Source organism: Bacteroides sp. RCH18, assembly GCF_058231005.1.
The window spans coordinates 2,998,913-3,229,598 of the sequence record NZ_JBIPTC010000001.1; the positions used below are offsets into that span (position 1 = coordinate 2,998,913).

The following is a 230,686-nucleotide window of genomic DNA, read 5'->3' on the forward strand; positions in this document are numbered from 1 at the left end:
CAGAAACAAAAAAGCTGCTATTGCCGCTGTATAACGATACTTCGAGCAAAACTCCAGAATGTTCTTTTTATAAATCCCCATATAAGCTCCTATGCCGAAAAACATAATAGCCGACATACTCAGCCCCGCAACATTTGTCTCCCAAGCAGACAAATACAGAATCGTAAGTATAAACACACCGTATACTTTCAAATATCTGAAAAACAGATAGAACAAAGGAGTCAGTACAGACATACAAAGTAAATCACGCAAAAACCACATGGGATAGTTGGCTGGAGTATGCCAGAACAGGATATACCAGGGAGTATTCTTAAGGTTCAGCAACTCCTCACCCAATTCAGTCGACAGAACTGCAACCGAAGCATAGTTCTTGATATATATCGCCGCTATCATCAGTATATTCCATAAGAGATAGGGCAACAAAAGGCTTCTCATTCTCTTTTTCAACTGGGAACGGTAAAAACCGACACTCCATTTCTCCAGCTTACGAAAAAAGAAAAAACCAGAAAAGAAAAAGAATAAGGGATTGCGTATTCTGGAAAGATTATGTGATATTCCTTCCGAAATAAAATGATATATATTCATCTCCGAAAAATTCATTTCTATGGGTATCGATACCATAGGCAACACATGGGCAAAAAGCAATAACACCATCAAAGGAAACCTCATGGCAGCAATTACTTCCGACTGCCTTTTTTCCAGTTCACCTTTCATCTTACAACCTCATTTAAAATCCACCCGACTACCGCGATATGACGGACAGCAAATTTCCGGGCAAATAATGCTTCCGATCTCATCAAAGTCTCAAAATCTTTTTCCGTCCACTCCTTTATCCGATTATCTTTCCATCCGATCATCCGCAAACATCCACGTTCTTCATCTTCCGCATCATATATATAATCTCGAAAAGATGAATTCCAGCATATTGTCTGCACAAAAATTTCATCTGCACAAAATGTATGGCTGTATATGCGTTCAACTTCATTTTTATATTGGAGTAAATAGCCGACACAGTTCTCAGTAAGGCTCACCCATTGAGTACCCTTCCGGAAATTTATTGTCTTATTCCGGTGAAATCCGATCACCTGTTGCAATCGGATAAAACCAGCCCGCAATACCTTCTTTCCAGCGGCTGTCATTCCGCCTGTCTTCTTAAAACTTTCCGGAAACAGATGCCATCTCCGAACTTTCCGATTGATTTCTCTTGTAATATCCCCTTGATAATATCCTATAAACTCCTTCCCATCATTTTCCTCGAAAAAACGGTGTATATAATCTTGTGACTTAAGGGGCATATCAACACCGGACAATAAATGATAATAACGATATCCGCCATGCCGATATGCCTCATCAAACAGTGCATACTCCGCTCTGACTACACTCACATCTCCCCAACGGACGTCAATACGCTCAGCCAGAATAATAAGTCCGGCATGAGATATCCGGCATTCCGGACAGCGAGTTACTTTCCGATCAAAATGAATGTAAATATCATTTCGCTCATCATCAATTGCCCGAAGCAATCGCTCCAGAATCTCAAAATCGCTATGGGCAAGTATTAAATAAGCATGCTTCATTATAGCCTATCCATTGTGTTATGAATCAATATTTTGTCCACGACATCCATATCCTCACGGCTGAATTTACGGGCAAATAAACAATCGGAGTTCACCAGGTCGTTATAATCTTCCAAGTGATATATACGTGGATTAGAACCTCCTCCGAAATCACATTTCAATAACCGATTATCATAATATATCCGATATTTAAGGTCTGAAACTTCCAGTTCTGAAGGGATAAAGAACTCATCCCCGCATAATGTGAAACGATACTTTCTCAACACATCGTCTTTGATCAGCAACAGATAAGAAACACAGCTGTCGGTTATACTTACCCAATTAGCCGCATTTGTATAAAACTGCTTTTTATTTCGATATATATGCAGTTCCTTCTGAATGCGGATACAAATCCTCCATGAAATCTGGCTGATTCTTCTTATAAACAGATTCCTGTGCATAAAGTGCTTCATGAATAAATTATATCGCCGCATTTTAAGAGTAGTCTGATAGTCGGAATTGGGTACATGTGCCAATACCTCTTTATCTTTCAAGTTATTAAAGAAACAATGGATATAATCCTGAGACTTCAACGGCAAATGTACACCGGAAAGCAAATGATAATAAGCGTATCTATCCTGCGTGAAGGCCGCTTCAAATAGAATATACTCCGCTTTAATCTGTGAAATATGCCCCCAATGGATATCTATTCGCTTCTCCAGTATATACAAGTTTGCATAATGTGCCTTCAGCAAAGGAAGATTTTTGAGTTTTCCATCGAAATGGATAAAGATATCATTTCGTTTATCATCAATAGCCTGAACCAATTTCCCTAAAACCTCGAACTCATGATGAGCCATTATCAAATAAGCATGCTTCATTTCAGACTCTTCTATTCTGCTTTAATATCGTTTTTAAACGCATTATTCCGGCATCATCGAAATAAGCCATTTTATGTATGTTAGTCAGTTTCAATGCTTCACCGAATGAGACTTCCTCATATTTTCCGTTAATCTTAGTCTGGATAATATGTGGAATACAATCATTAATGACAGGGCAATTCTTGTTTGACAGTCGTTTGGTTATCAGTTCATCAAATAATATCTGAAAAAAGAAATAATCGGGAATAGAATCCTGAGTCTCCCAAAAATAGAGTAACAAGTCTTTTAGAGTTGAAATAACCAGACTATCTTTCTGAGCAAAGATGATACTATTCAATACTTTTACTTTAAAATCAGTCCGCCACCCAAAATAATAAGCATAAACTCCTTCCCAGTATTTCTTGTTCTTTTCTTCTTCCGAACGCTGAAACATGAAGAAATCATATTTTCCATATGTATCCGGAAGTCCTCCCGTTAATAGAATAGTAGCATCCAACCACACACCACCATAAACACTCAACAAAGCGATACGAAGCAGATCAGAAAAAAGTGTTCGGGTGAATTGTGAATTTTCACGCTTTCTCCAGACAAAATCGGGTAAATCTATATATTCGGATACGGTCGTGTCCGTCAAGCGAATCACCCGATAATCTCCTCTGTTTCTATCTACTGAATCAAAGCAAATCTGTACGATCTCAGGCAAACAGTCTTTATCCATCCCCTGCCCCCAATATTGCCAAATGACTTTCTGAGTATCTAACTCTTTTTTAGGCTTTAATGAGTAGCTTCCTATTTCTCCATTATAATAAGCCTCAATGACAGGAATCCAGAAGGCAGCTACGTTCTTGTGCTGTCTTATAATAGATGCCGTACGTCTTGCATTCCAAAGTTTCATTGGAACAAGCCCTTTCACTGCTCTCTTTAGTTCTGTCTTTTTTAGCATTTATACTTTAATTTACGATATAATATCTGAATAGCATTTATGATAGTTCCCAAGGGTGTCCGGTAAAGTTTAAAAAGGAAATAAACCTTTCTATTCACCTTCCATTCCTTTTTTATTTCTCCCGGTAACTGTTCATAATATTGCCACCATAGTTGAAATTCTACAGTAAGACGATTCCATGGCTTTGCACCGGTATAATGTACCGTACCATGCCGATGAACCTCCTCCCAATCCTGCTCTGTATATTTCTTTAGAAAATATTGCTTGTATTGCGGTAAATAAAAAGTCCGGATACTATTATAATAAGGTGGCAAACCCAAAATCCGTTTTTTACAAAGCTGATTAAGTACATCCTGGTCAGGAAACTCCAAATAGTCAGCTTTAGAAGCATCTATGAACTTCTCTACCATATTATCTCTACGCATTAATTCCAGATTCATGATCAAAAAGCCGGAGTTTACATATTCACCGGGATTACAACTTATAGCTTCCAAATGTTCTAGTTGAAAATCCATAGGGGTTTCAAATACGGCAGCCAGATAATTATTTCCCAAATCAACCGACCGATAAAGGTTTACCAGATTATTACGTACTATTATATCACAGTCGATATACATCACTTTATCATATTCCGGAAGTAAGTCCGGCAGTAACAAACGATAAGAAGCCGCTTCCGTATATTTTTCATCAATGTATATATTTTGTAGTCTGCCTTGAAGATTTATAAAAGAATACTGTGCATATTCCCCCCCGATCAATTGTATCTTTTGTTTTAACCGATCGGGTAGTTCCTCACTAAGCAGACAAATGACATGTACTTGTTCTTCTGTTTCCAGATTTGCAAATATAGAATACAAGCAAGTAGATGCCGGAATAAAATAATTAGGCGTAAAAGCCATGACTACCGGAACAGAATTCGTATCCATCGACTTATCTTCAACAATTATATGATTCATTTTTCAATCACCTTAGCTGGTATTCCTACTACTGTAACACCAGGGATTAAGATGGATTTCGTAACAATTGCTCCGGCTCCGATTCTAACTCCATCCGCTACTGTTATTCCTCCCAAAATCTGTGCATTCTGACCTATATCGACATTATCTCCGATGACAGGAGAGTCATCGGGAATACCTCCTTTACTACCAATACAACAATTACCATGTATCGTACAGTTCTTGCCAATACGGGACTTAGGATTTACAATAACAGAACCATAATGATAAATCTTCAGCCCTGGACCAAAGCAACCTGCACCAATAAAAAAGCCAAGTTTCCTACCCAGAATATTTTTCTTTCGAAGATAATAATATCGCAAAAGTTTATTCCTCCTGTAAAAGGTATAAAATTCTTCCTTGCGGAGTGTACGTACATATTTCCCTATCCAATATTGCTCCGGTTTTAGAAGATAGTCCAATAGATAACTTTTAGAGAAACCGGAGAAATTATTTATACGATCTGAACTTACATAATCTTTTAAATTCATCATTTATCGTCTTTATACAATTCCAATACATCCTGTAATTTCTCCAGATACTGGTAACCGTATCTCAAATCCGGTTCCATATAATTACCTTCCGCCCATTCATTCCATGACTTTATAAATACTATTTTATTAATCTTATCCTTCAATACCGATTTCACATCCAAAAGATGTTTCATAAATAAGTCCGGAGTTGAATGATGAAAAACCAGCCCTTTACGCCCCGTTCTCGGCGTATGGTCCCAATTAGGAATAATCGTAGGATAAACATGCTCATTTTTCTCTTCCTCACCGATAAAACTCTTCAAAGCCTCCTCGTAAGGAACGATACGAGGGTGAGAGAAATATTCACTTCTCATTCGGGTTATCAATCTGGCAGACAGGGTACGGTGATTCAAGTAATCGAATAGCCGGACTACCTCTACTGCATCAAACCCCAATGCCATCACCTCACGAACTTGTTCTGCTGAATAGGTATGACCGACAAAATGAATTCCCTCCAACCCACTTTCTTTTGCTAACTTCTGCCATAAAGAAATAAAGCCTTGTGCATCCGGTAAAGAAAAAGGATTATAAATCATAAATAGAGGTTTAGAATCAACTTGTATATAGCGGGCATCTTTAAAAGCAGGTAATACAGAATAAAAATGATCTATATAATCCTGTTCCGAAGGATATTCCTGTTCTATCAGAACTTCTCTGCCATTTACCCCGTGAAAGAAACCTTTCCATGATTCATTTGCCCATGCAAGGCAAAATGGAAAATCCGGCTTTCCTAATGCAAGAACTTCCTGAAAAGGCCTTTCCAATAACCGCTTTCCATTGCCAAACCAATAATGCCAATAACAAAATCCTTCTATTCCATAATTTTTAGCCATCTCCGCTTGTGCCTCCCTTGCTTCAGAAAGCCTTAAATCATAATATCCAAGATCAGCGGGTACTCTGGGTTGATAATGTCCCCGAAATAAAGGTTGTGCTTTTCCTACATTCATCCATTCAGTAAATCCTTTCCCCCACCATTTATCATTCTCCGGAATCGGATGGAACTGAGGTAGATATAATGCAATCACACGAATATCGGTATCCATAAATAAAGTATTAATTCATTAGAGTAAACATCTGAAAAGATCAAATCATATTATCTGTTCAGAAACCTGTTAGCCCAGCTTTTAACCTTCTTCAATACCGGAAAAACAGGACTGCCCTTCACTTTTAAATATATTTTCTCACGAAAGGACAGAACCGGAGTAATTTCCCTGATTGTCTTATTAATCCAATCATTGCCCATATCCAGAACATTCTGATGAACCATCATCCATATCATATACTTCAAGAAAAGAAGTACGGATTTTTGTAATGTATCTTCAGCTTTAGCTCTATATACTTCATCCAATACATAACCACAAACTTCCTGTACATATATCGGAGTCAGTTGAAATGTACTTGTAACAGAGCCCTCATTATATTCGCTATACTGATAAATCATATCATGAATAAAATACACCTTTTTCACATGGAAAGCTATTTTTATATTCATGATATAATCTTCTGCAAACTTTATATGAGAAGGAATTTCAAATACATCATCAGTCAGCACACTTATTCTAAAAAGTTTTGCCCATACTACCAAATCGACCTTCTGTTCAAGTAAAGCAGCTACATAGCCAAGAGAAGTCTGAAAATGGTCAGTCTTAATTCTATTCGCATAGCTACTATTTCCACATACAATATCGGCATCACTCAGTAGAGCTTTATTAAATAAGACATCCAAAGTATCAGGCAATAATCTATCATCACAATCAACAAAACAAACATATTTTCCACCTGCATGCCTAACCCCGTTTCTGCGCGCATTCGTAACACCCATATTTTCCTGACGGATAACTTTCATACGCTGATCAAGAGAAGCCCTTTCAGTAAGAATCTGAAAAGAATTATCCACAGAGCCGTCATCTACAAAGATAGCCTCAAATAAAGAAAAGCTCTGGCATAGGATACTATCTATACACCCCGATATATACTTTTCCCCGTTGTAAACAGGAATAACAACCGAGACCAAGGGGAATGATGATAATTGCTGATTCACAAGCAGTTCCTATTTATCAATATTTATCATAATCAACAGGAAGTCGCAACTTATAAAAAGGTGAACATAGCTTTTCTCTTAACCGATAGCAATAGTACTGATAAAAAGCCACCGTTGGTAAAAATGGAAATATTAATTTAATCTTTCTATTTATTTCTCTTAGCCATTTCAGTTGAAAATTTCTATTCACCAATACAGATTCCTGTTTTACAGCCTTATCCGTATGTACATCCTGCAATAACTCATACCACTTCTCCCCCACTACAGCCATTGAAAAATTACATTTTACGTATTCTCTCACCTGAGACATATCATTTCTATTATGTTTCAGCAAAGAAACGATCTTTTTACTTAAATCTTTTATATCCGTATACAGCATACTCTTGTCATATACGGTATCCATATAGCCACAATTCTTAATTGTAGTAACCAGGCAACCTTCCATCTGCATTTCAACAGCAGTATAGCCAAATGTTTCTCCTATACCACCGGGGTTGGGAATACCGACCTTCGTGTTTTGCAATATCTGCTTTTTCTCCGGTCCCAATACTCCCCAAAATCTGACAGAAGGAATAATATTGCCATTTTCATCCAAAAGAGGTTCAAGCAGCTGTTTTTCAAAGGAACTTTCCGCTATTCCGAACGTGCCCAAATTAAAATCCCGACTATATAATTTTCCAGAACCGATAATATTTAATTTGGCGTCAGGAAATTCCGATAGTACCGCCGGCCATGCTTGCGTTAGATATTGTACACCTTTTGCTGGGTATAAACCGCCTACATAAGTCACTTCATCCGCTCGCTCACCAAACTCTCTGACCGGTTCGTCCGAAACATATAGTCCATTATATATAAAAGTTGACTTATAAAAAGCATGATGATCCCTATAAGCATCTAACTGTTCTCTGCCAACATTAACGATAGCTTTCACAAAAGGCAGAGAATCAAAATACGATAGATACCTTCTCGAATAAAAGTTGTGAGCCCACAATACTATTTTCAGTTTATGCAAAAAAGAATTATCCAACAGATGTCGTTGCAGATAAAGCGGCTCAAACCTCAATACAAAAATCTCATCCCCATTATTGACAGACTTAACCAAGGCCTCCATAATATCACTGCACACATTTATGTGAATAGAAGGAGGCAGATTTTGCGAGCTTCTCACATACAAAGTTAAAGATATATCATCTTTAGTCAATGAAAGCCATTCTGCCACAAGAAGCGTAGCATATTCTACCCCACCTATACCGGGATTTCCCTTGCGCAGATCTGTACAATCTACAGACTTCAACCCATCATTCTCTATATAAAAACCGCATTTAATCATATCACGTTACTTTTAATAAAATCTATAGATTCTTTTATGAACTGACTTTTACAGCCCTCAACTTTAGTATAATCTATTCTTTGATCCAAATCAGGGAAAATGTCACCCAAAAGTCTGTTTTCAATATTCATGCATTGCAGAATATTCTCAATCCGATTGCTAAATGCCGTTTTTATTGCATAGAACTGTTTTTCCAGTATTAATGAGAAAGCAACAGCATGAAACGATGTTGTTATCACATACTCTGCATTATTAATCAGAGAAAGCAAATCAATAGGACCAAAGTCCTGTATTTCCATCTTTTTTCTTCTCGTTCTAAACTGAGTATGTACATTGATAACTTCAAAACCTGTCTGCTGTGAGATATATCCAGCCAATTTATTTAATTCGTCAGAATATGCCAGGTGATATACCAAAATATATTTTCTGTAAGGTGAATGAGCCTCTGTTTTTATTAACTGCAAATAATCTTTCTTAGTCAACAATAAAGTAGGATCACATGTCATCTTTACTTCCTTAATACCTATAGTTCCCAGTCTGTCAACTATAGCTTTTTCCCGAACAGACACCGCAACGTACGAACCTAAAACTGACTGATAGAACTCTTGATTATCAGAGATATCATCCAATGACCTATATTCCATACTGACAGCATAAGAAATCTTCCTGACGTTTCTAATCGGGATAAAATACATCAAATCATTTCCTGTTAAATATTTGTTCCAGACCTGATCACTTCCTGTGATTATTATTTCATAAGATAGTGCCTCTATTTCATCTGTACTAAAAACGGATGCTGATAATTTCAAATATTGCTTTCTAAAAGCTTCAAACTTCTTGTGCTTGCACTTCACATCTCCGGCAACTAACAAGTCAAAGAGCAATTGACGCAATCCAGTCCACACATTCTTTCTAAGATATCGCTTTAACAAGAAAGGCATATAGACCGATTCTATTGATTTACATCTATAATCTATAATATCAACATCGTGTCCTGACATCATTAAATACTTCTGCAAAGCATAGGTTTGCCATACTGCACCCAAATTATCTGCCCGATGAAAGGTTAATATGCCTATTCTCATTTATATAGCATAGATTTAGTCCATCTTTTAATAACAAGGATATATAAATTAGCCTTATATTTCCAGCCTATATCTCCATATTTTCTCCCGACATACAAAAAGCCATGATTGATATAGTCACGTTCGAAATCATCCCGTCGTGGATGGATAGCAGTAGGAGATTGCAGATTAAGCTGCATGCAATGTTGGGGATCTGTTTCAATATAATCGATCCACTTTTTTGTCTCATCAAAAAACAAACGTCCCTTTTGAGTATTGACCAAAACCAAAGATACTCCCTTATTATCAGCATTAAAGTGAGCATCCACTCTCTCCCAACCCCAAAAATCACCAATAGTAATATCCGAAGGACGTTGCAAATTGGTGAAGTGGCATATTCCACATGAATGCCGGAACATGATAGACTGGCAAAAAATACGAGCATAAGTACTAGCATATACTACCCTTTCCTTAAAAGTGAATGCCTCTTGATGGCTCGCCCATCCCAACTTTGACTTATCTCTAAAGTTTACTGCACTTACTTCCATCTTTTGTTTCTGCTCAACATATGCTAAATAGTCACGCCAGACATTAGGGGCAGGAACTCCGTGACAGATAATATCTACTATACATAATCTTTCCATACTTATTCGAAGCAGTGATAAATAAGAGTATAAACCCGAAGTTTGACAGGGAGTCCCCGAAAACAAAACATGAAGCCCTCGTTTCAGATCATCTTTTACTTGTACAAATATTCCATTCAAATCACTTTGCACATACTTGCTTCCTCTGAATTCATCCCGCTCCTCCTTTGTAGACGCACGTTTATGTGAAACACGAAAATGCCCCATGTATCCTACGCCATAAACCACTCCCCCTTTATCTAACACAGAATCGGAAATTGCGACAAACATAGCTCCGCTACGACTTTCTTCTATTTCTTTCATCTCTTTATGCCGAACAGCATAAACATCCGGTTTCTGCAAATTAAGCTCCTTGAAATAATCCTTATTAAAAGCACATACCTTCTGACATAATCCACATTGTACGCACTTTTCTTTATTGATAACCGGATACCAAAAGCCCAATTGGTCAGGCTGCATTGAAATGGCCGAATGCGAGCAGATGTTTACACAAGCAGTACATCCGCAACAATTTTCTTTATTTCCCAGTTTTATCATTTCCAATGATGCGGTATTTCATAGCCGCAATTTTCTCTTTTATAAACAAACGTTCACGAGAAGTGCATCCAATATAATATACCACAATACCTGTGCTAACCATAGAAGCAAAACACGATAACAAGAAACCTATAAAATCCTTCTTAAGATATCCACTAATAACCAATGGCAAAACCAGTGAAAGCATAGATACAACAAGAACATTCCCTAAAACATGCAATAAATAAGATCTTGCTGATAAATTTATCATTCCGCGTAAAAGTATTAACCGGGCAAACAAACAACACAATGAAATAACAATAGCCACTATCAATACGACTTCCGGAAAGAGTCCCATCCGCAACAGAACATAAGAAATAGGTAAATTCATCATTTGCAACCCGCCAACAATTATTTGATAATTGCGTATATTACCTGTTGCCAGCATCGCTGTGATCAAAGGATTGGATATTGATTCACACATTGCGGAAATGAGAACTAACCGCACAAATGAAACCACATGTTCCGGAACAATATTCAGCCACAGCATCAGCACATAATTAGTATTCAAAATAATTGGTAATGACAAGAATAACAATACATAAAAAGAAAAACGAGCTCCACGATATATTAAAGAAGCCATATTTCCATATTCTCCCACCGCATATAGCTTGGTAATCTGAGGATTCAAAGCTGTCATGAAATTACTCACGAAGCCACTGACAGCAGAGTTCACCTGAGAAGCAATTCCTTTGGCAGCATTCAACGAAGGACCACCAAATATATTCAAGACAATATTCACTCCCTGCTCTTTTAATATGCTCGAAGACGCACCTATAAAATTCCATCCGGCAAATCCAGTCATTTCTTTTAGTAAAGTCCTGTCCATTGTTCTTTGAAAATGGCATTCCTCAAAATGCTTTCTACAATAAATAACATAAACAACCTGCAAAAATAGACCAACACAGACTAGCATCAGCGAATATGTTATCAACTTATCCGAATCATCAAACATATAAGCTAAGGACAGCACCACACACAGTCGTAACAATACATCCATTATCCCAATATACGCAAAGACTTTCATCCTTTCGTGAGCCACAATCAAAGCATTATAAGGTACACTTATCAAATTGAACATAAATGATAATATGGAACATTGTAGTACCCAGTTAGCAGCATATATTCTATCTGTGGGAATATTCATCCGCGTATTCAAAAACCATACCCCTATACTTTCAGCAGTAACTAAAATAATGATCGCCAAAGCAATATGTATAATTAACGATGCTGAAAATATTCTCTGCAACTTATTTCTGTTTCCTGTCCCCAATTCGAAGGTCAGAAATCGGCTCACAGCCACCGACAGAGAATTGGAGATAATTGAAAACATAGCAACAACTCCACCGACAACATTATAAATACCATAATCTTCTACCCCCAATGTATTAAGAATCACCCGTGAGGTATAAAGTGACACTAACATTCCAAATAACATCCGGATATAAAGCAACAACGTGTTTTTAGCTATCCTCTTTATGTTTTCAGATTGTGCAGCGGCCATACTTTTTAAAGTCTAATTATGATACATGTGCATGCATGCAGACACATATGCCACTTATAAAAATTAAACATATATTCATTCTACCGCCTTTCTTTGCTAAAGTTCAGTAGCATCTGTTTTACTAACAGATATATCTCATCATGCTTTATTTTTAATAACAAGATATAAATGGATAAACTCATTGAAGTTCCTAATAACAATTGCAATCCTGCCGACAAAGACGTATAAGTCAGCATATAAGCCGGAATATTGGCAATAAGTGCCATTATGAAATAAGGAAGGAAATCAGCCAACTGTTCCCGATATCCCAAATGAAAAAGTCTTCCTGTATAATACGTATTAATAAAAATAGCAATCTGAGTATATATAACCATCGCCCAACACATCGCCATGATTCCCCACGGAGCACTAAGAAGAATCATAGTAATAGAGATAGTCTTTTTAGCAATCTCTAATCTTAAGAATAAGTCCGATCGTCCTTTAACCTGTAAAAGAGACAAATTTATTGTATTTACAAACGAAAACATAAAAGAAAAACAAAGAAGCATCATAATCGGTACACATGGCAGCCATTTATCTGTCAAAAGAAAGATAACCAAAGGCTTGGACAAAGCAGCCAAAACAGACATCCCACAAAAAATAAAAGCAGCACATATCTTTATATATTTCCGATAAACCACTATTAACTGCCTGTCTTCATCCTGCAACCTCGACAGAACAGGAAAAACCACCTGCTGTAATATCCCCATTATATTACTACTTGGAAAATACGCATAACTTTGCGCACGAGTATAGTAGCCCAAAACTGTCGAAGAATAAAATCGTCCAATAATTAATGGAGATAACTGGACATACAGAGTATTAAGCCAACCGGACAACATCAATTTACTACCATAGCCAAACAGTTCCTTAAAAGAACCGACAGAAAATACCCATAACGGTTTCCAACCAGACACCCTCCACAGATAGCAGCAACTCACCAAAGACGCAATGATTCCCTGACAGACTAATGCCCAGACTCCGTAATCATTATAAGCCAAAAACAAACCGATACATCCTGAGAAAAAAGCTGCTAATATGTTGCCAATCGCAATATCTTTAAATCTCAACCGGCAATACAAGAGATTACTATGTACCGAGCATAAAGCACCTATCGGTAATGTCAGGCAAGCTATTCTCACTACACTTATCATTAATGGCTGATCATAAAAGTGGGCTATAAAAGGAGCAGTACAGTACAAAATAATATATACCAATATACTCGCACCCAGATTATAATAAAAGATAGTTGAACAATCCGCCTCCGAACGATTCAGCTTACGTATCAAAGCAGAACCAAATCCGCAATCTACAAATGATCCTGCAAATGCAGTAAACACTCCGAGCATCCCTATCATCCCATAATCAGAAGGCAAAAGCAAACGAGCCAAAATAAGTCCTAAGACAAAACTTATTCCCTGTGAAGAAAAATGCCCTATGGAGGCCCACTTCACACCAGAAAAGCTCTGTGAACGGATATCATTATCCAATTCTGTTTTTTCTTGCATAATATCCGGTTCCCAAAATAGCTTGAATGATATTCTCAGTTGCCTGCTGATGATTGGGAGGTAATAAATATGATTTAAAAAATAACTTTCGTCTTTCTAGTAAATAATCAGAATTCTCCAATACTACATCTTCTATAAATCTTTGAATATCCCGCATATTCCTGCCTTTATAATGTAAATCATAGGCTTCTTTTGCAAAACGATTCATCATTTTAGTATGTTCTTCCCCTTTGACAAGGTACATTACAGGCTTCAAAGTATAATGATATTCGATAGTAAAAGAGCCACAATCATGAATCATAGCATCCGAGGTCATAAATAAATCCACATATTTACCCGTTTCCAATTGAGCATTCGACAGAGAATCCCATTCTGAATAATATCGGTCTGTTTTTTCCTTCCCCCATGAAGGATAAGTATATAATTCACTCTTTAATAATGGGTGAGGCTTAAAAGCTATCTGAATAGGCAGCTGGGTAGTCTTTACAAACTCCAACATATCTTCTGCAACAGACAAGAAAGTTGAATAATTCAAACAACCGTCATCAGATATGGAGAAATGTGGAGCCCAAATAATCCGTTTACACTTCTCATCTGTCTTTTTCCACCTATTTTCATGCCTTTCGTTCAGAAACATATCTGTTACAGGCAATCCTGTAACTACTACATTCGATGATACTTCTGTAAATCTTTTCTTCAAATCAGTATAAGCAGACTCATTTTCATAATAGTTCTGCCACACTAGTTTAAAAAAGGCATTCTCATTGGCCCATTCTTCCAATAAACTATGAAAAGCATAATTAGTATAACAAAATAAGGCATTCATATTCTTGTAATACAGCAAACTTCGGGGATAAGCTTTATAAGGTTTCTGATAAAAAATTATATCCGGCTTCAGTACTTTCCGAATATTTATCAGTTTTCCATCCTGATAGGGATAACTACACTCATATCCGCTTTTACGAAAGAAGTCAAAACATAAATCAACCTCTTCTTTTGATAAGCTAGGTTCTTTTTGCTCGTCCGGCAGAACAAGAATAAACGGAGTAAATCTGGGATGTTTCAACATTGCTCTATAGAGAGTATCGTTTTTCCAAGTTGCAGTCTCGGCAACAGCAAACAGGACTCTTATATTCTCCTTCTGCCTTACTTTACGAATTCTTATTTTCAAAGTATTCATATAGATAAATCTGGAGCAAGTCCATTTCAATGAGCGTAGTAGTTTATAAATCATTCCCATAAAAAAATATCCAAGCTCTAAAAAACAGTATTAAGTGTATGTGAAATTCCTTCTTCAAGTCGCCATCGGGGAGACCAGCCTATTTCATTTATTTTATCTGTACTGAATATCGCTTGCGATATAACAGAATGATTATCTACAGCACCATCCGGTATCTCAAAAACAACTTTCCGGCCACTATTTAATGCCACCATCTCCGCAAATTCATATATACGGGCATTCGACCGAGTGTCTGCTATATTATAGACATTCTTCGTTTCTCCTTTTAATAAAACATAAAGAAGAGCAAAAACACAATCAACCACATAGCACCAAGAACGTAGCTGTCCCCCCGAACTTTTCAATACTATATCCTCATTGGCCATTGCATTCCGAATCAATTGCGCATAAACACGATCATCCTTAGATGTAAAAAGAGGTCCGTAAATATGACAAGGACGTATTATCAAGGTTTCAATTTGATATTGAGACGCATAAGAAATACACAAAGTTTCAGCTGTGCGTTTTGCTATAGGATAACATGCTCTCAATGAAGTCCAGTTAAGAAAACTGCTATCTTCTTCACAGAAAGGTGTTCCATCACCTTCTCCATATACTTCAGCAGAAGATACGTACAGAAACCTTTTCAAATGATGCTGTATTCCGTATGAAAATAAATTATCAACTCCCCAGATATTTGCTTTCATAACCCCAACCGGATCATTTAGAAAAGCATCCGGACCAGCATAACTCCCAGCATGGATAATATAGTGAAAATCTATATCATATGATATCGGTATGGTTACATCACATTGTATCAAGGTAAGAGAATCAGCATTCTTGTATTTCAAGAAACAACTATGCGCATAAGCCAAATCACGGACTCCTGCATAAAGATGAAACGTCTTATCCGGCAATTGCATCAATGTATCTACCAACGCCCTCCCTATCAGGCCCGAAGCTCCTACAATCAATATATTTGCTTCATTAAGAGTTTCCCATGGCAAATCCAATTCTCTGACTCTCTTTATATCATCGTAATAAGTCATCATTTCAGCCACTCTTTTTTGGAGGTTTGCAACATAACTTTAAAGATTTCCAGATCTTCAGTAGTAGTAATCTTTATATTTCTTCCTTCCCCTGGAACAATATGCATTTCGTATCCTCCCAGCTCCGCCAAAAGAGTACATGAAGACACTGAGTTCACAATTCCTTTTTCCTTTGCCATCTCATGAGCATTTATGATATCTTTCAACCGAAAAGTCTGAGGCGTTTGAGTTCTTATCAATTTATCCCTTGGAATGCTTGTTGTAGAGTAAAAGCCATCCTCACTCTCTAAAATAGCTTCCTGGCAGCGGACTCCCGTAATAGCATAACCATAATGTTGACAAGTAGCAATATTCGAAGATATTATGCTCTGAGACACCAATGGACGGACAGCATCATGTATTAAAACCAGATCATTATTTTTCACATCATTATTTCTTAATCCATATATGCCATTACGAATTGACTCCTGCCCACTCGCACCACCGGGAAATACCCAGCGTAGCTTTGTCACATTATACTGATGCGCATATGAAGCCAAGACTGTTTCCCACCCGCCTAAACAAACAACAGCAATAGCAGATATATCCGGATGCTTTTGAAAAGCTAGCATGGTATATACAATTATCGGACAATTATTCACATGTATAAACTGCTTCGGTATATCCTGCCCCATCCGATTTCCAGATCCGCCCGCTATAATCAATGCTATATTCATTTTTGTGAAAGAAGTTATTTTAATACCTTTATCCTATTACCTGATTTTCTTTCTTCTGCAGAAATCCTCTATCTGATAAAATTCATTCACACACAACTTTTTATTAAAAAGTAGCCTGTCAATCCACATTCTCAATACAAAGCTTGCACCGAAATGAGCTATTAATATCTTTGTGATTCTCACAAACATAGAATATTCTCTAACAACCTGAATCCGCCCCATTGGACGTGAGAACTGTGACAAGATGAATAATGCAGCCTCATCCGTCTTCTCAACATCATAAATAGCTTTCCTTGCTTTTAAAGAAAACATCCGCTGATGATTCAAATTAAGGCTTGACCATACACCCGCATCGTGCACTCTATATACTCCCATTACATCAGGCATACAATATCCTTTTCCTTTTTTCAAAAAAACATAATACAGTACAGCATCTATCTGCATTGTATACTTAAAAAGCTCATTTAAATCTATTACAGTCCTTCTGAATACCACACTTAATGTTTGGAATAACCATCCTCCACGAATTAAGAAAGATAAATCAAACTCTTTTCCATCAGATAAGTTTTCAATGGGTCTGATTTCATCATCTATTCTTCCTTCTTTCTGGAAATATAATCTATAACGATGTGAACACATGACATAGTCTAAATGACTTTCTAAAAAATCCACTTGTTTTTGCAATTTATCAGGGGCAGTCCAATAATCATCGCCCTCACAAAATGCTATATATTTACCTTTAGCCCGAGGAAAGTTATAGGTTAAATTTATTTTTATCCCTTTTGAATATTGATTTTCAGCCTGATATATAGGCTTTATTATATCGGGATACTTTTGCTCGTACTCTCGAATTATTTCTTGAGTTCCATCTGTAGACGCATCATCATGAATCAATATTTCGAATGGAAATTTTGTTTTTTGCATTACAAAGCCATTCAAACATTGACGGACAAATGGTGCGTGATTATATGTTATACAACAAATGCTAACAAGAAACTCCATCAATCAACGCTCCATTTTTTATTTCTTTTGCAGGCGAACCTGCGGATACTGTAAAAGGAGCAACGTCACGAGTCACCAATGAGCCTGCTCCAATATATGCGTGAGTTCCAATCAAGTTTACTTTCCCTGATATACTCAAAGTTCCCTGTCCCATAAAAACAAAATCTTCAACAATAGTATACGCACCAATAGTAACACCGCCTGCTATAAAGCAACTTTTTCCTATCTTATTAGAATGGGAAATATTAACTCCTGATAGAATGACTGTATTTTCATCGATGATCGTATCAGCCTGAATATAAGTAAAAGGACCAATATAGACTCCAATCGACGATATAGATGCAAAACGAGAGACAATAGCCGTTGGATGAACCAAGGTCGGAACATTTCCACCTAATGAACATAGCTTCTTACAAACTTCTGTTCTAATTGTATTATCCCCCATTGTAAGAAGAAAATTCAGTCCTGCCAAATCCTCCTTTTCATATAAATCTTCAAAAGAACCTAAAATATCGAATCCATGATCTTGTTCGCCTATTCTTTCACTATTATAATGGTATAGTCCTATTACCTTATACCCACAAGCTTCTGCCAAATCAATAAAAACAGGAGTATTATGTCCAACTCCCAAAACATAAATTATATTTTTCACATCACTCATAAAACTATTCGCTATATACCAATGTAGAGCTAAATATGCTGATATTCACAAATAACCAATCTCCGTTTCCCCGAACTCGATATTGGAATACCATCCACAAAATCGATTTTAAGTTCAGCATCAAATCCCAATATATTCCTTAATAACGATGCATGATAAGCTTCTTTCTTCTTTAACCTAATGTCCCTTAATAATAGTTTCAAGGTGTAAGATTTAGCTGCATGTTGAATAAACTGCCATTGCATTGCAAAACATCCAGATTATTATTTATCACAAGAGGAATACCATTAGCAAAATCAACAGGCTCACCATTCGTTTTATAAATAAGATCTGTTTTGCGACCGACTAACTGGTCGATGCTATATAGTACATTGTCTCTCATCTCACCGATAGTGGCAATATCACCTGTATCATAACGGATGATACCTTCCACACGAATAAGGGGGCATATTTCAGAATTATATTAATAAAAAGAAATCCTTACTTTATTAAAATATTCAATACCCTATCCAAATCATCTTTATTCAATGCGTGATGCATAGGCAGACAAATGACCATCTCCGCTACTTTATGCGCATTTGGCAGATTCGCAGAGTCAGCACTCTCCAATCCACGATAAGTTGAAAAAGTACTGATAAGCGGATAGAAATAGCGACGTCCCAGTATATTGTGTGCCTTCATCTTAAAATAAAGTTCATCGCGAGTCATCCCATACTTTTCCGCATCTACAAAGATGGGAAAATAGGCATAGTTGTGCTGCACATCAGGCATGTCATCAAAAAACGTAATACCTTCTACATTGCGTAAAGCATCACGATAACAAACAGCTACCTGACGACGAGCCTCAATAGCTGCATCCACTTGTTTCAAATTCAACAGCCCATACACGGACCGGATTTCGTCCATTTTACCGTTAATGCCAGGAGCCACAACTTCCGCCTCTCCGGCAAAACCAAAATCCTTCAGATAATTAATATTTCTTCTAGAGCTTTCATCATGCGTCACTAACGCACCGCCTTCAACTGTATTATAGACTTTAGTTGCATGGAAACTCAATATCGACATATCGCCGGCACGAAGAATACTTTCTCCATCAACTTTTACGCCAAAAGCATGAGCTGCATCATAAATCACTTTTAAATCATACTTATCAGCAATTTCTTGTATACGTGCCATATTACAAGGGTTACCATAAACATGTACCGGCATAATAGCCGTAGTGCGTGACGTGATGGCCGCTTCAATCTTATCCGGATCAAGATTGCACGTATCCGGTTCTATATCAATAAACACTGGAGTAATGCCATTCCACCATAAAGAATGAGTGGTCGCTACAAAGCTATAAGGAGTAGTAATAACCTCTCCCGTAATATGAAGTGCCTGTAAGGCTGTCATTAATGGCAAAGTCCCATTAGTAAACAGGCTGATATAGGATACGTCTAAATAATCACATAAAGCCTTTTCAAGTTCTTTATGATAATATCCATTATTAGTAATCCATTTGCGTTTCCATATATCCTGCAAGTAAACATTTAACTCCTCCAAAGATGGTAATAAAGGGGAAGTTACTGTAATCTGCTGTTCCTTCATGGTTTGTAATCTCAGTTGTTTTTTCTTAGTAGTAATTACATTACAGTATCATATTCTCTCTACAAACCCTACCGGCACTTCTACCATCGCAGCTCCCAGCATATTAATCCTGACGGCTACCTTACTTTTTCCATCCATTGTTATCAGCTCCCCTGTTAATCCTGTCAACGGCCCCTTGATAACTTTTACCTGTTCGCCCGACTGGATACGCTCCGAACACATCTCAACCGCTTCTTCCGAATAATCGAGCATAAAGCGGAAACGTTCCATTTGTGCATCCGGGATGATTGCCGGAGCACTTTCTCCGCGCAATACCATAAAGCGGCTTACAGAGGGAAGACGAAGCACAGAAATACGTTCGGAAGGAGCTATCCGGGCAAAAACAACCATAGGAATCACGACCCGCTGCACTTTCTTGCTTCGGTCACTCCAACGACGTGTTTCTTCCTGTAACGGAAGAAAAGATTCAAATCCCAATGCCGACAGACGTTCGTAGGTTTTCTTCTCCCTGTTACTCTGCACACAAACAACCAACCAACACTTTTTTTCATCCATAATAACTCCTCCAATTCTATCATTTAAAGTCACAATAAGGTACCCTCCAAGCGCGCTCCGCTCCCGCCAGTCACATACATGACGGCTACCTGAAAAATTTTATGTCTTATCTATCTGACTTTTTTCCTTCTTTTCTATCCTGTAAAAAGGAAAAAGCCAAGTTTATCAATTAATAGCTTCTTCAGCTCCTGAACCAAACTCGTATTGCAACGTCCGTCTCAACCCTTCTTCCATTGAGAAAGCCGGCTTAAAACCCGATGACTGTACTTTAACAGAATCAAACTGAGTCACCGCACAGAACTTCTTCACACGAACAGAACTCACCGACAATTTTCTTCCCGTTATCTTAGCCAAAGCATCAAAGCAATATCCACCCAACATTCCCAACCAATAGGGGTAATGTGTAGTAGGAATATGTTTACTCAACACCTCCCCGACATGATACACCAAATCATTCATTGTGAAATCCGGCTTATCGATATAATTGAATACATGATATCCCTCCATATTATTCTCAATCAGAAAAGCGATAAAAGCAACTACGTTACCAACATAGGCCATCGACTTCCGGTTTTCACCGTCTCCTACCATCAGAAATCGCCCGGAAGTAATCTGCCGCAACAAATTATATACATTCCCCCTGTTACCCTCTCCAAAGATAACTGTGGGACGAAGAATATGAATGTTCCACTCCCGATGCGTGTCATACCACTCCTGCAGCATACATTCAGCCTGCCACTTACTACGACCGTAATCATTAAACGGATCGGCCGGATGCAATTCTGATGGATTATCTTTGTTCAATCCATAGACAGCAACAGAACTGGTGAATACCAAACGGGCAACTCCATTACTTTCCATAGCCTGCAGCGTATTACGTGTCCCTTCCACATTCACCGTATAGTAAAGCGATGCAGGAGTTACGTTGTCTTTATGTTCGGCAGCCAATAAAACCACAAGATCAGTTCCTGCCAGCAACTCCGTCAGCTTCTGTACATCCTGCACATCGGCTATTTGTGTCAGATGAGGATAAAGTTCACTCTGCTGCTTGTCAATATTGAGCAGTTCAATGTTCGGAACAGTCTGTAACAGCCCGATCAAACGACTTCCCACGAATCCGGAACCACCGATAATAGCTATTTTCATATCATTAAATTTAATTATTTGCCACCCCATGTTTTGCCCGGATTAGCTCCCGCCTGTCCAACCATAAATGGAAAGCAATCCACAGTACGATATCTATAAAAATCACGATGTTGTTGCTGATATATTCTACCGCAACAATATTGAAGAAGCTAAAGAACAATGCCAAAGCCAGAATAAGAATCATTGCGACATAATGAGACATCCCTACTCTCAGAAACTTATGATGTATATGATTCTGGTCGGGCATAAAAAGGGGTTTATGTTGAAAATAACGTATCCGTACCACACGGACTACATCAAAAAGAGGGACAATCAATGTAGCGAAAGAAACTACTATCGCTCCTTCGGAGAAAGGTTTTATCAACGGATTATTCATCGCATAGCTGATTGCCAGAAAAGCCATCGAGAGCCCCAGCGTCAGACTGCCAGTATCCCCCATAAAAATTCGTTGTCTTCCTTTCGATTTGCCGAACACATTGTAATAGAAAAAAGGACATAGCACCCCTGCGGTGATAAAGGCAAAAACAGCATGTAACCATGCTGCATTATAAATAAACAAGAAACCAAAAACCAAAGCCCCCATACCGACCAGACCGGAACAGAGCCCGTCGATTCCATCAATCAGGTTAACGGCATTAATAATAAAGACGGCCACAAACACCGTCAGAGGCATCCCAATCCAAGGAGATAAAGTAGTTATTCCGAGTAGTCCATACAAATCATTAATCCAGAGTCCGGATAACGGAAGAAATGAAGAAGCAACAATTTGAGCTACGAATTTTCTACGATAGTTAATCCTAATCAAATCATCTATCACTCCGACCATATTCAAAATGAGCAAACCTATCATCAACAATAAAAATTGGAAAGGTATAAATGGGTCTTGAAGATAGGACGTTATTTCTAGTTTATACATAAAAAACATAGATAGCACTAATAGAAAGCACTGCACCGGGACGAACACAACTCCTCCCAAACGTGGTACTATACCGCTATGGGTCTTGCGACCACCTACAGAATCAAACAGTCGTTTTCTAAAAGCTACGAGCAAAATCTGAGGAGTGATAATCCACCCCATAAATACCGCAACTAAAAATGCTATTGCTATAAAAAAATAATTCATCCCATAATTCTCTTTTTCCAACAAACGAGTGCTGTCGTTTTCTACTTTTCATTAAACAAGAATCATCCGGCCTGATTTTACAGCCATACTATTCTATGCGCAAACTAGTCGCATAATCATCTAACATACAACACATTAACTATACGTAATTCCCCTATACTCTTTACTCTCTATTTTGTAATAGAGAGTAATAATGTCTATTTTGTATATATACAATTGATTGATAGAGGGTTATGTACAACCATATACTATATATTATGTTTCATACCCTGCATATACATAACAGGCTTTAATTTTATTCATTATAATACATTGGTAATAAAGTGATTATATTAGACCATACTGAATCAATTATGAAGCATAATGGAGTATAATCGCTTTGTTGCCATTAAAAAGGGAAAAATATGAGAGGGGAACAATCACCGAACGGATTACATTACGCTAGGGAACATTTGTCATGCAAAAATTACATGACAGATATTGATACAGGATTCAAATATATTAAATTCGACACAGAGAAATGCATAGAGGAAGAGTATACCCACAAAAATTATCTTTTATTTTTTTTAGAAGGAGATTTTTCAGTATACTGTAACCAATTTTGTAACCGCACATTTCATAGCAATGAAATGGTAGTGTTACCTAAATCTTCAATGATAAAGATTTCCGCAACAGACAAATCCCAAATGCTGGCTATGGCATTTGATATACCTCAAAGCAACTGTGACAAACTTTTATTTCAAGGTTTGAGCTCCATTTGTGAAAATATTGACTATGATTTCAGCCCTATCCCCATGCGTTATCCACTAATGCCATTCCTTGAAACTGTAGTCCACTGTTTGCGGAATGAAATGAACTGTACATACCTACATAATGTAATAGAACGTGAATTTTTCTTCCTACTCAGGGGATTCTATAATAAAAAAGAAATTGCTACACTTTTCCACCCTATCATTGGCAGGCAATTAGAGTTTAGAGATTTTGTCATGCAGAACTATTCAAAAGTAAATAATCTTGATGAGCTAATAACACTGTCAAATATAGGAAGAACCAGCTTCTTTATTAAATTCAAAGAAGAATTCGGAATTACCGCGAAACAATGGATGATGAAACAATTAAAGAAACGTATTTTGGGAAAAGTTATAGAACCGGGTATATGTGTCAAGCAACTAATGGAGGTATGCAACTTTGAGTCGCAAGCTCAGTTATACCGCTACTTCAAACAGCATTTTCGCTGTACTCCAAAGCAATTAATAGACCGTTATCAGGCGAAAACCGATAATCTTTAAGGAGAACTGCGGGATTGTACAAAAGGAGAGTATTAATGTACTTTTTGATAATGGCTATTCGCAAAAAATAGTCTTATTTTGCAACATCGCTATTATTAAGCGATTGATATACTCTCTATTACAAAATAGATACCGTTTACAAATATAAGTTATAAATATGAGTTTTACAAAATTTGAAGAACAAATTCATGTTTCATATTATAACAGATTGGTCACAATACGATTCACCCGCGCCAGCGTCTCCTGATCGAATTCTTTAAGATATACTCTCGTCATTTCTTCTGAAGTATGTCCTAATCCCGCACTGATGATAGAAATAGGAGCCCCGCTTTCTCTTGCCAGTGTAGCCCAGGTATGGCGCGCAGTATAGGTAGTCAGCCGGACATTTATATTTAACCGAAAAGTGATCTTTTTTAAATACCGGTTCACCCTGCCTAAAGCCAGGCGATACTGATCGTAGATAGATGTCGACAAAGATGTATCAATAATTGGAAACACATATTCACTGTCATTCGCGTATTTATCAATCAATCCCTGCATCTGAGGAGTGACAACTATATGAATCAGCTGTTGTGACTTATGACGTCGATAGCTCAATATTCCATCACGAATATTCTTCTTTTTTAGAAATACAATATCAACGAAAGCCATTCCCTGGGCATAGAAGCTAAACAAATACATATCCCGTGCAATGTCCATCCCAGAATGAACAGGTAAAATAAGCGAAGAAAGTTTCTTCATATCATCTTTATTGATTGCACGTTTTATAGTCTTGCAGGGTTTTGTCTGAATATAAGTAAAAGGATTCTCGCTTTTAGGCTTAAATCCATCCCGGATAGAGGAATTATAAATCGTCCGAAAATTACGCAGATAATAATTAATCGTATTCCTCGCCAGTCCTTGTGCATTCAAATAGTCCTCATACCCTACCACAAAGCTGAAGTTTATTTCCTCCATCCTGATATCCGACTTACGCGCAGATTTCATACCTATATATTTTTTCAGAGAAATATAGGTGCTATGATAGGCGGCTGCAATACCGTCTTTCCCCATCTTTTTTTTATAAGAAATCTGTGTTTCTATATACTGCATAAGTAGATACGAACGATGACTCTTCTTCTTTTTAAACTCTACGATATCATCTACTAAATACTCTTCATTGTTCCTTTCCAACTCCAATATACGATTCTGGAACCGCTTATAGTCCCGTTTCAACTCACGATTTATCTCCTTTATTTCTTTCATGGAATAAAGCGATGCTTCACAATACTCAACCTCCAAAGCTCCATCAGCCAGTTGTTGCTGAAAGATATGATACTTGGTATAATAAAGCAACTTTCGCCTCCGGTGGATAAACTGAAAAACCAATGGAAATGTACCATTATTAAGCATTCGCTGTTTATTGAGCAATAACTTTATAGATGCCATAATTCTACTTTAAACCTGTTAATTTTTTATTCAAAACAGTGCAAAAGTATAAAATGTTCTTTACTTATAGAATTCTTTAAAATTTAAAATGATTCTTTAGTTGCCCTTATATAAATAATTAAAGAATTCCAACAATAAATTGTTTGTTTTATCCTAAATCAAGCATTAATTCGTCAATATAATAAAAATAACTATTTGTGCTTAAACTCGCAAACAAGTCAATTCTGCATTAAAATGAGTAAAGCTTCTTATACTGTTTTGAAAGTTATAACACAAAAATACATAGTTTTTCTAAATCGTTTGCATGTTTCCTACCTTCTTAATGTTCTATTTTTCGAACTACATTTAACATGTATTTCTCTAAAACCAATAGATCGGAAAACTAAAATACGAATATCAAAACTGCCACAATATATGTATCCAAAATCAAAACTGCTCAGATTTAATTCCTCTTTTTTCGAAAAAAGAGAGACTTGAGTGAATTAAACAGGCACCCGGTTTATATACCCTATAGCAGTTCCAATATTTTGTTTACTTAGATTACCGCGCAGTATGTCTGCGATAATTACCAACAACAATCATTATCAAAGAAAGACAATTGTAGTTATACAAAAAATAGCAACAAGTTTATATAAACCAGCCTATACGTTTATTATAAATTCCATGATCGTTTATAATAAACGTCCCCACCGTTTATTATAAACTCCCCAAATGAAATTCGCAATAAAATCATCAAGTTTTTAAGACAAAAAAGGCTGCAAACTTCATAAAGTCTGCAGCCTTTAGCCTATATCTGGTACTCTATCACCTAAGGTTTCTCAGGAAGATAGTCCATACTTGTTGCTATATTATACCATTTAGGAATATGATTTTACTTTTTTCTTTCATCTGTTTTTTATAGGTTTATGCTATTGATCTACAAATATACAACATTTAAAAGCGTTTGTCAAGTACCTGCTGCGTTTTCAAGTATTCAAGCGATTATTTCACGACTCTCGGTTCAATGACCTTTCCGCTAATAGAAACCACTCCCTGATCTGAGATAGCGAAATCCTTGAAATAGGAAGTACGCGGATGTATTTTCTCTTTGCTCCAGTGAGCATGGAAAATGTATTTCCAGCTACCATCTTTGCATTGGAAAGGCGCACCATGTCCCGTACCTACCAATCCCATAGCCTCAACACCTTGCAGAAGCGGATTCTTGCTATACTTAACCCACGGTCCCATTGGCGACTTGGAGGTGGCATAGCCTACTCCATAGCCCTTATTCTGATAATGGTTGGCAGAATAAATCAGATAATATGTTCCATTCTTCTTCAGTACAGAAGGCCCTTCTGCTACTTTAGCTTGCAAAAGTTCCCACGGTGCTTCCGCTTTCACACATTGAGATAATGTCTCCGTTTTAATCTTCATCAAATCATCGGTCATCCGAGCTACCCAAATAACATTTCCATCGGTAAAACGCACAAAATAAAGATAGGGAGTACCATCGTCATCTATAAAGAGGGAAGTATCAATGCTTTTCTCCTCCCAAACAGGTTGTTTCACTTCCTGCCGGAACGGGCCTACAGGGGAGTCGGAAGTAGCCACACAGATATGCTCTTCTACCGAATAGAACATATAAAATTTTTTCTTCGATTCGATATAGTAAACCTCCGGTGCCCAAAAGCCCCACTTCCCGTATGAATCGGCTGCCGACAACGCTTGTCCCTCCCGTTTCCAGTTCTTCAAATCGTCGGAAGAAAAACAGGCGAAACCTTCACCTTTCGTTGTGCCGCCGGTACCATAAGCATAATACTTGTTATTATAAAGCATCACATACGGATCGGCTATGGGCAGACGATCTGACTCAACACTCACTTCTTTCTCCGGAGCCTTATTTCCTTCTTTCTCCATTGCACTACTTTTTCCGTTGCAAACCAACAGGATGCAAAGAAGCAAAAGAGCGTTCATCCCTTTCTTTATCATAGACAGACTTTTTAAATTTATAATTGCAGACAAAGTTACTTATTTTTTCGGGCAAAACAGTTATGCTCTGCACCTTAACCATCAATAATGACACAGGGCGGGCTAAAAAGTTTTTTTAGTCCACCCCATACCAACAATCAGATAAATATCATGAGTAAATTGAGTCGGTTATTTCAGAGCATCACAGATCTCCTTATTCATCTTCCTCAATGTTTTCTCATCCAGTTTGATAACCTTACGGTCATAAGTCAATAATCCGTTTACTTCTACTTCCACATCCGTAGTCTGCGTATAGACAGCAGCCGAGAATCCACGGGGAATCAGTTCTTTCAATACATTGGCATATTCCATATATTTATCGGTTGCCTCCTTAGAAGTATTAAACTGAACATATCCCCAGTTACGATCCGGTTCCCAAAGATGCTCTTTCAACACCAGGCCGATACCACCATATTCTCCGAGTACTGTAGCACGCTGGGCGTCATACAGAAACATTTCCGGCCCCGGATAATGGTGCAAGTCAAGCATATCACCACAAGTATAATGATTACCACCACTGGCAGGATTCACCAAGCGTGAAGGGTCATATTGTTTGGTCCATTCTGCAATTTCAGGAGTCTTGAACTGTCCCCAGGCTTCATTAAACGGTACCCATGTACCAATGCAAGGATAAGAATAAAGACAATCGATGATTTCTTTCCATTCTTTTCGATAGGTTGCTTCTGATTCTGTGGAACGTTTCTTCTCCGTTCCTGTAAAATACTCGCGCATCTGCCATTCCGGATTCTTATCTCCGCTCGGCATATCTTGCCATACAATAATTCCCAAACGGTCGCAATGCGTATACCAACGAGCCGATTCCACCTTGATATGTTTACGGATCATGTTATAACCAAAGTCTTTTGTCTTTTGAATATCATATACCAATGCCTCATCACAAGGAGCCGTATACAGCCCATCGGGCCACCAGCCCTGATCCAAAGGACCGAACTGGAACTGATCCTTATTATTCAACTGCAAGCGCACAATGCCGTTCTTGTCTCTCTTGGTAGAGAATTTACGCATGGCAGCATAACTCTTGACCTTATCCACCAGCTTATTACCTTCGAACAGGCTGATCTCCAAATCATACAAAGAAGGGGACTCCGGTGACCATAACTTCACATCAGCCGGCATGGCTATTTCAACAGGAATACCATTAATGGAAACTCCTTTAGCCACCAGTTCCTTTCCATCGAACACCTTCACTTCTATTTTGTCCGATAGCTTCTTCTCATCAGTAGCAACTTCTACTGTCAGTTTATTCAGATCGATATCAGGAGTTGTTTTGATGTTCGTGATAGACTGTGCAGGCACAGGTTCCAGCCATACTGTCTGCCATATTCCACTAACCGGCGTATACCAGATACCGGAGGGCTTATTCACTTGTTTTCCTCTGGGCTGAGTACCACTATCCGTCGGGTCCCAAACCTTTACTACCAGTTCATTCTCTCCATTCTTCAAGGCAGGAGTGATATCGAATGAGAAAGGAGTAAAGCCACCAGTATGCTGTCCTATTTTAATTTGATTTACCCAAATATCTGTTTTCCAGTCAACAGCTCCAAAATGCAGCAATACACGTTCGCCTTTCCATTTTGACGGCACAGAGAATTTGCGTTGGTACCACAAATCATTTTCCTTTCCAAGTCTTTTTCCTACACCGGACAAGCTGGATTCTATCGCAAAAGGAACCAGGATCTGTCCCTCATATTTTTGAGGAGCCGCCTGCCCTACCGGAGTTATGGCGTAATTCCACAACCCGTTCAGGTTCACCCAGTCCGGACGTTCCATAATGGGGCGGGGATACTCGGGCAACACATTCTCAACGTCTATTTTGGTAGCCCATTCTGTTTTAATCCGTTCTCCTGCCGGTTTCCACTGAGCAGACAGATACGAACAATTTAAAAATACGACTAATAAGATAATCAATTGTTTCATCATGATATAATTTAAAAGGTTTCTGCAGGACACAACCTGTACTGTTTTATTTCTTCAGGAAAGTCTCCGCACGTCCGGGAGTATAAAGTTCCCATAAGGAAGCAACCGTCCAGCCGGGAGCAAAAATATCGTTGTAATATCCTTTTCCATTCTTTCCATAATCCCAGTTGGTGTGCTGAACCACTTCCGGATAATAGCCGACCTTGGCAATGCCGCACATATGGCCTTCATGAGGCAGCAACTGACGCATGGAGGTCGAGATCACCTCTGCAAAATCAGACAAGCGGTTCTCTTTATATTCTTTGGATAACCAACGAAGCACGTCAGCAAATTCAAAAACAAATACATCGATATGATTATTTTCCACCGACACATTTCCCCAACCGCGGGTTTTCATGCCAATGTCTCCCAACATCTGTCCCGGAGCAAACGGAACGTCCCACAGATAATACCATGACAGGGCAAAATAGGCGGCCTTCTTTGTCAGGTCAGCATAATGCTTATGTTCTTCGCCTTTCGTAATCAGTGAAAGATAATATGTAGCAGTGGCTGCATACAGTGATGCTTCTTTGTCCTCGCAGTTCGCATCAAGTGTGGAAGAGAAATAGTCTGCTTTGGAGATCAGTTCTTTCTCAAGATATTCAGCTGTCTTTCTGGCGCTGGCAAGATATCGTTTGTCCTTGAAATATTTATATCCCAGCACTAATGGCAATGTTGCTGAAGGAGTACTACCTCCGCTCTTATCCACAATCGTAAAGTCATCACGGAATTTTCTGGGGAAGCTGCCGTCAGCGTTCTGAAGTTTCAGGAACATTTCAAACATCTGTTTGACACGCTGTTCCCATTCCGGGTGCTTGCGTCCCTGTTTCTTTTCGTATGCCAGAAAATGAAGTATCGCATAAATTCCTTCAGATTGACGTCGAATGCTATGTACCGGTTCTTCAAACCCACGATTTAAATTGACAAATTCCTTAAAGAAACCCGCCGGTGTAAATCCATTCTTCAGATAACTGTCAAAGATCTTAAGACTATTTTCCTTCAGTTCTTCACGATTGATTTCCCAGCCATATTCCCAAGCATTGAACGAGTTCAAGAGCACACGTCCCACGAAACCGATTTCCGCTTCACCGTTACTCTTACAATCATCTGTTCGCAGACCGACGCCCGAATTATAGGTCAACTCCGGCTTGCTTACCAAGCTATTCACAAAGTAATTGCTGAGCGTCTGCTTCATATCAGAAATGGAGTAAGGAGTGTCAACCGGTTTCGGAGCGTAAGTATCATAAGAATATTCCCAGGCATGACGTACAAAATCGGAGAAGTCATCCGCACTGTTTTCCGAGATTTCCCAAGTTAACATGATGTTTTCCCCTTTCTTCAGCAGTTGGAAAGCTTTTACTTTAGGAGCCAATGTCAGTTTACGGATATAGCTTCTGGGAGCTTCCTCATAGGGGAAACCGAAAGAAAGCGCAGCCACTCCATTTTGATTTTCAAAACCTGTAAAACCCAAGGATGTTTTTCCGGAAAGAATCACTTCACCTTCCTTATGTGTAGTCAAAGCGTCGGTCGTAAACTTATCCAGTCGGTTTATCGTCATATATCGCTTGTCCTTCTCATTATAGATGCCCGTCAATGGAGCACTCAATCTATCCTCACGGACTACCCAACTATCAGATGTATGGAATGAAGGAGCTTCTTTGGGCGAGCGCAGATTACGGCGATACCAAAATCCGGGCATATAAAACAAGCAATCGTCGTGACGGAAACCGGTAGACACATTCTGTCCATAGTTAAAGTACACATCCTCCAGAGCTGTAATGCACATGTCAATATGTAGACGCCCATTAGCTTCCTTGACCTTTTGAGAAATCGTCAGCGGAATATTTTCAGAGGCTACTAACTGATAGGCAGAATTATCATTCTGCGTTCTCTTTAAAATTAAAGGGTACTGCTTAGCCTTATTTCCGGGCACTTTCAAAGAAATATGTGCATTGACCTGTTCCGGTGTATAATTAACGGCCCAGACAGACCCGGTCAATAGCCCGATAGCTATTCCACAAAGCAAGAATTTTAAGTTCATACAGCTCATCATAATTATATGAATCAGCACTAATCCTGATTCTGTTAATACTTTATTTAGATATATTTCCCAAGCCATTACCGGCTCTTATCAACGAGGACAAAATTAGCGAAGATCACCTTATCTCAGTAAAACAAATTGAGCAATTAGTAAAAGAATTCGTTCTAAATGGATGCAGAATGAGTAAAATAGTACCAAAACAGAACATATTATGTCCTTTTTGCCTGTTCATCGAGTGCCGATATTTGAAGATCCAGTCTCACGCAGCCATATCCGTTATGATAAAAGCATCCGCAGTTTCCCTCTCTCAAAAGGGAAACTACGGACTATGATTCTCCTTGATTTATGCGGCAATAAAACAAGAATAAGGAAATACTCTGTTATTTTTCCAGAAGAGCGACAGTACACCAAAGAACGGGACCTTGTCCATGATAATCACCAGTACGACGAGGACGATCATAATAGTACTGTAGATCATTCTTTTTATTGGTTCCGACACAGACTTCTCTGACCTGATTCTTTTCATTAACGTACGGAACCAATGCCAGCCAGGCTTTTCGGGCAGCAGGTGCATACTCTTCCGCATCCAGCCAGCCATTCTTCACCCCCATAATGAATGCGAAAGTAAACATAGCCGATCCGGATGACTCTGTCCAGCAATCAGACTTGTCAATCAACTGATTCCATAAACCATCTGCATTCTGATACTCCTTCAGGCTTTTCATCATTTTCTGATAGCCTTCCAAGATACGAGCACGGTCTTTGTGCTTCTTTGGCAAACAACGGAGCAGTTCCGACATACCCGCCGCCATCCATCCGTTCCCACGTCCCCAATAGAAAGGAACATCCGGTGCATGATAGAAAAGACCATTCGGGCGTTGCAATTCATCCAGGTACATCACCATTTCTTTCGCTGCGCGGTCGATATATTTACGGTCCTTCGTCACTTTATACGCATGAGTCTGCACAATCGTAATCATGTACATATCATCAATCCACAAACGTGTCTGCCAGGAATACCCTTTTTCAGCCCATTCCTTTTCTTTAGGCTTTGCATTTGCGGGAACTTCCCACTGAGAGTCGGCATAAGGCAGTCCAAGATACCAGTATTTCTTATCCTTTGTCACCCGGTACATATCCAGTGGAAGGCTACCGAACATATTCAAATCCACATGATTCATAATCGGCTGCAGTGCCTTCTCTGATGTAAACAAAGGGGCAAACTTATCTTCCAGAAGCTTTATCAACTCTTTATCTTTTGTTACCGCAGCATATTTCAGCGCGCCATTCCAGTAGAATGTTTCCGGATATCCAATCCATTTACCGGCATGAAGTGCGTGCTTCTCGCCTACAAAGCGGTATGCCAAACGCTTACCGACCTCTTCGGGAGTGTATCCTTCCGGGAAGTCCGTCAGCAATTTAGTCTGAGCTGATAATAGTTGAAAAGGCAACAAGAGCAATAATAAAAGTAGTTTTTTACACATAACGACTTATTTTTATTTATTATACAATTATAGAATATCTACGGGAGTTATTTAACCTTCAGGTTCTTTACATTGTCGCACACGGCCACTGCTATTCTTGAGTCCGCACAACCATAATAGAGATATAACTTCTTCTTGTAATATGCCAGTCCCTCGATAAATACTGTTCCATCTTTGTATTGCCCGCTCTTCTCAAAAGGTGCTTCAGGCACAAAGAAAGGTTTGTCCAACCGGTCTAGTACTTTATAAGGATCATTATTATCAAATAAAAATTGTCCGGCGCAATAAGCACCTGCCGGATATGAGGTATCCCTGTCCTTTCCTGCATTTTTTCCATTATACAGAAGCACAATACCCTTTTGGGTTCGTATAGCCGGAGGTCCGCATTCTGTCATCTGACAGTCAAAATGCCCTTTACGCGGTCTCGCCAACTTCTTTAATTCATTCTTTTCGTCCAGTACCGGATACCAGTCTACAAGGTTGTCAGAAGTAGCCGCGTGAACAGCATACTCTCCCCAGTACATGAAATACTTGCCGTCTACTTTATCAATAACCAGCTTTTCTTTCTTTACTTTGGTCAGTATGGAAGCAGATTTACTGGCTATCTTAGTGAAGCGTCCGTCGTAGGCCTTTTCAAAAGCAAGTCCATGCTTTGTCCAGTTCTTTAGATCCCGGGAGGTGGCTACAGCGATACGCGGTGTCTTCCGGTTCCATGCCGTATAAAGCATCACATACAGTCCGTCTTCCGTCATTGCTACACGTGGGTCCTCACAGCCACCGGGCCATTCTATACCTTTAAAGTTATCTTCCGCTGGAAATAATACCGGAGTGTCCAGTCTTGTCATTGTGACTCCATCCGTGCTCTCAGCATATCCGATACGTGAAGTCCTTTTACCGATGCCCTGTGCTGAATTATCTTCCGCCCGGTAAAGTACGACTATTTTCCCGTCTTTCACGGTAGCCGCCGGATTGAATGTATCACTCTCTTCCCACTTCACCTGTTGCTTCTGCATCGGACAATAAAAAGAAGTAGGTTGAGGTGAAATTACGGGATTAGCACCTTCAGGACGTACGAAAGGACCGAGTACCCAACTTCTGTTATCCTCCTTACCTGTAGTCGTATCCGTAGAAGGTTTCATGGTAAATCCACATAACATCAATATACCGGTCAGACTAATTACGAGTTTTAGTTTCATCCTATTTTCCTGCTTTATTCATAATAAATCATTTACCTTTACAACAAATATTGTCCCTCCTCCTTCAATCTTTTACGCAGATAATCAGTATCGATTTTGTGGACATCATTCTTTGCCTGTTTTATAGCATGCACTGCAGCCATTCCGGCAGCTTCGCCAGTCACCAGACAAGGAGGCATTACCCGTAAACTCCCGAATGCTTCTTCATCAGTAGATATACAGCGTCCTGCAGTCAATACATTTTTCAGTCCTTTAGGTGTCAGGCAGCGATAAGGGATTCCATGAGATTCTCCTTTTTTATAACGTGTCTCTTTATGACCGGGCTTATGAACATCTATATAATAACAGTTACGTCCGATTTCATCCTCAAAAGTTCTACGTTCTTTCCAGTCCTCTACCGTAAAAGTATAATCACCTTCAATCCGACGGCTATCTCTGACTCCAAGCAAAGAAGCAGTCTTCACCAAAAAAGCACTACCAAAAGTTTTGGGCTGAACATCCTTCATTGCTTCCAAATATTGTCCTGCAATTTGCCGACCTACCATCATTGCCTGCGTAGTCGCCCAAGGATCAGTTGAATCGACATTAGCAAGATGTCCGGCATTGAACTGCACCACATCCGGACCAATAAAATTACTATTAAAATGCTTATCTATCAATGGATATTTCCCAGACTCAATCGCTTTATAAACAGGGCTGTTCTTATTACTAGTATGTAATGAGGGTCCTGTCAGATTGTAGTTATAGCTATCGACATTAGCAAACGAGAAGCATAAAGATGAGCTCTGTACCACCCCACTATCATCTCCTCTCTTGAATGATGCGCCTGCCCATGCCGCCAAATCCCCGTCACCTGTCGCATCAATAAAAACTTTTGCCTTGAAAGCAACAAGCCCGGATTTATTTGCGACAATGATAGCGTCTACCGTTTCATCGGCTGCTTTTTCTACAGCAGCAACTCTTGAGAAGAAGAGTACTCGGGCTCCCGATTCAGTAACCATCTGATCATAAACTGTCATCAGATATTCGGGATTTATACTCACCCAATTCATTTTCTGTTTTCTCTCATGCGGTACTCCTTTCCTCGAAGCTTCAAAAATTTTCTCTGCCAGACCTCTATAAATAATCTTCTCACCATCAGAAAACGGACACCATGCCGGAACCATACCAGCTGTGCCCATCCCGCCAAGTTGCCCCATTGCTTCAATCAATAGAGTCTTGGCCCCTTCGCGTGCTGCCGAGATAGCGGCAGCACAACCGCCAGGCCCTCCGCCAACTACAATAACATCCCACCGATCATCTACGGCAATCTTTGTATTCTTCAGACTCAGCCTGGATTGCGTTGTTTCTCCCTGCGTATTGAGAGTAGGTACAGTGAAAGCTGCGGTCAACAGCCCTGCTTTTTTTAAGAATTCTCTTCTAGAAGTCATAGTATTCTATTTATCATTTGGTGAACATTAGTTCCTTTGTCCGATTCACTAACACTCAATTAAACAATCCGCCTATCAATGCAACCATAAATTTAAGTTTCATCTTACTTAAGTTTGTGCTTTTGACTATCGATATTCCATCCTTTTAATACCAATATTGCTCCTTCACCCAGTTTTTCCTTTGCCGTCTCGATCGTTACCGTCTTCTTTTCACCCGGAGTCAGGGAGAAGAAGTTATCCGTATAGAATGACGGACGTATCGGACTCATCTTTGCATTAAGGAATTGCAGTTGATTGAAGAAAGCTATCTGATTGGATGTATTCCTCATAGTGATATCAACAAAATAGTTATCACCTTCTTCCCTCACCTTATAAGCCAGTTTCACTTTAGAAGTCCGAAGTTTACTCAAATCCTCAAAGCCAGAGGCTGCCGGACCGGTCAAGGTCGTCTTTCCTTCGTACTTATCGTTGGAACGCCAGTAGAAATTAGAAGAAACTTCTTTCCCTTTCTCATCTTTCAGTATTAATTTGATAAAGTGAACCTGAGAGATGTCTTCGGGAAAACGAATAGTCAACGCATCATTCGCTACTCCATCAGCCGGTAGATTAATAGCAGCCGATTCTTCAAACACCTTCCGGCTATTTATATCATACACCTGTGCTGTAACCTTGTAGTTATCGAAAGAACGATAGAAATCATTCACTACGGAAACCGTATTTTTAAGATAATCGAACTGAGCATGCAAAGGTTCTAAAGAATTGGCCGTGTGATAAAGCGAAGCTGTCGGCTCCAGAGACCAGTCCCACATACGGGAAGCTACCTGCCTCATAGAACAGTTATGATACCAAAACAAAAGCCCTGAACAAAAACGGTCACCATAATCCAGTTTATTATAGTTCCATACTTCCCAAATGCTCTTGGAGTTTATTGCACCCAGCAATTGTCCTTTCTGAGCAAATTCGTCAATCGAAGATGACTTTCCATAATGATTTACCAAGTCTGTATACATAGTAGTCATCAGATGGAAACCATTTCCATCCAGATAATCCCACACTTCTTTGTTGATAGGCCACAGGTCTTTCTCATCCATCATTTCCCGGAGTATTTCTACTGTAGGAAGAGTCGGTGCACCATATTCAGGATTAAAGCCATCTACACGACTACCTCGTGGAGAAGCTGTATTTTCATAATGCTGCATCGGATTCACCTGTTTATAAGGGCTGCCATCATGTACTCCGGCACACTCCGACTGCATCTGATATCCGCGTGTACCATCCAACTGATTCAGCAGTTCGGGAGTACCGGTCATTTCTGTGCTTTCATTGGAAGCAACATAATAAGCCAAAGACGGATGATTACGAATACGCTTCACTGTAGACTCCACGTTACTCATATAGAGAGCCTTGTCATGCGGATGACGAGTATCCCCTGTCATCCAGAATTCCTGCCATACCAGCAAGCCCAATTCATCACAAAGCTGGAAGAAATAGTCAGATTCAGCAATACCACCTCCCCACATACGCAGAAGGTTGACGCCCGACTGGCGGGTATAGCGCAATTCAGCATAAGTACGTTCGTCAGAGTGTCTCAACATAGCTTCCGGTATCCAGTTCGTACCACGGATAAACAACCGTTTACCATTCACATAAAAGACACGTGATTTGTCCGGTGTTTTAGTATCGGAAGTGATTTCACGAATGCCAAATCTCGTCTTTACGGAATCACAAACCACTCCGTCAACCGATACGGTCAACTTCAAATCATATAAGTTTTGCGGTCCTTTGTTGACCGGCCACCACAAGCGAGGAGAATTCATCACAAGTTGCGGAAACTCTTCCGGAGAAAAAGTAACCAGTTTTTGTTCTCCCCGAATCACCCGGAATGATTTCTCAAAGGATATATTCTCACCAACAATCTCACCTTTTACTTTGCAATTAATACCACTATTGCTAGTTGACGGATTGATCACTTCTACAGATACAGTCTCACGTGCCTGGTCATAATCCGGTTTGCGCAATTCAGACTTAATAAACGGATGACGTAGAGCTACCTTTCCGGTAGCATAGATAGAAATATTTTTCCAGATACCTGTATTACGATCACGGATACCATCCATAAAGGTAAAGTCCCAGCCTACAGTCATCAACATCGTAGTGTTTAATCCGATATTACCGTTACCACCATTATGAAATTCTCCGGCAGCCCCCCAGGACTTCGGCTTAGTACTTCCGGGAACATCAACCGGATACACTTTGACAGCCAATGCATTATTCTTTCCTATCTTTACAAAATCAGTCACATTGATATAGTCCTGTATGAACATACCATTGATCGTACTAAGCAGATTTCCATTCACCCATACTTCTGCCCGATAATTGATACCGTCCAGCTGCAACCAAACATTCTTCCCCTTAAAAGACTGAGGTACTGCAAACTCTGTACGGAACCAATAAGTATAAAAGTCACGTCCGACCTGAGAGAGATCAGGAATCAACTTTGATTCAAGTTTATTATTGACTCCATAATAAGGTTCGGGATATTTCTGATTATACACCAAAGAATTTAAGACTGTACCGGGAACAATGGCTGGCAACCATTTTTCTGTCGGATAATCTGATGAAGATATTTTCTCACCCGGATCTGTGGTATCGCCTGCTTTTATCATTTTCCACTGATAATCTCCATGATGGGTGACTTCCGAATCAAGCCAGATACGATTAAGGTCTCTGGCGTCATTCATCCTATTTTGTGCAGTCAATACTGAACAGAAAAGTAGTAGCAAAACAGAAAAAAGGGTCTTAACAAAGTTGTGCATATTTATGTTATAGTTTTAAATGGTTTTTGGCATGGAACAAAAGTAGAGGTTTCCTTTTATTCAACATGCCAAAAACAGGTCAATAAATAAGATTTTAGTCCCAAAATACTTAAATAAAAGACAAAATTGCCCGTATTCATCGTTATTTTTCCAGAAGAGCAACCGTACACCAAAGATAGGGTGCATGTCCATGATAATCTCCCGTATTACGCGGACGATCATAATAATACTGCATGTCGTTCTTTTTGTTGGTACCGACACACACTTCTCTTACTTTATCGTTCGAGTTTATATAAGTAAGCATAGCCAACCATGCTCTTCGAGTAGCCTCACCATACTCTTTTATCGGCAACCATCCATATTTCACTCCCATAATAAATGCGTAAGTAAACATAGCCGAGCCCGATGTTTCTACCCAGCAGTCCGGTTTATCAATCAACTGTCTCCACATGCCCTCTTCTGTTTGATAATTTTTCAGACTTGCCATCATACGCTGGAAACCTCTTACAATAGGCAAATAATATGGGCTAGATTCTGGCAGATAGCGAAGTACTTCTGCCATCCCTGCCGCCATCCATCCATTTCCTCTTCCCCAAAAATAGGGTACATCTGGTGCATGATAGAAAAGTCCATTCGTACGTTGCAACTCATCCAGATACATCGCCATTTCTTTAGCAGCGCGCTCAACATATTTCAATTCACCGGTCACTTTATAAGCATGCGTTTGAATGACAGGAATCATATACATGTCGTCAATCCACAAACGAGTTTGCCAGCTATATCCCTTCGCTGCCCATGACTTCGCACTTGCACTTGCATTTTCCGATACTTCCCATTGGGTATCTGCGTAAGGTATACCCATTTCCCGATATCGTTCATCTTTAGTGATCAGATACAATGTGAGAGGAAGACTACCGAACATATTCCGGTCAACATGGTCCATCCCAGGCAAAAAATGCCTATCAGTAGTAAAAAAAGACTCAAACCCATCTTTCAAGGACCGGACCAGTTCATTGTCTTTCGCTACTTCCGCATATTTCAATGCTCCGTTCCAAGTAAAAGTTTCCGGATAACTGAGAGTTTTCCCATTATGTTTCCCCTTTGCAAAAAGTTTTCCCAACCGTTTCCCTATCTCCTTAGGAGTACTCCCTTCCGGAAAATCAGTCAGTAAGGGAGTATCAATTGTCCGCTTGGTCTGTAACATCCATTCCTGAATTTCGATTCCTTTTCCGCCTTGATTCCGATGAATGGTCAGTTTATAATACTGATACGCCTCCTTATGTCTCAACTCCAAAAACTTTTTCTCCCTTTTTTCAAACTCCTGCCGAATTCTATTATCTAGTTCGGTCCACTTCACATTGTCATTCGATCCGTAAAGAGACCACGCACCAGGTGCATTTCCTTCTTTATCTCCGGTTGCCATAACCGAATAATAACGCGCTATAACCGGTTCTTTTCCCTTCCAGATGATAGAGACAGAATTATTAGGAGTATAGAAAGAAGTTGTCCAGTCTCCATCAACCAAACTACTAATATCTTTTCCCTCAGGAGAGTCATCATACTCAGGAGAGATAGTACCCTCTGTCGGCATATTATAATTATCTGCCTTCAACTGATACACATAGGTGTATTTTTCCTTTTCGTCATTTCCCGTACCTTCCTGAACCGGTGGCACAGGTTCTTCATTTTCACTGGAACAGCTATAAAGCATACCACCCGATGTCATTATCAGGAATATGCAACAAAGTGCCTTCGCTATATCATGTATCCAACTATCATTTTTCATTTTATACATCTTATTCTTCATTATTTTCCTTCTAGTTCCAGTACAGCTAAACGAGCCAGCATCTCGACAAAAGCTCCTTCGTGCAGGACTTGCCAAGAAGAATTCGTTTTACCGATAAAATAATTATTACTCAGCAGATTAGTTGTTTGATTCCGGCATTCTGACATCCAAGCCTGCAACATGCTCTTCTCGAACGCAGTGACATAATCCCTTCTTCCATCAATCTTATACAGCTCAAGGAAACCACGAAACAATACAGAATAAAACCAGGCATGATCTCCATTTATACGATAAAACTTTTCTCCCAGTTCTTTTGAGTCATACAAGGTAAACCACTTACTGTGGGCTGAACGGGCAATCTGCTGCGCTTCATTCAGATATTGTTGTTCTCCTGTTATATTGTACAATAAACAAGCAGCCTGCATTGGCTGACCGGAATTGTAACTGTACTTACTTTTACCTATAGTCATCGAAGGAGTAATATTATCATAGAAAAGGTGATCACTCGGATCTTGCATGTATTGTATCAACCATGCATAAAATTCTTTAGCTTTATCCAGATACTTCTGCTCTTTGGTTATCTGATATAATTTACATCCCAATACTGCAGCCGGTGCGGTAGAACACGTATGTTTATTAGTGTATGCCGGTATTTCCCTCCAAAGAATACCACCGCCACATGAACTGGTATTCCCCACCATCAAATAATCCCAAACCATTTTTGCTTTCTCCAGGAAACGATTTTCCTTTGTCTGTTCATACAGTTCCGCCATATCCAGTCCTATCCAGACATTATCGTCGTAATATCTCTCATTTCCGTTTTGCGGATAAACTGCGTAAGCGCTGCGCTTGTTGTCAGTTGTGATAAAACGGTTGATACTGTTAAACATACGGTCAGTCAAATCTGCATACTTTTTTTCATAAGCAGATACCCCGACAGAAGCTCCGCGCAAAGCTACATAGCCAGAAAGTCCCGCTCCTTGACCCCAAACTACGGCATCTCCATCCCAATAAGGTCCGGTAGCAAGCGGATATCTTGTATTCCAACAGTCACGTGCAGACTTTCCGAAACAAAGATTCATTAACGAAGTCATCAGGATGTCGGCCCTTTCCAGGAAACGGGTTCTCACCACCTCTTCTTCACGAAGTGGCGTAGCAGTGACCGTCAACTCCTCCGAGCGTTTCCCATAATTGTCGACAGCAACAGCAGTTACAATATATGTTCCCGGTTCAGAGACAACGATTAACAGTGAACTAACCTTTTCTGTAGCAATACGTATGTTTTTCTTCACTGCGTTCTCGGATTTATCTCCCTCCAACAAACAAGAGATTTCTACAGAAATAGCTCCAGTTGGATTAGTCCAGCTCACTTGCAATTCATTCGCTCTCTCCGTTTTCTCCGCCACAAGATTGGTAACCGGAGGTACTGTTTTTTGCCCCTGCCCATCTTGCTTTCCATCATCTATTTCATCCGTGATAGGCGAGTCGCCCCCACCACATGCACCTAGCAATGCAGATAAGAGAAAGAAGCAGATACCTAACAGCATATTAAATCGGATATTTTTCATGGTACTTCTGGTTTATATGGTTACTTTATTCTCACCGGTTCAATCGTTTCTCCTGTAATACTAATTACTCCTTTATCGGAGATATTGAAGTTACTGATATAAGAAGTACGAGGACCTACACTAGTCTCACTTGCATGAGCATGAAAGATATATTTATAACTTCCATCGGCACAGACAAACGGTGCTCCATGTCCTGTACCGACTAGTCCTACAGACTTAGCAGCCTCTTTGTCTCTTCGGAGAATTGGATTTCCACTATACTTGGTCCAAGGTCCTTTAGGAGAACTAGCTGTTGCATATCCTACAGCATAGTCTTTACTTTCATAATGGTTTGCCGAATATATCAGATAATAAGTATTCCCTTTTTTCAATAGCGAAGGACCTTCGGCAATCGTACCTTGTTTCTTCTCCCAAGGTTCAGTAGCACTTATACATTTAGTCAATGTTTCTTTTTTTATACTGGTCAAGTCATCATTCATTTCTGCTACCCAAATCACGTTTCCCCCGGTAAATCGCACATAATAGAGATAAGGAGTACCATCATCATCTATAAAAAATGAGGTATCAATTCCTTTTTCATCTGCTACAATAGGTTTCTTTTCTCTCTGTACGAATGGACCTTCCGGGCTAGTAGAAGTAGCGACACAGATATGTTCATCCACTGAATAAAACATATAAAATAGATTCTTCGACTTCACATAGTATACTTCCGGTGCCCAATACCATTTAGTTCCCCAAGAATTTTCTGGTGACAAAGCCTTTATATCATTTCGCTTCCATTGCTTCAAATCTTCAGAGATATACACTTCGAATCCGTTAACACGAGTTCCATATGCATAGTATTTACCTTCATGGTATAACACAAAAGGATCGGCAATTGGCAATTTATACTCTGCTATTATATCCGGGTCAATCACGTCTTTCTCGGCTGGAGTAGCTGAAATCGTCACTTTCTCGGAACGCTTACCATAATTATCAACGGCTACAACAGCAATTTGGTAGGTTCCAAATTCTGATAATTGGAGTGTATATTTGCTATTTTTCTCACCATATACACGCACATTTATAATTGCAGGAGATTTCTCATTTTCTTCCAAGAAATAAGATATCTCCACAGCGACAATTCCTGATGGATTTTTCCATTCCAATAGTAATTCATTTGCCTTATTAGTCTCTTTCGCTGTAAAATCGGAAACAGACTCTATAACTGTTTCGTTTTTCTGCCCATCATCTTCTTTCTGATCATTCTCATTAAGTAGCGAATCATCACCTCCGCCACAAGACAAAAAGAAAATAGTACCTAATATTAAACATACGTTTAAAAATAACCTATAGTGTGTATTTTTCATATTTTTTATCTAAAAAATAAATGTTACAAACATTCTTCATTTTTAATGTTTAAAACGCAAGCTATCACAAACCCATTCTGAATCAAATCAAAATTTGCGATAACCTGCGTTTCAGTTTAGCAACATAGATTAATCATCTGTTAACCATGTCTGCTTTTATTAGTACTTTTACCATTGAATCTGTTGATCCTCATCAGGAATCAATGTATTCAAATCACGCTGCATTGATAAGGCACCCGATACTGAATATTTGATTCGTTTACCTGGTATAGTAGTATAATCTTCAAACGTATAATTTAAATTAATTGTTATAAAGATTTTCTTCAAATAAGGCTTTAAATCATCCATCTCATCATACATCACGAAGTTTGCAGGGTAGTCTGGATCCACTGTCAGATTTATTTCTGGATTATCGGACCAAATTTCCAGTTTTTTAGTATCTGAACCCTCTTCTGGGAAACGAATAAAGACCTTATATAGTTTTCGATCCAGAAAATCTATATCTCTCGTTCCAGCATAAATAAAAATAGTTCTATCATCTACAACAAATGCCCGTTGCGATGCAACTGTAAAAGGATTATTTTTATCCGTATCAATATAAACCAAATATTGAGAAGCATCATAAGTACCCGAATAATCATTGAATGGAAGCAACCTTAGCATAGCTCTCCGATAATACTTACGAGGATTTGCTTGATATCCTAACGAAGGATCATCCACAATTTGCAAAGGCAATACCCACTTGTCTGCTTGGTCCAAATCAGCATCCAATGTAAAATCAATAGGCAACACTGAGATACATTCTCCCTCCGGTATCTCTACAGTCTCAGGCATACTGTAATATTTACTTTCTAGTTGCTGAAAATAAAGTTCTTCACGATGTCCATACACCTCCTTATTCAATTGTGCTAAAGTATCCGGATCCAAAGCAACACGAACGGATACCGCTTGACTATTCATGGTCGAACCGCTAAGTATTACTGGAAGGTTATAACGTACAGTTCCTCCTGGTTTGTAACGAACATAGGTTGTAGTTACTCCTTGAGAATTTACATTAGCTTTGAAAGAAGCCAACTGCAAATACTGTTCATCTTCCCATTCGTTGTTGCACGAAATACAGCATATCGCTACAATCATGCTCAAAAATAGATAATATATTTTTTTCATATCTCCAATAATTAAAAGATTATTCTGGATTAGTCCAACCCGGATTCTGGATCAGATTAACATTATGCTTCAATTCTTTATGGTTGATCGGCCAAAACCACATCTTCTCCGCAAAGATAGTTGGTAAAGAAGTGCATATTACTGGAGTATGAAACTCTACCTTCATATCTTCTGTCGCCAACATATTGCAACCGTATACCGGTGCAGCTTCTTCTTCTGGAGCATCCATCCAACGGCGCAAATCAAAGTAACGATGTCCTTCTGCGAAAAGTTCTATCTGTCGTTCCCGTTTCAGTTTAACACGGAATTTTGAAGGGTTACCATAATCTTCTTCACTATAATCAGGTAATCCAGCACGAATACGAACTGGACGGATCCCCTTTTTCATTTCTGACTCATTCCGACTAATAGAATGCTTTTTACTGCCATCCCAAGAAGCTATTTCATACGAACCTCCCAGTTCATTCAAAGCTTCAGCATAAATTAACAGAATTTCTGCATAACGAATAGCAGGATCTGGTTTAAATGTAACGCGACTTACATCATAAGCATTTTTCTGAGTGTAACTAATATCATCAGGGTGCACATATTTCTTAATACCAATACCTGTACGTAACCAATATGTAGAAGTCTTATACCCGTCATGTCCATCACCTCGATAATAGTAGACCTGTACATTTTTCTCCTCATCATGAGTATCATCATTAAGTGCTCGTAACAAATTCCATGTACTTCCATTATATGCGACAGAGGCATAGAAACGTGGTTCACGCTGTACATATTGTTTGGAAACTCCCGCCCCTAACGGACCTAGTTCTGGATATTCTGCTAGTTCTTCTGTTGTCACAAAGTCCTTCGAACGTGAATTCAAATTGTAACGACCTTCATATCCAGCTCTGTCCGCATACATATCATTCATACCTGCACAATCTTTCCCATCATTCATATAATAAGCATCACATTGCTTCTGTGTAATACCATGAGAACCATACCCTCCAGCTGCATTACGAGGCAATTGATGGATCACTAAAACCTTTAGATTTTCACCGCCTTGATTCTGCCCACGTGTGAAGATTAATTCAGGGTTAGCACTAGCAGCTACTGCCCCATTGAAAATCGAACGATATGATTCAAACGGATCAATATTCCTCCAGCCATTAGGCCAATCTTGCTCTGAAAACTCTTTATGATATGGAGGAGCAATTGTAGCTGGGTAAGCTAGCTCGCCTACTGCCCTAGAAGGAGCCACATACAGTTCATAATAATTCAAGTCCATTACATCCTTAGCCGCTGCTGCTGCCTTAGCCCATTTCGTTTCATCATATGATTCTGGTAGTAAATGTGTTCCATCTTTATTCACCAAAGCCGCAGCAACCGAAGCTGGAGCTTTTCCATTATATAGCGGACTTGCAGCAAATAAAAGAACTTTGGCACGTAATGCTAATGCTGCTCCACGAGTCGGTCGCGCAATCTCTTGTACAGGTCTCTGAAGTGGCAATACATTTGCAGCTTTTATCAATTCATCTGTTATATACGCTACACATTCATCATATGTATTTCGCGGATAAGCTAAGTTATCATATGAATCCATATAATCAAGTCCCTCATCTGGGATAATAGGTATCGGTCCATACAAACGAAGCATAAACCAATAAAAATATGCCCGCAGGAAATGAGATTGTCCCTTAAAGTCCGCAATCTCCTCTTCTGAGAATTCTTTATTTCTATCAATATTATTTAAGAATATAGAGACCTGACGAATACCTTGATAAGCTGTTTTCCAAACCTTTTCACTCTGATTCTTACTACCAAGAACCCCCTCTTCGGTATATTGACCACTCTTCCAATTTTTGTAACCATCAGATTCATCACCAAAATACATATCATCAGCAAAATTGAATGGCAGGCTCTTTTTACTACAAACATCTTGCATGTAATCATCGCCCAAATAAGCATAAGCACGAGCGATCCATTCATTAGTATAATCTTTACTACTAAACACATCCTCAATAGTCAGACGCTCATCAAACAGATAATCGGAATCCAAATAATCGGCACATCCGGTTAAAGAAAAGCCCAATCCTGTCATAAAGGATAAAATTATAATTACTTTTTTCATATATTCGTCTTATTATAGATTAACTGATATACCTAACGAGAAAGTTTTACTAAGCGGATATTGCTTTCCGTTTGAACTACCCATTTCTGGATCCCAAGATTTAAAACTAGAAAAAGTGAGTAAGTTAGTACCTATAAAGAAAATACGTACCTGATTCATATGAATCTTATTCACCAACGCTTTTGGTAAGGAGTAACCGACATCCAAGGTCTTCAGACGAAGGTAAGCACCATTTCTCAACCAAAATGTAGAAGAACGGTTGTTATTATCATTTTTTCCATAAGTCAGACGTGGATATTCAGCATTAGGGTCTTCATTAACACCCAATATCCAACGATTACTCTCAGCCATATCTTTTAACACGTTTCCCCAACCATCGCCACCTGAAAACATATAAACCGTAGAGCCATCAATAAAATAAGTTGACTTGCCAACTCCTTGAAAATGCACATTCACATCCAAACCTTTCCACTTAGCAGCCATACCAAAGCCATAAGTAAAGTTTGGTTTCTTCGTAGCACCAATAGCAACCTTGTCATCATCATTAATTACACCATCACCATTAATGTCTTTATACTTAATATCTCCTGGCATCACATCTCCAAACTGTTTTGGCCAATTACGAATTTCTTCGTAATCCTTAAATAAACCCAACGCAATCAATCCCATTGCTTGATCTACCCGGTGACCTTCCTGCATTTTATACCAATAGACTGTGTTTTCCTCATCACGTTCCAAAATTTCATTCTTACCGTAAGTCATATTACCACGTAATGTCAAGTCCACTTTACCTATTTTTTGCTTAAATGCAAAATTTCCATCAAATCCTTTTACTTTCACTTCACCTACATTTCCTTTGGGGTATTGTTCCTCATTCTTCGCATTTACAGCCGATAAACCAACAATCCATGGCAAATATTTACGCTCCATATAAATACCCGTACGTTTTTCATGAAAGTAATCAATAGAACCAGACAACTTATCATTAAAGAAACTAAAATCAATTCCTAAATCTTGCTTAGTAGCAATTTCCCACGAAACGTCAGAGGAAGCTAAAGTTGAATAACGCAATCCCTTATAATATCTTTCAAAGTTATTATCCGCAAATTGGTACCCTCCCGTATCTATAAGTTTATCGTCCTTCTTCTCGTAATTTCCATCCTTGTCTCTTTTATACATTCTTTCAAGTGCATATAAATAAGGAAAACGAGCTCCTAAATCATCATTACCCGTTTTACCCCACGAATAACGAATTTTAAACATATTAATCCATTTCGCATGATCCTTTATAAATGCTTCTTCTGCCACATTCCAAGCAAAGGAAACAGCTGGAAAAAAGCCAAAACGATTATCTTTATGAAAATTCTCAGAACCAGTATATCCAAAATTAAAATCAACAAAATAACGATATCTCCAATTGTAGTTAATACGTCCTGCCAAACCTTGATTACGACGGGCTATTCCATTCTTTAGATCCGAATTAATATTTTGTGTCATAACCTTAGAAGATTGGGTGTATTTTAAAACAACCCCAAAATGATGATCTTGAATACCGCGATTATAGTGCAGTTCTCCCTCAAAAAACTCCTTACGTTCTCCATTTCCTCCAGAACTTTGAGTCATTTGTTGCTCTTCTCTCACTCTAGTCAAGTGAAGTTCTCCATCAGTGTCACGATAATGATTTCCATATAATTCCGGGAATTTAACACGTTTGATATAATTATCGTTATAAGTATCGTATCCAAAGCGTCCAATAAACTTCAATCCTTTTGTGATGAATTTCAGATCCTGCTCCAATACTACATTAGTTTGTATGCTGTTCTTCCAACTTTCGTTATATCCAGTCTGAGTCGCCTGTGTCCACGGATTGATATTATCTTCTTTTTCCGACCAGGATGGAATTTTTCCATCCGAATAAGTCAAAGGCATCATGATAGAATTATAGCCCATCAACGTGGTCCAAATAGCTCCTGTTCCTACCCCTGGGTCATTTTGCTTCTTAAGTGAACCAGAAATACCCACCTTCAACAAAGTAGTTTTAGTTATATCAATATCTACATTCATACGGTAAGTCCATTGTCGATAGTTCGCATTGGTATTATACTTCTTTAACGATTTATCTGTCTTATACATACCTTGTTGATCATAATAACTACCACCCACGTAATAACGGGCTGTCTTACCACCACCAGTCATGTTCAGCGATGCACGCGAACTATAAGCACCATTACGCAACATCACATCCATCCAATCTACATCCGGATATAAATCTTGATCAAGCCCCAAACGGAAAATTTCCAATTCCTCTGGTCGGAAAAGTGGTTCTTGATTGCGTGCAATCTTAGCTTCATTAGCCATAGAAGCATAAGTATATCCATCTACAAACTCTGGAAGTTTAGTAAATGTATTATAAAACCCTTCCACCTTAGCATTGATATTAATTTTACCCTCTTTACCACGACGAGTATTAATTAAAATAACACCATTAGCACCTTTGCTACCATAAATTGCAGTAGCTGAAGCATCTTTCAATACAGTGAACGACTCCACATCTTCAACACTCACTTCATTCAAGTCTCGTTCAAAACCATCAACCAAAACCAATGCCGAACTATTAGCACCAAAAGTCGAAATACTGCGTACCCAAAACTCAGATACAGTACCAGGACGACCATTGGATTGCATAGCATGTATGCCAGGCACTACTCCTGCTAAAGCATCAGCCATAGAAGAAGATGGAGAATACTTTAAGTCTGCCACATCCACATTGGTTACCGCTCCAGTAATTGCAATTTTCTTCTGAGCGCCGGTACCAGTGATAACTACTTCATCAATAAGGCTAGCTTCTGATTCTTTCATTATCACATTTACTACTCGTTGTTCCTTTACAAGCACTTCTTGCCGATCATAGCCAATATAAGTAAATACCAATTTGTGAAAAGCGGGCATCTTAATTGAATATCTACCATTCATATCAGTAATAGCACCCAATCCAGGCATCTCTGCAATGGATACATTTACACCAATCATAGGTTCATTATTTGTATCGGTCACAATTCCTGTTACTACAATCCTTTCCTGTGCTGAAACATTAACTGCCAGCCCCAGTAGTAACATACATGTTAATAGAAAATTTCTCATTATATAATGTGTGTTTATCATTTATTAATCTTCCATAGCTATTTTACGAATGCGATGATTATTATTATCTCCAACAAAGAAACACTCTCTCACGTCATCATACACAATGCATATCGGTTTATCAAAGCGTGCTTCCAAACGCAAATCACCATTATTAAACCCAGCAGTGCCACTTCCATTCGGACGTCCAGCAAATGTACTTACACGCCCTTGTGGAGTTAACTTACGTACACAGTGATTATCTATATCACAGAAATAATAATCATATTCATCCTCTTGCCCTGCATAATCTGGATTTTTGACAAAACAGCCTTGCCGCGGAGAGTTAAGGCGGGCACTATTACCCATTCCATCGACCCAATTTTTCGTATCATATTTTCCACAAACTAAATAAGGAGTAGTAAATGTTTTTTCAGCCTCATCATAATCGCTACGCATAATATAATGCTTATCAGATAATGTTATATACATATATTTTCCTGTCGGGTGAATATTTGTAAATATTTGACATTTCGAATACGGCAATTTTACTTTACTTACATCATGTACTTTTGTTTCTGGATCATATCTTCCAATCACTCCTAAATCGTATCTAGAGGTATAAATTTCCCCATTACGAGGATGAGCACTAGCCGATCTACAGCCACGAGCTATAAATGAATTAACTTGTGTTTTGAAGCCACTTTCACGAGAATAGAAAAAAACTGCATCTTCTGTAGTATTAGCAACATCTCTAACAGCAATCAATTCCCCGTTAATAGAAAAACTAAGAACATTCAATGCTTTATTCTCTACTGGACTTGGAAAAGTTATCGTTTCTAGCCGCTCATCTTTAAAGTTAAGCACACGATGCGACTTACTTCCACCACAAACATACAGATAATCATGATCGAAAGGATCAAAGACCATCCACATCATATTTTCAACTCCGCCACAATCATTAAAAGGTCCATCCTTTATATCATATTTCGTATTATTCTCATACGTTTCTCCAAGGAAAGTAGTCACCAACATCTTCTTCTTATAAGTAAACTTTTCTTCAGCTTCCACATAAGCCAATTCTTCTCCATTCTCATCTAGAATAGTAACCTCAATGTCTCCCTCATAAGCTTTTGATGGAACAAAACAATGCAAACTCTGATTTTTCACTCCTATTACCTTGGCATTTTGTCCGCCAATAGTTACTTTTATCCGGGATACGTCGTTTCCAAAATTATCCCCATATAGTACCAAACGACTTCCCAATCCTCCTTCTTTAGGAATAAAATCAGAAATAGCCACAGGCCTGCTCGGATCAAAAGGTAGTTCTCCTCCTTCGTTATCATCCTTGCAGCTAACGAAACAGAAACTAATCAACGCTAGTAATCCACATAGGAAATACCAACCATGATCTTTTATTTTCACTTTCATAATACATTGATTTTAAATGTTAGTAAATATGTTTTCAATTGTTAAATATTGGAATTAAATCAGAATCGGAAGGTATGCAATTCTTAATGTAGGGCCAACCGTCATTAGTCCACAATATACGATCGAGCATCCCCAAACGCCCTCCAACCGTATCATTCTCCTTCATATAGCTATGGTAAATCATCCAATCAGTACCTTCATCATCTTGAATTATTATAGAATTATGCCCTGGCCCTATCCATTTCTGCCCATCTCCTTCCAACACAAGTTCCCAGTTGTTTTTAAGCATATCTTTCCCGACTTTATCAACATAAGGACCAAGAAGGTTTTCCGAACGCCCAACTACCACTTGATAAGAAGCATTTATCCCATTACAACAACTGCCAATAGAAGCGAACAAATAATAATATCTACCTTTTTTATATATATTAGTACCTTCGAAAGCATTCCCACAAACTTGCTTCTTCAAAGTAGGTTTTCCATCATTTCCTAATTTAACAGTCAACCCATCATCTTCCAATTCAGTAACATAGATGCCTTTAAAACTTCCAAAGAACATATATTTCTTTCCATCTTCTTCATAATAAAACTGATCTATACAATTAGAACCAAACTCTGCATTACCTATTAACTCTTTACTAGCAAGGAAAGGTCCCATAGGTGTATCACCTACAGCTACAGCCGTATAACTAATATCAGCGCCATTCATTTTAGCCCATGAATAATAAAGTACATATTTGCCATTAAGAAAACGAATCTCCGGAGCCCAGAATGCCCCTCCTCCCGGTAAATCAGGTTCGGTTGCTTTATTAAAAGCTGTACCTTGATATTCCCAATTCACTAAATCTTTTGAGCGATAAACAGGCATCCAATAAGTCTTGGTTTGTGTCGCATATAAATAAAAGTAGCCATCCTTGGCACGAATCACACTTGGATCAGGTACACTCTTATCTGAAATAATAGGATTTGTATATGTTCTTCCAACTTGAAGATAACAAACCTCATCACGACAAATAATTTTTCCATTGGAGCAGCGACCTAACTGTAAAGGAAGCAAATAATTAACGATAGCCATTCCTTCACGCTTAACCGTAATTTCTCCATTAGACTGAGTTTCACCAGCTTTAAAAGACACACCTTCACCTAAATCATAATTACTTGCAGGCAGAAGTTGATAAGAGGTTTTATAAATTTTATTATACTCTGCAACCAATTCTTCCGCATTGGATGGTACAGCGAAGTTACAAACGAAATCCCAAGGATTGACTGCTGATACTCCATCGATCTTATAGTCAAGTATTGCACCAATAGATACAGGAATCAAATCTTTATTCACACTAACTTCTGCAGCAGAAGTGGTAAAACCAACTATTGGATAATCAAAAGAAATACCAAGTAGCATTTTGCTTTGGCTATCTCTTACTTGAACTTCATCGCTACTAAGTTTTAAAGCAATAACATATTCGACACCTTTTTCCCTAAATTCAGTAAATACTTTAGATGGATTAAACTTAACCTCAACATCCATAGTAGATGCTCCTTCTTTAAAAGACACTTCTGTAGAGGTAAGAGAATACAATGACGAGGGCAAAAGTACATAAGATGTTTTCTCCTTATTATTATATACTTTCAGCTCATCCTCACTCCATGTGTTTATTTGAGCTTTAAAGCTATGATTAACTCCATTTCCTACGACTTTGATTTGGAAAGGAAACGCAAAGCTTTCTTCTGTACAAGAAACTTTGATTGCATTCAGACCATTTGGCTGTAATTGTAGATAATGATTCGTAGTATTTCCTGAATCATCAGCCGGAGCATTGTTATCCGAGCCACACGATAGGAGTAAAAGTATTCCCGTCAATATATATATAAAACGGTGTGCACTCATAGTGATACTTTTTCTTTTAATCGGTTTGTTATTCATTTCATAAGATTTAAGTTGGGCTCAATACAAGCCCTTTGTGTTACATATGATTTAAAAATTAATTAAAATGTGTTATCCTTCAAGCATTCTTTTTAACTATACTTCAAAAAACCAATCGTTATATTCTTTACCTTCTTTATTTTATTTTATTAAGTGCTCACATAAAATCGGCTATAATATTTCTTACGAACGACACAAAAGTAGAAATTCTGTTGCATTTAGAGTAATACAAACAGGTCAATAAATGGAAAATTAGTCCCAAAGCGTTTTTAACAACTAATAAGAGAGGACATAAGAGATGATAGCGACCAATTATTTTCATTATGGACAATTTCTATTCTTTATTGAATAAATTCTTTCTATTTTAGCAATCTGAAATCTTACCTTTGCTACAACGAATCATTTTATACTCTAATATGAAAACTAAGCAATCTTTAATGACGTTCCTAATGATTATGTTTTGGGTAACATCTGCACTGGGACAGCAAGTAATCCCTCCATCATGTTTTACTGATAGTCACGACATCACCTCACTGCAAACTTGGGGGCCTTACTCCAAACGATACGCAGGAATCTCACATATACCCGATATGAAAGCCGGAATGCGTTTCGATTTCTCTGTAATGCCAGGCTATTACCGCAATCGTCAACTGGTTCCTCATGTGCTTTTCGAATCATCTTATTACCCATGGGATATCAATCCATCCATGAACCGCATCACATACCGCTATGAAATGGAGTGGAAAGACCGAGTATTTACCGATGTCACCTATTATATATTAGATGAACACCGAACACTGGTAGGTATGAATTGCGTCAATAATACTGCTGTTAACCAAAATCTCGTTCTCAATTTGATGGCATATATCGATTATGAAGGAGAACAACCTCAGTTCAAAATCCCTGAAGATTCAAATATACAGTGGCATAACGCAACCGATTATATATCAAATGAGCCTGTACGCAAATCTCCACAGTATAATTTAGTATACGACGGATGGAAAAGGAACGAAATGCGAACTTCTCAATCACTCAGTGGTTTTGTTCTAGGAAAAGGATTTGGAAGAGATAAGGAAGACAAAGTGAACTATGAAATAAATATTCTACCTGGAAAAGAAAAAGGAATGATAGGATTCAGATACAATACTCCTAAAGGAAAAACAAGCACTTTTCAAGTAAAAGGAATAACTGAAAGCCACCTGGAATTACAAGGCACCGGAGAATACAGCATAGTCTCAATCCCTTATTCCTGCAAAGAACCGGGTAAATATACACTAGAGTTAACTTCAGAGGGTACTTATAGTACTGATTTAGATGGTTTCTTTATCGGTAGCGAAGAAGATATAAAGCAAATCAGAATACTGCCCAGGAAGCTTTCTTTTATTCCCGAAATTAAATCGGGAAAAACAAAACAAGATTTTATCTTAAAATATCCGGAATGTGATAACTATTACGGAATAGCATGGAATTACCAAGAATCTCAGATTCGGGAAATTTTGGATGATAATCTGGAATCTTTCTTCCGCAAAAAGACTCACGACCATGTATCAACGAGACTAATAGGAAACAGAGAGTGGCATTATTCTAATGCTTTTCTACGTCCGATTGTCCTGACACCTCACTCCGAACAAACCATATACGCCTTAATCTGCACCGGAACGTCCCAACAAGTCAATGAACAGATTCAAAAGTTTCATTCCACACCGGAAACTCTGACTTCATTAATACAAAAGGATTCGAATAGCTCCGAAGACAGAATATTAGCAGATGGTAAGAAGTATGAATTCGGACATCGCTTATTGCAATCAGCATTATTATCCAACATTGTTTATCCCGTTCATACCCAAGGACAATACATCCGGCATTTTACGCCCGGCAAAAATTGGAATAGCCTTTATACATGGGATTCCGGTTTCATAGCTCTGGGATTAATAGATGTGGATATTACTAAGGCTTTTGAGTGTATCAGAGCTTATACAACTCCTGTTGGCAGTGAATCTGCATTTATTCATCATGGCACTCCATTGCCCATACAGATGTATGCTTATTACGATTTATGGAATAATTCTCAGTCAAAAGAAGCATTGCAATTTCTATATCCACGATTGAAGCAGTTCTTTGATTTTATGACAGGCAAGAACCTCTACTCCACAACCCGAATGAAAGGTTCTGGTCTACTACGAACATGGGATTACTTCTATAATTCAGGAGGATGGGATGATTATCCGCCTCAACATGCTTTACGTGACAAGGCTTCTGTTACTCCGGTAGTATCTTCGGCTTATTATATCCGAGCTGCTAAAATTTTACGTTTAGCAGCAAAAGAACTAGGGCTTAAAAAAGATGTAAAAGAGTATGAGCAAACCATCAAACAGCTGTCAAATGCATTACAAACCTATTCATGGGATGAGGAAACCGGTTATTTCGGATATGTAATGTACGATAACGATGGCAAACCCAAAGGCATCTATCGATATAAAGATGGCTCCAACTTTAATAAAGGCCTAGATGGAGTAAGCCCACTTATTGCAAACATCTCTTCCAAAGAGCAAACAAGCAGGATGATAAACCATGTATTTTCTCCTGACGAGATGTGGACAGAAGTAGGAATTTCTACAGTAGACCAGTCTGCTCCTTATTATCGTACAGACGGTTATTGGAATGGAGCCGTTTGGTTTCCTCATCAATGGATGGTGTGGAAAGCCTTACTGGACCTTGGAGAAGGAGAAAAAGCCTATCAAGTAGCAACTACAGCATTAAATACATGGGAGAAAGAATGTAAGGAGAGTTATTATACCTTCGAACACTTCATTATCTCCTCACAACGTGGAGCCGGATGGCATCAATTCTCCGGTTTATCATCTCCCATACTCAACTGGTTTGCTGCATACTACCGGATAGGGAAAGTTTCAACCGGCTTCGAGGTATGGATTTCCAACAGTCATTTCAATGATGATTATACACAGTATCAGGCAGAAATAGCTTTTGATGATTCAACAGTTCCTCATCAGCGAACAATTCTTGTTTGCATGAATCCGGAGAAAGATTATCAAGTTGCTTTCAATGGGAAAGTGGTGGAAAGCAGAACATACCATCAAGGATTATTAGAAATCACATTACCTAGTACAAACAAATCGGGAAAACTTACAGTTACACCAATCTGACAGCATAAATTTCACATAGCGTAACCACACCAACAGTTTTATTCGTTATTATACAGACTGAATATAACTTTTGGTGTAGTTATTCTAATAAAATCGAATTTCTCACATATCATAGATACTCAAACATACTTTTTATTCATAGCCAAAAGCATATTCTGATATATAAATATCCACATTTTTGTCTCCAGCAGAGTAATCCCTATAGGTAGTGTCATAGGTCTCATCACCAGTCAACTTATTAGTTCTTTTTGCAATTACTTCAATTTGACCACCTTTCTTCCCTATATTGGTACCAATAGCCATTCCTTCATTATTAATATTCGTTGTTCCTCCGAGGCATTGTTCATAACCTGAATTATGATTATACATAACACATGAATAACTATATTTATCTGTATTCATTGGCAGGTAAACCCTCAAAATAAAGCTAGTTTCGTCCGATGCAGACTCACCACTATTAATGTCATCTATACTTGGTTGTGGTCTATTATATCCCCAATAATTACAATAAGGATCCCCAATTACTTCTGGATAACTCCAAGTAGAAAATAAGCTACGATCATATTTATACTGACTTTCCACTTCCGGTACAGGAGTGGATCCTATAAAACTTTCATGAATAGTACGCATTCTCATGTAAATATATCGTCTTGTTGTACTATATGGGAAAGCATATGCTGGTATTTTTTCAAGAGCACCATCACCCAGTATTTTGACAAGGCCATATTTACTACCATGCATATTTATATAGGACCACTCAGCCATATTACCAGTATAACTCCATTGAATCTGCAAATAGTATTGATCTGAAACATCCCTACCTGTACCCTCCTCGATAAATCCTGCATTCCAACAAAAATCAGCATAATAACTATAACCATCTTCAGTATCAGAATCTAAATCCGGAACAAATTTAAATTCACACAACCCACATGGGGAATAAGGACACGTGCCATCCCTATCCTCTGCCCACTCTAAGGCAGACTCTTCTTCTTCCCATGGATCACTTCTTGTTAATACACTATCCTGATCCAATTTCAAATCAACAGCATCTTCAACAGCGCTTTCTAAATTGCCATCCATTTCATGACTGCATGAATAAAACGCAAAAAACATCGCAAAGAGGATACTCCATCCTAAAAATAGTTCCTGTCTCATAGCTAGTATATTTAAAAGTTAAACAATCTATAAATATAGAGACAAACAACCATTTATACAAATTATAAGAAATGTTCGTAAACACAAAAAGTTCCCAATTTACAAGGCAAAAGAATAAAGATAAAGAAATACGTTATAACAATACTCTCATTCAAATTTTCTCCTTTGCAAATCGGGTGTTTTGAAAAATAGAGTTTCGAATATGGCAAAAGCAATATAAGTCACGGTTTATTATGATTTATGGGCGAAACACTCATTTTTGTAGAATAAAAACTTGTAAAGTAACAACTAATAGTGATTTTCTATGATGGAAGAAATTATAGTTCACTATAGAAAACACGTAATTCTTTAAAGAATTTCTACAACCCACTTCTCTATATTGCGGGTTTTAGCGCTGAAGTTCACTCCTATTTTGAATAGTTTCCGTTCATCCATTTCGAAGGGGAGCGCATAATGCTTCTCGTTGATCTGCTGTAAAGCCTCTTCGGCAGTACCTTCCAACTTAAACTCCATGATATAGATAAATTTATCCGTCTTCAGTACGAGGTCAATACGCCCGTCATTCGTATTATACTCTACCTGGGTATAGAAGCCAACCAGTTTGAACACGATAAACAGGACGTTTTCGTAATGCAATTCCTGTTCACGAATCACCTCATAGGTAGTATCTGCAAAAAAACTTTGCAAACGACGGAAAAAGGAATTATAATCTCCAGACTCCACTTCACGGACAAACTTCTGAATCTCAAAAGGAGACTCTACTTTATTCACATTAGCATAATAGGGCAATAGGAACCGTATAAATCCTTCTTCCACTTCACGATTAGGAAAGCCCAGACGATATATTCCAAAACGTTCGTCATATCCCTTTATTGTAAGATATCCGCTTTGATAAATCACCGGAATGGGGTTAGTGGATTCGGAGTCAATGCTGTTCAACACTTGCGCATCAGTCTCTTCGTGCGCCATTCGTTCCAGATCGTAATGATGCTTTTTCAGTAATTCCACCAAATAGGTAGGTGTTCCGGTTTCAAACCAATAGCTACCGAATTCCTTATACTTAAAGGCATTGAGCAGACTGAACGGATTGTAGATACCAATAGAATTATGTGTAAAGTGATAGCCATCGTAACGCTCTCTCAACTCTGAACAAAGTTTATCATAGGTCACTCCCCGTATATCGGCAAAATCATGAAGTTCGGCTTCCAGATTATCATGAATCTCCTGTTCGCTAACACCACAAATGTCAATGTACTGATTCCGCATAGAAATATCATCCAAATTGTTCAGATCGCTGAATACACTGACTTTACCGAACTTCGTCACCCCTGTCAGTAGGGCGAACTTGATGCAACCGTCCATTGTCTTAAGCGCTCCATAGAAGGGTTTTAAGGTATCCCTGAATTTCTTTTGAAGTTCCTCATTACCGATGGATTGCAGCATGGGTTTGTCGTATTCATCCACCAGGATGGCAACGCGTTGCCCGGCTTTCTCGTATGCACGCTGTATAATACCTGCAAAACGCAGGGAAAAGGAACGTTCAGACGGTTCGGCGCCATATAGCTTTTCCCATGCTGTCAGAGACTTTTCAAGTATGTTGTCAAGGCTCTCCAAAGTATCATATTTCTCGATATTGAGGTCCAGATGCAAAATAGGATGTTTATTCCAATCCTTTTCCAACTTTTCCATAGCCAATCCCACAAATAATTCCTTTTTGCCTTGAAAGTATGCTTCCAGAGTGGATATGAGAAGACTCTTTCCGAAGCGACGAGGACGGCTTAAGAAGTAATAACTACCCGTCTTTACCATTTGATAAATCAATGCTGTTTTATCAATATAGAAATAACCGCCATTCCGAATCTTTTCAAAATTCTGTATGCCAATGGGATAAATCTTATTGCTCATATTCTTCTGTTTTTATACACCAACACACAAAAATACAAATTTCCCTCTTATCTCCAATTATCTCCAACACTATTATTTGAGAAACTTCTTGTTTTAAGATGGATAGCAGGAATATGATTTTCTACTATCAAACAAGTGTACAGGATACTAAATAGATATTACTAAAACAGGGGGATTGGAAATGATCTTATTTCCCCATTCAAACGCGGATAACTTTCCCAAATATTCTGATCTTGATCAGAACTATCCAGATAACGTGCATCTTTAGTCTTTTTAAGTGCATCATTCATCTTTTTACGAAGATGATCCAGCTCCTCCATATACTCATTATTACCTACCAAATTTTTAAGACACCCTGGGTCTGAGCTTATATTATACAGTTCTTCATATGGACGTTTTGCCACTGCCTTCAGAAAATAAGGATATATTTCAGAATTATCTTTGTTATCAACAATAAATTTCCAAGTAGGTCCTTCGTCTATATCAAAATAAGCACTGTACATCGGAGTCAAATTACCTTCTCTGTCTATGCAGCAAGGATCACCTGCAGGATATCTTTCAGGACAAAAGTTCCTTATATAAAGAAGGTCTTTAGTTCGCAATACACGTATTGGATATCCCAAATTGTTATATCGTGCAGAACTGTGACGTTCCCTGCCTGCAAATACTGTAGTTCGTCCAGTACTTTTTTTCTGTTTCTTTAGATAAGGAAGGATACTGTTACCTGCCAACTTCTCTTTGCTTCGTATACCAACAGCATCAAGTATGGTTGGGAATAAATCTACACTGCTAATAAGTTCATCACTAATTCCCCCTTTTTTTATACCTTCTGTCCAACATATTGCTAATGGAACATGGATACCATATTCAAAACAAGTTGCTTTAGCCAAAGGGAAAGGCATTCCATTGTCAGCCATGACAATAATTAGAGTATTCTCAAATTCACCTTCTTCTTTCAATATATCAATGATTTGAGACAAATGACTGTCATACCATTCAATCTCAGTCCCGTAATCCAATAAATCTTGTCTAATAGAAGAAACATCGGGAAGAAAGGGAGGTATTTCCGCTTCAGTCTGTTTTTTATCAGCTTTTTCCCAACAATCTTTTTCGTAAGGACGATGCGGCTCATATGCACCTACCCAAAAGCAAAAAGGCTGTTTTCCATCTCTTTCATGAAGAAATTCTCTGAAATTTTGAGCATAATTAATCTTTGATATCCCACGATATGGAGGCTGAATCTGAATTTTATTGTAAGCAGGACCAGCAGGGTTATGTTTGCGTCCAGATATTTTCCAATTACCTGGACCCCATCCTTTTCCTGTGTATCCGATATGATAGCCTTCTTCTGACAATATATCAGGAAAACATTTATAATCAACTGGAAATGAAGAAGCATGTGTACCTGCCTCTTCTATCTGCCAAGGATAAAGCCCCGTAAGTATAGAAGCACGAGAAGGGCTGCTTCCAGGTGAAGTAACAAAAGCATTATTGAATAACCAACCACTTTGAGCAATCAAATCGAATGCAGGCGTTTTTACTAGAGGCGATCCATATGCTGATGTATGCGGATAAGATTGATCATCAGAAATAACAAACAAAATATTCGGCCTCTTGGTTACAGCAGAACTAACCTGTGGAATTAACAAGGAGCTCACTAAAGTAGAAAAGATATACCTATTACTCATATGGGTGAGAATTAAACTAGATAGTGGATATAACTTTGTTGGGATTTTCGGATTCATTTTTTATAATATATTAGTTAGTGAATATTAATCCTGTAAGTAAAAGGCCTCTATTACATATCATCTACTCTCCATATCCGCATTATGGAATCAGCCTGTTGCTTAATAATAAAACTAGCCCGCCCCCCTCATGACCATCATCACACGTATACCGATAATCCCACCCTGTCATATCATCTTCTCTCCGATAAAAACATTCTTCTTATCATACTTGCTAGAACGATAATAAAACATAATTGTTAATCTTTCCGGAACTAATATACCAGAGTTTACATTCCCATACACATCCATTTCCATCGAAAGCATACCATCAAAATAGCAAACCAGTTTCATTATATATTGGGCTTTAGTTTTGTCAATGCATGAAACCCCATCGAGAATAATATTTCTCTGTTCTTATCACCCCTTCCACGTTGAATCTAACAAATTAATGCCCAATTTCTCACGAGTGAGGTTAAAATCAAGGCCATAATATGAAAAATATTCTCTAAACATACATCCTTGTAAGAGAAATAAGAAAATGAATGATAAAGAAACAAGCTTCTTCATTATATTCTCAATATATATAAACTTTATAAAATTATCTTCAAACGTTTCTTTATATCTTCCAAGATTCTTAATCTTTGTTTATTTCTCATCAAGACTCTTTCAGCCTTATCAAATGCACTCATTTTCTCTCCATTGTCATCAGGTTCAAAAGAATTTTTGATAAAAAAAATCCCCCTATAACGTTGGTATAAATTATAAGGATAGAACTCTCGCGGAGATTTTCTATCACCTTGAAAACGAGATAAAACGATAGTATCAAAATAAGATGTCATAGGAACATAAAGAACATCACTTTCTATCTGATTCAAAATAGATTCAATGCTTTCAGCAGGTGGACGCTGCAGTTCTTCTCTTCTCCTATTAAACTCTTGATCATAAATAGTCATACTACCATTGCCTGTTAATAACAGTAGTGGCAAATAATCATCCTCATATTTACCTTTCATATACTTACCAAAAGGTTCACAATGCACAACAGGGTAGGTTGAAATCGGATTAATATGCACACTATGTGCATAAATAATAGCTTGATTTTTAGAAAAAGATGGAAAATGATCCAATAGAAAGTTCGTGTTAACAAACATCACAGAATCACGGTTTATAAAACGTTTTACACGGTCACCTCCAATATTATTAGAAAGGGAAAGAATATGAGTGATACATTCTATTTCATCTATAGTTAATATCTTTTGAAGATTACTTTTGTGTGTTTGGAGATATTGAACCGCATCCTTCCAATCTTTCTCCATCAGTAAAACAGATAATTGATCAGCTTCTGGTATTTTCCACTCACGATTCAAATGCGTCACAAAATCAAAAATATCTATTGCCGAATTTTGGGCTGAATTGCAGACGCTATTATAATCCATACCTAACAATCTCACTTTGCGATCTTTTTTTTCCCCTAAGTTATAACGCTTCAGCTCCTTTATAAATTTCATTCTTTGCTCATCAAGAAGACTGAGTTCTATGGAATCGAGCACAAATTCATCATCCAACACATATCTGTTATAAACAAGTGATTTTTCCATGGGCATTTCCCAAATTATCAGCTTGCAATCTTTGTTCTTCACACTCTCTAACATCAGTTGACATGCAAGGCGACGAATAGAGTTACTCCCATGTATAGATTCTCCTAAAGCTATGATTTTTCGAACTTCCATTACACAAGTTTTGTCACATAGATTTTCCGCACTTGATTGATAAGGAATATAATTAAAACCTTTCGGTAAAAGCAGTTTAGGAAATTCTCTAACAGGATATTCATTGATATTCTTATTCCCAATCATTATATCCAACTTGGAAAATGCGATATACGCTTCCGTATCAGTAACTCCATCTGCACGAATACGAATATTCATCATCTCTACTCCCTCTAATGATATCTTTTTTGATACACTGCTAAGAAAACTATCTGGAACAAATGTCATTGTATCTGAAAAAACACATTTTTCCTTATCATCAATCCCATCTATTAAAATAGAAACAGCTTTAATATTTTCTCCTTTAGCTTCAAATGTTACTAATCCTTCTTTTTCCTTATGAATAGGAAGTAAAATTCTCTGTTCAAGTTCCGTTCGAAGACAATCAGACGGAAAACCTTTAAGATATTTTTTTGCAAACAAAGTCCTGTTAGATTCTTTCATCTCAACATTTATGGAACAACCAGTATATGCTGCATTTTCCATCCATGGATATTCAATAACCATATCCTCCTCCATAGAAAAATGTAAATTATATGCATCTATATAATTTATAGGGAGTGGTTGAGCTACACAAGACGATAGTCCAAGAATGCATATAAAAAGACAATATATATATTTATTCATAAACGAGTAATTTAGAATAATTCTTATGACTCATTTAAATTAAAGTCATAAGAATTATATTATAAAAATATTCAATACCCCATTGAAGCCTTACCTTTTGCATATCCTTCTCTGATGCCTTGAGAAAAATATATCATCTCGTAATCTACATCTCCAAAGTCGCTTCCAGCTGATGCTGCAGCCAAAAATGCAGCAGCTTTGGCCCCAACATTAGCCCATGTACTTCCAGATTGCCCAGCTTCATATCCTAAATCAAAACCACTACGATACATCATATCGTAAATCTCTACTCCCGTTTGAGGCAATTTATTCGGATCATAAGTCGTCACATTGTTATCCGGTCCCACATAGCCTACTCCTACTACATATCCACCATTCCATGTTCCCTCCCAATAGAACAAATCATCCAATGTGTATTTTGGGCCCCCATAAGTTCCGTAAATATTAACATCAGGATAGACATAGCCCATACCATAAACCCAACCACCATACCAAGGACCTTCCCAATTATCAAAATCATATTGAGAGTAATAAGAACTATCACCAGAGCCAGGAAAACCGTAGTAGTCTCCACAGCCATTCCAACCACTATTATAATAATAGCCATCAGAGTTTCCACCGACATAACGGCGCATCTCTTCTTTTTCTAACACAGGGAATAGCTGACGCAATCCCTGAAAATTTGTTTTTGTAATCTTTTTCATAATTTATTAGTTTTATGATTCTAATAGAGAAACCATCTTTAATGCACATTCTACTACCTGATCCATATTATAATATTTATATTCAGCTAATCTACCACCAAAGAACACATTACTTTGTTGCTGAGACAGTTGATAGTATTTTTCATATAAACTATTATTTTCTTTATTATTTATAGGATAATAGGGCTCTGCTCCATTTTCAAATATAGCTGGAAACTCTTTAGTGATAATTGTATCTGGTTGGCAGCCAAACTCAAAATGTTTGTGCTCAACAATACGTGTATATTGAATATCAGCATCAGTATAATTTACGACTGCATTCCCCTGAAAATTTGCTTGACCTTCAAGTAAAGTAGTCTCAAATCTCAAAGTGCGGTATTCTAAAGTACCATAAAAATAGTCGAAATAACGATCTATTTCACCCGTATAAACGATGTTATCCGCCAAAGTATCCCAATATGCCTTATCTGAAAAATAATCCACTTCCAACAGTAAGTCTGCTTTTGCTAACATTTTCTCAATAATCGAAGTATAACCTCCAATAGGTATTCCTTGATATCTGGCATCAAAATAGTTATTGTCAAAAGTAAAACGTACAGGCAAGCGCTGAATAATAAACGCGGGTAAATCTACAGCAGACCTCCCCCATTGTTTTTCAGTATACCCTTTTATCAATTTCTCATATATATCCCTCCCTACAAGAGATATCGCTTGCTCTTCCAAATTCTGTGGCTCCTCTATACCTGCTTCAAGCCTTTGAGTCTCAATCATACTCAAAGCCTCCGCTGGAGTTCTCACTCCCCACATTTGATAAAAAGTATTCATATTGAAAGGCAAATTATAAAGTTTGCCTTTATAATTTGCCAATGGAGAATTCGTATACCGATTAAACTCTGCAAACGAATTTATATAATCCCATACATATTTGTTGTTTGTATGAAATATATGAGCACCATATTTATGAACGACAATATCATTCACCTTTTCTGTATAAATATTACCACCAATATGATTACGCTTGTCTATAACAAGGCAAGTTTTCCTCTTCCTAGTCAATTCTCTTGCCACGACAGAACCGAAAAGACCGCAGCCCACAATAAGATAATCATAATGTTTCATAGTCTGTAAATCTAACTATTCAATAATTGATGATATAGCTTTTCATATTGTTTTGCTATAATCCTTATATCATAAGATTCTTCTATCCGGGCTCTTGCATTAACCGACAATTCATCATTTAGCTTTGTACTACTGAGCACCCACTCAATTCCAGCCGCCAAATCTTTCTCGTCAGCATACCGGGCCAAGTAACCGGTTTTCTTATGTTCAATTATACTTTCCGGTCCGGTTTCCAAGAATGAAACAACAGGTGTTGCGCATGCCATAGCTTCCGTTACTGTCTGTCCAAAAGCTTCTTCTAATGAAGGAACAACCATAACATCAGCCGCAGAATACAAAGCTTGCAGAATCTGATGATCACGTATATACCCCATAAATCTAAAAGGAATATCCAAATCCAGTCTCTGACGTTCGGCTCCAAAAATGACAAGATAATATTCATTCTTATATGCGTCTGACAATGACTGGAGCGCTTGCAATAATAATGAAAAACCTTTTCTCCTATCATTTATAGCATTAGTAGCCCCATAAAGTATCACCTTTTTATCTGACGGAATATTCAAAACCTCTCTTGCTACTTCTTTTCTAACAGGGTAAAACTTATCAAGATCAAGCCCATTAGGAATAACAAAAACATCCCTCCCTTTTAAAAGAGTACTGTTTTCAACACACTGTTTCATCCATAGAGTTGGAACAACTATTACCATATCCATCTCCTTCCATGCCTTCTCTTTACGTTTCCAAATTTCATGAGACAAATCATCCATGTCTTCTGAGCCAAGTTTCGGACATTTGCCACAACCGGTTAAGTATCTTTTACAATCCCCGTAATAATAACATCCTCCTGTCAATGGCCAACAATCAGCCAAACGCCAAACAATTTTCTTTTTTATTTTACCTAAGTCTTCAATCTTTATATATCCGGCATTTATCCAATGAATTTGCACTATTTTGGGATTAAAAATATCAATATACCTATTCACATCCGTACCTGCCATAGCAGGAGCAAACGTATGAGATGCCATATTATATGCAGGATACTGTTTTAAAGGCTCCAAATCATTATGATAGCCAACTTTTTCTTGCGGACTTGGAATAGCCACATGAATATTGTCCAATAAGTTACCCTTTTCTCCCAAATTTGAATTTAAGACTAACATTTTAGAATCAATTCCTATCGTTCTCAATCCTAAATGTATTCTATGAGCAGCCCTAAATGCACCTCCTTGTCCTACAATAGAACTTAAATACAATACATCTATACTATTCATCCTTCTTTTAGATTGTGCTCTTTCCTTTAAATAGTAGCAAATTGAATGAGCTTCAGATATAATATTATCTATAGAATTCTCTGAGATTTTTCCATTAAGCAACAATTCTATTTCAATAGGAGAACAAGGATTGATAATTGAAGAAGATATTATTTCCACTTCATCTTTACAATCATACAAAGAATATGTTTTATTTAAGAAGGATATTCCTTCCCCAACCAAACAATTTAAATTACTATCTAATCTTTCAATAATAAATTTCAGAAATAAACTTTCCCTTTTAGATATTATCAATGAGTCTGAAATAATCTTCTTGGAAGATAGTTGTGGAACATATGAGAAACAACACTGCTTATCCTTTACAATATCATCAAAAGGCTCAATACATTCAATGTCTGAATCTACAAATATTCCCCCTTCACGATATAATATAAAGTAACGACTTATTTCTAATAGTAGTTTATTATTCAAATTATTGTCACAAAATGTGGCAAAGTGAGGAAATTCACAATGAATTAATTCTTTTATATCATGAAGACTCCAAAGTTTATATTGCCATAAAGGATGATTTTCTACCCATGATTGGGATAGATTTGAAAAAAAAGCCGAAAACTGCGGTTGTGTCTCCTCCTGAATTTGATGTATTATTTTAGGGATGTTATGCATAATCTATTTTAGTATTTTAATTATATCGCTCTATCACTTCATTACTCTGATATAAAAGTGGGATGAGGAAGAGGGGGAGCATTAGGGGCTAATAAGCGTTTCCCATCAGCCACACCTTCCCGTACAATAGTATCAATCTTCACAGGATTAAATGTAACCCTTTCTGACATATTAGAATTATAAGAAATATCCAGATACTGTATATTCTTATGATTTATATCAACTTCAACTAAATCATTATGTGATACAATTATGCGATAAAGAGGTCACCTACATATTTGCTACTCAATGCATTATAGGATAAATCAATTTCTCTCAAAGCACATATTGTACCCTCCTTAATTCTCAATTGCCCACTGTACCTATTATGTAAAAGATTTAGTATCTCCAACTTTTTAGGCAAAAAATGTGGAATAATTGTATCCAATAAATTACCAGATAAATTAAGTGTTTTAATAGTATAAGCAGATAAATCAGGGAAACTCACAATACTATCATTCGATAAATCATATGCGTTCATTACCGAATCAGAAGGTAATAAAAATAGATGTTCTAATTTAGTCAGTTTCTCCACTGAGACATATTCCAAAGTTCCTTTCTTACTTCCTGCATGACAAGACAAAAAAAGAAGTACAAAAAATATAAGACCTGCATTTTTCATATTATTCCCTATTTATAATCATTTCTATATTCTTCTAACGCTGAATCGACAATGCACGCAATATTAAGTTTAATGGCTGTAATCATAAGAAACACTAATCGGTCCCAAAAGACGTTTCCCATCAGCAACCCCATCCCGTACTAATGTATCTATCCAAAGAGGCTCAAAGCTTACCCTTCTGAAATATCAGAATTATAAGAGATATCAAGATATTGTATATTCTTATGATTCAGATCAATAACATCTAGATCATTATATGATACATTTATACGGTATAAAGGAGGATATCTATTCTATTTAATGCATTATGAGATATATCCAATTCTTTTAAATAGGGGATCGTATTTTTCCTTATGAGTATGAAACCACAGTATAGATTATGAGAAAGATTTAATTTTCCCAACCCTTTAGGTAAAAAAAGTGGATTAATTGTATCTAACAGATTATGAGACAAGTCAAGCGATTTAATAGTGAAAGCAGACAAATTCGGAAAATTCTCGATATTATCATTTGACAGATCATAATAGACCATAACTGAATCATAAGGCAGCAAAAAAAGCTTTTCCAATTTAGTAAGTTCTTTCGTCAAAGGTTGCTTACTAGATTCCTTCCTAATCCCCATTCTACAAGATAACAAAAAGGGAGAGAATAATAATATATAAATTAAATATTTCATAGCATCTGTTATTTAAGATCATTAAAAATGATACCCAGCATTCTTACTAATTGGTCCTATCAAAGGTTTCCCTCCTGCAACTCCTTCACTTATAACTGTATCTATAAGTGAAGGTTCAAAACGAACAAGCCTATTTAAATGAATATTATAAGACACGTCAAGATATTGTATGTTTTTTTGATTTAAACCAATAAAAACTAAATTATTATGTGATAATATTATCCGATATAATGGTTCGGTTATTCTTATGCTATCCAATGTATTATAAGATAAGTCTACCTCTTTTAAAGAGGGGATAGTGTATCTTCTTATATTTACAGATCCTTTATATTTATTATTTGAAAGATTCAGACGTTCCAATCCTTTAGGTAAAAAATGTGGAATAATTGTATCCAACAAATTGCCAGACAAATTAAGTGACTTAATAGTATAGCTAGATAAATCAGGAAAATCCACAATACTATCATTTGACAAATCATACATATTCATTACCGAATCAAAAGGCAATAAGAGAAATTCTTCTAATTTTGTAAATCTCTCTACCTCGGCTTTTCTTTTATTGCTCCCTGAATTACAAGATAATAACAATAACGCAAAAAATATAATATTCGCTTTCATAACATTTACTATTTAAAATCTTTTCGATATTCTTCCAGCGCTGAATCAATAACTCCATGATCATATTTTCTCATATATTCGTGCATGTTAGCTTTTATTTGCTCACCATCCTGTTCCCAGCCAGCCGTTTCTTTATCTACAAAAATATCAATAAATTCTTGGCTGTATCCTTTTTCTTGCAAAATAAATATTGTATCGTAATAGGTTTTTCCTTGAAGCAAAGCGTCATTAAATATTGCAAGATGATTCGCATGTATAGCCTCATGAGTTAACGTGACCACTAATGCCTCATCTACAGTATTCACTTTACTCCAATCATAACCAATATTATCTATCCTATTGAGTGGAATATCCCAACCTTGATCAGTTATATACTGACTATTAAAAACAATATGATAAGAATCATCAGATTGCCGTGTTGTATAAGCTGTAGTATGCCCATCCATACCTTCTATGCTAAATGTCAGATGTAAATAGCCCTTATCAAAATAACTAAGCAAAGTTTTAAGTACAGAATTACTCTTTAAAATATTCACCATCTGTTCGTTAAATACAGGCTGAGAATCTAAATTTAAAGTAAAGTTTCTTATATTGCCAATATTTACGCCATCAGTCAAAGCATTGCCAAAACTATCTCCGGAAGTACTACCAAAACCTCCACCACCAGTTAAATACCCTTCACCATAGTTACCATATCCATAGTAGTAACCATTTCCAGTATAACCGGGATAATATCCACCATAATTTCCATCCCAATTAGGATGTTCCAAAGGTTCATCATAATACCACCAATAAGGATACTCATGAGGATTGCCTCCAGGCTTATGTCCATAAATATCTGTATCCGGAGCAACCCAACCCATACCTTCAACCCAACCGCCATACCAAGGACCCTCCCAATTATCAAAATCATATTGAGAGTAATAAGAACTACCACCAGAACCAGGAGAATCGTAATAACCACCATCACCATTCCAACCACCAGTATAATAATAACCACCAAAGGTACCACCTACATAATGACGCATCTCTTCTTTTTCTAGTACAGGAAATAGCTGTCGCAGTCCCTGAAAATTTGTTTTTGTAATCTTCTTCATATTATTCTATTTATCATTATACAAGAAACACGAAAAATTGAAGCTCTTCTATTTATTTCAATAAAAAACAGCAATAACTGCATTTTTATTACAATTTTAAGCTATATAGACTGCCAAACGAATCTACTTTGCCTTTAAAATCTCCTCAGTCTTATCTAAACCTGTATAAAAATCAATATTCGCAAAATGACACAAATATCTCCAAAAATAAAGCGTCAAGAATATTTGTACATCACGGTCCGTTTTAAAATCACTGCAGATATTATCTTTATTTGTAGCAATTACCCCCCACAACACTGTAGTAGGAATAACTCCAGTCATATCTATCAAATTACAAATGTTTTTCATTGCAGGATGAGAAGCATGATCCAACTCCCTTTGCTTATAAGTAAATCCACTAATATCGATTTTAAATGGAAGAGCTACATTTTCTACTTGTTCTCTGCCATATACATACTTTGCGGAGTCAGTAATAAAATGGACACGATGAGGATCATCCAGATTCTTTTTTTTCAGAATCGCACGAAATTCATCTGTTCGTCCGTACTCAGATATTGAAACACCTGCCGGCACATACACTGCACAAGAATCATTCAAATCGACTCCATCCAAAAAATAGGAATAGAGCCAACCAGAATAAAGCTTCTTATTTATTTGCTTTAACCGTTCTTTGTCAACTTCCAATAAATAATTAAAATGATATCGTTCCATCCCTTTTACCAATAAATCAATAGCATCTTTTTGACCGTAATTCTCCTCTAATGTTCCCTGAAAAAAACTTACCATTTCTGTTTCTAACGAAGTTATTTCAGCTTCCTTATTCTGCCCACAAGCAGAAAACACTATGAATAGAAATAAAAAAATAAAGCTATATTTCATATTTATACTAATTTTAAAATTATAATGAGATATCTACTATTTCTAGAAGTTTAAGAGAAATTAGGGATATCCTACTGCATTTAAAAGCGCTATGTAAGTCTCATAATCCCTTGTTTGAAGACGAAGAGCAGTGCTATGATCACTAAATTTAATTTGTATCTCATAATTATTATATTCTGGATTCTGTACCAGATTAGATGTAGCAAGAGAATATACTTCTCGATAATTATTAGCTGCGGCTGTTCCATTAACTACTGTCCATTGAACTTCCTTACCATTATAGTAGAAATAATCGCTACGAATTGCTCCATAGCCTTGTCCCCATTTTGTTGAATCAAAATCCACCAACTCTCTCATATCACTTATATCATTAACGAAATATTGACGCATTGCATCAATTACACTTTGTCCTATTTGACCACTATCTTGAGCAAAATCAATCTTGCCATATTCATCACTATTTCCATAATAACCATTATAATAATAATTGGAACCATCGTAACCTGAACCATAGTAGCCAAAGCCATAATAACCCGAACCAGCCCCTCCTTGGTAACCATAAATATTAACATCAGGATAAACATACCCCAAACCATACACCCAGCCCCCATACCATGGACCTTCCCAATTATCAAATTCATCTTTTGTATACCCACTATGCCAAGTATAGTTTCCATCAGGATCATAACCTCCAAACCCATGATTAAGCCAATCATCACCATAGTAACCATCTGAATTTCCTCCTACATGACACCGCATTTCTTCCTTTCCTAACACAGGGAATAATTGGCGTAATCCCTGCAAATTTGTTTTTGTAATCTTTTTCATCTTACTTTTTTTATTATTATCAATTATTAAAAAAATAAATAACGGCATTGCCCATCAATCATTTATTGCTATATATCCCGCGAAGGATTCTTCATAAGCCATAATCCAACAGCTGTAAGATTGCTATTTACTATTTGCTCATCAAAATACGACTCTTCAACCTTTTTATCAACAAAATATTCTATCTTATCCAGCGAGACGTCTTCTACTATAGCTATATCATAGATGATACTCCACCATAAGTTATCATACCAGAAATTCATACTATTTTGAGGTGCGGTAACGACTAATTCTTCTACCAATTTTCGTAACTGTTTACATTCCACTTCCCATATTGGAGGCAATTGAGAGAAAATTCTTTGGAATAACACTATATCGGTCTCACGATAACACCCCTGGAGAATAACTTGATGAGACAAATAAAGTATATCCCTGAACAGACTTTCCAAAGTATCTACTTCTATTTCCCTCATCTCTGATAATTTCAAAGACACATACAAGATTGAGTTTAAATATGGAAGTCTAAGCATTCCATATTTCTTTTGCCTGATACAATCCGATAATACAAGATTGGCTTGCACTATGATATTAGTAACCCATGCCTGATCTACAGTAGCTTTATCATAATAAAGACGAGACAACAAATACAACCCTGAAGAATATAGAGGATAAGGGCTACGTAGTTCCTTCATAGAAGAAGAACGAATATCACAAAGTAGAATCTTATCAATATCATTCAACACATTATCTTCGGGATCACTTTCCACTAAATGCTCCCCTAAGAGTACAGACAATCCATGACCAATACCACCTAATCCGTCAACTATGCTGGGAGAAATATTGGGTTTTAATTGATTGAATACATCATCTAGCAATTCTGAAGCGATCTCTTCATAAACTGTACTTCCTGAATAATGAGCGTATTTGTACAAGAAAAGAGCAATTCCGATTTTTCCATTGAAAAGCCCTATCGATTCTGTATTTTTCAGATTAGCAACAATCGTATTGGCTATCTGCTGAAGTATTTTATCCATATATATTCTGTTTTTTTATTCTGATTGCATCTCTGAAAAGCTGAATTAATTGAGGAACATAATAATCAAAACTAAATACCTCCCGACTACGATGCATATTATCTGTCAATTGTTTCATTCTTACTTGTTCTTTCAACTTATTCGATAATTCATAAAAGTCATGAAAGAAGATGCCGACATCCAATCTTTCAGCTAGTTCCTGAGTGGCCGCAATATGTTTACTATTATCAGGAAAAATCACCGGAAGCCCGGCCGCCGCATAAGTGCTAATCCGAGCAGGTATATTCAAATCATCCCAGGTAGCTTTCAACAAATCACCATTATTACGGCTTTTAAAGCAATGCAACCATCCGGCATCATATTGCGAAAACTCTTTCGTCCAGTTATCTGCAGAAACATGGGAATGAATATGGAAATGCTTCGGTGCTATCTGCATATAGCGCACCATTGCCTTTTCCTTGCAGGCATGATAGTTTTCAGTATACAAATGAATATGAATGTTGTTCCTTACCAGAACAGACAGATCATTATTAGAAATACCAATCATCCTTCCGGCAATCAAAGTATGTACGGCTCCATCTTGTGATGATAGTTTAGAAGAGAAATCGTTCTTAAAATAATCTTTCTTGGGTAAATCTCCATCCATTATGAAAGACAATCCATGGTTTGGTGGTAAGAACTGTTCAAACCATAATTTAATCGCTTCATTCAGAAAAATCTTTCCTGTCGCATGGGTATACAGGTATATCAGCCTGTTCCACATACCATTGCGGAGGCAAACAGATGGGCCTTCTTTGAAATGCCATACAAAAGGTATGTCCGGAAAAGCCTTCAGCACATCATATGCCAAAGGAACTGCTCCAAAGTTTAACAAACCATAAATGATGTCTGGTTTCACCTCCTCGATACCCTGTTTCCAATTCTCAAACGGAATATCCTCTATATGTCCAAAAGGTAAATGTCCTACTGTAGAGAAACTATAGGTAGGATTTTGTATCCACAGCCCATATAATATGTGTCCGGCCTGCTCCAAAGCATAAATACGCTCCGGATTATAAGCCAGTTCTCCTAATATCAAAATTTTCAGAGGATTCTCACAAGCCTTCTGTTCTTTTCTAAAACTCTCATATAGTTTCTCTTCATCTATGAACTTATATTTGGAAACTTTCATCCTGACAGGAGACTGAATCTTATAGTAACTCCTATATTTATTGATTCCTCCTCCATATTTCTCACCAATGATGCAATGCCGCTGCGCAGGATGCAATGTCCAGTAACAAGATACCTTATTAGTCATACCAAAAGTACCGGATTTTGTCAATTTACACCAAAACATAGCAAACAGATCTTCAGTCACCCATTCGCTTCTTTCCAGCCAGCGTTCATCCGTTTTTTTATGCGCTGTCTGAACCAATTGTAAACAACATCCTTTTTTTAATCCTTTACTTTCGGTATCAGATGTATAGTACATGGTATCCGGAGAGGCATATTTCATACCTGTATATACAAGGACCAAATCATCGTATTCTTGAAACTTCTTATAAACCGACTCCAAATGATCCTCAAAATAATAATCATCGGAAGGCAAATAGGCTATCAATTCGTTTCGGGCAATTTTAAGTCCTTGATTTAAAGCATACCCCAGACCTTTATTACTTTCATTTTTAATATATACGATTCTTTCATCATTCAGGAAGTCGGAAATAAACATCTCCGTATCATCCGTACAACCATCATTTATAATAATTAATTCCCAATCGGGATAAGTCTGTCTTTGTAGGCTTAGAATAGCCCTTCTAATAAAAGAAGCCTGATTATAGGTAGGCATTATAACCGAAAAGTGTGTATTCATAATATTTCAGGTTTTGTTGTTATGTGAAGACAAAGAACGGGGATAATAAGTAAAAACAATGAAATTTATGGCCCAAAAAATGAAACTTTCTATTCATTTATTAACAAAAAACTTGAAAACGTATACCAAAAGAACAAAATCGATTATTATGATCAATTTCTTTCATTTATTGAACAACTTTTCCCTCGTTATCACTTCAAAATGTTTTTACTTTACAGAGGAAAAACACCGAATGTTGTTTAAATCTTATTTTATGGAAGCACAAATAGAAGAAGAAGAAAAAAAAGAAGAAGTCGTACAACGAAGTGAAGAGGTACAAACCATTATTGACAGGATGCCTACAAGAGGAGCAACCTATGCAATAATACTAACAACACTACTTATTCTTATAATTCTGATATTAGGATTTGTTATTAAATATCCTGACTCTGTAGATGGTCAGATCTCAATAACAGCGCATATTGCCCCTGTCAGGCTAGTGGCAAATACATCCGGTAAGCTACATTTACTACATGAGAACAGAACATCCGTATGTGAAGATCAAGTAATCGCCTATATAGATAATGAAGCTAACTACAAGGATATCTTGCTTCTAGATTCCCTATTAAATAGGTATAGCAATCAAGATCTTGAAGATTTCCCTATCAGATCCGGGCTTATATTAGGAGGAGCGAGTTCCCCGTACAACTCTTTTTGTATTGCACATTCCCAATATTATCGGACATTGCACTCTGATGTCTATAAAACGATGTGCAATAGTCTCCAACAGCAAAATGAGATAAATTCTGAAATCATAGAAAACTTGAATAAGGAGCTTCTTTTAAAAGGGAAAAAGCTAAGTATCGAAAAAGAACGATTGACCAAAGACAGCATCCTGTATCTTGCAAAAGCTATCAGTGAGCAAGATTTTCAACGTCAGCAGAGCACTTTTTACGATTTACAGGCAGCATATAAAGAACTGCACAGCAGCAGACTGTCATATACCGCACAGATTAAAAGGAACGAGCAACAAATACAACAATATTTATTACAAGAGCAAGAAACTCTGGATAAGTTGAGAGAAGAATTATCCGTCAGCAAATCCCAATTGACCAACACTATTCATGCATGGAAAAAGCAATATCTACAAATCAGTCCTATTAATGGGCAAATGGAATACCTGGGATTCTGGAGAGAAAATTATTTTGTACAAAATGGGCAGGAACTATTCTCTATTCTTCCTGATCAGAATGAGATCGTTGGTGAAATGATAGTTCCATCCTATGGCATCGGGAAAGTTAAAATAGGTCAAACCGCCAATATAAAAGTTAACAATTATCCATATATGGAATATGGACTAATCAAGGGTAAAGTCAGTTCAATCTCACGGTTATCAAACAAGGTTCAAATGCCATCAACTACTCAGGCAGAGAGCAATGTTTATCGCATAATCATAACTTTTCCTGATGGATTACAGACTAATTTCGGAAAAATGCTCGATCTGGATTTTGAATCTCAAGGCACATCCGAGATTATCACAAAGCCGAAACGCCTCATAGAAAGACTATTTGATAACCTGAAGGCAAACGCAGAACAATAAACTTCCCATTATAATTCTATAGTACAATGATATTTCATAGATTTCCAGTCGACTACCAGATGGATTCACAAGATTGTGGTCCGGCATGTTTAAAAATTATAGCCAAACATTTTGGACGATATTACTCTTTACAATATCTCAGAGACCGTTGTGGCATAACCAGTCAAGGTATCTCTTTACTGGATCTAAGTACCGGAGCCGAAAGTATCGGCTTACGTACACTTGCCATTAAATGCACATTGGAAGATGTCATCAACCAAGTCCCTTTCCCTGCAATTCTTTTCTGGAAAGACTCTCATTTTATTGTTGTCTATCATGCCAATAAGAAATACATATGGGTATCTGATCCGGCTAAAGGACGCATTAAATACACTCACGAAGAATTCAAAAAAGGATGGTATCAGAAAGGAGCAACCAATGGCGTACTTCTGGCAATAGAACCGACTATAGATTTCAATAGAAGCGATGTCGAAAAGAAACTGGAGAAAAATAGCTTCATCAGTATCCTGCGTTATTTTGTTCCTTACAAGAACAGCTTTGCAACGATATTCTTCATTATGCTGGTAGTTACCTTGCTACAAGGAATACTTCCTTTTATATCCAAAGCCGTTATTGATGTAGGCATAAAGACCTCTGACATCAATTTTATTAATATGGTATTGATCGGCAATATCAGCATACTGTTGAGTATTACCATATTTAATGTCATACGCGACTGGGTGTTATTACACATTACTTCACGAGTCAATATTGCATTAATATCAGACTATCTGATAAAACTCATGAAGCTTCCGGTGACATTCTTCGAAAATAAGCTTTTAGGAGATATACTCCAGCGCGCACGTGATCATGAACGTATCCGAAGCTTCATTATGCGTAACTCACTATCAATGATCTTTTCTGTCCTGACATTTATCATATTCGGAATCATACTTTTGGTATACAACCCGATTATATTCTATATTTTCCTGTCCGGTTCAATATTATACGCAGGCTGGGTATTATTATTTCTCCGTATCCGCAAGAAACTGGATTGGGAATATTTTGAGCTCATATCCCAAGACCAAAGTTATTGGGTAGAAACCGTATCCGCAATTCAGGATATCAAGATATATAATTACGAGAAACACAGGAGATGGAAATGGGAAGGAATTCAAGCCAGGCTATACAAAGTCAATAAAAGAGTGCTCAACATCACTAATGCACAAAACCTGGGAGCCCAATTCATTGAAAATATAAAAAACATGGGGATCGTATTTTTCTGTGCCAGTGCAGTTATAAAAGGTGATATCACCTTCGGAGTAATGATCTCTACGCAATTTATAATTGGAATGCTTAATGGTCCACTTATTCAATTCATCAGTTTCGTTGTATCTGCTCAATATGCCAAGATCAGTTTTCTACGCATGAATGAGATCAGACAACTACAAGATGAAGAAGAACTGCTTTCTATTGGCAGTACCTCTATTCTGCCCGAAAACAGAGACATCAGTTTAAACAATATAATATTTCAATATAGCCCTAATTCTCCACTAGTATTGACTAACATATACCTGACTATTCCGCAAAATAAAGTAACGGCTATCGTAGGAGGAAGCGGTAGCGGAAAATCTACTCTGCTCAAACTATTAGTCAGACTTTATAAACCAACCTTTGGAGAAATAAAAATGGGCAACATGAATGTATCGAGTATCAACCTGCGTACCTGGAGAAATATGTGCGGGGTAGTCATGCAGGATGGCAAACTATTCAGTGAAACAATATTAGCAAACATTGTATTGGATGACGAACATATTGATTACGATCATCTGCACAAAGTGTGTCAGATGGCCCAGATAGAGGATGAAATCAATGGTATGCCCAAAGGATTTGATACAGTAATTGGAGAGAAGGGACGAGGAATAAGCGGAGGACAGAAACAGCGATTACTGATAGCACGGGCACTATACCGTAATCCGGATTTTCTCTTTCTGGACGAAGCTACAAACTCATTGGACGTCATCAATGAGAAGAAGATTGTTGAAGCACTGAACAGTGCTTTCAAAAACAGGACTGTTATCGTAGTAGCCCATCGGCTAAGTACCATACGAAACGCAGATCAGATTGTTGTTCTTAATAAAGGCAGAATTGTAGAAGTAGGCAATCACGAAAATCTTATCGCCAGAAAAGGTGAATACTTTAACCTGGTCTCTTCCCAATCATAGCTATATAAAAACTAATATTCAACATAAATAGAGACATTCATATGAATCTTAAATGGATAACAATATGGTTTCTGCTATTTCCTGCACTTTTACAGGGACAACCATATCAGATTTCTTTAGAACAAGTATTAAACGAGTGGTGTCTGGTGTCACCATCGGCACAAAAGATCAAGTTGTCACACGAGAATTCCATATTGGAGTTTGAGAATTACAAAAAAGAATTTCTACCATCTGTCGCTTTCTCTTTAAGCCCTGTAAACTTTAACCGCTCACAAAAGCTAATGCAGAACTCTGAGAGTGGAAATTATTCATATGTAGAAGATTACTCCAACAATAGCAGTACAGAAATAGCTATCCGACAAAAAGTCGGTATCATCGGAGGCGAGCTCAGTGTCAGTTCACGCCTCAACTACCTCCGGGAATTTTCGAATAACAGGAATCGTTTTGGAACTAATCCACTTTACATCAACTATTCGCAACCCTTCATCGGAGGTTTCTATAATTACAAGAGGCAAAGAGGTATACAGCATGCAGTATATAATAACTCACTGAAACAATATTGCTCGGAAATGTCAGATATCCAAACAAAAGCTGTAAACCTATTCATGACTCTGTTCTCAAGTAAGCTCGCAGCTGATTTGTCACATAAGAATCTTCTCATATCGGATACTCTTCTCATTGCCAGCAAAGCCTTACTCGACAATGGATATTTCACCGAATATGAATATCATCAAATGGAGCTACAACAGCTGAATAACAAATATGCTTTCGAGAATTCCACTAAGAATTATCAGAAAGCACTTAGAGAACTTAGCACATTCCTGAACAGGCCTGAATGGATAGATGAAGAAGTAGAGATATTAACCCCGGAATTCAATTTACCTTTGAAGATCGACGAAAAGTCAGCTATTGTTTATGCCCGTCACAATAGTCCGTTTGCCTTATCGCAAGAAGAAAAAAGACTAAAAGCCGAACAAACACTATTTACCGCCAAACTTAACAACCGCTTCAATGGCAACATTAAAATAAGCTACGGACTCAACCAATATTCCGATCATTTTCTGGATGCATACCAAAAGCCGGATTATACTCAAGGAGTCATGATAGGGGTTCAGATTCCAATTTTTCAATGGGGTATCAACCGTAACAAGATTCGCATGGCAAAGAACAACTATCAAAACAGTATGATAGAAATAGATCAGGCAGAAATCAATTTTGATAACAACATAAAAGATATAGTGGAAGATTATAATCACAATATGAATCTATGGTTTGTTGCAACTAAAAGTTATCAACTCTCTCAGGATCAATATGTATTATTGGCACATAAATTCCACTCCGGCAAAGTATCCGTTTATGATTTAGCCTCTGCACAGCAAGAACAATACAGCGCCATGCAAAGATATTACAATGCCATACAAAACGCCTGGAATAGCTTTTGTGTTCTACGCAAAAATACACTGTTCGACTTTAGCAAACAAACTGAATTAAAAGATTTATTTTTTCCTGTCACATCACATGGCAATTAACTTTTTGTAAAGATCGTATTTCTCAAATACATCTTTGAGTTGTATGTCATTCTGTTGTTGTCCATGATTAATATGATGTAAAGCACAGTTTTGCACACTCAGATTTTCCAGATAGTCATTGCCCGATCTATTATGGGTGTAGACTTTCTTACATAACTTATTATTATAAAGTGCCATAGCTTTAAACCAAATATCATCACTAAACGGACATATATTCATAAAAACCGATTCATTAAAAACCTCATCAGAAAAAATATGTGGCGGATAAAGTATGCCACCAACACCTGTAGGGAAATTCAGAACAGATGCCTCCATATCAAAACATTTTTTCCACCCCAAATACGGTAAAAACTTTCCATCTTGCAAATTAATACGACGCCCTCGGTTAAAATAAATAAATTGAGGATCTTTGATGTAGCTATTGACTAATTTTTCTATCAGGTCAATATGATATATCGCATCATCATCAATTGTAATTATTGCATCATCAGGGTAGCTACGCAGTGCTGGTATCAGTTTCTTATATGAACGAATATCCTTACAATATCTTACTTCCAGTCCTCTCTTCATTTGCAGTTGTAAAGTATTGGGCAGAGTTGTAGTTTTAAGTGAATCAGGTAACCATAAAATGATTCGATTCGCTTTTACAGTTTGTTGCATTATCGATTCAATAGCCAAATAAGTTTCATATAAGCGTGGCTCGTATGTCGTAAGTGAGACTATGATTTCATGATCACAGTAATGTGTATCTGTAACACCACTTTCACAACTGTGCAACAAATAGTCATTCAACTGGATGACCCGGCTATTATAAATTGAGTTTGTGTAAACTAAAGCAATATCTGCATAAAGTCTATCAAGATTATCGATTTTCTTAATAGCTGCTTCTATTTTCTTTATTAAAGGTGTCATTATAGTATATAAATTAAAAGTTCTACTATGATTCAATACAAAAGGAAGGCTATATGAGCCTTGTGTACAAAAATAAGCATACTGATCAGAAAAAGATAGAACATATAGTCCAATAAAAGCAACGATTTGTTCATTTACAAAATAGAATCCTGATTAATAACAGCGTTCAACTGGAAAAACTAAGCCCCTTCTCCGAAAAAAGTAATACCTTTGAGTGCATAAATTAATTCGTCCGGCTATAGGCGGACGAATTAATTTATGAAGAGAAAGAAATTATCTGTAGAACAAGAAAAATATAAAGTAACTATGAGCATTTATTACGATTTATACACGAGTGGTAATCCACAAAAAAAGGAGGAACAACAGGCACTTTATGCACGTGTTATTCCATCAGGCACCATTGATGCTGATAAGTTCATTGAACTAGTATCCAAATCCAACGGCTTCAGTCCAGCCACGATAGAAGGTTGCCTGCAAGCCGTCAGTGATGAGCTACAACACTGGCTCGCGCAAGGCTGGACCGTAGAAGTCGGGGAAATCGGACATTTCTCCCTATCACTGACATGTGACCGTCCGGTGATGGAGAAGAAAGAAATTCGTTCTCCTTCCATCCATTTAAATAAGGTGAACCTGCGCATTAACAAAAAGTTTCGTGAGAGTCTGGAACCATTGCAACTGGAACGCATAGAGTCACCCTATCGTACTAACAACGATTCCAATGAGGAAAGATGCCGTACCCTCCTGATACAACATCTGGACAAACATGGCTGTATCACCCGTTCCGATTTCATGAGATTGGCAGAAATCAGCCGCAACAAAGCGATTAAACTGCTCAATAAGTTCTTGGAAGAAGAGATAATCCGGAAGTATGGAGGAGGAAAAACTGTCGTATATCTAAAGAAGTAGTTAATCAAACAGCTCCACAACATACAATTATATGGAGACAAAAGTTTTTTCACTTTGTAGAAACAATACCGAATAATAATTTGGCTATATCATAAATAATTTATTTCTTTGTAGAAACAATACAAAAGTTTAGCTCAATATGACCAAATTAAATAAAATAGCAGTGGTACAAACCGGGGTATATCTAAAACCATCACCGGGAGCCAACACACTATATTTACAAATCAATGGTTTCGACAACAATGGGTACTTACATCCCAAACAAGAACCAAGTATTTTACTTGATGATTCCAACAACAAATACTTTCTTAAAGAAGGTGATTTACTATTCTCAGCAAAGGGAGCAAACAATTTTTGCACTATTTTTCATACACAGAAATACAACGCAGTAGCTTCCTCCTCATTTCTCATAATAAGGATAAGAGATAAAAAGCGTATATTGCCAGACTACTTATGTTGGTTTTTCAACCGACAAACAACACTGCAGTATTTAACTTCAAATGCTAAAGGGACATCTATCCCCTCTATATCAAAGAGCACTGTAGAGGAGCTAAACATTCCGATTCTTCCTGTTGACAAACAAGAAAAGATAATTGCAATAGCCAAGCTTCAAAAAACAGAAGAAAGATTATATAAAAAAATCATCCGAAAGCGGGAACAATTAACTGAATACAAACTAAAAAACATTATAAGTAATGGAAACTAAAATTACCCAAGACGATATTAACAAAGTGATATGGAAAGCGTGTGACACATTTAGAGGCGTGATTGACCCCAGCCAATACAAAGATTACATTCTCACCATGCTGTTTTTAAAATATGTAAGTGATGTAAATAAATCGAAGTATCAGGAATATCTTAAAAGGTATGAGGGTAATGAAGAACGCACCAAAAGAGCCATGCGTCATGAACGCTTTATCGTACCAGAGAACAGTACATTTGACTATTTATATGAACGCCGCAACGAAACAAATATCGGAGAATTAATAGATATCGCTCTTGCTGATCTCGAAAATGCTAACCGGGAAAAACTGAGTAGCGAAGATGGTAGTGGCATATTCCGCAATATAAGTTTTAATAGTAGTAATCTCGGAGAAGCCAAAGATAAAAACACCCGTCTGAAAAACCTACTCATCGATTTTTCTGACGAAAGGTTACAATTTGATGAATCACATTTGGAGAATAACGATGTAATTGGAGATGCTTATATGTATCTAATCGAGTATTTTGCAAGTGGTGCCGGGAAAAAAGCAGGTGAATTCTTTACTCCCAAAGAGGTATCAACTTTATTGGCCAAACTAACTAAAAGCAAACCAGGAGCCAGAATTTGCGATCCAACGTGTGGTTCCGGTTCTTTGTTGATTAAAGCGGGGAAAGAGGTTGGAGGAGACAATTTCTCACTTTACGGGCAAGAGCTTAACGGTAGCACATGGGCTTTGGCAATGATGAATATGTTGTTACATGGTTTTGACAGTGCTACCATCCGTTGGGGTGATACGCTTCGAAATCCGAAACTTAAAGAAGGCGATGCGTTAATGAAGTTTGATACAGTTGTAGCCAATCCTCCGTTTTCTCTCGACAAATGGGGAGCCGATGAAGCCGCAAACGATCAATATAAACGTTTTTGGAGAGGTGTGCCTCCCAAAAGCAAAGGAGACTGGGCATTTATCAGTCACATGCTCGAAGTCGCATATGAAGGACATGGTAAAGTTGGTGTCGTAGCACCTCATGGCGTGCTATTCCGGGGAGCAAGCGAAGGAAAACTACGCCAAAAGACAATTGAAGAAAACTACTTGGAAGCAGTTATAGGTCTTCCGGCTAATCTATTTTTTGGAACAGGTATCCCAGCAACGATTATAATATTCAATAAAGGCAAAAAGACAGATAATGTACTCTTCATTGATGCCAGTCGTGAATATGAGAATGGTAAGAACCAGAACAGGTTACGTAGTCAAGATATTGATCATATCGTTTCCACCTATCGTAAGTTTACGGCAGGAGAACTATCATCAGGTGTAGCAGAAGATAAATATGCTTATGTGGCAACGCGGGAAGAAATCGTTGAAAACGATTACAACCTTAATATACCTCGTTATGTAGATACCTACGAAGAAGAAGAGGAAATTGATATTGTAGCCGTGCAAAAGGAGATTGATTCGCTTGAAGCAGAACTTGCTGAAGTACAAACAAAGATGAAAGCTTATTTGAGAGAGTTAGGTTATTGACAAAAGAAAAACTAACAGATAATGAAAACAGAAGAAATTAAGCGCTTATTTTCCGACTTCGAGTCAGCCGCCTCAGAACTAGAAGGAGTAGAATGTTGGAGCGCTAGAGAAATACAGCACTTATTTGGATACAGTAAGTGGGAAAACTTTTCTAAAGTTATTGAAAAAGCAAAAGAATCGTGCAAAAATGCCGGGCAAGACACTGCTGATCATTTTCCTGACGTCAGGAAAACGATCGCTATGCCCAAAGGAGCCGAAAAAGAGATAGATGATATCCTTCTGACACGCTATGCCTGTTATCTGATTGCTCAAAATGGGGATTCACGAAAGGAACAAGTTGCTTTTGCGCAAACGTATTTTGCCGTCCAAACACGAAGAGCAGAGTTAATAGAGCAACGGTTACTGGAAGTAGAACGTGTAAAAGCTCGCATTAAATTACAAGAAACAGAAAAGCATCTTTCCGGCGTTCTATATGAACGCGGTGTAAATGATAAAGGGTTCGCAATTATTCGCTCCAAAGGCGACCAGGCTCTCTTTCGATTGAATACAGCACTCTTGAAACGCAAAATGGGAGTACCCGAAAAACGCCCCATAGCAGACTTTCTGCCAACTATCAGCATAAAAGCAAAAGATTTTGCTGCGGAAATGACGAGTGTCAATGTGCAAGCGAAAGATCTACATGGCGAAACATCTATATCTAAAGAACATGTTGATAATAATCTCGCTGTAAGAAAAATGCTTCTGGAAAGAGGTATTGTACCGGAAGATTTGCCTGTAGCAGAAGATATTAAAAAGGTGGAGCGTAGATTGGCGAGCGAACAGAAAAAGGTGTTGAATAAAAAGGTATCTGACTAAAACTATGAAACATAAAAATATACCGGAAGGATATAAAGATTCACCGTTGGGGGTTATTCCGAAGGAGTGGGAAGTGAAAAGATTAGGGGAGATATGTTCTCATTTTAAGAGCGGAACAACAATAACCTCAAAACAAATATCCGAAAAAGGAAAATATCCCGTATATGGTGGTAATGGATTAAGAGGCTATTCTGATACTTACACACATGATGGAGCATATATATTAATAGGTCGCCAAGGAGCATTATGTGGAAATATAAACTATGTTGAAGGCAAAAACTATATTTCGGAGCATGCAATTGCAGTCCAATCTTTCGAAAATATACAATGGTTAAGATATAAACTTGATTATTGGAATCTAAACAAATTTTCAGAATCTTCAGCTCAACCAGGGTTATCTGTCGAGAAATTAGTTCGTTACAAGCTCATAGTTCCACCGATAAATGAGCAAAAAAAAATAGCTGAAATACTCAGTGTGTGGGACGAAGCTATTGAAAAACAGAAGAAGCTAGTTAATGCACTAACTCGCCGTAAACATGCCCTCTCGCAACAACTCCTTACAGGAGAAAAGCGTTTACCCGGATTTAATAGGAAATGGGAAAAAGTCACAATAAAGAAAATTGCAAAAGAAATAAAAACAAGAAATAAAAACAATAGAAATTTAGAAGTCTTATCCTGTACTAAATATGATGGACTTGTACCTTCATTGAAATATTTTGGTCGCCAAATATTCTCTAAGGACCTGAATCAATACAAAATTGCACCTAAATATTGCTTTGCATATGCAACTAATCATATTGAAGAAGGTTCAATTGGATACCAAGACTTATACAACGAATCTCTAATCAGTCCAATGTATACAGTGTTTGAAACAAATAAAAATAAAATTGATGACTTTTTCTTATATAAACTCCTAAAATCTCATCAATTTATATACATATATTCTACAATGATGGAAGGTTCTATAAATAGACGTGGCGGACTTAACTGGAGTAACTTTTCAACCATTAAATTTAACCTTCCACCAATGCAAGAACAAAAAGCTATTACTAAAATAATTAGTACAGCAGAAAGTACTATAAATTCAGCAAAACAACTACTAGAATCATTTCACCTACAAAAACAGGGGTTAATGCAGCAATTACTAACAGGAAAAATTAATATTCAAATATAAACTCTAAATATAGTATCATGGCAAAATCAAAGAGACCGACTGTTGCACTAATATATGATTTCGATGGAACCTTATCCCCTGGAAATATGCAAGAATTTGGTTTTATTCAGGCAATTGGAAAAGGCAAAGAGGAATTTTGGAAGAAAAATAAAGAACTCTCTGAAAAGAATGACGCAAACGGCATTCTTTGTTATATGTATTTAATGCTACAAGCAGCTAAGAACAATGATATCTCATTAAAGCGCGAATCTTTTATTCAGTTTGGCTCACAAGTTGAATTATTTAATGGAGTAAGAGAATGGTTTACATTAATTAATCAATATGGGCGATCAATAGGATTAGATATTAAACACTACATCAATTCTTCAGGCTTAAAAGAGATGATTGAGGGCACGTCTATTAGTAAAGAATTTGAGAATATCTATGCATGTTCCTTTCTCTATGATATTGATGGAGTAGCCTATTGGCCCGGAGTGGCTGTAGACTATACTACAAAAACGCAATTTCTTTTTAAAATAAATAAAGGGATTAAGGAAGTTAGTGATAACACTAAAATAAATGAATTTATTCATGAAAGTGAACGACCTGTTCCTTTTGAAAATATGATTTATTTTGGAGATGGAGAAACTGACATACCTTGCATGAAAATGGTTAAAGATCATGGAGGACACTCCATCGCAGTTTATGGGAACCCCAAAAAAAGAGCGACAGCTTACAAATTGATCAATGATAACCGAGTAAACTTCGCATGTTCTGCTGATTATAGAAAAGATAAAGATATTTATGCTGTTGTCAAACGTATTTTAGATAAGATTAAAGCGGACCATGAATTTAATAGACTACTGAAAATCCACAAACAACAAGCGATCAACGCTGACCACAAAAAGTAATCTTTATGAACGGAATATCTTTCAAAGAAGACCACATCAGCCAAATCCCGGCTCTCATGTTACTTGAAAAGCTAGGTTATACCTATCTCACTCAAGATGAAGCTCTGGAATTGCGTGAAGGTAACACCTCCAATGTGTTGCTTACACCAATTCTGCGCCGTCAGTTGGAACATATCAACACCATACAAGTAAGCTCTACTAAAACCTCTCTATTCACACCGCAAAACATTACAAATGGTATTGAGGCACTTCGAAACGTACCATTGAATGAAGGTTTCATGTCAGCATCGCAAACTGTTTATGATCTGCTAACAACAGGGGAAACACTCGAACAAATAGTGGATGGCGACAAGAAAAGTTTCACAATGCAGTATATTGATTGGAAACACCCTGAAAATAATGTTTTTCACGTAACCGAAGAGTTTGCGGTATCACGCACGGGAACAACCGAGACTTACCGTCCGGATATTGTTCTGTTTGTAAACGGTATACCCCTATGCGTGATAGAATGCAAACGTCCTGACATAAGAGATTCCATCGCACAAGCGATATCACAACACTTGCGAAATCAAAAAGATGACGGCATACGTTCATTATATATCTACTCTGCCCTACTACTTTCAGTAGCAACCCAATCAGCAAGCTACGCAACAACAGCCACTCCTGAAAAGTTCTGGGCAAAATGGACAGAACAATTTGCCGATAGTGAAGAGGAGAATGCACATAAACAAGCACTCTACAACCTGGTTAATATCAAACATATTAACAACAAACTCTTTGCAGAACGTTTTCACTATGTCCGGCAGTATTTTGAGCAAGTTTACCTTGCGCCAATTACTCCTTCCGTACAAGACGAATACCTGTATTCCCTATGCCGTCCCGAACGATTATTGGAGTTAATGTACCGCTATACACTGTATGACGATGGGATCAAAAAGATAGCCCGTTATCAGCAATACTTTGCCGTTTGCAAAACCATAAGCAGAATCCGTAACATCGAAGGTAGCAAACGACACGGAGGCGTGATATGGCATACGCAAGGAAGTGGTAAATCATTAACAATGGTCCTTTTGGCGCAAGCCATTGTTTTGGATGAAAACATCCGTAATCCTAAAATCATCTTGGTAACCGACCGGACCGACCTTGACAGACAAATAACAAAAACTTTTGCAAAGTGCGGCACGTATGTAGAAAACGCACGCACCGGCAGCAAACTAACTGAATTACTCGAAAGTAAAAGTAACGCAGTAGTTACAACAGTTATCAATAAGTTTGAAACAGCAGTAAAAGGTATAAAGAAACCACTCACCGATCCCAACATTTTCGTACTCATTGACGAAGGACACCGTTCACAATATGGTGAAATGGGAATTAAAATGGAAAAAGCATTACCAAATGCCTGTTTCATAGCTATGACGGGGACACCATTGATGAAAAAAGAGAAAAGTACAGCCAAAAAGTTCGGAGGTATCATTCTACCTGTTTACACAGTAGACCAAGCAGTCAAAGATGGCGCAGTAGTTCCCCTGCTTTACGAAGGACGCATGATTCCACAGATTGTGCACAAAAAGCCTATCGATCTGTACTTTGAAAAAGTCTGCGAACCTTTAAACGAATACCAGCGAGCAGATATGAAAAAGAAATTCAGTCGTGCCGACCAGTTAAACCAAACGGAGCAACGCATTTACGCCATCGCCTGGGATATTTCAATCCATTTTAAAGAAAACTGGCAGGGAACTAAATTTAAGGCTCAACTCGTGGCACCCCGCAAACGCATAGCAATTCTTTATAAAAAGTTCTTAGATGAAATAGGAATTGTTTCATCAGAAGTCTTAATAACCTCTCCTGACACCCGTGAAGGAGAAGATACCGCATATGGTGAAACATCTGATACGGAGATTGCCTTCTGGAAACGAATGATGGATGAACACGGAACAGCCAAAAAATATGAAACAAATATTATCAACCGTTTCCAAGAGGGTGAGAAACCTGAAATTATAATTGTAGTTGATAAGTTACTAACAGGATTTGACGAACCGAAAAACACCGTTCTATATCTTGACCGAAAACTGACTGATCATACTCTATTACAAGCTATAGCCCGGGTAAATCGCATTTGTGATGACAAAGATTTCGGGTATATTATTGATTACTATGGCATATTGAGTAATTTGAATTCAGCTCTTGAACTATACTCGGATTTTGATGCAAAAGATTTGGAAGGTACATTCACTGATATTTCCGAAGAAATATCCCAATTACCCCAAAAGCATTCGGACCTTTGGAATATCTTTAAGGAAATTGGCAACAAAAAGGATTTAGAAGCCTATGGAGAGCTGCTACGTGCAGATAATATCCGTGAAGAGTTTTACGAGAAGCTTACAGCCTACGCCAAAACACTGAAAATAGCGCTATCGGCAATCTATTTCCATAAAAACACGCCCGAAAATGAAATCGAAGTTTACAAGAATGACTTAACCATGTTCTTAAAACTTAGGAGTGCAGTCCAAGAGCGTTATTCCGACACTATTAACTTCAAACAGTACGAAAGCCAAATACAGAAATTAATTGATACCCACATAGAAAGTGGAGAAGTGAAAATTATAACAGAATTGGTAAATATCTTCGATAAGGAAAAGTTTGCCCAAGAAGTGGAAAAAGTGACAGGTACCGCAGCCAAAGCTGACACCATCGCATCAAGGACAGCCAAACATATCACAGAGAATATGGATGCCGACCCTGCTTTCTACAAGAAGTTCTCGCAACTGCTTGAAGAAACCATCGCCGCCTACGAGCAAGCTCGCATTGATGAAATAGAATATCTCAAACGTGTGACAGAATGTATGAATAAGGTACTTTCTCATACAGACAGCGACATTCCAGCATCTATTCAAGATAATAATGCTGCAAGAGCATATTTCGGATTAAGCCTTGAAGTCTATAAGATGGTCATGAAAGATGAGACTGAGATAAACTTGAAGGAAATGGCACTAAATACAGCTAATGTTATAGACACTATTATAAAAGAGCATATAATGGATAATGGGATGATTATTATCGATTGGCCTAATAAAAGAAACATTATCGGAAAAATGAAAATTAAAATTGAAGATTATCTAATTGATGAAGTGAAAAGAAAGTATAATCTTCCGATTTCATTTGATGATATGGACTTAATAATAGATAGATGTGTGGAAGTAGCAAAATTATGGTTTAAACAATGAATGGTGAGATAATATACGGCACAATATCAATTCAGTATAGCGTAAAATTTACTAAACGAAAAACGTTAGGAATTACCGTAACCCCCGAAGGAGAAGTTTTACTAAGTGCTCCTTTAGGTTCCTCACAGGAAGTAATTGAGTCAAAATTACTAAAACGTGCCAGATGGATTGTGAAACAACAATCGTACTTCCTTTCGTTCGGAACGCATACACCTCCTAAAAAATATGTAAGTGGCGAATCACATTATTATCTGGGTAAACAATATATGCTCAAAGTAATGATTGGAAAAACCAACAGTGCCAAATACAAAGGACGTTATTTTGAAGTGGTGTGTTCACAAAAATATAAGGCAGAAGAATTAATGAAAAATTGGTACCGAGAGCATGCAAAGATAAAGTTTGCCGAAATAGCAGAACCTATAATCACTCGCTTCACCAAATATGGTGCCAAACCATCCGCCATTTATATACAAGAAATGGAAAACAGATGGGGAAGTTGTACGCCAAAAGGGAAAATTATCTTAAATACTGAATTGATAAAAGCTCCCAAACCATGTATTGAGTATGTAATAACACACGAATTATGCCACTTATTACATCATGATCATACTAAAGCATTTTTTGAACTGCTAGAAGTTGAGATGCCAGACTGGAAACGCTGGAAAAATAAACTTGAATCATTTATGACTTAACTTCATGAAACAGGCATAGTTTTCTATTCATCTAACTATCAGCCCCATACGCTTTATTAATTATTTGTTTAACGCACTTTCGAAAAATAACTTGCACAGTAATTTCAGATGCCATATCTTTGCATCGTGATCACAAAACAGAAACTCGATTTATAAACTATTTAAAAAACTAAAATTAAATTATGGCACTGAAATATGTAGTCAAAAAAACAACCTTTGGTTTCGACGATACCAAAGCAGAAAAATATGTAGCGCGTCCGTTCAATGTAGTCAACGTTGATTTTAAGATGCTGTGCGATCAGGTAACCAAAGTAGGATTCGTTCCACGCGGTACAGTAAAAGCCGTCCTTGACGGACTCATTGATTCTCTGATAACGTATATGGAAATCGGAGCATCCGTCAACTTGGGGGAATTTGGAACTTTCCGTCCTTCCTTCGGATGCAAAAGCCAAGAAAACGCAGAGGAAGTCACTACGGAAACATTGAAAAACCGTAAAATCATCTTTACTCCGGGGGAGTTGCTGAAAAATATGATAAAGTCTGTCAGCATTCAGAAACTGGATGTAACCAGAAACAGCAGTTCTGCTCCTTCAGGTGGTGGTGAAGAAGGCGGAGGAAACGAAGGCGGTAATGACGGCGGTGATGAAGCACCGGACCCGACAGTATAAGGAATCATTTTATATTGTTATATTTAGAGAAAGAGGATGTCTCCAATCAGTGGGGACATCCTCTCCTTTTATACAACTTATACAACAGAATATATCTGTTTTTTACTTATTGTTCAGCAAAGCATAAGCACACCACAAGATAGGTGCCTGTCCATGATAATCTCCGGCAATGCGAGGACGGTCCATATAATATTGCTTACTGTTTTTCTTTCCCGTTCCGATACAAACTTCGGTAAGGTCATTCTTATCATCTATATAATTGCACAGGCCCAACCAAGCTCTGCGTGCAACAGGAGCAAATTCTTCTTTATCCAACCATCCGTTCTGAACACCCAAGATCATAGCATAGGTAAACATTGCAGATCCGGATGTTTCAGTCCAAAAGTCGGGCTGGTCTATCAGCTGATTCCACAGTCCATCCTTGTTCACATATTTCTTCAGGTTGTTCATCATCAAAAGATAGCCTTTCATTATCCGGTCTCTATTCGGATCATTTTTCGGCAGGTTGAACAGAAGCTCTGTCATACCCACAGCCATCCAGCCATCTCCACGTCCCCAATAGTAAGGCACATCCGGTGCATGATAGAAAAGGCCGTTAGGATGTTGCAGCTCGTCCAGATACAGCACCATTTCTTTGGCAGCCCTATTGATGTATTTAGGATCACCGGTAGCCTTATAAGCCTCAGACTGTACGATAGTAATCATATACATATCGTCAATCCAAAGACGAGTTTGCCAGGAATATCCTTTTTTATCCCATTTACGTTCTTCTTCATTCGCATTGGCAGGAAGCTCCCATTGAGTGTCGGCGTAAGGCAATCCGAGGTCCAGATAACGTTTATCCTTCGTTATATTATAAAATCTGAGAGGCAGACAACCAAACATATTCTGGTCTACGTGTATGGGTGGAGGAAGGAGTTCTTTTTCCAGGTGGAACAATAGTTCGAAACGATTTCTCAATAGCTTGATCAGCTCTTTGTTATTCGTCAATTCTGCAAAACGGAGAGCTCCGTACCATGTACATACTTCAGCATAATGTATTCCTCTATCAAAATATAGCTGATGTTTAGTTTCCATCAAGCGTCTGCTCAATTTATTACCAACAGTCTTAGGATCTGCTTTTACAGGAAAATCTCCAAAATAATTTTGAGCAGTAGCAATACTGGTTGTACAGAAAGCAGCCAGTAACAATACACAAATTAAATAATAGTTCTTTTTCATCATTACAATTGTTTCTATATAATTAATTATTCACGTTATTATCAGATTACAATCCCGCCACCGGTATCCAGCGGCTTATAGAAGACACATCACTGACTGCTTCCTCTTCTTTATTGTCGGTAATAGAAAAATTGACCAATACCTGTCCCGAAGAAATAGTCAGGCTGGAACGGGGGACAGAGATTTCGGCAATATAACCATAGTTGTCAATACGATCTTCATTGGTGTCATTGCATACATAAGTTTTCACTTCTACCCCCATCTCCGCATTGTTCCACTTGCCGGCATAAGTTTCGGTACTTTTCAATCCATCCATTGATACTTGTATCCGTTTAGCACCGTTCGTCAAACTTTTACTATCACCCGAAGAGAGATAAACAGTAGCATAATCACCTCTCAGCAAGCTCCGGTCAAGTACTTCTACCAGGAAATATACATTCTTATCATCACACGAACAGCGGAGAGTTCCCTGCACTTGCGATTTTTCTCCGACAAAAAGCGCATGATCCGTATTCACCCATTCCTTATTGTTGCCATCCACCTTTACGTTACGGCGTACTGCATTGATACGATGATTAAGAATAAATTGTGATAACATGATTGTTCCATTAGAAGTATCAGGCATCGCTCCCACCAATTGATGCGGATTTACCAAATTCAACGTTCCCCAATACCCCTTACCTGAAAACGGTGAATAAGCACTTCCAAAATTACGCGCTTTGGCATCCCCCATTTTCATATAGAAAGTAGAAGATTTGTTATACGAAAGCACAGTCTCACCCGATGGAAACTGAGATAAATATGGAGCGCTGCCTAAAAAAGACAGATTGTCGCTATCAGCCGGTCCTTCCTGATCCACATCAAGATGATCCCATTCACCATCTTCGCCGGAATAAGCCAGTGATATATAATATGTTCCACGGTTATTAGTTTCTACAGCGGCCGCCAGTTCATTGCTACCTTTAAGTTGAATAACAGACGGCATCTGATGATTGAAGTATGTTTTTCCGTCTTGTTCCCACTTCATTCGTATCACATAGTAAGGGATACTTCCAAATGAAGGCGTCCACGTTTGACCGCCATCTCTGGATATGACCATTGCAGTTCCGGTGTCTTTGCCTTCAATACCCGTACGGCTACTGTCCGTGAAATAGCAATGGATTTCTCCCGAGGACAATTCCAGCAAATACGGCTCCCAGTTGACACCTTGATACACTGAGACCGGTTCACTCCACGTAACGCCATTATCGGTACTACGTCTCATTTCAATACCTGCATCATTAGGTAAGTCTCTATACCCATTATTAGCCCTATAGGAGGCTACGGCCAGAATATCTCCGTTGGAAAGTACCAGCCCATCACAATTTGAATAACGCCGGTCATTCTTTTCACCTTTACTGTCGATAATACTGTAATTTGTAAACAGCTTGCCTTTATAACTCCATGTTTTAAAGTCCGTACTGGTCGCATAAGAACAACTGGCACCAATCTGATTGTTGTGATAGAACATGATATAACCATCATTAGCCAATTTCTTAACCCGTACATAATTAGGTTTGGCAGATTTTAGTACACTCTCTCCCAATTGTGAATACGTCCGAAAGTTCATCTTCAAGGACGAACGCGAAGTAACATCAGCGTGCGAATTAATCACTGGGACACCTTGATTGAGTTTGTCTATAGGAGTAATATGAGCAACAAATGGTTGTTCCGGTTCTTCTTGATCGCCCTTATTACCAGTTCCGCCACCATCACCTCCCTTATGATCCAATGCATCCTCTCCACCACCTCCACAGGCCATGGCTGTAGCGCAGAAAATAACCAACAATACAGCTGTTTTCAATAATCCTTTCATAGTACTTTTTTTTGAGCAATGATTAAATATGATATTTGCTATACATTCTCTTAGCTGTCTGCACCGGATCAACACCAGTCTCAAGCACATACTTATTATGTGCATTCACCCATGCCTTCTCCGCTTGAAACGAGTCCGGAACAGTAAGTGAACGTCCTTCCAATGTACCTTTAAGATAAGCGATGTAATTAGTCCAGCGAGGCAGATAATAGTCTTTCAGCAGCCCGCCCCATTCCTTGTGGGCATAGTCGCGCACCGGACTAAGTGTCTCCGTCCATGTCCCGATCAGCATACGGGCATTGTGCTCATACAAATCCTGCAATTCAGGCTGTTTTGACTTCGAACGGGCCATATCCAGCCAGCGTCCCACGAAGAAGCATTCGTGGGTGGACAGTAACTCATTTTGATCCTTAATCAGCTGCAGAAACCTCTCCGACCAGTAATCAAACTGTTTCGTATCTTTCACCCGATAAGCATCCACCAGATTGCAATATGCTTCCCGCCCTAAATCCGCAAGATACTGACGGACGAAATCGACTGCATCATACTGATAAGTTGACGTCTGCTTCAGACGGTCTGCACTTTGCAAGAATAATCCTACTCCCTGGGCAAAGAGCTCCGGATCATAGAAAATCCGGCATTGACTCCAGGCAGAAGCCGTGATTTTATCTCTTTTCAAGCTGGGAGGGGCACAAAAGACCGACTCTGACGGACGGCGATGACCGGTATAAGTACCATAAGCTGTACGGTGGAAAATAGTCCACGCCTCTTTCAGATTTTCATCTTCCACACCATAACGACGCACTGAATACTCTTTCAACCAGACATCCAGATTCAAATGCTCCGAACGCCAGCGCATTTCATTCAACAAATCAAATACTACCGGATTCACCTCGATGCCTTCCGGGGTAGAGCTGGTTCCTTTCATGCTCGGTGATGCCGCCGAATCCTTCTGACCATCTACCGGACCGGTAGCTATAGCGTCCAGACGCCCGTGCAGGCCAATGTTACCTCCATAATTGGAAATATGCGACCATAACCACGGAAAGCCATCAAAGCCCTTGCGCTTCCGCCAGTTATCCCAAAACTCGGCAGCAAGATCAACGATCAGCGTATTCTTTCTGTCGAGTCCTGCCAGCAATTCCTTTTTCGGATTTCCCAACCATGCCTGAATCACCCACGTCGCATCCGGATTATAGCGTTTCATGGCCGTCTGTACCCGGCGGGCGGCATCCGTTACGTCAATGCCCCCGGTCTTTCCACCTTCGTGAAAGAGATCGCCGCCAAACAAGTCCGCTTTCCCATAAAGCTTCTCATATTCAGCATACCACACCTTTGCCATTCTTTCAAACAACGGATCGGCAGGATCGAGCACAGGAGGACGTTGAAGCGAGTTCCACAGTCCCTGTTCCACCAAGCGGGCTTCCGGATATTTTTCTTTCAACGAGGAAGGAACCATCCCAAAAAATCCCTGAAAAACAGGCTTCATCCCATATTCACGCATACGGGCAAGTATTTTCTTCTGTAAGACTATCTGCACCTTAAACCATTCATCGGGCAACGGGCCACCGATATTCTCAAGATTACCCATCAGCAACCAACCGAAATAAGCTGGTCCACACAAGAACTCCTTCACTTCCGGAAGCGTATACCCGAATTTCAACAGCGTATTCCGCCATACAGCCTCCGCCCCAACCATAGCCATCGGCATATTAATACCGCTCAAAGCCATCAGATCTATTTCACGTTCCCAACGTTTCCAATCCCAAAAGGCTGTGGTATAACTGAATGTGCAATAATTCATGTAAAAATTATCGGCTAGTTTAGTCGCATAACGTTCTTTCACCTGTGGCAGATCAACAGGCAATTGAGGTAACTGGTCTCCACAGAAAGAGACATGAGCATGACAGTAATACTTCAAATACCAGTTAATGCCAAAGGCAGCACTTACATAATTGTTGGCACGTACTGTGACTTTGCGCCCGCCACCATACAGTTCAAAGTAGTCGCCTTCATCAGAAGAAGAACGGATCTCAATCTTAAACCGGTCGGAAAGCCCTTCCTGAAGACGTTCCAACATTTGCTTTACCGGATTAGCAGCCTCAACAATCGCAGCAAAGAGCAGGAAGACTAAAAGTAAAAAGTGTTTTTTCATGGTTAACCCTATCACCCATGGTCATATACAACCATGGCAATCTTTAACTACATATTCATCAAACAACTCTATTTTCTTGTCGGTTGAGGTCCAAAGTAGGAACGTTTCATTCCTCCAAAGTCCAATACAATCTTTTGCAATACAGTTCCGGCATCTCCGCAGATTATTTTCACGGTATGCTTACCCGGCTTGTCGATATGCAAAGTTGTCTTATTGATTCTACAGTTCTTCAATACGCTCTCATACCAGATTTGCGCATATTCAAAGGAAGATGTAGACGGATTCAAAACCGGGCCTTCGTCAATACATACACCATATTTGGTTTCGATATTCGTTGCTTCGTGTCCGGCATAGCCTCTGTCCTTGCTTGTCACGAATGTAGGCAACACATATGTATAGACATCAACCGAACCTTGCTCGAAAGTATAGAAATCATACTCCAAACGTGGTGTGCTACGGCCTGCGGTACGTTGTGGGGCAGCCGTCGGATCACCCAACTGAATAGCCGTATTCTCTATCCCCAGATTAGGAATGGTTCTCATCTTGATCGCCTTATTTTCCACTTTCCGGTGGAAGCTTGCCGCATCGATAGAGACATATCCGTTATGTTCCACAAATAAAGTATCCATTTCGGCAAGGGATGGAGAAGAAGGATTGAATACAGAGATGTAAACATTCTCTTTCTCGCCCCGGTCAGAAGTAATTTCCAATACTCCGAAAACTTTCTCTCCAACCGGTACTTTTGCCCAGTCTACCGATACTTCGATACGTTCCTCCGTAACCGTTTCGCCTGCCTTCTTACTCAATAAAATCCAGTTGTCCGTAACAGATGCCTTCCATTTCAAAGGGCTTGCCCCTTTATTGAAAACATCCACATAATATGACTGACGCAGGTAAGTATTGAAGCAAGGCAAGGAGTGGAAACTCTTCAGACCTTTCAGTACATCTTCTCCCTCTGCCATTACGCCCAGTGTAGCGTCAGATGCCAGTGAAGCTTTTCTTAATGCCGGAAGTTCAAAGTAAGCAGCGGCAAATCCCTGTTTCATTGTCATTACATGATCCCATTTGCCACCGAGCAATGAGTTATATCCTTTGGTGATCACTTGCAGACTGTCATAGCAAGCCTTCACCTTTTTCTCCAGTTCGCCAGTAGACGCTCTTTGCTGAATAGAGTACCAGCGGTTTCTCTGTCCGTCCAGGATCATTCTGTTCAGCAACTCACATCCTTTCACCGGATAATACAATGACTGGTAGAAGCAAGCCTTTTTCTCTTCCGGCAGCTTATTCAGAATCTTCTCTGTAATGCTTCCGATCCGGCGGTATTCACTCAGGCGTGAATCCACTTCCCTGTAATTCGTCAAGGAGAAATCAGTATCTGTATTCCGTTCTCTTCCGTGCTTATCGGTAGCCCACTGATAACCCCATCCCATAAATTCCGGTCTGCGGGCAAAAGCCAGTTTGTAGAATGAGTTGATCACCTCCTGATACTCATTGCGGTATTCGTCACCCAGCATACCACACAACCATTCCGTGCGATAAGTAGCCGCTCTGTCAAAATTGAAAGAATCGATATCATAAGCCATCGACAGGAAGAAATCTACAGCAAACTCACATGATTTGATATCACCGGCATTGAGCAGCCAGATCCGGTCTGCCGTCATGTCATAAGCCTTGCGAAGTTCTTCGTACATCAACGTGGGCGAAGTGGTGTTCATCCAAAGATGATCGTGAGGCTTGCCCAGGTAGGAAGAGTGATAATAAACACCCGAACGCCCCGAACGCTTCTGTTCTTTCGGACTGCTCAAACGCTTCATATAGCCATAGTTATCGTCCGGCCATATGATCGTAACATCATCCGGCAGTTCCAGTCCCTCGTCGTATACATCCAGCACCTCTTTATAAGGAGTAAAGGCTTGCGGAATATCTTCGCCACGCTTACCCGTCGCATCGATCAGCATCTTTCTTTGTGCCATCAATGCATCCTGGAGCATCTGTTTTCTATCCGCCATATCATTGCTCGCATTCATCGCTCTGTCATGCAATCCGCGCAGAGCCAGAGTGTACACATTCTCAAAAGGAGCACATTCATTCGCACGTGCTCTCAGCACACTGTCTACTCCCGCTCTATTGTTGATGTAATCCCATTCGCCCATCTTGTCGCGTTTCCACTCGCTTGCCGTGTTGAACAACAGCGGTTCGCAGTGAGAAGACCCCATCACGATGGCGAAACTATCCGCTACCAATCTATTCTCCGGTATGCGGTGAAATGCCATAGACGCATCGTGCATGGCCGGACACAGATAATTTGCCTGAAGACGGAGCAGTAACTCACAAATCTGCGCATATGTTTTCGGTCCGAAGTTTCCACGTTCTTTCTCATAATTGTTCTTTGACCAGCGATAAAGTCCCCAGTCTTCGTCATTGATAAAGATACCTCTGAACTTGACAGCAGGTTCTTTTGAAATGAATTTATGAACGTTGACAGCCAGTTTTTTCTGTTGTTTTATCGGAGCATCGGCCCACCAGTACCAGGGAGACACACCTATCGCTTTAGATATGGAGAGAAGTCCGTAAGCCGTACCGCGCCTGTCACTACCAGCTACGACAATGGCTTTCTTAATACCCGGTGCAGGATTATCAACCGTTTCTATCATATAACGTTCCCATCCACCGGTGATGGGAGTTGTGTCTATCTTCTTTTTGGCTACCAGCGCATTGATCCATGCGCTTTTTCCGACAGTTCCCACGATGATGGCATAACGAGCCGAGACATCACCCGGATTACTTGCTTGTGTTTTCAGGTCCTGTCCCGTCACACGACGAACGTCGTCTGCAAACAAAGTCACACTCTTACGAACGACAGTTTCATCCTTGCCATCAAAACAAACAACGACATTGGCAGCCGGTGAAACGATGGGAAAACTGTTTTTACCAGCGTTCTTATCCAATAATACTTGTGCTTCTGTTGATACAAGGCTACAGCAAAACAGCCCTACTAATAAAATCTTATTTTTCATATAAAAGTTAGATTGATAATCGACGCTACAAAGAAAACCAAAAATCAACAGAAGTAATAAAAGAAATAGACCGATAAATGGAATAATATGGTCAAAAGACCATTCCAGACGTGTTTTATAGCCAGAAAGAAAGAATAATGCGATCGCTTAATAACCGATCAGGAAGTGATTGACAAGTAAAGGGCGGAGACTGGCAAGCAACGTTTCGCGCTGTTCCGGACCGGCGGCAAACAGAGCAGTAGACAGTATCTCCCCGACAGCCCCGTTCTTTGTTACGACCGCTATCTGCCTGATACCCTCTACGAAGTTACCATTTTGAGGAGAAATAATATGCCTGCGCCCATCCGATTCGTTTCCGGAAGTAGTGAGGCATTCATTATGAAGAAGTATACTCTGTGGCTCCCCGGTCTTTTTCGTCTCCGACTGGTTGCCAAAGTTAACTTTCCATCCCGTTCCGGCCGGATGGTTGCCTAAAGCAAGTACAGAACTGTTTCCCATATTGATCAACGCATTCTCTATAGAACAGGAATGCAATATGTCTCTGATTGTCTCCAGGGCATATCCTTTCAGAAATCCCGAAAGGTTGATCGTTATCCCCGGCTGTCGGTAAAAAACACTTTGTTCTTCTGCCGACAAACATACCGAATGAATAGTATCCTGATTATAATTCTCCGAATGAACTGTCACATCGAAGCATCCCGATGTTTTCTCGTGATATTCCAGGCACAGATCAATCATTGCATAAAGTTGACTGCTAAGAACTACCGGAGATATAGAAGCGGTCCGGTTGACGACAGCCAGTTCACTGGCAGGATCATAATAGTTGGCAGTTTTCTCCAGGCAGCTTAAAGCTTCATGGATACGTTCAACCACAGATAACAATTCTTCTTCTGATTTCTGACTGCACAAAAGAATATCTACGCGTGTATGCATAGACAGGAACCAGGCGTAAAATACTCCTTCGCCTTCATGGGATGGTCTGTATAAATGTTGAATGGCAGTCTTCATCTATCAAAAAAGAAAGGAGCTGTGCTCGAAGCAACATTCATCGACAGAATGAGATTTCCGGCACAACCCCTCTTTCACAATATATTCTTATTTCAATTCTTTAATCTTCACGTTCTTGAACCATACTTCATCTCCGTGGTCTTGCAAAAGGATGTTACCTTCAATAATATTTCCAAAGTTAGGCCAGTTCTTATACTTGCTATAAGCTACCAATGCATTCCACATCTCATTGTTGCGGTCATACTCAATCAGTTTCTCTCCGTTCAGCCAGTGTTCTACATGGTTGCCTTTGACGATGATCATAGCAGTATTGAACTCTTTCTTATGGAAAGGTTTATTCTTAGGAGCAGGAATCAGGTCATACAATGAACCCAATTGTCTGTTGCCTTTCACACCAAGTTTAGCATCCGGATGCTTGTCATCGTCCAGAATCTGGAACTCGCAACCGATAGCAGAACCGGCACCCTTATTCATCTCAGGATTAACAAAATACTTGATTCCGCTGTTTGCACCTTCAGTGATCTTGAAATCTACAGTCAGGATAAAGTCCTTATAAGTACGGGTAGTTACGATGTCACCGCCATTGGCAGATTCGGCACCGCCACTCTTCATAACCTTAAGGATGCCGTCTTCCATCTTCCAGCCTTTGGCAGGGAAAGTAGAAAGTTTCGCTCCTCTCCAGCCTTCATTAGTCTTGCCGTCCCACAACAAAGCCCAGCCTTCTTTTTTCTCACGCGGAGAAAGAGTGTTGGGAATCAGATTTCTTTCGGGTGCAGCCTGACATTCCGGTGTCTGATAACGCTCTACATCCGTCGTACAGATACGGATATTCCTCCAGCTTACTGTCTTGCCTTCATCAGCAGCGTTGCCGATAGCATGTACCTGCAAAGCGATAAATCCGACAGGAGTCATAGCATCCCAGATATTAGCACAAGGAACTCCGTTGATCCATGTACGGATAGAGTTACCTATCGCTTCGATACGGCCTTTATTCCATGCATTGTTATTAAAAGCTATGCGTGCTGAAGGATTCCAACTCAAAGGATAGATCCAGTTTCTGCGAGCCTCGTCATAGATACCACCCGACCAGGCACGTTTGGAAGGATCGATCTCGAACTGATAGCCGTGTACACGACCTTTATTATATTCTTTTTTACTTTCACTGCGGATCTGTACTCCTGAATTCAAACCATCATCAATTTTAAAATCAAACTCAAGAATAAAATCTCCATAATTCTTGGTGGTTGCTAAGAAGGTGTTGGGAGTTCCCATTTTTGACACACCTACAATGGCATCGCCTACAATCTTATACTCTGCGTCACCGTTCAGTTTTTTCCAGCCTTTCAGGTCTTTACCATTGAAAAGCGGTTCCCAGTTCTGTGCCGATAAAGAAGCAGCACAAATCAAAAGTAAAGTCAATACGATATTTTTCTTCATTACTTATGTTATTATTATAATCAAACTTTATTCTGTTTTATATTTCCTGCCAGTCTTTACAACTTGTAGAACTCATCCCAGCCTTTACGCGGCGGAAGTCCGGCCAACATTGAATTAGCAAACTCATTATTGGTAATCTGCTTCGTGCGGGGATCGAAGAACAACTGAGTGTTGAGACGCTGTGCCATTACTCCCAATGAGAATACCTGACTCAAGACACCATTAATCTCGAACGGTGAACGCGTCTTTTCAATGCCATTACATGCCAGCAAGAAATTCTCGAAGTGATTGGACGGACTTTTAGGCACTTTCGGCAACTTATCTGCCATTTCCTTTGCCTTTTCTTCCGGAATGATAGACAAAGTACTTCCGTGACTACCACCCTTGAAAGTCAGTTCTTTTGAATAAATAATCTTTCCCGGATTCAGTTTGGCAGGAGGAACATCTCCCTGATTAGTCTTGGGAATGTTCGGATCCAGTCCGGAAACACCATAACCTGCAGGAATAGGAGGAAGATTATCCAGACCGTCATACCAAGTGACATCTACCGGTGGCATTCCTTTGCGCTGCGGGAAACGGAAAAGAATCGTAGAAGAATATGGGAAAAAGTAATCATTGTGTCCTTCCTGATGTGTCAGAGTCACTTCGTAAGGCAAGCCTAGTTCAAGAAACTCGTGAACAGTATCCAATATATGTGCTCCCCAGTCGCCCAAAGCTCCCATACCGAAGTCATACCAGCAACGCCATTCACCCTGATCATACTTATTGCAATATTCATGATAAGGAACAGCTCCCAGCCAGGTATTCCAATCCAAATCCTTCGGGAGTTGCTGGCCTGAAGGTAGTTTATAAATGTTCGTATCCCACTTATGCCAGCGACGCGGATTATTCATGTGAGCAGTAACAGCTGTCACATCCTTGATGATCCCTGCATCCATCCAAGCTTTAAATTGGAAGTAATTTGCTTCCGAGTGTCCCTGATTTCCCACCTGAGTAGCCAGGTTCGGACGTTTAAGGGCAGCCTGCATCAACAGTTCCGCCTCATAGAAAGTACGTGCCAACGGTTTTTCCACATATACGTGTTTGCCGGAAGCCAGAGCCAGCATACTGATAGGGAAGTGAGAGTGATCAGGAGTAGCAATTGCTACAGCATCAAACTCGTTACCAGCCTTGTCAAACATCTGGCGGAAGTCTCTGAACTGTTTCGCTTTAGGATACATGCCCATCACCTTTCGTGTATGTTTAGCTCCCATGTCTACATCACACAGAGCCACAACCTCTACCATACCCGTACGTGCAAAATCCTGTATAATTTGCTCTCCACGGTTTCCAATGCCAATATAGGCTATTTTTACCTTTTCATTTCTTCCTTTTTTCGATGAAATAGTTTGAGCATTCAGCAGTTCACCGGATCCCAGTGCTAATCCGGCAGAGGCCAGTGACATTGTCTTTAGAAAATCTCTTCGTGTTGTCATAAATTATTCATTGATATTGATTAAGTATATTCGTTCAGGTCTGTTCTCACAGCCTGTTTCTCTTCTTTGTGAATAGCGCTTTCACTCCATAGAAAAGGAGGCGCAGAAGCGCCCATGCGGCATAGAGTACAAAAGCAAAAATGATTATATAGAAAATAGAGGTGATCATCTCCATCATGGATCTGTGATATGTGATGATTGCATAAAGATTCACCAGATTGGCAAGCACAAAACATACAAGTAAAGTGATTATTTCTATTTTCTTCCGTCGTGCGGTCAGGACTGTATCTTTCATACTGTTTCGAGTGTTTTGGATTGATGGTTCAGATAGTCAATTTTGTATTCATCAGGAAAGTAAAGCGTTTTTTCTTCCTCCATAGCCTGGTGGCCCAACAGACAGAGCATACTAGCATAGTAGCCTTCTTCGGCAATTCTTTCCGGTTGTTTTTGTGTTATCACAGCCTCTACGAATGCTTCCAGCAACAAGGAAGTACCGTCACCTTTCGGACGTTCGCCCAAAATAAACTCTCCTGTATTCGCATTGGCAGTTTCCGGTGCCCAGCTTGTACCTGCAAAAGGCAGTGAATCAAACATTTTGTTCTCCCAGTCATTGACCAGTTGCAGGAATGCCGGTGCAGGAGCCACACTCTCAAAGTAGTATCGTCCCTTTTCCGGTTCCACCGTTCCGAGATTACCCATAATCTGCTCTTCCAGACCATAGAACTTATTGGAAATAATGGAATCGAATGTCATCTTCACGCCATCATCGAATACATATATACAACTTACATTATCATATACTTCACGTCCGTCCTTCCAGTAAGTGATGGCTCCGTGCCCCATTACCTTCTCAGGAAGTTTTTGCAATGCCCAACTACCTATCTGAAGCTGATGGCAAGCAAGTTCCGTCATTAATCCCTTCGAGAATTCCTTATAGAGACGCCAGTTTATCAGACGCTCCAGACTTGGTGAAGGAACAGAACGTCTCCAGTCGCCATTCCGGTTCCAGAAAGTATGAATTCCGTTGATTTCGCCGAACGTACCCGCATGGATCATTTCCATCGCCTTGATATAGCGCGGGTCGAACAGACGTTGCTGTCCGGTGAAGAAAACTTTTCCGGTGCTCCGATGCTTCTGATACATATGGTAACACTCTTCCATCGTATAGCCGACTGACTTTTCACAGAACACGTGCTTCCCGGCATCAAAAGCGTCCATCACTATTTTATAGTGAGCACTAAGAGGAGTTGCCACAAGGACGGCATCTATATTCTTATCTTCCAACACCTCCTTATAGTTACCGTATACTTTTGCCTTAGGGGAAAGTTTCAAAGCCTCATCAATCGAAGGCTGATAAATATCGCACAACGCTACAATATCCACCTTCGGATTTTTCACAAGGAAACTCATTAAAAATCGTCCTCTCGAACCGGGACCGATAATTGCCAGACGGCATTTTTCACTAGACGTGTTCGTCACCTCCGAAAATGCAGAAAGCCAGGGACTCGCAGCAAGAAGTGCTCCAGCCCCGGCTATTCCCATATTTTTCAGGAAATCTCGTCTACTAATAGGTGTATCTTTCATTATTTAATTTATTAAATTCTCGTATTTTATTTCAGTTTCCATATCAAGGCTAACTGATTATTCAATCCACAAAGTCCTTCGGCAACACTCCAAACTGCTTTTGAAAACATTTGGCAAAATAGGACGGAGAGTTGAATCCTACCATATAGCAGATTTCAGTTACCCGCCCTTCTCCTTCTTTCAGTAACTGGGCAGCCTTTTTCAAGCGTTCCAGGCGAAGATACTCATTCGGGCTCAAATCCAGTACTCCCTTTATCTTGCGATAGAAGTTAGAACGACTCATATTCAGACTGTCCGCTATATCATCCATGCTGAACTCCGGATTATTAAGATTAGCCAGAATTACTTCATTCAGTCTCTTGATAAAGTCTTCGTCGGCCTTGGTCAATGCCATGGTGTTGGCTGCCACAAAAGGTGACTGCGCAAAAGTCCGGCGTAGTTTTTCTCTGTTCTGAATGAGGTTAGAGGCACAAGCCTGCAAGTATTCGACAGAGAAAGGCTTCTCGATATAGGCATCTGCGCCCAGCTCCATACCTTCTATCTTAGACTGGATGTTCGTTTTCGCAGTCAACAGAATAACAGGAATATGGCTATAATTCAAGTCCGATTTAATCGTCTTACAAAGTTCAAAGCCATCCATCACAGGCATGACTACATCACTCACTACCAAATTCACATAATTGCCATCCAGCATTTTCAAGGCTTCCGCCCCATTGACTGCCGACAGTACTGCATATTCTTTCGACAACTGGCGAACAACAAAGGCACGCATATCCGAATTATCCTCCACTACCAGTACTGTAGGACGATTGTCTTTCTTTTCTCCCTGTTCCACTTCCACAGGAGTCTCACTTACAAGTTCCGGTTCCGCTTTTGTTTCCGGAGTCAAAGTGATTGTCATATCCTGAACGATAGGCAATGTCAGGCAGAAGGTATTACTATTTTCTTCTTCCCCCATAGCCAGCGTTCCCTGATGCAGTTCAGCCAATGAGCGTGAAAGAGCCAGTCCGATACCCGTTCCGGTGGTCACTTTTCCGTCTTCTCTCTCATTGAAACGGACAAAAGGCTGGAATATTTTTTCCCTCATCTCACGAGGGATAATCACTCCGTCATTCACCGTACGGATACGGAATACATTGCTTTCATCCCCCTCAGTCACCTCCAGAGATACATGTATATAATGTTCCGAATATTTCACGGCATTGTTCAGTAAGTTACTGATAATCTTGGTGAATGCCTCTTGATTGACATGAGCATAAAAATCCGTCTCGGGCAGTTGCAGGGTAAATTCCAGTCCTTTCTGTTTGGCAAGAGAAGTAAACCGCAGGTGGGTTTCTTTCAGCACCTCCGTGATGTTGCATTTAGCAAAGTTCAAACGGAATCCCTGACTTTCCGTCTTGCGGAAGTCTAGTAATTGGTTCGTCAGATTCAGCAAACGTTCCGTATTCTGCTTCATAATATTCAGATCCTCACGCGTCTCCGCATCAACCTTTTTCTTAAGAATAATATTCTCTAGCGGACCTTTAATCAAAGTCAGCGGAGTACGTATCTCGTGAGCTACATTCGTAAAGAAGTCGATCTTTGCATGATAGATCTCGCGTTCCTTTTCCTGCTCGAACTTCTCCATCTGCCTGCGATGCTTATAGTTACTTCGCTGCTTGAAATACCACACAGCATACAGGGAGCAGCCTATGATCAGCAAAACATATACGCAATAAGCCCAGATAGTAAGATAAAAAGGAGGAAGTATACGAACGATCAAAGATACTTCATTTTCGTTCCATACTCCGTCACTGTTAGAAGCTTTCACACGGAAGGTATAATTGCCATACCACAAGTTGGAATAGGATACCACAGGGCTCTCTCCAACGGGCAGCCATTCATCATCAAAGCCATCCAACTTATACATGATCCGATTCATTCGCGGAGCCTGGAAGTCCAGAGCTGCGACACGAAACGAAAAAGAATTCTGATCGGGCTGAAGAACCAGCTCGTCCAGGAAATTAATACTTTTCTTCAGCGGAGACGAAGGATCACCGGCATATACTTCTTTTCCGAACAACAGAAAGTCCGTAATCACAATGGATGGAAGAGACTTGTTTTCGGAGAAGTTTTTCGGATTGAAAGCGACAAAGCCGTCGATACTTCCCAGATAGATCGTTCCGTCTTCCGTCTCAAAGCTGGAACGATAGTTAAACTGGTCGCCCAGCAAACCGTTGGCGGTAGTATATACTTTCATCGCTCCCGTGGCAGGCTGAAAAGACACCAGCCCATTATTGGTTGTCAGCCACATAAGGCCTTCTTTATCTTCCACAATCTGATAAACAACATCATTCGGCAATCCGTTACGGGAATCATAGCTGGTAAAAGTTTCCGTTTCGGGATGAAACTTGCAGAAACCTCCGCCTTGTGTCGTTAACCAGATCTGACGATGAGAGTCCTCAAAAATACTCAAAACCTTATCATAAGGAAGACTTTTAGGATTGTTTTCATCATGCAGGTAATTAGTCCATTTCTTTTCATTCACATTATAACAATAAGCCCCATTGGCGTAGGTTGCCAGCCATAGATTGCTGCCGGAGTCTTCTTTGATGTCATATACAAACTTGCCGTTCAGTTCCGGTATCCGGTCAAAATCATCAGTATGCTTATTATAGCGCAGCAAGCCGAACAAAGTACCCAAGTAGATATCCCCTGTTGTTGTCTGGCAAATAGAGAAGACACTGTTGTCCATCAATGAACGGGGCGAATCGGTTTTCTGATATGTTTTCACAATCGCTCCCGTACGTGTATCGATAACTTTCACTCCCTTTGCAAAAGTTCCTACCCAAAGATGATCGCCAATCAGACACAATCCATGAACATTGGTGAATGCACTGCTTGGGGTGAAGAAAGAGAAGGCTTTTGTTTTCGGATCAAAACGGTTCAATCCGCCATCTTCCGTACCGATCCACAAGATTCCCTGATTGTCCTGACAGAACTCACGTACCCTTTTTCCATGCAAACCATTATCTGTCCCTTTCGGATAATACTTTTCAAAGTAGGTATAGAAACGGGGATAGTAGTTCACTCCTCCGAAATAAGAACCGATCCAGATGCCTCCTTCACGATCTTTACATAGTGAATAGACCGCATTGTCAGAGAGAGAATATGGATCATTGATTGAACTGCGCAGGTGGACATATTTACCCATCCGGAGGTTATAGATATAAATTCCGGATTCCGCCCCTATCCATAACTCATTGTCAGAAGCAACCAGCAAGTTACGGCAAAGAACCGGTTCTTCATTTTCATCAACAGAAAGCAGATCATGTAATTTGTTGGAGGTTAAGTTCAATTCCTTCGCCCCACCTCTTAAAGTTCCGATATACAGACAGTTATAGGCACCCTTCACGAGGGTAGTCACGACATCGTTTTTGAAAGTTTCCTTATTGTCGACAGGAGAGATGTAGGGTTGAAGTGTTTTCAGACGATCTTTTGAATAAAAAAGTCCATCACCATAGCAGCCTATCCAGAGTGTCCCGCTGTTATCAAAAACAAAAGACTGGACATTAGTGGAAATGAAAGGAAAGTTCTTTAGGGTAAAGTTCTGAAGTTTTCCTTGCGCCAAATCATAACAAAAGAGTCCCTGAGACTCTACCGCAATCCAGACACATCCCTGGTCATCTCCCACAATCGCTGTCACAGTGTGTTCTATCTTGGTTTCTTCCGCACTCAGTTCTTCAAAATGCCGGAACGAGTCATTCTCGGGATAATAGATATAGAGTCCCACATCCGTACCTACCCAGATGTTTCCCTCCGCATCTTCGTAAAGTGCTGTTATGAAATTGTTGCCAATGCTTCTCTGACTGCGGCCATCGTGCTTGAACTGACGGAATGACAAACCGTCATACCGGTTCAGTCCGTCCTTTGTTCCAAACCACATAAAGCCCTGTTTATCCTGCAAAATAGCGTTTACTGTATTTTGGGATAATCCATTCTGTACACTTAGGTTTTTGAAATAATAATGCTCATCCATCACTTGTGCATGACAGACGATTTGATAGCATATAAAACTTATCAGGAGTGCTAAAGCTTTCTTCATACTATTCGTATTTTCTACCTTTTTGTTTTGAGTTATCAAATGTAGGCAAAATTACTGCCTAAAGATAGAAAATATGTCTCAATGAATGAAAGAATAGTCCTATTTTTCTATTCGGATACGCGCATCCACCGCTATAACCGCCTTCTCAGTGGCCAGGAGCGGGTTTATGTCCATTTCTTTGATTTCTGTTGCAAACCGGAGCAAGGTAGACAAACGAACGATAATTTCAGCAAATTTATCCTCGTTTACTCCCTTTTGTCCACGGGTTCCCTGGATAATTTTATAGGCGCGTAAGGAGCGAATCATTGAATAAGCCTCCTCATAAGAAAGGGGGGCCAAGCCGGAAGATACATCTTTCAGGACTTCCACAAAAATGCCGCCCAAACCGCAGAGTACCACGTGCCCGAACTTTTCTTCATATTTTGCACCAATAAAAAGTTCTGTGCCTTTGAGCATAGGTTGAACCATGATCGCTTTTGCATCGGGAATCTGCATCATACGGTCAAATTCAAGTGCCAGATGCTGTTCCCCTTTAATGTTCAGTACTACGCCGCCGACATCCGATTTATGCACAGGACCTACTACTTTGGCTACTACCGGAAATCCACATCGACGGGCAAAATCCACGACTTCCTCCTTTTTATTGGAAACAAATTCATCGACCAATGAAATACCGGCTGCGTGCAGCAATGCCTGCACATAATGAGGTTCGATATATCCATTCTCCGGGATGGAATCAATGATACGACGGATTCTCGGTACATCGACTCCGAACAGTTCAATCTCAGGCACCGCCGGTTTCGGGGCGTTGACAATGCGAGACAGTGCAGTTCCCAAAGTCACTTCGTCGGAAAAGTTCACGTGTCCTTTGGCAAGGAATGCCGCCACTTCCGCTCCTGCTGTATTGATGGAGGGAAGAACAGGGAATATAGGCTTGTGACAGGTCTGCATCTTTTCATGAAGAACATCGTACATTTCAAACATGGTCACCAGTCCAGGTGTGCCGAAGATAGCCAGGATAGCATCTATATTGTCTAATTTTTCTTCGCAATAATCGATGCAGATACGCAAATGATCAGGTGTACCGGTGGCAAGGATGTCAATCGGATTTCCTACAGAAGCTCCGGGGAAGAGTTGGGCTTTCAGTTCTTCCGCCAGTTCACCTTCCAGCTTAGGGACATTCAGTCCGCCTTTGCTCAAAGCATCCGTCAGCATCACTCCCGGACCTCCGGCATGAGTAATGATGGCAAAGTTTTTCCCTTTCAGTTCGGGGAGGGTGAAGATACAACCAACGGTAGTCAGCTCTTCGCGCGAAAAGCAACGCACAATCCCAGCTTTACGGAACAGTGCCTCTACAGCCGAATCGGAACTGGCAATCGCTCCTGTATGTGAAGAAGCCGCCCGACTTCCGCTTTCCGAACTTCCTGCTTTTATCGCCGCAATCTTACAGCCTTTTCTTATTAATGAAGAGGCATGGAAGAGCAATCTGTCCGGGTTGTGAATACTTTCAATATAGAGTAGCTTGATACGGGAATCTTTCTCCGGATCAAAGTTCTCGTCCATAAATTGCAGCACATCTTCCACACCAATCTGCTTGGCATTTCCTACCGACCAGACAGAATTGAACTGCAATCCTTTTGTCACCGCACTTTCAAGAATAAAGACTGCCGTAGCACCGGAACTGGAGATCAGATCGACTCCTTTTGAGTTCAAGTTCGGAATAGGCTGGCTGAAGACGCTATGATGCCATGTATTCATCAGTCCGATGCAGTTCGGACCAATCAGTGAAGCACCGTATTTGTTGACAGTTTCCAGTATACGTTCTTCCAGCAGTGCTCCTTCGTGTGTCTCTTCACCAAATCCCGCAGAGAGTATGATAAATGCCTGCGTCTGCTTCTCGCTTGCCAGTGTCTCTACTATATCCGGACACATCACAGCCGGAACAGCCAACACAGCCAGATCGGTATCAGGCAATTCTTTTACATCTGCAAAGGCAGGAACTCCCTGCACTTCTGTCTCCTTCGGGTTCACAGCCCGGAGTTCTCCCTGATAACCTCCGTTTATCAGATTCTTCAATATAGCGCCACCCGGCTTATGTACATTATTCGAAGCCCCTACTACAACTATACTCTCGGGACAAAGCAACTGGGATGTTATCATATCATACACTGGTTTTCGTTTAAACTAGGATACAAATATATTCTTTCCTGCGAGAAAAAAGAAAGAAAAATAGGAGAATTATGGGTGGAAGTTTTTAAAAACAGATGAAAACATTTGGGTTATTCTATCATAAGCTAACTTTTTGGTCAATTCATGTTCATTCACTACGATCTTGTCATTTCCATAGCTCTATCTTGATATCAAGCGATTACTAAAAAATGTTTTTTCTTTGAATATTAAAACTGACAAAGAAAAAAACATCCTAATTTAATATAGTTGTCATTAAAATAATGAAGAACTTTACTTATATAAATACGGTTGAGGCAAATGAGTAACAAACTGAATCGTTTGCAGATTTTGGTTTAGAAGAAAAGTATCCCAAGCACATCCAAATTCTTTAAGGTAAATATTTTCCTTAATCTTATTTATTTACACAAAATTATGGACAGTGCCGCAAAAATACATATTCCTACTCAATGATATTCTTAATAACTTCTCTTCAACTGTTTAGCTACCTTTTTTATAAAAATAATTTTTCACTTCAATATACAATAAAGTTAGTTAGAGACAAGTTACCAAGCCAATTGATTATTAAATACCCTGATAGAAAATAAAATCCTATCAGGGTAAACGTCAACAAGACGATACAATACAAGTTTACAAAGCTACTCTATTAAGGTAAATTTAATGATATAATATTAGACTAATTTTCCTTCCTTCGCTCCTCTTTCTAAATCCCCAAGTGTTATTCTTTTCTTGCTTTCTTCTTTTTGTTTTAAGATTAAGCCTAATATTTTTGGAAATATCCAATCCCCTTCAGCATAGAAATATTCTTCAAAATTGAAATCTACAATATCCACGTTAAATTTCTTACTAAACAAACAGATAAATTCATAGGCATCATCTCCCTTAAGTTGCAAATCTTTAACGAGATCTGTTTCACGAGTATACTCACCATCCCAACGTTCTTCTTTAACAAAGTGAATAATTTGTCTCCAAATATTATCTTTATATATTGTCTTCATTCAAACCATTTATAATCATTATTACCAAACCAAGTACTTGGTCCAAACTTCTCTCCTAAACTAAATGATGTAGTAACAATAGTTATTCCCCAACCTAAATATGGAACAAATCTTCCAATAGCCCTACCAATTGTATTAGTACCTACTTTCTTCGCAATTTTTGTTCCAATTTTCTTTCCAAACACATTTGTGAAGCGCTGAGGAAAAGCTTTTGATAAAGTATATGAAGCTATTGAAGACCCTGGTTTTGACCCCAATGCCCCAATAGGTTTTAATGCTCGAATAGGCTGCCCTAAAAAAATCAAAGAAGGACCCACAAAATGTTTCCAATCACCACTAAGTCCCGCTACTTGCTGAATATAATCATTTTGTACAAAAGAAGTATATTCATCTATTTCATTAAGCATTGCCTTCTTTTGATATTCAAGAATATCCCATCCTCTTATTTTGTCAAGAACTGCATTCACTTCCGATAATAATGTACTTCCATCACTTAATCTCCCACCTATACCCTTATACTCCGCATAAATAAAATTATTAAGTTGATCTTTAGAAATGTTTCCTTGCATCTCGATTTCGATTTGCATCATATTAAGAAATCGTCCTATATCCTTTGTGTTATCTGTAAACCATCCTAAAGAAGACTGAGCCCACAGACCATTTGGATCTATATATCCTACCGGATTATTTATGCAGTACACATACGAATTTATTGTATAATATTTTTCCGCCATTGGATCCATCATATGCCATCTTCCCAACGAAGCATCATACATTCTCGCCCCATAATCATACCAATCCAAACCATTATCTCTGTTCAGTTCCTTGCCGTTATACTTATAAGGCTGAACATTATTAGACAATGATGAAGAAAGCAACCCTCCGAATGGATAATAATCATTCACTTCCTCCACCGTACCATTTTGAGCGACAACCACACGATTATTACCTTGATGATCCTGAATAAAGTAATGAAATTGATTATTCGAAACGGTAATGTAACCATCTTCTGTCAACACCTTTACCAACACACCATTTTCATAGATCGCATTGCCACAATAGTCTGTTATGATAGTGGCATTTCCTGTCTTATACGTAGTACGGAGTTTTGTTCCATCAGCCGCGTAGAGGTAAGAAATACTGTTACCACCTTCAAACTGCACCTTCTCCGGCAAATTTAAACAATTGTATTGAATGTCAGCTATCTTTTTATTCAAATCTTTCGTCAAATTGCCATTTGCATCGTATTCATATTCTATCTCTTTACTTGCACCATCCTTGAATTCCATACCGTTACCGAATATATGGCCCGTAGCATTGTCGTTGACAGACTCCAATTGGTTACCGTTGTAAACCAAGTTTAAGTTATCAATCAAACCATAGCTCATTGTATTGGTTTGCCCGTAGCGGAGTAAACCGAGGATGTTTCCGTTCTTGTCATAGCCCGTTACCTGTTCAGTGAAGTGGTTCGTATTATTGCTTAATAGTTCTCCTTCACCATAAACAGCATCTTTCAAGCGGGAAAAGCCGTCATATGTAAACTTATAGCCACGTAATCCGGCCTCACTTCCCGAATGCCAGGTCATACTACTGATATTGCCATTATAACAGGGGACACCTACTCCATCAACATAGTGTAACGTTTGAGAAAAGTGCTGACTTTCGATTCCAGTCAGCCAGCCACGGATATTATAGGATAAACTCTCAGACACCTTATCACCATAATTCCTGCCAGTCAGACGCCCCAATGCATCGTATACATAAGTGATTTTATCGGTAAAACGCCCGTTCCAAGTATTGACTTTCGTTAGTAACCGTGCACGATCATCGTACGTATAAACGGTTTCAAGGATATCCGTACCAATGTTATCCTGCTTTCTCAAGACATTACCCGTGAAATCATAAGCTGTATGACTATATCGCAGTCCCTTTTCAGGATAATGACAGAGCGTTTGAATGACACGGCTACGATCATCGTAGTAGATTGTCTCTGTCAACCAGTCATCTGTGCCAAGCAAACGTGTTTTCGTACTTGTGGTCAACCCCGAAGGATACAGAGTATACGGCGTATCATAGCCAACGGCTGCTACAAACGGATGGGCAGTCACATTCTCCGTTGGTTTGTAATTGTCATATACCGTATATTGCAATGGAGTGCGAGTTCCCGAAGGAAGATAATGCTCGCTTTCCCAAGCGGACAATTGCAGTTCGCCGCACGTTTGCTCTGCCGATAAAAGTATTTCACCACTTTCTATTACACGATCATGAGAATCATAGAGAAAATAGCTCCATTTTTTTGCATCAGCAGTCCGGAGTTTGCCGTCTTGGCTCAAAACCAGACGGTCACGACGGTCATAAACCATATAAATGGGAGCGCAACCCGGGAGACGTTTGGAAATCATCCGGTTCAGTTTATCATATTCATAGCTGTATGCTAAGCTATGCAGCACGGAGATATCCGTCGTGTCGGTCTCCGCCAGCTGATGGCTGGCTTCTGGAGGCAGTACATAACGGAGACAATTGCGGTCATCGTACACATAGTAGGTTGCCAAGCTATCTTCACCGTTGACAGATACAGTCAGAAGAGTCCGTTCATTGGAGTCGGTATAGGTTTTACTCCGATGCCCATCTTCGTCTGTTTCAATAATGACTTCCAGTTTCCCCGCTCCATAGAATCCTGAAGCGATCAATGAGCCGCTGGAAGAAACTTTATAGCACTTTACCTCATTTGTACTGTTCATTCCGTAAGTCACACGGACACTCTTATCACTGGTATGCCACGCCTTGCCTGGTCCCATCTTCCGGGAAACACGCATCAGTGGACTATCCTCATATTGAGTCAGATTATAAGCATATGCCTGTTCTCCCGTACCGTAGACACTCCAACGCTCCGGGGAAAACTTATCAAAGGCACCGTTGTTGCTGGTCTTTGCATACGGAAGGTATTCCTTCTCTACTTGACCCATCATATTGTAGGTATAAGAAAGTACCAGATCCGCATTACCTCCAGGACTGCCGCCTATCTGTATTTCCTGTTCTTTACGGCCAAAACCGTCGGTATAGACAATATCATTGACAATTCGTGCAGCACCGCTACCCGTTTGGCTACTCGCATCCATATAAGTCCGCTCTGCCGTATAATTACGTGTTTTCGTATAACCTGTCGCTTGCTGCCCGTTCATGAAAAGGGAAAACGACAGCAGACAGAGTATTGACAAAGTTCGTTTCATCTCTATTGTTTTCATATTCTGCATCTTGTTTTATTAGTTATTAAGCTTGTTGTACTCATACGTTTTTAAAATATTACCATATTGGTCTTCCACTTTGATAACTCGTCCGGCAGCATCGTAAGTGTAATACTCCACATTTCCGCTCTGGTCAAATCGGGCATACACCGTACCGTCAGGATTATAAGAAGTGGCCTTAAAATTTGCTCCTTCAGGAACCAATGCCATATAAGAACCTTGATTATTAACAGTTACAGAGGTTATGTCTGTATATTTGCTTAGGTCAATATCATATATTTTCAATTTAGAAGAAGAAACGCTCTCAACGGTATATGGAACCTCACTTCCTGCATGGGTGATGCTTCCTGAAGCAGTTGCATTTCCGTCCAGTATATACAATCGTAGGTTCCGGGTATCTGAATCCGGAATTAATTTCAAAGAATAGTCAAACCTGTATGATGGTTTCTCTATTTCGTATTGCTGTAAATACAAATAATCAAACAGCTCCTGTTCATTAAAGTGAATTAACGTTTCTACTATACTTAAATATTGTTTCAAGGGAGTGCACTTCGGAAAAAAAACTAGAATCCGTTCACATTCTTGTTTAAACCAATTCAACACTTCATAATCATCACATACAATACATTCATAGTAAAATTTCGCCTGATTTAAATCCGGATCACCTCTCAATATTTCCTCTACAAATTTGGCGATCAAACATTTGTTCCACGAATTTAGAAATTGAAGAGACTGGTCGTCATCCATCGCTTCTTTAAGTTCTTCTATTAGCAATGGCAAATTTGCTTGACGCGACTTCAATGCGCTTAACGCACTTTTTATTTTCTCCATAGATTGACTTTCTATCATACTTTTGTATTTATCACTCGCCGTAGCTCCTATTGCATCACATTCTAATAATAATTTCCCATAATTATCATAAGTACGGCCTTTCCGTTCTGTTCTTCCATTGGTTTCTACCCACTTCCTTGAAACCTTCTGACTAGTATATTGATAAGAAGAGTCAGTAATATAGTTACTTTCTCCATAAGTAAATAGCTGTGCATCAACGGCATTCAAAATATAAGTTTCTGGTGTATCTGGAATATAAATCAGCACCTCAACCGGAGCTATGGAACCGACCTTTGCCCCTTTGTCATCTTGATAACAATACACAGTCTCATCTATCAATTTACCATCAATAAGAGTAAGCGATTTCACAACAGGCGAAAGTAAATTGACCTCTCTCATCTTGATAAAAACAGGATCCGCACTATCCGCCATATCCATTACCCGTTTCAGAACCTTAGTACGTTCAACCCCATCCGCACCGGTACGAATAATGCGATTCGGATATACAGAAAGCGGATTATCATAACAATATCTTGTCCTACAATACAGAATAACTTCGTCACCCCTATACTCCACTTCTTCTTTTAAAGTTGTTTTCCAACCATAGTGCAAATTATAGAACTTGTCAGTGTTCGTGGGAGATAAACGCGGCTTGATGTTCCACTGATAAAATTCTTCTCCTGTGAGGTATGGAGTTCTTTGAGCATTATAAAAACGTTCTAAAGCTTCTCCATCTAAATAAAAATTAGACGGCTGCATTTGGGGAAGCTTATTTTCACCACTAGTATCTATTTCATAAATGTATTGAATCTTCTTGAGCATTTTTCCATTAGTGTCATACATCGATTTTTCAGTCAATAAACCATTCTGCCAATATGGATAGTCAAGTTCAGTTGTCGACGAAGGAGAAGTCACCCGATAACGATAGACAGTAGTACCCTTGCCTGAAACAGTCTCTGTCACACATGGATAGTAGAAGCCATTATTACCCACGTTCACTATCGGATGTCCTTCCAAGTGTATTCTGCCATACTCAATCTTATCCATACATTCTGGATAAGAAACTCTGACGACATTAGAAAAAGACTTATACACACTCACGCCTGTTTGAGGATAACCATAAGAAATAGTATCGCTTCGTTCATTCAACTTATCACTAAAAACCAATGACTTCAAACGAATTCCTCCAACCATAATATTTCTCGCATTGTTATTCTCATATCCAATCTCTATCTTTCCACCATCAGATAATACAACATCTTTCAGAGACTTTAAAACAGCATACATACCACACTCGTCGTATTCCCCCTCTTCACTTTTCGCAAGAGGATATCCCCAAAGGTCTTTCCCCGCCTCCTTCCAGGTCGGAAAATCAGACTTCTCATAATAACTGAACTTCATATTGGATGTCTTTATACCGTTTTTATCGAAGAAAGCCACTTCATTTAATCTCCCTATAAACGAAACAGACGAAAGTAGCTCCATATCTCGGTTGTACAAACTAGCAGCAGATAAGCAAGAAGAAGATAAATAGGTAAATTTCACAATATATTCAGGAAAAACAATCATGCTAGGCAAAGGAGAAAGAACCTTATAGCTGCTTCCACCCGATATTTCTTTCGTTTTTATAGTTCTAACTTCAGACAAACAGGCATTTATATAGTCTGCCGCTGCATCCAAATACATACCGGCCATATCAGCGTTAAAATTATTTATACTTCTACAATATTTAGCCAAACCTCGAAGATTTTCTTCCAATTCTGTGGATACACTAGCCATTTTCGAGATATTCGACAACACACCGACAATTCGATTATTTGTCTTTATGTATTTACTCAAAAGTGGCTGGGTATTTATTTGACTGATTTGCACATAATTCGATATTAACGAACTTGTTACTTTAAAATGCATTCCTAAAGAACACATATCTAAATAATGCCGCGCTGATTCAATTGCAGAGTTAAAATCCGATCGATACTGATCAAAATCAAATGGCTGTTCTTTCATAGGTCTATCATAGTGATAGGTCATCTTGTATGAATCATATATTCTCATAGTATTTATGTTATCTGATACTGGATTATTAGTAGACAACATTGCATCGCCATTATAGTGGAAACCAATCGCTGCCCCATTGTATGGAAGAATACAGGTAAGATGCCACGCTGAGGTATAACCGGAATCTGAAATAGCATTGGAAGTAGAAACATCCACATACTCGACATCCTTACATATTTCTCTTTGCCGATAGATATAACAGTCACCATTATTATCCGTAATAGCCCAGCCTGTGATCTCTGTGGAAGTCCCTTCGCACTCAATACGAACATCAGTCTGTCCCAACGGCAAAGCATATATCTGTTTGTTTTCATTCATGCGAATGATAAAATCCACCTTCTTCCCATTGAATACGGCAGTAAAAATATCACTCTCTCCGTCCCGTCTACGAAGCCCCACACTCCTCGCATCCTGCTCCAATGGAGTAACAGCATTTTCTGTCCATAAATAACCAAGCCCAGGTGTCTCGTCAACAAATCCACCACGCATTGTTCTAGTAACAACACCCCCAATATTAAGTGCCCAATTTTGACCTATTAAACCTTCAGGATCACTCACCTTCACTCCCTTTGCAATATAATCCAATGAAATAGGTAATTCATAATCACCTGACTTTAATTGATACAGAGGTACGGTGTAGTGGAACAATCCCGTTGCATAGTCCACCGTTACGTTCTTTCTTTCGGTTAGGTTCTGGGCTTCCGGACCAGGATTGAAATCCTGTGCCTTTCCGGATATAGTCACCAATAAAAAAAATAATAATGTATATAGTTTTTCTTTCATAATCATTTGTGTTTAATATAAATATGCATAGTTTAGTTTTTCCGTTTGCCGGATCGCTAATCGATACCGGCAAACGGATAGTAGCTGTCTTACAAACTCATCGCATTAGCCCCCAACACGCCTGCTACAGCCGACGCCACCGCGATAACCACCTTCAGGATCATATCCCATACTGATTTCTTCATTGCCATAATTTACCTCCTTTCTCGTTCTTTAAATAGTTTAGTTTACTCTGTGTCCCTACCGTATTTTCCTCCGGAGAAAGCGTACGATTCCCCTGCGTGGCGGAACAATGCACCACGATCAAATTGATAGTTCTCATGTTAATTGATAATTCTCTGTTTAGTTGATTGTCTTATTAAAGTCCTAGTCTTTAACCAATTATCATTAGTTAGTCTTTTGCTGGTTATCCTTAGTTAGCTCTAGTTTGTTTCTTGTTTCTTTATTTTTCTGTTTTACAGTTCAGTCGTTAGTCATATATTTCTTCCCGCGAAGGAAGGAACAAATTATACTGTCGGGTCCGGTGCTTCTCCATCATCTCCGCCATCGCTGCCACCACCAGGTTTGTCATTCGGATCATCAACCGATCCGCCGTCACCAGGCGCGGAGACCAGCTTGTCATAGCGGGCACACTTGGCACCCGTCACCATAGAACGGGTAGCGGTGGTACGGTCCAGATTCTTCGTCGTGGTAGGCTGGAAGCGGACGGTAAGCGTAGCCTGTGCAGCACTCACCTCGTCGGCAGTCTCAACACCCCGGCCACGGGCACTCATCACCATGCGGAATGTTCCCAAACCATCCACACTGACGCTTTCGGACGATTGAAGATGCTGCGCCATCACCGTCACCAGATTGTCAAGCGTATTTTTCACATCACCCGGAGAAAGGGAAGAATAAGCGGCAATCTCTTTGGAAAGCTGTGCGGAATTGATATTTCCTGTACGAACTACATGGGGATAAAACAGTTTCTTCCCACTTTTCTTATCTTCCAGATTAGACTGGAAAGGTTTATATAATACTGGCATAATTGTAATAGTTTTTAGTTATTAATCTTTTTATTAGTTTCTGTCGTTAAGCTTATTGACACTGCAAATATAAGAGCTTATTTTGAGCTATACAAGCGATTTCGGAAATGTGCGTTAATAAGTTAGTTAATATAAAAACAATCATATAATATATTGATATACAAATATTTACTAAAATCATCTTATTTATTCAGCACACTCAGCAAATAATGTCCCGGCAGTTTAATCTTCCCGCCGCTTCCACGAATGACACTAAAGCCTTTCCAAATATCACCACCGATTTCACCGTAATTACTTTTCAGCACTATAGCGTACTGTTCCGCAGGAGGAACACGAAAGAGTCGGAGGTTCTCCAGCAGACCGGAAAAATTGCGGGGACATCCGTCCGGGGGAGCCTGCATCCGGTCGATATCTTCCTGCGTCAGATTCCGTTTCTTCTTGGCAGACCGTTGATCGCATTCCTCTCTCATCCCGCCTCCGGCTCCTTCAGCTACTTTCTCTCCTTCACTCCCTTCTTCTTCATCCCCTCCTTTTGCGAAAGGAGGGTTAGGGAGGATGTTTTCTTTCTTTTCCTTTTCTTTTCTTTTTATGAGAGCTGTTTTTGTTGCAGTATCCCGGGATGCTGTTACCATATCCGTAGATGCTGCCACATTTTCCCCTGTTGCGGCAACAGTATCCGGCTGCCCATCCGTTGTTTTCTTCTCCGGCATTTCTTCTGCGGATTTCACCGGTTCCGTAGATTCCGCCTTCTCTCCTTCCGGCAGCAGACAATAATCCGGACAGATATGGTGCCGGCTGCGACGCTTGGTGATGAAGAGATACTGCCGCTGGACATCCTCAGAAGTCAGAATGCTGTAACGCTCATAAAGCGCAGAGTCAAAAAGCCCGTATTCAAGAAACAGGCGGATGACACGGCGGACGGTATCGTTGTCCGTACTGAAAAGCTGATCGGAAAGTTCGTCACAGAAATCGGTATCGGCACGGACATAGTAGCCCTCGCCCGAATAAAGATAAGACATAATATAGATTAAAACGGTGAAAGCGGAATCGCCCTCACGCTTCATGACACGACGAACGATACGGTCGTGCATGAAGTCGGTGCTCAGGGGAAAGTAGTCCAGTCCCTGTTTGATTCTTCCCATAGTTGTATTGTTTTTATAAATAGTTTATCAGTCAGTTTTTTTCATTTTGTTAATCAGTCAGTTCCGCTTCCACTTCACAAAGTTTCTGCTTTTTCCGCTTGATACTTGCCCTTACAGTCTGCAGGGCGGACAGAATCAGTTTCTGACGAAGATCGGGGTCTTTCGTAGAGGTGATAACGGGATAAGGTTCACGGTCATCACGTGCCAGCGTGCGCTTCTCGGTCTTCCTGTATTTCCGGCTGGCGGATTTGCGGCATTCCTTGCAGTAGTTGCTTGGAAGGCCGGTTTTCTTATCTACGTAAAAGGCTTCTGAAGGAAGCGTGTGTTTGCAACAGCCGCAAACGTAAAGTGTTTGTTTTTGTAATGTTTCCATTCCGGTTATTCTTTTTGATATACTTGATATGTTTTCAGATAAAAGGTAAGGCAGCCTGCGCACAGGAGATTCACATCCTACACAATGATCATTGGCAACTTGCCCGTCAGATATTAACAGCCATCACGTCAGCTGTTAATACCCAATATGACAACTGTTAACTCCTGACAAATCAACTATTAACAGCTAACAGCTCTCTTTTCGGAGGGGGAGAATGCGGTTTTTGAAAGTATTTCGCATCTTTTTCTTGTTTTCTCATGGTTTATCTAATTTTTATTTCTAATTTTGAAATCAAATATTCATTTCGAATACCACAAAGGTATAGAAAGTCGCATATATAAAACAAATGATTTTAGATATTAACGCTGAATTATTTTACAAAAGACTGTATATGAGGCGATAATACAAGAATAAATATTAACATATAAAAAAGTAAGCAAAAACATGAATGAGAAACAAGCGGATACACTGCTGAATGTACCGGAAATCGTAAAGCGGGCGAAAATAGCGTTGAATCTGAAACGGGACAGTGAACTTGCATCATATTTAGGAGTAGCCAGAGCGACACTTTCCAACTGGTGCGCGCGAAACAGCATAGACTTTCCCTTACTGCTGAACAAGCTGCGTCATGTGGACTACAACTGGCTGCTGACCGGAAAAGGAAGTCCGCTGCACGACCCAAAGTCTTTTGACAACGGAAAGATACGGGGAGAAGTAGAGACTATTCACAATTCAAAAACCACAGAAGCCATAGACGACCGGAGTGTGACGCTCTATGACATCACAGCCGCCGCCAATTTAAGGACCCTGCTTTCCGACAAGCGCCAATATGCGCTGGGCAAAATACTGATTCCGAGCATACCCGCGTGTGACGGAGCCATCTTTGTCAACGGAGACAGCATGTATCCCATTCTCAAATCGGGAGATATCGTAGGGTTCAAGGGGATCAACAACTTCGGCAATGTCATTTACGGAGAAATGTACATCGTGGCGTTCCACCTCGACGGAGACCAGTATCTGACGGTGAAATACGTCAACCGCTCGGAGAAGGAAGGGTACGTCAAACTCGTCAGCTACAATCCGCACCACGAGCCGATGGACTTGCCTGTAGACACCATTCAGGATATGGCGATAGTGAAGTTCTCCATCAGAAAGAATATGATGATGTAAAAACGGCACAGGCTAAACAAGCCTTTTCCACAGATTTCCTGTCACATTTCTTCCTGAAATCTGTGGAAAGCATTATCTTTGCACGTTGCAAACCGTATCTTTGCACATTGCAAGCAGTAAAATCATAAAATCACTCTATATCAATGGAAAAGAAATTCAAGAGAACCACCGTCACATCGGCACTGCCGTATGCGAACGGACCTGTACACATCGGTCACCTGGCCGGCGTATATGTACCGGCAGATATCTATGTGCGCTATCTGCGACTGAAGAAAGAAGATGTATTGTTTATCGGAGGTTCGGACGAACACGGAGTACCTATCACGATTCGTGCAAAGAAAGAAGGAGTCACTCCGCAGGATGTAGTAGACCGTTACCACTTTCTGATCAAGAAATCGTTCGAAGAATTCGGCGTTTCGTTCGATGTATACAGCCGCACCACTTCGAAGACGCATCATGAGCTGGCTTCGGATTTCTTTAAGACGCTATACAACAAAGGAGAGTTTATCGAAAAAACATCCGAACAATACTATGACGAAGAAGCGAAAACATTCCTCGCCGACCGCTACATCACCGGTGAGTGTCCTCACTGCCATTCGGAAGGTGCCTACGGCGACCAATGCGAGAAATGCGGAACATCCCTGTCGCCCACCGATCTGATCAACCCGAAGAGCGCCATCAGCGGCAGCAAGCCTGTGATGAAGGAGACCAAGCACTGGTATCTCCCCCTCGACAAACACGAAGGATGGTTGCGCCAATGGATTCTGGAAGACCACAAGGAATGGCGCCCCAACGTATACGGACAGTGCAAGAGCTGGCTCGACATGGGATTACAGCCGCGTGCCGTCAGCCGTGACCTCGACTGGGGTATCCCTGTGCCCGTAGAAGGTGCGGAAGGAAAGGTGCTGTACGTATGGTTCGATGCTCCTATCGGATACATCTCCAATACCAAGGAATTGCTTCCCGACAGTTGGGAGACATGGTGGAAAGACCCCGAAACACGCCTGCTCCACTTCATCGGAAAGGACAATATCGTATTCCACTGCATCGTATTCCCCGCCATGCTGAAAGCGGAAGGAAGCTATATCCTGCCGGACAACGTGCCGAGCAACGAATTCCTGAATCTGGAAGGAGACAAGATTTCGACTTCCCGCAACTGGGCGGTATGGCTGCACGAATATCTGGAAGACTTCCCCGGCAAGCAGGACGTACTCCGCTACGTACTGACCGCCAATGCTCCGGAAACGAAGGACAACGACTTTACCTGGAAAGACTTCCAGGCACGCAACAACAATGAGCTGGTAGCCGTATACGGCAACTTCGTGAACCGTGCAATGGTGCTGACTCAGAAATACTTCGACAGCAAAGTACCTGCCTGCGCAGAACTGACGGATTACGACAAAGAAACCCTGAAAGAATTTGCCGACGTAAAGGCAGAAGTAGAAAAGCTGCTCGACGTATTCAAATTCCGTGACGCGCAGAAAGAGGCGATGAACCTGGCACGCATCGGCAACAAATACCTTGCCGACACCGAACCCTGGAAACTGGCAAAAACCGACATGGAACGTGTAGGCACCATCCTGAACATCTCTCTGCAACTGGTTGCCAACCTTGCCATCGCTTTCGAACCGTTCCTGCCTTTCAGCTCGGAGAAACTCCGCAAGATGCTGAACATGGAAAGCTTCGAATGGTCGGAACTGGGAAGGAACGACCTGCTCCCGGTAGGACATCAGCTGAACAAGCCGGAACTGCTGTTCGAAAAAATAGAAGACAGCGTAATCGAGGCACAGGTACAGAAGTTGCTCGACACGAAGAAGGCCAACGAAGAAGCCAACTATAAGGCAAACCCGATTCGTCCGAACATCGAATTTGATGATTTCACGAAACTCGACATCCGTGTTGGTACCATCCTTGAATGTCAGAAAGTGCCGAAAGCCGACAAGCTGCTGCAATTCAAGATTGACGACGGACTGGAAACACGTACCATCGTATCGGGCATCGCAAAGCACTACCAACCGGAAGAACTGGTAGGCAAACAGGTTTGCTTTATCGCCAATCTCGCACCGCGCAAGCTGAAAGGTATCGTCAGCGAAGGCATGATTCTGAGTGCCGAAAACAACGACGGTAGCCTGGCAGTTATCATGCCTCAGAAAGAGGTGAAGCCGGGCAGCGAAGTAAAATAAGTGATAAGCTAATAAGCCATCAACAAATGAAGAATGGAAGGATGGGGATGTCAAAATAGTAACTAAACTCTCCTCCTTCAGGAAGGAGGAGTACCCGTAGGGGGAGGTGGTAGGTGAATACATAAACTAAAGATACTCACTTGTGTAGTACACCTACCCCCCCGGCTTTCAGCCACCCCTCCTTCCTGAAGGAGGGGAATTTTAGTTACTACTGACTTTTGACACACCTTCCTTCACCGATTATAATAATATGAGTGAAGAACAGTCACTGAAACAAAAAACAGCAAAAGGGCTATTTTGGGGAGGGCTCAGCAGCAGCGTACAGCAGCTGTTAGGACTTCTTTTCGGAGTAGTATTAGGAAGATTACTGGACCCTGCCGATTACGGTATGATCGGTATGCTGGCTATCTTTCCGGCCATTGCTTCCGCCCTGCAGGAAAGCGGATTTGTCGCAGCACTCGCCAATCGCGAGAAAGTCAGCGATAAAGACTATAACGCTGTATTCTGGTTCAGTATCTCTTTTAGTGCTGTTCTGTATATCTTGCTCTATTCTTCGGCTCCGCTGATTGCTAAATTTTACGATACTCCGGAGTTAACGTCGCTTGCCCGTTTCTCTTTCCTCAGTTTCTTTATAGCCAGTTTCGGGATAGCTCCTCGGGCTCTTCTCTTCCGTAATCTCAAAGTGAAGGAGAATACCATCATTTCTCTTTCAAGCCTGTTTCTATCCGGTATTGTGGGGATTATTCTTGCCGCAAACGGATTTGCCTATTGGGGTCTGGCTATACAGACAATGACCTTTGTCGTCATAGGCACGGCACTCAACTGGTACTTTGCCCACTGGAAGCCCAGCTTCCGTATTGACTTCTCTCCCATCAGGGAGATGTTCGGATTCAGCAGTAAAATGCTGATTACGCAAGTCTTTATTATCATCAACCAAAACCTGTTCTCCGTCCTGCTGGGTAAATTCTACACCAAACAGGAAGTCGGAGACTTCAGCCAGGCCAACAACTGGAACAATAAGGGACACGCCCTCATCACCGGAATGATCAACGGAGTCACCCAGCCCGTACTGGCAAGTGTGGCTAATGACCCGCAGCGTCAGGCGGCCGTGTTTCATAAAATGCTGCGTTTCACGGCTTTTATTTCTTTCCCTGCCATGTTCGGGCTCAGCCTCATTTCCAGAGAGTTTATTCTGATTGCCATCACGGACAAATGGCTCGCTTCCGCACGGATCATGCAATTACTTTGTATATGGGGAGCCTTTATCCCGATCAACAATCTGTTCTCCTTATTGCTGGTCAGCCGCGGACGGTCTTCCATCTTTATGTTCAACAGCATCGCACTAAGCGTGTTGCAGCTGATCACTGCCTGTATCAGTTATCCATACGGCATCACCACCATGATTTATCTGTTTGTCGCTATCAATATACTTTGGATGTTTGTCTGGTACTGCTTTGCCCGAAGGGAGATTCCGCTGACGCTATTCAGCATACTGAAAGATATCGCTCCTTATTTTCTGCTGGCAGCTTCGCTGACAATCGCAGCCCATTGCATAACATCGGGCATCACTAACCTGTATCTGTCACTCGCCATCAAAGTAGTTTTCGTGGCTTCTCTATATGCACTTGTTTTGTGGAAAATGCAATCAGTCATTTTCAAGGAATGTATTCAGTTCATTAAAAAGAAAAAGATATCATGACGACACCTACCAATTACATAGCGACCTGGTTCTACAAGGAATCCAAAGAAGATGCCAGTTTCTATCCGCAGGCAGGCAAACGGGGAGATTCCGCCCTCGTCCATTCCATTTATATGCAGATACAAGTGCCGTTCTTTACCACTTTCAGGCATTATCATCCCAATGATAAGTTGCTTTTCTTCAGCAATCTGGATCAGTTTCCCGATTATCTGGAACGGTTATTCAAGGAGTTACGGATTGAGACTGTTACCCTGCCTTATCTCTGCATCCCTCCCAAAGGATGGTACGGGGCATGGAGAAATCAATTCTACCTGTATGATATCCTGCGCTATATGGAGAAAAGGATGCAGGCGGACGATACGTTGCTCATCTGCGATGCGGACTGTCTCTGTATGCGTCCGTTGGAGCAACTATTCAGCGACACACGGAAATACGGTTCCGCCCTGTACGATGCATCCGACCGACCGGACCTCAAAGTGAACGGAATCACACTAAAGGAAATGACAGATATCTATAATGACTGTTACGTAGAAAAAGAGAAGAGAGAAAAAGAGAAGGAGGCAACGAAGAAAACAGAAGCGGAAAAGGAAGAAGCAGAGCAGCAAGATACGAAAAACGGAGTCACAAGAACAGAGCTTGTCCATTACTATGGAGGAGAATTTATCTCGCTGCGTGGTGATGTAGTGGCACGAATCAACGAAGCGTATCCTGCTTTATGGAATTATAATCTGGAACGTTTTGCCGCCAATCAGCCCAAACTGAACGAAGAAGCCCACTTCCTGAGCGTAGTGGCAACGAGACTCAACATCCACAACAATATCGCCAATCAATACGTCAAACGCCTCTGGACCTACCCCAAATACAATACGGTAGAAAAAGGAGACGAACAACTGGCGGTATGGCATCTTCCTTACGAGAAGAAAAGAGGATTGTATCTGCTGTACAAACACTTTGTGAACCACCCTACTTTCGACGATGAAGAGGCCTTCCGCAAGAAAGCCTCCGCCTACACCGGTGTGCCGACCGTTACTTTCGGGAAACGTATCCGCGATTTCGTCACTATTCTTTCTCTAAAAATAAAAGACAAATGCACATACTGATACTTCCAATGTACTATCCTGAGAAGGACTCCTCCCCGCACCGGGGATATATGTTCTTCGAGCAGGCTATGCAACTGGCTAAATCAGGCTGCAAGGTAGGACTTGCCTTCACGGAGCAAAGACCTCTGAAGAACTTCACATGGAAACGGTTCCGCAAAGAGAGTCATTTTCAGATATCGGCAGAAGATAACGGCAGTTTCGTCACCATGCGCATGCACGCATGGAACCCGAAACTAAGCACCCGCGCGGGAGGAATCATCTGGTCTCTGCTGACCGTCTTGTTAGTACGGAAGTATATCCGCACTTACGGTCGCCCCGACCTGATTCATGCGCACTTCGGCACATGGGCAGGGTATGCCGCCCGACTGGTTTATAAATGGTATAAGATTCCCTATGTCATCACAGAGCACGCCTCTTCCATCAACGGCAATCAGACGACACCGTCGCAGGCAGTGATACTAAAGAAGGCATACAGCGAGGCACGCAAGATCATCTGTGTCGGCACGAAACTGAAACGGAGCCTGTGCGCATACGTCAGCGACCCGGATAAAGTGACGGTCATACCGAACTTTGTAGATACGAATACCTTTGCATTCAGCCCTCACCGGACGGAAAAAGAGAAACATTTTACTTTCATCAGCATCGGAAACCTGAATAAGCGCAAAGGATTCTGGGATTTGCTGACTGCTTTTCACTGGGCATTCAAGGATATGCCGCACGTCTCTTTACTCATTGCCGGAGACGGGGAAGAAATGCAGCCACTCAAAGAGTTAATTCAGTCTCTCCACCTGCAAGAGCAGGTAAAGCTGACCGGCCGCCTGTCACGGGAAGAATTGTCCGGGTTGCTGGCTACTTGCGATGCTTTTGTGCTGGCCTCCTTTGCGGAGACATTCGGCATCGTATTCATCGAAGCAATGGCAACAGGCTTGCCCGCCATCGGCACCATATGCGGAGGACCGGAGGACATCATCACTCCCGAAAGCGGCTTCCTCATCCGACCGGGAGATGTGGATGCGCTCGCCGCTAAGATGAAAACATTGTACGAGACCTACGAGTCGTTCGACAAAGAGAAAATCCGCCAGTCCATCGTCAGCCGTTTCGACTTTCAGTTGGCAGGGCAGAAGTTACGACAAGTTTATTCAGAAGCATTAGAAATGTCCAAGCCCCCAAAAGCATCGGAATCATGAAAGTTACAGTCATAGATTGTTCAGTATCAGGTCATCGGGAAACGTATTATAAACAGTTTGCCCAGACATGGGCGGGCATGGGGCACGAAACGTCGCTCATCGCTCCCGATGGGAAAGGCATACAGGAGACCGTTGCCTTTCAGCCTGTCTCAGCGCTTCCGCTGCTGCCGCTCCCTGCCGGAAAACCGTTGCAGAAAAAGCTGGTTGTACTGCGCAATGCAGTGATTCGACTGCAAAATCTGTACAGGCTGCGCCGGAGTCTTCAACGGCTGAATCCCGATCTGGTCTTCTTTGCCTGCCTTGACGATATGCTGCCCACATTGGCTCCCCTATGGCTGTTCAATCTTCTGCTGCCCTATCAGTGGAGCGGCCTGCTGGTTCAGTCCGCCCTGCCGCCTTACCACCGAGGGATGCCCGACACACGCCCTTTCCTGCGAAGCAAAAACTGCGTAGGAGTAGGCATACTGAACGAATATTCAGCGAAAGACCTAGAAACATTTCAGCGCCACATTCTGCTGTTTCCCGACTTTGCCGATCTTTCGGCTCCTGCCACAAACTACCCGTTGCTGCAGAAACTGAAGGAGAAAGCCAAAGGAAGGAAGGTGATATCCCTGCTCGGTTCCATCAATTTCCGCAAGGGGATAAAGTTACTGTTAGAGAGTATCCCTTTATTGCCAAAGGATGAATATTTCTTCCTCATTGCGGGGAAATCATCTCTCACCGCACAACAGGAAAACGACCTGCGGGCGTTCGGGGAGTCAAGGAATAACTGTCTGTTCTCATTGGAGAAGATTCCCGATGAAAGCTGTTTCAATGCCCTGATAGCGGAGAGCGACCTTATTTTTGCCGCATACAAGCAGTTCACCGGCAGCAGCAACCTCCTGACCAAAGCTGCCGCCTTCCGCAAACCGGTCATAGTCAGCCGCGGCCTCTGCATGGGCCGGAGGGTAGAGCAGTACGGAACAGGCCAAACCACCGGAGAAGACAACGCCGGAGAATGCAGCGCAGCTATCCGCTCGCTGTGTACCGAAACAAGGATGGACACTCAGGCCTTCGCCCGGTACGCCCACGAACACGAAGTGGAGAAACTAATCACATGTTTTAATCAAATCAGCAAGCATATACAATGAAAGTACTTTTTACATTCGGAGGAATCCCCCACTACCTGAATGCCATGCTCAACAGGCTACAGGCAAAAGGAGTAGAAATAACCGTTGTCAGCCCGAAGAAAGGGAATACGACCATCGGCAAAGGGGTGAAAATGGTAGAAGGAGGAACCTACAAGCATCTGACCACACCGGAGAAAAAGATGTTCTACGGAAAAAGCGCTTTCCCCGCCCTTCCCGAAATCATTGCGGAAGAAAAACCGGATATAGTGGTAGTGGGATGGCCCTACTTCCTGCAAGTATTCTTTCAGCCCGCACTGAGAAAAGCCATGAAGTCCTGCAACGCCAAGCTGGTGATTCGTGAAATCCCCTTCCAGACTCCTCCCTACGGAAAGATCAAGGAATATTTCAAAGCCAATCCGATGCACGACGAAGGTATGCGCCTGCTCAGCAAGGGTACCGGATTCTATCTGCGCCAATGGATAACGGCAAGGATACGGAAATACTGCTACGCCCAAGCCGCCGGAACGCTGAACTACTCGACAGCCGCCTACGACATCCTCCCCTCTTACGGAGTAAAGAAGGAGCAGATACACGTCACCTACAACTCGACCGATACGGAAGCACTTCTCAAAGAAAAAGAATCCGTACTGGCTTCCCCCTCCATCCTTCCCCCGTGCGACCGTCGCCTGCTGCACATCGGACGGCTCGTAAAATGGAAACGGGTAGATTTATTGATAGAGGCTTTCCGGAAGGTAGCCGCCGACTATCCGGAAGCGGAACTGGTGATCGTGGGAGACGGACCGGAACTGGACAACCTCAGACAACAGGCAAACGACCTGCAACTGGCAGACAGTATCCGCTTCATCGGAGCCGTCTATGACCCGAAGACGCTGGGTGCCTATATGAACGAATCGAGTATCTATGTGCTTGCCGGCATGGGAGGGCTTTCGATCAATGACGCCATGACGTATGGTATGCCCGTCCTTTGTGCCGTATGCGACAGTACGGAACGCGACCTGGTCATGGAAGGCAAGAACGGCTATTTCTTCAAAGACGGAGACGCCGATAGCCTGGCAGATAGAATCAGAGAGATGTTCGAATCTCCCGAACGTTGCAAGGAGATGGGAAAAGAGTCAGAACGGATGATCCGGGAAAAGATCAATATGGAGACGGTCAGCGAACGCTACCTGAAGGCTTTTCAAGAGATTCTTCGTCTCACTCATCTTCGCGATTCCGGTAATTAGCCGGAGAAGTCCCCAAATGCATCTTTACGTACTTCCCGAAAAAGGACTGGTTGGGGAAGTTGAACTCTTCCGCTATTTCCTTGACGGACTTGTCCGAACGTTTCAGCCGGTACTTGATATGTTCTATCGTCGTTTCATTGATCAAGTCCAGCGGAGTCCTGCCACACGCTTGCTTGATGACTTTCGAAAAATGCTTGGGAGTGTAGCAAAGCGCATCCGCATAATAACTCACAGAACGGTGCATACCCTTATCTTTCGATAATAGCTCCACGAATTTCCGCAGGGTATAATCCGCCTGTTTGATACCTTCTTTCGGACTGTCCCCCTTGTCGGGAGCATCGATTTCCTTGTGAAGCTGTCCCAGCATCTCACAAAAGAGGGCGGAGAAGAGATGCTGCATCACTTCCCTGTGATAATAATGAGGTTCATCATTGATCTTCGCCACAATCAAATCCCGATAAAACCTGAAAACAGGATCGTCCCCGCCTTCGCTGATAGACTTCACCGGATTGTTGTGGATATGAGCAGCGGTATTCCACGTTTTCTTCTCCATTTTAATAATGCGTTGCAGAAAACGGGTAGAGAATCCCGCCAGCCTTATCTTATATTTAGGACTCAGCATCGTACGACTGATCAGTGTATTGGGAAGACCGAGCAGCAAGTCGCCCGCCTGCAACTGATACGTCCGGTAGTTGATATCCAGCTGGATACACCCTTCTGCACAGACAGCAATAAGGAAACAGTTCAGCCGGACTGTATCATTACTATACGGAATCCCGTCCAGACTGTTGACTATCGCAAAGTCATCGTCTATATAATCAAGGATATGCTGACTCTTCTTAAAGTCTTCTATATCTACTGTCATAATGTTCTCTTTTTCCATAATCTCTCCTTTTTTACTTTTTGCAAAGTTGGTAAATAATAGGGAAAACAGAATGTCCCAAACTCCTTTATAATTGTTTTATATGTCGTTTATACGCAAATAGTTAGCTATAAAAAGCACAAATAACGAAAACAGAACATTCATAGAGAAAAATCGGTCACCATTGACTTGTTCTTTTCTCCTACTTTTGTTCTGATTTTAATAAAAGACAAAAAGAGTAAGTATGATTACAGTGAACAAAAAATGGATACGGCTGATAGGAATTGTCGGTTGTACAGTGTGGATGGCATCGTGCAAACAGGCACCGGATGCAGGAGTGAAATCTTCTTATGCAGTCATGCAGATAGAACCAACGGACAAAGAACTTTCTTCCTCCTATTCGGCGAGCATACGCGGGCGACAGGATATTGATATCTATCCGCAGGTGTCGGGAACAATCGAGAAACTCTGCGTGACCGAAGGTCAGAAGGTACGCCGGGGACAGTTGCTTTTCATCATCGACCAGGTACCTTACAGAGCCGCGCTCAAAACCGCCACCGCCAATGTGGAAGCGGCACGCGCCGCTACGAGCACCGCCGAGCTGACTTACAAGAGCAACAAGGAACTGTATACGCAGAAAGTCGTTTCGGAATTTAGCCTGAAGACTGCCGAAAACTCTTATCTCACCGCCAAGGCACAACTGGCACAGGCTGAAGCTCAGGAAATAAGCGCACGTAACAACCTCTCTTATACCGAAGTGAAAAGTCCCAGTGACGGAGTTGTAGGCGCATTGCCTTATCGTGCAGGCGCATTGGTTAGCGCCAGCATTCCTTATCCGCTCACTACGGTCAGTGATAATTCGGATATGTACGTCTATTTCTCGATGACCGAGAACCAGCTGCTCGCCCTCACCCGCCAGTACGGCGATATGGACGAAGCATTAAAGAATATGCCGGAAGTGGAACTGATTCTGAACGACAACTCAGTCTATCAGAAGAAAGGTACCATCGAATCTATCAGTGGAGTGATCGACCGTCAGACAGGGACCGTAGTGGCACGCGTGGTGTTCCCCAACGAATCACGGCTGCTTCATAGCGGAGCATCGGGCACGGTAGTAGTGCCAAGCATCTACAAGAACTGCATCGCCATCCCGCAGACAGCTACCGTGCGGATGCAGGACAAAACAATTGTATATAAGGTAGTGGACGGCAAAGCGGTCTCCACCCTGATCACCGTAGCCGGAATCAACGACGGACGCGAATATATAGTGCTGGACGGCCTGAAAGCCGGTGACGAAATTGTATCGGAAGGCGCCGGACTGGTGCGCGAAGGCACACAGGTTAAATAAGAAGGAGACTGATTATGAAAGGAAATATATTTATCAAACGGCCGGTGATGGCTATCTCCATCTCCGTGCTGATTCTCGCCATAGGGCTTATCTCGCTCTTCACCCTGCCGGTGGAGCAATATCCCGACATCGCACCTCCTACGGTCTATGTGGCTGCCAGCTATACGGGCGCCGATGCCGAAGCAGTGATGAACAGCGTCATCATGCCGCTGGAAGAGAGCATCAACGGGGTGGAAGACATGATGTATATCACGTCCAGCGCCTCCAATGCAGGTCTGGCTATCATACAGGTTTACTTCAAGCAAGGCACCGACCCCGACATGGCAGCTGTCAACGTACAGAACCGTGTAGCCAAAGCACAGGGACTGCTGCCCGCCGAAGTAACGAAAGTCGGCGTAAGCACGATGAAACGACAGACCAGCTTCCTGCAAATCGGCGCGATGGTCTGCACCGACGGTCGCTACGACCAGACCTTCCTTGCCAATTATCTGGACATCAACGTCATCCCGCAGATCAAACGTATCGAGGGAGTAGGAGACGTCATGGAGCTGGGCGATACCTACAGTATGCGTATCTGGCTGAAACCGGAACGGATGGCACAATACGGGCTGGTGCCTTCGGACATCACCGGCGTGCTGGGCGAGCAGAACATTGAAGCCCCTACCGGCTCACTGGGCGAGAGTTCGCAGAACGTCTTCCAGTTCACGATGAAATATCGCGGAAGACTGAAGAGCGTGGAAGAATTTCAGAACACCGTTGTCCGCTCGCGTGAAGACGGCTCGATACTCCGCCTGAAAGATGTGGCGGATGTGGAACTGGGCACTATGACTTATAGTTTCCGCAGTGAGATGGACAGCCAGCCTGCCGTGCTCTATATGATCTTCCAGACGGCAGGTTCCAATGCGACCGCTGTCAATAAAGAAATTACCGCCCAGATGGAGCGGATGGAGAAAAACCTTCCGGAAGGAACGGAGTTCGTCACCATGATGAGTTCGAACGACTTCCTCTTCGCTTCCATACACAACGTGGTGGAAACACTGATTATCGCCATCATTCTGGTTATCCTCGTGGTATACTTCTTCTTGCAGGACTTGAAGAGTACGCTCATCCCGTCTATCTCCATCATCGTGTCACTGGTAGGTACGTTTGCCTGTCTGGTAGCTGCGGGATTCAGTCTGAACATCCTGACCCTGTTTGCACTGGTGCTTGCCATCGGTACGGTGGTGGATGACGCCATTGTGGTGGTAGAAGCGGTGCAGTCCAAGTTTGACGCCGGATACAAGTCGCCCTACCTTGCCACCAAAGATGCGATGGGCGACGTGACGATGGCTATCGTCTCTTGTACCTGTGTCTTCATGGCCGTATTTATCCCCGTCACCTTCATGGGAGGTACTTCGGGCGTGTTCTATACCCAATTCGGTATCACGATGGCAACTGCCGTAGGTATCTCCATGATCTCGGCTCTGACCCTGTGTCCCGCCTTGTGCGCCATCATGATGCGCCCGTCGGACGGAACCAAGAGCGCCAAGAGTATCAACGGACGGGTACGCGCAGCTTACAACGCTTCGTTCAATGCCGTGCTGGGCAAGTATAAGAAAGGGGTGATGTACTTCATCCGCCATCGCTGGATGGTATGGACTTCACTGGCTGCTACCATCGTCCTGCTGGTTTATCTGATGAGCACGACCAAGACGGGACTCGTGCCGCAGGAAGACCAGGGCGTTATCATGGTGAATGTCAGCATCTCGCCGGGAAGCACGCTCGAAGAGACAACGAAAGTAATGGACCGGCTGGAAAACATTCTGAAAGATACGCCCGAAATAGAACACTACGCCCGCGTAGCAGGATACGGTCTGATCTCCGGTCAGGGAACTTCGTACGGTACGATCATTGTCCGCCTGAAAGACTGGAGCGAACGAAAAGGAAAGGAACACGGTTCGGATGCCGTAGCTTCCCGCCTCAACGCACAATTCCAGTCCATCAAGGAAGCGCAGATATTCAGCTTCCAGCCCGCCATGATTCCGGGATACGGTATGGGTAACTCCCTCGAACTGAACCTTCAGGATATGACAGGCGGTGATCTGGCTACGTTCTACGATGCGTCCACACAGTTCCTCAATGCCTTGAACCAGCGTCCGGAAGTGGCTATGGCTTATACATCCTACGCCATCAACTTCCCGCAGCTCTCGGTAGAAGTGGATGCCGCCAAATGTAAGCGTGCAGGAATTTCGCCAAGTGCGGTACTCGATGCGGTAGGCAGTTATTGCGGTGGAGCGTATATCTCCAACTACAATCAATACGGTAAAGTATATCGTGTCATGATGCAGGCATCGCCCGAATACCGTCTGGACGAGCAGGCATTGAACAATATGTTTGTGCGCAACGGTACGGAAATGGCTCCGGTGAGCCAGTTCGTTACACTGAGGCAGGTACTGGGACCGGAAACGGCCAACCGTTTCAACCTCTACAGCACCATCACAGCCAATGTGAATCCTGCCGACGGTTACTCTTCGGGTGAAGTGCAAAAAGTGATTGAGGAAGTGGCCGCAGAATCGTTGCCGATGGGCTACGGATACGAATATGGCGGTATGGCACGCGAAGAGGCAAGCAGCGGTGGTGCCCAGACGGTTTTCATCTACGCCATCTGTATCTTCCTGATCTATCTGATTCTGGCTTGTCTCTACGAAAGTTTCCTCGTACCGTTTGCCGTTATCTTCTCCGTACCATTCGGATTGATGGGCTCGTTCCTGTTCGCCAAAATACTCGGACTGGAGAATAACATCTATTTGCAGACGGGTGTGATCATGCTGATCGGCTTGCTGGCCAAGACGGCTATTCTGATTACGGAGTACGCCATCGAACGCCGCCGCAAAGGAATGGGCATCGTGGAATCGGCCTACTCTGCCGCACAGGTCCGCCTGCGTCCTATCCTGATGACGGTGCTGACGATGATCTTCGGTATGCTTCCGCTGATGTTCTCTTCCGGTGCGGGTGCCAATGGCAACAGTTCACTGGGTACGGGTGTCGTAGGCGGTATGGCTGTCGGAACGGTGGCATTGCTCTTTGTCGTTCCGGTCTTCTACATCATCTTTGAATACTTGCAGGAGAAAATCCGCAAACCGATGGAGGAAGAAGCAGATGTACAAGTGCTTTTGGAAAAAGAGAAAAGTGAAGCTGAACGTGAACGTTAATAAATAAAAGAAAGAATGAAGAAAAATATCATCCTGTTAGTTGCCATGAGTCTGACGCTGAGCGGTTGTGGCATCTATACCAAATACAAGCCCGCCACTTCCGTCCCCGACGGTCTTTACGGCGGGGAAGTGGTGACGGAAGACACTGCCGGTCTGGGGAATATGGACTGGCGGGAACTCTTCACCGACCCTTATCTGCAGTCCCTCATCGAGACAGGGTTGCAGACCAATACCGACTACCAGTCCGCCCAGCTTCGTGTAGAAGAAGCTCAGGCAGTGCTAATGTCCGCCAAACTTGCTTTCCTGCCCGCCTTTGCGCTTTCCCCGCAGGGGACAGTGAGCAGCTTCGATACGAACAAGGCTACGCAGGGTTACTCGCTGCCCGTGACCGCCAGTTGGGAACTGGACGTATTCGGCCGTATGCGCAACTCCAAGAAGCAGGCGAAAGCGCTGTATGCACAAAGTGAAGATTACCGTCAGGCAGTCCGCACGCAGCTGATAGCCGGTATAGCCAATACTTATTACACGCTGCTGATGCTGGACGAACAGCTCATCATCTCCCGACAGACGGAGGAGGCATGGAAAGAAACCGTAGCCTCTACCCGCTCCCTGATGAACGCCGGACTGGCGAACGAATCGGCTGTATCGCAGATGGAAGCGACTTATTATCAGGTGCAGGGTTCTGTACTCGATTTGCAGCAGCAGATCAATCAGGTGGAGAACAGTCTTGCTTTATTATTGGCAGAGACACCCCGCAACTACGAACGCGGAACGTTGGCAGACCAACAGTTTCCTACGGACTTTGCCGTAGGAATCCCTGTCCGGATGCTTGCCGCCCGCCCCGATGTCCGCTCGGCCGAGCGGACGCTGGAAGCAGCGTTCTATGGCACCAATGCGGCACGTTCGGCTTTCTACCCTTCCATCACGTTGAGTGGGAGTGCCGGATGGACGAATTCCGTCGGGTCTATGATTCTCAATCCGGGCAAGTTCCTGGCATCGGCGGTAGGTTCGCTCACGCAGCCGCTCTTTAATAAAGGACAGGTGGTGGCTCAGTATCGCATCGCCCGTGCGCAGCAGGAAGAAGCAGCTCTCGGCTTTCAGCAAACATTGCTCAACGCCGGCAGCGAAGTGAACGATGCGCTGACTGCCTATCAGACCAGTCAGGGAAAAAGGCTGTTGCTGGACAAGCAGGTCACTTCCCTGCAAACGGCCCTGCGAAGTACTTCCCTGCTGATGGAACATACGAATACAACCTATCTGGAAGTACTTACCGCCCGACAGTCATTGCTCAGCGCACAACTGTCACAAACGGCCAATCATTTTACCGAAATACAAAGTTTAATTAACCTATACCGTGCTTTAGGGGGAGGTCAGGAATAAAGAATATCATACTTCCTCTGTTTTTTTGATCCTAATGAAGAAGGGCTGCCGGAGAAGTGATTCTCTGACAGCCCGTTTTTCGTTAGAGGCATGCCCGATTTGAATCAATGACAGACCAGGAACGGAAAATACATTCCTAATGTGCATTATAGCCTGTATGTTATTCATAAACAGAAAACATATTGCAAACCGAATTGGCCAAATGCCGCAACCCTTCTCCGCCGGGCAACTGAAATAAAGTCATACACCAATTATCGTTTCCTTCCAACATATAAGGACCGGTTTCGGTTATCGCAACATCCCATCCGATACTTCTCACTTTCGGAATTCTCATAGCAGCTTGTTTGGCTAATGCTATTGCCTGATCGTAATATGGGATTATGCAACCTGTTATTTTTTCACCACTGACAGGATGTATATGAAACCGTTCTCCTGACGGATGTTTTATTATAGCAGGTTGACAGACGACACCCCGATGATCAACAAGGGCGGCAATTCCTCCTGTAGCAAAGTTGTCTGTGCGAGCCTTTATTCCTATACGTAAAACAACACTCCACACATCGACCTTATTTATACTTTCATCATAATATGTCACAATTCTCAAAGTATTGAGACTTGACGGATTCAGTTTATTCAGGGCGCTATGTTGGATAATACGTTCTTCGTATAAATATTCATCCGGCTTTTTTACAGTAGAAATAACATAGTCATGTAGTTGTCGCAATGATGTAAAGTTTTGCATCGGAAAAATAATCCCTTGACCGGCTTGTCCTTTTATGGGTTTAATGACGACCTCATTTATGGATATGGAGTAAGGATCATGCATTTGCCTTTTTATCTCATCAAACGTCATTACCCGGCGCCCTAAAATGTCCTCAAAAACTTCGGAAAAACGCACTTTATCTTTTAACACTAACGCTTCACAGGGATCGTTTACTTGACGTGTCAATTCATGACGTAACGAAGAAGTGAGATACTGTCGGCATTCTGTTCTGCTTTTCTTAAAGAACTGCAACTCGTAGTAGTTTTCGAATGATGCACCGTACATCCAACTATGTGACAATAGCTCAAGGAACATCAGTTTCCTTTTTCCGAATACGTAATGATTATATTCTCTCAGCTTTCGAAAATCTGCGACTCGTATATGGTACAATAAATTTCTTATCTTTGACTTTAGCTTGAAAGCATTATTACTGCTTTTTGTAATTGAACGGGCAGGAACTCCGGCAACAGTAGTATGACTGTCGATATTTCGCGTCACTACAGCGCCTGCACCTATTTTGCAGTCAGCACCGACAATGACATCAGGAAGTATTATCGCATTAGCACCTATCTCCGTCCTGTCACCGATAATGGCACGTCCCAAGATTTTTGCACCGGGAGATACTTCACAATATCGTCCAATACGGACGTCATGACTGATAACAGTGCTTTTATTGATAAATGTCCCCTGCCCTATACTTACATTACAAGTAATAGTTGCCCCCGAAAGAATCACAACACCTGGTTCGATAGTATTGTCATACCCGCCCACAAGGGCTTTTTGGGAGATAAAAGTGGTCAATACTCCTCCAAGACAGGCAATCTTTCGTGCTAGTACCTCTCTACGCTGTCCACCTCCGACACCAATAATAACCTTACTGTCTGTTTTCAGATGTTGCTCCAGTTCATTCCAGGATTTAATAATGGGAAAGTCATAATATGCATCGCTAATATCTGTATTTATATTGTCAAACAAAGATACAGTTTCTTCTACATTATCCCACTTGAGTGCTGTCAAAATCTCCTTAGCACATCCTTTACTCCCGATTATTACCATTTTACACTTTTCTATTTTCGACGATATTCAGCCAAGACCATGCCAATTTGATTAATTTCATCATCTTTCAAACCCACGTGCACCGGCAGACAAAGCACCTTCTCAGCATTCATCCCTATTTTGTAATAGAGCGGCTTTCTAAAAATGCACATTACAAAATAAAACCATTTATAGCGAATAAACACTATCAAAAAGTACGATAATATCCTCCTTTCATACAGCACTGATATTTCTTTTTAGAAATTTCATATCTCAGCTTGATAACGGTCTATTAATTGCTTTGGAGTACATTGGAATTGTTACTGCCTAATAAACCGACTGATATGACAATATACGAATAGTTCATAATAACAGAATTATGGAGGTTTGTATGTTGCGGATAAAGTGAAATGTCTTTCTATAAGGTGAAAGCGATGAATGCGGAAAAATGGGGCAAAAGCAGAAAAGGTTCACCCTATATTACTTTATATATCGGCACTTATGATAGTAAAATAAACCAATAATAAAAACAATAATAGTGGGAAGTATATGTGATTAACAATGCTTCTTAGATCTCGTTTCAAGCATTATTAGATGTCACAGCAAGCATTGTTAACCAGCTTCTCAAGTATTAATACCTAACTTCTCAGATATTAATACCTATCATATCAAATGTTAATACCTGACTACTCATGTGTTAACATCTGAGCGCAGCTATGATTCTTTCGCAAGCCTGTCCGTCACCGTAAGGGTTATGCGTTTCAGACATCCGCTTATACATTTCTTTATCAAGGAGCAGGGCAGTGACATTACTGACAATCGCCTCCGCATCCGTGCCGACCAGCTTCACCGTACCCGCCTCAACAGCTTCCGGACGCTCGGTCGTATCCCGCATCACCAGCACGGGTTTGCCCAATGAAGGGGCTTCTTCCTGCACACCGCCGCTATCCGTCAGCAACAGAGTAGAATGTTGCATGGCATAGATGAAGGGCAGGTAATCCAGAGGAGAAATCAGATAGACATTGCTCAGACCGGAAAGCAGTTCATACACAGGCTTCTGCACATTAGGATTCAAGTGAACGGGATAGACAATGTCCATCTCCGGGTGAAGAGCCGCCAGTTCTTTGATCGCTTTGCAGATATGCAGGAAACCATCTCCGAAGTTCTCACGACGATGTCCGGTGACGAGGATATACTCACGATCACCTACCGTGTAGCCTTTCTCCTGAAGTTCCTTCGCCATCTTTTCTTTCACACCGGCGGTGGTGGAAATGATATCGACCGCCATCAGCAGGGCATCGATCACCGTATTTCCGGTAATAAAGATTTTCTTCGCGTCTATATTCTCTTGCAGCAGATTTGCCCTTGACTGTTCCGTCGGTGCAAAGTAGTAAGTGCAGATACGGTCTGTCACCTGACGGTTCATTTCTTCCGGCCAGGGAGACAACATATTATAGGTACGCAATCCGGCTTCCACGTGTCCCACAGGTATCTGCATATAGAATGCCGCAAGGGATGCCGCCATCGAGGTAGTCGTATCTCCATGCACCAATACGGTGTCGGGACGAAAGTCCTTCAGCACTTCGCGCAGTCCAAGGAGTACCTTAGCGGTAATGTCATACAAGTCCTGATTGGGAGCCATGATATTCAGGTCATATTCGGGAGTGATGCCGAACACCTCCAATACCTGATCCAACATCTGCCGATGCTGTGCCGTAACGCAGACACGTGTCTCAAAATGTTCCGTATCTTTCTGGAGCGCCTTTACAAGCGGAGCCATCTTTATCGCTTCGGGACGGGTACCGAAAACGAGCAATATCTTTTTCATCTGCTTTATTTATAGAGTCTATATAACCTCTTCGCAATTAAACTACATTTTTATCGTCTCACGCCGCAGAAGTCCAGTTCTATCTTTCCTTCCTCCCTTGGGAATGCAAGGAAGACATCGTGACGAACCAACCAGACGATAATATCCGCTTTCTCGTATGCTTCCCGATAGTCTGTCAGATGGAAGCTCTTATGAGTGCTTATATTAGGCTCGATAATCAGCACGTCCGCTCTCGATTCGGAGATGATGCGGGAGGCGATATATTTGGCGGGAGATTCCCGCAAGTCATCGATATTCGGTTTGAAAGCCAGTCCCATGCAGGCAACGACCGGTTCGCGCTCGTTCTGTTCTACAAACTTCTGGCAGGTTTCCAATACTTTGTTCGCACACCAGTCCGCTTTGTAATCGTTCGTTTCACGGGCACGCTTGATGAGCTGCGCCTGTTCCGGATAGTCGGATACGATGAACCAAGGGTCTACCGCAATGCAGTGCCCACCCACTCCGCAGCCCGGTTGAAGGATATTCACACGCGGATGCTTGTTGGCAAGTTCGATCAGTTCCCATACATTGATTCCGGCTTTGTCGCAGATCATGGAGAGTTCGTTGGCAAAGGCGATCTGTGAGTCGCGGGAGGAATTCTCCGTCAGTTTGCACATCTCTGCCGTGCGGGCATTGGTGCCGTGCAGTTTGCCTTGTACGAAAGCGGAATAAAACTCAATGGCTTTTGCGGTGGATGCCGGATCGATGCCGCCTATCACGCGGTCGTTGTGCACCAGTTCGTATAATGTATTTCCCGGCAATACGCGTTCGGGACAATAAGCGATATGTATCTTCCCTTTCAGTTCGGGACGTTCTTTATAGATCACTTCCGCCATACGTTCGGTGGTATATACCGGAGAAGTGGATTCGATGACAAACAGGTTACCCTCCTGCAGATAAGGGATCACGGAACGGGTGGCCGCTTCCACATAGGTGATGTCCGCCCGATGGTTCTGCTTGAATGGGGTAGGCACTACGATAAAGAAAGCATCCGCCGCTTCCGGCTTGCATACAGCGCGTAACTTTCCACTCTGCACTACGTCCCTGACTACCTGACCCAGTTCAGGTTCTACAATATGTATCTTTCCCTGGTTGATCGTTTCCACCACAGAAGGATTGACATCTACTCCTATGACTTCGAAACCGTGAGCGGCAGCAACGGCTGCCGTAGGAAGGCCGATATACCCTAATCCTAAAAACACAACCTTTTTCATGTTCAATATCTCCTTATTAATAAGTGTGGCAAAAGTACAAATAATATGTGACTTTGTACGGATTTTCACTGAAAACCACTACTTTTGTGCAAACATTTTGAAAGCATGAGGGTACTAATCATCAATACTTCCGAACGAATAGGTGGTGCGGCTGTCGCTGCCGGACGACTGATGGAATCGCTTAAGAACAACGGCATCAAGGCGAAAATGTTGGTACGTGACAAACAAACAGACCAAATCAGTGTCGTCGGACTAAAGGGCAGTTGGCTGCATGTATGGAAATTCATGTGGGAACGCATCGTCATCTGGAAAGCCAACCGTTTCAAGAAGAATGATCTCTTCGCCGTAGATATCGCCAATACCGGCACGGACATCACTTCGCTTCCCGAATTTCAGCAGGCAGATGTCATCCACCTGCACTGGATCAACCAAGGGATGCTGTCGCTCAACACCATCCGCAAGATTCTGACTTCCGGCAAACCTGTAGTATGGACCATGCACGATATGTGGCCCTGTACCGGCATCTGCCATTATGCGCGCGAATGCAAGAGTTACGAACAGGAGTGCCATCACTGCCCTTACATCTACGGAGGAGGAGGCAAGAAGGACTTATCCACCCGAATCTTCCGGAAGAAAAAAGAGATTTATAGTCAGGCATCCATCACGTTTGTAGGCTGTAGCCGCTGGCTGGCGGAGAAGGCCAAAGTCAGCGGGTTGCTCACCGGACAAACGGTTATCAGTATCCCGAACGCCATCAACACGAACCTGTTCAAGCCTCACAATAAGCAGGAAGCCCGCAGAAAATGCAGGCTGCCGCAGGAAGGGAAGCTCATTCTTTTCGGTTCTGTCAAGATCACAGACAAGCGAAAGGGCATCGACTATCTGATTGAAGCCTGCAAACTGCTGGCAGAGAAACATCCGGAATGGAAAGACTCATTGGGCGTGGTTGTTTTCGGCAACCAGTCGCAGCAGTTGCAAGACCTGATTCCTTTCCGCGTCTATCCGCTTCCTTATATTAAGAATGAGCATGAGTTGGTGGATATATACAATGCCGTAGACCTCTTCGCCATCCCTTCTCTCGAAGAGAATCTGCCGAATATGGTGATGGAAGCGATGTCCTGCGGTGTGCCCTGCGTCGGTTTCAACACCGGAGGCATACCGGAAATGATCGATCATCTGCACAACGGATACGTAGCTCAGCGCAAGTCTTCCGAAGATCTGGCCAACGGCATCCATTGGGTACTGACGGAACCCGAATATGCGGAACTCTCCGCACAAGCCTGCCGCAAGGCCATAGGCAACTATTCGGAAAGTATCATAGCGAAGAAGTACACGGACGTTTACAACAAAATAACAGGGAAATATGCATAGTGTCCATCCTACTCCCAAGTTCTCGATTATCACGGTGACCTACAATGCCGAGAAAGTACTGGAAGATACCATCCAAAGTGTTATCTCGCAGACTTATCACCACGTAGAATACATCATCGTGGACGGGGCCTCCAAAGACGGTACTCTCTCTATCATCGACAGATACCGCTCACGGATAACTACCGTCGTCAGCGAACCGGACAAAGGATTGTACGATGCCATGAACAAGGCAATCTCCCTTGCCAGCGGCGACTATCTCTGTTTTCTGAATGCGGGCGACTGCTTTCACGAAGACGATACTTTGCAGCAAATGGTGCACAGCATTCATGGGAGTGTTCTCCCCGATGTCATCTACGGGGAAACTGCGATTGTTGACAAAGACAGGCACTTTCTGCACATGCGCCGCCTTTCCACGCCCGAAAAGCTGGACTGGAAGAGTTTCAAACAGGGAATGTTAGTCTGCCATCAGGCTTTCTTTGCCAGACATACGCTGGTGGAACCTTATGACTTAAGCTACCGGTACTCCGCTGATTTCGACTGGTGCATCCGCATCATGAAAAAGGCGCGTACCCTGCACAATACGCACCTGACAATCATCGACTATCTGGATGAAGGAATGACTACTCAGAACCGAAAGGCTTCTCTTAAAGAACGGTTCCGCATTATGGCAAAACATTATGGATGGATAAGCACCGCAGCACATCATGCTTGGTTTGTACTGCGGTTGATTATCAAGCCGGGACAATAACTGCCACTTAAAATCAGTATAGTCACTTCACCCACAAAACTCCTATTTATATATTACCTATTGAAACCAATTATATGCAGGCTTATCTGTTAATTCGAATAAAATCTCCCCACCGTTAATAATATCTGAATGAGTTATGACAGAACTACGGTGAGGCTTGCCATTGAGATATACAGCGCGTACATAACAATTGCCTTTGCCGAAATTCTTTGTTTTAATTGTGAATGTTCTATTTTGAGGCAAATGCAATACAAAGCCCGGCAGACAGGGAACTCCTAACTGATATTCAATAGAAGCCGGACACATGGGATAGAATCCCATCGCACTGAAGATATACCATGAACTTAATTGTCCACAGTCGTCATTTCCCGGCAGTCCGCTAGGTGTGGGCAGATAGTATTTATTGACTATATCATATATTCTTTTTTGAGTCATCCACGGTCTTTTACAGAGATTATACATATAGGGAGCATGCATCACAAATTCGTCACCCACATAGTAAATATCTTTATCGAATAGTTCATCCATAAAAACGGCTAAAGAATCGGTACCTCCCAAAAAGCGAATTAGTTCGGGAACATCATGGGGAACGAACAACGTATAATTCTTTTTATAGTTGTACACTCCTTTGGGGTTAAAACCACTCCATACGCTGATATCGTAATCTTCCGGATTACTCCATGAACCATCTGCTTTACGCGCACGAACCATTTTGGTTTCCTTATCCAGTACGTTCCTGAAATTTTTGCTTCGTTTACCTAGTTTATCCGATAAGTCCGGTTCACCTTTTTCGGCAAAGAAACGGGAGAGACAATAATCATCATAGGCAAACTCCATCGTTCTGGCTACTGATTCTCCATATTTATCAACAGGTACATATCCCAATCGTTCGTAGTCCATAATGCCCAAGCGTCCCCAAGCAATGTGGTTACCCTTTTCATACGCATTTTTCAGCACTGCTTTTTTAGCTTTCTCTACATCAAAGTTACGCACTCCTTTTACATAAGCATCCGCTATTATGGCATCACTATGAGTTCCCATCATGCAGTTGGTATATCCCGGATTAGGCCATTTGGGAAGCCAGCCTCCCTCATCGTAGGCATGGAGGAGTCCGGTTATGAGATCTCCCGCAAAATCGGGTTTCAGTAATACGAACAGAGGATGGGTCGCTCTGAATGTGTCCCATATAGAATAGTCTGTAAAGCTAATACCCTTATGTACTTTTCCATCAAACGGGCTTCTGTATTTTCCATCTTCAGATAGACTTCTGGGCAACAGGAAAGAGTGATATAGCGCTGTATAAAAAACAATTTTATCTTGTTCTGTAGCTCCGGGCAAATCGATGGCTGATAATTCTTGATTCCATAATGCTTCTGTTTGTGCACTGATTGTTTCCATACTTTTGGCTCCGATTTCTCTTTCCAGATTTATCCGTGCCTGTTCCACGCTAATAAAGGATGTGCCAACGATAGCTTTAATTACTTCATTTTTTCCGGTTTTGAAACGGATATATCCCCCTATTTTGGTAGACGATTCCAAATGTCGATTGCCAGTCAGAAGGGATGTTGATGACTTTTTATCAGGCCTGATCCAACTCAGTTTTATCCGTGAGCTCCATTCATGCTGATAATATTCCAATTTTATATCATACATTTTACCGGCTTCCAGAGAAATCTTCTTTTGGGTAGGTTGATAGCTGAAACTATGAGATTTCCAGTCATCGATAAGCAATTCTCCGTTGATATATAATCGTGCTCCGTCGTCAGCTTGTATCCCTAATGTATATTCACCGGTAGAGGGAGCTTTGAGTTTGCCGCTCCAGGTCACTTGGTAATCATTGAAACTGAAATCGTCCGCAGGTTTATACCAGTCCCAGTCAAAATCGATAACCGGATCGATTCTTTCACTCCGCAGATGTCCAAACCCCTTTGAGTCCTGTGTATAAATCCCTTTTAAGCCATTGACCCACTTGCCTTCTTTTTGAGTGAACAGATATTTCTCTTCAATTACTTCGGGATAATCATTATTAAGATTAAACGTGCCGAAAGATTCGAAATCCTTATCGAAACGGACTACAAAATATCCGGTTTCCCGATATCCTCTGGCAGATTGTATGCTTTTACCGGAAATTTCTTTTCGTACCGGATCTATGTGAATGTAGCCCGGTGCTCCGGCTGTAAACATGGAAGGCATAGCATCTACCACTACGTAAGCACTATCCGACTGGGGATAGGTAAATTGCAGGATAGCTGAAGTTTTTGTAGCCGATAATTGAGCTTTTACCTGATAGTCGTCCAACATGACTTCGTAGAAGTGAGGTTTTGACTTTTCGGTTATATGGGTAAAAGAAGAACTACGCTCTTCGGGCCTGCATTTCAGTTGTCCGACAACCGGCATTAGTTCAACAGCACCATAATCGAACATGACGGCCCCACTTGGATAGTGTGTTCCCATAAATCCCGAAATATAGTTATGTTTATACCAGTAGGGTACCCGATGGTGCAGCGTTCCAGCGTGCTTGCTCTCTAAGGTATGGGCAGTCCATTCTGTCATCCCGAAAGGCTCTGTCACTCCGGGAAAAGTATATCCCGAAGGATCTTCATGCCCGGCAACCGCTACTCCGGATTGCCATACTTCTGTTCCAATCAATGGGTTGACATACTGTACCCATGAGGCTTTTTCCTCTTGTGAGTTCATGTTAATCGGCGTCAGGAATGGAAGAACGGCCAGTATCAATAATTTCATTTTCATGGTACTGTAGTTTAATCGTTGAGTATTCTTTTGTAATTGGCAGCTCTCATATACATATAAGCCGCTACAGTAGAAAATCTTAAATCATATTTTTCAAGATTGCTTGTCGTTGGCGTTCCCCAGTGTTCCGGGTAGCGTCCATTGCCGTCACGAAGTTTATTGTGGATAAAGTTAATCGCATGGAAAGCTTTCGTTAGCCAAACCGTGTTTTTATCTGTATCATACATATCAAACCAAGAGTCTATTATTGAAAAAGCGAAATATCCGGGATCATTCAGAGCTCCGTTGATTGAATTATACCATTTGGCTTCGGAAGATGCCAGGGTAGCTTTTGCCTGTGATAAATATTTTTCGTCTTTGGTGGCCTGATACATTTTCAGCCAACTCCTAATCATAAAACCAGCATTGTATGACCATTTCTGTGTATTAACAGAACCATCCGCTACCATTTTGGCATCCCACAGAAGATTGTCCGATTTATCCAAAAGATTCTCAACAGTCCAGTCGTTTATGCGGATGGCAGCATCCAGATATTGGCGGTCCTGAGTGATTTCATAGAGTTTCATACAACTCAGCATGGTTACGGCAGAGCAAATCGTATTCTTCTGTACGGGTAAAGAAACAAAAGTTTCCTGGAAATAAATTCCTCCTCCCAGCACATTATCTTCTCCCGAAAGGGAAAAAGCGAGTGCCCCTTTGGCTTTTTCCAGGTAGGAATTGTTTTGAGTTGCCAGATAAGCATCGCAGAGTCCGATTGCTGTCCATCCGTTTTCGTCGTAAAAACGGTCGGGAACCTTCTCGGCACTCGTAGGTAAAGTGGCATATCCTGCAATACCTTTATAGTTGGGATGCCAGTAGTTATCAAAATTGAGAAAGCAGTTCATCAAAGCATCCGACCATTCAGACTTGCTCAATGAGATTCCTTCGGTGTATGTATAAAGAAGGAAAATATTTCCCCAAATAAAAGAGACTTGTGAACGGTCCTGATTCTCATAATAAGAATGTGTACCACTTATTTTCAAATCTTTATCAATGACAGATAGTGTCTCTTTACACCATGTATAATAATCATTATTACCGATTTCTACACCGGGATCGGTGTCAATGATGATATCCTGTACAGTGGCATCACAGCCCGAAGTAACCTGTACAAAGGACAACATAGCCAAAAGTGTTTTTATTTTATTGCTGATTCGTATCATAGCAGTCAGTATTTATAAAGTTTAATTAAGATTATCAAGATCAGACCATGTTAAGTTGACCAAAGTAGCCGGATATTTACCTGTAATATCTTTAATAGAGGAACCGCTTTTCACATTCAGTTGCCAGTTGGCAATCAATCCTTCTTCGTCCCCTTTTAAGAAAATCTGATAGTTGTCGGCAATCTGTTGTTGAGTACGAATCGTATGCCAGATTCTTACATCATAAATTTTACCTCTGAACTGACGCCCGTTCCAAGTAGAAAGATCACCTATAATGAATTTACAACTACCTTCGGGAATGTACGGTGCAATATCCATAGTTGCGGCTTCTTGCCCGTTTAAGTATACCTTTGCGGTTTGCGAGTCGAATGTAGCGGCAATATGTACCCATTTTTTCAATTCAATAGAGTTCTCCTGAGTAATGCAGCTTGACCATGTACCGTTGACAATCGTAAAGTCAATCGCATTATTCACCCCTTCTGCCAGACGAATCAGCAAACCGTAGATGCCGTTATCGCCCGAACCTTCTGAACCGATTATGCTGCCTCCTGTTTTCTCATTGGCATACACCCATGCCTCCAGTGTCAACTTATCAGAGAAAAATTGAGAAGCAGGGCCGCAGTCGATATAACCTGTTCCGTCGAACAACGGACATGCTGGTAGCACTTTGCTTGACAGGAATGTTTGTCGGGCAATCTCAAGCTTTTCGCAGTAGTTATCGAGAGCTGACTGGCGATCAGTTTTATTCCGGATATATTCTGTTTCCCGGATCTTACTTTCGAAAATAGCTTTCGAACCGGTTACGAAATCACCCAAATCTTCTCCTTCAGAGGAAGAAGATAAAAGTTCATTGCATTGAGAAAGCAAACCGTCTATCTTATTATATTCAAGTGTCACTTCTTTTTCATCGGAACAAGCAGCCGCCAGTAGGATGAAAGCAAAACAAGCTAAATGAAATATCTTTTTCATGGTTTTTCTTTTTAATCGTTTACAATTTATTTGGTGTATCCCGGATTCTGTTTCAGCTCAGGATTGAGTTTGGTTGCCTGCAGGGGAATCGGAAAAAGATTGATTGTTTCCTTATCTGTATAATTCTTATCCCACATCGGTTGAATGAAACGTCCGAAGCGAATCATATCCGTTCTTCGCAAAGTCTCGTAGCACATTTCTCTTCCCTTTTCTCTGTATAGCTCATCCAAAGTCAGTTCTCCGGTTGCATACGTAGAAACACCTGCACGTGTCCGTATCTTGTTTATACCTTCCAGCGCCTTAGAATCCACCTCATTCGATTTACGAAGAGTGGCTTCTGCCAGATTGAAGTTGATTTCTGCAATCCGGAACAGAGCAAAATCATTTTCCATGCCTTGTGCACCGACTTTTACTTTATATTTAATATTACGTGCACCGGCATTCTCCTTGTTGTTTACCATGTCCGGCAAGTCGAGGGTGAAATCCAACTGTTGTCCGGCATATTCATTGGTTCCCAAAATCGGGTTTCCGCTTAAATCGAATTGGGGGCCCCACATAAATTGTCCGTACATTCCGTTTTGAGGATCATACTTACAACGGCGGTCGTGAGTAATATCATACGTTTCAATAAACTCTCTTACGGTACAGACTCCATTCCATCCCCCATTCGGATTCTTCCAATCCCATTGCGAACGCTGCGACCAGTGAATGTTCCGGTAGAAAAGGACACTCATCTCATTGGCAACTATTTCGTCATTAGGGATCACCCAGATATTTTCCTTGCTATTCTCATTGTTCCATGCAAAGGGAGCATCCCAAGTAGATTCCAGCTGATAACCTTTTTGAAGAAGAGTCTGTGACACAGAAATACAATCGTCCAGACGGGATGTTCCGGTATAAACTTCAGCATTGAGGTAAAGTCGGGATAATAGCGCTAATGCGGCTTCCTGAGTAAAGCGTCCGTAGCTGCCGGTATCTGTACTTCTCAGAAGCTGGTCCTTGACTTCCGCAATTTCTTTTTCCACGTAGTTAAAAACCTCAGTTCTGGTTTTAGTTGGCGGATTTAGTTCGGATACCTTTTCTACAATCGGAACATTTCCGAACATATCGACCAGCATGGAATAGAAAAATGCCCTCAATGCCCGGGACTCGGCAATATATAGCTTTTTCTTGTTCTCTGGAAGAATATCGGAACGGGAATTATTCAAATCATTCAGCACCTGATTGCAGAAACCCACCGCTTTGAACAGTTCCTGCCATGCTCCGTTGATAATGACATCCTGGTCGGTCCATGTGTGCCAATGCATACGTTGGTAGATACCTCCGTCATAACCGTCTCGCCCTTTTTGAGGTAAACAAGCTTCGTCTGTAGTAATCTCTTGCAGATAAAATACATTCCAAGCATACATCGTACGTAAGAAAGCGTATTGATTCATAAACGCCGCATCATATTCCTGTTCTGTCTGATAATAATTATCTTTACCCAAATCATTATACATATTTTCGGATAAGTCGACGCAACCAACCAGAAAAAGCAATGTTATAAAATAGATAATCTTTTTCATGTGAATCAAAATTTAATGTTTAAACCTAGCATAAGAGTTGTAGAACGCGGATAGTAACCGGAATCATCGAATCCGGGCGTGAGCCCTGTACCTACTTCCGGATCAACTCCTGTATATCCGGTTATGGTCAGCAAATTGGTGGCGGTGGCATAAATCCGGGCATTTGACACATATTTCAATTGGGACAAATCGAACGTATACCCTACAGTTATGTTGTCTAACTTCAAATAATTACCTTTCTCCAGATAATAATCAGAAAAAGTGGCAGCGTCATTCAAAAGTCTGCCCAATGCGGATTTCAATAGATTGAAAGGTAAAGACACCGAGTTCTCGTAATAAATCCGTTTGGTATTCAGGACCTTAAATCCGGCTGCACCCCGAAGTTGGAAAGAGAAATCAAAATCTTTCCAGGTCAATGTACTGGCCAGATTGAAATACCATTTTGGAAGTCCGTTGCCCAAATAAGTGTAGTCTTTATCCGAATAAGCACCGTCCTCATCCCTGTCCTCAAATACCCATTTACCGGCACTGTTGAAACCTCTGTATTTTAATCCGTAGTACGTACCAATGGGTTTGCCTTCTTCCAGTATATACGTAGTCTGACCGTTGGCAGGTGAAGAAAGAGGATTGTAAGTGATGTGATTGGCACGGTAAGAACTGTTTGCCAAGGAGACCAATTTATTCTCATTGTATGAGAATCCTCCGTCAAGATGCCATTTCAGTTCTTTGTTGCGAATTACATCATACCCGATAGCAAATTCAATACCTTGATTGGTCAGTGTACCTACATTGGTAAATATCGTACTGTATATATTTGAAGGCATTTGCGCATCATACCAATCCAGCAGATCAGTGGTTTTACGATAATAGTAATCTACACTTGCCGTCAGCCTGTCGTTCCATATTCCGAAATCGATACCTGCGTTGTATTCAGCGTTCTTCTCCCATTTCAAGTCGGGATTCGGGTTGCTGACAGGACCATAAACTTTGTCCCATTTTCCATTATAGTAAGCATATCCGAGATCATTGTATTTGGCTATGGAAGCATATAAAGGAATATCCTGATTTCCGGTGATACCAAAGCCTACACGTAGTTTGAGGTTGCTAAGCGGGGTAGCATCATTAAAGAAATTTTCTTCCAATATTCTCCATCCGGCAGAGACAGCAGGAAACCAGCCCCATTTATGATTCTCTCCGAAGCGGGTAGAACCTTCGCGTCTGATACTCGCATTGAACAGATATTTACCTTTATATGAATAGTTGATACGACCGAAGAAAGCTATTAACTTTGATTCATCCTGTCCCCTTCCCATTGAGGCAAGTCCATCTTCCAGATACGTACCATTACCAATATTGTTAGCTCCCGGAATATCTGTCAGGAATCCTGAGTTGGACGCATTGTGCCAGGTTCTGTCTTCTCTGTTGAATGAATAACCGGCAAGAGCTGTCAGATTATGTACATCAGTGGAGAAACTGTAATTGGCATAGGCTTCAAATGTTCGTTTCTTGTAGAAATAAGTATTCATATCTGCCTGCCCTTCAAATCCTCCTAATACACTGTAGCGAGAATCACGGCTGATATATTTGGAACCTTCGTAGGTATCGTTGTTGGCAGACATCATAGCATATACACTCAGACAAGGCAATACTTTGAGATTAGCAGACAGATTGCCGGAGTAGGTATAACGTTCTCCTCTGTTATCTACTTGCGAAAGTAAGGCTACCGGATTATAAGGTCCTACTCCTGCGTATTCGAAGAATTTTCCTTCCTGATTATAAACAGGTGCCGTGGGATGATATACGATAGCTTGCATGAAAGCTCCGTAATCAGTATAATCCGATTGAGTGTTTGCTCCGTTCAACGTACCTTCTATAGTCAGCTTCTTGTCGAAAAAATACTGCTTGAAGTTTACTCTCCCCGTCAGTTGCTTATTGCCAGTGTTGATTACCATACTTTCAGAATCCCGGTAACCGACAGAGCCTCGTATGGATGAGTTCTCCGTTCCTGTTGAGAAAGAAACTCCCTGGTAATAACTGAAATTATTTCGGATCAGCTGATCCGTCCAGTCGGTTGAGAAGCCGTAATCGTTGTTGATGGTGGAGTGCCCTTTGTCTTTCAAATATCCCATATATTCATCGGCAGACATCATTTCCAGTTTCCGCACCGGTCTTTCTGTGTAATAATAACTGGTATATTCGATACTGGCTTTGCCTTTAGACGCATTTTTGGTTTCTACGATGATAACCCCATTACTGCCTCGTGTACCGTAAATAGCGGCAGACGAACCATCTTTCAGAACATTAAAGGACTTGATATCATTAGCGTTGATTGCCTGCAACTCGGACATGGTACTGTAAGTTCCGTCGACAATTATCAGCGGAGCACTTCCTGCCCGGATAGATCCGATACCTCTTAAATGTATCTCCGGTGATGCGTTCGGGTCATTTCCGCTTGTATTGCGAATGGATAATCCCGGTACTTTGCCGTTCAGCAAGTTAATCGGACTGGTAGTTACCCCCGCATTAAACGATTCTTCCCCTACTTTAGTGACAGCACTGGTCAACTCCTCTTTTTTCACTGTACCATAGCCAATGGCTACCACCTCTTCCAGTTGTACGCTGTTTTCACGCATAACGATGTTCAGCCTATTTTGTGTCACCGTTACTTTTTGCGTCTCCATCCCGATATATGTAAGAACAAGCACCGTATTTTTAGGGATGTCAGCGAGCGTAAAGTTTCCGTTTATATCAGTAGTAGTACCCATATTTTTGTTCTCTACCTTGATAGATACTCCAATCAGAGGTTCACCAGAGGAGTCTACGACCTTTCCGGTTACGTTCAGATTTTCTACACCGTAAAGCGAAGGAACACATACACACAGGAAACCTGCCATTAAAATGCAATATTTTATGGTTCTCAGCGTCACCTGTTCTTTTATTCGTTCAAAAAATGAAATGGCTAAATTCTCCATAAGTTAGACTTTTTGAATAACATAATAATTAAGTCAATATAAATAGTTAAGTATAGTCGTTAGAGGGCAATCACCACCACTCCTCCGATGAGACATACCAATCCTATCACCATCATCCGGATGGCATAGCGGGTAGCTCCTTTCCACTCGCCGGAAGCAAGTCCGGCCACATTACCTGCAATAATAGCTGTCGATTGCATGGTAGCCCAGCCCACAGAAGCTCCTAAAACTCCCATAAAACTGCCTCCCATACCATAGAACATAATGCTCAGATACCATAATACCCCTGCCAGAGAAGCCATTATCAGGCCTCCGGTTGTACGATGTCGGTAAGTTTTCCAAGATTGATTCTTGCCGAACAAACGGATACATTCAAGGAGATTAATAATAAATCCGGCACTCAAAGCGATACTCCATATCACGTTGGCTGCATAAAGAGAAGATGCTCCCGTTGCTACAGCCTTTTCTTGTAAGGGTGCCCCATAAACGAAAGCAAAGTTAATCATAGGTCCGAATATTCCTGCAAGCAAACAGATAATTAACCCTTTCCTGAAATTTTTCTTAATAGGTGTTTCAGAGTGCGTCTGGCGGCTTTTGCTATCTCTGTTGTGCCCTGCTATCGCAAAGAAAATGATTCCGGCAAGAATAATTACTATACCTGTAAGTAACTTTAGTCCCGTAGGTGTTAGCAATTCCGAAGGGTCTCTGAGAATGACAGGCATCAAAGTCCCTACCACATTAATCAATCCTTGCATAATGGGAAGACTGAGCGAAACTCCCAAATAATCAATTCCTTTTCCGAATAGTATAGCGCCAATTCCCCATAAAAGGCCGAAGAAAGCCACTAGCAGTACCGTGTCGCTTTCATGAGCATATACACTTCCCAAGTCAGGAATAGAGATAAATGCCATTATCCAGGGAGCGACAAGAAGAGCGATGATACTCCAGATAAACCAATTGTTTTCCCATTTCCACTGTGAGTTGTGTTTAAAAGGCAAAGCAAACGTGCCGGAACAACCACCAGCCAGCAGAATTAATAAGAAACCCGAAATAACTGTAGTTTCCATACTTGTTTTAATTTTCGGTGAGTGAAACGATTTTAGTTACGCATTCCCGCAGTTGGGACTTTTGAGACTCTGTTAATTCGAAAAATTCAAAATCATTCAGATGGGTGTCGTTATTCTCTATGATGAGTACCTGGCTCCCTGGTTGCATGGCGATCTTGTGCCATACTTCTCTTCGGATATTGTACACTATACCCGGTTGCATATTTACTACATCATAGGTAATATTTTGATCGGTGACAGAAGCACCGATCAAAGCTGCTTTTCCCTGCAAAAGTACAAATACTTCATCTGTCTGATGGTGGATATCCAGTTTCTCAATTTGCTCCAGAGATTCGGCCTCCGCATAATTGAGATAGGCTACCTGCCACCTGTCGGTTATCAGGAACGGGTGATATCCCTTTCCTTCAAATGTGTGTTCATCAATGATTTTCATGATATAAGATTTTTAGAGTGAATATGATTTAGCTTTCTAAGATACGATCTACTACCAATTGTCTGAATTGAGGAGACAACATGGAAAAGTAGGCTGTAAATCCAGTAACACGGACCACCAGTTCCGGATATCCGGCAGGATCTTTATGGGCAGCCAATACAGTATCCTTATTCATAATATTAACGTTAATCAAAGTACCTCCCAAGTCGAAGTGTGCCCTGATGATGGACATGATTAACTCTATATTATCCATATTGGCGAATGTAGGGTCCAGCTCCCATTGCATGGGTGCCGTATTGCCGTATCCCGGCTGAATTTTAGCTATAATAGTAGCAAGTGAAAGCGATGCGCCGTCTTTTACAAAACCGGGAGTGGGATTTGCTCCATGAGAGATAGGTGTTTGCGCTAAACGTCCGTCGGGAGTAGCTCCCACACTTTGTCCGAATCCTACCGTATTTGCCCAAGAGAAGAAGCCGGGAATAAAAATCCGGCGTTTGTCCGGTTCGGACTGCAAACGTACCAGTTCTGTAAATGTTTCTTTGATCCGAATCGCCCACTTTTCGCCCAAGGATTCGGCTGCTCCATATTTTTCGCTGTTCTTCAATAAATGCCGTATTCTGCATCCTTCGTCTCCTGAGAAATTGTTTCTCAGATATTCGGTCAGGGTATTCCAGGACAATTTGTTTTCCAACTCGATGCGCTGTTCCAAAGCGGCAAAAGAGTCAGCGACAGTAGCCAATCCGGCTCCGTCAATTGCCAAGTTGTAGTATTCCGCTCCACCGTCCGATACGTCTTTGCCTTTTTCCAATGGCCCGTGGCTCAATAGATTTAGTAATAACTCCGGCTCATTGTATTTTTGAAATTTCAGGTGATGACGAATTCCGTCGGCTGATGTTTGGACTGCCTTAGCCAAATGCTCGTTGAATAACATCCAGAGCCGGGAGGTGCTATGATCTTTTTGTTCATTCATCATTTCCGTATAGGATACCTCAAAAACTTTCGCCATATTTATTTTCACAAGGTCATTCATTGTATATTCCAGTCCGGGCAGCGACATCCAGTTACATCCCACTGCTATACGACGGCGAGCCAGTTGTGCACTGAAGCCGTTCTTCATAAATCCTTCTACCAATGCTTTATCTCCTGAGAATCTGGGCCATCCATTCTTGTTCTTAACCAGGTACTCTACGGATTTCCGGAATAAGTCCGTGTTCAGACCATCGAACACTCTCACTGTCAGATTTAAAGAGGTATTGATTTTATCGGCAGCTTCCAGTATTAAGAATGAAAGGGGGGAAGTTTGGTCTTTACCTGATTCGTCGGGACCTCCCAATTGCCAGTAGACAGGGTCGTTCAGTAAAAAACACGCCAAATAATAAACGGCCGTTTCTTTATCAATCCTTCCTTCTGCCAAATCTTTTTCATAAAAAGGAGCCAATAAAGTATCAATTTGTCCGCCAGCTCCATCACGGTTGTAAGTTCTTGATGCAAGATGATACCATATGATCCACTGACAGGCTTCTCTTAATGTCGTTGGGGCATCATTGATAATTCGCTCGTTTACTTTGGCTATTTCCAGTAAGTTGTTTTTAGAACAATCGTCTGTTGCAGATGCAGCCATTCTATATGCCTGGTCGATATGACGCTGTATCCACCCCTGCACACTACGTATGACCCTTAGATGCAAACTGTAGAAGTGTTGTTGCTCTTCTGAATGATGGATAGATTGGTAATGTTCTATCTTCTTTATCAAGCCATTCCATCCTAATTTTACCCCGATTTCATAATCAGGAGCGAAATGAGCGTCATCGCCAATACCACAAATGAGGTCATATTTCTTGATATTCTCTTTTAGAAAGTCATAAGAATAATCCGGATTCCATTTATTGGGCCGCATTTTAGACATGAAATACATCCATCTGCCTGCAAAAGCATCGTCGGCATCAATGTATACCGGATGAATATTCATCAGGCTGCAAAAGTTATCAGCCCATGCATCAAATCCGTAGAAAGAACCATCGGGATGGTTAGGTATGATATTCCACAAATTTTCCGGAGGAACCACCCGTCCATAATCATCTTCGTCCAGAAGTCCTTCCTTTTCAATCTTTTCCTGAGTTTGAGCGAGTTTCCGCAAACGCAGGTTCGCTATTTTTTGCTCGTAATTCTTCATTTTTTGTTATTGTTTAAATTATATCTGATCAGTATTTCATTTAGTTTTTGTAATTGTCCTTTCTTTAAAAAAGCAGAATTGCTTAAGGGATTCTTCATTCCTAAATTCTCGAACTTAACGAATCCCAATGAATGAAATCCCAGCAATTCATAAGCAGGCTGATTAGGTAATTGCCGAATGAAGCGGCATATTGACTCGATAGCTTCTTCGGAATCATTGACGTTGGGAATGACCGGTGTACGAATGGTCAAAGGAACAGCTTGTTTGGCTAGAAATTCCAGGTTCTTTATAATAGGAACATTGGAGTGTCCGGTCCATTTCCGGTGTAATGTGTCATCGGCCATTTTAAAATCGCACATCCATAAATCAACCCAAGGAAGGAATGCCTCCAACGTGTTAACATCAGTCAACAGATTGGTTTCTACAGCTGTGTGTATTCTATGTTCCCGGCATTTTTGGAGAATATCTAACGCAAAATCTTTTTGCTGCAAAGGTTCACCCCCTGAGAGGGTAATTCCTCCTCCGGATTTCTGATAGTAAATAAGGTCCTGGAGAATTTCATGTATGATGTCCGAAGAATCAACTTCTTTCCCAATCCAGGACAGTGCGCCCGAAGTGCAGCGCTCTGTGCATTTCCCACAATCAGTACACCGTTCGCGATGAATGGATAATCTGTTTGAGTCGATGAACAGAACTTCATACTCACATACCGTTATACAAGAGAAACAATGGATACATTTGTCTTCAATATACTGGAGTTGCGGTTTCATGCTCCAGGTTTCAGGGTTATGACACCACTTACATCTCAGATTGCATCCTTTTAAGAAGATGGTAGAACGAATTCCCGGACCGTCATGGATAGACATTCGTTGGATGTTAGTTATAAAGCCTTTCATGATATGATTCTTTTAGTATTAGCTGATGGGGACAAAGGTAGAGGTTGTCCATATACGTTTTTCCGATAGAAATTATTCATAGCGGTAGTTTTTTTACGCTATTCCGACTTTTTATGCTTTGACATATAAAAAAGAGTCTTCACGGGTTGTGTTTGTGAAGGCTAACTCTTAATATTGCAATCAAATCAAAAAAGAATATGAGAGATTCCGTTTTTAAGCTATCCTATTTTCTGAGTGCAAATGAAAAGTTTCATATTGCAAGAGTGAATATAACCTCTTCTCAGGACTTGTCCTTACATTCACATGACTATGCTGAAATCTTATGGGTTGAAAAGGGAACAGGCATTCACCATGTCAATGGACATCAGTTTAGACTATCTCCGGGAGATTTAATTATGGTACGTCCCAAAGACAGGCATACGTTTTCCTCTTCGGGAAAAGGGATCGTTATTGTGAATGTGGCTTTTCCCGTGGAGACTTTAGATTATTTCCGTCAGCGATATTTTGAATGGAGTAACTTGTACTTTTGGACTACCGGTATGTTCCCATTTCAGATGAGATTATCAAGGGATATTGTGAAAAGACTATCTTCGCGGGCGGAAGAAGCAATGAAATACGGGCGATCCAATATACAGCTCGATAGTCTGTTGCTTTTCATTTTCCGGCAGATTACAGCTAATGAAAAGGTGGAAGATTCTTCAGAGATACCGGTTTGGCTATTCAATGCTATTCAAAAATTCAATAGTCCGGAATTTTTTATTCAGGGAATTGCGGGGTTCGTCACTTTATGTGACCGTAATATCGATTATGTGAATAGGATCGTGAAACTGCACTTTCATAAATCTCTGACTGATTTAATAAATGAGTTTAAAATGCAATATGCCACTACTCAGCTATCTATTACCAGTATGCCGATCAAGGAGATATGTACAAATTGTGGATTTAGGAATCTGGGGCATTTCTATAAGATATTCCGTTCTGTATATAATCAGACTCCTTACGAATACAGGAGAATCAATCAATTAATCGTATAAAGCTGACTGCTTCCAACAGATATTGGGGACACTTGAGCTGTAATGTGAGTTAAAAGAAAAAATTCTTTGCTGAAATGCTCCTGCCAACGGCAAATGCTTGTAATGTCCAAGGGGTAAGCAAAGAGAGGAAGAATCTCCTCTTACTGTACAAGAGAGAAGAGATCCTTCACTGCGTTCCCTTAGATATCTTTCCGAATGACAGAAACTTCAAATACCTGAACTGTTACGATTCACCTCATAAAGCATTACCTGATCCAGTATCACTCCCTCATCCAATGCCTTGATGACCAGTTGATGTGATTTCTTACCCGTAACGGGAAGTACGATTTTCCGGATTGCCTGATTACGAAGCACGTTCTCTTTCCATTCCTCGCTGCGTCCCTTCGTTTCGTAAGCTATCACTTCAGGCTCGGCACCATCCAGAGAAACCGAGAAACGCAACTTATCGCCATGCACCGGATGGTTGGGAAGTAACCGGATATCCACCTCTACCGAGTCCGTTTTCAGATTGCCAAAGGAGAAAGTCAGCGCATCGCCTTTTTTTATCTCTGCGGCTTTGCTTTCATATCCCAAACCTTCGCAGACAATAGCGTTTCCCTTCTTTGCCTCCGCCGCGTTCCATTGACAGACTGCTTTACGGTCCGCTGTCATCGGAGCAGTAGCCGCCTTTCTTTCCACACGGTTGAATACAGGGAGCTTGCGGGGTTTGAAGTCCATCATGCGATTCCATTTTCCATTCTCCAATGAGTTATAGTGTTGAGTCAGTGCAGCAATGCTGTCGTAAGCGGCATCACTCTTTTCCCAGTCTGCCTTATCGTGGCGTGCCAATTGGGCGTATAACAGTTTGCGATTCATTTGTGCCGCAGCCTGTACGGGATATTTCACCAGTTCGAAGTAAGCGCTCTGTCTGTCGGCGGGTACTTTAGAAGCAGCTTTCTCTACTGTTTCCGAAAGTTCGCTGTAAGCATTCAGACGCTCGTTTATCTCTCTTTCGCTCCACGGCAGGTCTTTCACTACCCGATAGACCGGATTCTTTTCTTCCTCCCGTGTATTTCCCATAAATTCGGGTTTGCGGATATGTGCCAAGCGATAATGTTCCTGCATAACGGGAAGGACGGCCTTTGCACAGGAGGTTCCCAGTTCCCGTTCCAGCCAATGTTTCAGATGTGCAGTCACTCCTTCGGAAGATACCTTATCCAGATTCCATGCCATATCCATGAACAGCTCAATCTGATACTCGGCAGGTTTGATGTCGCCGACGTTCAGTATCCACATTTTTTGTATTCCCTGATCGTAAGCCTGCTTCATCTGTTGATAAATGAGCGATGGACTCATGGTGCTCAACCATAAATGATCGTGCGGGCGTCCCCAGTAGGAAACATGATAATAGACTCCGTTGCCGCCTTTACGGGCACGCTCTTCGGCAGTGGGGAAATGGCGGATATAGCCGTAGTTATCATCACACCACATCAAGGTCACGTCTTCGGGGACTTGCAGGCCCGCATGATAAATATCGAGCACTTCCTTATAAGGAATAAAGACCTGTGGCACTTGTGTTACATCTTTATTCACGTACTTTTCGAGCAAGCCGCGCTGGTCAACAAATACCCGGTCCAGGACGGCTTTCTGCTCTTCTACCGTCTTGGCTCCCTGCATCTTTCCATCGTGAACGCCACGCATACCCAGCGTGTAAAGTATCTCTTGTCCGGCAACTTCTTTCACACGATCTTCCCAAAACTGATAAACGGCCGGACTGTTATTCACGTAATCGTATGCTCCTTTTCCACGTATTTTCCATTCTCCGGCAGCATTGCACGCCATCGGTTCGCAGTGGGAAGCTCCCATAAAGATACCATACTTTTTCGCTGCTTCCCGATTGCCCTTCGTCAGAAAGAAAGGCAAGGTACACTCATGCATGGCAGGCCAGTAGGTATTGGCCCGCAAACGAAGCAGCAACTCAAAAATACGTTCGTTAGTACGCGGCCCGATTTCTCCTTTCACGTCCGACGGTTCGTAGGTCTTGTTACTCCAAGGCATCAGTCCCCAGTCTTCATCATTAATAAAGATGCCCCGATACTCCACAGAAGGAGACTGCAACTCTCTAAACTTGCCCGAAAGGCGGAATGTCTCTTTCTTCTCCGGAGTCACATCCGCCCACCATTCCCAAGGGGAAACGCCCAGCAAACGGGATATTTCAAGTATGCCGTAGGCTGTACCGTGACTGTCACTGCCGGCTACCACCAGCTTTCCATCTTCTGAGACGGCGAGCAGGAAAGCCTGCTTTTTGTTTTTTAATGCGGAAATATCGATGCCTGCCTTCTCAATCAGCTTGCTCTGTCCGATCGTTCCTACCAGGATGTTTCCGGTATTTGTGTCTACATGGGCAGTTGCCGACAATACAGTCTGAAGGTCACGGGACAACAAGTCCAGCGAAGTACGCACCACCGGTGCTTCCGAACCGCTACAAGCTATCGCAACCGGCTGACCGGACTGCAAGACAAAATCTTTTTGTTTACCCTGAACGGAGAAGATCACTGCTACCCAAGCAAGGACAGAAAATAAAATTCTATTTCTCATAAATATTACAGTTTTACAATATCAGTAATGGTCACAAAGCAATCGTCGCTGCCATAAAGGGTGGTAGCCAAAGCCTGATGCGGATAAGACCAGCGACGAATAGGCTTACCTTCATACAACAGAGGTCCGTGAAGTTTATATTCACCTGCTATAGTGCTACAGGTAGCATAACCGATATGGGGATCTTTATAGTTCATATCGTCTGCATGCATATACATCACATACTCGCCGGTAGAAGGGCATTTCATGACTTTCACACGTTCGCCTACACGATTAGGGCCAAGAATTCCGCTTGGCTGCATCGGCAGTACAACACGTTCGAACTTCCAGTTCACCAAATCATCAGATGAATAGCAACTGAAACCCGGAAAAGCATTGCTCTTGTCCGACTTATATTCCCCGAAAAGATAATATCTGCCATTCTCTTCCACAATGCAGGCACCGTGCGCATTGACAATCTCTCCCCTGTCGTCAAACCAGGGAATTCCGTTATTTACTACTTTTTCGGTTTTCCGAGCCATGCCCGTTCCGTAAGATACCCACAAAAAGGCAAATAATAACATCCAGTATTTCATGATATTCTTCTATAAATTCTTATAAAAAGTATAAGGCACAATTAAATTACAAATTTACGTTTAACTATCTATATTCCTATGGAAAATAGTACAACAAGCATGGAATATTGTACTATTCTTCTTCCAAACAACATCCCGCAGAGCAGCCACGCACTTTCCACCTCCGACGTGCATATCATGCAGCATACTTCATCATTGATAAGAGATTGATAAGAACAAGAATATTTAATGCACAAAAATAGGGAGAAGAGCACAATGAGACAGGAGAAAAATCAAGCAATTATAGGGGGGAAATCAGGCAATAAGGTAAAAGTTTGTCATGTTGCAATAATTCGCAATCTGCTAAGTCAAATAAAAGAAAACTCTCTACGGGTTCTTCTGACGCATAGAAAACTTTTTACCCTTAACACTAAAATCGCAGTTGAGTTTATAATAAATAGTTTCATCGTTTATTATAAACGGTCTCCCCATTTATTATAAACTCAAATATACCTTTTAAGCATATTCTTTTTAATTTTATGCAACAAAAAAGGCTGCAAACTCTATAAAAGGTTGCAGCCTCAAGCTCATCACCGGTTCACATAGATACTGATTCGCATATGATCCCCTTTGTATTTTGTTATAATGTTACACTGTTTTTTCGATTCGGTTAAGATGATTGATAAGGTGCATTTCGTTTCATTTTTTAATGGGTTGTTACTTTATTGCCTGTATGACATCTGCAAATATACAACAAAAAAAGGCCTTTGTCAAGTCCTGCGGATACTTGAATAATTAAAAAGCGACAGGCAGTGCAAGTAACTGATACATCAAAGTGCGTGCCATGCGCTCCTGTCCTTTGGCGTCGGGATGCAAACGGTCATAGCCGGCATCATAGAAATAAATAAGCTGTTCTTCAACCATCGGATTCATACCTGTCACTGCATTAAAGTCTATGACAGGTATTCCCCATATATTTCCTGCCTCCTTAATAGCCTGCACATAGGCATCTATATATTCTCCACAACCATTCTGATAGCTTTCATCCGGCTGGACATTCTTATCGCCGAAGTTAGCCAACGAACGGTGCAAAGGAGTCAGCAGAACAATCTGCTTATCCGGGAAAAGTTTCTTCAGTTGAGTGATTCCTATATTAATACGCCCTCTATAAGTGTCTTGAGTCATGACAGGCGTACGCTTTTTCCGCGTCACCATCTTCTTCATTTCACCGTGAGCAGACAGTACTTGCTCTTCTTGTTCCGTAAACCACTCACCGATAGGTACACTACTATTATAATCGTTTGTCCCCATAAAAACCAGGATAGCATCGACTTCTCCGCCATGTTCTTTCTTCAGCTTTTCCGCCTGACGGGGTACATCATCCCACTGCCTTCCACTAATGCCGTAAACAAAAGGAGTGATCCCCAGCCATTCTTTCAGAAAGTCCCAGTACTTCTTTATATTATCACCGTAGCAATTCGGGTCTGTGATGGAATCTCCGATGTATCCTACTTTCTTGCCTTGCCAGGGATGCTGAATACAACCTTGTTTATTTTCAGAAAAGTCTTTTGTTACAGATGCTTGCTCTTGTCCATACGCCAAACAAGAGGAGAGAAACAAAACTGCGCATATGATCAGAAACCTGTTTTTCATTGTTTTATTCTATTAAAATGAAGTACTCGTATTCAAGTATAGAAATGCAGCCTCAAAAATAGACAGTTTAAGCGAAAGTAGCAAGAATAAAAACAAGAAGATAAAGATAATACCTTCTTCCCCCGTTTGCAAGGCAACTATAATCTGATTGCAGGACATATATGTCCTGCACGCTGGGCATATATGCCCTATAAAGACTTCATATATCTAATACACAGACTTATTTTGTGTACATCTTCAATCGGATATATCCTTCCTTCGACTGATTCTTCAATGCAATCCCGATACGTGTATATGCAGGAGAGTTTACTTCAATCGTTTCGGAAGTAAACGCCACTTTACCGGATGCATCAATAGCTACAACCATCTGTTCGGAATCTGTAGCCAGCAGAAGATGTGTATCGTCCAGGATTTTCCAGTCGGCTCGTGTCGTTATGGCTGTTTCGAATCGGATCGGTGTTTTCGCTGTAAATTCATCGCCGACCGTAAAGCTGCCTTTGCCCTGGCGGTCGTAAACGAAAGTACGAATGAGCTTATCCAAATTGGGGGTGGAATAAGCAGAGGTATAGTCAATACTGAATACATCTTTTTCGTTCGTAAATTCTTTCTGTAGCACAACGCCTTTCGCTTTCCCGCCCGAAGACTGTGTTCGTCCGTCTACTACAGGAACCGGATGGCCGAATGATCCTTTTATCTTATATTTCTGAGGAGCGTCTCCGTTAAAATAATCACCGGGATAGGAGTTCGGACCACCCTGATCGCCAACCATCGTTTCACTTCCCAAAGCTACGGCATAAGAACCGACATCATTGTGGTTATGATTCTCCGCATTGGTTCCGCCCTTGGCTGATATGGCCAGACGACAGGAAGTTCCACCGGCAGGACGAGCAATCAAAATACCTGCCTGCTCATAATAAGCGCGCAAAGCATCCGACTCTTCCTGCAATACCTGACGGATTCCGTCTGTCATTCCAACCTTTGCAACCCGGCTTGTGAAAAGTTCGAGAAGGTGAAGGGACAAGTTGTTTCCTTTGGGTAAAACAGGCTGTTCTTCGGCAGAAGTAATACCCAGCGCCCGGTCGCAGTAACTGAGAATAAACCTGTCCGGTGACAACCCCATGCGACAATCCGAATAGGCGGGGCACACTCCTTCATTCATCTGTATCTTCTTCCCATACCGGGCGATACGGACAAACTTGGGAGTCTGAAAGAAATCGATCTTTCCCTGTGTTGCCCGGTATACTTCTTCACGCAACAGAATGTAGGCACGGAAACCATAATTATAATAACCTACCCCTTCACTACAGTAGCCGTCGTCAGCGTACCCCTTCATTCCATACACATTATACTTCTCGGCTGCCGCAACAAAGTAAGCACGTTCCTCCTTATCGGGCAACAAGGCAAGAGCCGCACCGGTAACACCCGCCAGACACACAGAATTCCAGTTATTGGTAGCGGTGAACCACCAAAATGGTTTTGTCTCTTCCAGGCAACGGTAGACCGGACGGAAAACCTTCTCACGGAAAGCACACTGCACCCGCGCCCTTACCTCCGGCGACAGACGATCGTCCAGCATGGTAACACACTGAGCAATACCGTTTCCGGCAGTAGCAACCACCAAGTCTACATAATAATCCGTTCCTTTGTAATTCTTCAGACTGCGGTCGTGGGCAGGAATAGACCAAGGCTTCTGACTGCACAGAGCCACCAGAGCTTTTTCGATGGCAGGGACATAACGCCTCTTATTTTCAAGGCATTCAGCCAAAGTCAGCCTGTACAGATATTGATAACGGGCATTCATCATATTCTCTCCGGGCAAACGAACATTCGTCTTATTCAGATGCAAGTACAATGAATCGACAAAAGGGGGCATCCCCTGCTTCAACAAAGCAGGAGCTTCCTTTTCCAGAAGTTGTTTAGCGTCGTCACTCTCTTTTATCTTATTCCAGAAAGTTCGGTCTTTATAAGACGTTCCTATCCCCTGCGGTCGATCGGGAAGCATAGCTGCAATTTCCTGAATGCGGTTCTGCGGGATAGTAGCATTCTGTTTCGGAGCATCCTTTGCCATACGATACATTTCTGTTCCGGCAAGCAGGAAAGCACCCGGTCCGTACACTTCTGTCATATTGCGGGTCACCTTCTTCGGGTCGGCACCGATAGGTTGTACATATCCCAGTTTACCGTCTTCTTCTACTGCAGAAAGCAGTGCTTTCCATCCTTTCTCTACTACAGGCAGGAACTTTTCCTTTGGTAAAAGTCCCTCGTTCAGTCCATAGGCAAGAGCATATACGAAGAAGCCGCTGCAGCTTGTTTCGGGTGATGGATAAGCGTCCGGATCGAGCAGACTTGCACGCCAGAACCCGTCGTAACTTTGTAAATTAGCGATGCGGTAACAGAGTTTCTGAAACAGTTCCTGATAGAACGGACGGTATTTGCTCTTGGCAGGCAGTTCACGTAGCATTTCTACCAGTCCGCCAAGCACCCAGCCATTGCCCCGTCCCCAAAAGACTTTGGCGCCATTACTTTCTTTCATATCAAAATAACGGTGGTCACGGTAGAAGAGATTTTCTTCTTTATCGAACAGGAAGTCGTAAGTCGCTTTGTACTCTTTATCCATAAAGCGAATGAACTTCTTATCACCGGTGATATTATAGAGTTTCAGATAAACAGGAGGTGCCATGAAAAGAGCATCGCACCAGGTCCAGTGTTCTAATGTCGTGGCATCTCCGTAAGTCAACTGAAACGAACCCGAAGGAGGATTGGCGACCACCCACTCCGTACGCGCCAGAGTAGGAACAATCATGTCCTTTTGCTTGTACTTTTCGTACAGATACAGATAGGTTTGAGCAATACAAATATCATCTGCATGATACATCCGTTTATCTACCTGCCAATAGTTGCGACTTCCCAGGCGGGTCAGCCATTTATAATAGAAGGTATCCTGATCGTCCCTCTCGGCGATTTCTGCCCAATAAGCAAGTCCCAGGAAAAAGGTGGCATTCACCCAGTTGAGATCACCATAAACAGCTCTGTTGTAATGACCGATCTGCCAATCGGCTACCCTACGCATCGATTGCTTCACTTCGAGTTTAGTAAACGATTGTGCATGTGTCGTGCATAAATAAACTATGCTTAGAAAAAGAATCAAAAGTAATTTCTTCATAATATATTTTTTAATTTATATGCTTTGGATGCACCGGCATAGATACCGGTATTTCTAAAATCACATAAAACAGTCTTTCGCTCGCTGGATATTTCAGGAATCAGCAATTCAACTTTAATACAAGATTGTGTCTGCCCAGGATCAGCAATATGCAGTTCGGCATTACCACTGTGTCCATCCTTAATCATCAATGCACAAGCTTTATCCACACTTACAGAAAGCTCTCCGTTACGGAACGTACCCTCTTTATAAAATACCATTTGCCATATTCCCAATTTCGTATGCCTCACTATCTGCATAGAATCCGTATTCGCCAGAATTTCGACGGGACTCTTCCTGTAGTGATTCATCTTGCGAGCAGAATGAATCCCAGGCACCACGATATAGGCATAGGTAGCATTCCGGGGATTACAACCATGATTAAATCCCAAAGTAAAGACCTCTTGCTGCTGCTCATTTTTAGATTCAGTATGATTAATGCTGTACCACGATCCCGTCTGTATCTTCTTGCTCAAAAAGAGATTTCCGCCGGCGGGAAAGACATAACCAATTCCATTGTGCAATACCCATTCGGGAGAATCATAGACGAAATCTCCTTCTTTCACCACTGAATGCTTCTTACTTTGCGACAATATGACCTCCTTTTTCGAAAGCAAACATTGATTGATAGTAGTACTTACCGGCACACCGGCTGTCGAATTAATCCCCGCTCCCAAACAAATGATTTCATCATCGAAAAAGAACCAGGACTTTTTAGCTGCGGTATTTATATCAGCATAAGTATCAAGATATGAATAGACTGACACACCATAAAGACTATCAGAGACTCCTCCTGCAAATACGGAAGTTCCCCTCGTTTGCCAATCAATTACAGTTCGTGGAATGGTATCCAGTTGAGGAGCAGTCACTCCAGGAATACGATTCCAGTTCCATACCGGAAAGATGCGGGCGTACTCGCTCCCTTCGGTCACGATGTTTGTACATCCGTCGGACATAAAATAGGTTTTCAGATTTTCACCATTCCCATATTCGCATCGCATGGTACGATTGGAAACCATACGAACGTCAAATGTATAGTGGGGACGGACATGAAGAGCATAGTCTCCTCTGAAATAATGAGTGTGTAACGGCTTTATTCCATAGTTGGCAGACTTCTTGCCTTCCAATCTGGCTATAATCGCATTGTATTCATCAATATGCGCCGGGTCGAGCTCCAGCATTCGTTTGGCAAACAAGGCGGCATGACTCTTTTGGGTAGCATTATTACGGCTCACTCCTCTTCCCAATACATCGAAAAGCATGTATTGTCCACGTATAACCTGATAATAAGTGCCGCACATGAAATGCCTCAGAAATTGTATTCTCTCATCATCCAATGCATATTTCGTTCCTTTAGTATATAGAGCTACCTGTGTTACTCCTTTCAGTATTTCGTCTCCATAACCACCGATATAAAGCTGCACACCATGCTGAAAATAACTGTTGTCATGCTGAAATCCTTCTTTCACAGTATATGATAGAGGACTATAAACATTCTCAACAGCCGTTTTCAAGTCAACATCATTCTTCTGGAGGCAAGCTCTATAAATCCAGTGTAAAGCGATATCTGTCCGGTTGGCTCCAGTCCATTTGGCAGGATGTCCGCCGTCCTTCCGCATACGTTGCAAGACCTTTGTCTCCAATACTTCCGGAATCTGCCTTTTACCAACGCGCATCTGAATAAGCAAAACACCGAGTTTTTGCGGCTCGGCAATCTGATTATACCACCAGTTATTACAATGTGGATTACGATGATTCCAATACTCCAAGCCCTTTACTATCTTATGATACAAATCTTCATTCTGATAATAGGGATTCTTTGGATGGGTATAAGCAAATACAAAGTCATACAACCGGTCCACATGAATAAGTGGCATCCAGTTAGTACGATCCCGACGGGCATAATCTATATCTATAAAACATCCTTGGACGTCATCGTACAGTTCCAGAGCTTTATCAATATTCGGATTTTCTGCAACCCCATCCCGAATCTTCTTCATTAGAATATCAAAATCATCATTCTGCAAGGCGGACGTACAAATAGAGGGGCAAGGTAAAACCAAATCCCAAGGACTCCATGCCAGCAATAATAGAATTATGATTTTATAATGTATCATTTTCATATATGCATGTTTATCATTTGGAAAATAAGAGGGTATATCAAAAGCCAAAAGTAACTAAACCGGGGGTAACTAAAAAGTCGATTCTATCTCTATTCTCCTCCTTCGGGAAGGAGGAGTGGTCGAAGACCGAGGTGGTAGGAAAAATATTGTTTGTTCCTATTTTTTTGTAAATGACAGGATTATGTATTCACCTACCACCTCCCCCTACGGGTACTCCTCCTTCCCGAAGGAGGAGATTTAAGATACTGCCGACTTTTTAGTCAGCCCCAGTTTTAGTTACTTTTGACACGCCTTCTCATCCTTAAAATACAATCAGGCCGACCACTCAGGCTACTTCGTATATTTAACAGGTTTCGACCAGATTTTATCCAATACGTTTTCCTGTGGAGCATACAAGGTTTCCATTATAAAAGAATCGCCTGTAAAATCTTCTAAAACGTCCTGTCCTTCCTTATTATAATAAGAAATTTTTGTTGTTTCTTCTCCTCCCTTGTTCCAAGTTAGCCTGGATGCCACTAATGTACTGTCCAGCAACATGGAATATTTGATGACCAGATTACCACTCTGCATACTCTTAGAAACAATGGAACGATTTAACAGATAGCTCTGATACTGTGTCCCATAAATGGTTCCTGTAAAGTCTGTAGCCAATGATTTATTCAACTCATCATCTTCCAGCCAGGCGGAAAAAATCATAGACCCCTCCCGCATATTCTCTAAAAGAATATCCGTCCTCTTATTTTTGGCCAACTCATATCTGACAGTATCACTTTGATTCAATGCAAGAGCAATCTTTGTAGATCTCCCGTCTTTCACTATCGGAAATGAAATCAGCACCCTTTCCCATCCATTACGCACGGTTATTGAATCTTTCGATAATCGTGTAAGATACATGATTGGACCATCCTTAACAAAGTCCTTATAAGTCGCATCCATTGACTCGCAAGATATAATGGAACAAAATATCAAGATGCTGACTGATATAAATATAAATTTCTTCATAATATTTGTCTTTTATATAGCGATTACTGTATTATTTTATCCTCCGGTGTTCCAAAGAAAGTAAGTTCTGCCACATTGATACGAGATGTTCCTACATTATAATTCTTGATACAAACAAACGTCACATATCTATATGCATCCAGATCTACGGAAAATTCGAGTTCATTTCCGTCTCTTGCCAGTTCCTTATCAGCATCAGTTAACGGAACAATGGCCGCCGGAATAACAGAACCGTCGGCTCTGGGCAATACTCCTTGATATAACCGCACCCATCCTTCATCATTTTCCGGATCAAACTTGGTTACATTATTATCATTTCGTCCCCAAATTTCTATTTCTTTCGGATACAGGCCGTCAAATATAGATGAATAATCAGTTCCATTTCTTCTTCCATAGACAATCATACGGCTGAGCTTAAACTTCTTCCCTAAGTCCAGTGTCACCGAACTCGGCTTGGTAAAATCATATCCCGCCGTTGTGAGGGTCATGAAAGTATTATTGCTTCCAATAATTCCGTCATACAGATTCTTTGGGGTATTAGCATTCGGTGCCAGATAACCTTTGTATTCGCCAATGGCCAAGTATCCCATTTTTTTCTTATCTACTTCCTCTTCATAATATGGAGTCAGAGATATCTCCTTACTTTCAGAAAGATGTCCCCACCTATCCTTCACCACCACACTAAATTCTGAAGGAACGGCTTCCATGCCACGTATGGGCTCATTAATCTCTTGCTTTTTGGTATATAAAGCTCCGGCTTCCGTCCATTTTCCAGTAGCATCTTTCCGGTACACATAAAAAGTAAGAGTCTCATTGCTGGTGTTGGATGTCTTTATCCGGATACCGGCAAAATCCGGTTTTATTTCCATCTCCTTATAAGCAGTAATATAAGGCGGCTCTTCCGGATTTATTTTTACTTCCAGAGGTTCAGAATAGGCTTCACCCGGACTTACAGAATACAACTTCACATTATATTCACCGGCTTTTTCAAATCCTTCCACCACTACAGAATCGGCAAAATACGAAGCATTGGTCGAGCGTTCTCCTATCTCTGTCATATATACAGCCTTCATATAAAGAAAATTCTTATCACTGGGCTGTGTAAAATAGATTATAGACTTTCCCGGCAGATTTTTGACACCATTCAATACTACCTGTTCAGGCGGAGTCGTACTTCCATGGGGAGAATTCATATCACTATCGTTATCGCAAGCACTAGGCAGCAATGTGATGGCTAGTACTAAAAGGCTACTGTATATTATCTTTTTCATAAATCAAATGTCACTTTAATTACTTACCAACCATAATTTTGAACTAAGTTAGGATCTTTTCTCAACTCACCGATATCAATAGGCCAGAAATACATTTTGGGAGTGAAATCCCGGACAAGCACTAAGTTCTCACTATAATAATCTACATCAGTTTCTCCATAACGGACTTTCCAACCGGTCAATGGCTGTGTCAATTCTGTTGTCGCAGTTTTCCACCGACGGACATCCCAAAAATAATGTCCTTCAAATGCTAACTCAATACGACGTTCCTGCATGATGATTTGTCGTAAACCAGTCTGAGTAGCATACTTGCTGTTTCCTACATATTGGTCCCAACTTTCTTTTACGCCTTGAAGTCCCGAACGTTCTCTCACCATATCGATCCATGGCAATACCGTAGCATAATCCTCTCCTTTTTCATTTAAAGCTTCGGCATACATCAAATACAAATCAGCCATACGGATAACAGGGAACGGATAAGTGACCGATGTAAATCCGGAAGCCGCATCGGACATGACCGTCTTGTAATTAACCACTTTCTTAGGCCAAATACCAGTCAGGTTCTGAGAGTGATCTGCCGGAATGGGAGACACATTTCCTCCTTTACGCGCATTCACCGAATACAAGCCCGAAAGTCCCGTCTTTCCTTGTCCGAACCAAATACCGCCGTCAAAGCCTAAGCTGGCATAATATCTGTGTTCACGTTCCAGATTCAATTTGACTGTTCCCGTTTTATAATTCAGCATAATAGTATTCTCATATCCGGGCTCAGCTTCCACCGGCGTGGGAGCCTGCACTTCAAATCTATTAGCATAATCCCATGTCTTATCTTCTTCTATAGGAACCCCATGTTTAGTATAAAATGAGTTAGTCAGTCCAAGAGAAACACCCAGATTGGTTCTGTTCGTAGCATTCTTAGCATTTCTGCCGGGAACCAAGTCACGCGGCATTGCCTGTATCTGATAGTTGTCATAAGAACCCGAACCGACCCATGACTGAGAGTTTGCCCATACCACTTCTTTGTTCCACTTCTCAGTGACAGCACCTCGCAGATTCATCATCAGCTTGTCGGACTCTGTCATGACCACAGTGGGATCATCAAAATAATATAAACCGAATCCCAAATCTTCGAGATAAGTAATGGCTTCTTTACACGCTTCGGCAGCCTTTACCCATTTCTGCTTCTTCTCCTCTTCCGTTTTAACCGGATTAAAGATTTTCACACCTCTATTATCTGCAATTACCTCATAATCCATATTTCCATTGAACAATGGACTTGCAGCGGTTACCAGAACTTTCGCTTTCAATGCTTTAGCCATACCTACGGTCACTCGTCCCAGTTCTTCAGCTTCATTCTCTATTTTAGCCGGAACATCCGGATTAGCAATCACCTTGTCCAAAGTTTCTGTCACATAATTGAAACAACTGTCCAATGTCTCCCGATAAGGATGCATTTCCTCCGTACTACTACTTACCGGAACATATCGGTCCATAATAGGAATCGGTCCATACATCCTGATCAGATAGAAATGATAATAAGCTTTCAGAAATTCCACTTCACCGATCCATCTGTTTTTCTCGCTATCATCCATATCCGGTGTAGTATGTATATTCTCAATCAGAATATTACAATAAGCAATTCCCTCATATAAATGCCCCCATTGAGCACAATATGGTGAATCGGACTTTTGCAATCCTTGGGCTATATACCAGGCGCTGGTTCCCAAATAGCTCCGGAAAACATCGGAAATACAAAAATCACCGGCACCAAGCAAAGCTACATTATTTTTAAGACTTCCGTCACTAGGCATATACCTGTAGCAAGTAAACAAGACTTTTTCCGCTTCTTTTCTCAAGGCGAAAGCATGGTCTTCAATGGTCGGTATGTTATCCGGGACGATATTCAGTTCACATGATGTCAATATAAACACCGACAAACATGACAATATACATATTTTGATTTTTTTCATAACCATTCTTTTTAGAAACTTACATTTACACCAATATTGAATACACGTTGTAACGGATAATTAAGACCATTACCTGCCAATTCCACATCCCAATCCTTGAACTTACTCAAAACAAAAAGATTGGTAGAAGACATATAGAGCCTCAGATTGGACATACCCCATTTGCTCACAATTTTTTGGGGTACTGTATATCCCAGTTCAACCAATTTCAGTCGTAAGAAGGAACCGTCTCTCATGAACCATGTACTCAGTTCTTTATTGTTGGCAACAGAAGTGGTTGACAATCTGGGCCATGTTGCATAACGATTTCGGTTACTTTCCGACCAATAGCTATTTGCAATAAATTTCACTAGTTGATTATTAGTTTTCTGAGACATCTTCGAATCTTTAAAGAATGGAGACATCTTATCATAATCAATCCAGAAAGAAGACTGCGCCGAGCCGTGGAACTGGAAATTGATGTCAAAACCTTTATAGCTAAATGTTGATCCAAAGCCATAGTTGATTTCCGGACTAGTCGGATGTCCAATAGGAACTTGATCCAATGAATTAATTACTCCATCTCCATTCATATCCCGGTATTTGATATCTCCGGCTTTATAATCACCAAACTGTACAGGAGAGTTGGCCACTTCCGCATCGTCTATAAATAGCCCTTCCGCAATGTATCCCCACTTCTGGTTGGGCGAGTAGCCTATTTTGTATTTCCACCATTCCTTATCATACGTGTTATCTTCATATTTCAGATATTCACTATGCGCATAGGTTAAGTTTCCGCGTACTATCAAAAAAGCGTTTTTGTTAAGGTTCTTTTGATACTTTAAATCAAGATCCACACCGTGTCCTTTGGTCTCGCCAATGTTAGCATATACGTCTGCCTGATATCCCATTACGCTTGGAATACTGGCTCTTTTCTGTAATATGTCAGTACGATGTTCTGTGAAATATTCAGCTATCAGGTCAAATCCGTAGAAAGAAGCTTCCAATGCGAAATTAGCTTTACGGGATTTTTCCCATCCAATGGCAGGATTAGCATAACGTGAAACATTTACGCCAGGTCTGCTATATTTGTTTTCATACCCGAAAGAGGCTCCACCTGCATTCATATTCACATTAGACAGATATAAGAAACGTTCATCGACTCTGCCAATCTTATCATTTCCCACCAAACCGTATGATGCTCTTAGTTTCAATTTTGTAATTTTTGAACTGAGCGGTTGGAAGAATGGTTCGTTCGAAATCATCCAGCCACCACCGACGGACGGAAAGAATCCCCATCTGTGTTTCTTATCAAAGCGTTCGGAAGCATTGTATCCAAAATTGAACTCCGTGAAATAGCGGTCACTATAGGCATAAGTAAAACGTCCCGACACACCCATATTTCTTGAAGGCAAGCTCTCCTGCAAAGTTTTGTAGTTTGGATTCTTACTGTCGATATACTGAGTAACGATAAGACCACCTACGGAATGATCACCGAAAGTCTGATTATAACTGGTTCTCGTCTCAATGGTCATTACATTGTTGACAGTCTTGTCACCAGGACTAAAATCAAGGTATTCCGTTCCGGAGTCAGGATTGATGTTTTCGATAGAATATTTCTCTGTCATGAAATCATAAGAACTTAAAGCATAGTAATAGGGCTTATATTGTCTAGTCTGTTTATAATGTGACTTACGAGAAACGTTGAAGAAACCTTCAAATTTCAAACCTTTGGTGATAAAGTTTAAGTCCTGTGTAATACCTAATGTAGCAAGAAGAGTCGTATTCTCATATTCCTTATATCCTTTTACCAGTTCAGCATAGGGGTTGAGATAACTTCCGTCATCGCTATTTCCAAAAAGAATGTGTTTGATATACTTATGCTGCTCATCGGTAGGATATACAGCGGGGAAAAGTACAGGATTGGACTTCATGACCATTCCGTAAACTTCTGATCCTGAATAAATAGGGCCTTCATAAGTGTCAAAGATTCCACTTAAGTTTACTCTTACCTGGGTCGTTTTTGTCACATTGATGTTGACATTAGCCCTCATCTGATAAGTCTGAAGATTGATATTGTTGTTGAAGTTGTTCTTGCCGTCTACGTTGAGCAAACCCTGGTCTTTGGTATATCGCAGAGACACGTAATACGTAGCCGAATTTCCTCCGCCACTGATGCTCATGTTGGCTCTTCCATTCCAGGTCGAGTTCTTCATTAGTTGCCTTCTCCAGTCATTTGTAGGATAAATGATAGAACCAGATCCCGGAACGGTTCTGTCTATTTTATCATCACTATACATGACAGGGGCGGAAGGATCACGTGTTAAGATGGCTTCATTATGCAATTTCATGTAAGTGACAGGATCTGCCAACTCAATATTACTGGTCGGACGGGAATTGCTTCCCTCTATTCTTACATCAAATTTAGTCTTTCCCCTCTCTCCCTCTTTTGTCTTTACCAGAACGACGCCATTAGCACCTCTCGAACCGTAAAGGGCCGTTGCCATGGCATCCTTCATGATTGAAAAACTTTCGATATCATCGGGATTCAAACGACCTAAGTCCGTACTTGTAGATTCAATGTTATCAATCAGAATCAAAGGACTGGTGTTAAATCCAAAAGATGCGATACCACGTACAAAAAAGCTAGCATCGTCCGCACCCGGCTCTCCCGATGTCTGATAAGAAATAATACCGGCTACCTGACCTGCCAATGCTGTTGTCATATTACTGCTCGGTACTCTGAGGCTTTTTGGCGAAAGTGTAGTGATAGACCCAATCACACTCTCCTTCTTTTGTGTTCCGAATGCCACAATTTCCACCGCATCCAGTTCATTTACGTTTTGTGAGAGTTGGATGGTAACGTTTGTTTTCCCTTTCAGTGGAAATTCTTGTGTGTTATATCCAATAAAGCTGACTACCAGCACATCCTTTTGAGGAGAAGCCATCAAAATAAACTTACCGTCCAGATCTGTGACAGTTCCACTGGTAGGGTTACTTTTAAGAGTAACATTCGCTCCAGGTATTCCTTCACCGCTCTCATCAAAGACCTGCCCGGTAATCTTAACTTTTGCATCACTTTGCTGCTGACTCTTTTCATCACCAGTCATTTTCTGTTGCCCATCTTGCGAATATGCTCCTATCGCGACAAAGCAAGCTAGCAGAAACAAATAAAACTTTTCAATTTTCATAAATTATTAGATTAGTTAATGATAAATACTTGTTTTCCATTTAAAAGAGATTCTTTCTCATTTCATTCATAGGCTTTTATATTTTAGATTCAACATTTTTCAGATTACATACAGAAACGTCTCCGATTACCAACCTGCGTGCTCTTCTTTGTTTTCACTCCAATCGGCACTTCGCTTCTTTTCGCCGGTATAGTTCCATTCAATCTCGTCAGTGTATTCTTTTCCATTATATGTTGCAACGGTTTTAATTGTATTCTTACCTTGTTCCAAGGTTACATCATCCAAGACATAGTGCACATCCGTGTAGCCTCGGTGTATACCCGTCAGTTCTTTTCCATTAAGATACACTTGCGGTGTACCTATGTTAGAATAAACAGTAACGGAAGTATGTTTTCGTTCGCGGTCGATGTTGCGACGCTGGGTCAGGTAGAGTACGGGATCTTTGCTCCAGTTAGCTTTATACCAGTAATAGGAGTCTTTTTTGATTTTCCGGTCAAAAGTGATCAAACCCTTCAAGTTACGGGCAGGTACACCGCCACGGCTCCACATCGGTACACCAAAGTCAAACATATTCCAAAGATAAGAAGCGATGATATAGGGATGCTTTGCAATGACACTCCATTGGTATTCATGCGTCTTGGTCTGAAAAGTTTCCGGATAGAAAGACTTTCCCCAGTTCAGAGCATCACCCAGATATTCTGTCTGATGGTCCAGATTTGCATCAGCACCATATTCCGTCAACATCAGTTTCTGCCACGGGTATTTCTCCTCCAGCCCTTTTACCCAAGGCTCGATATCCTGCAACTTTTTCTCATACCATCCGAAGTAGCGGTTCATTCCCTGAATATCCGCATTTTGATTGACCGGATGCTCTGCATGGCCATAACCATTTACAGATACAGTGTAGCGGTCAGGGTCCTCTGTCTTGGCCAGGTTATGCAGAGTTTGTGTCAGTCCTGCCGTATATTCGTGAGGCTGGTATACTTCATTGTGCAATCCCCATACATAAATGGAAGGGTGATTGAAACTTTGACGAATCAGTTCACGAAGCTGAGACTGTGCATTTTCGGCTTCATATCCCGTCACCCGATTCACAAAAGGAATCTCTGCCCAGATGACCAATCCCAAAGAATCGCAACGGGAATACAGGTAATCCGACTGTTGATAGTGGGCGAAACGGACAGTAGTTGCTCCGATATCCATAATCTGAGCCAAGTCGAAATCATGTTCTTTGTTGGTAAGCGCACTACCCAGTCCCCACCAGTCCTGATGACGGGTTACCCCATACATCGGGTATTTCTCACCATTCAAGTAGAAACCTTTGCCTGCCACAATCTCATATCTACGAACACCCAATGGCTGTACCACCTCATCAATTACTTTTCCGTCCGCCAGTAAGCGGGAAATAACCTTATATAAATAAGGGTCCTTACGTCCCTGCCACAGATGCGGTTTATTCAGTTTGAAGGTAGAAATGTAAGTCTGTGTTCCCTGCGGAGTGAGTACCAAAGGAAGGCGATGGGAAGTGACCTTCTTGCCATTCTGCGTATAAATGGTATTTTCGAGTACCAAGTCAGCAGGAGTAAGACTTCCATTGTCCAGCTTCACTTTCACTGTGATATCGGCAGAGCGTTTCGATACATTCTTTTGAGTAATATACACACCCGGAGAGGCACAATCGGTAACTGTAATGTTATTCTGTTCAGTAATAATCAGCCATACCGGACGATAGATACCTCCGTAAACCCCAAAAAGATTGTGATTTACCGGAATCACATCAGGACGTGAAGCATTATCCGCCTTTACCATTATCTCATTCTCAGCTCCCAGTTTCAATGCGGTTCCAATTTCAAAAGCAAAGGCGCTGTATGCTCCCCGGTGCATTCCGACAAGTTTACCGTTGACATACACTTCTGTGTTGGCGCCCACACCTTCAAAGCGAAGAAATACACGCTTCCCTTTCAAGTCATTGCCAAAGAATTGTGTTTTCCTGTAATAACCAACTCCTTCATAGAAAGCATCAGCTTTTACCTGCATATCTTTAGCGTTCCAGGTATGAGGCAAGTTTACAGTTTCCCAGTCCGCATTCCATTGAGCAGCGACCTTCACCGGGTCCTGTGAAAAAGGCCCGCGTTTGAATAGCCATCCTTCATTGAAAGAGGTCACTTCCCGGGCAGAGAGTGAAAGAATCTGCCCGATAAGCGCTGATAAAATGAGTATATATTTAAACTTCATAGAATCGTTTCTTTATCATTTATGTTAAAGCATCTCGATAAATACTTTTTGTTCCTTTAGCTGCACGAACTTTAAGCTGAATTACATAAGGTTCACCCGGATTCTTTTTAGGAACAGATACGTTATATTCATTGCGGGTTGTCTCAACAACAGTGATATCTTCACCGGTAGTCAGCAAAGTGGCTTTTTCTACTGTAATGCCTTTCGGAGTCTTTACAATCAACCGTTCACTATAAGGCTGATTGAATACTACCATATAAACTTCATCGTTTTTACCACGTGTATAATATCCCCAGTCTTGTTTTTCAAATCCGGCATAATCGCAAGCATAAACAGCTTTTCCGTAACGATTCATCCACTTACCAATCGCTGTAGCCATTGCTTTCTCTTCGGGACGAAAATCACCATCTGCCTGAGGCCCGAAGTTGACAACCATGTTTCCACCCATGGAAACAGCGTGTACAATGCGGTCAATGACTTCAATCGGAGTTTTCACATAGCTCAATGACCAGTCTTTGTGATATCCCCATTGATTTTCGGGTATAGTCATACAGGCTTCCCAGTCCCACTGTGTAACTTTGAGATCTTTCACCGGATCGGGCAAGCGGCGTTCGTAGCCGGATTCGTAGTCACCCATCAGACGACCATTGCTATCAAAATGACGCTTTCCTTTGTCATCAGCACGCAAGCGGCTATTGATGGCAACACCCGGAACGAGTTCCTTCAACATTTGTTCTGCATGAGCCGTCCACCAACCATTCTTTTTAACGCTGGCATCCCACGTACCATCAAACCAGAAGTCTTTAACGGTCGGGTAACGTGTTGCCAGTTCTTTCAGTTGATTGTCTGTAAATTCCAGAAAACGGCTGAAGGCGATGCTATCTTCTTTTGATTTTATATCATAACGATAATCCGGATTACTCCAGTCCATCACTGAAAAATAGAAGTGTACATCAATTCCTTCGTCATTATAGGCTTTCACCAACTCGCCTAATATATCACGCTTATACGGGGTATTTGCTACGGTATATTTAGTATACTTACTAGGCCACAGACAGAAACCTTCATGATGTTTCGTTGTAATCTTGACATACTTAGTACCCATTTCTTTGGCCATCTTTGCCCATTTCTTCGCATCGAATTTCGTAGGGTTCCATTGATCCATCAGTTTCAGCCATTCATCAGCAGGTACTTTTGCCCAGCTTTTCAACCATTCGGCAGCTCCGCCATATACTTTTCCATTCCATTCTCCCCCGGGGATAGCATACAGTCCCCAGTGAATGAAAGCACCCAGACGGTTGTCACGGAACTTCTGCATGGCAGGGTCTTGCCGTTTACCTTCATTCGTAGCTCCATATTTCAAAGGAATTTCCTTCTTTGCTTCTTGAGCAAACGTTACAGAACTGACAGTAATCAATAATAAGAGTAATGTTATTAATCTGCTTTTCATGCGATAAATTATTGTGTTTTTCATACTTATTTTATTGTCTTTGATTCTATGTATTAAAACAGAATGAAAGCATTGCAAAAATAGGAGACCTACATGACATCTATAAACACAAATTTTGCAAAAAGAACATTTCTGCATCCACATGGAAGATTTGGTCACCTATAATGGAAGATTTGGATACATCGCCCTTCTTTTTCTGCACAAATGATGTTATCCAACGTATAGCAACCTATAGGCGGACATTGGGGGGACTAATACCTGGTTTGTCAGGTATTAACAGCTGACATATCAGGTATTAACAACTGAATTGTCGGATATTAATAGCTGATATGCCAGATATTAATACTTGAGAAGTCAGGTTATGAAACAACTACTCCTTCCTACTCCTGACTCCTTGCGGAGCAATTCCGAAGAAGGCTTTAAAGGATTTGCTGAAATAACGGGGAGAAGAAAAGCCGAGCCGAACGGAAATCTCTGTTATATTTAGTTCCGGATGATCTGTCAGCAAAGACATAGCTTCATCCAGCTTCACTTTCAAGATGAACTCATTCGGAGTCAACCCGGTCATTTGTTTAAACTGCATATATAATTTGCTGCGTCCCATACACAATTCTGAAGCAAGCGCAGTAACATCAAAATCAGGGTTCTCAAAATTCTCTCTGACAATATTTACACATTTCGTCAGCAGTTCTTTATCTTTCTCGTTAATAGCTTCCGCTACAGGAGATTCCGTAATGACCTTACCCGCATAATGTGCAATCAGACGCTTCTTGTTTTTTATCAAGTTATTGCAACGGGCCACCAATACCTTTATATTGAACGGCTTCGTTATATAATCATCCGCTCCGAACATCAAACCTTCTACAACATATTCCACAGAAGTCTGTGCTGTCAACAGAACAACAGAAATATGAGAAAGCTCTACATTAGTCTTGATTTTATAGCACAAGTCCTTGCCTGACATCTCAGGCATAATCACATCACTTACTATCAGATCCGGTTGTATCTGTTGCGCCATCTCCAGTCCTTCGCGTCCATTACACGCAGTATATACATTATACATCGGTAAGAATATATCTTCCAGCATGGACAATAGTTCGGTATTATCATCTACCAAAAGAATCGTAGGCTTATCTTCTTCATCTATATTTTTCTGCGATTCAGGTTCTTTTATCTCTTCCGCCATCAACTGTCCATAAGAAGATACAGAAGATTCCGGAATAATCAGTGACTCCCGACCTTCCGTCACAGCCATCTCTTCATCACTGAAATGTCGGTTTCCCAGAGGCAGAGACAAGATAAACTTAGTACCCTCACCAACAGTACTTTCTACCTCAATCTTTCCATGATGCATATTCATAATTCCTTTTGCCAACGCCAATCCGATGCCTGTCCCCAAAGTAAAAGAGGAGGAAGAAGAGGCATTCTCCGTCTGATAGAACCGGTCGAATATCTTCGAAATATGTTCAACCGGAATCCCAATACCCGTATCACACACTGAAACTACGGCCTGTGAAGCAACTTTCCTTACTTCTACAGTTATATTTCCCTTATTGGATGTATACTTAAAAGCATTCGACAATAAATTAAAAATCACTTTCTGTAACTGTATTGGATCAAACCAGACAGAAATCGTTTCTTCTACAGAATCAAAGCGATATGTGATCTCCTTTTTTTGTGCATATTCATAAAAACACATATAAATCTGACGAGTAAAAGTAACCAAATTCTGTTCTTCAACTCTGAGTTTCAAATAACCCTGCTCCTGTTTGCGAAAATCGAGCAACTCGGAGATCAAATTCCGCATATGCCAGGCGTTTTTATATATACGCTGAATACGATTATAAACGGTTGTGCCCAAATCCATTTGCATCAATACTTCAATTTGCCCCAGAATAAGCGTTAATGGAGTACGAAATTCATGAGAAATATTAGTAAAGAAGCGCAATTTTACTTGATTGAGTTCTTCAATCCTCTCTTTTTCTTTTCGCTCAAACTCCAATGAAGACCTCAGAGCCGCCTGCCGTGTTTTAAAACGAACAAATGCGACCATCAATGCAGTCAGACAAAGGGCATAAAACAGATATGCCCATATGGTAGCATAAAAAGGAGCGGAAACATGTATATTCAAGCAGATTGCATCTTTCAAACTCTCCTTATTTTCCATCGAACGGACTTTGAGCGTATAATCTCCGGGAGGCAGATTGGTGTAAGTAACCGTAGTGCCCGAAGTCTGGGTCCACACTTTATCGAAGCCATCCAGATAATATTCAAACAAACGATTACGGTCACTATTATAATTAAAAGTAGCAAATTCCACTGTTACGTTATTCTGTTGATAGCTTAAAAAGATATCCGACGTTTTCGCCAATATCTCAGTCAGGATGCCGGACTCATCACCAGGAGCTATTTCGTCATTGAAAATAAACAATTTATCAAAATTCAAGAAGCTTTTGACCTGAGATTCATAAAAGGACCGCTCTTGAAACATAGCCAATCCATTGGTACCACTGATATAAATAATCCCATTTTTGCTTCGATATAAAGCGGACCCCAAATTATAAGTCTGACGAAACAAGTGATAAGTCTCTTCTGTAACCTCTTTTTCACGATCAAAGATAGAAAGCCCTTTCCCATGCAAAACAAGCAGACAATTATCCCGGGCAGACTCGCAGATATAATAACAATAATTACTCGGAAGTACTCCATTGGTAGTTCCGTAAGACTTGAAAGTATCCTGTTTCTCTTGATACTTGAATATCCCCGCGCCAATCGTACTAAAATAAATATCTCCTTTATTATCTTCAAAAATATGCACGGTTTTGTATCTTCCTACCGTCAACGTGTCTTTCTCGCTATCCGCCAAATATTGAGTCACTTTTGAAGAAGATAAATTGACGCACACTATCCCTCCGCCACCAACAGCAAGCCACATACGCTGCCGGCTATCGATCAGAAACGTTTCAAAAGCATATTCCCGACTGATCAATTTCTGGACAGACGGATCATCCGTAAGCGGTGAGAATTTCTCGGTCACCGGATCAAAAAACACCGGACCACCTTGTGTCAACATCGCAATGCCATCCTTATACTCCTGAATATCGTTCACAATCTCATGAGGCAACGAAGCAGGGTCACCGGTAACATGATGGAGAGTGTGTCCCTTGTTCGATTTTAAATCCAGAACAAACAATCCTCCTATATGAGTCCCTGCATACAATCGATTATTCTCCTTTCTATAAAAGACCGACTTGACATTATTACTCCCTAATGTCCCCTGATCTCCTTTATGATACATATATCGGGAGAAAACGCCAGTATCCCCATGATAACAATTCAGCCCTCCACCTTCAGTACAGATCCACACATTTCCTGCACTATCTTCAGTCATTTTACCAACTACCGGAAAGCTGAGGCAGTCTTCACGTAAAGGTTCGGCACAATAAAAGCTATGATTATTCTTATCGGGATTGAATACATTCACTCCTCCATAATAAGTCCCGACCCAAATATTACCTTGCATATCTTTATGAAGAGAGAGAATAGAAGTATGGCTTAAAGAATTTGAAGAACTTCCATAACGCGTATAATGACTCCACGTATCAGTAATCGGATCGTAACAATCGATTCCCTTGAACGTACCTACCCAAATATGCTTAAAATCATCTTCCAGCACGCATCGGACCTGATTATCGGATAATTCACCCATTCCCGAATGACTAACATAAGCGGTTGTCTCCCGATCGGGAGAAATACGGTACAAGCCGTTCCAAGCTCCCACCCATATATTTCCGGAACTATCACCCAAAATACAATTGCCCTTATCAAGGGTAAGTAAAATCTCTTGCCGAAGAGGGTCTTCACGTGATATTGCGACCAAGTATTTTCTGGTAACCACCCATACAGTCTCTTTGTCTACATAGAGTGCTCTCCCCACAAAACCTTTCTGCACACGAGCAAAGAATGTCAGCTCTGTACCCTGTCCCGTATAATAATAAATGCCGTCTGCACAACTCACCCAAAGTGTATCTTTCTTACAAAACAGTCCATACACACCTTTCTGTCGCAAACAAGTGAATTGCTCCGTATAAATATCCAGTTTAATCAGATCGTTTCCCGAACGAATATACATTCTTCCGTTCTTATCTCCACATAATTCGTTAATCTCATTATTAGTCAGTCCATGATTACTTTCCGAAGGCTGGAATACTTTTACATCCTTACCGTTGTATCTATTCAGTCCCTCAGTAGTTCCCAGCCAGACTGCACCTAACTCATCCTGATAAATTGATGGGATACACACTTGAGATAATCCATCAGATACTCCCAAATGCTTAAAATAATGATTAGTGGCTTCCGCCATCATCATAGATAAAAGACTTAAGAGAAAGGTTATTGTTCTTCGCCACATTTTACACATAATTATATTGCGGGTAGCAAAAATACAAAAAAAACATAATTATTGGTTAAGAATCTCTTTAATTTATACCCTTCCAGCCGAAATGCAGTTTATTCATTTGACGATTCTTGCTAAAATACAGTCCCACAGTATTTTTTCAAGGAAAAATCAATGGTGTTTTTAGGTTAAAACCATATCTTTGCCACAAACTAAAAAGAATAATTGGATGTTAATCACATTTACATTCCGCAAGGATCTCGTTCTGTAAATAATCTGTAAGTCTTCCTCTCATTACAGATTATCCCTTACATTTTCTCCGGCATATTCATGTCAGAGTTGATTTCTATTTTCTAAAAAATAACAACTATTGTAGGCTCAAATGGTTTTATGCATCCTCGTATGCCTCCATTTGACGTACACCTAAAACATTAAAAACAATGAGTAACAATAATACATCTATACATGATTTCGATTTTTCTTTCATATGTAACTACTTCAAGCTGCTGAAACGTCAAGGTCCCGGAAGTCCGGAAGCCACACGCAAAGCTGTAAGTTTCATCAACGAACTGACCGATGATGCAAAGATTGCCGATATCGGCTGCGGCACAGGCGGTCAGACACTGTTTCTGGCTGACTACGTGAAAGGACAGATTACGGGCATAGACCTCTTTCCCGATTTTATCGAAATATTCAATGAGAATGCGGTGAAAGCCAATTGCGCCGACAGAGTAAAAGGAATCACCGGATCAATGGACAATCTCCCGTTTCAGAACGAGGAACTCGACCTGATCTGGTCGGAAGGAGCAATCTACAATATAGGATTCGAACGTGGGATGAACGAATGGAGCAAATACCTGAAAAAAGGCGGTTTCATCGCAGTGAGCGAAGCATCTTGGTTCACTTCGGAACGCCCTGCGGAAATAGAAGACTTCTGGATGGACGCCTATCCGGAAATCAGCGTGATCCCGACATGTATTGACAAGATGGAAAGGGCCGGATATACTCCGATAGCCCATTTCATCCTACCGGAGAACTGCTGGACAGAACATTATTTTGCCCCACAAGATGAAGTACGGGAGACATTCATGAAAGAACACGCGGGAAATAAAACTGCAATGGATTTCATGAAAGGTCAGCAGTACGAACAAAGTCTGTATAGTAAATATAAAGATTACTATGGCTACGTATTCTATATAGGACAAAAAAGATAATCATTATCTGCCGGAGAAGTTGGCAAGACAGGACAACTCTCCGGCTCTTATTATTCTTTATTTTGCATTAAAATGGAAACGAAAGAAATAAATAGGCAGGAATATAAATTACGGATCGACAAAGTGACCGAATATATTCATCAAAACATAGACCAACCTCTATCATTGCATAAGATGGCAGGAATCGCGTGCTTTTCTCCTTTCCACTTTCATCGCGTTTTCACGTTTCTGACGGGCGAAACACCGACGGAATACATCAAACGCACCCGGATTGAAAAAGCAGCACTGCTACTACAGAATGACAGGCAACTGTCTGCGACCGAAATTGCCAGTCGTTGTGGTTTCAGCAGTTTATCACTCCTCAGCCGCAACTTTAAACAACATTTCAATATCACTATCCGTGAATTTCGTTCACAGGAATAAACACCTAAAAAACATGGAAAATCAGATTCTAATTTTTCGGACCTCCATCACGAAGAGACGCGACATCAAGCTTATCGGAAGTCTCCTGGCAAAGTTCCCGCAAATCACCCGATGGAATGTAGATTTCGAGGACTGGGAGAAGGTATTAAGAATCGAGTGCAGCAATATCACCGCACTCGAGATTTCGGAAACACTCCGGAATAGTCATATCTTTGCTACGGAGCTGGAATAAGCAGTTGTTTCAGTTCCGCCACCCCTTCAGAAGCTCCTTTCCGAAGGACATGTATCGAACGGGAAGTATGTGTATCCACCGGCTTCGGGTCTATCAGATACACCTCTGCTCCTCTCGGTACATAATGCAGCAAACCTGCCGCAGGATATACATTGAGCGATGTGCCGATGATAACGAATATATCCGCCTTCTCTACATATCGGATAGCTGTCTCAATCTCCGGCACCGCCTCTCCGAACCAGACAATAAAAGGACGCAACTGAGTTCCGTCACCAGCCTTATCTCCCATTTTTACTTCATACTCTTCCGGCTTCAGTTCCTTTATATAATGAGGGTTATACGGGTCTCTGCTGGAACAGACCTTTGTCAACTCACCATGCAGGTGAATGATATGGCTGCTTCCTGCCCGTTCGTGCAGATTATCTACATTCTGGGTGATAACCGTCACATTGAAATTCTTTTCCAGCTCCGCCAGCAGTTCATGTCCGCGATTCGGCTTCACTTCCAGCAATTGTTTCCTTCGTGCATTATAGAAGTTAATCACCAATGCCGGATCACGCTGGTATCCTTCGGGAGTAGCTACCTGCTCCACAGGATATTTATCCCACAAACCGCCCGCATCGCGAAATGTACTGATTCCACTCTCGGCACTCATGCCCGCACCTGTCAATACTACCAGATTCTTCATAACCGCTCCTCCTTATTATTAAAAGATATACAAATGTAATCAGAATCATTGAATAAAAGAAGACTTCCGCCCCCATAATCTAATCCAAGGTATACAAGAATTTAATGCTGCCCATACGAAGGCTTACTGCCGGTCATGCGAAAAACTATTCGTCTGACAGATGTGTTTCTTTCGTCTGACAGTTGTCAGACGAAAAATCAACAGTTGTCAGACGCAAGTTTAACTATAGTCAGACGAATAAATTCCAGCATAAACGAACTTAAACAGTAAGAACACAAAGATTAAATCTTAGGAATGAAGGAATTAATTCCTTAAAGAAAAGAGACTAACTTTCACGGATATAAGAATTTTTAAATACTAAATGCTAAATCATTCAAATAAAACGTGTACTTTTGCGATTCATAAATTTGCAATTGATTGAAAGCTAAAACCATGAAGGTGATATGCTTTGATCTTCAACAAAAACATTATATGGATAAATTCAGTTACGCTATTGGCCTCGGAATCGGTCAAAACTTATTAAGCATGGGTGCAAAAGGCATCGCCGTAGATGACTTTGCACAAGCAATTAAAGATGTATTGGAAGGCAATCAGACGGCTATCAGCCATCAGGAAGCCCGCGAAATAGTGAACAAGTATTTCGAAGAACTGGAAGCTAAGATGGGCGCTGCCGCCATCGAACAAGGAAAAGCTTTCCTCGAAGAAAATAAGAAAAAGCCGGGCGTGGTTACGCTGCCCAGCGGACTGCAATACGAAGTGATCAACGAAGGCACAGGCAAAAAAGCGAAAGCTACCGATCAGGTAAAATGCCACTACGAAGGCACACTGATCGACGGTACACTGTTCGACAGCTCTATCAAGCGCGGAGAACCGGCTGTATTCGGCGTCAATCAGGTAATCCCGGGATGGGTGGAAGCATTGCAACTGATGCCCGAAGGTTCCAAATGGAAACTCTATATTCCGTCCGACCTTGCCTATGGCGCCAGAGGTGCCGGAGAAATGATTCCTCCCCACAGCACATTGGTATTTGAAGTAGAATTACTCGAAGTATTATAAATAAAAATTTCAAAGCAAAATGAAAAAAGTTAGTATTTTTATGGCAATCGCCGCTGCTGCAAGTCTTGCTTCTTGTACAGCTCAAGCTCCTAAAGCAAATCTGAAAACAGACATCGATTCACTATCTTACTCTATTGGTATGGCTCAGACTCAAGGTCTGAAAGGCTATCTGACAGGCCGTCTGGACGTTGATACTGCTTACATGGCAGAATTCATCAAAGGTTTGAACGAAGGTGCAAACAAGACCAGCAAAAAAGACATCGCTTACATGGCAGGTCTTCAGATCGGTCAGCAGATCAGCAACCAGATGATGAAAGGTATCAACCAGGAACTGTTCGCTGGTGACTCTACTAAAACGATCAGCAAAGACAATTTCATGGCTGGTTTCATCGCAGGTACACTGGAAAAAGGTGGCGTGATGACTATGGAAGCTGCTCAGGAATATACTCGCACAGCTATGGAAACTATCAAAGCGAAAGCTATGGAAGAAAAATACGCTGACAACAAAGCTGCCGGTGAAAAATTCCTTGCTGAAAACAAAGCTAAAGAAGGTGTGAAAACTACTGAAAGCGGATTGCAGTACAAAGTAATCACTGAAGGTAAAGGTGAAATTCCTGCTGACACTTGCAAAGTGAAAGTGAACTATAAAGGTACTTTGATCGACGGTACAGAATTCGACAGCTCTTACAAACGTAACGAGCCTGCTACTTTCCGTGCCAACCAAGTAATCAAAGGCTGGACAGAAGCTCTGACTATGATGCCTGTAGGTTCTAAATGGGAACTTTACATCCCGCAAGAACTCGCTTACGGTTCAAGAGAATCAGGACAGATCAAACCGTTCTCTACTCTGATTTTCGAAGTTGAACTGGTAGGTATCGAAAAAGATAAGAAATAAGAAAGTATCTTTCTAAATAGAAAAAGGAAAGGGGTGCAAAGTCTTTGCACTCCTTTTTTTTGCTTTTTCCTATTTTTTTTCCCGTAAAAGAAGAATAATTAAAATAAATCTCTATATTTGCTTACTATTTGATAACAACAGGAAATTATAATTTATTATTATGGAAAAAATAGACAACCTCGACAGGCAGATTCTAGAGATTATTTCACAGAATGCCCGCATCCCTTTCAAAGACGTAGCAGCCGAATGCGGAGTGTCACGTGCAGCTATCCATCAACGCGTACAAAGACTGATCGACTTGGGCGTCATCGTAGGCTCAGGCTATCATGTAAACCCGAAATCACTGGGTTACAGAACTTGTACATACGTGGGAATCAAACTGGAAAAAGGTTCTATGTACAAATCAGTGGTGGCCGAGTTACAAAAGATTCCGGAAATTGTGGAATGCCATTTCACTACCGGTCCTTACACCATGCTGACCAAACTCTACGCATGCGACAACGAACACCTGATGGACTTGCTGAATAACAAAATGCAAGAAATACCGGGTGTGGTTGCTACAGAAACACTGATTTCTCTGGAACAGAGTATCAAAAAAGAAATTCCTATCCGCGTAGAAAAATAACAGAATGGAATTCCTGAATGAATATCACCTTGCCGGGTTATTTATCGGAATTTGTACCTTTTTGATTATCGGCCTTTTTCACCCTGTTGTGGTAAAGGCCGAATATTATTGGGGCACCAAATGCTGGTGGATATTCCTGATACTAGGCATTGCAGGCGTTGCGGCATCGTTGAGCGTCGACAATGTCATTCTGTCTTCTCTGTTAGGGGTATTTGCCTTCTCCTCGTTCTGGACCATCAAAGAGGTCTTTGAGCAGGAAGACCGGGTAAAAAAAGGCTGGTTCCCCAAGAACCCGAAACGCAAATATAAGTTCTGAGAAGAGAAAGTATTGTAGTTTTTTATTGTTAGGACTTGCATATTTCAATAGAAAATACTACTTTTGTCACCGCATCCAGTAAACGGATACACCGGACTTGTAGCTCAGTTGGTTAGAGCAACAGACTCATAATCTGGAGGTCCCTGGTTCAAGCCCAGGCTGGTCCACAAAAAAGGTTGTAACACAAGTTGTTACAACCTTTTTTTATATCCGGCATCGGAACCGAATCTATTGCTTCCTCTAATTTTCGCTTCCTTTCAGAGAATTTATTCCATGCCAAAGTATATGAGAATATACTAGTTCCCACAAAATTATGATTTTAAAGATACGGAAGAGGTAAATAAAACGGGCATCATTAAAGAAACCCTAGATAGGGACTGACTAAAAAGTCAATAGTATCATCAATTTTTGGGGGGCTAAAAAAGCAATAGTATCTCCAATTCCCCTCCCTTCGGGAAGGAGGGGTGGCTGAAAGCCGAAGTGGTAGGTAAAACAAGGTTGTATCTATTTTACTACGAATGAAAGAATTGTGTATTCACCTACCACCTCCCCCTGCGGGTACTCCTCCTTCCCGAAGGAGGAGATTTAAGATACTACCGACTTTTTAGTCAGCCAAAAAAATCCCATTTTGAAAACCACTCTTGGCACCAAAATGGGATAACACAAACAAAACAAACAATATTGGAGCGATTTTCACAAACAGCTTCCTTTTCTTAATCTATATTTCATAACACTTATTAGTTCTCTCTAATGTGAAAGTAATATTTCACCGCAAAAGTATTATTTCTCCATTACATATAAAAAAGCTATATAATTGTAGTTATAAAAAATAATTTATTTAGATATAAAGATCTATCTAAAACTATTAAGAATAATTTTTAATAATCGAACAACTCTTTATTTATCAACAATATACAGCAAACAATCATTTATACTGAAACAAAAAACAATCCATAAAAGCAAACACTGACTTCCGCATTCAAAATGCAAAAGCGAAGCAAACACCCTAAAATATTTCACTTTATAAAATCACAATCCCAGCATCACAAACAGAGTAAACTACTCAACAACTTTCCATTCTGAGATTTAATTTCTATATTTGGGAAATGTCCAACAAGCACTTATATATTTATCTATGACCGATACTATTTCATATCAATACGCTGCTCCGTCTGTCTTACAACGTTCGTCTGATCAGGACGAATTATTTCTGGCAAAATACAGTGAAATAGAAAAGAAAGAAGCTCCCTGTTTCTTTTGGGGCAGATTGACACAACCTTATATGACGGCACGCTGCCTCATTGCGTTGTCCAACGTAGTACAATCCAGTTTTAATCTGACTCCTGCCCAGCTTTCCATGCTGAAAGACCCGATTGTGACGGCAGGAAATGAACGTTTACGCTTCGAAGGATTTTCGAATTGTGCAGGCGTATATGCCAGAGTCGACGTACTGCCCGACGGACACGACGGAGAGTTCCTGGAGAACGGAACAACGAATGTTGACTTCAATGCCGGTATGATTTCTGCATTAGGAAGCATCAGCAAACAAGAAAAAGTAGTGATGTCAGTCGGACCTAAGGAGGTAGGGCTTTACAATAAAGGTGAAAAAGTAATAGAACGCAAAGTTCCGCTGCCCGTAAAATGGATAAAGGGGCTGACCACAGTACAGATTTACCAGTCTGTTGCCGAACGGATGTATTCGTTCAATCGCATACAGACTTTGCAACTCTTTCAGACACTCCCCAAAGGAACCGTGAAATGTGACTATTATTTGGTGATGCGCGGACAAAAACCTGCCTTTTCACCGGTGAAAAGTCTGAATGCCGTTTGTATCGGAGGGGTACATCGTCTGCGCCTGCTCGAACCCCTGTTGCCGTTTGCCGACGAGCTGAGAGTCTTTGTCCATCCGACAATGCAATCGACCATCTGGCAACTCTATTTCGGTCCGGTTCGTTTCAGCCTTTCCCTGTCGCGGGAATGCTGGCGCGGATTCTCAGGAGAAGGTGCAGCATTGGACGCCCTGCTTGAAGACGTACCGGAGAAATGGATAGCAGCGATGGATAAATACAGTTACGCCAACCAGCAGTTCAACCCCACTCTTTTCGCTATTGAGGAGCACATTGATCTCGATAAGGTGGATTCTCTGTCTGCACGACTGGCAGCTATGGGGTTACTGGGCTTCGATCTGGATGATAATAGTTTCTTTTATCGTCGCCTGCCCTTTAAGACAGAGCGTATCCTGAGCCTCAATCCGCGTATGATAGCTGCCGAGAAGCTATTGGAAGAAGAGAAAGTGGAAATTATATCAAATGACGGAAATCGGACCGAAGCACGTGTCGCTGGGAGCGGAGGAGTAAGACATACGGTTATTCTGGACAGGGAAGGTGAGAAAGAACGCTGCACCTGTACCTGGTTTAGCGGCAATCAGGGAGAACGGGGAGCCTGCAAACATATTATAGCAGTCAAAAAACGAGTACAATGGAAGAACTGAAACACGAATTGGAGAAACTAGCCAAAACTTATGTGGATACTCCGGAGAAAGAAGAAAAGATATTGATTCCTTTTATCAAGCGATTATTAGAACTCCCGATGAAAGAAAGACGGAAAGTGATTCCAACTATCGGAGAACTGCAATATGAAAGAGGAGAAGGTTGGATGACTTGCTGCGACCCTGCCCGAAGGCGTTTTCTTGCCGCAATTGAGTTTATAAGTGCCAATAAACGTGAGATGACCATGGCATACGAAATAGATTTTGAGCTACTCTGCAAACTGCTCCAGCTTTACCGCCCTACTTGGTTATCCGACTTCATTAATGGTGATCACTCATTCTATAACTTCAACCTAAACTATCAAGAACTCATGCAGCTCGTAGATTTGGGGTATATAAAAGAGCTTTCTCCGAAGCTCTTAGGACAAATGGTCCCCTGGCAGATCAGAATAAGATCTTCCAACAGCAAAGAAGAAGAGACTTTCGACAGCAGCCCACTGCTGAAACGGGAAATCACCTTAAAAGAGCATATTTGGTACGTCTTCGAATATGAATCAAATCTCGGCTATCTGGACGATTGCGCCAAGCGTGCTTATAAAGAAGGGATTACGGTGCAGGACGAAAGTTTCAGCGCAATTCTCTATCGCTTTTCTCTCGACGGACATCTGGACAGAAACCGGCTTCTGCGAGCAACACTTTCCACCTTCAACCGAGGTTTTAAAAAAGACATGGTAAATTGGTTTGCCGGGCTCTTTGAAGAATTGCAGCCAAGGGTTGAAGAACTCATATCCCTGCAAGAGGAAATCATGCAAGTGTTCACCTCTCCATACACCAAACCGGTGAATGTGATGTTACAGCAATTAAAAAAGATTGCTTCCGAAGGCGAATTCCACTATCAGGAGTTTATCGAGCGTGCGACTACTCTTTTCTTTTCCAGCCCCAAAAACTCACTGCTTACTATTTATTCCATTTTTGAGCAGATCGTTGCCGGGCACCCCGAAATGAAAGAAGCGTGTTGCATCCCACTCTGCCAACTATTCCTGAAGAAAGATGAAAGCCTGCAAAAGAAAGCTGCCAGCTTTATATCAAAGTACGGAGACGTATCCTCTTCTACATTGCAAGAGACATTGCTATCTTACCAATCCGAGATGTTCCAGAGCGTACAGGATATACTTGTTTCTTTCATGAAGCAACCTGCGGAAGAAGCCGGCCTTCCCGAAACAACCTTCCAAGAAAAGGTTCGTATTTGTCGGGAAGACAACCGCATCCCGTTTCCTGCCAATAAAGAAGATTTTCTGTTCCAGCTCAGCCGCCTGTTCGACATGAATGAAAGTTGGGAAACAGACACAACGATTGCCGCCCTCATCGCCTTCCATCCTCAGTTGGATGAAGAAGATTTCAGCCGGATGGAGCCTGTATTCCAACGGGCAGCCAACATCATTATCAACAGTTGGGCGGTATACGAGAACTTTCTTGCCACTTTCCTGTTGGAATACCAACGTTTGTGGACACAAAAGGACACTGCCAACCAAGGATTCCTAAGTAAGCTCTTTACCCGCCTGGAAGAAAGACTTAAAGGGATAGACGCAAACAGAGGAGCCTACGACGAACGTGCTTTCAAGCGTCTTGCAGACTGGCAACCAGTCTACAGCAATAGAACCTGTTTTGAACCTATCAAACAATTGTGGCTGGAAGTAATCCGTAAAATCCAAAAAGGCGACTCATTACCTTTACTCTCTACTCCGACACATAGCCCGGCATACATCCAGGCCACCGAACTTGTACGACGGCTCGCCGTTTATCAGGAAGCGAATGCAAAGCCTTGTTCATGGGACTTTCAGCTGGCCATAGCACGCTGCGCTTTAGAAGACAAGGAAGAAGCCATTGCTGTCGCCCGACAATTATTAAATAATGAATATCTGCATCTTTGTCTCTTTTTATTAGATAAAGGGACGCAGCCCGAACCACCGTACAATCATCCATCTGCCTGGCTTGCAGCCGGACTGGTGAAAGAGCCGGATACAGAATTTGAAGCATTCAAAAACTTCTCCTGCAATACGCTGCCCCACAATTACCTGACAGGAAATTACGGCTGGAAAGAACCGGCACAGAAAGAAAATCAATATGCAGCAGATGTACGTCTGCTCCAGCTCAATTTCTACAAGTGGCATGAGTATGCAGAACACAACAGCCACCAGCTTTGGCAAGAACATCTGATCATCAACAGCAGATACAATATAGGCGATTCCGACTATATGGAACGTCTGTTCAGCTTCTTCCCCAACCAACCGGAACCACTGGTTGCACAAATCATCAACTGCTACATGGACTTCGGTTCACCGCAGGAAGAGAGCAAACGCAGTGTAGCCAATGCTTTACGTATGTTATTGTCGTTTCACTGTCCGCTCCGGGAGATGAGTTTACTGTTGCTGGGCGGAGGCCTGCTTTTTACTGACAAAACCGTCCGTTCATACGCTGCGGAGCTATGGGTGGAAGGCATCGCTAACAACAGAATAGACAATCACCGGTTAGGAGAAATAGTAGCACGAATTATCAATATGGGCATTGTTCCGCTAAAACGCTTCACCACAGAAGTGTATGAAAGCATATACAAACGAAGCGCCTTTCACAATCAACAACTGGAAGAGTTACTCACTGTATTGATCGGCGGATTGCCCGACAATCCGGTCACCGGACAAAAACAGTTACTCGAACTCTACGCGGAAGTGCTTCGCATGAACGGTCATTGCGTAACTGACGACAAAGTCCGCGAGCGCCTGGAAATGTGGAAAAAGAATGCTAATCTGAAAAAAGTAGTTACTGCATTAGGCAGGTGATAAGTGATAAGTGATAGGTAATAGGTAATAAGTAATAGGTAATATTGCTTGGTATCAGTTTTTTATCATTTCAGGTGATCTTAATTGATTTAAAGTAGACTAATTTATAAACACGGATATTGTTATCATATATCCTTCAATCAAAATTATAACCATGACTGCACTAGAAACACAGCTTACCGAGATAGTAGAAAAAGAGCAAGGGCAGAAGATCATTCCTTTTCTGCAGAAACTGACACAGGAGGAGCGGGAGAGCCTCATTCCCTGCCTCAGCCGATTGGAAGAATACTATAATAAGTTTGTCCAGCTGGAAGAAAGGACATACGGTACGCGTGCCACGTCGGAACAGCATCACATTATTGATCTTGCCGCCCTTGTGATTTTTCCTCTCAAGGAATTTCGCAAACACGAATGGGGGATAAACACAGCGCATCTGAACGAGATAGCTGCATGGCATATTCCCACGTGGCTGAACAGTTATTTCGTTGAAGGCGAAGGCAAGGAGTTTGGCGGTTTTTACAATATGGACTATGAGATATTGATGGACTGGATAGAAAGGGGGATTCTCACCATTTCCCCCTCTCCGCAGACGATAGCAGGTTATCTCGTTAACTATATCCACACTACCCCCGTATTAGAAAAGCGGGATATTACAATCAACGAGCATATCTGGTATCTGTTTGAATACGACTGCGGGCAAAACTGGCACGCCAATCCGGCCAAAGGATATCCTTATTATACATTCCAACACTTCACCGAGAATGGAAAGTTAGACCGTATGCGTGTACTGAAAGAGTCTTTGCTGGCAATCAACCGGAACTTCAACAAGAACCTGTGCAGCTGGTTTGCCGGTATGTTTACGGCACTCAATCCCAGCGTTGAAGAACAACTGACATTACAGCCGGAGATGCTTGCCGCACTATCTTCTCCCCATAGCCGTCCGATCAATATCATTCTCGGTCTTCTAAAGAATCTGTGCAGCCATCCCCGGTTCCTGACAGATGATTTTCTGGATCAGACCGCTGTCCTCTTCGCTTCGGATGTAAAAGCTGTCCATCAAAACACGCTGGGAGTTCTCAGTAAACTGGCGAAAGAGAAAAAAGAATATCGTGATACCATCTGTTGCGCTGCCGCACAAGGGTTGATGAGTCGCGACGAATCTACTCAGAACAAGATAGTGAAACTGATTCAAACATTTGGAGAAACAGAGTCGCCCACATTGAAAGAAGCACTCTCTGCTTATGCAGAAACAATGCTGACCAGCACTAAAAAAGAGTTGGCAGCTTATCTGAAAGACAATGTTTCAGATGCTTTATCCACCGATAAAGTCTTGCTGACTACGCTCAACGAGCAACCAAGTCTCGCCTCCTTCGACTATGAACCAATGCCAGCCATCCTTCGGGAAGACAACCGGATACAGGAAATTACTTCCATCGAAGACCTGATATTTCTAGCCAGCCAAATACTAGATTCCAATGAACTATACCACTTCGACCTTTTCCTGAATGCGTTGGTAGAATGGAATGAGCAACTGGAAGCGAAACATATCACCCAATGGACACCTGTTCTTCAACGTGCCTATAAGTTGCTTATCAATGGTGGAAGTTCACGCAACGGAATATTGGATTCTATGATGGCAACGTTCCTTATCGACTATGCAAAATTATTAATCAAGCGTTTCCCCGTAGAAGCAAAAGAGCTGAGCACCCTGCACGAGAAAATGGTGCAGAAAGACGAACTTCAGAAAGGTCAGTGGAGATATCGCAATCTGCAGAAAATAACCATCCGCCAGAAGAGTAATAAAAGAACGGAATTTCCTATTCACAAACAATTACTGTGCCGGACATTAGACCTTTTGGAAAGTAACGAGAACCGACTTCCCATGCTATCCACTCCTACGCATACGCCTGCATTTATTGACCCCATAGTTCTGATAAAAAGACTCGGACAATATCAGCAGGCCAATGCCGAACCGGACGATATGGATATGCAGATAGCCCTGTCGAGGATGGCATTGAATGATTATCCCTCGCAAGACTTTCCGACTGTTCTTCAGGAACTGAAAGGGGAATACCAAAGTTTGTTTTCCTTCTTGATGGGAGCAAAAGATGCAGTACCACAAGCTCCCTTCGCCCACCCTTCGTGGTGGATGACAGCAGGATTGATCAAATCACCGGAGACGGTTTATACTGAATTTAAAGATTTCTCTTATAGCAAAAGCTCACGCGAATTTCTGACGGGAAACTTCTCATGGTGGACTTTCCAAACCCCTCATTCATATACTGATTATCACAACAAAGTGGTAAACTGGACATCTTCAACCCTTAGTTTCAATGTTCCGGAAGGAGAGAACATCCACATCGTCAACAAAGGAAAGTATGATGAGAGGGTGAGTTATCACTCGTATGATCCGCATCCGCTACTGGTGGAAATGTACTCACAGATAGAACGTTATGACGATATACAAAATGATCTGCCCCGCTTGGTATGGCTGGCTCCCAATACACCGGAACCATTGTTTGTATGGTGCATCCGCTGTGCCATTTATGATCCGATGCTAAATGAAGTGAGAGAAGTTGGTATCACCCAAGCCACCATAGAGGCACTCCACCAATTAAGGCACGAATGGCATGAGACCTCTTATCTGCTGGAAGCCAGTTGTATGCTGGTAGCCGACAAGACTTCCCGTTCTTATGCTGCCGGAATATGGACGGACCGTGTCAGCACAGGATGTATAGACAGTGCACGTATCGGCAGGATACTGGGTTCACACCAGCGTACCGGATGGGGACCTCTGAAAAGACTTACCGACTTGATACAACAGCAAATGATAAACGTCAGCCCACTACACAACCGGGAACTGGAGCTGCTGCTTACATCACTGATTGCCGAACTTCCGGAACAGCCTGTCAAGGAACTGAAGAAGCTGCTGGAAATATATTCGGAACTGCTGTCTGTCAATAACAGCAAAGTAACGGATGAACGTATTCTGCAACTACTTGAAATATGGAAGAATACGGCCAACCTGAAAAAAGTAATAGCCAGTATCAACCGCTGAAAATCCGGATAAATCACAGAAGAATATGTCAATAGTAACTAAACTCCCCTCCTTCGGGAAGGAGGGGTGGCTGAAAGCCGGGGTGGTAGGTGTACTTCATAGTTGAATATCAACAGCTTATGTGTTAACCTACCACCTTCCCCTACGGGTACTCCTCCTTCCTGAAGGAGGAGAGTTTAGTTACTTTTGACTTTTGACACACCTTCGACCTTAAGTCTGACGCAGCATAGGCTTGCCGGTATTCAGACTATATTTGCATATAGGGTATAGTTACCGTTCATGCAGAGTATAGTTACCTAACATACAGGATATATATGTCCAACGTACAGGGGATATATATCCAACACGCAGGGCATATATGTCCAACGCGCAGGATATATAGATCCAACAAACAGCGTAAAAAAAGCTTTTTATTGGTGCTAAATTCAAAAAGAAGTATCTTTGGCACACAAAACCCAAAGGAGTAATGATGATGCTGAAATATAGTTTATCTGTCTTTTGCTTTCTGCTGGCAGGGTATTCCTGTGTATCGGGGCATAAGGAGACAAAGACATCTGGAGAGGCCGAAACAACGTGCACAGACTCTATGTGTGCAGAACTCGGAGATACAAGCCCCGAAGGTACAGCATCCGGCTGTATATCCCTTGCTCATGCGGACTCCATTGATGCAGATTCTATTTATACATCCCCCTCGCAGAAAAATGAATCCGCCAGCACACTGATTCCAAAACATCAGAAAAGCCCGATGGCTCTTTACATGGATTCTCTGGGGCTAATAAATATAGCGGAGCTGGACAACAGCATCGCCATCAGCCTAATGTACACAAAAGCGGATAACTTCACCGGAGAAATTCTTTATGACGACCTGTCCGAAGCCTATATGCACCCCCATGCGGCGTATGCCCTCTTAAAAGCACAAGAAGCATTGAAGGCACTGCATCCATCTTACAGTCTCATTATTTACGACGCCGCACGTCCGATGTCCGTACAGAGAAAAATGTGGGATGTGGTCAAAGGAACTTCCAAATACAGATATGTCTCCAACCCCAACCGTGGAGGCGGACTTCATAATTACGGCCTGGCGGTAGACATCAGCATTCAGGACTCGCTAGGGCGACCGTTGCCTATGGGCACAAAGGTAGATCATCTTGGAGTAGAAGCACACATCACCGAAGAAGGCGAACTGATACGCAACGGAAAAATCACCGAAACGGAACGTCAGAACCGGATATTATTAAGGAAAGTAATGAAAGCCGCCGGATTCCGTGCATTGCCCAGCGAATGGTGGCATTTCAACTTCTGCAGCCGGGAAGAAGCCCGAAAGAAATACAACGTAATACCATAACGAATACCACCATATAACGCCGAATATAAACAACCTATGATGCAAATATCCCCCGAAACCCAGCTCTTTATCCGCGAACATCAGACGGATGATGTACGTGCTCTGGCCCTGCAAGCCCGGAAATATCCGAACGTAGATATGCCGACCGCCATCACACAGATAGCAGGAAGGCAAGTTGCCGCCGAAAAGATTCCATCATGGAGCGATACGGATGATATATGGTACCCGAAGCACCTGTCACTGGAGCAATGCTCGTCAGAAGTCACCGCCCGCTACAAAGCAACCCTTTTAAAAGGTAACTCCCTGACAGACCTGACCGGAGGATTCGGAATAGACTGCGCTTTCCTTGCTGCCAGATTCAAATCCGCCACTTACGTAGAACGTCAGCAGGAACTCTGCGAAATAGCAGCACACAACTTTCCCATCCTGAACCTAAACCATATCAACGTAAAGAACGAGGACGGAGTGAGTTATCTGCAAGCTATGTCTCCGGTAGACTGTATCTTCCTCGACCCTGCCCGTCGCAACGAGCACGGAGGAAAGACGGTTGCCATCTCGGACTGTGAGCCCGATGTAGCCGAACTGGAAGAACTCTTACTGAACAAAGCGGAACAGGTCATGGTCAAACTCTCGCCCATGCTGGACTTGTCATTGGCATTGAAAGAGTTACAACACGTACAGGAAGTTCACATCATATCTGCCAATAATGAATGCAAAGAATTACTACTGATACTCGGACAAGCATCGGTAGAAGAAATATCCATCCATTGCGTAAATCTCCCTACCAGGGGGACGCAGGAAGAACAGCATTTCGTATTCACCCGCGAACAGGAGCAGTGCAGCGAATGCAACTATACCGACACACTGGAAAATTATCTCTATGAGCCGAACGCTTCACTCCTGAAAGCCGGAGCTTTCCGCAGCATCGCCTCCGCATTTCCTGTTAAAAAGCTGCATCCTAACAGTCATCTTTATACTTCTGATGCGTTAATCGAAAACTTCCCCGGCAGAGCCTTCCACATCATCAGCCAGTGCAGCCTTAATAAAAAAGAACTAAAAGAAAGTCTCGGAAACTTGAAAAAAGCAAATATCACAGTACGTAACTTTCCGGCTACGGTTGCCGAACTCCGTAAACGAATCAAATTGTCGGAAGGTGGAGATACCTATCTGTTTGCCAGCACCTTAAACAACGGGCAAAAAGTACTGATCCGCTGTGAGAAAGCCTGATAATCTGCAACAACATTACAGCATAACCCCTTCCTGCCCCATTACATCAATATATGAAACAGGAACGATAAAAAAGGACAAGGATCACTCAACTGTCCTGAAATGCCCAAACTGAATTTCCCGAAAAATAAATGAGAGTGTTTCAAAAGTCAAAAGTAACTAAACTGGGGCTGACAAAAAAGTCGGCAGCATCTTAAATCTCCTCCTTCGGGAAGGAGGAGTACCCGCAGGGGGAGGTGGTAGGTGAATACACAAGCTATTGCTACTGACTTTTGACACCCTCATTAATAAGTAATATTATTACCGAAGAGTTACACTCAATTTATTCCCCGAAGGTACATCCGAACTATTGCCATACATGATTTCATATTTTCCGGGCATAATACGCATGGTATTTGTAGTTGGATCAAAGAACTCAAATGTAGTTGGCAAAAGATCGATAGATACGACACAAGTCTCTCCCGCCTTCAGCGGTACCCGACGGAAAGCGCGCAAACTCTTTATCGGTCCTTCCGTATCATCTACTTTGCGGACATACACCTGAATAACTTCAGCTCCATCATACTTCCCTGTATTCTTCACATTGACTTTAAAATTCAAACCCTGTCCGGCAGATATAGTTTTCTTATTTAAGCGTCCTTTGGAAATATCAAAAGTAGTATAACTCAATCCGTATCCAAAAGGAAACAAAGGAGCTTCCGTCATATATCTATAGGTACGATTCTTCATACTGTAATCTTCAAAATCCGGCAACTGGTCCGTATTCCTATAAAAAGTAACGGGCAGCTTTCCACTCGGATTAAAATCTCCGAACAGAACGTCCGCCACAGCCAATCCGCCAGACTGCCCGGGATACCATGCCTGCAAGATAGCATCACAAGACTCCATCTCAGGAACCAATGCGACCGCCGAACCAGAGCAGTTTACAAAAACCACCTTCTTACCCGCTTTCTTCAATGCTTTCAGGATATCACGCTGCACTTGCGGTAGTTCAATTGAAGTACGGTCGCCGCCAGCAAATCCGGGACTGTTAACGGAATACATCTCTTCGCCTTCCAAACTCGGCGAAATGCCACCTGCGAAAATAACAATATCCGCTTCTTTGACTCTATCGACAACCATCTCAGGTGAAATATGACGATAAATACCCAAATCAAATCTAAGCAATGCCTCCGCACCTGCCTGCATATATTCTATTCTGATCTTATAATCTGTTCCCGCAGTCGCTTTCAGTGTATAGTCTCTTTTAGCACTGGCATGTTCTCCCCAATAGTCAATCACCTTTTCCCCGTTCACATATACCCGATAGCCATCATCTCCTTCAATCAGCAACTCATAAGCTCCACTCTCTTTCGGACGAAAACTTCCTTCATAAACAGCAGTAAAATTATATAAGCCCACACCTGTGGCAAAGGCCGTATTCCCACCATTACTCAGATTAATCGGAGAAGTAATCTGACTTGTAGCCGCTACATCACCACTCAAATTCATATTATTCCAATAGGTAGCTGTCAGACCGGGACGCCCATTGTTGGAGATCTCATTAAAATAAGATTCAAAAATCCGATTATCCAGCAACTCACATCCTTTCTCAAAAGGCACATCGCCTATCTTGCAGCGAATCCCTTCCAAAATAGTATATGTATGCGAGGGTACACCTTCGTAGTTTCCCCATTGCATCACCGAATCAACCGCATTCGGTCCCATCACTGCGATACGTGCCCCTGTTTTTGCCAACGGAAGCACACCATTATTGTGAAGCAATACCATAGATTTACGTGCCAGATCCAACGCCATCTGTTTGTGCAAATCACAATCCACAGTATCTATACTAATTTTGCTCCAGGGGACGATAGAGTCCGGATCCATCTCGCCCAAAGCAAAACGGGCTTTCAACAAACGGCGCAAACTTGTGTCTATACGTTCTTCTGTAATTAATCCCTGCTTCACAGCTTCCTCCAAATGCGAATATATCGAACCACATTCAAGGTCAGTTCCATTGATCACAGCAGAAGCACTGGCATCCGCAGCATCTTTATGTGTCTCATGGCGCCCTTTCACAAAGAAATCATCAATAGCACCGCAATCACTTACAACCAAATGTTTATAGCCCCATTCATCCCTCAATATTTGCGTTAACAACCGGTTGCTACCACAACAGGGCTCTCCTTCCAGGCGCTGATAAGCGCACATCACTTCCTTCACGTCTGCCTCTTGCACCAAAGCCTTGAAGGCCGGAAGGTAAGTCTCCCATAAATCACGGGGAGAGAGATCTTCTACATCAAAAGAGTGACGTTTCGCCTCAGGACCACTATGCACTGCATAATGCTTGACACACGCATGAGCCTTGTCATATTCGGCATCTGCCGGTCCCTGCATTCCCTTTACTACAGCTACTCCCATACGGGTGGTCAGATAAGGGTCTTCACCGAAAGTCTCCTGTCCCCTTCCCCAACGCGGATCACGGAAAATATTCACATTCGGATTCCAAAAAGTAAGCCCTTCGTTTCCATATCCATAGCGGTTACGGCGATGTGCATCGTGGAATTTAGCACGTCCTTCATCACTGACGGCAACATACACTCTTTCAATTGCTTCATCATCAAAGGTAGATGCCATACCCATAGTTATCGGAAACACTGTAGCCAGTCCATTGCGGGCAACACCATGTAAAGCCTCGCTCCACCAATTATAGGGAGCAACCCCTAGCCGTTCTACCGCAAAAGAAGAGTTTTTCATCAATCCTACTTTTTCTTTCAAGGTTAATCTCCCTATTAAGTCTTCCGCACGCTCTTCCGGAGCAAGTTTCGGATTCTTATAGGGTTCATTCTGCGCGAAACTGCCCATCGACGCAACGATACTCAAACTTAAAGTTAACAGTACTTTTTTCATTTTGTCCAAATTAATTAAAGCTTTATTTATTATGTTACCTTGCAATTCCACATCGAAAAACTACATTCTAATCATTGTTTTCAAATACAATAACTATGATCGGGGAATGCTGTCGGATTTATCTGTTCAAATGGAAACGCCTAACTTGAAACAGCGATGAATGATAAATGTAGTGCAAAAAAAGCTGCCATACCAAACTTTTTTCCAACTATTTTTATTACTAAATAATTTTTGCGAATCAAAGCTTATTACTATCAGCCTCAAAACTTGATTATAGCCAAAAGTACATGAGTTTCTATTACATCATTAATAATCTGACTACTTCAGAAAGTCTATCTGAAAAGAAAAGAGGCTATTGAAAATACAGATAAAGTAACAGCCTGCTAAGAACAGCAAGAAAGAAGATAAGTCTATTCCGACACTATTAAATAATGAAAAAGAAGGAATGTCTTATTTTTATAACTAAAATGAAAGAAGCGACAATAGAATTTCCCAGCCTCGTTTCACCTTATCTTTCAAGAATTTCAAGGCCTTACCCATATGTATTTCTACAGTCTTCTGACTAATACCAAGTCTCTCGGCTATCTCCTTGTAACTCAGATTTTCTTCACGACTCAACAGGAAACATTTTCTTTGTTGCTCAGGAAGTGAATTGATTAACCGATCAATGAAATTTTTTAGTTGGGAAGCACAATAATCCTCCTCCACAGTAGTGGAGTTATAATAACCTTCGTTTCCATAGGCTACCAAAACAGAGGTTTTGAAAAGATTCTCATTTACTCTCTTCTTATTTTTATTAAATACGATGTTTCGGGTAACAATAAAGAGAAAACCTTTGATATTTTCATCTTCCTTCAGTAAATGCCTTGATTCCCACAACTTCACAAACACATCCTGAACAATTTCCTCTGCATCAGCAATTGTAGCGATGTACAATCGGCTAAAGTCATAAACCTGACTCCAATACTCGTTATACAAATCAATAAACGCCTGATGATCACCGCCCTTAATAGCCAATACTCTTTCTCTTTCGTTCATATTTGTGCAAATATTAGTGACAACAAAGCTATACATTATTTAAAAGATACAAATATAGTATTTACAACCGATTATTACTCAATATTTTATAGATAATAAGTCAGAAATATGGTTGTTATTTTTAATTGCACATTCTAAAAGGTGAAGATTTAACGCTTTTATTGATTATTAACTCAAAAAGGACATCAACTTGGGTCGTTTCTTCTCTTTTCCTTGCTATTCGTTTCCGATATTCCACTTTTGTTTTGGTCTATCTCATATGTACTGCAAAGGTATTGATTTTTGTTTGATATTGCTCCTTGCTTGCTCCTTGTCGTAGATTAATTTTCACACAGGAATTTTTGTTCTCTTTCTATAGGGGCTTGAAACAATCCATTTATTGGAAACAATTAAAGACGGAGCTGGTTTGCCCCAGTGCTTTTTAAGAAACAGGGCAATTATTTTATCTCCACAAAGGCTCTTGTTCCCAATTATGAGGAAAGCCTAATAAACGAGTTCTTACTGATGGGTATTTCGATAAAAGCTGCTTGAAATCTGCAACAAAAGTGTTGCCCATAGAAATGGAGTTAAGCCAATACACCACATAGCAGAGTTGCGGATAAAGTGTTTGTTCACGGAACGAGAAATCCGTAATCCATGTGTTTGGCATACGCATAGGCATCATTGGCTTGACAGGAAAGACCCGATTTGACAGTCTTGAATGATGGGCGCAGCAATTACGAAGTACGGGTCTGGGTACGGATTAAAAGGCTAAGTGATTATTTTCAGTCATTTAGCCTTTTTAATTATCTAATTTTTCCCCACATTTTCCCCACAGCTGTCTATTTATATATTTTAGAAACATATTTTTCCGTAAAGTTATGTATTTTTCCGTAAAGTTATGTACCTTTGTCGGCAAATAAAGATATTCTCGTCAAACAAATATAAATAATATAAACATGGAAAAAAACAGAAAAAAACAAATCGTAGTTTTGAGTATAGCTTTAGTTTGCATTTTCATCTTGGTATTTTCATTGTTCCATAAATCAGCGACAAAAGATAGCGCAAATCCTCCTTTAACAAATGTTTTGACTGATAGCATTTCTCAAATTGTCTCAGCTTGTCCTGGCGAAATTGGTGTGGCGGTTATTGTTAATAACAGAGATACGGTTAAGGTCAATAATAAGAGTGTTTATCCTATGATGAGTGTGTTTAAGGTTCATCAGGCATTAGCTCTTTGTAATGACTTTGACAATAAAGGAATTTCACTTGATACCTTAGTAAATATAAATAGGGATAAACTTGACCCAAAGACTTGGAGTCCTATGCTGAAAGATTATTCAGGGCCAGTCATATCATTGACAGTGAGAGATTTGCTGCGTTATACTCTTACTCAGAGTGACAACAATGCAAGCAACCTTATGTTTAAGGATATGGTTAATGTCGCTCAAACAGATAGTTTTATAGCCACACTCATTCCTCGTTCAAGTTTTCAGATAGCTTATACGGAAGAGGAAATGTCGGCTGACCATAACAAGGCTTACTCTAACTATACATCTCCTCTTGGTGCTGCAATGTTGATGAATCGTTTGTTTACTGAAGGTCTTATCGATGATGAGAAACAAAGTTTCATTAAGAATACGTTAAAAGAATGCAAAACAGGTGTAGATAGGATAGCAGCTCCACTTCTTGATAAAGAAGGGGTTGTTATAGCGCATAAGACAGGTTCAGGTAATGTTAATGAAAATGGTGTTCTTGCAGCTCACAATGATGTTGCCTATATATGTCTGCCTAATAATATCAGTTATACCTTAGCGGTATTTGTTAAGGATTTCAAGGGAAATGAATCACAAGCGTCACAATATGTTGCGCATATATCAGCTGTAGTATATTCTTTATTAATGCAAACTTCAGTAAAATCTTAAACTGCACTTGCTTTGATAATTAATGATAAACAATCTAAAAGCACTCTAATCGTTATCGGAGTGCTTTTAGATTACTAATCAAATTGCTTCTATTATAATTTGAATCCTCTACTTTTTCTTTCTTCCTGTTGCGGCACTCTTGCTCCATATCTAAGCCTGTGCCATTGCTCCCTGAACCAGTCGGCAATCGGCTTCCTGTTTATTGTCAGGTTCAGCCTGCTTTCATCGTCAGGGTCATTTTCCACCCTTAAAATATCATCCTTTATATCAAAGTTCCGCCTGTGTTGCTCGGAATAGATTTTACCGCTACATTTCAGGGCTTCTTTTTTGACTATAAGACTTTCAGTCATTTCTTTAGAGAATCCCAGCATGGCACAAAACTTTTCCATGCGCAGCATTTCCCTGAACATCGGAAACCACCTGAAAGCCTTGTCTATGATTCTGGCGAGCCGTGACAGTTCTTTTTCTTTCATGTCAAGTTCCTGCCTGTGCATTTCTCTGAGATTGTGGATTTGCGTATCATGCTGTTTCTGCATCTGCTGTACTTGGCTCTGCAATTTTTCAATATTGGTGTTCCGTTTTGAAACCTCGTCTTGCAGTTTTTCGTTGGCACGTTCCAGTTCTTTCAGTTTTCCACTCCCGAAAAGAGAAGCAACTCCACTAGTTATGGCTGTCGCTGCCGTGGTGGCTGTCTTCTTTAACTTGTCAGTGCGTATTTCTGATTTCACCTGTTTCAGTTCCTGCTCGGCAAGATTTATCTGTTCTTCTTTGTGCCGTTTGGCTGCATCCATGCGTTGCAGTTCAGCTTTCTGCTTCTCAATGATAAAGTCGTTCCGTTCCAGATGCTCCTTACCAGTGACAGCCTTTGACTGCCCGCGTTCCATCAGCAGGATGTCGGATGCAAGGGTCTGCATCTGCATCATGTCATCGTCATTGAGCTTTCGGCTCTTTCCTGTTTCGTGGTTCATCCAGTCGAAAACGATATGGGCATGATAGTTCGGCTTGAACCATCTGTCCCCGACTTTGAAGCTTTCCCTGTCTTCCGCTTCCGGCTGACCGTTCAGCCAATGCCCTTCATCCTTGTGCAGGAAGATTTGCAGCGGTGTGATTCCCCAGCGTCTTTGACACTCCTCACCGAATTTACGCACGTCTGCCAGTGTGGTGTCCGACCTGACAAGCAGCACTCCTTCACGTATGGGGGAGCATCCCGCAATCTTGACTATTTTACCGTTCTTGCCTTTGCGTTCACGCTCCTTTTCCTGCATGGCACGTCCGGTCTTTTCCTTTACCATCTGTCTGATATTGTCATAATGCATCCGCAAATCCGGACTGCCGAAGTCGGGATTTATCCACTGTTCGTTATCGGTGGATAGTTCAGGAACGACATAGATTCTGGACTCTCCGATGTGGCGCATGTATTCGGCAGTCCTCCTGTTGTGAGCCTCGCTCGATGCGATGTTGCAGGGCTTGATATGTATGCTTGATTTTGTTGCCATAGATACTTGTTTTTTGGTTTGTACTTTATTGTTTGCTTTTCCGCTGTCCGTAAACGCATGGGGTTCTTAGGGGTGCAACCCATAAGCGGAGATTGCAAAGAGAGGGTCACTCTTTGCTCTGGGTTCTCAGGGGAGAAACGCCCTGAGTGGGTCATTAGGGTAAAACCCTAATCCCCTCGGGAGAGCCCACAACTACGTAAGCGGAGCGTGTAGTTATAGTGGGCTATATCAATGGCAAGCCATTGTCTGCAAACTCCAGCCTACGGCTTCCGCTCTCCTCCGTCAGGGAGGTTTTTCATCATCGTTGCCGATTGGAGATGCACCGACCAGCACAAGGTCTAAATCGTCTATCAGTTTTTGCAGGACGGGATTCTTCTCTATCATCCGCTGGAGGATTCTCTCAGCCTCGACCAAGTGGTTGGCTGTACTCATCACCTTGCCCTCCCGTATCTGAAAGATAATCCAATCGGCTATGTCGATATGGGCTTCTTTTTGTTTCGGGGTGGCATTCCTTTCGATGATGTCCGAAACCACCACCTTACAAAAGTACATGCTCTCGGCTCGCTGTTTCCACTCGGCATAAGCATCGGCATCGGGAAAGAGAAGCACGGTTCGCCCTGACAGTACACGGAGTTTCTCTTCTCTCATCTGACTCTTACCACCCGTAGCCAGCCATACATAATCGGGGAAGATAGCAGAACCGATAACGGCACTCTTCTCGGATTCCACCAAGACCACCACCTTGTCGGGATGCGTTTTCAACAAGTGTTCCCCGAAAAGGCATTGGGATAGTTGCCAATCCTCTGCCAACACACGCTGCTTTTTCAATATGCTGTGTATCCAGTTCACTGCCGATGTCTGTCCTCCCTTGATACGGTGTCCGTCTTCGGGATTGTACTGCATCACCTTTCCCGTGCGTACCTTGCCCGTCCTGTCTATCTGCCAAAAGATAACAGAGCCGTCACGGGTAGCCCCCAAACGGTATTCCTCCAACAACCGCTTCAACACCTCTTTCGCCTTGTCGCCATAGTAGGAAGTAAGGAGTGTGAAGAGGAAACGGAAGAAATTGCTACGCTCGCTTTGCGACTTCTCCACATAGTGAGGGGGAATATAGCCGATGGCTGTCGGCTTACTTTGCTGCTTCACTTTCTTCTGCTCTGCTCTTTGCCTGTCAAAAGAGAAATCATTGGTAGTTCTGTGTTCAGGATGCTCTTGAAAATACTCTTTCGGAGTGTAGTGATACCCACAACCGCTTTCGTGGTTACATCTGCCGACCGATGGATGCAACGGCACATTATTTTCGTCCACGTAATAGACGAAAGAATGCCTGTCTCCGCATTTGGGGCAGGTATGCCGTGTTGCCGTTCCTTTATACTTCTGTAATGAATAATTGCCCATAGCTTAGTCCGTTTTTGATGGTTGATTGTCGGCTGTCCCATCCTGTCCCATTGTCCCACACTCTAAGGGTTGGGACAGTGGGACACTTGGGACACCTGCGTTTTTACTCTCTTTGCTGCGCTGGATGATACGGTTTACGGTGGACTTGCCACAATTCACCTGTGAGGCTATCTCCCTGACGGACTTGCCCGATTGGGAGAGTTGCAGAATTTGGCAATCCCTTTGGCTTGATTCATTGTCGCCCAATTTTTTCAAGTGTTCCTTTTCCGTGGAATAGCCCCTGAACACGAACTGCAAGAAAGCATCCACCTTGTCAATCTCGTAAACGATTACATTATCCGCATCATGAGAGAACGTGCCATAGCGCACTTTAAGCTGCTTCACATAGCGAAGCCCTCCGTCTTGGGCACTTTTTCCAATGGTGAACACGCTGTCAAAGAAATTGTAGAGCCGTTTGCTTCCGGCAAGGTCGTTGGATGTGATGGGACAATCCAAAGAGCGTTTGGGCGTATGTGCTAGGACAAGGATAGAGAGCGCATATCTCTTTTTGAGATTGTTCAGCTGAATCATCAGCCGTCCTGCGGCATCGCCTTTCTCCATGGCGCAACACAGGTAGGTAAGATTGTCAATGATGAAAATCTTGCAGTCGGTCTGCACAGCCATCTGTTCAATGCCGCCTATGATAGCTTCCTCAAAGTTGGCATCCAAAAGCTGGTTGCAGTCAATAGACACCCGATAGAGTTTGTCGGGAAAGGTGTAGAGCTCTCCATGCTCGTTGGTATAGCGGAGCTGGAACTGCTTTTCGGACAGTTCAAAGTCCAGATACAGCACATTGTCGGTTCGGGCGATGCGGTCGGCTATCTGCACGGCAAGGATGGACTTGCCCACGTTGGAATCGGCAAACAAGCAGGAGAGTTCCCCCTCGTACCAAAAGCTGTCCCACAGCGCACAGGGCGTAGGCAATAACGATGCTTCAAGAATGGTTTGGTTTGCCGTCTTGATATTCATCATGCCTACACTGTCGGGCATACCGTTATGCGCTTGGGATGCTTTTGTGAGGTCGCCACGTATCAGGTTGATATAGTTCTTATCCTCTTCCATATCATTCACCAGTTACGTGGGTTGGGCTTGCGACGGTGGGAAGAGGATAAGGACTTGTTCAGTTCCTCGTCTGACAACGGTATGGGATTCTTTCGGGCGGTTTCCAGCCACTTGTCCAGTTCGTCACGGTAAAGGCAATAGCGTTTGCCGGGCTTGGTGGCAGGGATTGTCCCTTCTGACAGTTTCATGTAGAGCGTACCCTTAGGGATACCTAAATACTCTGCTGCCTCGTCCACAGACATGGGCACGTGGGTGTCCACCGTTTTGGCATTGTTCACACTGCACTGCTCGGCGAGCAGGCTTTTCAGGCTCATCACTTCGTCTCGAAGCTGAGCGACAACCTCGGGGAGGTCGTTGAAGGTAAGAATTGATTTTTCCATTCGCGTACTCGTCTCTTTTGTAAGACTTGGCGCAAAGGACTGAAATGATATATCCGTGAATATCTCCACGACACGTCATTGCAAAATAATTCCCGAATAATTAAGCCCAGCCATAAATGACGGGCAAAATTACTCGGGAAACGATGTAAAACAGGCGGTTATGAGTTACCGGATGGTTGTCGTTGGTGTCGTGATTATCCTAATTCCGCACATAATCCTCGGGATAGTGGAAATCAAGTTTGCCGTTTTCGGGTTCATCAATGGGAATTTCCGTCTTTAACGGCTCTACCTTGAAATTCTTGATGGTTGATAAGTCTGTATCAGCAAACGATTTCGGGAAAAGGGCTTTGATGAACTTGGCACGGTTATCCCCATTGTAGTATCTCTTGTACAGGAAACGCTCAGAGATATTCCATACGAAGTGACGGAGTGGAATGTTGTTGATGTCTTTGGTAAACGGTCTTTGTATGGGCTTCGGGGTATAAGTGTTAAGATTCATCCATTTGTCCACCTCAGTACAGATGTGGTTCACGGTTTCTTGGTCGGCAATGCGAGGCAGGTAATAATGGCAATACTCCATGACCATGCGGATGCGCTCTTCCTTTTCCCGTTGCTCTCTGCTTGCGTAATTGGCACGGTTCTTTTCGTGAAGATCCGGGGCGATAGTAAGCTCTATCGGTTGTGTTTGGATAAGTGTCTCTTCTTTTGTCGGGGATGATTCGGGTACAGGCTCAGGGACTGATGTAGGTCCAGGCACAGATGTGGCTTCTTCAAGTGTATTTTGTGACAGTTCTTCCTGCACCTCTATGGCTTCGGCAATCGTTTCTTTCTTGCCGAACTTGATTTTGTAGATTTCGTATGTATCAAAGATAAGTGTCTGAAAGGAGAGATAGAGCAACCATCCCAACAGGTTACAGCATACGAATACTATCCACCTGACAAAGTTGTCTTGGTTGAAGCTGTCCGCTATTACCAGCGTGGCAATGGAAGATATTAGGACGATGGCGAAGCCGACAAAGCCCAAGATGATGTATTTGTCCTTGATTGATGATTCCATATTTCGTTGAGAGATTGAATGTTCCTGTATTATTTTGTGCAAAGTTAATGCTATTTTTCCCAATTACTGCCCGTTATTTGCGGTTAGAACGGTCTTTTTCAATGTATTTCACGAAATGTCATCATATCATACTCTGTTTCATACTCTGAGGGGCTTATAAATGGTGGCATCAAGCCAAAAACATAGAGGGGCGATTATAGCCTTGTAGCCATAACCGCCCCTCTGAATACCTGTCAATGTGAGACATTTATGCCTCCTTGCGCTTCAAGGTTATCTTGTCCACCACCTGACACATCTGCTGCGCTGCTATCTTGGAATAGATTTGTGTGGTGGTAATGTTCTTATGTCCGAGATAGGCTTGGATGACAGCCATGTCCGTTCCCATTTCCACGTGCAGGCTTCCGAAGCTGTGGCGGGTACAGTGAAAGGTGATTTTCTTGGTTATCCCTGCTGCCGTGAGCCACCGTTGGAGTGGTCCTTGCAGCATCTTGTCCTTGAAATCCTCAAAGATAAGTCCCTCGCCCCGTTCTCCCAGCAGTCCATAGGCTTCATCACTGATGGGGTTATGCACTATTTCTTTGGTTTTCTGCATACGGGTGGTAACGAACATCCTGCCGTTGGTGTATGGTTGTATCTGCTGCCACGTGAGCTGTCTGATGTCGCTCTTTCTCAGTCCCGTAAGACAGGCGAAAAGAAAAGCTTTTTTCAAGACCTCCTCCTCACAGGGTGTTTCGGCAAGCCGTATCAGTTCCTCTTGGCTCAAATGCTCCCTGATGGTGGGAATGCACTCGATGCGGTCTAAGAAGCCGTTTGGGTTCTCCTTTATCTTCCTGTCACGGTAAGCGGTATGCAGCACGGCACGGAAAGTTGACCAATAGCCTGCTGCGGAGTTGATGTGCAGCTTTTGGTTGGTGTGGATGGATTGGGGTGCATCAAGCAGGTATTCCATGAACTTGCGGCACAAATCCACATCCACCTCCTCAAAGGTGCATTTGCCGTTCACGAACCGCTGGAAATGCTTGTATACGTGCTGCCACTTGATATTCTTGCGGTCAGCCAGTCCTTTGAAATAGGCAAGGAAATCGCCCTTCATCTTGGTCTTGTCAAAAAAGCCGTTGTTTTCATTGAAAATGGCTTCGTAGCGCTGGTTGCGCAGGATGACCGCTTTCTTCATCATGCGTGCGTTGAAGTCCCGTTCCTGCTGGTTTGCAGGTTTGGCGAAGATGTAAATTCCTAAGGCTTCACGTGTAATCACTCTCATGGTGACATTGTCACGGTAGCCGGGATAGTAGTCAAGGCATAGTGAATACTGTGTCCCGTTCTTAATCTTGCGCTTACGCAAGGTAACTGTTTTGCATTTACTCATAATAATTATGTTTTAATTGGTTGTATACATTTTGGAGTTGTATCCATGTTTCCGATGGCAAAGGAACAACGTGAAATATCCGTGAATACCTCCACGATACATCATTTTGAAATAATTTTCGATAATCCCGATTTTTCACGGTTATTTGTTCCTTTCAGCCATGACACGCTCCACATCTGAGCGCAAAAGCAGGTTTTTCACACCCACCTTTATCTTTTCGATGTGCTTCACCTTGACGATATGGCAGATGTTGGCTGACGAAAGACCATAGATTTGCTGCACCTGCTCAACGGTATAGTAGCGTTCATCGTTCACAAGGTCAGTTCTGCGGAGTTCGTTCAAATGTGATTTGGAGTAATAGGTACGCCCGTACTCTCTTTTAGTGGGTATCTTATGGCGATAGGTGTAGGCACGGAGTGCGGTCGGCTTCATGCCGAACAGTTCCTCCACCTCCTCGGTCAGTAGCCAGTCGGTAATTTCGCTAATATCAACTGCCACACCGAAAAACTCGTCAATATGCTTCTTGCTGTAATAGTTCTTTCCTGCGATACGGCAGATGGGGATATGGTTACGCTTGGCGGAAGTGTAAAGCCATGACTGCTTTACCTTAAAAAGGGACATCACCTCCTCGCCCGAATAGAAGTCCAACACTTCTTCGCTTTCCTTTTCCCTTTTTTCTCTTTTGGCAGGTAAGGAAGATGAAGATGATTTCCTTGGTGTGGAGGTGTTGCCGGGCAGGATGCGGTGATAGGGATTGCCCTCCAACATCTGCTCGATGTCGGCTCTGCGGATGAATGCCATGCGGTTGCTGATGCGTGAGGCTTTCAGCTTGCCGATGGCTACAAGTTTGTAAATGTACTGTCGGGAACAGCCCATGAGGATGGCTGCTTTGGAAAAGGTGAGATACTCCTGATGCTGTATCTCCATCAAGGGTTGGGCGACTTTGAAGAGGTTGTTCTTCTGCATCACTCTGGCTCGTTTGGCTTCTGCCTGACAAGCCTCACTGCAATATCTTTGCATACCGCTTCGGGTTACAAAGGACTTGCCGCAAAAACTGCATTTTCTGGTTGCTTTCATACCGTTTTATCGTTTAATGGTTCATTTCTTCAATCCTATATCTCTGAAATGGTAAACGGATGTGAACGGAAGTCAACCATTGTCGCTTTTCTACACAGTGTGACTGTTTCCGCATATCGGGGCGGTTATTGTCGCTTGTCGTAAACGGTTGTAAACCCTTGTCAACTGTCTGCACGGTGTGACAAAAAACAAGCCCCGCAAATTCTCCACGTCAGAAATACGTCTCAAAAATATGTGGAAATTTGGGAAGCGACAAATGGCAACCGAAAAGTGTTAAATTTTAGAATATGCTGGTAATTAAAGATTTACACTCGGATATTTCTGATTAGTTTTGGTTGTTCTATGGTTATAAATACAAAAATAAAACACATTTTTTTTTATATCCGATAGGGGTAAATGTAATATGGGGAGTATTTAGTATGTAACCGAAGTCAATAACAATCATTATCACTAATATATAAGGGCGTGAATTCAATAGAACTCATTAATATTATAAAAAAGATGTTAGCCGACAGACTGACAACTTCCGAAAGGGAACAGCTTCTCAATGAGAAGCCTATGGTTAACTTTCAGTCTCAACAATGGGATAAAGCTCCTAAAGCTCATATACAAGATCATGTTCCCCCGCACACCATACTCAATAAGATTATGGTCAGATGCCGGAACGAAAAACAGCCTTTAGAGAGAAACAAGAAATACTATCGTATCGGATATTCCATCGCTGCCACTGTTGCCATCTTCATTATCGGCTTTTGGATTGCCAACAATATTTCATCATCCGACATTAATATCAGTGCTCCAATGAATGATAAGCTGGCAGTCATACTGCCGGACAGTTCGGAAGTATGGCTCAACGCAGCTTCTCAAATTCGCTATCACAAGTCATTTCTGAACAACAGAGAAATCTTTCTGGAAAAAGGAGAAGCTTTCTTTAAAGTGAAAAAAGCTCAGGGAGCACCCTTCAGGGTTTATTTCCGGGAATCGCGTATTGAAGTGACCGGAACGGAATTCAACATCAAAGCCGGGCACATGGAATCGGAAATTACCTTATTCACCGGCTCCATCAAATTCCAGGCAGAGGAAGGACAGCGAGAACTGCCGATGCAACCGAACGAACGAATCGTATACAATACCCAGGCCAAATCAGTTGTACGCACGAATATAGATATCAACGAGTATGACTGGCGCTCAAGTAAATATCGCTTTACCAACAAGCCATTACAGGAATTCATCGATTTTATCAACCGTTCATACCATGTAAACATCATAATTAAAGAAGAAAAGCTCAAAGAGCTGAAGTTTAACGGAACTATACGTAAAGACGAGCCGCTTACCAATATCATCGAAAAGATATGTATCAGCCTCGATTTAAAAGAAAAACAAGAAAATAACAACATCATATTATATTAATACATAAGAATCAATTATCAATATATTCACTATTAACCTTTTAGAAACATGAAAAACATGCATTTTAGTAACAGCATACTCAGATATGCCGTTCTATTGATTTGCTTCCTTCCAATGGCTCTCTACGCTCATGGCGCACAAGGAAAGAGAATCATTCTCAAGGGTCAGTCTATCACCATGCAACAGGCTATTCAGCTGATTGAAGAAAATAGCCAGTACACTTTCTTCTTCAAGTCCGGTGTTATCGCCAATGACGAGAAAAAGGACTACGATTGCGAAGGAGACATTAATGAAGTTTTAAGAAAAGTATTCAGTAACAGCGGAATCGACTATGTCATCAAGAACAATGAGATTATCTTGAAAAGCGCGAAAGCAGAGGCTGTTCAGCAAAAGAGTCAGGGACCGAAAAAGTCGGAAATCGTAGGTGTGGTAGTCGACGCCAACACAGGTGAATCCATCATCGGTGCTTCCGTACAAATCAAAGGGGCTGCTACAGGAGTAATCACCAACATTGACGGAAAGTTCACGATTATGGCTGCCCCTTCGGATGTTATTCTCATTTCTTATGTAGGATACACTCCCAAAGAAATCAAGATCGGTTCACGCAAAGTGTTATCCATCGATTTGAATGAAGATGCCAAGCAGTTGGAAGAAGTAGTCATCACAGCTTATGGTACAGGACAAAAGAAAGCCAGCATGGTAGGCTCTGTTGAATCTATCAAACCGGCTGAACTAAAGGTACCTTCTACCAATCTGTCTACTGCATTTGCCGGACGTCTGGCAGGTGTTATTGCCGTCCAGAAAAGTGGTCAGCCGGGAGCTGATGGCGCCAACTTTTGGATTCGCGGTGTTTCGACCATGAACGGAGTCACCGATCCACTAATTATTCTGGATGGTGTACAGGTAAGTTCAAGTGACTTGAATAATCTTGATCCTGAGATTATCGATAGTTTCTCTATCCTGAAAGATGCTACCGCAACAGCGATGTACGGTACCCGTGGTGCCAACGGTGTGATGATTGTAACCACCAAATCGGGTATGAATCTGGATAAGCCGATCATCAACTTCCGCATGGAAGCACAGATGTCTCAACCGACCAGCACTCCTAAATTCGTAGACGGTGCTACTTATATGGAACTTTTCAACGAGGCCGTAAACAATGACAATAGCGGTGACGTCCTTTACAGTCAGGATAGAATTGACGGCACACGTGCCGGATTGAACCCTTATATCTATCCGAACGTAAACTGGTATGACGAACTATTCAAAGACGCTTCTTACAGCGAAAAGTTCAACTTTAACATCCGTGGCGGTGGTAAACGTGTAGACTACTTCTCCAGTATCTCTGTCAACCACGAATCCGGCATGTTGAAAAATCGTTCAAAGGATTTCTTTTCCTATAATAATAACATTGAAATCATGCGCTATAACTTCCAGAATAACATCAATGCCAAATTGAGCAATTCTTCTAAGTTATCCTTGCGCCTGAACGTACAATTGCGTGACATGACTACTCCTAACCAGGGAGTAGGAGCCATCTTTAACAATGCCATGAATACATCACCTGTTGAATTTCCAGTATATTTCCCGGATGACGGTGAAACACCTTATATAAAATGGGGAGCTACAGAACGTGTCAACGCTGACTATCAAACCAACCCAGTAGCTCAGGCTGCTACAGGCTACAACAAAGGCTTCCAAAGCACAGTCATTGCAGCACTGGAATTTAACCAGAAGTTGGATTTCATCACCGAAGGTCTGAGTTTCAAAGCACTGGCTTCATTCAAAAACTGGTCGAGTTCCGAAAACAAGCGTGAAGGAAAGTGGAACAAATTCGCACTGACCGGATACGAAGACGATGGCAATGGTGGCTACACCTACACAACAAGTCGTATTGGAGACGAATATACGACAAACCTGACCGCAAAGAATACAAATTCCGGCGACCGCCGTTTCTATTTGGAAGGAATGGTCAATTACAGTCGTACATTCGGTGAACATGACGTCAATGCGATGCTAATCTATAGTCAGGACGAACTTGTTAACAACACACCGGGCGATGGAAACTTTATCGGTTCATTGCCTCAACGCAAACAAGGTCTTGCAGCACGTGCCTCCTACGCTTATGCCGGAAAGTATATGGCTGAAGTGAACGTAGGATACAATGGGTCGGAAAACTTTGCCAAAGGACACCGTTTCGGTCTGTTCCCTTCCATTGCCGCAGGTTATAACATCAGCGAAGAATCTTTCTTCAAACCTTTGAAAAATGTTGTTTCTAAATTGAAGCTACGTGGTTCGTGGGGTCTGGTAGGTAATGACCAGATTAACGGCAGCCGTTTTATCTACATGTCACAAATTGACCTGGGCGGCAAAGGATTTACAACAGGTGTCAATCAGAATGTGACCTACAATGGTCCCGTTTATCAACGTTATGCCAATGAAGATATTACATGGGAGGTAGGAGAGAAAATTAACTTTGGAGTCGATTTACAATTGTTCCACTCTCTGGACCTTACTTTTGATATCTTCCGCGAAAATCGTCGCGACATCTTCCAGGAAAAAGGGACCACTCCGACATATATGGGTACGGCTACCACTAAAGTATACGGCAACCTGGCAGCTATGCGCAATCAGGGATTTGAATTAGCAGCCAGCTATAACAAGCAGTTCAACAAAAACTGGTTCGTCAGCTTCAAAGGAACTTTCACATATGCGCATAATGAAATCACCCAATATGACGAATCGCCAAAATATCCATGGCAGTCAAAAATCGGAGTCAGTGCCAATAAGAATGCCATTTATATTGCCGACGGACTCTTCATTGATGCAGCGGATATTGCCAACCACCAACAACAATTAGGAGCGGCAGTGATTCCGGGAGATATCAAATATATCAATATTTCAAGAGACTGGTACGGATATGATGATAACCTGACAGATACAGACGACTGGGTATGGGCAAAACATCCCGGCGTACCGGAGATTGTATATGGATTCGGTCCGTCTATTAAATGGAAGAATCTGGATTTCTCCTTCTTCTTCCAGGGAGTAGCCAGAACCTCCTTCATGGTAAAGGATTTCCATCCTTTCGGTGACAATATGCTGCGCAACGTACTATCATGGGTGGCAGACGAACGTTGGAGTCCCGACAATCAGAATACCAATGCGACTTACCCGCGCTTGTCACGCAAAACCAATAATAATAACAACAAGTTGTCCAGCTATTGGGAGCGTAACGGTGCCTTCCTGAAGTTAAAGAATGCAGAAATCGGCTATACCTATAAAAATATGCGCTTGTACATCAGCGGCTCCAACCTGCTGACCTTTGCTCCGTTCGACCTGTGGGATCCTGAACAGGGTGGTGGCAGTGGTCTTTCATATCCGACCCAGCGCGTATTCAACATTGGATTCCAAATGACTATTAACAACAAATAATACCTTAAAGATATGAAAAAGAATACACTATATCTATTCATCCTCTTATTGATTACAGGGCTGAATACTTCCTGTAACTATCTGGATATCGTTCCCGACGAAACAGCCACGGAAAAGGATGCCTTTGCCAATCCCCGTGCCGCACTACGATATTTATATTCCTGCTACGGATATCTTCCTCAGTCAAACAAAGTCGAGACATGTATGGACTTTACCGGTGACGAAACGATCAGCCCGTTTTCTGAAAGTTACGTAAAATTCGCCGAAGGTTCCTATGACTCAAGCAACACGATTATCAGCTATTGGAATACACTTTTCCAGGGAATACGTCAATGCTATTTGCTGAAAGAGAACATCAACTCCGTACCTAAAATCAGCCAGGAAGAAGTCGATCTTTACACAGCAGAAGCCGACTTCCTGATCGCCTATTTCCACCTCCTTCTGATCAAATGCTACGGACCGAGTATTTTGGTGAAAGAACTTCCGGCACTTGACACTCCCGCGAATAATATGCTCGGACGTCGTCCGTACGATGAATGTATCGACTGGGTTGCCGACTTACTTGACGATGCAGCTACCAGACTTCCTGCCACACGCAATAGCTCGGATTATGGACGTGCCACAAGCGTCATTGCCAAAAGCTTAAAAGCACGTATGTTGCTTTATGCCGCCTCACCATTATTCAACGGGAATCCTGATTACGCAGACTTTAAGAACCCGGACGGTGAACAGCTCATGCCGACCACTTATTCGGAAGAAAAATACAAACGTGCAGCAGACGCAACATGGGAAGCTATTCAGGCTGCATTAGGAGCCGGTCACGAGCTCTATAAAGCCAGTACTACAAGTAATGCTTATCCGGAACCGACGAACCTGACAGAACGCACACTTCGTATGACCTTTATGGATAGCGAGAATTTCAAAGAAGTCATCTTCCCCGAAACCCGTAAAGCAGGTGCTTATGGTATCCAACGTAAATCCATACCTTTCTTCCCCCGTGGTTCGTGGAATGGTATAGCCCCCACTATTACCATGCTCGACCGCTTCTACACAGCCAATGGATTGCCGATTGACGAGGACCCGGCATTCAGTACAAGCAATAAGCTGGATGTCGTAACCATCCCCGAAGGCATTACCTATGCCGAACCGGGAAAAAGAACATTATACATGAACATGAACCGCGAACCCCGATTCTATGCGTGGATTGCTTTTGAGAACGGTTATTATGAATGTCGTACAGACGATAAAAGATATGCTTATCACAAATTCTGGGGCGCTGAGCGTTCTGAAGGAGACAAGTGGTTGACCGGATTTCTGGCAACAGAAAACTGCGGTGTCAGAGCCGATGACGGAAAGATTGTCACTGCAGCACGCTCTCAGAACTACTCCAAAACAGGATACCTGAACAAAAAAGGTGTACACCCAGGGATACAAGCTACCGTTGGTACCCCCGGACCAACGGTAGAATATCCGTGGCCTGTGATACGTCTCGCCGAACTTTACCTGAACTATGCCGAAGCCTGTGTAGGATACGGTAAAGAAGGCTATCCCGAAAAAGGAATGGCTTATCTGGACAAAGTACGCGAACGCGCCGGACTCAAATCAGTACTGGAAAGCTGGGCAAATGCCAAAGTTCCTTTGACAAGCTATGACGGTCAATGCGGTCCCGACGGCAGAGTGATGAAAATCGTCAGACAGGAACGCATGATCGAGCTTTATCAGGAAAATCACAACTTTTGGGATATCCGCCGCTGGAAGATGGCAGATACTTACTTCAATGTCAAAGTACGTGGTCTGAACATTCTTGCCGAGACACTGGAAGACTTCGCCAAGATTGTGGAGATACAGGACAAGCGCACATTCGACGCCCCCCGCCAGTATCTGATGCCTATTCCGGCAGGTGAAGTAAGCAAGAACCCGAACATGGTGCAGAATCCGGGTTACTAATCAATGATGAATAACAATTATTAAAAACAATCTGATTATGAAAAAGATACTTATGACGATATGTCTTATCGGAGGATTAGCCATGCTCTGGTCTTGCAGCGATGACAAAGATTCCTATCCGGTACCCAGCGACATCGAAAATCTGAAAGCGACTCCCGCTCCGGGACAGATTACCCTGAGCTGGACCAACCCTGCCGATGAAAACTTATATTATGTACAGATAGAATATACCATCGGAGCCACAGGAAAGTCATATAGAAAACAAGTCAGTCAATATGCCGATGAACTGGTAATAGACAATCTGCTCCAAAAGTACGGTGAAATCAACTTCACCGTACAAGCCTTCAATCGTGGCAACACCGCAGGCACCATCCATCAGATAACTGCACAAGCAGAAAAGGCAAGTCCTACGTTTGGCACTCCCGTAAAGATAGATCTGGACTATAAGAAAATATGGACGAATGCTCCATTTCCTACCCGTCCGATCAAAGACCTGGTAGACGGAAATATAGCAACCTTCTTCCACTCGTGGTGGAGCTCACTAGTGGAAATGCCACATTATCTGGTAGTAGATTTAGGCGAAGAAGTCAGTGCTATTAAATTCCGTTCGACCAATACCAACCGTGCGAACGATAGTTCATGGAAAACGATCAACCTATATACAAGTGATAGTTATAATCCAGCAGAATGGTTTGATGGCGTCGAGAAAATTGATGGCAACACAGTGGATATCTCACAGGCAGGTACCCACAAGGAAACTACCTTAACAGGACTTCCCGACGGAGTGAGCGAAGTGTACAACTCAGAGGTAATTCCGCTGTCAAAACCTTCCCGCTATCTTTGGTTCGAAGTGACAGAGACCACGAAGGGCACTCCTTATTTTGCTTTAGGAGAACTGGAAATCTATCAATGTTCAATGGTCGTACTTGAATAAAAAAAAGAATGAAGAAATATATACTGCTTTTCTTTCTATTATCGTTGCTGCCATGCCTGTCTACGGCATGCTCTGACGATGACGGCTCTTCAACCCCCAATTTAACCGTTGGAAAAGAGACAGTTGATTTTAATAGTGAGTCCGGTAGCCAGAATGTAGCTGTCACTACCAATGTGGATACCTGGACTGTCAAATCAGATAAAAATTGGTGCCACCCGTCAGCAGACGGGAAGACACTGATAATATCTGTAGACGAAAGTGAAGAACGGTACGTGCGTAAAGCAACCGTTACCGTGATAGCTGCCGACCAGATAAAGACAATTACAGTACGCCAGTTGGGATACGAAGCAGCCATTCTGGTTGACCAGCCCAGCTTCGAGGTAGGTGTTATCGGTGGAGAAATCCAGTTTGACGTGACGACAAATGTAGAAGTAGCCATCACTTTGCCGGAATGGATTACCGCAAAACCTGCCAGCCGTGCACCGGCCACAGTCACCACCCCCCATAGATATATGGTGAAAGCGACCGGACTTGACAGTCAGCGTCATGGCAACATTGAAATAACAGAAGTATTACCGACTATCGATCCCGATACGGAACAGGCAGAACCTGTAAGCGCATCCGTATTTGTTACCCAAAAAGGACTCAACGAATTTGCCGAAGGCAACGGAGAAGACGTAAAAGGTGACATCAAGATCAAAATAGTAAGCGGAACGGCTTCTTCTTTTCAATCCGGAAGCAACATCGAAAAATCTTTTGACGGAGATTATTCGACACTTTATCATTCCAGTTGGAGTAATGGTGCAAGCAACTATTTCCCCATCACATTAACCTATAATTTTGAAACAGTCACAGATGTCGATTATTTGATATATCATCCGCGCAACAACGGAAATAATGGTAGATTCAAAGAAACAGAAATACAATATTCAGCAGACGGTCACACATTCACAAAACTATTGGATAAAGATTTTCAAGGCTCAGCTACGGCAGGCAAAGTAACATTTGACCAAACGATACAGGCAAAGTCTTTCCGTTTCATCGTAAAAAGTGGTTCCGGTGACGGACAAGGATTTGCTTCATGCGCCGAGATGGAGTTCTTTGCAAAGAATCCCGTGAACTTTGATTATTCGACTCTCTTCACAGATGCAAGTTGCAGTGAACTGAAAACCGGTATTACGGAAGATGACATAGCGCAGTGCGAATACCCGTTCTTTAAAAATATAGCCTACTATATGATTAAAGGCAAGTATCCCGCAGAATTCCGTATCAGCGAGTTCAAGGCATACCCCAATCCGGATATCCAGTCGGAAACCCACAAGACCAACCCTTACAGCCAGTTGGACAATCCGACCGGAATATCGGTCAAGGCAGGTGAAAACCTGATTGTACTGGTGGGGGACACACACGGATATGACATCGGACTGCGGGTACAGAATCTGGATGCACCTGAGAATGACGGTTTTGGCGGAGTGACCTACTTACTGAATCAGGGAATCAACAAGCTTACTATCAGCGAACAAGGACTGGTGTACGTGATGTATGTCACAAAAACACTGGACGATCCGGCAGCGGCCCCTGTCAAAATCCATTTTGCATCGGGAAAGGTGAACGGCTACTTCGACTCACAAAACCCGGAGCATACCGGACGCTGGTCGGAACTGCTCAACAAAGCAACCAACCGGTATTTTGACGTACTGGGGAAATATGCCCACCTCACTTTCGAGACGAGTGACCTCCGGACATACACAGGTTCCAAGGGAGATGAACTGATAGACCTTTATGACAAGATCGTGTACAGCGAGCAGCAGTTGCTGGGCTTGGAGAAATACGACAAGATGTTCAGAAACCGGATGTATCTGAATGTCATGTATAAGTCCTATATGTACGCCACAGCCTATCACACAGCCTACAACCGAACAACAATGAATGAAATCTGTAGTCCGGAAAAGCTGAAGACAAGCGCTTGCTGGGGACCGGCACACGAGATAGGACATTGCAATCAGACCCGTCCGGGAGTATTGTGGGGCGGCAACACGGAAGTGACGAACAACATCATGTCCGAGTACATACAGACCACCATTTTCGGCCAGCCCTCCCGCATACAGGTCGAAGACATGGGAATCACCTACCGAAACAGATACTCCAAAGCATGGAGCGGGATTATCGCCACCGGAAGCCCGCACGCCGACTTCCAAAATCTGGGAAAGAATAATGCCAACGATGTATTCTGCAAGCTCGTTCCCTTCTGGCAACTGGAACTCTATTTCGGGAAGGTGCTGGGCAGGACTCCGTTGCAACAGGCGGACAAAGGAGGTTTTTATCCGGAAGTATATGAATACGCCCGCAATAAAGACTACACCGGAATGACTCACGGAGAGATTCAGCTCGACTTTGTATATGCCTGCTCCAAGATTTCCGGTATGAACTTACTCGACTTCTTCACCAAATGGGGATTCCTGACTCCGGTAGACAAAGAACTGGACGACTACGGGAAAAAGCAGCTGACCGTGACACAAGACATGATAGACGCTCTCAAACAAAAAGTGAACGCACTGGGAGGCACCCGTCCGGATGTCGCTCTAGAATACATCTCGGATAATACGTACGAACTGTATAAAACGAAGCCCGCCATCATCAAAGGAGAGAATGCCACTCATGCTCCCAAGACATTTACGGTAGGTTCCGGCGACAATGCGGTGACTTACAACGGTGAGACCATCACGATCAAGAACTGGACCAATGTAGTGACGTACGAAGTGAAAGATGAAACCGGCAAATTCATCCTCATCTGCAGCGGCGAAAATACCCCTTCGTCTGTCGATACATTCACCATTCCGGTTCGCTGGAAAGATGGTTTCCGGTTAAGCGCCGTTTCCGTTACGGGCGAACGTATCGACATTCCAATGAATTGATCGTATCTCAGATACATTCAAGATAACTTTTTATCGGGTTAGGTATCGAAGGGTGTCCGCAGGCGGGCGCCCTTCTTGCGTAACACAATCGTAGCATATTTGTTACGCGTTCTTCAATCAACTGTAAAAAGCAAGAAACGTCAAGCCCCTACTTTTGCAGCAAATAATTAACGCACGCTAACATTTATGAAACGATTTCTCAGATTAGTCTCTTTGACTCTTTTAATCATGAGTACAAGCGGAAATACTTTTGCAAAGGAAAAAGTAAACGTAGCCAGACAGGGTACGATCCGCGGACGCATAGTAGACACTTCCAAGCAAATTCTTCCGGGAGCCTCCATCTACATCGAAAAACTACATACCGGAGTGACAAGCGACGTCAACGGTTATTATACATTCGCCAATCTCACACCGGGCACATACACCGTGAAAGTCAGCTACGTAGGCTACTCTCCCGTCGAAATGAAAATCACCATTCCGGCAGGAAAGACACTCGAAAAGGACGTCGTACTCAATGAAGGGCTCGAACTGCAGGAAGTAGTGGTAGGCGGCGCCTTCCAGGGACAACGCCGCGCCATCAACTCACAAAAGAACAACCTCGGAATCACCAATGTCGTTTCAGCCGATCAGGTCGGAAAGTTCCCCGATTCCAATATCGGCGACGCCCTCAAACGTATCAACGGTATTAATGTACAATACGACCAGGGGGAAGCCCGCTTCGGACAAGTCCGCGGTACTTCCGCCGACCTCAGTTCCGTGACCATCAACGGCAACCGCCTCCCTTCTGCCGAAGGCGATACCCGTAATGTCCAGCTCGACCTTATCCCCGCCGACATGGTGCAGACAATCGAAGTGAACAAAGTCGTTACCTCGGATATGGACGGAGATGCCATCGGCGGCTCCATCAATCTGGTGACGAAAAGCACTCCTTACAAACGGATGTTCAGCGCCACAGCAGGAACCGGCTACAACTGGATCAGCCAGAAAGCACAGCTGAACTTAGGATTTACCTACGGCGACCGTTTCTTCAATGACAAACTGGGAATGATGGCCGCCATCTCTTATCAGAACGCTCCGTCAGGATCGGACGATGTGGAGTTTGAATATGACGTCAACAAAAAAGGCGAGGTAGTCATGGTGGAAGCACAGAAACGCCAGTACTACGTGACCCGCGAACGCCAAAGCTACTCCCTGGCTTTCGACTACGACATCAACCCGAACCACCGGCTGACGCTGCAAGGTATCTACAACCGTCGCCACGACTGGGAAAACCGCTACCGCGTCACCTATAAGGATTTGGATAAGACAGGACTAGACGACGAAGGAGATATGCAGCAATCCGCCCAGATCGAGACAAAAGGAGGAACACCCGACAACAGAAATGCCCGTCTGGAATTACAACAGACAATGGACCTCAGTCTGAGCGGTGAACATCAGTTCGGCAAACTATCCGTCAACTGGGGAGCTTCCTACGCCCGTGCCAGCGAAGACCGTCCGAACGAAAGATACTTCAGCCTGAAACAGGACTTCCTCGGCTTTACCGTTGTAGATGCCGGCGACCGTTTCCCTTACGTGACTACGGACGTCAACCTGCACAACGGAGAAGCAGACGGCGAAAGGGGCAAATGGAAAGTGAAGGAACTGACCGAAAGCAACCAGGAAATCTACGAAAAAGACTTGAAATTCAAAGTAGACTTCGAACTTCCGCTGACAAACGGTATCTATGGCAACAGCCTGCGGTTCGGAGCAAAGTACGCCTCCAAGACCAAAGACCGCAACACCCTCTGCTATGATTACGCAGATGCGTACAAGGACGCTTTTGACAAGGATTACATGAACAACCTCACCAGCCAGATTCGTGACGGATATATGCTGGGAGACCAATATAAGGCGACCGATTTCGTATCCAAAGAATACCTGGGTTCACTCGACCTCAGCAGTATGGAAGGCGAACAGGTACTCGAAGAATCCTCCGGCAACTACCACGCCCGTGAGAACGTAACTTCCGCCTTCTTCCGCTTCGACCAGAACTTGGGAAAGAAGATAAAAATGATGGCAGGCTTACGCATGGAAGCCACCCACATCAAATACAACGGCTGGAACTGGAACGTAGCCGACGACAAAGACGAGACAGAAACTCTCGAACCTACCGGAAACCATAAGAACAGCTATGTCAACTGGCTCCCCAGCCTCTTGTTCAAATACGATGTGAACGACGATTTAAAGCTCCGCGCTTCGTTCACCGAGACACTGAGCCGCCCGAAATACTCCGCATTGATCCCCTGTGTCAACATCAACCGCAGCGACAACGAACTGGTGATGGGTAACTCCGACCTAACCCCGACCATCTCCTACAATCTCGACCTCAGCGCAGACTACTACTTCAAAAGTGTCGGTCTGATCAGCGCAGGTATCTTCTACAAAAAGATCAATGACTTTATCGTCGATCAGGTCATCGGTGACTACACCTATCAGAACAACGAATACAAGAAGTTCACCCAACCCAAGAACGCCGGCGACGCCGACCTACTGGGCGTAGAACTGGCCTATCAACGCGACTTCGGCTTCATTGCTCCCGCACTGAAATGTATCGGTTTCTATGGTACGTACACCTACACCCACACCCAAGTGAACAACTTCAACTTCGAAGGTCGTGAGAACGAGAAAGACCTGTCCCTGCCGGGATCACCCGAACATACAACCAATGCTTCCCTTTACTTCGAAAAGAAAGGCTTCAACGTACGCTTCTCCTACAACTACGCTTCGAGCTTCATCGACGAAATGGGAGAAGTGGCAGCTCTCGACCGTTACTATGACGCAGTGAGCTACATGGACCTGAACGCCAGCTACACCTTCGGCAAGAAGATAAAGACCACGTTCTATGCAGACGCCACCAACCTGCTGAACCAGCCTCTTCGTTACTATCAGGGAACCAAAGACCGCACCATGCAGGCGGAGTACTACGGTGTAAAGATTAATGCCGGCGTAAAAGTTAACTTCTGACAATGCGAAAAGCGAAAACCTCCGTTCCTAAGAATGGAACGCCCCGTTGGTTTTAAAGGAACGGGGTCTTGGTTTTAAACCAACGCCTCCTTCCTTTAAAACCAAAAGAACAGAGAATTTCAGCCTTTCAATAATAACAATTATAAACAACTAATAATCAATATAATATGAAGATAAAAAGCTTATTCATTCTTCTTTTTCTTTCCGTCTTTACATTCGCCCACGCACAGCTCACGGATTATTCTATCTTTGACAAGAAGTTTAACTTCTATGTAGCCAATGATTTAGGTCGCAACGGCTACTATGACCAAAAGCCAATCGCCGAACTGATGGGCACAATGGGCGAAGAGATAGGCCCCGAATTTGTATTAGCCACCGGAGACGTTCACCACTTCGACGGAGTGCGCAGCGTGAACGACCCTTTGTGGATGACCAACTACGAGCTTATCTACTCCCACCCCGAACTGATGATCAACTGGTTCTCCATCTTAGGCAACCACGAATACCGTGGAAGCACTCAGGCAGTACTGGACTATACGAACATCAGCCGCCGCTGGTCGATGCCCGACCGTTACTACACCAAGGTATTCGAAGAAAAAGGAGCTACTATCCGCATCGTCTGGATAGACACCACTCCGCTGATTGATAAATACCGCAATGAAAGCGATAAATATCCGGATGCCTGCAAGCAGGACATCAGCAAACAGCTGTCATGGCTGGAATCTGTACTGGCAAGTGCCAAGGAGGACTGGATCATCGTAGTCGGCCATCACCCCATCTATGCCTACACCCCAAAAGAGGAAAGCGAGCGGCTTGATATGCAGAAACGCGTAGACAGCATCCTGCGCAAGCACAACGTAGATATGTACATCTGCGGTCATATCCACAACTTCCA

The 230,686-nt window shown here is 41.6% G+C and carries 155 protein-coding genes, 1 tRNA gene and 1 pseudogene (2 of these 157 cut by a window edge); 48 read left to right on the plus strand and 109 right to left on the minus strand.

Going from position 1 to position 230,686, the window contains the following annotated elements; all coding sequences use genetic code 11:
• The 24 genes from ACHLI0_RS11990 to ACHLI0_RS12105 form a co-directional block, all read right to left on the minus strand.
• On the minus strand, positions 1-714 hold the 5' portion of the coding sequence (locus ACHLI0_RS11990) for an acyltransferase family protein (RefSeq protein ID WP_490749235.1). It extends 390 nt beyond the left edge of the window; only the first 714 of its 1,104 coding nucleotides appear in the window; its start codon is at positions 712-714; the stop codon falls past the left edge of the window.
• Entirely contained in the window at positions 711-1,577 is an 867-nt protein-coding gene (locus tag ACHLI0_RS11995) for a beta-1,6-N-acetylglucosaminyltransferase (protein ID WP_234120281.1), read from the minus strand. Before ACHLI0_RS11995 ends, ACHLI0_RS11990 begins: the two co-directional genes overlap by 4 nt.
• Entirely contained in the window at positions 1,577-2,437 is an 861-nt protein-coding gene (locus ACHLI0_RS12000) for a beta-1,6-N-acetylglucosaminyltransferase (RefSeq protein ID WP_234120279.1), read from the minus strand. The genes ACHLI0_RS11995 and ACHLI0_RS12000 overlap by 1 nt, the downstream gene beginning before the upstream one ends.
• Position 2,438: 1 nt before the next feature.
• The gene (locus tag ACHLI0_RS12005; RefSeq protein ID WP_490749236.1) at positions 2,439-3,332 is read right to left on the minus strand and encodes a capsular polysaccharide synthesis protein; all 894 of its coding nucleotides are present in this window, start codon (positions 3,330-3,332) and stop codon (positions 2,439-2,441) included.
• A 41-nt stretch (positions 3,333-3,373) separates the two neighbouring features.
• Positions 3,374-4,336, minus strand: a complete 963-nt coding sequence (locus tag ACHLI0_RS12010) for a glycosyltransferase family 8 protein (protein WP_490749237.1) — start codon at positions 4,334-4,336, stop codon at positions 3,374-3,376.
• Positions 4,333-4,869 (minus strand): serine O-acetyltransferase, encoded by a 537-nt coding sequence (locus ACHLI0_RS12015; protein WP_055218722.1) that lies wholly within the window; start codon positions 4,867-4,869, stop codon positions 4,333-4,335. Before ACHLI0_RS12015 ends, ACHLI0_RS12010 begins: the two co-directional genes overlap by 4 nt.
• Positions 4,866-5,951 (minus strand): glycosyltransferase WbsX family protein, encoded by a 1,086-nt coding sequence (locus ACHLI0_RS12020; RefSeq protein WP_490749238.1) that lies wholly within the window; start codon positions 5,949-5,951, stop codon positions 4,866-4,868. Before ACHLI0_RS12020 ends, ACHLI0_RS12015 begins: the two co-directional genes overlap by 4 nt.
• Positions 5,952-6,001: 50 nt before the next feature.
• Positions 6,002-6,949, minus strand: coding sequence for a glycosyltransferase family 2 protein (locus ACHLI0_RS12025; protein ID WP_490749239.1), 948 nt, complete (start codon positions 6,947-6,949; stop codon positions 6,002-6,004).
• Positions 6,950-6,965: 16 nt separating this feature from the next.
• Positions 6,966-8,168, minus strand: a complete 1,203-nt coding sequence (locus tag ACHLI0_RS12030; RefSeq protein ID WP_172685121.1) for a glycosyltransferase family 4 protein — start codon at positions 8,166-8,168, stop codon at positions 6,966-6,968.
• 107 nt (positions 8,169-8,275) lie between these two features.
• Positions 8,276-9,364 carry a polysaccharide pyruvyl transferase family protein gene (locus tag ACHLI0_RS12035; RefSeq protein ID WP_234120271.1) on the minus strand — a complete coding sequence of 363 codons (1,089 nt, stop codon included), beginning with the start codon at positions 9,362-9,364 and terminating at the stop codon, positions 8,276-8,278.
• Positions 9,361-10,524 carry a Coenzyme F420 hydrogenase/dehydrogenase, beta subunit C-terminal domain gene (locus tag ACHLI0_RS12040; protein WP_055218732.1) on the minus strand — a complete coding sequence of 388 codons (1,164 nt, stop codon included), beginning with the start codon at positions 10,522-10,524 and terminating at the stop codon, positions 9,361-9,363. Before ACHLI0_RS12040 ends, ACHLI0_RS12035 begins: the two co-directional genes overlap by 4 nt.
• Positions 10,505-12,067, minus strand: coding sequence for a lipopolysaccharide biosynthesis protein (locus ACHLI0_RS12045; RefSeq protein WP_055218734.1), 1,563 nt, complete (start codon positions 12,065-12,067; stop codon positions 10,505-10,507). The genes ACHLI0_RS12040 and ACHLI0_RS12045 overlap by 20 nt, the downstream gene beginning before the upstream one ends.
• Positions 12,068-12,147: 80 nt before the next feature.
• Complete coding sequence (locus ACHLI0_RS12050) at positions 12,148-13,614, minus strand: lipopolysaccharide biosynthesis protein (protein WP_490749240.1); 1,467 nt, start codon at positions 13,612-13,614, stop codon at positions 12,148-12,150.
• Positions 13,589-14,440 (minus strand): CDP-glycerol glycerophosphotransferase family protein, encoded by an 852-nt coding sequence (locus ACHLI0_RS12055; RefSeq protein WP_490749241.1) that lies wholly within the window; start codon positions 14,438-14,440, stop codon positions 13,589-13,591. The genes ACHLI0_RS12050 and ACHLI0_RS12055 overlap by 26 nt, the downstream gene beginning before the upstream one ends.
• A 431-nt stretch (positions 14,441-14,871) precedes the next feature.
• Positions 14,872-15,885 (minus strand): NAD-dependent epimerase/dehydratase family protein, encoded by a 1,014-nt coding sequence (locus ACHLI0_RS12060; RefSeq protein ID WP_490749242.1) that lies wholly within the window; start codon positions 15,883-15,885, stop codon positions 14,872-14,874.
• Positions 15,882-16,598, minus strand: a complete 717-nt coding sequence (locus tag ACHLI0_RS12065) for an IspD/TarI family cytidylyltransferase (protein ID WP_258970426.1) — start codon at positions 16,596-16,598, stop codon at positions 15,882-15,884. The genes ACHLI0_RS12060 and ACHLI0_RS12065 overlap by 4 nt, the downstream gene beginning before the upstream one ends.
• 36 nt (positions 16,599-16,634) lie before the next feature.
• Positions 16,635-17,600, minus strand: coding sequence for a glycosyltransferase family 2 protein (locus ACHLI0_RS12070; RefSeq protein ID WP_490749575.1), 966 nt, complete (start codon positions 17,598-17,600; stop codon positions 16,635-16,637).
• The gene (locus tag ACHLI0_RS12075) at positions 17,584-18,261 is read right to left on the minus strand and encodes a PglD-related sugar-binding protein (RefSeq protein ID WP_055218744.1); all 678 of its coding nucleotides are present in this window, start codon (positions 18,259-18,261) and stop codon (positions 17,584-17,586) included. Before ACHLI0_RS12075 ends, ACHLI0_RS12070 begins: the two co-directional genes overlap by 17 nt.
• Positions 18,262-18,290: 29 nt before the next feature.
• Positions 18,291-18,506: a hypothetical protein gene (locus tag ACHLI0_RS12080; RefSeq protein WP_490749243.1), complete on the minus strand. Its 216-nt coding sequence runs from the start codon at positions 18,504-18,506 to the stop codon at positions 18,291-18,293.
• On the minus strand, positions 18,461-18,694 hold the full coding sequence (locus ACHLI0_RS12085; RefSeq protein ID WP_490749598.1) for a hypothetical protein: 234 nt from the start codon (positions 18,692-18,694) through the stop codon (positions 18,461-18,463). Before ACHLI0_RS12085 ends, ACHLI0_RS12080 begins: the two co-directional genes overlap by 46 nt.
• 47 nt (positions 18,695-18,741) lie before the next feature.
• Positions 18,742-19,851: a DegT/DnrJ/EryC1/StrS family aminotransferase gene (locus ACHLI0_RS12090; protein ID WP_490749244.1), complete on the minus strand. Its 1,110-nt coding sequence runs from the start codon at positions 19,849-19,851 to the stop codon at positions 18,742-18,744.
• A gap of 48 nt (positions 19,852-19,899) precedes the next feature.
• On the minus strand, positions 19,900-20,406 hold the full coding sequence (locus ACHLI0_RS12095; RefSeq protein ID WP_490749245.1) for a UpxY family transcription antiterminator: 507 nt from the start codon (positions 20,404-20,406) through the stop codon (positions 19,900-19,902).
• A 165-nt stretch (positions 20,407-20,571) separates the two neighbouring features.
• Entirely contained in the window at positions 20,572-21,552 is a 981-nt protein-coding gene (locus ACHLI0_RS12100) for an SDR family oxidoreductase (protein WP_490749246.1), read from the minus strand.
• Between the two features lie 10 nt (positions 21,553-21,562).
• On the minus strand, positions 21,563-22,675 hold the full coding sequence (locus ACHLI0_RS12105) for an MraY family glycosyltransferase (protein ID WP_008765255.1): 1,113 nt from the start codon (positions 22,673-22,675) through the stop codon (positions 21,563-21,565).
• Between the two features lie 404 nt (positions 22,676-23,079).
• Here ACHLI0_RS12105 and ACHLI0_RS12110 point away from each other — a divergent pair, with 404 nt between their 5' ends.
• Positions 23,080-23,964: a helix-turn-helix domain-containing protein gene (locus ACHLI0_RS12110; RefSeq protein WP_008765254.1), complete on the plus strand. Its 885-nt coding sequence runs from the start codon at positions 23,080-23,082 to the stop codon at positions 23,962-23,964.
• Positions 23,965-24,162: 198 nt separating this feature from the next.
• Here ACHLI0_RS12110 and ACHLI0_RS12115 read toward each other — a convergent pair whose 3' ends face one another.
• The 16 genes from ACHLI0_RS12115 to ACHLI0_RS12190 all read right to left on the minus strand — a co-directional run bounded on the left by ACHLI0_RS12115 (position 24,163) and on the right by ACHLI0_RS12190 (position 52,807).
• Positions 24,163-25,392, minus strand: coding sequence for a tyrosine-type recombinase/integrase (locus ACHLI0_RS12115; protein ID WP_258970439.1), 1,230 nt, complete (start codon positions 25,390-25,392; stop codon positions 24,163-24,165).
• A 981-nt stretch (positions 25,393-26,373) separates the two neighbouring features.
• Entirely contained in the window at positions 26,374-27,360 is a 987-nt protein-coding gene (locus tag ACHLI0_RS12120; protein WP_490749247.1) for a glycoside hydrolase family 43 protein, read from the minus strand.
• Between the two features lie 168 nt (positions 27,361-27,528).
• Positions 27,529-29,340 (minus strand): glycoside hydrolase family 2 protein, encoded by a 1,812-nt coding sequence (locus tag ACHLI0_RS12125; protein ID WP_490749248.1) that lies wholly within the window; start codon positions 29,338-29,340, stop codon positions 27,529-27,531.
• A 43-nt stretch (positions 29,341-29,383) separates the two neighbouring features.
• Complete coding sequence (locus ACHLI0_RS12130) at positions 29,384-31,417, minus strand: hypothetical protein (RefSeq protein WP_490749249.1); 2,034 nt, start codon at positions 31,415-31,417, stop codon at positions 29,384-29,386.
• A gap of 380 nt (positions 31,418-31,797) precedes the next feature.
• Positions 31,798-32,901: a glycoside hydrolase family 88/105 protein gene (locus ACHLI0_RS12135; protein ID WP_054959150.1), complete on the minus strand. Its 1,104-nt coding sequence runs from the start codon at positions 32,899-32,901 to the stop codon at positions 31,798-31,800.
• A 47-nt stretch (positions 32,902-32,948) separates the two neighbouring features.
• The gene (locus ACHLI0_RS12140) at positions 32,949-34,097 is read right to left on the minus strand and encodes a beta-1,2-mannosidase (RefSeq protein WP_310508009.1); all 1,149 of its coding nucleotides are present in this window, start codon (positions 34,095-34,097) and stop codon (positions 32,949-32,951) included.
• Positions 34,098-34,135: 38 nt separating this feature from the next.
• Positions 34,136-35,527 carry an FAD-dependent oxidoreductase gene (locus ACHLI0_RS12145; protein WP_195591615.1) on the minus strand — a complete coding sequence of 464 codons (1,392 nt, stop codon included), beginning with the start codon at positions 35,525-35,527 and terminating at the stop codon, positions 34,136-34,138.
• Positions 35,528-35,631: 104 nt separating this feature from the next.
• Positions 35,632-38,343 carry a glycoside hydrolase family 2 protein gene (locus ACHLI0_RS12150; RefSeq protein ID WP_490749250.1) on the minus strand — a complete coding sequence of 904 codons (2,712 nt, stop codon included), beginning with the start codon at positions 38,341-38,343 and terminating at the stop codon, positions 35,632-35,634.
• Between the two features lie 142 nt (positions 38,344-38,485).
• Positions 38,486-39,547, minus strand: coding sequence for a glycoside hydrolase family 88/105 protein (locus ACHLI0_RS12155; RefSeq protein WP_490749576.1), 1,062 nt, complete (start codon positions 39,545-39,547; stop codon positions 38,486-38,488).
• A 602-nt stretch (positions 39,548-40,149) separates the two neighbouring features.
• Positions 40,150-41,697: a glycoside hydrolase family 76 protein gene (locus tag ACHLI0_RS12160; protein ID WP_490749251.1), complete on the minus strand. Its 1,548-nt coding sequence runs from the start codon at positions 41,695-41,697 to the stop codon at positions 40,150-40,152.
• A gap of 20 nt (positions 41,698-41,717) precedes the next feature.
• Positions 41,718-42,641, minus strand: a complete 924-nt coding sequence (locus tag ACHLI0_RS12165; RefSeq protein WP_490749577.1) for a glycoside hydrolase family 43 protein — start codon at positions 42,639-42,641, stop codon at positions 41,718-41,720.
• Positions 42,642-43,214: 573 nt separating this feature from the next.
• Positions 43,215-44,213, minus strand: a complete 999-nt coding sequence (locus tag ACHLI0_RS12170) for a DUF4973 domain-containing protein (protein ID WP_288676299.1) — start codon at positions 44,211-44,213, stop codon at positions 43,215-43,217.
• Between the two features lie 19 nt (positions 44,214-44,232).
• The gene (locus ACHLI0_RS12175) at positions 44,233-46,332 is read right to left on the minus strand and encodes a RagB/SusD family nutrient uptake outer membrane protein (RefSeq protein WP_288676297.1); all 2,100 of its coding nucleotides are present in this window, start codon (positions 46,330-46,332) and stop codon (positions 44,233-44,235) included.
• A 12-nt stretch (positions 46,333-46,344) separates the two neighbouring features.
• Positions 46,345-49,473 (minus strand): SusC/RagA family TonB-linked outer membrane protein, encoded by a 3,129-nt coding sequence (locus tag ACHLI0_RS12180; protein WP_490749252.1) that lies wholly within the window; start codon positions 49,471-49,473, stop codon positions 46,345-46,347.
• A gap of 24 nt (positions 49,474-49,497) precedes the next feature.
• A complete protein-coding gene (locus ACHLI0_RS12185) occupies positions 49,498-50,883 on the minus strand; it encodes an IPT/TIG domain-containing protein (protein ID WP_490749253.1) in 1,386 nt (461 codons plus the stop codon).
• A gap of 34 nt (positions 50,884-50,917) precedes the next feature.
• Positions 50,918-52,807, minus strand: coding sequence for a family 43 glycosylhydrolase (locus ACHLI0_RS12190; RefSeq protein ID WP_490749254.1), 1,890 nt, complete (start codon positions 52,805-52,807; stop codon positions 50,918-50,920).
• Between the two features lie 455 nt (positions 52,808-53,262).
• Here ACHLI0_RS12190 and ACHLI0_RS12195 point away from each other — a divergent pair, with 455 nt between their 5' ends.
• Positions 53,263-55,971 carry an MGH1-like glycoside hydrolase domain-containing protein gene (locus ACHLI0_RS12195; protein WP_490749255.1) on the plus strand — a complete coding sequence of 903 codons (2,709 nt, stop codon included), beginning with the start codon at positions 53,263-53,265 and terminating at the stop codon, positions 55,969-55,971.
• A gap of 132 nt (positions 55,972-56,103) precedes the next feature.
• Here the strand turns inward: ACHLI0_RS12195 and ACHLI0_RS12200 are convergent, their stop codons facing one another.
• From ACHLI0_RS12200 to ACHLI0_RS12265, 14 genes are all read right to left on the minus strand, one after another.
• Positions 56,104-57,129: a hypothetical protein gene (locus tag ACHLI0_RS12200; RefSeq protein WP_490749256.1), complete on the minus strand. Its 1,026-nt coding sequence runs from the start codon at positions 57,127-57,129 to the stop codon at positions 56,104-56,106.
• 348 nt (positions 57,130-57,477) lie between these two features.
• A complete protein-coding gene (locus ACHLI0_RS12205; RefSeq protein ID WP_490749257.1) occupies positions 57,478-59,034 on the minus strand; it encodes an ATP-binding protein in 1,557 nt (518 codons plus the stop codon).
• Between the two features lie 161 nt (positions 59,035-59,195).
• Positions 59,196-60,779, minus strand: a complete 1,584-nt coding sequence (locus ACHLI0_RS12210; protein ID WP_490749258.1) for a sulfatase family protein — start codon at positions 60,777-60,779, stop codon at positions 59,196-59,198.
• A 572-nt stretch (positions 60,780-61,351) separates the two neighbouring features.
• Positions 61,352-63,157, minus strand: a complete 1,806-nt coding sequence (locus ACHLI0_RS12215; RefSeq protein ID WP_490749259.1) for an erythromycin esterase family protein — start codon at positions 63,155-63,157, stop codon at positions 61,352-61,354.
• A gap of 71 nt (positions 63,158-63,228) precedes the next feature.
• A complete protein-coding gene (locus ACHLI0_RS12220; RefSeq protein WP_074559599.1) occupies positions 63,229-63,861 on the minus strand; it encodes a TIGR04149 family rSAM-modified RiPP in 633 nt (210 codons plus the stop codon).
• A gap of 12 nt (positions 63,862-63,873) precedes the next feature.
• A complete protein-coding gene (gene glf / locus ACHLI0_RS12225; RefSeq protein WP_490749260.1) occupies positions 63,874-64,980 on the minus strand; it encodes a UDP-galactopyranose mutase in 1,107 nt (368 codons plus the stop codon).
• Positions 64,981-64,991: 11 nt separating this feature from the next.
• Positions 64,992-66,917: a glycosyltransferase gene (locus ACHLI0_RS12230; protein ID WP_490749261.1), complete on the minus strand. Its 1,926-nt coding sequence runs from the start codon at positions 66,915-66,917 to the stop codon at positions 64,992-64,994.
• 250 nt (positions 66,918-67,167) lie between these two features.
• Complete coding sequence (locus ACHLI0_RS12235) at positions 67,168-67,578, minus strand: hypothetical protein (protein ID WP_490749262.1); 411 nt, start codon at positions 67,576-67,578, stop codon at positions 67,168-67,170.
• A gap of 697 nt (positions 67,579-68,275) precedes the next feature.
• Positions 68,276-68,872: a hypothetical protein gene (locus tag ACHLI0_RS12240; protein WP_259011966.1), complete on the minus strand. Its 597-nt coding sequence runs from the start codon at positions 68,870-68,872 to the stop codon at positions 68,276-68,278.
• Between the two features lie 8 nt (positions 68,873-68,880).
• On the minus strand, positions 68,881-69,969 hold the full coding sequence (locus ACHLI0_RS12245; protein WP_490749263.1) for a TIGR04149 family rSAM-modified RiPP: 1,089 nt from the start codon (positions 69,967-69,969) through the stop codon (positions 68,881-68,883).
• Between the two features lie 123 nt (positions 69,970-70,092).
• Entirely contained in the window at positions 70,093-70,848 is a 756-nt protein-coding gene (locus tag ACHLI0_RS12250) for a hypothetical protein (protein ID WP_490749264.1), read from the minus strand.
• Between the two features lie 60 nt (positions 70,849-70,908).
• Entirely contained in the window at positions 70,909-71,676 is a 768-nt protein-coding gene (locus ACHLI0_RS12255; protein ID WP_490749265.1) for a hypothetical protein, read from the minus strand.
• A 68-nt stretch (positions 71,677-71,744) separates the two neighbouring features.
• Positions 71,745-72,710 (minus strand): lanthionine synthetase LanC family protein, encoded by a 966-nt coding sequence (locus ACHLI0_RS12260; protein WP_490749266.1) that lies wholly within the window; start codon positions 72,708-72,710, stop codon positions 71,745-71,747.
• Positions 72,703-74,562, minus strand: coding sequence for a glycosyltransferase family 2 protein (locus ACHLI0_RS12265; RefSeq protein WP_490749267.1), 1,860 nt, complete (start codon positions 74,560-74,562; stop codon positions 72,703-72,705). Before ACHLI0_RS12265 ends, ACHLI0_RS12260 begins: the two co-directional genes overlap by 8 nt.
• Positions 74,563-74,620: 58 nt before the next feature.
• Here ACHLI0_RS12265 and ACHLI0_RS12270 point away from each other — a divergent pair, with 58 nt between their 5' ends.
• The 3 genes from ACHLI0_RS12270 to ACHLI0_RS12280 are packed head-to-tail and all read left to right on the plus strand — an operon-like array spanning position 74,621 to position 79,874.
• On the plus strand, positions 74,621-76,141 hold the full coding sequence (locus tag ACHLI0_RS12270; RefSeq protein WP_490749268.1) for an HlyD family secretion protein: 1,521 nt from the start codon (positions 74,621-74,623) through the stop codon (positions 76,139-76,141).
• Positions 76,142-76,167: 26 nt separating this feature from the next.
• The gene (locus ACHLI0_RS12275; RefSeq protein WP_074556518.1) at positions 76,168-78,345 is read left to right on the plus strand and encodes a peptidase domain-containing ABC transporter; all 2,178 of its coding nucleotides are present in this window, start codon (positions 76,168-76,170) and stop codon (positions 78,343-78,345) included.
• A gap of 41 nt (positions 78,346-78,386) precedes the next feature.
• Positions 78,387-79,874, plus strand: a complete 1,488-nt coding sequence (locus ACHLI0_RS12280) for a TolC family protein (protein WP_490749269.1) — start codon at positions 78,387-78,389, stop codon at positions 79,872-79,874.
• Here ACHLI0_RS12280 and ACHLI0_RS12285 read toward each other — a convergent pair.
• A complete protein-coding gene (locus tag ACHLI0_RS12285; protein ID WP_414202626.1) occupies positions 79,860-80,786 on the minus strand; it encodes a hypothetical protein in 927 nt (308 codons plus the stop codon). The genes ACHLI0_RS12280 and ACHLI0_RS12285 overlap by 15 nt on opposite strands.
• Positions 80,787-81,092: 306 nt before the next feature.
• Between ACHLI0_RS12285 and ACHLI0_RS12290 the strand changes: the two genes are divergently transcribed.
• The 9 genes from ACHLI0_RS12290 to ACHLI0_RS12330 all read left to right on the plus strand — a co-directional run bounded on the left by ACHLI0_RS12290 (position 81,093) and on the right by ACHLI0_RS12330 (position 91,420).
• Positions 81,093-81,692, plus strand: coding sequence for an HU family DNA-binding protein (locus ACHLI0_RS12290; RefSeq protein ID WP_490749578.1), 600 nt, complete (start codon positions 81,093-81,095; stop codon positions 81,690-81,692).
• A 139-nt stretch (positions 81,693-81,831) separates the two neighbouring features.
• A complete protein-coding gene (locus tag ACHLI0_RS12295; protein ID WP_234150915.1) occupies positions 81,832-82,398 on the plus strand; it encodes a restriction endonuclease subunit S in 567 nt (188 codons plus the stop codon).
• A complete protein-coding gene (locus ACHLI0_RS12300) occupies positions 82,388-83,917 on the plus strand; it encodes a type I restriction-modification system subunit M (protein ID WP_490749270.1) in 1,530 nt (509 codons plus the stop codon). Before ACHLI0_RS12295 ends, ACHLI0_RS12300 begins: the two co-directional genes overlap by 11 nt.
• 21 nt (positions 83,918-83,938) lie before the next feature.
• Positions 83,939-84,772: a DNA damage-inducible protein D gene (dinD, locus tag ACHLI0_RS12305; RefSeq protein ID WP_234120216.1), complete on the plus strand. Its 834-nt coding sequence runs from the start codon at positions 83,939-83,941 to the stop codon at positions 84,770-84,772.
• Between the two features lie 4 nt (positions 84,773-84,776).
• The gene (locus ACHLI0_RS12310; protein ID WP_490749271.1) at positions 84,777-85,946 is read left to right on the plus strand and encodes a restriction endonuclease subunit S; all 1,170 of its coding nucleotides are present in this window, start codon (positions 84,777-84,779) and stop codon (positions 85,944-85,946) included.
• Between the two features lie 17 nt (positions 85,947-85,963).
• A complete protein-coding gene (locus ACHLI0_RS12315) occupies positions 85,964-86,836 on the plus strand; it encodes an HAD family hydrolase (protein ID WP_490749272.1) in 873 nt (290 codons plus the stop codon).
• A 5-nt stretch (positions 86,837-86,841) separates the two neighbouring features.
• Positions 86,842-90,060, plus strand: a complete 3,219-nt coding sequence (locus ACHLI0_RS12320; RefSeq protein ID WP_490749273.1) for a type I restriction endonuclease subunit R — start codon at positions 86,842-86,844, stop codon at positions 90,058-90,060.
• Positions 90,057-90,752, plus strand: a complete 696-nt coding sequence (locus ACHLI0_RS12325; protein WP_321673531.1) for a YgjP-like metallopeptidase domain-containing protein — start codon at positions 90,057-90,059, stop codon at positions 90,750-90,752. The genes ACHLI0_RS12320 and ACHLI0_RS12325 overlap by 4 nt, the downstream gene beginning before the upstream one ends.
• Before the next feature lie 182 nt (positions 90,753-90,934).
• The gene (locus ACHLI0_RS12330; protein WP_048696085.1) at positions 90,935-91,420 is read left to right on the plus strand and encodes an HU family DNA-binding protein; all 486 of its coding nucleotides are present in this window, start codon (positions 90,935-90,937) and stop codon (positions 91,418-91,420) included.
• Positions 91,421-91,522: 102 nt separating this feature from the next.
• Here ACHLI0_RS12330 and ACHLI0_RS12335 read toward each other — a convergent pair whose 3' ends face one another.
• The 19 genes from ACHLI0_RS12335 to ACHLI0_RS12425 form a co-directional block, all read right to left on the minus strand.
• On the minus strand, positions 91,523-92,641 hold the full coding sequence (locus ACHLI0_RS12335) for a glycoside hydrolase family 88/105 protein (protein ID WP_048696084.1): 1,119 nt from the start codon (positions 92,639-92,641) through the stop codon (positions 91,523-91,525).
• A gap of 46 nt (positions 92,642-92,687) precedes the next feature.
• Positions 92,688-94,496, minus strand: coding sequence for a hypothetical protein (locus ACHLI0_RS12340; protein WP_490749274.1), 1,809 nt, complete (start codon positions 94,494-94,496; stop codon positions 92,688-92,690).
• 22 nt (positions 94,497-94,518) lie between these two features.
• Positions 94,519-96,651 (minus strand): alpha-N-acetylglucosaminidase, encoded by a 2,133-nt coding sequence (locus ACHLI0_RS12345; protein WP_490749275.1) that lies wholly within the window; start codon positions 96,649-96,651, stop codon positions 94,519-94,521.
• Between the two features lie 68 nt (positions 96,652-96,719).
• A complete protein-coding gene (locus ACHLI0_RS12350) occupies positions 96,720-99,668 on the minus strand; it encodes a glycosyl hydrolase 115 family protein (RefSeq protein ID WP_490749276.1) in 2,949 nt (982 codons plus the stop codon).
• A gap of 147 nt (positions 99,669-99,815) precedes the next feature.
• A complete protein-coding gene (locus ACHLI0_RS12355; RefSeq protein ID WP_490749277.1) occupies positions 99,816-100,676 on the minus strand; it encodes an FAD:protein FMN transferase in 861 nt (286 codons plus the stop codon).
• A gap of 87 nt (positions 100,677-100,763) precedes the next feature.
• The gene (locus ACHLI0_RS12360; protein WP_310507992.1) at positions 100,764-102,113 is read right to left on the minus strand and encodes a 3-keto-disaccharide hydrolase; all 1,350 of its coding nucleotides are present in this window, start codon (positions 102,111-102,113) and stop codon (positions 100,764-100,766) included.
• 56 nt (positions 102,114-102,169) lie between these two features.
• Positions 102,170-103,588: a Gfo/Idh/MocA family oxidoreductase gene (locus ACHLI0_RS12365; RefSeq protein WP_008761860.1), complete on the minus strand. Its 1,419-nt coding sequence runs from the start codon at positions 103,586-103,588 to the stop codon at positions 102,170-102,172.
• A 46-nt stretch (positions 103,589-103,634) separates the two neighbouring features.
• Entirely contained in the window at positions 103,635-103,883 is a 249-nt protein-coding gene (locus tag ACHLI0_RS12370) for a hypothetical protein (protein ID WP_008761859.1), read from the minus strand.
• Complete coding sequence (locus ACHLI0_RS12375; protein WP_490749278.1) at positions 103,880-105,172, minus strand: Gfo/Idh/MocA family protein; 1,293 nt, start codon at positions 105,170-105,172, stop codon at positions 103,880-103,882. Before ACHLI0_RS12375 ends, ACHLI0_RS12370 begins: the two co-directional genes overlap by 4 nt.
• A 61-nt stretch (positions 105,173-105,233) precedes the next feature.
• Positions 105,234-109,256 carry a hybrid sensor histidine kinase/response regulator transcription factor gene (locus ACHLI0_RS12380; RefSeq protein ID WP_490749279.1) on the minus strand — a complete coding sequence of 1,341 codons (4,023 nt, stop codon included), beginning with the start codon at positions 109,254-109,256 and terminating at the stop codon, positions 105,234-105,236.
• 99 nt (positions 109,257-109,355) lie between these two features.
• Positions 109,356-111,416, minus strand: coding sequence for an acetate--CoA ligase family protein (locus tag ACHLI0_RS12385; RefSeq protein ID WP_490749280.1), 2,061 nt, complete (start codon positions 111,414-111,416; stop codon positions 109,356-109,358).
• 698 nt (positions 111,417-112,114) lie between these two features.
• Complete coding sequence (locus tag ACHLI0_RS12390) at positions 112,115-112,441, minus strand: DUF1493 family protein (RefSeq protein WP_055298923.1); 327 nt, start codon at positions 112,439-112,441, stop codon at positions 112,115-112,117.
• Positions 112,438-115,686, minus strand: a complete 3,249-nt coding sequence (locus ACHLI0_RS12395; RefSeq protein WP_490749281.1) for an RHS repeat domain-containing protein — start codon at positions 115,684-115,686, stop codon at positions 112,438-112,440. The genes ACHLI0_RS12390 and ACHLI0_RS12395 overlap by 4 nt, the downstream gene beginning before the upstream one ends.
• 18 nt (positions 115,687-115,704) lie before the next feature.
• Positions 115,705-119,358, minus strand: coding sequence for a hypothetical protein (locus ACHLI0_RS12400; protein WP_490749282.1), 3,654 nt, complete (start codon positions 119,356-119,358; stop codon positions 115,705-115,707).
• An 89-nt stretch (positions 119,359-119,447) separates the two neighbouring features.
• Complete coding sequence (locus tag ACHLI0_RS12405) at positions 119,448-119,543, minus strand: smalltalk protein (RefSeq protein ID WP_008767215.1); 96 nt, start codon at positions 119,541-119,543, stop codon at positions 119,448-119,450.
• A complete protein-coding gene (locus ACHLI0_RS12410) occupies positions 119,540-119,680 on the minus strand; it encodes a hypothetical protein (protein WP_234119066.1) in 141 nt (46 codons plus the stop codon). The genes ACHLI0_RS12405 and ACHLI0_RS12410 overlap by 4 nt, the downstream gene beginning before the upstream one ends.
• Before the next feature lie 184 nt (positions 119,681-119,864).
• A complete protein-coding gene (locus ACHLI0_RS12415) occupies positions 119,865-120,383 on the minus strand; it encodes an HU family DNA-binding protein (protein WP_008767216.1) in 519 nt (172 codons plus the stop codon).
• A 182-nt stretch (positions 120,384-120,565) separates the two neighbouring features.
• Positions 120,566-121,525: a DUF4373 domain-containing protein gene (locus ACHLI0_RS12420; RefSeq protein WP_490749283.1), complete on the minus strand. Its 960-nt coding sequence runs from the start codon at positions 121,523-121,525 to the stop codon at positions 120,566-120,568.
• A 49-nt stretch (positions 121,526-121,574) separates the two neighbouring features.
• On the minus strand, positions 121,575-121,898 hold the full coding sequence (locus ACHLI0_RS12425) for a hypothetical protein (protein ID WP_368122520.1): 324 nt from the start codon (positions 121,896-121,898) through the stop codon (positions 121,575-121,577).
• A 444-nt stretch (positions 121,899-122,342) separates the two neighbouring features.
• Between ACHLI0_RS12425 and ACHLI0_RS12430 the strand changes: the two genes are divergently transcribed.
• From ACHLI0_RS12430 to ACHLI0_RS12460, 7 genes are all read left to right on the plus strand, one after another.
• The gene (locus tag ACHLI0_RS12430; protein ID WP_490749284.1) at positions 122,343-123,068 is read left to right on the plus strand and encodes a S24 family peptidase; all 726 of its coding nucleotides are present in this window, start codon (positions 122,343-122,345) and stop codon (positions 123,066-123,068) included.
• Between the two features lie 143 nt (positions 123,069-123,211).
• Positions 123,212-125,251 (plus strand): methionine--tRNA ligase, encoded by a 2,040-nt coding sequence (metG, locus tag ACHLI0_RS12435; protein WP_178309860.1) that lies wholly within the window; start codon positions 123,212-123,214, stop codon positions 125,249-125,251.
• A gap of 250 nt (positions 125,252-125,501) precedes the next feature.
• Positions 125,502-126,950, plus strand: a complete 1,449-nt coding sequence (locus tag ACHLI0_RS12440) for a lipopolysaccharide biosynthesis protein (RefSeq protein ID WP_195582228.1) — start codon at positions 125,502-125,504, stop codon at positions 126,948-126,950.
• Positions 126,947-128,050 carry a hypothetical protein gene (locus ACHLI0_RS12445; RefSeq protein ID WP_490749285.1) on the plus strand — a complete coding sequence of 368 codons (1,104 nt, stop codon included), beginning with the start codon at positions 126,947-126,949 and terminating at the stop codon, positions 128,048-128,050. Before ACHLI0_RS12440 ends, ACHLI0_RS12445 begins: the two co-directional genes overlap by 4 nt.
• The gene (locus ACHLI0_RS12450) at positions 128,038-129,237 is read left to right on the plus strand and encodes a glycosyltransferase family 4 protein (RefSeq protein ID WP_490749286.1); all 1,200 of its coding nucleotides are present in this window, start codon (positions 128,038-128,040) and stop codon (positions 129,235-129,237) included. Before ACHLI0_RS12445 ends, ACHLI0_RS12450 begins: the two co-directional genes overlap by 13 nt.
• Positions 129,234-130,367, plus strand: coding sequence for a glycosyltransferase (locus ACHLI0_RS12455; RefSeq protein WP_490749287.1), 1,134 nt, complete (start codon positions 129,234-129,236; stop codon positions 130,365-130,367). Before ACHLI0_RS12450 ends, ACHLI0_RS12455 begins: the two co-directional genes overlap by 4 nt.
• Positions 130,364-131,590: a glycosyltransferase family 4 protein gene (locus tag ACHLI0_RS12460; RefSeq protein ID WP_195211074.1), complete on the plus strand. Its 1,227-nt coding sequence runs from the start codon at positions 130,364-130,366 to the stop codon at positions 131,588-131,590. Before ACHLI0_RS12455 ends, ACHLI0_RS12460 begins: the two co-directional genes overlap by 4 nt.
• On the opposite strand, the gene ACHLI0_RS12465 is transcribed toward ACHLI0_RS12460, so the two are convergent.
• Entirely contained in the window at positions 131,562-132,473 is a 912-nt protein-coding gene (locus tag ACHLI0_RS12465; protein ID WP_008767227.1) for a helix-turn-helix domain-containing protein, read from the minus strand. The genes ACHLI0_RS12460 and ACHLI0_RS12465 overlap by 29 nt on opposite strands.
• 223 nt (positions 132,474-132,696) lie before the next feature.
• Between ACHLI0_RS12465 and ACHLI0_RS12470 the strand changes: the two genes are divergently transcribed.
• Genes ACHLI0_RS12470 through ACHLI0_RS12480 form a run of 3 tightly spaced genes read left to right on the plus strand, consistent with a single transcriptional unit; the run spans position 132,697 to position 138,371 of the window.
• Entirely contained in the window at positions 132,697-133,800 is a 1,104-nt protein-coding gene (locus tag ACHLI0_RS12470; RefSeq protein ID WP_490749288.1) for an efflux RND transporter periplasmic adaptor subunit, read from the plus strand.
• A 14-nt stretch (positions 133,801-133,814) separates the two neighbouring features.
• The gene (locus ACHLI0_RS12475; RefSeq protein WP_490749289.1) at positions 133,815-136,991 is read left to right on the plus strand and encodes an efflux RND transporter permease subunit; all 3,177 of its coding nucleotides are present in this window, start codon (positions 133,815-133,817) and stop codon (positions 136,989-136,991) included.
• A 15-nt stretch (positions 136,992-137,006) separates the two neighbouring features.
• On the plus strand, positions 137,007-138,371 hold the full coding sequence (locus ACHLI0_RS12480; RefSeq protein ID WP_490749290.1) for an efflux transporter outer membrane subunit: 1,365 nt from the start codon (positions 137,007-137,009) through the stop codon (positions 138,369-138,371).
• 160 nt (positions 138,372-138,531) lie between these two features.
• Here the strand turns inward: ACHLI0_RS12480 and ACHLI0_RS12485 are convergent, their stop codons facing one another.
• The 3 genes from ACHLI0_RS12485 to wecC form a co-directional block, all read right to left on the minus strand.
• Entirely contained in the window at positions 138,532-140,190 is a 1,659-nt protein-coding gene (locus tag ACHLI0_RS12485) for a NeuD/PglB/VioB family sugar acetyltransferase (protein WP_259021949.1), read from the minus strand.
• A gap of 676 nt (positions 140,191-140,866) precedes the next feature.
• Complete coding sequence (gene wecB / locus ACHLI0_RS12490) at positions 140,867-141,997, minus strand: non-hydrolyzing UDP-N-acetylglucosamine 2-epimerase (protein WP_055218830.1); 1,131 nt, start codon at positions 141,995-141,997, stop codon at positions 140,867-140,869.
• A 50-nt stretch (positions 141,998-142,047) separates the two neighbouring features.
• Complete coding sequence (gene wecC / locus ACHLI0_RS12495; RefSeq protein ID WP_490749291.1) at positions 142,048-143,250, minus strand: UDP-N-acetyl-D-mannosamine dehydrogenase; 1,203 nt, start codon at positions 143,248-143,250, stop codon at positions 142,048-142,050.
• A gap of 105 nt (positions 143,251-143,355) precedes the next feature.
• On the opposite strand from wecC, the gene ACHLI0_RS12500 reads away from it, so the two are divergent.
• Together ACHLI0_RS12500 and ACHLI0_RS12505 are read left to right on the plus strand one after the other, a co-directional pair.
• On the plus strand, positions 143,356-144,621 hold the full coding sequence (locus ACHLI0_RS12500) for a glycosyltransferase family 4 protein (RefSeq protein ID WP_143919350.1): 1,266 nt from the start codon (positions 143,356-143,358) through the stop codon (positions 144,619-144,621).
• On the plus strand, positions 144,614-145,369 hold the full coding sequence (locus ACHLI0_RS12505) for a glycosyltransferase family 2 protein (RefSeq protein ID WP_022470510.1): 756 nt from the start codon (positions 144,614-144,616) through the stop codon (positions 145,367-145,369). The genes ACHLI0_RS12500 and ACHLI0_RS12505 overlap by 8 nt, the downstream gene beginning before the upstream one ends.
• 57 nt (positions 145,370-145,426) lie before the next feature.
• Here the strand turns inward: ACHLI0_RS12505 and ACHLI0_RS12510 are convergent, their stop codons facing one another.
• The 9 genes from ACHLI0_RS12510 to ACHLI0_RS12550 are packed head-to-tail and all read right to left on the minus strand — an operon-like array spanning position 145,427 to position 159,397.
• A complete protein-coding gene (locus ACHLI0_RS12510) occupies positions 145,427-148,120 on the minus strand; it encodes a GH92 family glycosyl hydrolase (protein ID WP_490749292.1) in 2,694 nt (897 codons plus the stop codon).
• A gap of 11 nt (positions 148,121-148,131) precedes the next feature.
• Positions 148,132-149,322: a glycoside hydrolase family 76 protein gene (locus ACHLI0_RS12515; RefSeq protein ID WP_008767237.1), complete on the minus strand. Its 1,191-nt coding sequence runs from the start codon at positions 149,320-149,322 to the stop codon at positions 148,132-148,134.
• Positions 149,323-149,343: 21 nt separating this feature from the next.
• Positions 149,344-150,291 carry a LamG-like jellyroll fold domain-containing protein gene (locus tag ACHLI0_RS12520; RefSeq protein ID WP_178309854.1) on the minus strand — a complete coding sequence of 316 codons (948 nt, stop codon included), beginning with the start codon at positions 150,289-150,291 and terminating at the stop codon, positions 149,344-149,346.
• Positions 150,292-150,317: 26 nt separating this feature from the next.
• Positions 150,318-151,856 carry a RagB/SusD family nutrient uptake outer membrane protein gene (locus tag ACHLI0_RS12525; RefSeq protein WP_008767239.1) on the minus strand — a complete coding sequence of 513 codons (1,539 nt, stop codon included), beginning with the start codon at positions 151,854-151,856 and terminating at the stop codon, positions 150,318-150,320.
• A gap of 5 nt (positions 151,857-151,861) precedes the next feature.
• Complete coding sequence (locus ACHLI0_RS12530) at positions 151,862-154,828, minus strand: SusC/RagA family TonB-linked outer membrane protein (protein WP_490749293.1); 2,967 nt, start codon at positions 154,826-154,828, stop codon at positions 151,862-151,864.
• 59 nt (positions 154,829-154,887) lie between these two features.
• Entirely contained in the window at positions 154,888-155,895 is a 1,008-nt protein-coding gene (gene rhaT / locus ACHLI0_RS12535) for an L-rhamnose/proton symporter RhaT (protein ID WP_414185971.1), read from the minus strand.
• A gap of 7 nt (positions 155,896-155,902) precedes the next feature.
• A complete protein-coding gene (locus ACHLI0_RS12540; RefSeq protein WP_048699181.1) occupies positions 155,903-156,328 on the minus strand; it encodes a hypothetical protein in 426 nt (141 codons plus the stop codon).
• A gap of 28 nt (positions 156,329-156,356) precedes the next feature.
• Positions 156,357-158,501, minus strand: a complete 2,145-nt coding sequence (locus tag ACHLI0_RS12545) for a pyruvate formate lyase family protein (RefSeq protein ID WP_490749294.1) — start codon at positions 158,499-158,501, stop codon at positions 156,357-156,359.
• Positions 158,498-159,397: a glycyl-radical enzyme activating protein gene (locus ACHLI0_RS12550; RefSeq protein WP_490749295.1), complete on the minus strand. Its 900-nt coding sequence runs from the start codon at positions 159,395-159,397 to the stop codon at positions 158,498-158,500. Before ACHLI0_RS12550 ends, ACHLI0_RS12545 begins: the two co-directional genes overlap by 4 nt.
• A gap of 197 nt (positions 159,398-159,594) precedes the next feature.
• Here ACHLI0_RS12550 and ACHLI0_RS12555 point away from each other — a divergent pair, with 197 nt between their 5' ends.
• On the plus strand, positions 159,595-160,431 hold the full coding sequence (locus tag ACHLI0_RS12555) for an AraC family transcriptional regulator (RefSeq protein ID WP_008767245.1): 837 nt from the start codon (positions 159,595-159,597) through the stop codon (positions 160,429-160,431).
• A 207-nt stretch (positions 160,432-160,638) separates the two neighbouring features.
• Here the strand turns inward: ACHLI0_RS12555 and ACHLI0_RS12560 are convergent, their stop codons facing one another.
• The 12 genes and pseudogenes from ACHLI0_RS12560 to ACHLI0_RS12615 all read right to left on the minus strand — a co-directional run bounded on the left by ACHLI0_RS12560 (position 160,639) and on the right by ACHLI0_RS12615 (position 186,007).
• On the minus strand, positions 160,639-163,008 hold the full coding sequence (locus ACHLI0_RS12560; protein ID WP_490749296.1) for a glycosyl hydrolase 115 family protein: 2,370 nt from the start codon (positions 163,006-163,008) through the stop codon (positions 160,639-160,641).
• 89 nt (positions 163,009-163,097) lie between these two features.
• Positions 163,098-163,583: pseudogene (locus ACHLI0_RS12565) on the minus strand (glycoside hydrolase family protein); the annotation flags it as partial.
• Positions 163,584-164,357: 774 nt separating this feature from the next.
• Positions 164,358-165,215, minus strand: a complete 858-nt coding sequence (locus tag ACHLI0_RS12570) for an SGNH/GDSL hydrolase family protein (RefSeq protein WP_490749297.1) — start codon at positions 165,213-165,215, stop codon at positions 164,358-164,360.
• 220 nt (positions 165,216-165,435) lie between these two features.
• Positions 165,436-168,378 carry a glycoside hydrolase family 88/105 protein gene (locus ACHLI0_RS12575; protein WP_490749298.1) on the minus strand — a complete coding sequence of 981 codons (2,943 nt, stop codon included), beginning with the start codon at positions 168,376-168,378 and terminating at the stop codon, positions 165,436-165,438.
• Positions 168,375-170,534 (minus strand): polysaccharide lyase 8 family protein, encoded by a 2,160-nt coding sequence (locus ACHLI0_RS12580; protein ID WP_490749579.1) that lies wholly within the window; start codon positions 170,532-170,534, stop codon positions 168,375-168,377. The genes ACHLI0_RS12575 and ACHLI0_RS12580 overlap by 4 nt, the downstream gene beginning before the upstream one ends.
• A gap of 336 nt (positions 170,535-170,870) precedes the next feature.
• Positions 170,871-171,542, minus strand: coding sequence for a DUF4998 domain-containing protein (locus tag ACHLI0_RS12585; protein ID WP_055218851.1), 672 nt, complete (start codon positions 171,540-171,542; stop codon positions 170,871-170,873).
• Positions 171,543-171,565: 23 nt separating this feature from the next.
• A complete protein-coding gene (locus ACHLI0_RS12590; RefSeq protein WP_008767253.1) occupies positions 171,566-172,813 on the minus strand; it encodes a DUF5126 domain-containing protein in 1,248 nt (415 codons plus the stop codon).
• A 23-nt stretch (positions 172,814-172,836) separates the two neighbouring features.
• Positions 172,837-174,783, minus strand: coding sequence for a RagB/SusD family nutrient uptake outer membrane protein (locus tag ACHLI0_RS12595; protein WP_008767254.1), 1,947 nt, complete (start codon positions 174,781-174,783; stop codon positions 172,837-172,839).
• 11 nt (positions 174,784-174,794) lie between these two features.
• Positions 174,795-177,953, minus strand: coding sequence for a SusC/RagA family TonB-linked outer membrane protein (locus ACHLI0_RS12600; protein ID WP_129654757.1), 3,159 nt, complete (start codon positions 177,951-177,953; stop codon positions 174,795-174,797).
• A gap of 126 nt (positions 177,954-178,079) precedes the next feature.
• Positions 178,080-180,188, minus strand: a complete 2,109-nt coding sequence (locus tag ACHLI0_RS12605) for a glycoside hydrolase family 2 protein (RefSeq protein WP_490749299.1) — start codon at positions 180,186-180,188, stop codon at positions 178,080-178,082.
• 19 nt (positions 180,189-180,207) lie between these two features.
• A complete protein-coding gene (locus tag ACHLI0_RS12610) occupies positions 180,208-181,638 on the minus strand; it encodes an alpha-L-fucosidase (protein WP_032841307.1) in 1,431 nt (476 codons plus the stop codon).
• Positions 181,639-182,008: 370 nt separating this feature from the next.
• Positions 182,009-186,007, minus strand: a complete 3,999-nt coding sequence (locus tag ACHLI0_RS12615) for a hybrid sensor histidine kinase/response regulator transcription factor (RefSeq protein WP_490749300.1) — start codon at positions 186,005-186,007, stop codon at positions 182,009-182,011.
• A 467-nt stretch (positions 186,008-186,474) separates the two neighbouring features.
• Here ACHLI0_RS12615 and ACHLI0_RS12620 point away from each other — a divergent pair, with 467 nt between their 5' ends.
• The 3 genes from ACHLI0_RS12620 to ACHLI0_RS12630 all read left to right on the plus strand — a co-directional run bounded on the left by ACHLI0_RS12620 (position 186,475) and on the right by ACHLI0_RS12630 (position 187,903).
• On the plus strand, positions 186,475-187,248 hold the full coding sequence (locus ACHLI0_RS12620; RefSeq protein WP_490749301.1) for a class I SAM-dependent methyltransferase: 774 nt from the start codon (positions 186,475-186,477) through the stop codon (positions 187,246-187,248).
• Positions 187,249-187,320: 72 nt separating this feature from the next.
• Positions 187,321-187,671, plus strand: coding sequence for a helix-turn-helix domain-containing protein (locus ACHLI0_RS12625; RefSeq protein ID WP_011108549.1), 351 nt, complete (start codon positions 187,321-187,323; stop codon positions 187,669-187,671).
• Between the two features lie 13 nt (positions 187,672-187,684).
• Entirely contained in the window at positions 187,685-187,903 is a 219-nt protein-coding gene (locus tag ACHLI0_RS12630; protein WP_008767260.1) for a hypothetical protein, read from the plus strand.
• On the opposite strand, the gene ACHLI0_RS12635 is transcribed toward ACHLI0_RS12630, so the two are convergent.
• Complete coding sequence (locus tag ACHLI0_RS12635) at positions 187,887-188,591, minus strand: SIR2 family NAD-dependent protein deacylase (RefSeq protein ID WP_048699224.1); 705 nt, start codon at positions 188,589-188,591, stop codon at positions 187,887-187,889. The two genes, ACHLI0_RS12630 and ACHLI0_RS12635, sit on opposite strands and share 17 nt — an antisense overlap.
• A gap of 471 nt (positions 188,592-189,062) precedes the next feature.
• On the opposite strand from ACHLI0_RS12635, the gene bamJ (ACHLI0_RS12640) reads away from it, so the two are divergent.
• The 10 genes from bamJ (ACHLI0_RS12640) (at position 189,063) to ACHLI0_RS12685 (ending at position 202,438) form a co-directional block, all read left to right on the plus strand.
• Positions 189,063-189,647 carry a BamJ family beta-barrel-assembly machinery protein gene (bamJ, locus tag ACHLI0_RS12640; protein ID WP_008761811.1) on the plus strand — a complete coding sequence of 195 codons (585 nt, stop codon included), beginning with the start codon at positions 189,063-189,065 and terminating at the stop codon, positions 189,645-189,647.
• A gap of 19 nt (positions 189,648-189,666) precedes the next feature.
• On the plus strand, positions 189,667-190,542 hold the full coding sequence (gene bamJ / locus ACHLI0_RS12645; protein WP_008767263.1) for a BamJ family beta-barrel-assembly machinery protein: 876 nt from the start codon (positions 189,667-189,669) through the stop codon (positions 190,540-190,542).
• Positions 190,543-190,702: 160 nt separating this feature from the next.
• Positions 190,703-191,167 carry an Lrp/AsnC family transcriptional regulator gene (locus tag ACHLI0_RS12650; RefSeq protein ID WP_005928359.1) on the plus strand — a complete coding sequence of 155 codons (465 nt, stop codon included), beginning with the start codon at positions 190,703-190,705 and terminating at the stop codon, positions 191,165-191,167.
• A gap of 4 nt (positions 191,168-191,171) precedes the next feature.
• The gene (locus tag ACHLI0_RS12655) at positions 191,172-191,483 is read left to right on the plus strand and encodes a DUF4491 family protein (protein ID WP_048699229.1); all 312 of its coding nucleotides are present in this window, start codon (positions 191,172-191,174) and stop codon (positions 191,481-191,483) included.
• A gap of 93 nt (positions 191,484-191,576) precedes the next feature.
• Positions 191,577-191,650: transfer RNA gene (locus tag ACHLI0_RS12660), tRNA-Ile, on the plus strand.
• Between the two features lie 968 nt (positions 191,651-192,618).
• Complete coding sequence (locus ACHLI0_RS12665) at positions 192,619-193,974, plus strand: SWIM zinc finger family protein (RefSeq protein WP_490749302.1); 1,356 nt, start codon at positions 192,619-192,621, stop codon at positions 193,972-193,974.
• The gene (locus tag ACHLI0_RS12670) at positions 193,962-196,808 is read left to right on the plus strand and encodes a DUF6493 family protein (RefSeq protein WP_490749303.1); all 2,847 of its coding nucleotides are present in this window, start codon (positions 193,962-193,964) and stop codon (positions 196,806-196,808) included. Before ACHLI0_RS12665 ends, ACHLI0_RS12670 begins: the two co-directional genes overlap by 13 nt.
• Before the next feature lie 154 nt (positions 196,809-196,962).
• Positions 196,963-199,866 (plus strand): DUF6493 family protein, encoded by a 2,904-nt coding sequence (locus ACHLI0_RS12675; protein WP_490749304.1) that lies wholly within the window; start codon positions 196,963-196,965, stop codon positions 199,864-199,866.
• 466 nt (positions 199,867-200,332) lie between these two features.
• Complete coding sequence (locus ACHLI0_RS12680; protein WP_490749305.1) at positions 200,333-201,211, plus strand: M15 family metallopeptidase; 879 nt, start codon at positions 200,333-200,335, stop codon at positions 201,209-201,211.
• Positions 201,212-201,247: 36 nt separating this feature from the next.
• A complete protein-coding gene (locus ACHLI0_RS12685; RefSeq protein WP_490749306.1) occupies positions 201,248-202,438 on the plus strand; it encodes a THUMP-like domain-containing protein in 1,191 nt (396 codons plus the stop codon).
• A gap of 300 nt (positions 202,439-202,738) precedes the next feature.
• On the opposite strand, the gene xyl3A is transcribed toward ACHLI0_RS12685, so the two are convergent.
• Both xyl3A and ACHLI0_RS12695 read right to left on the minus strand, forming a co-directional pair.
• On the minus strand, positions 202,739-205,330 hold the full coding sequence (gene xyl3A, locus ACHLI0_RS12690) for a xylan 1,4-beta-xylosidase (protein WP_490749307.1): 2,592 nt from the start codon (positions 205,328-205,330) through the stop codon (positions 202,739-202,741).
• 462 nt (positions 205,331-205,792) lie between these two features.
• Positions 205,793-206,368: an RNA polymerase sigma-70 factor gene (locus tag ACHLI0_RS12695; RefSeq protein ID WP_195439660.1), complete on the minus strand. Its 576-nt coding sequence runs from the start codon at positions 206,366-206,368 to the stop codon at positions 205,793-205,795.
• A 938-nt stretch (positions 206,369-207,306) separates the two neighbouring features.
• Here ACHLI0_RS12695 and ACHLI0_RS12700 point away from each other — a divergent pair.
• Positions 207,307-208,272: an extended-spectrum class A beta-lactamase CfxA4 gene (locus ACHLI0_RS12700; protein ID WP_057280848.1), complete on the plus strand. Its 966-nt coding sequence runs from the start codon at positions 207,307-207,309 to the stop codon at positions 208,270-208,272.
• Between the two features lie 92 nt (positions 208,273-208,364).
• Here the strand turns inward: ACHLI0_RS12700 and ACHLI0_RS12705 are convergent, their stop codons facing one another.
• The 7 genes from ACHLI0_RS12705 to tnpA all read right to left on the minus strand — a co-directional run bounded on the left by ACHLI0_RS12705 (position 208,365) and on the right by tnpA (position 216,147).
• Positions 208,365-209,768 carry a hypothetical protein gene (locus ACHLI0_RS12705; RefSeq protein WP_004292734.1) on the minus strand — a complete coding sequence of 468 codons (1,404 nt, stop codon included), beginning with the start codon at positions 209,766-209,768 and terminating at the stop codon, positions 208,365-208,367.
• A 282-nt stretch (positions 209,769-210,050) separates the two neighbouring features.
• On the minus strand, positions 210,051-211,166 hold the full coding sequence (locus ACHLI0_RS12710) for a DUF6371 domain-containing protein (protein WP_004292742.1): 1,116 nt from the start codon (positions 211,164-211,166) through the stop codon (positions 210,051-210,053).
• Between the two features lie 3 nt (positions 211,167-211,169).
• Positions 211,170-212,267, minus strand: coding sequence for an AAA family ATPase (locus ACHLI0_RS12715; RefSeq protein ID WP_122116177.1), 1,098 nt, complete (start codon positions 212,265-212,267; stop codon positions 211,170-211,172).
• Positions 212,268-212,272: 5 nt separating this feature from the next.
• Positions 212,273-212,647 carry a helix-turn-helix domain-containing protein gene (locus ACHLI0_RS12720; protein WP_122116178.1) on the minus strand — a complete coding sequence of 125 codons (375 nt, stop codon included), beginning with the start codon at positions 212,645-212,647 and terminating at the stop codon, positions 212,273-212,275.
• A gap of 199 nt (positions 212,648-212,846) precedes the next feature.
• Positions 212,847-213,704, minus strand: coding sequence for a transposon Tn4555 protein TnpC (gene tnpC, locus ACHLI0_RS12725; protein WP_004339687.1), 858 nt, complete (start codon positions 213,702-213,704; stop codon positions 212,847-212,849).
• 247 nt (positions 213,705-213,951) lie between these two features.
• Positions 213,952-215,070 carry a tyrosine-type recombinase/integrase gene (locus tag ACHLI0_RS12730; RefSeq protein WP_004338318.1) on the minus strand — a complete coding sequence of 373 codons (1,119 nt, stop codon included), beginning with the start codon at positions 215,068-215,070 and terminating at the stop codon, positions 213,952-213,954.
• Positions 215,071-215,211: 141 nt separating this feature from the next.
• Positions 215,212-216,147: a transposon Tn4555 protein TnpA gene (gene tnpA, locus ACHLI0_RS12735; protein ID WP_004292844.1), complete on the minus strand. Its 936-nt coding sequence runs from the start codon at positions 216,145-216,147 to the stop codon at positions 215,212-215,214.
• 501 nt (positions 216,148-216,648) lie between these two features.
• On the opposite strand from tnpA, the gene ACHLI0_RS12740 reads away from it, so the two are divergent.
• The 7 genes from ACHLI0_RS12740 to ACHLI0_RS12770 all read left to right on the plus strand — a co-directional run.
• On the plus strand, positions 216,649-217,557 hold the full coding sequence (locus ACHLI0_RS12740) for a FecR family protein (RefSeq protein WP_490749308.1): 909 nt from the start codon (positions 216,649-216,651) through the stop codon (positions 217,555-217,557).
• A gap of 57 nt (positions 217,558-217,614) precedes the next feature.
• A complete protein-coding gene (locus ACHLI0_RS12745; protein ID WP_221647126.1) occupies positions 217,615-220,992 on the plus strand; it encodes a SusC/RagA family TonB-linked outer membrane protein in 3,378 nt (1,125 codons plus the stop codon).
• Positions 220,993-221,004: 12 nt separating this feature from the next.
• Positions 221,005-222,939, plus strand: a complete 1,935-nt coding sequence (locus ACHLI0_RS12750; RefSeq protein WP_270298685.1) for a RagB/SusD family nutrient uptake outer membrane protein — start codon at positions 221,005-221,007, stop codon at positions 222,937-222,939.
• 37 nt (positions 222,940-222,976) lie between these two features.
• Positions 222,977-223,873, plus strand: a complete 897-nt coding sequence (locus ACHLI0_RS12755; RefSeq protein ID WP_195380664.1) for a DUF4959 domain-containing protein — start codon at positions 222,977-222,979, stop codon at positions 223,871-223,873.
• Positions 223,874-223,881: 8 nt separating this feature from the next.
• On the plus strand, positions 223,882-226,788 hold the full coding sequence (locus ACHLI0_RS12760; RefSeq protein ID WP_490749309.1) for a M60 family metallopeptidase: 2,907 nt from the start codon (positions 223,882-223,884) through the stop codon (positions 226,786-226,788).
• A gap of 186 nt (positions 226,789-226,974) precedes the next feature.
• Complete coding sequence (locus ACHLI0_RS12765) at positions 226,975-229,791, plus strand: TonB-dependent receptor (RefSeq protein WP_490749310.1); 2,817 nt, start codon at positions 226,975-226,977, stop codon at positions 229,789-229,791.
• A 167-nt stretch (positions 229,792-229,958) separates the two neighbouring features.
• Positions 229,959-230,686, plus strand: the 5' portion of a protein-coding gene (locus tag ACHLI0_RS12770) for a metallophosphoesterase (protein ID WP_221647100.1). It continues 205 nt past the right edge of the window; the window shows 728 of its 933 coding nt (coding positions 1-728); its start codon is at positions 229,959-229,961; its stop codon lies off the right edge, out of view.

Bases quoted from the DNA above. Each gene is read 5' to 3' on its own strand.
- ACHLI0_RS11995 (WP_234120281.1), bottom strand. From the start codon at position 1,577: ATGAAGCATGCTTATTTAATACTTGCCCATAGCGATTTTGAGATTCTG.
- ACHLI0_RS12000 (WP_234120279.1), bottom strand. From the start codon at position 2,437: ATGAAGCATGCTTATTTGATAATGGCTCATCATGAGTTCGAGGTTTTA.
- ACHLI0_RS12005 (WP_490749236.1), bottom strand. From the start codon at position 3,332: ATGAAACTTTGGAATGCAAGACGTACGGCATCTATTATAAGACAGCAC.
- ACHLI0_RS12010 (WP_490749237.1), bottom strand. From the start codon at position 4,336: ATGAATCATATAATTGTTGAAGATAAGTCGATGGATACGAATTCTGTT.
- ACHLI0_RS12015 (WP_055218722.1), bottom strand. From the start codon at position 4,869: ATGATGAATTTAAAAGATTATGTAAGTTCAGATCGTATAAATAATTTC.
- ACHLI0_RS12020 (WP_490749238.1), bottom strand. From the start codon at position 5,951: ATGGATACCGATATTCGTGTGATTGCATTATATCTACCTCAGTTCCAT.
- ACHLI0_RS12035 (WP_234120271.1), bottom strand. From the start codon at position 9,364: ATGAGAATAGGCATATTAACCTTTCATCGGGCAGATAATTTGGGTGCA.
- ACHLI0_RS12040 (WP_055218732.1), bottom strand. From the start codon at position 10,524: ATGATAAAACTGGGAAATAAAGAAAATTGTTGCGGATGTACTGCTTGT.
- ACHLI0_RS12045 (WP_055218734.1), bottom strand. From the start codon at position 12,067: ATGGCCGCTGCACAATCTGAAAACATAAAGAGGATAGCTAAAAACACG.
- ACHLI0_RS12050 (WP_490749240.1), bottom strand. From the start codon at position 13,614: ATGCAAGAAAAAACAGAATTGGATAATGATATCCGTTCACAGAGCTTT.
- ACHLI0_RS12055 (WP_490749241.1), bottom strand. From the start codon at position 14,440: ATGAATGCCTTATTTTGTTATACTAATTATGCTTTTCATAGTTTATTG.
- ACHLI0_RS12060 (WP_490749242.1), bottom strand. From the start codon at position 15,885: ATGATGACTTATTACGATGATATAAAGAGAGTCAGAGAATTGGATTTG.
- ACHLI0_RS12065 (WP_258970426.1), bottom strand. From the start codon at position 16,598: ATGAATATAGCATTGATTATAGCGGGCGGATCTGGAAATCGGATGGGG.
- ACHLI0_RS12070 (WP_490749575.1), bottom strand. From the start codon at position 17,600: ATGGAGTTTCTTGTTAGCATTTGTTGTATAACATATAATCACGCACCA.
- ACHLI0_RS12075 (WP_055218744.1), bottom strand. From the start codon at position 18,261: ATGAGTGATGTGAAAAATATAATTTATGTTTTGGGAGTTGGACATAAT.
- ACHLI0_RS12080 (WP_490749243.1), bottom strand. From the start codon at position 18,506: ATGCAATGGCAGTTTATTCAACATGCAGCTAAATCTTACACCTTGAAA.
- ACHLI0_RS12090 (WP_490749244.1), bottom strand. From the start codon at position 19,851: ATGAAGGAACAGCAGATTACAGTAACTTCCCCTTTATTACCATCTTTG.
- ACHLI0_RS12095 (WP_490749245.1), bottom strand. From the start codon at position 20,406: ATGGATGAAAAAAAGTGTTGGTTGGTTGTTTGTGTGCAGAGTAACAGG.
- ACHLI0_RS12100 (WP_490749246.1), bottom strand. From the start codon at position 21,552: ATGAAAATAGCTATTATCGGTGGTTCCGGATTCGTGGGAAGTCGTTTG.
- ACHLI0_RS12105 (WP_008765255.1), bottom strand. From the start codon at position 22,675: ATGAATTATTTTTTTATAGCAATAGCATTTTTAGTTGCGGTATTTATG.
- ACHLI0_RS12110 (WP_008765254.1), top strand. From the start codon at position 23,080: ATGAGAGGGGAACAATCACCGAACGGATTACATTACGCTAGGGAACAT.
- ACHLI0_RS12115 (WP_258970439.1), bottom strand. From the start codon at position 25,392: ATGGCATCTATAAAGTTATTGCTCAATAAACAGCGAATGCTTAATAAT.
- ACHLI0_RS12120 (WP_490749247.1), bottom strand. From the start codon at position 27,360: ATGATAAAGAAAGGGATGAACGCTCTTTTGCTTCTTTGCATCCTGTTG.
- ACHLI0_RS12125 (WP_490749248.1), bottom strand. From the start codon at position 29,340: ATGATGAAACAATTGATTATCTTATTAGTCGTATTTTTAAATTGTTCG.
- ACHLI0_RS12130 (WP_490749249.1), bottom strand. From the start codon at position 31,417: ATGAACTTAAAATTCTTGCTTTGTGGAATAGCTATCGGGCTATTGACC.
- ACHLI0_RS12135 (WP_054959150.1), bottom strand. From the start codon at position 32,901: ATGTGTAAAAAACTACTTTTATTATTGCTCTTGTTGCCTTTTCAACTA.
- ACHLI0_RS12140 (WP_310508009.1), bottom strand. From the start codon at position 34,097: ATGAAACTAAAACTCGTAATTAGTCTGACCGGTATATTGATGTTATGT.
- ACHLI0_RS12145 (WP_195591615.1), bottom strand. From the start codon at position 35,527: ATGACTTCTAGAAGAGAATTCTTAAAAAAAGCAGGGCTGTTGACCGCA.
- ACHLI0_RS12150 (WP_490749250.1), bottom strand. From the start codon at position 38,343: ATGCACAACTTTGTTAAGACCCTTTTTTCTGTTTTGCTACTACTTTTC.
- ACHLI0_RS12155 (WP_490749576.1), bottom strand. From the start codon at position 39,547: ATGTTACAGACCAAGCGGACAATTGATACTCCCTTACTGACTGATTTT.
- ACHLI0_RS12160 (WP_490749251.1), bottom strand. From the start codon at position 41,697: ATGAAAAATATCCGATTTAATATGCTGTTAGGTATCTGCTTCTTTCTC.
- ACHLI0_RS12170 (WP_288676299.1), bottom strand. From the start codon at position 44,213: ATGAAAAAAATATATTATCTATTTTTGAGCATGATTGTAGCGATATGC.
- ACHLI0_RS12175 (WP_288676297.1), bottom strand. From the start codon at position 46,332: ATGAAAAAAGTAATTATAATTTTATCCTTTATGACAGGATTGGGCTTT.
- ACHLI0_RS12180 (WP_490749252.1), bottom strand. From the start codon at position 49,473: ATGAGAAATTTTCTATTAACATGTATGTTACTACTGGGGCTGGCAGTT.
- ACHLI0_RS12185 (WP_490749253.1), bottom strand. From the start codon at position 50,883: ATGAAAGTGAAAATAAAAGATCATGGTTGGTATTTCCTATGTGGATTA.
- ACHLI0_RS12190 (WP_490749254.1), bottom strand. From the start codon at position 52,807: ATGAATAACAAACCGATTAAAAGAAAAAGTATCACTATGAGTGCACAC.
- ACHLI0_RS12195 (WP_490749255.1), top strand. From the start codon at position 53,263: ATGTTTTGGGTAACATCTGCACTGGGACAGCAAGTAATCCCTCCATCA.
- ACHLI0_RS12200 (WP_490749256.1), bottom strand. From the start codon at position 57,129: ATGAGACAGGAACTATTTTTAGGATGGAGTATCCTCTTTGCGATGTTT.
- ACHLI0_RS12205 (WP_490749257.1), bottom strand. From the start codon at position 59,034: ATGAGCAATAAGATTTATCCCATTGGCATACAGAATTTTGAAAAGATT.
- ACHLI0_RS12210 (WP_490749258.1), bottom strand. From the start codon at position 60,779: ATGAATCCGAAAATCCCAACAAAGTTATATCCACTATCTAGTTTAATT.
- ACHLI0_RS12215 (WP_490749259.1), bottom strand. From the start codon at position 63,157: ATGAATAAATATATATATTGTCTTTTTATATGCATTCTTGGACTATCG.
- ACHLI0_RS12220 (WP_074559599.1), bottom strand. From the start codon at position 63,861: ATGAAAAAGATTACAAAAACAAATTTTCAGGGATTGCGTCAGCTATTC.
- glf (WP_490749260.1), bottom strand. From the start codon at position 64,980: ATGAAACATTATGATTATCTTATTGTGGGCTGCGGTCTTTTCGGTTCT.
- ACHLI0_RS12230 (WP_490749261.1), bottom strand. From the start codon at position 66,917: ATGCATAACATCCCTAAAATAATACATCAAATTCAGGAGGAGACACAA.
- ACHLI0_RS12235 (WP_490749262.1), bottom strand. From the start codon at position 67,578: ATGAAAAATGCAGGTCTTATATTTTTTGTACTTCTTTTTTTGTCTTGT.
- ACHLI0_RS12240 (WP_259011966.1), bottom strand. From the start codon at position 68,872: ATGAAAGCGAATATTATATTTTTTGCGTTATTGTTATTATCTTGTAAT.
- ACHLI0_RS12245 (WP_490749263.1), bottom strand. From the start codon at position 69,969: ATGAAGAAGATTACAAAAACAAATTTTCAGGGACTGCGACAGCTATTT.
- ACHLI0_RS12250 (WP_490749264.1), bottom strand. From the start codon at position 70,848: ATGAAATATAGCTTTATTTTTTTATTTCTATTCATAGTGTTTTCTGCT.
- ACHLI0_RS12255 (WP_490749265.1), bottom strand. From the start codon at position 71,676: ATGAAAAAGATTACAAAAACAAATTTGCAGGGATTACGCCAATTATTC.
- ACHLI0_RS12260 (WP_490749266.1), bottom strand. From the start codon at position 72,710: ATGGATAAAATACTTCAGCAGATAGCCAATACGATTGTTGCTAATCTG.
- ACHLI0_RS12265 (WP_490749267.1), bottom strand. From the start codon at position 74,562: ATGAATACACACTTTTCGGTTATAATGCCTACCTATAATCAGGCTTCT.
- ACHLI0_RS12270 (WP_490749268.1), top strand. From the start codon at position 74,621: ATGAAATTTATGGCCCAAAAAATGAAACTTTCTATTCATTTATTAACA.
- ACHLI0_RS12275 (WP_074556518.1), top strand. From the start codon at position 76,168: ATGATATTTCATAGATTTCCAGTCGACTACCAGATGGATTCACAAGAT.
- ACHLI0_RS12280 (WP_490749269.1), top strand. From the start codon at position 78,387: ATGAATCTTAAATGGATAACAATATGGTTTCTGCTATTTCCTGCACTT.
- ACHLI0_RS12285 (WP_414202626.1), bottom strand. From the start codon at position 80,786: ATGACACCTTTAATAAAGAAAATAGAAGCAGCTATTAAGAAAATCGAT.
- ACHLI0_RS12290 (WP_490749578.1), top strand. From the start codon at position 81,093: ATGAGCATTTATTACGATTTATACACGAGTGGTAATCCACAAAAAAAG.
- ACHLI0_RS12295 (WP_234150915.1), top strand. From the start codon at position 81,832: ATGACCAAATTAAATAAAATAGCAGTGGTACAAACCGGGGTATATCTA.
- ACHLI0_RS12300 (WP_490749270.1), top strand. From the start codon at position 82,388: ATGGAAACTAAAATTACCCAAGACGATATTAACAAAGTGATATGGAAA.
- dinD (WP_234120216.1), top strand. From the start codon at position 83,939: ATGAAAACAGAAGAAATTAAGCGCTTATTTTCCGACTTCGAGTCAGCC.
- ACHLI0_RS12310 (WP_490749271.1), top strand. From the start codon at position 84,777: ATGAAACATAAAAATATACCGGAAGGATATAAAGATTCACCGTTGGGG.
- ACHLI0_RS12315 (WP_490749272.1), top strand. From the start codon at position 85,964: ATGGCAAAATCAAAGAGACCGACTGTTGCACTAATATATGATTTCGAT.
- ACHLI0_RS12320 (WP_490749273.1), top strand. From the start codon at position 86,842: ATGAACGGAATATCTTTCAAAGAAGACCACATCAGCCAAATCCCGGCT.
- ACHLI0_RS12325 (WP_321673531.1), top strand. From the start codon at position 90,057: ATGAATGGTGAGATAATATACGGCACAATATCAATTCAGTATAGCGTA.
- ACHLI0_RS12330 (WP_048696085.1), top strand. From the start codon at position 90,935: ATGGCACTGAAATATGTAGTCAAAAAAACAACCTTTGGTTTCGACGAT.
- ACHLI0_RS12335 (WP_048696084.1), bottom strand. From the start codon at position 92,641: ATGAAAAAGAACTATTATTTAATTTGTGTATTGTTACTGGCTGCTTTC.
- ACHLI0_RS12340 (WP_490749274.1), bottom strand. From the start codon at position 94,496: ATGAAAGGATTATTGAAAACAGCTGTATTGTTGGTTATTTTCTGCGCT.
- ACHLI0_RS12345 (WP_490749275.1), bottom strand. From the start codon at position 96,651: ATGAAAAAACACTTTTTACTTTTAGTCTTCCTGCTCTTTGCTGCGATT.
- ACHLI0_RS12350 (WP_490749276.1), bottom strand. From the start codon at position 99,668: ATGAAAAATAAGATTTTATTAGTAGGGCTGTTTTGCTGTAGCCTTGTA.
- ACHLI0_RS12355 (WP_490749277.1), bottom strand. From the start codon at position 100,676: ATGAAGACTGCCATTCAACATTTATACAGACCATCCCATGAAGGCGAA.
- ACHLI0_RS12360 (WP_310507992.1), bottom strand. From the start codon at position 102,113: ATGAAGAAAAATATCGTATTGACTTTACTTTTGATTTGTGCTGCTTCT.
- ACHLI0_RS12365 (WP_008761860.1), bottom strand. From the start codon at position 103,588: ATGACAACACGAAGAGATTTTCTAAAGACAATGTCACTGGCCTCTGCC.
- ACHLI0_RS12370 (WP_008761859.1), bottom strand. From the start codon at position 103,883: ATGAAAGATACAGTCCTGACCGCACGACGGAAGAAAATAGAAATAATC.
- ACHLI0_RS12375 (WP_490749278.1), bottom strand. From the start codon at position 105,172: ATGAAAGATACACCTATTAGTAGACGAGATTTCCTGAAAAATATGGGA.
- ACHLI0_RS12380 (WP_490749279.1), bottom strand. From the start codon at position 109,256: ATGAAGAAAGCTTTAGCACTCCTGATAAGTTTTATATGCTATCAAATC.
- ACHLI0_RS12385 (WP_490749280.1), bottom strand. From the start codon at position 111,416: ATGATAACATCCCAGTTGCTTTGTCCCGAGAGTATAGTTGTAGTAGGG.
- ACHLI0_RS12390 (WP_055298923.1), bottom strand. From the start codon at position 112,441: ATGAAGACAATATATAAAGATAATATTTGGAGACAAATTATTCACTTT.
- ACHLI0_RS12395 (WP_490749281.1), bottom strand. From the start codon at position 115,686: ATGAAAACAATAGAGATGAAACGAACTTTGTCAATACTCTGTCTGCTG.
- ACHLI0_RS12400 (WP_490749282.1), bottom strand. From the start codon at position 119,358: ATGAAAGAAAAACTATATACATTATTATTTTTTTTATTGGTGACTATA.
- ACHLI0_RS12405 (WP_008767215.1), bottom strand. From the start codon at position 119,543: ATGAAGAAATCAGTATGGGATATGATCCTGAAGGTGGTTATCGCGGTG.
- ACHLI0_RS12410 (WP_234119066.1), bottom strand. From the start codon at position 119,680: ATGAGAACTATCAATTTGATCGTGGTGCATTGTTCCGCCACGCAGGGG.
- ACHLI0_RS12415 (WP_008767216.1), bottom strand. From the start codon at position 120,383: ATGCCAGTATTATATAAACCTTTCCAGTCTAATCTGGAAGATAAGAAA.
- ACHLI0_RS12420 (WP_490749283.1), bottom strand. From the start codon at position 121,525: ATGGGAAGAATCAAACAGGGACTGGACTACTTTCCCCTGAGCACCGAC.
- ACHLI0_RS12425 (WP_368122520.1), bottom strand. From the start codon at position 121,898: ATGGAAACATTACAAAAACAAACACTTTACGTTTGCGGCTGTTGCAAA.
- ACHLI0_RS12430 (WP_490749284.1), top strand. From the start codon at position 122,343: ATGAATGAGAAACAAGCGGATACACTGCTGAATGTACCGGAAATCGTA.
- metG (WP_178309860.1), top strand. From the start codon at position 123,212: ATGGAAAAGAAATTCAAGAGAACCACCGTCACATCGGCACTGCCGTAT.
- ACHLI0_RS12440 (WP_195582228.1), top strand. From the start codon at position 125,502: ATGAGTGAAGAACAGTCACTGAAACAAAAAACAGCAAAAGGGCTATTT.
- ACHLI0_RS12445 (WP_490749285.1), top strand. From the start codon at position 126,947: ATGACGACACCTACCAATTACATAGCGACCTGGTTCTACAAGGAATCC.
- ACHLI0_RS12450 (WP_490749286.1), top strand. From the start codon at position 128,038: ATGCACATACTGATACTTCCAATGTACTATCCTGAGAAGGACTCCTCC.
- ACHLI0_RS12455 (WP_490749287.1), top strand. From the start codon at position 129,234: ATGAAAGTTACAGTCATAGATTGTTCAGTATCAGGTCATCGGGAAACG.
- ACHLI0_RS12460 (WP_195211074.1), top strand. From the start codon at position 130,364: ATGAAAGTACTTTTTACATTCGGAGGAATCCCCCACTACCTGAATGCC.
- ACHLI0_RS12465 (WP_008767227.1), bottom strand. From the start codon at position 132,473: ATGGAAAAAGAGAACATTATGACAGTAGATATAGAAGACTTTAAGAAG.
- ACHLI0_RS12470 (WP_490749288.1), top strand. From the start codon at position 132,697: ATGATTACAGTGAACAAAAAATGGATACGGCTGATAGGAATTGTCGGT.
- ACHLI0_RS12475 (WP_490749289.1), top strand. From the start codon at position 133,815: ATGAAAGGAAATATATTTATCAAACGGCCGGTGATGGCTATCTCCATC.
- ACHLI0_RS12480 (WP_490749290.1), top strand. From the start codon at position 137,007: ATGAAGAAAAATATCATCCTGTTAGTTGCCATGAGTCTGACGCTGAGC.
- ACHLI0_RS12485 (WP_259021949.1), bottom strand. From the start codon at position 140,190: ATGGTAATAATCGGGAGTAAAGGATGTGCTAAGGAGATTTTGACAGCA.
- wecB (WP_055218830.1), bottom strand. From the start codon at position 141,997: ATGAAAAAGATATTGCTCGTTTTCGGTACCCGTCCCGAAGCGATAAAG.
- wecC (WP_490749291.1), bottom strand. From the start codon at position 143,250: ATGAAAAAGGTTGTGTTTTTAGGATTAGGGTATATCGGCCTTCCTACG.
- ACHLI0_RS12500 (WP_143919350.1), top strand. From the start codon at position 143,356: ATGAGGGTACTAATCATCAATACTTCCGAACGAATAGGTGGTGCGGCT.
- ACHLI0_RS12505 (WP_022470510.1), top strand. From the start codon at position 144,614: ATGCATAGTGTCCATCCTACTCCCAAGTTCTCGATTATCACGGTGACC.
- ACHLI0_RS12510 (WP_490749292.1), bottom strand. From the start codon at position 148,120: ATGAAAATGAAATTATTGATACTGGCCGTTCTTCCATTCCTGACGCCG.
- ACHLI0_RS12515 (WP_008767237.1), bottom strand. From the start codon at position 149,322: ATGATACGAATCAGCAATAAAATAAAAACACTTTTGGCTATGTTGTCC.
- ACHLI0_RS12520 (WP_178309854.1), bottom strand. From the start codon at position 150,291: ATGAAAAAGATATTTCATTTAGCTTGTTTTGCTTTCATCCTACTGGCG.
- ACHLI0_RS12525 (WP_008767239.1), bottom strand. From the start codon at position 151,856: ATGAAAAAGATTATCTATTTTATAACATTGCTTTTTCTGGTTGGTTGC.
- ACHLI0_RS12530 (WP_490749293.1), bottom strand. From the start codon at position 154,828: ATGGAGAATTTAGCCATTTCATTTTTTGAACGAATAAAAGAACAGGTG.
- rhaT (WP_414185971.1), bottom strand. From the start codon at position 155,895: ATGGAAACTACAGTTATTTCGGGTTTCTTATTAATTCTGCTGGCTGGT.
- ACHLI0_RS12540 (WP_048699181.1), bottom strand. From the start codon at position 156,328: ATGAAAATCATTGATGAACACACATTTGAAGGAAAGGGATATCACCCG.
- ACHLI0_RS12545 (WP_490749294.1), bottom strand. From the start codon at position 158,501: ATGAAGAATTACGAGCAAAAAATAGCGAACCTGCGTTTGCGGAAACTC.
- ACHLI0_RS12550 (WP_490749295.1), bottom strand. From the start codon at position 159,397: ATGAAAGGCTTTATAACTAACATCCAACGAATGTCTATCCATGACGGT.
- ACHLI0_RS12555 (WP_008767245.1), top strand. From the start codon at position 159,595: ATGAGAGATTCCGTTTTTAAGCTATCCTATTTTCTGAGTGCAAATGAA.
- ACHLI0_RS12560 (WP_490749296.1), bottom strand. From the start codon at position 163,008: ATGAGAAATAGAATTTTATTTTCTGTCCTTGCTTGGGTAGCAGTGATC.
- ACHLI0_RS12570 (WP_490749297.1), bottom strand. From the start codon at position 165,215: ATGAAAAACAGGTTTCTGATCATATGCGCAGTTTTGTTTCTCTCCTCT.
- ACHLI0_RS12575 (WP_490749298.1), bottom strand. From the start codon at position 168,378: ATGAAGAAATTACTTTTGATTCTTTTTCTAAGCATAGTTTATTTATGC.
- ACHLI0_RS12580 (WP_490749579.1), bottom strand. From the start codon at position 170,534: ATGATACATTATAAAATCATAATTCTATTATTGCTGGCATGGAGTCCT.
- ACHLI0_RS12585 (WP_055218851.1), bottom strand. From the start codon at position 171,542: ATGAAGAAATTTATATTTATATCAGTCAGCATCTTGATATTTTGTTCC.
- ACHLI0_RS12590 (WP_008767253.1), bottom strand. From the start codon at position 172,813: ATGAAAAAGATAATATACAGTAGCCTTTTAGTACTAGCCATCACATTG.
- ACHLI0_RS12595 (WP_008767254.1), bottom strand. From the start codon at position 174,783: ATGAAAAAAATCAAAATATGTATATTGTCATGTTTGTCGGTGTTTATA.
- ACHLI0_RS12600 (WP_129654757.1), bottom strand. From the start codon at position 177,953: ATGAAAATTGAAAAGTTTTATTTGTTTCTGCTAGCTTGCTTTGTCGCG.
- ACHLI0_RS12605 (WP_490749299.1), bottom strand. From the start codon at position 180,188: ATGAAGTTTAAATATATACTCATTTTATCAGCGCTTATCGGGCAGATT.
- ACHLI0_RS12610 (WP_032841307.1), bottom strand. From the start codon at position 181,638: ATGAAAAGCAGATTAATAACATTACTCTTATTATTGATTACTGTCAGT.
- ACHLI0_RS12615 (WP_490749300.1), bottom strand. From the start codon at position 186,007: ATGATGATGGCGGAAGCCACTAATCATTATTTTAAGCATTTGGGAGTA.
- ACHLI0_RS12620 (WP_490749301.1), top strand. From the start codon at position 186,475: ATGAGTAACAATAATACATCTATACATGATTTCGATTTTTCTTTCATA.
- ACHLI0_RS12625 (WP_011108549.1), top strand. From the start codon at position 187,321: ATGGAAACGAAAGAAATAAATAGGCAGGAATATAAATTACGGATCGAC.
- ACHLI0_RS12630 (WP_008767260.1), top strand. From the start codon at position 187,685: ATGGAAAATCAGATTCTAATTTTTCGGACCTCCATCACGAAGAGACGC.
- ACHLI0_RS12635 (WP_048699224.1), bottom strand. From the start codon at position 188,591: ATGAAGAATCTGGTAGTATTGACAGGTGCGGGCATGAGTGCCGAGAGT.
- bamJ (WP_008761811.1), top strand. From the start codon at position 189,063: ATGGATAAATTCAGTTACGCTATTGGCCTCGGAATCGGTCAAAACTTA.
- bamJ (WP_008767263.1), top strand. From the start codon at position 189,667: ATGAAAAAAGTTAGTATTTTTATGGCAATCGCCGCTGCTGCAAGTCTT.
- ACHLI0_RS12650 (WP_005928359.1), top strand. From the start codon at position 190,703: ATGGAAAAAATAGACAACCTCGACAGGCAGATTCTAGAGATTATTTCA.
- ACHLI0_RS12655 (WP_048699229.1), top strand. From the start codon at position 191,172: ATGGAATTCCTGAATGAATATCACCTTGCCGGGTTATTTATCGGAATT.
- ACHLI0_RS12665 (WP_490749302.1), top strand. From the start codon at position 192,619: ATGACCGATACTATTTCATATCAATACGCTGCTCCGTCTGTCTTACAA.
- ACHLI0_RS12670 (WP_490749303.1), top strand. From the start codon at position 193,962: ATGGAAGAACTGAAACACGAATTGGAGAAACTAGCCAAAACTTATGTG.
- ACHLI0_RS12675 (WP_490749304.1), top strand. From the start codon at position 196,963: ATGACTGCACTAGAAACACAGCTTACCGAGATAGTAGAAAAAGAGCAA.
- ACHLI0_RS12680 (WP_490749305.1), top strand. From the start codon at position 200,333: ATGATGATGCTGAAATATAGTTTATCTGTCTTTTGCTTTCTGCTGGCA.
- ACHLI0_RS12685 (WP_490749306.1), top strand. From the start codon at position 201,248: ATGATGCAAATATCCCCCGAAACCCAGCTCTTTATCCGCGAACATCAG.
- xyl3A (WP_490749307.1), bottom strand. From the start codon at position 205,330: ATGAAAAAAGTACTGTTAACTTTAAGTTTGAGTATCGTTGCGTCGATG.
- ACHLI0_RS12695 (WP_195439660.1), bottom strand. From the start codon at position 206,368: ATGAACGAAAGAGAAAGAGTATTGGCTATTAAGGGCGGTGATCATCAG.
- ACHLI0_RS12700 (WP_057280848.1), top strand. From the start codon at position 207,307: ATGGAAAAAAACAGAAAAAAACAAATCGTAGTTTTGAGTATAGCTTTA.
- ACHLI0_RS12705 (WP_004292734.1), bottom strand. From the start codon at position 209,768: ATGGCAACAAAATCAAGCATACATATCAAGCCCTGCAACATCGCATCG.
- ACHLI0_RS12710 (WP_004292742.1), bottom strand. From the start codon at position 211,166: ATGGGCAATTATTCATTACAGAAGTATAAAGGAACGGCAACACGGCAT.
- ACHLI0_RS12715 (WP_122116177.1), bottom strand. From the start codon at position 212,267: ATGGAAGAGGATAAGAACTATATCAACCTGATACGTGGCGACCTCACA.
- ACHLI0_RS12720 (WP_122116178.1), bottom strand. From the start codon at position 212,647: ATGGAAAAATCAATTCTTACCTTCAACGACCTCCCCGAGGTTGTCGCT.
- tnpC (WP_004339687.1), bottom strand. From the start codon at position 213,704: ATGGAATCATCAATCAAGGACAAATACATCATCTTGGGCTTTGTCGGC.
- ACHLI0_RS12730 (WP_004338318.1), bottom strand. From the start codon at position 215,070: ATGAGTAAATGCAAAACAGTTACCTTGCGTAAGCGCAAGATTAAGAAC.
- tnpA (WP_004292844.1), bottom strand. From the start codon at position 216,147: ATGAAAGCAACCAGAAAATGCAGTTTTTGCGGCAAGTCCTTTGTAACC.
- ACHLI0_RS12740 (WP_490749308.1), top strand. From the start codon at position 216,649: ATGTTAGCCGACAGACTGACAACTTCCGAAAGGGAACAGCTTCTCAAT.
- ACHLI0_RS12745 (WP_221647126.1), top strand. From the start codon at position 217,615: ATGCATTTTAGTAACAGCATACTCAGATATGCCGTTCTATTGATTTGC.
- ACHLI0_RS12750 (WP_270298685.1), top strand. From the start codon at position 221,005: ATGAAAAAGAATACACTATATCTATTCATCCTCTTATTGATTACAGGG.
- ACHLI0_RS12755 (WP_195380664.1), top strand. From the start codon at position 222,977: ATGAAAAAGATACTTATGACGATATGTCTTATCGGAGGATTAGCCATG.
- ACHLI0_RS12760 (WP_490749309.1), top strand. From the start codon at position 223,882: ATGAAGAAATATATACTGCTTTTCTTTCTATTATCGTTGCTGCCATGC.
- ACHLI0_RS12765 (WP_490749310.1), top strand. From the start codon at position 226,975: ATGAAACGATTTCTCAGATTAGTCTCTTTGACTCTTTTAATCATGAGT.